Below are 230,686 nucleotides of genomic sequence, written 5' to 3'. Positions count from 1 at the left end.
AGCCGGAGCGGTGACGGTCAGCGTGCACCCCCTGATCGCACGCCTCGCCCGCGTCTGGGACACCGGAGAACCGGGCGTGAGCAGCGAGAAGGACTCGCAGGCGGCCCGGCGGGCGGCTGCCCGCGGCCTCGCGAAGGCGATTCCCGACGACCCGGACGACCCGGCCGGCTGGCCCCTTTGGCGTGCTCTCCTCCCGCACGTCGAGGCATACGCCGACCATTCCCCGCCCGTGGACGACGACGTCGTCTCCGGAACCCTGCTGGCCGATACGGCACGTTTCCTCATGGCACAGGGCCAGCTGGAACAAGCCCTGGCCTTTTTGCAGAGGGCAGCGGAGTCCTTGCAGAGAATCTTGGACGAGGACGATTCCCGAGCGCACCACGCCGCGATTCTGCTCGGCAGGGCGTATCTGGCGTCGGGCGACACAGCGCGGGCGCTCGCGTGGTTCAGGAACGTAAGGGCCTCGATGGACCGCGCGGGGAGGCCCGAGGACGATCCGGAGAGGATCGCGCTGCGCGCGGACCTCGCCGGTGCCTTCCTGGCGACGGGCGCGACGAGGCGGGCGATCAGGGAGCTGGAGGTGACCCATGCCCTCGCGCTCAGGACTCTGGGCGAGGACCACCCGGTGACGGTTCCGGTGCTGGAGCGGCTCGCCGGCGCCTATCTGGCGGACGAGGACTGGGACCGTGCGGTGGCCGCCTACCAGGAGGTGCTGACCACGTACCGGCGGCAGCGGGGCGACCTGGCGCCCGCCACACTCGCCGTGCGCGGCGAACTGGCTCTCGCGTACGACAAGGTGGGAGACACGACGCTTGCGGTGGCGGAGCTCGAGCAGGTCGTGGCCGGATACCGGGAAGTCCTGGGTGAGGCACATCCCCGCACGCTCACGACGCTGGCCGCCCTGGCCGGGGTGTACGAACGCGAAGGCGTTCTCGACCAGGCCATGGAGATGTACGGGGAGGCGTTGTCATACAGCGCCGACACGTTCGGCGAGGAGCATCCGAAGACCCTGGGCCTCCAGGATCGGTTGGCCCGCGCCTGCGTCCTGACCGGGAATCTCGGGCGGGCGATTTCCCTGTACGAGGACGCTCTGACGACCAAGGGCGAGACCTTGGGCCACGAGCACCCCGAGACGTTGCGGGCGGCCGCGGCGCTGGCAGAGGCCTACCGGCGCAGTGGGATGAGAGCGAAGGCGACCGCGCTGTATGAGCGGACGCTGGGCAAACGGATCAGTGTCCTCGGGGAGTCGCACGTCGAGACCCGCAGGGCATACAGCGATCTGGCCGAAGCGCTGCTGGAAGCCGGAGAAGCAGGGCGCGCGATCGACCTGCTGGAGGCGACGTTGGGCGAACGCGTCTCCAGTCTGGGCGACGTGCACCCGGGAACCCTTCGCACACGCCATCAACTCGCGGAGGCCTATCAGCAGGCCGGAGAGCCGGAAGCGGCAAGTGTGCTGCATCAAGCGTCACTGGCCGACCTGAAGACGTCACTGGGCGAGGACCACCTGCGGACGTACGAGGCGAGGTCACATCTCGCGCATTCCCTTGCCATGGAAGGCGACATGGAGGGCGCCATCCGGCAACTGAGCCGCGCCGCCGACGGTTTCGCCCGCGAGCTCGGGGAGGGCGCCTCGGAGACCGTCGCCGCTCGCGAGACCCTGGCCGGGTGGCAGGAGCCACGCTCCTGACCCTGGGCCAGGGTCACGTACGAGGGTGAGCCTCAGGCCGCGTCGAACGTGGCCGGGTCCGGGCCCAGGCGGCGGTCCTCGTTCAGTGCGCTGATCGCCGCCATGTCCTCCGGGTCCAGTTCGAAGCCGAAGACGTCGATGTTCTCCTTGATCCGGGACGGGGTCACGGACTTGGGGATCACGACGTTGCCCAGCTGGATGTGCCAGCGCAGGACGACCTGGGCCGGGGTGCGGCCGTGCTTCTGGGCGATGGCGATGATCGCCGGGACCTCCAGGAGGCCCTTGCCCTGGCCGAGGGGGGACCAGGCCTCCGTGGCGATGCCTTGTTCCGCGTGGAACTCGCGGAGGGCGTGCTGCTGGAGGTGCGGGTGGAGCTCGATCTGGTTCACCGCCGGGACGACCGACGTCTCGGCGAGAAGCTTCTCCAGGTGCTCGGGCAGGAAGTTCGAGACACCGATGGACTTCGCGCGGCCGTCGGCCTGGATCTTCTCGAAGGCCTTGTACGTGTCCACGGCGAGGCCCTTGGAGGGCAGCGGCCAGTGGATCAGGTACAGGTCCACGTAATCGAGGCCGAGCTTCTCCAGGGACGTGTCGAAGGCCCGCAGCGTGGAGTCGTATCCCTGGTCGGTGTTCCAGAGCTTCGTCGTGACGAAGAGCTCCTCGCGGGCGATGCCCGAAGCGGCGATGGCCTTGCCGGTGCCCTCTTCGTTGCCGTAGATGGCCGCGGTGTCGATGCTGCGGTACCCGGCCTCCAGCGCCGTCGCGACGGCCGCCTGGGCCTCGTCGTCCGGGACCTGCCAGACGCCGAAACCGAGCTGCGGCATCTCGACGCCGTTGTTCAGGATGATCGGGGGGACCTTGCTCACGAGCTCTCGATCCTTAAGTCGTCGGGTGGTACTCCCATGGTCAACGATCACGTGCGGTGCCGCATTCCTTGACCACTCCCATGTGCACGACTCTATTGCACATCTTTGAACGCGGAATACTTATGTGAACGACCGGTAAATGCTCGGATGCGCGGTGGCCAACCGGATGCCCTGTGGCTAGGCCGCCGTCGTACCCAGGTACGCGTCCCGTACCCGGGGGTCCGCGCGTACCTCTGCCGCCGTGCCCTCGGCCAGGACATGGCCCAGGTCGAGGACGATCACGCGGGCGCAGAGCTCCATCACGAACGCGACGTTGTGCTCCACCAGGAGCACGGCGCAGCCCTCCTCGTCCGCGAGGTGCCGGATGACCGCCGACAGCTGGGCTCGTTCGTCGGCCGTCATGCCGGAGGCCGGCTCGTCCAGGAGCAGCACCCTGGGCGGGTCCGCCACCGCGCGTGCCAGTTCCACCATGCGGGCCCGGCCGACGGGCAGCGCGCCCGCGTAGTCGTCGGACAAGTCCGCAAGTCCGCACTCCTGTAGGACAGTTGAGGCGCGTACGCGTCGTTCGGTCTCGTGTCTGCGGCGGGTGGGTGCCGCCAGCAGATCCGCGGCGAACCCGCCACCGCCCCCGCGCCACTCCTGCGCGACGAGCAGATTGTCACCGACCGTGAGCTGCCCGAAGAGCTGCTGGCGCTGGAAGGTGCGGCGCATGCCGTGGCGGGCGCGCCAGACGGGGGAGCGGCGGGTGACGTCAGCGCCGTCGAGCAGGACGCGGCCCTGATCGGGGCGGCGGATGCCGGAGACGACGTCGAACAGGGTTGTCTTGCCGGCTCCGTTGGGGCCGATGAGGCCGCATACCTCGCCGGGGCGCAGGCCCAGGCCCACGTCGGTCAGGGCGTGTATGCCGCCGAAGCGGACGCCGATGCCGGCGGCTTCGAGCACGCGCTCGCTCATGGCCTGCCCACTCCTTCGGTACGGTTCCGTGCGGCTATGCCCAGATAGGCCTCGGTCAGCTGGTCCGCCCGGACCTCTGAGCGCGGGCCGCACCAGGAGACCCGGCCCTGCGCGAGGTAGGCGACGGTGTCCGCGACGCCGAGGATCTCGGCGGCCTTCTCCTCGACCAGGAGCAACCCCGTCCCGGAGTCCCGGAGTTCGGCGAGCAGCCGGAAGACTTCCTCGACGACGCGGGGGGCGAGGCCGAGGGACGGTTCGTCCGCGATCAGCACCTTGGGCGGGCGCTGGAGGAGGGGCGCGAGGGCGAGCATCTGCTGCTCTCCTCCGGAAAGGGAACCCGCGGTGACCTTTCGCCGTGCGGCGAGGCCGGGGAAGCGTTCGTAGACGGCGTCGCGGGCGTGCGGATCCTTCAGGTGCAGGGTGAGGTTCTCCTCGATGGTGAGGGCGGGGAAGATGCCGCGGCCCTCGGGGGCGAGGACGACTCCCGCGCGGGAGCGGTGGACGGGGCCGGTGCGGGTGGCGTCCGCCCCGGCGACGTGGATCTCGCCCCTGGTGGAGGCGATCAGCCCTGCCGCGACCTGGCATGTCGTGGACTTGCCTGCGCCGTTGGGGCCGAGGAGGGCGACGATTTCCCCCGGGTGGACGGTGAGGGTCACTCCGTGGAGCACGGGGGCGCCGTCGTATCCGGCGTGGATGTCGTGGAGGGCGAGGGAGGACGGGTTCTCTTCCCCGAGCCCGCCCCTTGCCGAAACCGGCTCCGCCGCCACGGGTGACCGCCGATCACCGGCTCCGCCGCGCTCGTCCTCAAACGCCGGACGGGCTGGAGTCTTCGCCACCCGCCGCCGATGCACCCGCACGGACACCGCCGCGCAATACCCGTCCGGATCATTGGCCAACGCCAACCCCGCCAACCCGAACAGGATCACCGGCAGCTGTACCGACTCCGTCACGTAGTCGGCGATCAGGTGCGGCATGATGGCGAAGACAAGACCCGCCACCACCGCGAACTGCGGCCTCCGCACCCCCGCGGCGACCACCACCGCCAGCCACACCAGGCCCGTCATCGCGGTGAAGTCCGTGGCCGTGATGCGGGTGTTGTACGACGCGTACATCACGCCCCCGAAACCCGCGAGCCCGGCCGACAGCGTGAACAGGAGCAGCTTCGTCCGGACCACCGAGACCCCGGAGGCCATCGCCGCCGCCGGAGCGGACCGCACCGCCAGCATCGCCCGCCCCGTCGCCGACCCCCGCAGCGCGCTGAGCGCGGCCACGGCCACCGCGACGAGTACGACCATCGCCACGCCCATCGCCCGGTCGTCGCTCAGGTCGACGGGGCCGAAGACGGCGCGCGGGATCTCCCAGCCGGTGTCGCCGTTCCTCAACCACCCCATCTGGAAGAGGACTTGATCGGCGAGGAAGGCCAGCGCGAGAGTGGCGAGCGCCAGTGACCGGCCGCCGAGGCGCAGCGCGGGCAGCGCGACGAGGGCACCGAGCACCGCCGCTCCGCACGTCCCGACGAGCGCCGCGGCGATGAACGGCCACCCGTGGCTCATCAGCAGGCCCGCCACGAGGGCCGCGCCCGTCACGAACGTCGCCTGCGCCAGGGACACCATCGCGCCGAGGCCCGTCACCACGGTGAAGGAGACGAAGACCAGGGAGATGGCCAGGCCCTGCGCGAGGATGCCGCTCCAGAAGGGGGTGGTGACCGTGTAGAAGGAGAGCGCCAGCAGCACGCCCCCGACCGCCCACGGCCCCCAGCGCCGCATCCACGACTTCCCCGCCAGGTAGTCGATCGGCGGCGCGTCCACCGCCGCCGTGCCCGCCGTCCGCTGCCGCCGTGCCATGAGGAGCAGCCCGGCGAAGAGGATCAGGAAGGGGACCGCCGTACGGAAACCGGTGATCTTCTCCGCGAAGTCCGCGTACCCGGCGACCAGGTTCTGCAGGACTCCCAGGCCGAGCCCGCCCGCGAACGCCAGCGGGATCGACATGAAGCGCCCGAGCACCGCTGCCGTCGCCGACACGAACAGTAAGAGGGTGAAGTCGTGCGAGGAGAGGCCGAGCAGCGGCGTCGCGAGGACGCCCGCCAGACCCGCGAGGCCCGACGACAGCATCCAGGCCACCGAGGAGAGCCGGTCCGCGCTCATGCCCCGCAGCTCCACCAGCGAGCGGTTGTCCACCGCGGCCCGCAGCCGGAGCCCCAGCGGTGTGTGCCGCATCAGGACCCACAGGCCGATCGCGACCACGGCCGTCGCGACCCAGGTGATCAGCTGGTCGGAGTCGATGCCGACGCCGTCCATGAGCTGCCAGTTCTTGGCGGGGCTCGGCCCCACGCCCGGCAGCCCGAACTGGTTCTCGGCCGGCTTGACGGACGCCCCCGCGTCCTCGAGGAGTTCCACCGCCCACAGGCCGAGCGCGGGCAGCGCGACGAGCAGGCCGATCGTCGCCACGATCTGCGCGGTCTCGCCCACCCTCGCCAGTTTCCGGAACATCAGCCGGTCGAGCCCCCAGCCGAGCGCGGGCGCCACGACGCAGACGAGGAGCAGGGCCGTCGGTACGGCGGGCCAGCCGAAGCCGGAGTGGAGTTCGTAGAAGGCGAGCGCGCAGAGGTAGGCGGTCGCGCCGTGCGCGAAGTTGAAGAGGCCGGAGGCGGAGTAGGACAGGACGAGGCCCGTCGCGAGCAGCGCGTACAGGGCGCCGGAGACGAGACCGCTCAGCACGAATCCCAGCAGATCAGACATGGGTGACGCGCCCCCTCTGATTGAAGATCGCTACGTGCGGGTCCGCTACTTGAAGGGAATGGGCTCGTAGCACTTGAACGGCGCCGACACCGAGTACTCCCCGCCCTTCAGCTGCACGAGCGCGCCGCAGCCGAACGACTCCTTCTGCCCCTTGGGCAGACTGCGGTCGCCGACCATCGTGTCCTGGTCGGAGAAGCCGTTCGCCGCCTGCTGGAAGGAGTCGGCGGTCAGGTCCTTGCCCGCCTTCTCGGCGATGGCGAGGAAGAGGTCGGCCGACATGTAGCCGGTCATCATGTGCATGTTGAGCGGGACGTCCTTGCCCGCCGTCTTCCTGATGTCCGCCTTGAACTGCTTCATCGCCGCCGTGTTCTGCTCGAACGGCTGGAAGGCGAGCAGGATGTGCACGCCGTCGAGTGCCTTCTTCGTGGCGCTCTTGGCGAGGAGGCCGGGGTCGTAGTCGGTCGGGTCGGTGAGCACGCCCTTGAAGCCGGAGCGCTTGACGGCCGTGAACAGGCCGATGTTGTACGGGGTCTGCATGACGGAGACGACCACGTCGGGCGCCTTGCCGCCGTCCGAGCGCAGGATCTCCTTGGTGTACGCCGACCAGTCGCTCGGCACGGAGGTCGCGGGCACGGTCGACTTGGCGTACGTCACCTTGTAACCGGCCGCCGCGAAGCTCTGCTTGTAGGTGCGGATGGCGAAGGTGCCCGCGTCGTTGTCGTTGGCGAGGATGGCCACGGACTTGCCCTTCGAGCCGTCCGTCACCTTCTTCAGGCCCTCGGGCCAGCTCTGGGTGATGGTGCCGCCCGGCATCGGGACCATGCAGCCGCCGTAGCCGTACATGTAACTGGGTCCGCAGAAGGGCGGGATGGTGCCCCAGCCGAAGGTCGGCACCTTCTGCTTCTGGAGGAAGTCGGCGCCGGAGAAGGTCACCGAGCTCATCGGTGACACTGCGAACACCTTGTCCTGCTGGACCAGTTTGCGCGCCGCCGCGAGATTCTTGCCCGGGTCCTGCCCGTCGTCCTCGGCGCCCAGGTAGTCGATCTTCCGTCCGTGTACGCCGCCTTCGGCGTTCACGCGGTCGAAGCGGGCCTTGGCGCCGAGGTCGGTGTCCTTCTTGCTGTAACCGCTCGCGGTCGTCATGGAGACGATGCCGCCGACCTTGATGGAGTCGGCGCTCACGCCGCGTACGGAGCCGCCTGCCTTGTCGCCGCCGCTCGAATCGCTGCTGTTCGAGGCGGAGTTGCAGGCGGTGGCGAGCAGCAGTGCGGCCACGGTGGCGGTGATGGTGCGGATCGATCGCGACACGAGTCGAGCCCCCTCCGTCGAAGTGGGGCTGATTCTGTGCGGGACCTGATGAACCGTCAATAACCACCGCATCAATAAATGACGAACCATCAGATGTGGGTGATCACGCCCGGTAGAGCGCCTCGACCTCCGCCGAGTAGGCGTTCTCGATGGCCTTGCGCTTCAACTTCAGCGAGGGGGTCAGCAACCCGTGTTCCTCGGTGAACTGGTGGGCCAGTATCCGGAACGTACGGATCGACTCGGCCTGCGAGACAAGGGTGTTGGCGGCCACCACGGCGCGTCGCACCTCGGTCTCCAGGTCCGGGTCGCGCACCAGGTCCGTCGGGGACATCGGCGGCTTGCGGCGCATGTTCAGCCAGTGCTCCACGGCCTCGCCGTCCAGCGTGACGAGCGCCGCGATGTACGGGCGGTCGTTGCCCACCACGATGCACTGCGCGACCAGCGGATGGTCGCGCACCCGCTCCTCCAGCTGCCCCGGCGAGACGCTCTTGCCGCCGGACGTCACCAGGATCTCCTTCTTGCGCCCGGTGATCGTGAGGTAGCCGTCCTCGTCAAGGGCGCCCAGGTCGCCGGTGGCCAGCCAGCCGTCGTGCAGGGTCGCGTCGGTGGCCTTGGGGTCGTTGAGATAGCCCTGGAAGACGTTGTCGCCGTTCAGCCAGACCTCGCCGTCCTCCGCGATGTAGACGGTGGTGCCGGGGATGGCCTGGCCGACCGTGCCGTAGCGAGTGCGCTCGGGCGGGTTGGCGGTGGCGGCGGCGGTCGACTCCGTCAGGCCGTAGCCCTCGTAGATCTCGACGCCCGCGCCCGCGAAGAACAGGCCGAGGCGCCGGTCCATCCCGGAGCCGCCCGACATCGCGTGCCGGACGCGGCCGCCCATCGCGTCGCGCACCTTGGCGTAGACGAGCTTCTCGAAGAGCGAGTGCTGCATGCGCAGAGCCGCCGAGGGGCCTGGACCGGTGCCGAAGGCCCTGGCCTCCATCGCGTCCGCGTACCGCACGGCGCACTCCACGGCCTTGTCGAAGGGGCCCGTCTTGCCGTCCTTCTCGGCCTTGCGCCGCGCCGCGTTGAAGACCTTCTCGAAGATGTACGGCACGGCCAGGATGAACGACGGGCGGAACGCCGCGAGGTCCGGGATGAGCGCCGCCGCGTTCAGGCTCGGCTGATGGCCCAGCTTGACCCCGCCGCGGACCGCGGCGACCTGCACCATGCGCCCGAAGACGTGCGCGAGCGGCAGGAAGAGCAACGTGGTCGCCTCGTCGCCGCGCCGGGAGTGGAAGACCGGCTCCCAGCGCTGGATGACCGTCTCCGCCTCGAACATGAAGTTCGCGTGGGAGATCAGACAGCCCTTGGGGCGGCCCGTGGTGCCCGAGGTGTAGATGATCGTGGCGATCGAGTCGGGGGTGACGGCGCGGCGGTGGCGGTTGACCACCTCGTCGTCGACGTCCTGGCCCGCCCGGTACAGCTCCTCCACGGCGTCGGCGTCCAGCTGCCACAGCCTGCGCAGCTGCGGCAGCCGGTCGATCACCGAGCCGATCGTCATCGCGTGGTCCTCGTGCTCGACCATGGCGGCCGACACCTGCGCGTCGTGCAGCATCCAGAAGACCTGCTCGGCGGAGGACGTGGGGTAGACCGGCACCACCTGGGCGCCGACAGTCCAGAGCGCGTAGTCGAAGAGCGTCCACTCGTAGCGGGTGCGGCACATGATGGCGACCCGGTCGCCGAAGCGCACGCCCTGGGCGAGCAGCCCCTTCGCCAGCGCCATCACCTGGTCGCGGAACTCCGCCGATGTGACATCACGCCACTCGCCGTCGGTCTTGCGGCCGAAGGCGACGTGCAGCGGATCCCCGAGGGCATGGTCGAACACGACGTCGGCAAGGCCGCCCACCAGCGGCGCCGACGCCATCGGAGGGTTCGTGAACTCGCGCAATGATGCTCCTTGTGGCGCTCCGCACAGCGCCGTGACGGTACCCCACAGCGCAGCCCGGCGGGAGAGGGTCGACCGACCCGTCGGTACGTCACATTCACGCTGGTCACACGGGTAAATCCGGCCACAAGGGGAGAGGCGGGACAGAATACTTACGGTTCAGTAAGTTTCGGTGGCGTAATCTCCACGGAATCTGTACGCAGCGGTTACGGCTGTGGCTGCGCCGCGGGGACTCGTTCGGCGGCTGCCGGAATGTTCGCTTCCGGTGCCGGGCGCGCGGACCGCACCATGACGAGAACCGCCGCTCCCGCCGCCAGACCCACCACGCCCGCGACGACCGCGGCCGAGTTCAGGCCGGAGGCGAACGCCGACCGCACGGCGTGCTCGGAGAACGTGCCGCCCACCGCCGACGCCCCGCCCCCCGCGACGGTGTGCGCCGCGTCGTGGCCGAGCGAGTCCTGCATCCGCGAGGTCAGCACGGTGCCGAAGACGGCCACGCCGACCGCGTAACCGAGCTGGCGGAACGTGTTGACCGCGCCGCCCGCCATCCCCGCGTTCGCCGGCGGCACCGCCGCCAGGGCCGCGCCTCCCAGGGCGGGCGAGACCAGGCCGGTGCCGACGCCCGCGAGCGTCAGCCCGGGGATGAGCGCGCCCCAGGACGACCCGGCGTCGAGTACCGCCAGGGCGAGTCCGCCGCCCCCGATCAGAAGCAGGCCCACGCCGATGGTCAGGCGCGCGGGCACCCCGTGCAGCAGCCGCCCGCCGATCGCGGCCACGACGAACGAGGTCGCGGCGAGCGGCAGCATGACGAGGCTGCCGGTCACCGGGCTCATGCCGAGCACGGTCTGCAGCCAGATCGAGAGGTAGGGCATCAGGCCGAACGCGGCCGCGTTGTAGCCGATCGCGCCGACCAGGACGCCCGTGAACGCGGGCATGCGCAGCAGCCGCAGGTCGATGAGCGGGTGCGCCACCCGGCGTTCGACGGCCACGAACGCCACGAGCGCGAGCAGCGAGACCGCGAGGGTCGCCACGGTGGGCCCGGACGTCCAGCCCTCCGCACCGGCCCGCACCACCCCGTACGTCAGCGCGCCAGCGAACAGCGCGAACGTCACCGTGCCCGCCCAGTCGACCCGGCGGCCCGCCTGGCCCTTGGACTCCGGAACCACGCGCAGCGTCAGCCACATCGAGGCGACGCTCACCGGCAGGTTCACGAAGAAGATCCACCGCCAGCCGGGCCCCTCGGTGAGCAGCCCGCCGACGATCGGCCCGAGCGCCGCCGCGGCCCCGCTGACCGCGCCCCAGACGCCGAGCGCCACCGACCGGTCCCGCCCCTGGTAGGCGGCCCCGAGCAGCGGCAGCGTCGTCGCGAACATCGCGGCCGCCCCCAGGCCCTGCAGAGCGCGGGCGGCCACCAGGACCTCCGCGTTCGTGGCGAGCCCGCAGCCCAGCGAGGCGAGCGCGAAGAGCGCGGTGCCCGCCACGTTGAGCCGCCGCCTGCCGAGCACGTCCGCCGCGGCGCCGACCCCGAGCAGCAGCGCGGCGAGCGCGAGGGCGTAACCGTCGATCACCCATTGCAGATCACTCAGCGAGGCGTCGAGCGCTCTCGCCATGTCGGGCAGTGCCACGACCACGATGGTCACGTCCAGCAGCAGCATGAACGTCCCCAGGCATACCGCTGTGAGCGGCCCCCATGTACGCATTCTCAAGTCTCCTCGTGCGACGTGCACGACGTGTACGACACGTGTGCGTTGCTCGTACGATGAAGTCCGGCCGGACGATCCCGGTCATCAGCCGTGCGAGACCGAGGGAATCCGACACCGATGGGCAGTGCAGCGACGGAATCCGCCACATCGGACGCGCCGGACCCGTTCGACGTCAAGCTCCTGCAGGCCCTGGAGCTCGACGGGCGCGCGCCGTTCAGCAAGATCGCCGCCGTCCTCGGGGTCTCCGACCAGACCGTCGCCCGCCGCTACCGCAGGCTCGTCGCCGGCGGCGGACTGCGGGTCGTCGCCGTACGCGATCACGAGCGGCTCGGCCAGGGCCAGTGGATGCTGCGGCTGCGCTGCGCCCCCGACGGCGCCGAGCCCATCGCCGCCGCGCTGGCCCGCCGCCCCGACACCTCCTGGATCGGCCTGACGTCCGGCGGCACCGAGGTCGTCTGCTGCACCCGGCCCCGCACCCGCACCGACCAGGACGAACTGCTGCTCGGCAAACTCCCGCGCACCCCGCACATCGTCGACATCCGCGCGCAGCAGATGCTGCACCGCTTCTTCGGCGGCCCGGACGGCTGGCTCATCAAGCACGGACCGCTCAGCGCGGAGCAGGTCGCCCAGTTGCGTCCCGCGACCCCCGTGCCGGCCGTCCGCGCGGAGGGACCCCTGCGGATCGAGCCGGAGGACGAACCGCTGGTCGCGGTACTCGAGCGGGACGGCCGCGCGACCTACCCCGAGCTCCAGCAGGCCACCGGCCGTTCGGAGTCGGCGGTCAAACGCCGCCTCGCCGGGCTCCTCGCGTCCGGCGTGATCTACATCGACATCGAGTACGCCGATGCCCTCATCGGTGTCAACGTCGGGGCGATGCTCTGGATCACCACCGCGCCCTGGGCCATGGACTCGGTCGGCAAGGCCCTCGCCTCCCACGCCGAGATCGCCCACGCCACCGCCGTGGCCGGGCCCTCCAATCTCATGGCGACGGCCGTGACCCGGGACATCCCGGCGCTCTACGCCTACCTGAGCGGGAAACTGGGGCAGCTCGACGGCGTCCAGCACGTCGAGACGGCGCCGTTCATGCGCCGAGTCAAGCAGCTCACGTACCGGCCTTACCTCCGCTGAGCATCACTGACCTCGTTGACGCCGCCGGTGCAGCCGGTCGCCGCCCGCGAGGATCGAGGCCGCGAGCGCGTCCGCCGCGCCCTGCGCCGAGGCCCGCCGCTCCCCGTGCAGGAGCACGAAGTCGACCGCGCCCAGCTCCGGAAGCCCGGCCCGCTCCGGGACCCGGACCAGGCCGGGCGGGATCAGGCCGTGCGAGTGCGCCATCACGCCGAGCCCCGCGCGGGCCGCGGCGACCAGGCCGTTCAGGCTGCCGCTCGTACAGGCGATCCGCCAGGCACGGCCGCGCCGCTCCAGGGCCTCCAGGGCGAGGGCGCGGCTGATGCCCGGCGGCGGGTACACGATGAGCGGCACCGGCTTGTCGGGGTCGAGCCGCAGCCGCTCGGCGCCGATCCACACCAGCTCGTCGTGCCAGACCAGTTCGCCCCGCGGGTCCTCCGGGCGCCGCTTGGCCAGGACCAGGTCGAGCTTGCCCGCGTCGAGGCTCTCGTGCAGCGTGCCGGAGAGTTCGACCGTCAGCTCCAGGTCGACCTCCGGGTGATCGTGCCGGAACGACTCCAGGATGTCGGTGAGCCGGGTCAGGACGAAGTCCTCCGACGCGCCGAACCGCAGCCGCCCGCCGAGCCGCGTACCGGTGAAGAAGGCCGTCGCCTGCTCGTGCACCTCCAGGATCCGCCGCGCGAAGCCGAGCATGGCCTCGCCGTCCTCGGTCAGCTCCACCGAGTGCGTGTCGCGCGCGAAGAGCTGGCGTCCGGTGGCGTCCTCCAGGCGGCGCACGTGCTGGCTCACCGTGGACTGGCGAAGCCCCAGGCGCCGGGCGGCCTGCGTGAAGCTCAACGTCTGGGCCACCGCGAGGAACGTGCGGAGCTGGGCGGGGTCATACATGGTCACGAGGTTATCGCGGAACGTGATGACAGTCAGAGCGGTATCCGGGATTCCCGATCGCGGTGATCAGGAGGATCATCGAGAGGGCACGACATGAACCGAACCGTTGGAGCGAAGTGAAACGCCCGAGCTGGCCCACCTGGATGCCGATCGACCCCTACATCCTGGCGTTGCTCGGCACAGTGGGGATCGCCGCGCTGCTGCCCGCGCGCGGCGTGGGCGCCGAGGTCGCGGGCGGCGCGTCGACCGCGGCCGTGGCATTCCTGTTCTTCCTCTACGGGGCGCGGCTCTCCACCCGCGAAGCCCTTGACGGGCTGAAGCACTGGCGGCTCCACACCACCGTCCTGGCCTGTACGTTCCTGGTCTTCCCGCTGCTCGGGCTCGCGGCCAGGGGCCTCGTTCCGTGGGTCCTGACACCCGCCCTCTACAGCGGATTCCTCTTCCTGACGCTCGTGCCGTCCACGATCCAGTCGTCGATCGCCTTCACCTCCATGGCACGCGGCAACGTCCCCGCGGCGATCTGCGCGGGCTCCTTCTCCTCGCTGGCCGGCATCGTCCTCACGCCGCTGCTCGCGGCCGCCCTGCTCGGCAACAGCGGGGGCGGGTTCTCCGCGGACTCCGTCCTCAAGATCGTGCTGCAGCTCCTCGTGCCGTTCCTCGCCGGTCAGTTCCTGCGCCGGTGGATCGGCGCGTTCATCGCACGGAACAAGAAGGTCCTCGGCCTCGTCGACCGCGGCTCGATCCTGCTAGTCGTCTACACCGCGTTCAGCGAGGGCATGGTGCAGGGCATCTGGCACCAGGTGACGCCGCTGCGGCTGGGCGCGCTGCTCGGCGTGGAGGCGGTGCTCCTCGCCGCGATGCTCGCCCTCACCTGGTACGGGGCCAAGAAGATGGGCTTCGGCCGCGGGGACCGCATCGCCATCCAGTTCGCCGGGTCGAAGAAGTCCCTCGCGGCCGGACTGCCCATGGCGAGCGTCCTGTTCGGGGCCGAGGCCTCGCTCGCCGTGCTCCCGCTGATGCTCTTCCACCAGATGCAGCTGATGGTCTGCGCGGTGATCGCCAAGCGGCGCTCGCGCGACCCCGAGGACTTCTTCACCGAGCCGTCGCCAGTCGAACGGACACGAACCGCGGTCGGTACAGGGACACGTTCCGGCTGACGTTCGCCTGCGCGCTCGCGGGCGCCGCGTCCAGCCAGTTGACGTCGTAACTGAGCAGCAGCCGGCCGTCGTCGCTGAGCGCGGGATGGGCCTGCGGGTTGTACGCCGCCGTGTCCTGCCGGTCCGCGCCGTCCTTCGGCAGGGGCGGCGCGAAGCCCTTGGCGGGGCCGTGCCAGGGGCCGGTGGGCGAGCACGCCCAGTAGGAGGTCACGGTGGTCAGGCCCTCGGCCCCCGCGGCCATCGTGAACAGGACGTACGTCCCCTTCACGCGCACCACGGTGAACGCGCTGCCCACACCCTTGCGCTCGCCGTCACCGAGCACGGCCCGCGGTTTCCCGGACTCCGTCCAGTCCTTGCCGTTCCAGTACCGCCACGCGCCGGGCTCCGCCAGCCTGCCCTTGGGGACGCGTGCCACGTAGGCGTGCGAGGCGGGGCGCGAGACCGCCTTGCCGTCGTTGCCGCCGAAGACGTATGTCCAGTCGCCGTCGTCCACCGTCGTCGTGCCGTACAGGACACGCTTGTCGAGGTCCGGCACGGAACTCTGGTCGGAGACCTTGACGATGCCCTCGACGCGCAGGTCGGGCAGGGAGAGCGTGGCGACCTCGGTGGCGTGCGGCACGCCGTAGATCCACGGGCCCGTGCCGGTGGAGCGGGTCCAGAGCAGGACGCGCACGACCTTCTCGGACGAGCCGGGGGAGCGGGGTTCCACCTTCGCGGCGACCGGCCAGCGCCACTGCTGGGGTGCCGGGTCGGCGAAGAGCGGGGCGGGCAGGGTGCGTTCCAGGGAGCCCGAACGCGACATCACCACCCCCGAGTTGCGGACCATGGGTGTGTTCGCGTCACGCCAGGTGTGCGGCTGGCCCGCGGGGTTCGGGGGCGCGTGCACCTGGCCGAGGAAGGTGTCGGAGAACAGCCAGAGCAGCCGCCCGTCGGGCAGGCGCACCGAATGCGTGCCGTCCCCGCCGGTCCAGTCGTCCGCCCGCGCGGCGTCGTCGCCGTAGCGGGCGAACGCGTCGGTGACCTTGTCGTCGGCGGTCCAGGACGCGACGGTGCGGGCCTGACATGCGTCGCCGCCCTCCCGGTCGTCTTCCGGGAGGGCGGTGAGCAGCACGGCCGCGCAGGCCAGGGCGAGCAGCAGGACGAGCCACGTCCTGCGCGCGCCCCGGCCTCGGCGTGGACCTTGGTCGGCGGACACCTGCCGGACGTTAGTTGCTCCCGCGGATGTGGTCCATGGGGAGCCATGCGACGGTGTCCCTCGTCACAGGCGCCCTGGCCGCGCCCTCCCCGCCGAGCGAGACCAGCTCGGTGTCGCTCAACGCACGTTCGTACACGCGCACTTCGTCGATGGAGCCGTTGAAATGCGCGCGGCTGTCGACCCGCTGGCCGACGTGGAACCCGTACCCGGAAGTGCGGGTGACCGTGCCCGGGACGTCCGCGGTGCCGATCTGCGTGCCGTCGACGGAGAGGGTGAGCTGCCCGCCGCCTCGCCGCAGGGCGATGTGATGCCACTGGCCGTCGTTGTAGGCACCCGTGGTGCGCACGGACGCGGACTTCGGCGGAGTGGAGCCCTGACGTGTGGTGATCAGGCCCGTGACGCGGTTGCTCGCGGGCTCGCCGCGCAGCCACACCTGCGGCTGGTTGGTGCCGATGCCGCCCATCCAGAGCAGCGGCTGTTCACCGCTGGTCGCGGAGTAGCGGAACCACAGGGAAGCCGTGAAGTCCTTGGCCCCGAGCGGCAGTTGACGGCGGAAGGGCAGGCGTGCGGCGTCGTCCCGGCCGTCGAAGGAGATGGCCTTGCCGAACCGCCCGTCGGTGGTGGACGCCCCGCCGAGCACGGCAGCGGGCTTCGCGCGCGGCGCGCGGTCGGAGGTCGTCGGGTCCGGGCCGCGGCGTGGCTGCAGCCAGTCCTCGGTGAAGCGCGCGAAGCGGATCTCGTCGCGGGCGTCGACCGCGCCGCCCTCATACATCAGGCCCACGTGCTCGACGTCGGCGCGCACCATGTCCGAGTAGCCGGACCAGTCCGTGGTGACGGTCGTGCCGCGGTCCACGCTGTCCCAGGTGCGGCCGCCGTCGTAGGACGAGCGGATCTGCATCGTGCGACGGCGGTCGGGGTCGCCGGGGCAGGCGAGCAGCATCCGCTTGCCGAACTGGAGCGTGGAGCCCTGCACTTGGGGCGTGTACAGATCGGGAATGGCCTTGAAGGGCGCGACGAAGGAGTCACCCCCGTCGCGGCTGACCGTGTGGGTGCGATGTCCGAGGTCGGTGCCGTCCTGCTCGCGCCCGCTGACGTAGAGCGCCCCGTCCGGGCGCTCCGTGATGGTCATCTCCGACGGCTTCTGCCGGAACGTGCCGTCCTGCGCTATCGGGTACGAGTCCTTGGCGCCGATCTTCCAGTTGTCGCCGCCGTCGTCGCTGACGATCAGGGCCGCGTGGTTCGCGGTCACCCGGCTGCCGTCCCAGGTCTCGGTGTTGGCGGTGAAGACGAGCCGCCCCGCGTGCCGGCCGCGGGTCAGCTGCAGGCCGTGCACGGGTCCGGTCGCGTACCAGGAGTTCCAGTCCTTCGGCAGGATCTGGTCGCTCAGGTCACGCGGCGCCGACCAGCTGCGGCCGTCGTCGTCGCTGTACTGCATGTGCGGGGTGCGGTCACACGGTATGGCGCAGTTCTGCCCGTCCGTGCGGCCCGTGTTGTACGTCTCCGCGAGGACGATGCGGCCGGTCCTGCGGTCGACGATCGGGGCGGGGTTCCCGTGCGTGTCCCCGGCGCCTTCGTTGACGACCTGGAGCGGACTCCAGGTGCGGCCGCCGTCGTCCGACCGCTTGACGACGATGTCTATGTCACCCGCGTCGCCGCAGTCGTTCACCCGGCCCTCGGCGAAAGCGAGGAGCGTGCCCTTGACCGTCTTCACCACGGCGGGAATGCGGTAGCAGGCGTACCCGGGATCCTGCGAGGCCTTGAAAAGCACCTGCTGCTCGAACCCGGCCGCCCGGTCGTCCGGCGCCGCCTGCGCCGCGGGTCCGGGAAGCACCGCCCCCACGGCGACGACGGTCAGCGCGGCCGTGGCGGTGCGCAGGGATCTGAGGCGTACACGGAGAGCTGATGGCATGGCGCGGCCCACCCTTCGAGGTGACTGGACATCCTGACATCCCACGTCCAACGTTCGCGCCTCAGACGCTACTTGGACGGCTCGACACCCCACAAGAAGCGTGCGTGGCACGAATGGACGCGGCCTGGTCAGGGGCCAGAACCCGGACAGGGCGTTTGAGGGAGCGGGACCGGGACCCCGCCGGCGCAGGGGGCGCTCCCCGCCGGCCGGGGTCCCGCCGCCGTGCAGCGGGGAGCGGCCGGTCAGCCCTGGGAGGCCGCGGCCCGCACGGTGATCCGGTGCTCGCCCGCGTACACGTTCATGGAGGAGCCGCGCAGGAAGCCGACCAGGGTCAGGCCCGTCTCGGCGGCCAGGTCGACGGCGAGGGATGACGGCGCTGAGACGGCGGCGAGCACCGGGATGCCCGCCATCACCGCCTTCTGCGCCAGTTCGAACGAGGCGCGCCCCGACACCAGGAGGACCGCGCGCGACAGCGGCAGGCGGTCGTCCTGAAGGGCACGCCCGACGAGCTTGTCGACCGCGTTGTGCCGGCCCACGTCCTCCCGTATGTCGACGAGCTCGCCCTCCTCCGAGAAGAGCGCCGCCGCGTGCAGGCCGCCGGTCCGGTCGAAGACCCGCTGCGCCGCGCGCAGCCGGTCGGGGAGGGACGCGAGCAGGTCGGTGCCGAGCCGGACGGGGGGAGTGTCGTCGATCGGGAACCGGGCCGTCGTGCGGACCGCGTCCAGGCTCGCCTTGCCGCACAGGCCGCAGGACGAGGTGGTGTAGACGTTGCGTTCGAGATTGATGTCGGGCAGGACGAGCCCCGGAGCGGTCTTCACGTCGACCACGTTGTACGTGTTGGAACCGTCCGCGGTCGCCCCGGCGCAGTAGACGATCGACTGGAGGTCGTCCGCCGAGCCGAGCACCCCTTCGCTCACCAGGAAGCCCGCCGCGAGCGCGAAATCGTCGCCCGGCGTGCGCATGGTGATGGCGAGGGGCTTTTCGTTGAGTCTGATCTCCAGCGGTTCCTCCGCGACCAGGGTGTCCGGCCGCTCGGTGACGGCCCCGTCCCTGATGCGGATGACGCGGCGGCGCTCCGTGACTCGTCCCATGTCGATCAGTCCCGGTTCTGTACGTGCTGGTAGCCGAAGCGGCCCTTGATGCAGAGGTTGCCGTGGGTCACCGGATTGTCGTGCGGTGAGGTGACCTTCACGATGTCATTGTCCTGCACGTGCAGGGTCAGATTGCAGCCGACTCCGCAGTACGCGCACACCGTCGTCGTCTCGGTCTGCCGCTCCTCGTCCCAGGTCCCGGCGGCCCGCATGTCGAACTCGGACTTGAAGCTGAGCGCGCCGGTCGGGCAAACCTCGATGCAGTTCCCGCAGTACACGCACGCGGAGTCGGTCAGCGGCCCGTCGTGCTCGACGGCGATCCGGGCGTCGAACCCGCGGCCGACCACAGAGATCGCGAACGTGTTCTGCCATTGATCACCGCAGGCGTCGACGCACTTGTAGCAGAGGATGCACTTGTCGTAGTCGCGGACGTACAGGTCGTTGTCGACCCTGGGCTCCTCGTCGAGCCGGGCGGCGTCGGGCCCGAAACGGTCGGGTTTGGCGTCGTACTCCTTCAGCCACCCCGCGACCTTCGGCGTGGTCGACATGTCGACGGACGAGGCGAGCAGTTCGAGCACGACCTTCCGGCTGTGGCGGGTGCGCTCGGTGTCGGTCAGGACGGTCATGCCCGGCTCGGCCCGGCGCGAGCAGGCCGGGGCGAGCGTACGGGCGCCCTCGACCTCCACGACACACACCCGGCAGGCGTTCTTCGGGGTGAGGGTGTCGCCCTCGCAGAGGGTCGGGACGTCCTTGCCCGCGGCCCGGCAGGCGTCCAGGATGGTGGACCCCTCGGGCACTCTGGCGTCCTGCCCGTCCAGGGTGAACTCGACGAGGCGGCGCGGGATTCCCAGCGGTACGGCACTCACTTGTACGCCCCCAGGCGGTCGATGGCGGATTCCACGGCGTTCCACGCGGTCTGGCCAAGGCCGCAGATCGAGGCGTCCCGCATGGTCCGCCCCACCTCGCGCAGCAGGCCGATGTCGGCGGCGGCATCGGCGCCCGTCCGCCCGACGATGCGGTGCAGGGCCTCTTCCTGGCGGACGGTGCCGACCCGGCAGGGCACGCACTGCCCGCAGGACTCGTCCCGGAAGAACTCGGCGATGCGCAGCAGGACGCGGGGGAGCGGCACGGTGTCGTCCAGGGCGAGGACGACGCCGGAGCCGAGGGTGGTGCCCGCCTCCCTCGTCCCCTCGAAGGTGAGCGGGATGTCGAGCTCGTCGGGCCGTACGAAGCCGCCGGCCGCGCCGCCCAGGAGGACCGCGCGGAGATTGTCCGGCTTGCCCGCGAGGGTGAGGAGCTCGCCGAGGGTGGCGCCGAAGGGCAGCTCGTAGATGCCGGGGCGTGCGACGCTGCCGGACACGCAGAACAGCTTGGGTCCGGTGGACTTCTCGGTGCCGATGGCGGCGTAGGCCTGCGCGCCCATGGTGAGGATGGGGAGCACATTGACGAGGGTCTCGACGTTGTTCTCGGCGGTGGGTTTGCCGAAGAGCCCCTTCTCGACGGGGAAGGGCGGCTTGGAGCGAGGCTCCCCCCGATACCCCTCTATGGAGTTGAAAAGGGCGGTCTCCTCCCCGCAGATATAGGCGCCGGCGCCCCGCCGTATCTCGATGTCGAAGGCGTACCCCTGCCCGAGCACGTCGTCCCCGAGGAAGCCCCGGGCGCGGGCCTGCGCGATGGCGTGCTCCAGCCTTTGCAGCGCGCGGGGGTACTCGCCCCGGAGGTAGAGGTAACCGAGGTGGGCCCCCGTCGCGTACCCCGCGATGGTCATCGCCTCGATGAGGGAGTACGGGTCGCCCTCCATGATCACCCGGTCCTTGAAGGTGCCGGGCTCCGATTCGTCCGCGTTGCAGACGAGGTAGTGGGGGTGGTCCGGCTGTGCGGCCGTGGCCTGCCACTTCCTCCCCGTGGGGAAGGCGGCGCCGCCTCGGCCGAGGAGGCCGGAGTCCGTGACCTCGCGGATGACTTCGGCGGGACCGATGGCGAAGGCGGTGCGGAGGGCTGTGTAGCCGCCGTGGGCGCGGTAGTCGTCGAGGGAGGTGGGGTCTACGGTGCCGATCCTGCCCAGGAGCAGCAGGCCCTCCTGCCCCGCTTGGGGGACGGCCATGGCTGCGGGTGGTTCGGCGGGGGCGGACTCGGGGGTGAGGGCGGCTTGGGTGAGGGCGTCGGGGGTGGCGGGGGCGACGGTTGCGGTGACGTAGGTCTTGTCCCCGACCCCGCCCCTTCCCGAAAACCCGCTCTGGCGCGGGGGCCTTGGTTGCTGTCGATCACCGGCTCCGCCGAGTTCGTCCTCAAACGCCGGACGGGCTGACATAGCCCGTCCGGCGTTTGAGGACGAGCCGTCAAGGCGATCGGTGGTGACCTCAGGCCCTCGCGCCGGTGAGTTTTCGGGAAGGGGCGGGGTCGGGGAAAGAAGCGCCGCAGGCGCACCGGCCCGCACCACCAGCGCAGCCGGAGCCCTCTCGCACAGCCCCAGGCAAGGACTCTCCTCGACCTCCACCCCGGACGTGGGGCCAAGCCTCGCCTTCACCTCCCCGCACAGCGCAGCGCCCCCACACGCAAGATCCGTACACACCCGCACCACCGTCGCCGCCCGCGGCCGTACCGAGAACATGGAGTAGAACGTGGCCACCCCATACCCCTCCGCCGGCGGTACCGTCAGCCGCCGGCAGAGATAGTCGAGGCCCCCCTCACTCACCCACCCCACGCGATCGTTCAGCGCGTGCAACCCCGGCAACAGCTCATCCCGCCGCTCCCGCGCCGCACGGCCGCCCCGGGCCCACCGCAGATCCGCGTCGCTGCGGTCATCGGCACCCTCCCAGGCGGACTCCGGCGGCCCGAGCACCGCGTCGACGGCCGCCCGCTCCTCGTCCGTCGGCTTGCTGTCACCGAAGTGCAGATCCATATGTCACCTCACGTCGCCGACATGGTCAGCTTGTCGATTCGTATGGCCGACGCCTTGAACTCCGCCGTCCCCGCGATCGGGCAATTGGCCTCGATCGTGAGCTGGTTGGTGTCGACCTCGTCGGGAAAGTGCATGGTCATGAAGGCCAGACCGGGGCGGAGCCCGGGGTCCACCCACACGGGCGCCGTCACCGCGCCGCGCCGGGACGAGACGCGGACCTGCTCGCCGACCACGACCCCGTAACGCTCCGCGTCCTCCGGGCACAGCTCGACGTACTCGCCGCGCCGCAGCGGCGAGGCGAAACTCCCGCTCTGCACACCGGTGTTGTAGGAGTCGAGGCGTCGCCCCGTCGTCAGGCGGATCGGGTAGGAGTCGTCGGTGAGGTCGACCGGCGGGTCGTGCGCGACGAGCCCGAAGGGCGCGAGCACACCCCGTCGCGCCGGGTCCGCCTCCCACAACCGGCCGTGCAGGTACGTCGGTTCGACCCGTTCCTCCGAAGGGCAGGGCCACTGGATGCCCTGCAAGGACTCAAGGCGGTCGTACGTCATGCCCCAGTGGTCCGGCGACACCGACCGCAGCTCGTCCCAGACCGCCTGCGCGTCCGCGTACTTCCAGTCGTGGCCGAGCCGTTCGGCGAGGTCGCAGAGGATGTCGATGTCCTCGCGCGCCTCGCCGGGCGGTCGCACGGCCTTGCGCACCCGCTGGACCCGCCGCTCGCTGTTGGTCGTGGTGCCGTCGGTCTCCGCCCAGGCGGCGGTCGCGGGAAGGACGACGTCGGCCAGCTCGGCGGTCTTGGTGAGGAAGATGTCCTGGACCACGAAGAAGTCCAGGGCCCGCATCCGCCGCACCGCCTGCTCGCTGTCCGCCTCCGACTGCGCGGGGTTCTCGCCGATGCAGTAGACGGCCTTGAGCGCGCCCTCCTCCATCGCCTCGAACATCTCCGTCAGATTCAGCCCGTAGCGCGGCTCGATGACCGTGTCCCACGCCGTCTCGAACTTCATCCGCGAGTCAGGGTCGAGGATGTCCTGGAAGCCCGGGAGACGGTTGGGGATCGCGCCCATGTCGCCGCCGCCCTGCACGTTGTTCTGCCCGCGCAGGGGCTGTAGGCCCGAGCCGTAGCGGCCCACGTGGCCGGTCAGGAGCGAGAGGTTGATCAGGGCGCGGACGTTGTCCGTGCCGTTGTGGTGCTCGGTGATGCCGAGGGTCCAGCACAGTTGCGCCCGTTCGGCCCGCGCGTAGGCGTGCGCCAACTCCTTGATGGCGGCGGCCGGTACGCCCGTCACCTTCTCGGCGAGCGACAGGGTCCATGGCTCGACCAGGGCCGCGTACTCCTCGAACCCGGACGTCGCCCGCTCGATGAACGCCCGGTTGGCCAGGCCCGCGTGGATGATCTCGCGGCCGATCGCGTGCGCCATCGGGATGTCCGTGCCGACGTTCAGGCCGAGCCAGCTCTCCGCCCACTCGGCGGTCTTGGTGCGGCGCGGGTCGACGGCGTACATGCGGGCGCCGTTCCTGATGCCCCGCAGGACGTGCTGGAAGAAGATCGGGTGCGCGAAGCGGGCGTTGGAGCCCCACATCACGATCAGGTCGGTGTGTTCGACCTCCTCGTAGGAAGACGTGCCGCCGCCCGACCCGAAGGCCGCGGAGAGGCCCGCGACGCTCGGGGCGTGGCAGGTGCGGTTGCAGGAGTCGACGTTGTTGGTGCCCATCACCACGCGGGCGAACTTCTGTGCCACGTAGTTCATTTCGTTGGTCGCACGGGCGCAGGAGAACATCCCGAACGCGCCGCGCGCGGCCCGTAGTCCCTCCGCGGTGCGGGCCAGCGCCTCGTCCCAGGTGGCCCGCCGGAACGGCTCGTCGCGCGATTCGCGTACGAGGGGGTGGGTGAGCCGGGTGTACGTGGTGGGCACCCGGTCCCGTTTCCTGCTCATGGCGCGCTCCATGTGTTCTCGCTCATGCCGCGCTCCTCATGCGGTCGGCCAGCAGATCCGAGATGGCGTGGACGGTTCGGAGCGTCGGCACCGGGACCCCGGTGATCTCCGCGAGCTCCACGACGGCCGCGAGCAGCACGTCGAGTTCAAGGGGTTTGCCGCGCTCCAGGTCCTGGAGCGTGGAGGTGCGGTGATCGCCGACGCGCTCGGCGCCCGCCAGGCGCCGTTCCACGGAGATGTCCGGGCGGCAGCCGAGTGCCGCGGCGACGGCGAGCGTCTCGTTCATCATGATCTCGATGACGCGGCGCGTGCCGCCGTGCAGACACATCTCGCGCATGGTGGCGCGGGAGAGCGCGCTGATCGGGTTGAAGGAGATGTTGCCGAGCAGCTTGATCCAGATGTCGCCGCGCAGTTCGGGCTCGACGGGACACTTGAGGCCGCCCGCCTGCATGGCCTCGCTGAAGGCGAGACAGCGCTCGGAGCGCGAGCGGTCGGGCTCCCCGACGGAGAACCGCGTGCCCTCCAAGTGCCGTACGACTCCGGGCCCTTCGAGCTCGGTCGCCGCGTACACCACACACCCGATGGCCCGTTCGGGCGCGATCACCGCACTGACCGCGCCGTCGGGGTCCACGCTGCTGACGCGGTGGCCGTCGTGCGGGCCGCCGTGCCGGTGGAAGTACCACCAGGGGATGCCGTTCTGGGCGGCTATGACCGCCGTCCTGTCGTGCAGGAGCGGCTCGATCAGCGGCCCGCACGCCGCGTACGAGTTGGCCTTCAGGCCCAGGAAGACGTAGTCGACGGGGCCGATGTCGGCCGGGTCGTCGGTGGCGTGGGCCCGTGCGGTGAAGTCGCCGCGCGGGCTGTGGACACGTACTCCGTGCTGCCTCATGGCCGCCAAATGGGGTCCACGGGCGACGAGATGGACGTCGGCACCGGCGCGGTGCAGCGCGGCTCCGACGTAGGCGCCGATCGCACCGGCGCCGAGGACTGCGACTTTCACGGTGGCGCGCTCCGTTCGGTTGAGGGATCCGAAGAAGGCTCAGGATCGACATCGCATGCTCGTGAAGGACCGCAGCGCATGCCATAACTGTCGATGGAATATTGTCTACAGTATGGAAGTTGGCCCAGCAAGGGGTCGCGCGGCACATTGCATACCGTCGACGGAATCGCGCTTGCCTCTTCCCAACTCCCCACCCGGGTTCCTACTGTTCGGGATCATGAGGCCCCCCGTCGCACCCCCGGGATGGAGCCGCTGGCTCGTACCGCCCGCCGCACTGTCCGTACACCTCTCCATCGGCCAGGCCTATGCCTGGAGCGTCTTCAAACCCCCACTCGAATCAGCCCTCGACCTCAGCGGCACCCAGAGCGCGCTGCCCTTCCAGCTCGGCATCGTGATGCTCGGCCTCTCGGCGGCCTTCGGCGGCACGCTCGTCGAGCGCAACGGCCCGCGCTGGGCGATGACGGTCGCCCTCGTCTGCTTCTCCTCCGGCTTCCTGATCGCGGCCCTCGGCGCGGCGATCAGCCAGTACTGGCTGATCGTCTTCGGCTACGGCTTCGTCGGCGGCATCGGCCTCGGCATCGGCTACATCTCGCCCGTGTCGACCCTGATCAAGTGGTTCCCGGACCGTCCCGGCATGGCGACCGGCATCGCGATCATGGGCTTCGGCGGCGGCGCGCTCATCGCGTCCCCGTGGTCCGCGCAGATGCTGGACTCCTTCGGCTCCGACAACGACGGCATCGCGCTCGCCTTCCTCGTGCACGGCCTCACGTACGCCGTCTTCATGGCGCTCGGCGTGTTCCTGGTGCGGGTGCCGCGCACGGAGGGGGCGCGGGCGCCCGGCGCTCCCGGGGTGCTCGACGGGCCGCAGGTGTCCGCGCGGGCAGCCGTACGGACCCCCCAGTTCTGGTGCCTGTGGATCGTGCTCTGCATGAACGTGACCGCGGGCATCGGCATCCTGGAGAAGGCGGCGCCGATGATCACCGACTTCTTCGCCGACACCTCGACGCCGGTGTCGGCCGCCGCGGCGGCGGGCTTCGTCGCCCTGCTCTCCGCGGCGAACATGGCCGGACGCATCGGCTGGTCCTCGACGTCCGACCTGATCGGCCGCAAGAACGTCTACCGCGTCTACCTGGGCGTCGGCGCACTGATGTATCTCCTGATCGTCCTCTTCGGGGACGAGTCGAAGCCGCTCTTCGTCGTCTGCGCCCTGGTGATCCTCTCCTTCTACGGAGGCGGCTTCGCGACGGTCCCCGCGTATCTGAAGGACCTGTTCGGGACCTATCAGGTCGGTGCGATCCACGGCCGTCTCCTCACGGCCTGGTCGACGGCGGGCGTGCTCGGCCCGCTGATCGTCAACTGGGTCGCCGACCGTCAGGAAGAGGCGGGCAAGAGCGGGGCGGGGCTCTACGGCCTCTCCCTCACGATCATGATCGGCCTCCTTGTCATCGGCTTCGTGGCGAACGAGTTCGTCCGCCCTGTCCACGCCCGCCACCACATCCCCGCCCCGAGGGAGGCAGCCCATGACGGCACCGACCGGCACGCCGCCAAGTGATCCGCCCCGCCGACGGGCGCTGATCGTCGCCGCCTGGGTCTGGGTGGGGGTTCCGCTCGCATATGGGGTGTATGAGCTCGTACACAAGGCCACGCAGCTCTTCACCGGGTGACGCGATGATGAGAAGTCGCCAAACCCATCGCCCGATTCCTGTCGCTTTACGCGTCCTGTTACCGGTGAGTCGCTGAGCAGACTGGACGGTCCCGCATCTCCGGCAACAAGGGGGACCCGTTCATGCACGGCTCACGCATCGCCGCCGTCGGCCACTATCAGCCCGCCAAGATCCTCACCAACGAGGATCTGGCGGGCATGGTCGACACCAGCGACGAGTGGATCCGCTCCCGCGTGGGCATCCGCACCCGGCACATCGCGGGACCCGACGAGCCGGTCGACGAGCTCGCCGCGCACGCCGGGGCCAAGGCCGTCGCCGCGGCGGGCCTCGCGCCCGACGCCATCGACCTGGTCCTGGTCGCCACCTCCACCGCGATCGACCGCTCGCCGAACATGGCGGCGCGGGTGGCGGCCCGGCTCGGCATCCCCTCGCCGGCCGCCATGGACATCAACGTGGTCTGTGCGGGCTTCACGCACGCGCTCGCCACCGCCGACCACGCCGTGCGGGCCGGGGGCGCCACCCGTGCCCTGGTGATCGGCGCGGACAAGATGTCCGAGGTGGCCGACTGGACGGACCGCACCTCGTGCGTCCTGGTCGGGGACGGCGCGGGCGCGGCCGTCGTCGAGGCCTGCGGCCCCGGCGAGGAGCCCGGCATCGGACCCGTGCTCTGGGGCTCGGTGCCCGAGATGGGCAACGCCGTGCGGATCGAGGGCACGCCCCCGCGGTTCGCGCAGGAGGGCCAGAGCGTCTACCGCTGGGCGACGACGCAGCTGCCGCCGCTCGCCCGCAAGGCCTGCGAGCGGGCCGGGCTCACGCCGGCCGACCTGGCGGCGGTCGTCCTGCACCAGGCCAACCTGCGCATCATCGAGCCGCTCGCCGAGCGGATCGGCGCGGTCAACGCGGTCGTCGCCCGCGACGTCGTGAACTCCGGCAACACCTCGGCGGGCAGCATCCCGCTCGCCCTGTCCAAGCTGGTGGAGCGCGGCGAGATCAACCACGGCGATCCGGTGCTGCTGTTCGGCTTCGGCGGGAACCTGTCGTACGCGGGCCAGGTCATCCGCTGCCCGTAGCGGGACCGTCCCATGTGACCGGAGCGACTCCCCCTGGTGCTGGCCATTGTGCTCAGTAGACTGTAGACAAAAGGCAATCGTCGAGGAGGGGACCGCGATGTTGTCCACAGGACTGCCGCAGGGGGCGGTGCCCAAGCTGGAACGCCCTGGTCCGCTCCGGGAGCGGGTCTACGAGGCGCTGCTCGAACTGATCACGACCCGCGCGCTCCAGCCGGGCCAGCACCTCGTGGAGAGCGAACTGGCCGGGCACCTCGGGGTGTCGCGGCAGCCCGTGCGCGAGGCGCTGCAACGGCTCAACACCGAGGGCTGGGTCGATCTGCGGCCCGCGCAGGGCGCGTTCGTGCACGAGCCCACCGAGGAGGAGGCGGACCAGCTGCTCACGGTCCGCACGCTCCTGGAGGCGGAGGCGGCCCGGCTCGCCGCCGCGAACACCGGCACCGCGGGGATCACCGCCCTGGAGGCGCTGTGCGACAAGGGCGAGAAGGCCGTCGCCGACGGTGAGGTGGACCTGGTGGTGGCCACGAACGCGGCCTTCCACGCCAAGGTCATGGAGCTCGCCGGCAATGTCGTCCTCGCCGAACTCGCCGGGCAGGTGGACCGCCGGGTGCGCTGGTACTACACGCCGGTGGCCCGTCAGCGCGGCAAGCAGTCCTGGATCGAGCACCGCCGCTTGATCGCGGCCATCGCCGAACGCGACGAGGGCAGGGCCACGGAGATCATGCGCGCCCACACGGAGCACACCCGAGAGACGTACCACCGCCGCGACCGCGACGCCTGACGCATCGACCCGCCTGCCCGTGACGCGCAGGCGGGTCACACCCCGGAGTCATGCGGGGGACAGGTCTGTCCGCCCCTTTGTCCTGTGACTGGAGAAAGTCATGGGTAATTCGTGCGCAACTTCTTCCCACTCCCGGCAGGCGCTGCTACGTTCCCCTCGAAAGCCCGGCGAGAAGAACGAGAGCCGGGCGTGACGACATGAGTTGCCCGATGAGGCGGGGAGGGGCGCGTGAGACGTATGACGGCTCGACCCGCCAATGCGCACCAGGCGCGACTGCTGCGGCTGCTGCGTGACGGAGGGCCCAACTCCCGTGCCCAGCTGGGCGATCAGGTCGACCTCTCGCGGTCGAAGCTGGCCGTCGAGGTGGACCGGCTCCTGGAGACCGGACTCGTGGTCGCCGACGGACTCGCCGCCTCGCGCGGCGGCCGCCGCTCCCACAACATCCGCCTGGCCCCCGCCCTCCGCTTCCTCGGCGTGGACATCGGCGCGACCTCGGTCGACGTAGCGGTGACCAACGCCGAGCTGGAGGTCCTCGGCCACATCAACCAGCCGATGGACGTGCGCGAAGGCCCCGTCGCCGTCTTCGAGCAAGTCCTCGCCATGGCGGCCAAGTTGAAGGCCTCCGGGCTCGCGGAAGGGTTCGACGGCGCCGGGATCGGCGTCCCGGGTCCCGTCCGCTTTCCCGAGGGCGTCCCGGTCGCCCCGCCGATCATGCCGGGGTGGGACGGCTTTCCCGTACGGGAGGCCATCAGCCAGGACCTGGGCTGCCCCGTCATGGTCGACAACGACGTGAACCTGATGGCCATGGGGGAACAGCACGCGGGCGTCGCACGCTCCGTGGGCGACTTCCTCTGCGTCAAGATCGGCACCGGCATCGGCTGCGGGATCGTCGTCGGCAGCGAGGTCTACCGAGGGGTGACCGGCAGCGCGGGCGACATCGGCCACATCCAGGTCGAACCGGACGGGCGGCCCTGTGCCTGCGGGAACAAGGGCTGCCTGGAGGCGTACTTCAGCGGTGCGGCACTCGCCCGCGACGCGGAGGACGCCGCAGGTCAAGGGCTCTCCCAGGAGCTCGCGACCCGCCTGGAAGCCGCCGGGAAGCTCAGCGCGATCGACGTCTCCGCGGCGGCCGCCGCCGGTGACGCCACCGCACTCGACCTCATCCGGGCGGGCGGCAACCGCACCGGGCAGGTCATCGCGGGCCTCGTCAGCTTCTTCAACCCGGGCCTCGTGGTGATCGGCGGCGGTGTGACCGGCCTCGGCCACACGCTGCTCGCCGCCATCCGCACCCAGGTCTACCGCCAGTCGCTGCCCCTGGCGACCGGCAACCTCCCCATCGTCCTGGGGGAGTTGGGGCCGACCGCCGGAGTCATCGGCGGCGCCCGGCTCATCAGCGACCACCTGTTCTCACCGGCCTGACGGCCGGTCCGTAGGCACCCGCTCGAACCAGCCCACCCCATACCTGTACGTCGACAACACCCCACCCAGCACAGCGCCCTGCTCTGCCCTGCCCGAAATCGTCGGCCTCACCCGCCCAAGGGAACCGTCATGGCACCAGAACCACCGCTGCTCACCATGTCCGGCATCACCAAGTCGTTCCCCGGCGTCCGTGCCCTCGACGGCGTCGACCTCCAGGTCTTGGCCGGTGAGGTGCACTGCCTCCTCGGCCAGAACGGCGCCGGGAAATCCACGCTCATCAAGGTCCTCGCCGGGGCCCACCAGCCCGACGACGGCGAGATCACCTGGCGCGGCGAGCGCACCACGCTCAAGTCGCCGATCGCCGCCATGCGCCTCGGCATCGCCACCATCTACCAGGAGCTCGACCTGGTGGAGGGCCTGTCGGTCGCCGAGAACGTCCACCTCGGCCATGAGCCGACGGCGGCGGGATTCGTGGTGCGCGGCAAGGACGCGAGGGCCTCAACTGAGGCCCTTCTCAAGCGACTTGGGCACGCAGAGATTGATCCGGGAACGCTCGTCGGTGAGCTCTCCGCCGCCCAGCAGCAGATCGTCTCCATGGCCCGCGCGCTCTCCCACGAAGTGCGCCTGATCGTCATGGACGAGCCGTCCGCCGCCCTCGACCCGGACGAGGTCGACAACCTCTTCCGCATCGTCGGCGATCTCACCGCGGACGGCGTCGCCGTCGTCTACATCTCCCACCGCCTCGAAGAGATCCGCCGCATCGGCGACCGCGTCACCGTCCTCAAGGACGGCCGCGCGGTGGCGGGCGGACTCCCCGCGAAGGAGACCCCGACCCGCGAGGTCGTCGCCATGATGACGGGCCGCAACGTCGAGTACGTCTTCCCCGACCGGCCCGTCGAACCACCTGTCGCCGAACCGGTGTTGACGGTCAGGGACCTCGCCCGCGACGGCGAGTTCGAGTCCCTCGACCTCGACCTGCGCCCCGGCGAGATCGTCGGCCTGGCCGGCCTCGTCGGCTCCGGGCGCTCCGAGATCCTGGAGACGATCTACGGCGCGCGCAAGCCGTCCGCCGGCCAAGTCAGCGTGGGCGGGAAGGTGCTGAAGCCCGGCAGTGTGCGCGCCGCCGTCCGCGCCGGCCTCGGGCTCGCCCCCGAGGAGCGCAAGGCGCAGGCCCTGCTGATGCTGGAGTCCGTCACCAACAACGTGTCCGTCTCCTCCATGTCCCGTTTCTCGCGCGGCGGTTGGCTCGACCGAGGCGCCGAGAGGAAGGCCGCGCAGACCGCGACCCGCGAGCTCTCGCTGCGCCCCGACAATCCCACCGCGCCCGTGCGCACGCTCTCCGGCGGCAACCAGCAGAAGGCCGTCCTGGCCCGCTGGCTGCTCCGCGGCTGCCGCGTCCTGCTGCTCGACGAGCCGACCCGCGGCGTGGACATCGGTGCCCGCGCCGAGCTGTACTCCGTGATCCGCAGGCTCGCCGACGACGGCCTCGCCGTCCTGCTCGTCTCCAGCGAAGTGCCCGAAGTCCTGGGCCTCGCCGACCGTGTCCTGGTCCTTCGCGAGGGCCGCGTCGTCCATACGGCGCCCGCCCGTGACCTCGACGAACACCGCGTACTCGACCTCGTACTCGAAGGGAGCCCGGCGTCATGACGCAGCCCGCATCGCCGCCACGGCCCGCCGCATCGAAGAGTCAACCGGCGGACGGCGCAAGCCCGTTGCGGACAATCGCCGCACGTGCCGACGTGCGGACGCTGTCCCTGCTCGGTGTGCTCGCCGTCCTGGTCCTGATCGGCGGCATCACCCAGCCCGACTCGTTCCTGGACACCGACAACGTCCAGCTGATCCTCACCCAGGCATCCGTCATCGGTGTCGTCACGGTCGGCATGACGTTCGTGATCATCTCCGGCGGCATCGACCTGTCGGTCGGCGCGATCGTCGCCCTCGCCTCCGTGTGGGCGACGACGGTCGCCACCCAGGAGTACGGCTTCGCGGGCATCCTGTTCACCGCGGTGATCGTCGGCATGGCCTGCGGCCTCGTCAACGGCGTGCTCATCGCGTACGGCAGGATGGTGCCGTTCATCGCGACGCTCGCGATGCTGGCCTCGGGACGGGGCCTCGCGCTCGAGATCACCGACGGCAAGACCCAGATGGTCACCGTCGACAGCGTGCTGAAGCTGGGCGAACGCGACTCCTACGTCCTCGGCATCCCGCCGCTCGTCCTTGTCTTCGCGGCCGTCACCGTCGTCGGCTGGCTGCTCCTGAACCGCACCACCTTCGGGCGCCGCTCGGTCGCCGTCGGCGGCAACGCGGAAGCGGCACGGCTCGCAGGCATCGACGTACGCAGGCAGCGTCTCTACCTCTACCTGCTCTCCGGCCTCTGCTGCGGCATCGCGGCCTTCCTCCTCATCATCCTCTCCGGGTCCGGCCAGAACACCAACGGCAACCTCTACGAGCTCGACGCCATCGCCGCCGCGATCATCGGCGGCACCCTGCTCAGCGGCGGCCGGGGCACCATCATCGGCTCCGTGCTCGGCGTACTGATCTTCATCACGATCCAGAACATCTTCGCGCTCAACAACCTGGAGACCGCAGTCCAGCAGATCGCCAAGGGCGCGATCATCGTCGCCGCGGTGCTCGTCCAGCGACGTTCGGCCTCAACCACCTGACCCGAAGGGTTCACCGCCATGCCAGAGTCATCCCCATTCGCGAGCCGCAGAGGACTGCTCTTCGGAGCCGCCGCCCTGTCCACCGGTGCCCTGATAACGGGCTGCACCAGCAATGAACCCAAGGACGAGGGCTCCGACGACAAGGACCAGCCGGTCGCCGACGCCAAGCCCGGCAAGGAGGTCACCATCGGCTTCGCGGGTCCGCAGGCCGACCACGGCTGGCTCAACGCGATCAATGACAACGCCAAGGAGCGGGCGAAGAAGTACTCGGACGTGACGCTCGAGGCCACCGAGGGCTCGAACGACACGGCCGCCCAGATCGGCCAGGTCGAGACGCTGATCAACAAGAAGGTCGACGTCCTGGTGATCCTGCCGGCCGACGGCAAGGCGCTCACCCAGGTCGGCCTGAAGGCCATGAAGGCGGGCATCCCCGTCATCAACCTCGACCGGGTCTTCGCCTCGCCGCAGGCCTACCGCTGCTGGATCGGCGGCGACAACTACGGCATGGGCCTGAACGCCGGGCACTACATCGGCGAGAAGCTCAAGGGCAAGAAGAACGCCAAGGTCGTCGAGCTCGCGGGTCTCGACAACCTGGAACTGACGAAGCAGCGTTCCAAGGGCTTCGACGACGCCCTGAAGAACTACTCGAACATCGAGAAGGTCGCCCGGCAGGCCGCCGAGTTCACCGTCGAGTCGGGACAGCAGAAGATGTCCCAGCTCCTGCAGGCCCAGAAGAACTTCGACGCCCTGTGGAACCACGACGACGACCAGGGCGTGGGCGCCCTGCGCGCCATCAAGCAGGCGGGCCGCGACGACTTCCTGATGGTCGGCGGCGCCGGCGCGCTCTCCGCGATGCAGGCCATCGAGTCCGACGACAGCGTCCTCAAGGCCACCGTGCTCTACCCGCCGACGATGGCCGCCTCCGCGATCGACCTCGCCCGCGCGCTCGGCCAGGGCAAGGGCATCAGCGGGATGGCCGAGTTCGAGATCCCGGCGTTCATCACGCTCTACTCCGCCGTGGTCGACAAGGAGAACGTCGGCAAGTACATGTCCACCGGCTTCAAGTGATCCGCGCGTCCGCACCCCCCACCGAGCATTTACGAGGAGGAGTACCGCATGCGTGAGACGGAACACGAGGCCGGGACCGGGAAGCGGTCCCTGGGAGTGGGCATGGTCGGCTACGCCTTCATGGGTGCCGCCCACTCCCAGGGCTGGCGCACGGTCGGACGCGTCTTCGACCTGCCGGTGCAACCGGTCCTGTCGGCGGTCTGCGGACGCGACGCCACCGCCGTGCGCGCCGCGGCGGACCGCCTCGGTTGGGCGGCGGCGGAGACCGACTGGCGCGCCCTCGTGGCCCGTGACGACGTCGATCTCATCGACATCTGCACCCCCGGCGACAGCCACGCGGAGATCGCGATAGCGGCGCTCGACGCGGGCAAGCACGTGCTGTGCGAGAAGCCCCTGGCGAACACCGTCGAGGAGGCCGAGGCGATGGTCGAGGCCGCCGAGCGGGCCCGTGCGCGGGGGCAGGTGGCGATGGTCGGCTTCAACTACCGCCGGGTCCCCGCCCTCGCGCTCGCCCGGCAGATGGTCGCCGAAGGGCGGCTCGGCACGCTGCGGCACGTCCGGCTCACGTACCTCCAGGACTGGCTGGTCGATCCCGGCTTCCCGCTCACCTGGCGGCTGCGCAAGGACCGTGCGGGGTCGGGCGCGCTCGGCGACCTGGGCGCGCACATCGTGGACCTCGCGCAGTTCCTGGTGGGGGAGCCGGTGGCGGGCGTCTCGGCGCTGACGGAGACGTTCGTACGGGAGCGTCCGCTGCTCGACGGGGCGTCCAGCGGGCTCACCGCGGAGGGAGGCAGCGCGCTCGGTCAGGTCACCGTGGACGACGCGGCGGTCTTCACCGGACGCTTCCCGTCGGGCGCCCTCGCCTCCTTCGAGGCGACCCGTTTCGCGGCGGGCCGCAAGAACGCCCTGAAGCTCGAACTCAACGGCTCGGAGGGGTCGTTGGCCTTCGACCTGGAGCGCCTGAACGAGCTCTCCTTCCACGACCACACGGAGCCCGCCACGTCATCGGGCTTCCGCCGCATCCTGGTGACCGAGCCAGGACACCCGTACCTGGAGGCCTGGTGGCCGCCGGGGCACGGGCTCGGCTACGAGCACACGTTCGTGCACCAGGCCCGTGACCTGCTGCATGCCGTCGCCACCGGCGAGCAGCCCGAACCGTCCTTCGCCGCGGGCCTCTCGGTGCAGCGGGTGCTCGCCGCGGTGGAGGAGAGCGCGGCGAAGAACTCGGTGTACACCTCCGTAGCGTCCACCCCCGTCACGGTCTGAGGAGGCCTGTTCATGCCCCGCGACTTCACGCTCTTCACCGGCCAGTGGGCCGACCTGCCGCTGGAGGAGGTCTGCCGCCTCGCCCGCGACTTCGGCTACGACGGCCTCGAACTCGCCTGCTGGGGCGACCACTTCGAGGTCGACAAGGCGCTGAGCGACAGTTCCTACCTGGACTCGCGCCGTCAGCTCCTCGACAAGTACGGCCTCAAGTGCTGGGCCATCTCCAACCACCTGGTCGGGCAGGCCGTCTGTGACGCGATCATCGACGAGCGGCATCAGGCGATCCTGCCCGCCCGCATCTGGGGCGACGGGGACGGCGAGGGCGTACGGCAGCGGGCCGCCCGCGAGATGGAGGACACGGCCCGCGCGGCGGCCGCCTTCGGCGTCGACACGGTCGTCGGCTTCACGGGCTCGGCGATCTGGCACCTGGTGGCGATGTTCCCGCCCGCGCCGGAGTCGATGATCGAGCGCGGTTACGACGACTTCGCGGAGCGCTGGAACCCCATCCTCGACGTCTTCGACGTACAGGGCGTGCGCTTCGCCCATGAGGTGCACCCCTCGGAGATCGCGTACGACTACTGGACGACGCAGCGCGCCCTGGAGGCGGTCGACCACCGTCCGGCCTTCGGCCTGAACTTCGACCCCTCGCACTTCGTGTGGCAGGACCTGGACCCGGTGGGCTTCCTGTACGACTTCCGGGACCGCATCTACCACGTCGACTGCAAGGAGGCCCGGCGCCGTCTGGACGGCCGCAACGGGCGTCTGGGCTCGCACCTCCCGTGGGGCGATCCGCGCCGCGGCTGGGACTTCGTGTCGGCCGGCCACGGGGACGTCCCCTGGGAGGACGTGTTCCGGATGCTGCGCTCGATCGCGTACGAGGGCCCGGTCTCGGTCGAGTGGGAGGACGCGGGGATGGACCGCCTCCAGGGGGCGCCCGAGGCGCTGAAGAGCCTGAAGGCCTTCGACTTCGAGCCGCCCACGGCGTCCTTCGACGCGGCGTTCGGCGGGAACTGAGCCGCCACGAGCGGCAGTGGCGCGCAGCCACTTTGTCCTGGGCAAGGAAAAAGCTGAACTTCATTGCTGTGCAAGGGCTTTCCGTCCAAGACAAACGTGGCTACCGTCCCTGATGTGTACAGGACATAGAAACCTTCCGGGGTGACGGCGCACCCCGGCGCCCAGCGCCCTCTTCGAGCACACCCGCGTACGACCGTCCCCCTTCCGGAGGAACTCCGTGCACAGGAAACGCCTCAGACTCCGTAAGACCCGCAGCCTTCGCAAGACCCTCGCCCTCTTCACCGGCACCCTGCTGGCCGGTGCCACCCTCAGCCTCACCGCCCCCACCGCGAACGCCGCCGACCCGGAGGCCGTGCGCGCCGCCCAGGCCCAGGCGGACAAGGCGGCCGCCGGCAAGGCGGCCGCGGCCGAGGACTTCCAGCAAGTCACCCTCGCCAAGGGCGAGCCCGAGACCGGCGAGCCCATGACCCTCGCCGTCCTGCCCGACCGCTCCGTCCTGCACACCTCCCGCGACGGAACGCTGCGCCTCACGGACGCCGCGGGCAACACCAAGATCGCGGGCAAGATACCGGTCTACACGCACGACGAAGAGGGCCTCCAGGGCGTCGGCCTCGACCCGAAGTTCAGCGAGAACCGCGCGATCTACCTCTACTACGCGCCCCCGCTCGACACCCCGGCCGGCGACGCCCCGGAGACCGGCACGGCCGAGGACTTCAAGAAGTTCGACGGCGTCAACCGCCTCTCCCGCTTCGTCCTGAAGACCGACGGCACCCTCGACAACGCCAGCGAGAAGAAGGTCCTCGACGTCCCCGCGACCCGCGGCATCTGCTGCCACGTCGGCGGCGACATCGACTTCGACAAGGACGGCAACCTCTACCTGTCGACGGGCGACGACTCCAACCCCTTCGCCTCGGACGGCTTCACGCCGCTCGACGAGCGCCCGGACCGCAACCCCGCCTTCGACGCCCGCCGCAGCGCCGGCAACAGCAACGACCTGCGCGGCAAGATCCTGCGCATCAAGGTCGCCGACGACGGCTCGTACACCGTCCCGGACGGCAATCTCTTCGCGCCGGGCACGGACAAGACCCGCCCCGAGATCTACGCGATGGGCTTCCGCAACCCCTTCCGCATGAGCGTCGACAAGCCCACCGGCACGGTCTACGTCGGTGACTACGGCCCCGACGCGGGAGCGGCCGACCCCAAGCGCGGCCCCGCAGGACAGGTCGAGTTCGCCCGCGTGACCAAGCCGGGCAACTTCGGCTGGCCGTACTGCACCGGCAAGAACGACGCCTACATCGACTACGACTTCGCCACGCAGACCTCCGGCGCCGCCTTCGACTGCGCCGCACCCAAGAACGACTCCGTGCACAACACCGGCCTGACCGACCTGCCGGCCGCGCAGGAAGCCTGGATCCCGTACGACGGCGGCTCCGTCCCCGAGTTCGGCTCCGGCTCCGAGTCCCCGATGGCGGGCCCCGTCTACCGCTATGACGCGGCGAACACCTCCCCGGTGAAGTTCCCGGAGGCCTACGACGGCGACTTCTTCGCCGGCGAGTTCGGACGGCGCTGGATCAAGCGCATCGAGCACGGCGCGGACGGCACGGTCCAGTCCATCAACCCGTTCCCGTGGACCGGCACCCAGATCATGGACATGGAGTTCGGCCCCGACGGCGCGCTGTACGTCCTGGACTACGGCACCGCCTGGTTCGGCGGCGACGAGAACTCCGGCCTCTTCCGCATCGAGAACGCCACCGACGGCCACTCACCGGTCGTCGAGGCGAGCGCCTCCGTGACCAGCGGCCAGGCCCCGCTCAAGACCAAGTTCACCGCGAAGGCCACGGACGCCGACGGCGGCACCCTGACCTACGCGTGGGACTTCGGTGACGGCGGCAAGTCGACCCAGCAGAACCCCTCGTACACGTACAAGAAGAACGGCGTCTACACCGCGACCGTGACCGTCAAGGACTCCACCGGGCGCACCGGCTCGGCCAGCGCGCACGTCACCGTCGGCAACACCGCGCCCAAGGTGACCCTGGAACTCCCGGGCGACGGGCAGCTGTTCACCTTCGGAGACAAGATCCCCTTCAAGGTCAAGGTGACCGACAAGGAGGACGGCCCGATCGACTGCACGAAGGTCAAGGTCACGCACATCCTCGGCCACGACAGCCACGGTCACCCGGTGACCTCGGCCAACGGCTGTGAGGGCACGCTCCAGACGTCCGCGGACGGCGAGCACGACCCGAACGCCAACATCTTCGGGGTCTTCGACGCCGAGTACACCGACAAGGGCGCCAACGGCCAGCCCGCGCTGACCACCCACGACCAGAACGTCGTCCAGCCCAAGCACCGCCAGGGCGAGCACTACAACGACTCCAAGGGCGTCTCCGTGGTGAACCACACCCCGGCGCACGGCGGCAAGACGGTCGGCGAGATCAACAACGGCGACTGGATCTCCTTCAAGCCCTACATCCTCGGCAACGCCACCAAGCTGACCGCGCGCGTCGCGTCGGCCGGCGAGGGCGGCACGCTCGAGGTCCGCAGCGGATCGGCCACCGGCAGGCTCCTGGGCAAGGCCAAGGTCGCACCGACCGGTGGATGGGAGACGTACGCGGATGTGAGCACCGCCATCAGCAAGGCACCCAAGAAGACGACGACGCTCTTCCTGGTCTTCAAGGGCAAGGGCTCCGGAGCTCTGTACGAGGTCGACGACTTCACCTTCACCACGCGCTGAGGAAGGGGTCACCCCACCATGCGGGCATCCGCACGCATCACCATCGCCACCGCTACGGCCGCCTTGCTCATCGGCTGTGTGTCGGGCCCGGCGGCCTCCAAGCCGGAGGGCAGGCAGGAGGGCAAGCAGGAGGGCAGGCAGGAGGGTGAGAAGGTCCTGGTCTTCTCCAAGACCGCGGGCTTCCGCCATGACTCGATCCCCGAGGGCATCGCGGCCATCAAGGAGCTGGGAGCGGAGAACGGCTTCACGGTCGACGCCACCGAGGACGCCAAGGCCTTCACGGCCAAGAACCTCGCGAAGTACGACGCCGTGATCTGGCTCTCCACGACCGGCGACGTCCTCGACGGCAAGCAGCAGAGCGCCTTCGAGGGCTACATCAAAAGGGGCGGCGGGTACGTGGGCGTGCACGCCGCCGCCGACACCGAGTACGACTGGCCCTTCTACGGCGGACTCGCGGGCGCGTACTTCCAGTCGCACCCCGCGATCCAGTCCGCGAAGGTGCAGGTCGAGGACCATGGGCACCCGTCCACGGCGCATCTGCCGGGGATCTGGGAGCGGACCGACGAGTGGTACAACTACCGCTCCAACCCCCGCGACCACGCCCATGTCCTGGCCTCGCTCGACGAGTCGTCCTACTCGGGCGGTTCGATGTCCGGCGATCATCCGATCGCCTGGTGCCAGGACTACAAGGGGGGTCGCTCCTTCTACACGGGCAGCGGCCACACCAAGGAGTCGTTCGCCGATCCCGCGTACCGCACCCATCTGCTCGGCGGAATCCGCTGGGCGGCGGGTGCGGCGCAGGCCGACTGCCGCCCGGAGAAGGGCTACACGCCGATCTTCGACGGCACGGCCAAGTCCCTGGAGGCCTGGAAGCAGGCGGGCCCCGGTTCGTTCGAAGTGAACGAGAGGGACGGGACCCTGACCACCGTCGGTGGCATGGGCATGCTCTGGTACGACGGGGAGGAGGAGCTCGGCTCCTACTCCCTCAAGCTGGACTGGCGCATGGACGGCGACGACAACTCGGGGATCTTCGTGGGCTTCCCGCCCTCCGACGACCCCTGGTCGGCCGTGAACAACGGCTATGAGATCCAGATCGACGCCACCGACGTCCCGGAGAAGACCACGGGCTCCGTCTACGGCTTCAAGTCCGCCGACCTGAAGAAGCGCGACAAGGCGCTGAATCCGGCGGGGGAGTGGAACACGTACGAACTCCGGGTCGAGGGCGAACGCCTTCGGATCTATCTCAACGGAGTGAAGATCAACGACTTCACCAACACGGATCCGGCGAGGAGCCTCAAGGACGGTCACCTCGGCATCCAGAACCACGGTGCCGACGACCAGGTCTCCTTCCGCGACATCCGGGTGAAGGACCTGCCGGCCCGCACCGCGTCCGGCGTGGGCCGCTAGACGGCGGCGGGCGGAGGACGCCGGACCTCCGCCCGCCGTCTTATCCCCGTCCGCCGTCTCTTTCCCTGTTTCTTCCCTGCGCGTTCGCCGCGTGTACGACAGGAGGCAGCCATGTCCAACTCTTCCTCTAGCGGTTCTTCTGGTTCACCCGGCTCCTCGGGTGGCGGGCTTACCGGGGTGTGGCTGATCGGGGCGCGAGGTTCGGTCGCCACGACGGCTGTCGCGGGGTGTGCTGCCGTGACAGCCGGACTCCACCCGCCGACCGGCATGATCACGGAGACCTCGCCGTTCGCGGACTGCGGTCTGCCAACGTTGTCGTCGCTCGTCTTCGGCGGCCACGACGTGATGGAGTGCCCGCTGCCCAAGCGGGCGGAGCAGCTGGCCGCCGGGGGTGTGCTCCCGCACGGCGTCCCCTCGGCGGTGGGCGCCGAACTGGCCGCGGCGGACGCGGAGATCCGCATGGGCGGGCCGCGCCGCGGGGACTCCGACACCAGGACGGACGAGGAACTGATCGAGTCCTTCGCCGCCGACCTCCGCGACTTCGTACGCCGTCGGGGGCTCGCCCGTGCGGTGGTGGTGAACGTGGCGTCGACGGAACCGGTGCCGGCGGAGGGCGAGGGGCGGCTGCCCGCCAGCTCCCTCTACGCGGCTGCGGCACTGCGGGCGGGCTGCCCGTACGTGAACTTCACCCCGTCGGCGGGCCTGCACCATCCGGCGCTCGCTTCCCCGGCGCTCTCGTCCGGGCTGCCCTACACGGGCCGGGACGGCAAGACGGGCCAGACCCTCCTCCGCTCGGTCCTCGGCCCGATGTTCGCCCAGCGTGCGCTGGCCGTCCGCGCCTGGTCCGGCACGAACCTGCTGGGCGGCGGTGACGGCGCCGCCCTCGCGGACCCGGCCGCGGCCGCGGCGAAGAACGCGGGCAAGGAACGCGTCCTCGCCGACACGCTGGGCTCCGCCCCGGAGGGCGAGGTCCACATCGACGACGTCCCGTCGCTCGGCGACTGGAAGACCGCCTGGGACCACATCGCGTTCGACGGGTTCCTCGGCGCGCGGATGGTCCTGCAGACGACCTGGCAGGGCTGCGACTCGGCCTTGGCGGCACCTCTGATCCTGGACCTGGCCCGTCTGACGGCCCGCGCCCACGAGGCAGGCCTGTCCGGCCCGCTGGGCGAACTGGGCTTCTACTTCAAGGACCCGGACGACGGCTCATCGTCGGCGCTGGCCGAGCAGTACGAGGCGCTGGTGGGCTTCGCGTCGCGGCTGCGGGCGCGGGGGGTGAGTGCGTGAAGGGGGCTGGCGCTGAGAGGGCCGGCGCCGAGGGGGCTGGCGCCGAGGGGGCTGGTTCTGTGGGCGCTGGTGGTGGTTTTGGCGGTGGTACGGGCGGCGGTGCTTCTTTGGGATCAGGCCGCGACTGGGCCGAACTGCTGCGCGTCTCAGCCCTGTTCACCGTCCCGGGCGACGCCTTGGCCGGTGCGGCGGCGACAGGGCTGAACCCCAACCGCCGCACGCTCCTGGCCATCGCGGCCTCCCTCTCCCTCTACGAAGCGGGCATGGCCCTCAACGACTGGGCCGACCGTGAGGAGGACGCGGTCGAACGACCGCACCGCCCGCTGCCGTCCGGCCGCATCGCCCCACCGGTCGCCCTGGGCGCGGCGGCGGCCTTGACTGCGGGGGGCCTCGCTCTTGCCGCTGCCGCGGGACGCCCCGCCCTGACGGTGGCGGGCGCGTTGGCGGCCACGGTGTGGTCCTACGACCTGGGCCTCAAACACACCCCGGCAGGCCCGGCCGCCATGGCAGCGGCCCGCTCCCTCGACTTGCTCCTCGGCGCGGCGGCTACCTCGGCGGGGGCGGCGAATGCTGGGCCGCGCGGCCGTGGCCCCCGCCCCGGCCTACGTGCTGCCGCCCCCTCCGCCCTCGTCCTCGGCGCCCACACCCTCGCGGTGACCGCGGTCTCGCGCCGCGAGGCACAGGGCGGCTCCACGGCGGCACCCCTGGCCGCCCTCGCCGCAACAGCCGCACTGACGCGCCTACTGACCACGGGCAGCGCCGCAAGCAACAACGCCACCCCCGCCAACACCGCCACAAACGCCGCCCCTGCCAACGCGGACGCCGGCATGAACGTCGGCCCTGCCAACGGTGAGACCGGCACGAACGTCGGCCCTGCCACCGCGGACGCCGGCATGAACGTCGCCCCTGCCACCGCCGTCACCGGCATGAACGTCGGCTCTGCCAACACCGTCGCCGGCACGAGCGCTGACGCAGGTACCTCCCAACTCCCGGCAGACCGCGGCGGAACAGCCACCCGCGGCCTGCCGGGCTTCACCCCGAGCGAGCCGTCACGGGGGCGCCCGAAGAGGCAGGCGTTGGGGCAGGTAGTGGGCCGAGCCTGGCGTGCTGGCGGCGTGACCGGTGGCGTGACCGGCGGCGCGTGGCGGGCTGGGTCAGGTGGTGCCGTGCGGGCACTGGGGGAGCCGTCACGGGGCCGCCCGAAGGGGCAGGCGTTGGGGCAGGTAGTGGGCCGAGCCTGGCGCACCGGCGACGCGACCGGCCCGCTCCCAGGGCGGCCCGGCAGCGCCTGGCGGATCGGCGCCCGCGCCGGCGTCCAGCTCGCGCTCGCCGCCACGTACGCGGCCACCGCCGCCCGCCCCCTCTTCCACGCGGCGCTCAACCCGTCACCCCAACTCACCCAGCGGGCCGTGGGCGGCGGCATCCGAGCCATGATCCCCCTTCAGGCCGCACTCTCCGCCCGCACGGGCGCCCTGGGCCCCGCCCTGCTGACCGCCGCCCTGGCCCCGGCGGCCCGCAAGTTCGGCCGGAAGGTGAGCGTCACATGAAAGAGACAACGGACCGAACAGACGCCCCACAGGCTGCTACACACCCCTTGCGCTTCGGGTACGGCCCCAGCCCGGCCCTGCTGACCGCCGTACTGGCCCTGGGGCCCCGGAAGTTCGCCCCGCAGGCCGCTGCGCACCCCTTGCGCTTCGGGTACGGCCCCAGCCCGGCGCCGCTGACCGCTGCACTGGCCCCGGTGGCCCGGAAGGTGAGCGCCACGTGACAGAGACGACGGACCGGACGGTCCCCCCGCAGGCTTCCCCGCACCCCTTCCGCTTCGGATACGGCACCAACGGCCTGACCGACCTGAGGCTCGACGATGCCCTTGGTCTCCTCGCCGACCTCGGGTACGCGGGCGTCGGGCTCACCCTCGACCACATGCATCTCGACCCCCTCGCCCCCGACCTCGCCACCCGCACCCGCCACGTGGCCCGCAGCCTGGAACGCCTCGGTCTGACGGCGACTATCGAGACCGGCGCCCGCTACGTGCTCGACCCGCGCCGCAAGCACGGCCCCTCGCTCCTGGACCCCGACCCGGACGCCCGCGCCGCCCGCGTCCGCCTGTTGATCCGGGCCGTGCAGGTCGCCGCCGACCTCGGCGCCCACGCCGTGCACTGCTTCAGCGGCATCACCCCCGACGGCACCCGCGAGGACATCGCCTGGCAGCGGCTCGCCGAAGCCCTCGGTCCGGTTCTCGACGCCGCGTCCCGCGCCAACGTGCCCCTGGCCATCGAACCCGAACCCGGCCACCTCCTCTCCACCCTCGCCGACTTCCACCGGCTCCGCCACGAACTCGGCGACCCCGAGAACCTGGGCCTCACCCTCGACATCGGCCACTGCCAGTGCCTCGAACCGCAGTCACCCGCCGACTGCGTACGCGCCGCCGCCCCCTGGCTGCGCCACGTCCAGATCGAGGACATGCGCCGCGGCGTCCACGAACACCTCCCGTTCGGTGACGGCGAGATCGACTTCCCGCCCGTCCTCGAAGCCCTGGCCTCCACCGGCTACCAAGGCCTCACCGTCATCGAACTTCCCCGCCACTCCCACGCGGGCCCACAACTCGCCTCCCACTCCATCGAGTTCCTGCGCAAAGCGGCCGCCGAAGCGGTCCGCACAGCGCCGATCCCCACCCCGGCCGGAGGAGGAGCCCCGTGACCGAAGCCCCCGTCATCGACGACCTCCGCACCCGCCTCGAAGCCACCCTCGGCGGAGCCGCCCGCGCCTGGCTGGACCAGGCCACCGCGGAGGCCGCCGCCCACCGCGACCGGCCGGCCCAGAACACCACCCCCGTATGGGAGTTGCGCTTCGCCGAGGCCGGACGACGCTGCGGCCAGGACCACGCCGACGCCGCCCGCGTACTGCTCCTGCACGCGGCCGGAGCGGGCCCGGCCACCCTCACCCGTGTCTACGGACAAGGCGCCGCGGCCGAGCGCCGTGCCGTCCTGCTCGCCCTGCCCCACCTGGTCCGGGGCCCGGAGGCGCTGCCGCTGGTCGAGGATGCCCTGCGCACCAACGACACGCGGCTGGTCGCCGCTGCCGTCGGCCCGTACGCCGCCCGGCACCTCCCCTCGCACGAGTGGCGTCACGCGGTCCTGAAGTGCCTGTTCACCGGTGTCCCCGTGGAAGCCGTCGCCGAACTGGACCGCAGGGCCACCGCCGACGCCGAGCTCGCCCGCATGCTCGGCGACTACGCCGGTGAACGCACCGCCGCCGGCCGCGCCGTCCCCGGCGATCTGCACCGCGTCCTGGCCCTGACCGCTCCTACGGCCCCCTCGGCCGCAGTGGCGCCCCCGGCCCCCACGACCCCTTCCACCGGCGAGGAGCAGGAGTCCTGATGCGCATTTTCGACCCCCACATCCACATGACGTCCCGTACCACCGACGACTACCAGGCCATGTACGCGGCCGGAGTCCGTGCCGTCGTCGAGCCCGCGTTCTGGCTGGGTCAGCCCCGTACCTCACCCGCCTCCTTCTTCGACTACTTCGACTCGCTCCTCGGCTGGGAGCCCTTCCGCGCGGCCCAGTACGGCATCGCCCACCACTGCACCATCGCCCTCAACCCCAAAGAGGCGAACGACCCCCGCTGCACCCCCGTCCTCGACGAACTGCCCCGCTATCTCGTCAAGGACAACGTCGTGGCCGTCGGCGAGATCGGCTACGACTCCATGACCCCCGCCGAGGACGCCGCGCTCACCGCCCAGCTCCAGCTCGCCGCCGAGCACGAGCTGCCCGCGATGGTCCACACCCCGCACCGCGACAAGCTCGCCGGCCTGCGCCGCGCCATCGACGTCGTCCGGGAGTCCGCGCTGCCGCTGGACCGTGTTCTGATCGACCATCTCAACGAGACCACGGTCAAGGAGGCCAAGGACAGCGGCTGCTGGCTCGGCTTCTCCGTCTATCCCGACACCAAGATGGACGAGGACCGGATGGTGGCCATCCTGCGTGATCACGGGCCCGAGCGGGTCCTGGTCAACTCCGCCGCCGACTGGGGCAAGAGCGACCCGCTCAAGACCCGCAAGGTCGCCGACGCCATGCTCGCCTCCGGATTTAGCGAGGACGACGTCGACCTGGTGCTCTGGCGCAACCCGGTCGCCTTCTACGGACTCAGCGGCCGCCTCGCGCTCGACGTCACGGACACCGAAGGCACCCACGAGGGCAACTCCATCCTTCGCGGCGGGGAGTGAGGCATGCGCTTCCGGCACCCCGACGGCAGCGTCGTCCACCTCGCGTACTGCACGAACGTCCACCCCGCCGAGACCCTCGCCGGCGTCCTCGCCCAACTCCGCGACCACTGCGAACCCGTACGCAAACGGCTCGGCAGGGACCGCCTGGGCATCGGCCTGTGGCTCGCCAAGGACGCCGCGCACGCCCTGGTCACCGACCCGGCCGCGCTGCGCGGCCTGCGCTGCGAGCTCGACCGGCGCGGCCTCGAGGTCGTCACCCTCAACGGCTTCCCGTATGAAGGGTTCGGTGCGGAAGAGGTCAAGTACCGCGTCTACAAGCCGGACTGGACCGACCCCGAGCGGCTGTCCCACACCACCGACCTGGCCCGCCTCCTTGCCGCCCTCCTCCCGGACGACGTCACCGAGGGCACCATCTCCACCCTCCCTCTCGCCTGGCGCACCCCGTTCGACGCCACGCACGCCGAGGCCGCCCGCACCGCCCTCACCGCGCTCGCCCAACGCCTTGACGCGCTCGCCGAGCTGACCGGCAAGTCGATCCGCATCGGTCTCGAACCGGAGCCGGGCTGCACGGTGGAGACCACGCGCGACGCGATCGCCCCTCTCACCGCGATCGGCCACGACCGCATCGGTGTCTGCGTCGACACCTGTCACCTCGCCACCTCCTTCGAGGACCCGCAGACCGCGCTCGACGCGCTCGCCGTCGCGGGCATCCCCGTCATCAAGTCCCAGCTCTCCGCCGCCCTGCACGCCGAACACCCCCATCTCCCCGAAGTCCGCGAGGCCCTCGCCGCCTTCGACGAACCCCGCTTCCTGCACCAGACCCGCACCCGCACCGCGGCCGGACTGCGCGGCACCGACGACCTCGGTGAATCCCTGGCCGGCGACGCACTGCCCGAGACGGCGCCCTGGCGTGCCCACTTCCACGTCCCCCTGCACGCGCCTCCCGCGCCTCCCCTCACCTCCACGCTCCCTGTACTCAAGGACACCCTCGCCCTCCTGGTCGGCGGGCCCGACCCCCGCACCCGGCACCTCGAGGTCGAGACCTACACCTGGCAGGCGCTGCCGCCCGAGCTGCGCCCCCGCTCCCGCCCCCAGCTCGCCGACGGAATCGCCGCCGAACTCACCCTCGCCCGCGATCTCCTGACGGACCTCGGCCTGAAGGAACTCCCATGAGCCCTACACCCCTCCTCGTCCTGGACGTCGTCGGCCTCACCCCCCGTCTCCTCGACCACATGCCGCACCTCAAGTCCCTTGGCCAGTCCGGCTCCCGGGCCCCGCTCGGCACGGTCCTGCCCGCTGTCACCTGCGCCGCCCAGTCCACCTTCCTCACTGGCACCACCCCCGCCGAACACGGCATCGTCGGCAACGGCTGGTACTTTCGCGAGCTCGGCGACGTACTCCTGTGGCGCCAGCACAACGGCCTCGTCGCCGGCGACAAGCTGTGGGACGCCGCCCGTCGCGCGCATCCCGGCTACACCGTCGCCAATATCTGCTGGTGGTACGCCATGGGCGCCGACACCGACATCACCATCACCCCCCGTCCCGTCTACTACGCCGACGGCCGCAAGGAACCCGACTGCTACACCCGGCCCCCGGCCCTGCACGACGAACTCACCGAGAAATTCGGTACGTTCCCCCTCTTCCACTTCTGGGGCCCCGGCGCCGACATCGTCTCCAGCCGATGGATCGTGAACGCCACCCGCCACATCCTCGGCACCCGCCGCCCCGACCTGGCCCTCTGCTACCTCCCGCACCTCGACTACGACCTGCAGCGCTTCGGCCCCGACGACCCCCGCTCCCACCAGGCTGCCGCCGAACTCGACGCGACCATCGCCCCCCTCCTCGACGAGGCGAAGGCCGAGGGCCGCACCGTCGTCGCTCTTTCCGAGTACGGCATCACCCGCGTGGACCGCCCCGTCGACATCAACCGCGCCCTGCGCCGTGCCGGTCTGCTCGAAGTGCACACGCAGGACGGCATGGAGTACCTGGATCCCATGACGTCGCGTGCCTTCGCCGTCGCGGATCACCAGATCGCCCACATCTACGTGCGCAGGCCCGAGGACCTGGAGGTCACGCGCCAGGCACTCGCCGACCTGCCCGGCATCGAGCAACTCCTCGACGACGAGGGCAAGAAGGCCCACCACCTGGACCACCCGCGCTCCGGCGAGCTCGTCGCCGTCGCGGAGCCGGACGCCTGGTTCACGTACTACTACTGGCTCGACGACGACCGCGCGCCCGACTTCGCGCAGCTCGTCGAGATCCATCGCAAACCCGGCTACGACCCTGTTGAGCTCTTCATGGACCCCGAGGACCCCTACGTCCGCGTCAAGGCCGCGACCGCGCTGGCCCGCAAGAAACTCGGCATGCGCTATCGCATGGCGGTCGTGCCCCTGGACGCGTCACCTATTCGAGGCAGCCACGGCCGCCTCCCCCTGAGCGACGACGACGGTCCGCTCATCATCAGCTCCACCCCCCATGCGTTTCCCGACCGGATCGCGGCCACCGCCGTGAAATCCCTTCTCCTCGACCTGGCCGGCTTGGGCTGAGGAGCAGTTACAGAGAGTGAAGCACGCGTCACTGACAACGCGCCAGTGGCGTTTGCCCGCACGTCGAAAGATCAGGGAAAACCCCGAGAGTCCCCGAGTCCCCGAGTCCCCGAGTCCCAGAGCCCAGGAGAGGCACCCGTGACCGAAATCCACGAGACTTCCGCCGCCGACGAGGCCCTCAGACAGCGCCTTGGCGTCAACCGCCGCCGTTTCCTCAGCACGTGCACCGCCGTCGGCGCGGGCGCGATAGCCGCGCCCGTGTTCGGCGCTGCACCGGCCTTCGCCCAGCCGCAGACCCATGGCGGCCATGGCCACGGTCACGGCCGTGACCTGGTGCCCGCGAGGAAGCGCGGGATCATCCTGTACACGGTGCGTGACGCGACCGGCCGCGACCCGCTTGCCAGCACCCTTCCCTCCGGCTTCCGCGAGGTGTTCAAGGAGCTGGCCCGCTACGGATACAAGCAGGTCGAGTTCGCGGGCTACGGCCAGCACGCCAACGCGCCGGGCGGAGCCAGCCTCGAGTCCGTCGCCGGTGCCAAGCTGCTGCGCTCGTGGCTCGACGAGTACGGCCTGCGCGCTCAGGGCAACCACGGCTTCATACCGGGGTCATGGCCGCTCACGCAGCCCGACCTCGACACGTTCAAGAAGCACCTGGAGATCGCCAACATCCTCGGCATGGACCACATGGGCACCGGCGGTGACCCCACCAACAGCTCTTACAAGGCCGATTGGGACGTTGCCGCCGACAAGTGGAACGCCATGGGCTCCATCGCCCGTAAGGCCGGCATCAAGCTCTACACCCACAACCACGACGCGGCGTACGGCTTCCTGCTCGACGGCGGTCCGCTCGACGCACAGGGCCGCCCGACCCGCAGTTCCGGCATCCGCAAACTGGAGTACTTCCTCAAGGCCACCGACCCGAGGTCGGTCTGGCTGGAGATGGATGTCTACTGGGCGCACGTCGCGCAGTACAAGTTCCACACGTACACCGCGCACGACGGCTCGCAGCGCAAGAAGGTCTTCGACCCGGCCGCGCTCGTCAGCCGCAACAACAAGCGCTACCCGCTGTTCCACGCCAAGGACGGCACGCGCAACGACACCAGTGGTCAGGGCTACGACATGGTGGCCTTCGGCGAGGGTGTCATCGACTACCGCACCTTCTTCAGCCGTGTGGGCGAGAAGAATTACCACAACCCCATGGTCGAGCAGGACAACGCGCCCAGTGCCACCGACGCCGGCCAGTCCCTGAAGCTCGCGAAGATCGGCTACGACAACTTGGCGGCACTCCGCAAGAAGCGCTGAGCCCACGCACAAACAGCTCTCGCCGCGCGAAAGACGCGCGGCGAGAGCTGTTTGACGTCACCCGGATCACGGTCAGCGACCGTGCCGTCAGGCCATCTCCTCGCCGAGGGGTTGTGGATTGGGTTTGATTCCTTTGTCCTTGGGCCTCCCGGGTTGGGAGAGGAAGAGCGCGATGAATCCCGCGAACAGGGAGATGGAGCCGGCCAGTGTGAAGGCCCCGGCGTGGCCCCAGTTGCTCACCACGACGGCACCCATACCGGAGCCGAGAAGCCCCGAGACCAGTTTGGAGCTGTAGACCAGACCGTAGTTGGAGGCGTTGTTGTTCTCGCCGAAGTAGTCCGCCGTCATCGCCGCGAACATCGGGAAGATGGCGCCGCCTCCGAAGCCGGAGATGCTGGAGAAGACGAGGAACAGCGGGAGGTTCTCGATGTTCGCCGACCACAGGATGCCGTACTGGGAAAGGCCCAGGACGATGCAGACGAAGATCAGGCAGCGTTTACGTCCGTAGAGGTCGGAGAGCCAGCCGATGACACCTCGGCCCGTGCCGTTGACGATGGCCTTCAGAGACATGGCCGTGGCGACGATTCCGCCGGCGAATCCGGCTTCCTTTCCGATGTCCACCTGGAACGCGATGCCGAAGATGTTCACGCCCGACGTGCACAGCAGACAGAACCACATCAGCGCGACACGTCCGGTCTGCCACGCCTCCTTGGGCGTGTACTGCCGCACGGCGGGCGGGTTCATCGCCAGCGCGCGCCTGGCCCGCGGGTCCGTCGGCGGCCGCAGCGGGTCCACGTCGGCCGGCCACCAGTTCTTCGGCGGGTCCTGGAAGAAATAGCCCGCCACGGCGACCATCGCCGCGAGGAAAAGGCCGACGGACACGAGCACCCAGCGGAAGTTCGTCAGGTCCATATAGCCGGTGAAGATGAACACGAACGGCACCGAGCCGTAGGCGAATCCGCCGTTGACGAATCCGGTCTTCCCTCCCTTCCGTTCGGGATACCACTTGCCGACCATGTTCACGCAGGTCGCGTACACCATTCCGGCGCCCATACCGCTGAACATGCCGAAGCCGATGTAGGCGACGACGACATGTGGCGCGAAAGCCAGTGACAGATAGCCCAGGAGCGTGCCGACAGCGCCGCACATCATCGCCCAGCGCGCCGGAAGTTTTCCGCTCTCACGCAGCTTGCCAGCGGGGAAGGCCACCGCGGCCTGGAAGAAGACCCACACGCCCAGCATCCAGAAGATATGGGTGTCGCCCCAGGAATGCGCGGTGTGCAGGGTGTCCTCGGCAGAGGCGAATGCGTACTCGGCCGAGCTGATGCCCATCATGCCGATCCACGGCAGGATGACCATCCACTTGCGCTTACGGCCCATGATGTCGATGTCGGTCTCGCCGACCCGGTACATCCGGCCGTTGGAGTCCGTCACCTCCCTGAATGGGACGGCTGTGGGTATGTCAGTTGTCGTCATGTTGGTTCAGCACCCCTTGCGTCGAAAAGATCCTGGCCAGCGCCCCCTGTCCAATACCTTTCGTGTGCGCACGGGTCCCGGGTCCTGCCGACGCGCACCGCCGGCAGGACCCAACACCGGTCACCTCATCGACCGCCCCCCAACAGGCCGGCCGCTCGGGCCCACCGGTACTTCGCGCCGAGCGCGGCGACCGGCTTCTCCGTGGTGTAGGGATACGCCACGACCCCGCGCTCGAAGAGGTACTGGCAGGCCTCCTCCACCTCGACGTCGCCCGCCAGGGATGCCACGACGGGCTTCTCGATGCCGCGCTCACGGAACTCCGCGATCACGCGGGCCGTCAGTTCGGCGAAGACCATGGGAGGGGTCACGATGGTGTGCCAGTAGCCCAGGACGAGCGCGTGAATGCGCGGGTCCTCCAGGCCGAGTCTGATCGTCGCCTCGTACGTCGACGGCGGCTCGCCCCCGGTGATGTCGACGGGGTTTCCCGCCGCCCCGAAGGGCGGGATGAAGGCCCGGAAGGACGCGTCCAGGTCGTCGGGGATCTCCATCAGCCGCAGCCCGTTGTCGGTCACCGCGTCGGAGAGCAGCACCCCGGAACCGCCCGCACCCGTGATGATCACGATGTTGTCGCCCTGCGGGGTGGGAAGCACGGGCAACGCGCGCGCGTACTCCAGCATTTCGTTGAGGCCCGGCGCCCTGATGACGCCCGCCTGCCTGAGGATGTCGTCGTACACGGCGTCATCGCCCGCCAGGGCCCCCGTGTGCGATCCGGCGGCCTTCGCCCCGGCGGCCGTACGTCCGGCCTTCAGGACCACGACAGGCTTCTTCGGGACGGTCGCCTTCGCGGCCTCCACGAAGGCGCGGCCGTCCTTGAGGTCCTCCAGGTGCATGGCGATGCACTGGGTGTGGGGGTCCTCGCCGAACCATGTGAGGAGGTCGTCCTCGTCGAGGTCGGACTTGTTGCCGAGCCCGACGATCGCCGAGACGCCCGTCTTCGTGGTGCGCGCGAAGCCGAGGATGGCCATCCCGATGCCGCCGGACTGGCTCGTCAGGGCGACCCCGCCCTTGACGTCGTACGGCGTGCAGAACGTGGCGCACAGGTCCTGCCACGTCGAGTAGTAGCCGTAGATGTTCGGGCCGAGCAGCCGCACCCCGTGCCGTTCGCCGATCTCCACGATCTCGTCCTGGAGGGCCTGTTCGCCGGTCTCGGCGAACCCGGAGGGGATCAGGACCGCGTTGGGGATGCCCTTGCGACCCACCTCCTCCAAGGCCGACGCCACGAACTTTGCGGGGATCGCGAAGACCGCCACATCCACCTCACCGGGAACGTCCGTGACACTCTTGTACGCCTTGCGGCCCAAGATGTCATCGGCCTTGGGGTTCACCGGATGGATCTCGCCGGAGAAGCCGCCGTCGATGAGGTTGCGCATCACCGAGTTGCCGATCTTGCCCTGTTCGTTGGAGGCGCCGATCACGGCGACGGAGCGGGGCTCCATCAGTCGCCGCATCGACGTGAGCATCTCCTCACGCGTGTACGTACGGCGCTGTTTCGTGGCCCCTTCGGAGAGGATGACGCGGATGTCCGCGGCGATCGCGCCCTCCGGGGTGGCGATCACCGGGTTGAGGTCCACCTCGGCGATCTCCGGGAAGTCGGTGACCAGTTGGGACACCCGGCGTATCTGCTCGGCGACGGCCCACCGGTCCACCGCCGGCGCTCCCCGCACGCCGCGCAGGACTTCCGCGGCGCGGATGGAGTCGAGCATCGAGGCGGCCTCGTCCGCGTCGACCGGCGCGAGCCGGAACGTGACGTCCTTGAGGACCTCGACGAGTACGCCGCCGAGCCCGAAGGCGACGACCTTCCCGAACGTCGGGTCGGTCACCGCCCCGACGATCACCTCCTGGCCGGAGGGGAGCAGTTCCTGTACCTGCACCCCCTCGATACGTGCCTCCGGCGCGTACGCGCGCGCGTTGTTCACGATCTCGCAGAAGGCGGCCCGTACGTCGGCGGCGCCCTCCACGCCGACGATGACGCCGCCCGCGTCGGTCTTGTGCAGGATGTCGGGGGAGACGATCTTCATGACGACGGGCCCCTCGAAGCGGGCCGCGTGCGCCACCGCCTCGTCCACGTCGGTCGCCAGTTCCTCGCCCGGCACGGCTATCCCGTAGGCGTCCGCGAGGATCTTGCCCTCGGGTGCCGTCAGGGAGGTCCGTCCCTCGGCCCGCACGGTGTCCAGGAGCGCCCGCACGGTCAGTGCGCGGTCTTCGGCCATCAATCAGATCACTCCGTTCGACTTGAGCAGGCGCAGTTCCTCGTCGCCGAGGCCGAGCTCGCCGACGAAGACCTCCGCGTTGTGCTCGCCCAGGAGCGGCGAACTGACCACGTTCACGGGGGAGTCCGACAGCTTCAGCGGGGAGCCGACCGTGGTGAAGGAGCCGCGCTGGGGATGCGCGACCTCGACGACCATTTCGTTCGCGGCCAGCGAGGCGTCCTCGATGATCTCCTTGGTGGAGAGGATCGGGCCGCACGGAATGTTGTGGGCGTTCAGCCGCTCAAGGACCTCCCACTTGGGGAGCGTGGAGGACCACTCCTCGATCAGCTGGAACATCTTGCCGAGCTTGGGAAGCCGCGACTCCGGAGTAGCCCACTCGGGATCCTCCGCGAGCTCGGGGCGTCCGATGAGCTCGGTGAGCGGCTGCCAGCCGACGGGCTGCACGATGACGTACACGTAGTCGTTGGGGCCGCCGGGCGCGCACTTGACCGCCCAGCCGGGCTGCCCGCCGCCGCTCGCGTTCCCGGAGCGCGGCACCTCGTCCCCGAAGTCCTCGTTCGGGTACTCGGCGAGCGGCCCGTGCGCCAGGCGTTGCTGGTCGCGCAGCTTGACCCGGCACAGGTTGAGCACGGCGTGCTGCATGGCCACGTTCACGCGCTGTCCGCGACCGGTGTTCTCCCTCTGGAAGAGGGCGGCGAGAATGCCGGCGACGGCGTGGATGCCGGTTCCGGAGTCTCCGATCTGGGCGCCGGTGGCGAGCGGCGGACCGTCCTCGAAGCCCGTGGTCGACATGGAGCCGCCCATGGCCTGGGCAACCACTTCGTAGGCCTTGAAGTTGGTGTAGGGGCCCTCTCCGAAGCCCTTGATCGAGGCGTAGACGATCCGCGGGTTGATCTCCTGGATGCGTTCCCAGGTGAAGCCCATCCGGTCCACGGCGCCGGGACCGAAGTTCTCGACCATCACGTCGGAGCGCCGGATCAGCTCGGTGAGGAGTTCCTTGCCGCGCTCGGTCTTGGTGTTGAGGGTGATGCTCCGCTTGTTGCAGTTGAGCATCGTGAAGTAGAGCGAGTCGACGTCCGGGAGGTCGCGCAGCTGCTTGCGCGTGATGTCTCCGGAGGGCGCCTCCAGCTTCACCACGTCCGCACCGAGCCAGGCGAGCAGCTGGGTGGCGGAGGGCCCGGACTGGACGTGTGTCATGTCGAGGACGCGTACGCCCTCAAGAGCCTTGGTCGTCATCGCACGGGCTCCTCACTTGTACATGGTCTGGTTCATGGTTCCGGGGGCGTACGCGTCCGGATCGACCCATACGTTGATCAGCGAGGGCTTGCCCGACTCGCGGGCCCGCTGCAGTGCGGGGCCGATGTCGGCGGGGTCGCGGACCTCTTCGCCGTAGCCGCCGAGCATCTGGGCGAACTTGTCGTAGTGGACGTCTCCGAGGGTGTTGCCGATCCGCTCGCGCTCCTCGCCGTACTTGGCCTTCTGGCCGTAGCGGATCTGGTTCATCGAGGAGTTGTTGCCGACGATCCCGACGAAGGGCAGGTTGTAGCGGACGAGCGTCTCGAAGTCCCACCCGGTCAGCGAGAAGGCGCCGTCTCCGAAGAGGGCCACCACCTCCTTGTCGGGCCGCGCCTGCTTGGCGGCGAGCACGAAGGGGATGCCGACGCCGAGCGTGCCGAGCGGCCCGGGGTCCATCCAGTGGCCGGGCGACTTGGGCTGCACGACCTGCCCGGAGAAGGTGACGATGTCGCCGCCGTCGCCGATGTAGATGGAGTCTTCGGTAAGGAAGTCGTTGATTTCGCTGACGAGACGGTAGGGGTGGATCGGTGAGGCGTCGGACTTGAGGTTCGGGAGCCGCTTCTCGATGGCCGTCTGCTCGGCGGCGCGCAGCTCGTCGAGCCACTCCTTGCGCTTGGACGCGCCTCCGTTGAGACGCCCGGAGGCGGCCTCGGCGACCGACTTCAGGATGAGTCCGGCGTCGCCGACGATGCCCAGGTCGATGTCCCTGTTCTTGCCGACGGTGCGGTAGTCGAGGTCGATCTGCACGACCGTGGCGTCGGGGGAGAGCCGCTTCCCGTAGCCCATGCGGAAGTCGAAGGGCGTCCCCACGATGACGATGAGGTCGGCGTTGGAGAAGGCGTACCGCCGCGAGAGCTGGAAGTGGTGCGGGTCTCCGGGCGGCAGGGTCCCGCGGCCCGCGCCGTTCATGTAGGCGGGCACATTCAGGGTCCGCACGAGTTCGATGGCGGAGGCGGTTCCCCGTGTCGTCCACACCTGGCTGCCGAGCAGGATCGCGGGCTTCTCGGCGTGCACGAGCAGGTCGGCGAGCTTCTCGACGGCCTCGGGGTCACCGGTGGAGCGGGTCGACGCGCGGTACTGCCCGGCCTGCGGCACCCGGGCCTTGTCCACCGGCACCTTGGCGTCGAGCACATCGCGCGGTATCTCCAGGAAGGACGGGCCGGGAGCGCCGTGGAAGCACTCGCGGAAGGCCATCGAGACCATGTCGGCGGCGCGCGCCGTGTCCGGCACCGTGGCGGCGAACTTGGTGATGGGCGTCATCATGTCGACGTGCGGAAGGTCCTGGAGTGAGCCCATCTTGTGCTGGGTGTGCGCTCCCTGGCCGCCGATCAGCAGCATGGGGGACTCCGCGCGGAAGGCGTTCGCGACGCCCGTGACGGCGTCGGTCGTTCCCGGTCCTGCCGTCACCACGGCGCATCCGGGCTTTCCGGTGAGGCGGGCGTAGCCGTCGGCCGCGTGGGCGGCGACCTGCTCGTGGCGTACGTCGACGACATCGATCCCCTCGTCGACGCAGCCGTCGTAGATGTCGATGATGTGGCCGCCGCACAAGGTGTAGATGACCTCCACACCCTCTGCTTTGAGTGCCTTGGCGACCAGATGCCCACCGGAGATGTGGGTTTGGTTCGTGTCGCTGCTGCCGTCGGGCATGGCGAAGTCCTGTCCCTTCGTAGGGGAGTTGGAGCGCTCGGATGCTGCTCACACGCTGCTCGGAGGTGCCGTCGCGGTAGATTGCATACAGTCGACGAATACTGTATGAAGCTTGTTATCCCGCATCCGGTCAGTGGTGTCCAGGGGGCGTGCGGCACTTTTCGGAGGCGGGGGGTTCGCTCCCCGGAACGACAAGGCGTCAGGAGCCGGAATGGACCTGTTCGAGCACCAGGCAAGGGAACTCTTCGAGGAACACGGCATCTCGGTGCCGCGAGCGGAGGTCGCCGACACGGCGAAGGAGGCCCGCGCGAGCGCCGAACGCCTGGGCGGCCACGTCGTCGTCAAGGCCCAGGTGAAGACCGGCGGACGCGGCAAGGCGGGCGGCGTGAAGGTGGTCGCGGACGCGGCCGCCGCCGAGATCAGCGCACGCCAGATCCTCGGCATGGACATCAAGGGCCACACCGTGCACAAGGTGATGGTGGCCCAACCCGTCGAGATCGACAGCGAGTTCTACGTCTCGTACGTACTGGACCGCGCGGCGGGGCGCTTCCTCGCGATCGCGTCCGCCGAGGGCGGCATGGAGATCGAGGAGGTGGCGGCGAGCCGGCCGGAGGCCGTCGCGCGCGTGGAGATCGATCCGGCGGAGGGAGTGGACGCCGCGAAGGCCGCCGAGATAGCCGCCGCGGCCGGGCTACCCGAGGCCACCGCCGACGTCCTGGTCAAGCTGTGGCAGGTGCTGATCCGCGAGGACGCCCTCCTCGTAGAGGTGAACCCCCTCGTCCGAACCGCCCAGGGAGAGATCCTCGCTCTCGACGGCAAGGTCACCCTGGACGACAACGCCCGTTTCCGCCAGGCCCGCTGGGGCGCGGACGACTCCGGGCACGACGAACCACTGGAGTCGGCGGCCGCCTCCAAGGGCCTCAACTACGTCAGACTCGACGGCGAGGTCGGCATCATCGGCAACGGCGCGGGCCTCGTCATGTCCACCCTCGACGTGGTCGCGGGCTGCGGAGCACGCCCCGCGAACTTCCTCGACATCGGAGGCGGCGCCTCCGCCCAGATCATGGCCGACGGGCTCTCCGTCATCCTCTCCGACCCCGCGGTCAAGTCCGTCTTCGTCAACGTCTTCGGCGGCATCACCGCGTGCGACGCCGTAGCAGACGGCATCGTTCAGGCCCTGGAATCCGTCCAGTTGACCAAGCCGCTGGTGGTGCGGCTCGACGGCAATAACGCCGTACGCGGCCGCGCCATACTCGACGCCCGCTCCCATCCCCTGGTCCAGCAGGCCACCACGATGGACGGCGCCGCACGCCGAGCCGCTGAACTCGCCGGTCACACCAACGCAGCCTAAGGAGCAGGGACATGGCGATCTACCTCACCAAGGAGAGCAAGGTCCTCGTCCAGGGCATGACCGGTGCCGAGGGCATGAAGCACACCCGACGCATGCTCGCGGCCGGGACGGACGTCGTCGGGGGAGTCAACCCCCGCAAAGCCGGCCGCACCATCGACTTCGACGACCGTGCCGTTCCCGTCTTCGGCTCCGTCCGCGAAGGCGTCGAGGCCACAGGCGCCGACGTCACCGTGGTCTTCGTGCCGCCCGCCTTCTCCAAGGCGGCGGTCATCGAGGCCGCCGACGCCGGCATCGGCCTCGCCGTGGTCATCACGGAGGGCATCCCCGTACACGACTCCGTCGCCTTCCACGCGTACGCCAAGGAACGCGGCACCCGTGTCATCGGCCCCAACTGCCCGGGGCTCATCACCCCCGGCCAGGCCAACGCGGGCATCATCCCCGCCGACATCACCAAGTCCGGACGCATCGGCCTGGTGTCGAAGTCCGGCACGCTCACCTACCAACTCATGTACGAGCTGCGCGACATCGGTTTCTCCACCTGTGTCGGCATCGGCGGTGACCCCGTCGTCGGCACCACGCACATCGACTGCCTCGCCGCCTTCGAGGACGACCCCGACACCGAACTGATCGTCCTCATCGGTGAGATCGGCGGCGACGCGGAGGAACGCGCGGCCGCCTACATCCAACAAGCCGTCACCAAGCCCGTCGTCGCCTACATCGCCGGCTTCACCGCACCCGAGGGCAAGACCATGGGCCACGCGGGAGCCATCGTCTCGGGCTCCTCCGGCACCGCACGCGCGAAGCAGGAGGCGCTGGAAGCCGCGGGAGTACGGGTCGGCGCCACACCGACGGAAACGGCTCGCCTCGTTCTCAACCAACTCGGGGCGTGATGTCACTCATAGGTGACAGACGCTGACTGCACTACCGTCCCCCAGCACATACGCGCGGAGCCGCGAGCTGAGCGGCGCCGCGCGAGCCATGTACCTCCCGCCCCGACTTGTGCACCGTGAGCGGAGAACCCCGAATGGCACCCACCCTCACCAACTCCCGCATCCTCAAAGCCGGAACGGCCTGGACCGACGCCTGGCGACGCTGCGTCGCCGTCGCGCCCGAGGCCTTCCGCGACGACCGCGTACTCAACCTCTGGAACGGCACCTGGCAGGCGGACGGCCGGTCCCTGCCCGCCACTTCGCCCGTCGACGGCAGCCCGATCGCGGGGCCACCGCGCCTCGACGCCGCCACCGCCCAGCAGGCCGTACGTGCCTCACTCGACCAGCACCGGGCCTGGCGCCACGTCCCGCTGGACGAACGGCGCGCCCGCGTCGCCGCCACCCTCGACGCCCTCACCAAACACCGCGAACTGCTCGCGCTTCTCCTCGTCTGGGAGATCGGCAAGCCCTGGCGGCTCGCCCAGGCCGACGTCGACCGGGCCATCGACGGCGTGCGCTGGTACGTCGACGGCATCGAGCCGATGGTCGAGGGCCGGACCCCGCTGGACGGTCCGGTATCCAACATCGCGAGCTGGAACTACCCGATGAGCGTGCTCGTTCACGCAGTGTTGGTACAGGCACTCGCAGGCAACGCGGTCATCGCCAAGACCCCGACCGATGGCGGCGTCGCCTGTCTGACCCTCGCGTGCGCCCTGGCCGCCCGTGAGGGGATTCCCGTCACCCTCGTGAGCGGCAGCGGGGGCGAACTGTCCGAAGCGCTGGTCCGCGCTCCCGAGATCGGCTGCGTCTCCTTCGTCGGCGGACGCGACACGGGCGCCGCCGTCGCCACCGCCGTCGCCGACCTCGGCAAGCGGCACATCCTCGAACAGGAAGGACTGAACACCTGGGGCATCTGGAACTACAGCGACTGGGACGCGCTCGGCGCCGTCATCCCCAAGCTCTTCGACTACGGCAAGCAACGCTGCACGGCGTACCCGCGCTTCGTCGTCCAGCGAGCCCTCTTCGACGAGTTCCTCGCCGCCTACCTGCCGGCTGTGCGCACCGTCCGCGTCGGCCACCCTCTGGCGGTCGAGCACGCCGACGACCCGTTCCCACACCTCGACTTCGGGCCGTTGATCAACGCGGCCAAGGCCAAGGAGCTGGGCGACCAGGTGGCGGAGGCCATCGACCGTGGCGCGGTGCCGCTGTACCGCGGCGCGTCAGCGGCGGATGCCTTCCTGCCGGGCCAGGACACCGCCGCGTACGTCCACCCCGTCACGCTCCTCAATCCGCCCCCGTCGTCACCGCTGCACCACGCGGAGCCTTTCGGCCCGGTCGACACCATCGTCCTGGTCGACACGGAGGCGGAGCTGCTCGCCGCCATGAACGCGTCGAACGGAGCGCTGGTCGCCACGCTGTCGACCGACGACACCGCGACGTATGAACGCCTCGCACCGCAGATCCGGGCGTTCAAGACGGGCCGCGGCAAGCCACGCTCGCGTGGTGACCGGGATGAGCTGTTCGGTGGTTTCGGCGCGTCCTGGCGCGGCGCGTTCGTCGGTGGGGAGCTGCTGGTGCGCGCGGTCACCCACGGCCCGGCGCTGGAGCGGCCGCCGGGCAACTTCCCGAGTTACCACCTGATGGCGTGAGCCCGGGTCCGATGGCGTGAACCCGGAGGGAGGGGATCGGTTGTCCAACCAATGCCTAGCCGATGCCCTGCCGGTCCGGCAGCAGTGCGAACGCGCGGTCCGCGGCCTCCGGGACCGCGCGTTCCACCGCCTGCGTGAGCAGTTCGCGGTGACGCAGGAGCGGTTCCCTCCGCTCCTGCGGCGCGAGCCGCAGGAGGTCGTCGAGTCCGGCCATCATGCGCCGGGTGACCTGCGGGTTGCCGACCGCGATCACCCGGATCTCGGCGAACCCGAGGTCCACCAGTGCGGTCCAGTCCGGCACGGACTGGACCATGCGCACGGTCCCGCGCCGGTCACGGTGGCGCAGGGCGCCCAGCGGATGCCCGGCCACCGACGCCAGAAACTGGACGATGCGGTCAAGGGCCTGCACGGCGGTGGTCGGGTCGTTCACCGCGGGGGAGAGGGCCCGCAGCGCGATGTCGGAGAGCTGACGAAGCCCGAACCCGAGGTCCTGGTGGAAGGTGCGCTCCACGCTTACGGACACGGTGTACTTCAGCGCGCGCGGGGGTGGCGCCGCACCGCCGTGCACGGTGAACACCGGCGTTCCCGGGACCACGAAGTCCCCGATGCGTGGCAGCAGTCGCAGCACCACACCGTTGCGTCGGGCCGCACGCACGACGCGGGCGATGTTCACGTCCCGCAGCACCCCGGCCCGCCCGTCGTGAGTGATCCGGGCGGTGGCAGGGCCGAGGCGTTCGTCGTCCACCGCGTCTTCGGTCGGGTGCTTGACGGCCACCCGGAACGACTCCCGGGCGATCCGGTCGATGACGAAGCTGATCCGCATCATGCGGAGGGTGCCGTTCACGTACGCGACGAAGAGCAGCAGGCTCAGGAACACCAGCGCCATCGCCAGAAGCGACTCGACCAGCGGCACGCTCGTCAGGAGCCGTGGATCGCTCTCGCTGTCGAAGGACGTCAGCGTCATCAGCGAGAACAGGAACGTCGCCATGAAGACGGTGAGCGTGACCTTGGTGATCCGCGACCTGACGTACAGCCGCACCACCCGCGGGCTGAATTGCCCGCTCGCCATCTGCACGGCCACCAGCGAGATGCTGAAGACGACACCGATGAACGTCATCATGGCCGAGCCGATGGTGTTGATCACCGCCTTGGCGTCGTCGGCGATCGCCATCAGGTCTCGGACGGTGTCGTAGTCACCCTCTTCTTGCAGCAACGAGACGATGCGTCCGTCCACCTCCGCCGCGACCGCCCACAGAACCAGCGCCCCCACAAGCCCGGCGGTGGGCGCGAACCACATGGTGTCCCGCAGATGCTCGCGCAACGGCGACAGCAGCCGGGGCCGTCGCACCTTCACACCACCAAGCACTTCCGTAACCAACCCGTCACTCATGGTGGGACTGTAGGCGCCACGGATCAGGTCGCCGGGCATCCACCCGCCGACGTACGGATATGCAGGTGAAAGGCACTCCGAAAGCTTGGTATTGTTGTCCATGTCGCCGCGGGGAACACCCCGCGAACGGCAGACACCTAGTCCGGGTGGCGGAATGGCAGACGCGCTAGCTTGAGGTGCTAGTGCCCTTTATCGGGCGTGGGGGTTCAAGTCCCCCCTCGGACACCAGCCAGAACCCCACAGTCTCATCGAGACTGTGGGGTTTTGTCATGCCTGCCCTTCCCTGGAGAGGGAGGGCAGGCACGGCATGGGGGATCAGGCCGTGGCGCCCGAAGCCGCCCGCGGGTCTGTCTTCGCCTCGGGAGAGTCGGAACCCGCATCCACCGGGCGCACCGGGATCAACGACGCCACCGCCGCTGCCGCCAGGGCCACCCCGCAGCCCATCAGCATCGCGGTCTTGAAGCCGTTCTCCGACGGGAGGAAGTGGCCGCCGAAGTCCGTCGTCATCTGGGCGAGGACCACGCCGATCACGGCCGCCGCCGCGGAGCTGCCGATCGAGCGCATCAGGGTGTTGAAGCTGTTGGCCGAGGCGGTCTCCTCCTGCGGGACCGCGCCCATGATGAGCGCGGGCATCGCCCCGTACGCGAGGCCGACGCCCGCGTTGCAGACGATCGTCACGGCCAGCAGACCCCAGGTGGAGCCGAGCAGCAGCATGGAGGAGGCGTAGCCGACGGAGATGATCAGGCTGCCGACGGCCAGGGTGACCTTGGGGCCGCGGGCGTCCGACAGCTTCGCGCCGAGCGGTGCGAGCGCCATCATCATCAGGCCCGCCGGTGCCATCCACAGGCCCATGGCCATCATCGACTGACCCAGGCCGTAGCCGGTGGCCTCCGGCAGTTGGAGGAGCTGGGGGACGACCAGCGACTGGGCGTACATCGCGAAACCGACGAGCACCGAGGCCGCGTTGGTCATCAGGATCTGCGGCCGTGCGGTGACACGCAGGTCGACCAGCGGCTCGTCGCTGCGCAGCTCCCATCGGCCCCAGGCCAGCAGGATGACGACCGCGGCGGCGAACAGGCCGAGCGTGGTGCCGCTCGTCCAGCCCCAGTCCGAGCCCTTGGACACGGCGAGCAGCAGACAGACGAGGCCGCTGCCGAGCCCGATCGCGCCCAGCACGTCGAAGCGGGCGGAGCCGGAGCCCTCCCGGCCGGCGGGCACGAACAGCCAGGCCAGGACGGCGACCAGGAGACTCAGGGCAGCGGCGACCCAGAACAGCACGCGCCAGCTGGCGTTCTCGGCGACGGCCGCCGAGAAGGGCAGCCCGAGCGCGCCGCCCACGCCCATGGAGGCGCTCATCAGGGCGATGGAGGAGCCGAGCTTCTCGGGCGGCAGTACGTCACGCAGGAGGCTGACGCCCAGCGGCACCACGCCCATGCCGAGGCCCTGGAGGCCGCGGCCGACGATCATCGGCACCACGGACGAGGCGAGCGCGCACACCACTGAACCGACCACGAGCGGTATCACGGAGATGAGCAGCATGCGCCGCTTGCCGTACATGTCGCCGAGCCGTCCGGCCACCGGCGTCGCCACCGCCGCAGAGAGCAGGGTCGCGGTGACCACCCACGAGGCGTTCGACGGGGTGGTGTCGAGCATGCTGGGGAGGTCCCCGATCAGGGGTACCACCAGCGTCTGCATGACCGCGGCCACGATGCCCGCGAGGGCGAGTACCCCGACGACGCGCCCTGGGCGTACATCGGGGCGGACATCGGGCTTCGAGCTGACCACTGGATTCTCCTTCGGCTTTCCGGGGGCGATGACCTGACGACATCGCGATGCCCCACGGAACCAGGATGTGTACTATACATACGAAGTGCATGATGCATATGCCGAGTAGAATGCCCTCATGGAAAAGCCCGGTCGCCGCAACGACAAGCCCGCCGGCCGCACGGACAAGCCCGTGCGGCGGGTCGAATTCGAGACGATGCTGCTCGGACGGCACTCACACCTGTTCAACCCCCGCACACGCTCCTCCGGCGGACGCCTCGACCGCAGCGCGTACATCCTGCTCAGCCGCATCCAGATGGACGGACCCATGTCCATCGGCCAGCTCACGGACGCCTTCGGCCTCGACGCCTCCACCCTGAACCGGCAGACGGCCGCGATGATGCGCGGCGGTCTCGTCGAACGCATCCCGGACCCCGACGGTGGCATGGCCCGCAAGTTCCGCATCTCCGCCGAGGGGGCGCGGCAACTCGACGCAGACCGCGCCGAGTACACCCTCAGCCTGGAGAAGGTCATGGACGAGTGGTCGGCGGAGGACGTGGACACGTTCGCGGGTTTCCTGCAGCGCTTCAACAGCGACATCGAGCGCCTGGAGGGTCACCCGTGGCCGCGTCCGTGAACCACATCGGAACGCGGGGGAGCCAGGTGCCAGGCCCCCTAGGGGTAAGTAACTCCCACGTATGACGAGACAGGGCTGAGTACTGCCAGATCAGTACGCCGGAATGACTGCAGGTGCACGACGACCGGACCCCCCGCGCCCGGAGAACCTGTGGAGGTACCCGAGACAAGATCTGGAGACCTCTGCCCGTGGCTACTCTTCTCTATCGCCTTGGCCGTCTGGCGTTCCGGCGGCGCTGGTACGTCGTCCTGCTGTGGGCGGCGGTCCTCGGCGCCGTCGGCTTCGGCGCGGCCACGGCGCCCGCCGCCTCGGGCGAGGGCGATTCGATGTCGGGCATCGAGTCCCAGAGGGCGTTCGACCTGATGGAGCAGCGCTTCCCCGGGGCCGCCGCCGACGGGGCGAGCGCGCGCATCGTCTTCGTCGCCCCCGACGGGCAGAAGGTCACCGCCGCCGAGAACCGTCAGGCCGTCGAAAGATTCGTGGGCGAGGCGGCCGACGGGCCGCAAGTAGCGCAGGCGGCCGACCCGTTCAAGACGCGGGCGGTGAGCGAGGACGGTTCGACGGCGTATGCGACGGTCACGTACAAAGTGGAGGCCGATGATCTCACCGACCGGAGCAAGACGGCTCTCGAGCACGCCATGGAGGGAGCCAGGGACGCGGGCCTGACCGTCGAGGCGGGCGGGAACGCGCTCACCACCCAGCCCGAGGCGGGCGGGGCCGCCGAAGGGATCGGCGTCGCCATCGCCGCCGTCGTCCTGCTGATCACCTTCGGATCGCTGGCCGCGGCCGGGCTTCCGCTGCTCACCGCGATCATCGGCGTCGGCGTCAGCATGGCCTCGATCCTGGCCCTGGGCAGCGCGTTCGGCCTCTCGGCGACGACCGGCACCCTCGCCACGATGCTCGGCCTCGCCTGCGGCATCGACTACGCCCTGTTCGTGGTCTCCCGCTATCGGGAGGAGCGGGCCAAGGGGCACGCGCCCCAGGAGGCGGCGGGCCTGGCGGCGGGTACGGCCGGTTCCGCGGTCGTCTTCGCGGGGCTCACCGTGGTCATCGCGCTGGCCGGGCTCTCGGTGGTCGGCATCCCGATGCTGACCAAGATGGGTCTGGCCGCCGCGGGGGCGGTCGTCGTCTCCGTCGTCATCGCGCTCACCCTCGTGCCGGCCCTGCTCGGCCTCTGGCCGAACGCCGTGCTCTCCCGCTCCACCCGCAGGCGCGGCAACCTCAACGGCAGGGGTGAGCGCCACGGCGGCACGAGCAACGCGGGCGAGAGCAACGGCGGCAGCCGCTGGGCAAGGTTCGTCCTGCGCCGTCCCGTCCCCGTGCTGCTCGCCTCCGTCGCGGGGCTCGGCGCGCTGGCCCTGCCGGTGCTCGATCTCCGGCTCGGCATGCCGGGGGCCGAGGCCAAGCCCACCTCGACCACGGAGCGCCGCGCCTATGACGCCCTCGCCGACGGCTTCGGTCCCGGGTTCAACGGACCGCTGACCATAGTCGTCGACGCCAAGGGTGCGGCCGACCCGAAGGCGGCGGTGACGACGGTCGAGAAGCGCGTCGGCGCCACGGAGGGGGTCGTGTCCGTGTCGCCCGCGCGGTTCAACCCCGACGGTGACACCGCGATGTTCACCGCCGTGCCGGCCGCCGCTCCCACCGACCAGAAGACCATGGACCTCGTCCACGGCATCCGCGGCGACCGCCCCTCGATCGAGGCCGCCACCCCCGGGGCCACCTTCGAGGTCACCGGGTCCACCGCGATGAACATCGACATGGCGCAGAAGGTTCAGGACGCCCTGATCCCGTACCTCGCCGTCGTGGTGGGCCTGGCAGTGCTGCTCCTCATGGTGGTCTTCCGCTCCGTCCTCGTGCCGGTCAAGGCGGCTCTCGGCTTCCTCCTGTCGGTCGGGGCCGCCCTCGGATCGGTCGTCGCGGTCTTCCAGTGGGGCTGGGGCGCCGGGCTCCTCGGCGTCGAGCAGACCGGCCCGATCATGAGCCTGATGCCGATCTTCCTGGTGGGCATCGTGTTCGGGCTCGCCATGGACTACGAGGTGTTTCTCGTCGCACGCATGCGCGAGGCGTACGTGCACGGGGACCGGCCGGGTCAGGCCGTCGTCAGCGGGTTCCGGTACAGCGCACGTGTCGTGGTGGCGGCCGCGCTGATCATGATGGCGGTGTTCTCCGGGTTCATCAGCGCCGGCGAATCCATGATCAAGACGATCGGGTTCGGACTTGCCGTGGCCGTTCTGTTCGACGCGTTCGTCGTCCGTATGGCGCTCGTCCCCGCTGTCCTCGCCCTGCTCGGCAAGGCGGCGTGGTGGCTGCCGCGCCCGCTGGACCGGCTGCTGCCCCGCGTCGATGTGGAGGGCGAGGCGCTCAGCCGCAGGCCCGCCGTCATACCGGCCCCCGCCCGGACGGCCGATCGCGAGTCGGTGCGGACCTGACAAGACCGCGTGACAGAAGCGCGGGAGAAACCGCGTGACGGACCGACGTGACGCGGGGGCGCCTGTGCGGGACACGGGGCGGCCCTGCGCCCGTCGGGGCGCCGCGTGGCCGACGATGGCTCAAGACCCCTGATCGGAGAACTCGATGCTCACCAGCTGGCAGCGCCACGCGGAGGCCCACCCCCGCGTCGCCGACGCGGCCGTGGCGCTGCTGCTGTTCGGCGTCTCCTTCTCCGGCAGCATGCTCAGCACCACCAATCCCTCCGACCGGCCCGCGTGGTGGGCAGGGGTGCTGGCCTCGGCCGTCGGGTGCACGGCCCTGCTGTGGCAGCGCAGCCGCCCCCGCACCGTCGTCGCCGTGACCACGGTCTGCGCCATGGGCACGAGCGCGATGGGCTTCCTGCTCACGCCCCTGCTCCTGGGCCCGGTCATGGTGGCGCTCTACTGGCTGGCCGTCGGCAGCGGCCGCAGGGTCACCCGGGGGTACACGCTGGCCGTGGCCGTCCTGGTGGGTGGCACGGCCCTGTTCGCGGACACCGTCAACCACTCGCTGCTGCTCAAGACGCTCAACCCCATCGCGTGGATTCTCCTGTCGGCGATGTTCGGCAACGGCGTCCAGCTGCGCCGTGCCTACGTGGAGTCCCTGCAGGCCCGTGCCGCGCACGCCGAACGCATGCGCATCGCCCGGGAGTTGCACGACGTCGTCGCGCATCACATGACCCTGGCCAACGCCCAGGCCGGTACGGCCGCGCACCTCGCGGCCACCCACCCCGACCAGGCCAGGCAAATCCTCACCGACCTCACGGGCACCACCGCGACGGCGCTGCGGGAGCTCAAGGCCACCGTGGGGCTGCTGCGCCAGGCGAGCGACACCGACACCCCCCTGGAGCCGGCCCCCGGGCTCACCCGGCTCGCCGACCTCACCGCGTCGTTCGCCTCCACCGGACTCAAGGTCATCGTCACCACGGAGGGCGAGCCGCAGCCGCTCTCGGCGGCGGTCGATCTGACAGCATTCCGGATCGTGCAGGAAGCGCTCACCAACGTCAGCAAACACGCCCGCACGGAGACGGCGTACGTCCACCTGACCCACGCCGCCGACGGCCTGACCCTCAAGGTCACCGACGACGGACACCAAGCGGCGTCCGCCACGCCCGCCGGAGGACACGGCTTCGGGCTCATAGGCATGCGGGAACGCGCCCACTCCGTCGGCGGTCACCTGTACGCCGGTCATCGCCCCGAAGGCGGTTTCGAAGTCACCGCCCACCTGCCGCCGCACCCCGAGAACACGGAAGAGAACCGCACCACATGACCCTCCGCGTCCTGCTTGCCGACGACCAGGCCCTCCTCCGGGCGACCTTCCGCATCCTGATCGACTCCTGCGACGACATGGAGGTGGTCGCCGAGGCCACCGACGGCGAGGAAGCCCTCGAACTCACCCACACCCACCGCCCCGACCTCGCCCTCATGGACATCCGCATGCCGGGCACGGACGGCCTCGCCGCGACCGCCCGGATCTGCTCCGACCCGGAGCTCGCCGCCACCCGCGTCCTCATCCTCACGACCTTCGAGACCGACGAGTACGTCGCCCAGGCCCTGCGTGCCGGAGCGAGCGGATTCCTCGGCAAGGACGTGGGCGTCGACGAACTCCTCGGCGCGATCCGCACCGTGGTCGCGGGCGATTCGCTGCTCTCCCCGTCGGCCACGCGCGCCCTCATCACCCGCTTCCTCGCCACCCCCGACCCCGGCGGTCACCTGGTGCCGCCCGAGAGCCTCGCCGCGCTCACCGCCCGCGAGCGGGAAGTGATGGCTCTGGTCGCCGAGGGGAAGTCCAACGCCGAGATCGCCGACGCGCTCTTCGTCAGCCCGCTGACCGTACGCACGCACGTCCAGCGCGCGATGACCAAGCTCGATGCCCGTGACCGTGCCCAACTGGTCGTCATCGCCTACCAGTCGGGCCTCGTCCGCCCCGCCCCGCCCCTGTGCTGAGTGGTCAGGGCCTCCTGAGCCGGCCCCTCACTTCTTGAGGCCCTCCATCGCCGCGCGCGTGTCGGACTTGAGCATCTCCTCGACCTCCGAAGCGGTCGGCGGCTCGGACTTGTCGTCCGCGCCGCCGTAGTAACTCCAGCGCGTCTCGATGGTGAACCAGCCCTCTCGCACGGCGAGCGTCATGCCGTTGAGGTCGTCACCGCTCGTGCCGCTGGTGCTGCTCGTGCCGCTCCTGTCGGTCACCAGGTACGCCTCGTCGCCGATGCCGCTGACGGCCTTGGTCTTGTAGGTGTACGTCTTCTGCGACTGGTCCTCGTAGGCCTTCTGCTCGGAGGCGAACTCGCCCTTCGGGTCGGTGGCCTTGTGCCAGCGGGCGGTCGAGTAGACGTAGATGCTCGAGTACGAGTCGGCGTCGGCCTTCGGGTCCTTGAGCTTGCGGCTGCAGTAGCTCTGGTCGAACCCCTTCTGCCGTGTGCCGTAGTTGGTGGTCGAGGTGGAGTCCGAGTCGATCTCGTACTTCTCCTTGAAGGCGTCGAGGGGGGAGACGTCGCAGAGGTCCTTCGCGTACTGGTATCCGGCGAGGTCCGCCTTGGCGTCGTCGCTGTCGCCGCCGGTGGAGCCGAGGTTGCCGGTGGCGAAGAGGGCTCCCGCCCACAGGGCTGACGCGACCACGACACCGCCGATGCCCCACACCCAGCCGGGCGTGGGCTTGCGCGGGCCCGCCGGGGGCGCGGGAGGTGCGGGCGGCTGGCCATAAGGGCCCGGCTGCTGGCCGTACGGACCCGGCGGCTGGCCGTAGGGCTGGGGCGAACCGTGGGGCGGCACCGCGCCCGGGGGCTGCTGGTACGGATTCGGCGGGGTCTGCTGGTAGGGATTGGGTTGGGCGGGCTGATTGGGTTGGTTGGGCTGGGGATTCGGTATCGACATAGGCGGCAATGTACCGCTGGCCTCCGGGCCGGTGGACGTGGCCCGGCCCAGGTCGTCCCGGGGAGGACCGGCTGAAGTAAGGTCACCCTTAGTCTTGGTCCTGGCAATGCACACGCAGTGAACCCCCGGAGGCTCCCTCATGCCGCTCACCGCTCCTCCCACCGGGGCGACCCGTCGGCCGCCCCGCATCCCGCGGCCGCGGCCGGTCGAGCGTGCGGTCAGCGCGTGGGTGGGGCAGGCCGTGGAGCGGGGCGGTGACTTCTGGGGCGCCGTGCGGGCGGCGGGCGGGGCGCCGGTCGTCGAGCCCGATTCGCGGGGTGACGACGAGTACCGGGTGGTCACCTTCCTGTGGCGCGGTACGGACGTGACCCGCGCCGTTCTCGTCATGCCGAACAAGATCGTCGACCCGCGCGACATGGCACCCAACCTGATGGAAAAGGTGCCCGGCACGGACATCTGGCACTGGTCGATCCGGATGCGGACGGACTGGCGGGCGACGTACAGCCTGTGCGTGGACGAGGGGGACGGGCCCGCGGCCGACGACCCCGGATACTGGCCCTGGCTGCGGCAGCAGCAGCGAACCGACCCGCTCAACTCCCTTACGCTCACCCGGCGTTGGGGTGGTGAGCCGGTCTCGTGCGTCGAGCTGCCGCAGGCGCCGGCAGGTGACGACTGGCGGCGTCGTGACGGCGTCGCGCGCGGCACCGTCAGCACGTACACCGTCCGTAGCGAAGTCCTCGGCAACGAACGCCGGGTGCATCTGTACGAGCCGCCTGGTGGCGGGCGCGATCTGCCCGTCCTCGTGCTCATGGACGGCGAGATGTGGCAGCCGGGCCTGGATGTCGCGGCCCTCCTGGACAACCTCATCGCCGACGGCCGTATCCCGCCCCTGGCCGCGCTGCTGCCCGAATCCCTGAGCGCCGACCAGCGCTGGGACGAGCTCGCCTGCAACGAACGGTTCATCGGATTCCTCCAGTCCGAACTGCTGCCCTGGGCGGGCGAGCGCGTCTCCCTGACCGCCGATCCGGCGCGGACCGTGGTCGCGGGGCAGAGCCTCGGCGGCCTCACCGCCGCGTACGCCGGAGTGATCGCGCCGGGGCGGTTCGGCCGCGTTCTGGCTCAGTCGGGGTCCTTCTGGTGGCCGGACGGCCCCGACCTCGAACGCTCCGAGTGGCTGACCGGCCGCATCGCCGAGAGCGAGAAGCTGCCCGTCCGCTTCTGGCTCTCCGCCGGCGAGCAGGAGTGGGTCGCGCTCCCCGCGATGCGCAGGCTGCGCGCCACCTTGCGGGAGAAGGGCTACGAGGACGCCGTGTACCGCGAGTTCAACGGCGGGCACGACTACCTGTGCTGGCGCACGGAACTCGCGGACGGGCTGATCGGGCTGCTGGGCTCGGAGTCCGGTGGGGAGCCCTCGGCGGAGACCGCTGCCGCGTAACTCTCGGGGCTGGGCGGGCGTCCAGTGTGGTCCTGTCCCGGGGCGGTGGGGCCTGTTTCCTTTGGGCAGGCCTCCTTGCGCGTACTGCCTGCTGGGGGACTCAGGGCGTCTGGGAGTCCGCGATGGCGACTGCTGCCGCGTAGCCCTCGGGGGCTGCCACGTCTTGTAGCGTCCAGCCTTGGACGGCGAGGGGTGTGGGGCCTGTGCCCGCCAGGAGTGAGGTCATTCCGCCGCCGGCGAGGCCCTCGCCTGTTCCCTTGAGGCAGGCCTCCTTGCGTGTCCAGCAGCGGGCGAAGGCCAAGGGGCGGTCCGTCGGGGGGAGTTCGGCCAGCTCTGTTTGTTCCTGGGGGTGCAGGGATGTCACCACGTCTGCCATCGTGCTCGCGGGCGGGAGTCTCTCCACGTCGGCGCCGACCGGGCGGTCCGCGAAGGCGAGCAGGGCCAGGCCCTCCGTGTGGGAGAGGGAGAAGTGCGGGCCCACTCCGCCGGCCACCGCGGGGCGGCCGTGCGGACCACCGCAGAGCGGGCACGGCAGCCGTACCAGCTCCACCGCCGCCGGGTCGACGGAGAGGTACACGCCGAGCCGCACGCGCAGCGCCGTGTGCGCCGCCGCGTAGAGCTCCCGGTCCGCGGGGCGACGCAACGCCGCCGCCCGGCGCCGCTCCTCCGCGTCGAGGAGCGACACGTCGAGCGGGGCCGGGCGGACCAGTTGGATCTCCGTCACGCGGGTGGATCCTGGAGGCGGGCGACGCAACGGCCGTACGTCTCGGGGCCGTACACCGTGGTCCACCCCTCGGGCGCGGCCCGGAAGACCGGCCACAGGGAGTACTCGCCGAGCGCGTTCTCCAGGATCAAGTGGGTCGGCTCGGTGTCGGTGGCGGTGCCGCCGGGGGAGAGCGGGTCGAAGGGGCCGGGTGTCGTCGTCATGCGTGGTCCAGCTCCTTGAGGCGTGCGGCGAGGGCTGCGCAGACCTCGTCGAGGCGGCGCGGCTGGGTCAGTTCGGGGTGCAGGCAGTCCACGTCGTGGTTGTGGATCGAACCGGTGACGTACGGCGCCCAGGCCTCCCTCGTCAGCCAGTCCTCGGCGCGCGGCGCGGCCGCCGTGAAGAACAGGGCGTCGCCGTCGAAGGGACGGTGGTCGTGCTCGCGCATCAGGCGGGCGTTGTTGACCACGATGTCCAGGACCGCCGACAGGGTCCGGTCGGGCAGTCCTGCCAATGCGCTGCCCTCGCGCTGCAGCGTCGCCAGGACGTCCTCGCGGGTCATCTCGTCCGTACGGTCGTAGCCGGCCATCCGCAGCAGCGCCGCCAGTGCGTCCGCCTCCTCCGGGACCACGGCGTCGCGCCACTGGTCGGAGGGGTAGGCGTCGAGCAGTGCGAGCAACTCGACCTCCTCGCCCGCCTCTTGGAGGAGTACGGCGACCGTGTGGGCCAGAACGCCGCCGACCGACCAGCCGAGCAGCCGGTAGGGACCGTGCGGCCGAACCGTGCGCAGCGCCTCGACGTACTCGGCCGCCATCTCCTCCATCGTGGAGGGCAGGTCGCCCTCGCCGTGCAGACCTTGCAGACCATGCAAGCCCCGCGCCTGAAGGCCGTACACCGGCTGTCCGGGGTCGAGCCTTGAGAGCAGGCCCGAGTAGCACCAGCTCATGCCGCCCGCCGGGTGGAAGGCGAACAGCGGGGCGCGGTCACCGCCCGCGCGCAGCGGGAGCAGCACGTCCAGGGAGTGGTCGGCCTCGCCGCGGTCCGCGTCCAGGAGGGCGGCCAGCGCCGCCGGGGTCTGCGCCTGGAAGAGCGTGCCGATGGTGAGCTCGGCGCCCAGCGTGTCGCGCACCCTGGCGACCAGGCGGGCCGCGAGGAGCGAGGTCCCGCCCAGGTCGAAGAAGGCGTCGTCCACGCCCAGTTGAGGCACACCGAGGATCTCGGCGAAGAGCCGCGTGAGCGTCTCCTCGCGGTGACCGCTCGGAACCCGGCCGCCATCGCCCGACCCCTCGAAGGCGGGGGCGGGCAGGGCGCGCCGGTCCAGCTTGCCGTTCGGGCTGAGCGGGAAGTCGTCCAGGACCAGGATCGCGCCCGGCACCATGTAGTCGGGCAGCGTGCGGGCGAGCCGGGCGCGCAGCTCCTCGGGGTCTGGGGCGGGGGCGGGGGCAGGGCCGGGGACGGCTCCGGTCTCGGAAGGCGTCACGTACCCGACGAGCCGCTGGTCGCCCGGCCGGTCCTCGCGCACCAGGACGCTTGCCGCGCCCACGGACGAATCGGCCGCCAACTCGGCCTCGATCTCGCCCAGTTCGATGCGCAGACCGCGCAGCTTCACCTGATGGTCGGTGCGGCCCAGGTACTCGATCTCGCCGTGCTCGGTCCAGCGCGCCAGGTCACCCGTGCGGTACATTCGGGTGCCGGGCGGGCCGTAGGGGTCGGCGACGAAACGCGACGCGGTCAGTTCGGGCCGCCCCAGGTACTCGGCCGCCAGCTGGGTCCCGGCCAGGTACAACTCGCCCTGGATGCCGGGCGGGCACGGCTGGAGCGCCGCGTCCAGGACGTACAGCCGGGTGTTCCAGACGGGCTTGCCGATCGGCACCGGGCCCGTCGCGTCGGTGGCGCACGGGTGGTACGTCACGTCGACGGCGGCCTCGGTCGGCCCGTACAGATTGTGCAGCGGCACACCGTCGAGCACGCGCCCGAACTCCCGCACCGTCTCGCGCGGCAGCGCCTCACCGCTGCAGAAGACGTGCCGCAGGCCCGCGCAGTCCGCGGCGGCGGGCTCGGACAGGAACACCTGGAGCATCGACGGCACGAAGTGGCAGACGGTGACGGCCTGTTCGCGGATGACACGCGCGAGGTACGCCGGGTCCTTGTGGCCGCCGGGCTCGGCGACGACGAGCGTCGCGCCCACCCGCAGGGCCCAGAAGAACTCCCACACGGACACGTCGAAACCGGACGGCGTCTTCTGCAACACCCGGTCACCGGAGCCGAGTTCGTAGGTGGCCTGCATCCAGCGAAGCCGGTTGTCGATCGCCGAGTGCGGCACGACGACGCCCTTGGGGCGGCCGGTCGAACCGGACGTGTAGATCACGTAGGCGGGGTGGTGCGGGGTGAGCGCGCGCGGCGGGTCGTACGTGCCGTAGGGCGACGTGTCCAGGCTGTCCAGGGCGACGAGCGGGACGCCCGACGTGGGCACCCGGTCGGCGCGGTCGGCGATCACGCAGGCAGGGCCGGCGTCGTCCAGCATGTACGCGAGGCGGTCCGCCGGATAGTCCGGGTCCAGCGGAAGGTAGGCGCCGCCCGCCTTCAGCACGGCCAGGAGCGTGATCACCAGGTCCAGGGAACGGGGCACGGCGACCGCCGCGAGCGCGCCCGGACGCACACCGGCCTCGATGAGGTGGTGCGCGAGGCGGTTGGCGCGGGCGTTCAGCTCCGCGTAGGTGAGCTCCTGGTCGCCGAAGACCAGGGCGGTGGCGTCCGGCGTGCGGACCGCCTGGGCCTCGATCGGGCCGATCAGCGTGGTGGGCGGCACCGGGTGCGCGGTGGCGTTGAACTCCTCGGTCACCAGGGAGAGTTCAACGCGGCGGGCGATCGTGTGCTCGGCCAGCGGGGTGTGCGGACCCGCCTCCGCGAGGCGCTCCAGGAGTTCCATGAACCGCGCCTGGTGGACGCCGAGTTCGTCCGGCTCGTACAGGGCGGGGTTGCCGTCGTAGTCGATGCGCAGGCCGCTGCCGTCGGCCCGGTCGTAGACGTTGACCGTGAGGTCGTCGACCGGGCCCGCCGACAGGTTGTGGGCGTCGGTGCGGGCGCCCGCGAAGGTCAGTCCGTAGTCGAACGGCATGACATTGATCAGCGGTCCGACCAGGGACCGGCCCTCGCCGAGGAGGCCCAGGTCGCGGCGGATGTCCTCGTAGCGGTAACGCTGGTGGCGGCGGGCGGCGCGGATGCCGAGCACCACCTGGCGGGTCAGTTCCGCGAAGGTGGCCTGCGGGGTCACGGTGAGCCGCAGCGGCAGCACGTTCATCACCATGCCGGGCACGCGAAGGGCCACCGAGCCCATGCGGCCCATCATCGGCAGGCCGAGCACCACCTCGGCGGAGCCGGTGGCCCGCGAGACGTACAGGGCCTGCGCGGCGACGAGCACCTCGGGCCAGGTCGCCCGCATCGAGGACGCCGACTCGCGCAGCCGCGAGGTCGCCTCGGGGGAGAGGCGGGCGCTGCGGCGGTGGAAGGTGCGCGAGGGCAGCGCGGTGCGCCCGGCCAGGTTGGGGGCGGCGGGGCGATCGGCGAAGGCGCCGTCCCAGTGGCGGCGATCCGTCTCGAAGGTCTCCGAGGCGCGGTAGGCGGTGTCCTCGGCGACCAGGTCCTCGAGCCGCCCGAAGGGGCTCTCGCCGGGCTCCTCGCCCGCGGCGAGCGCGGTGTAGATCTCGGCGGTGCGGCGGGCGAGCAGCGAGTACCCGAAGCCGTCCATCACGATGTGGTGCACCCGCTGGTACCAGAGCCAGCGCTCGTCGCCGACGCGGAACAGCGCGTGCGCGAACAGCGGCCCGGCCGCCAGGTCGAACGGCGTGGCCAGGTCCTCGCGCATCCATGCCTGCGCCTCGGCGTCCGGGTCGGACGCGGCGCGCAGGTCGCGCACCTTCAGCGGAAGCGTCGGGTCGACCACCTCCAACTGGCTCGGCCCGTCGGCCCCTTCGATGATCCTCACGCGCAGCGCGTCGGCCTCGGACACGACCTGACGCAGCGTCTGCGCGAACAGCGACGGGTCGATGAGGCCGTGGATCTCCAGGCACTCGGCCGTGTTCTGGGCCGGGCTGCCGGGGTCGAGTGCCTGCGCGAACCACATGCCCGACTGGGCAGCGGTGAGCCTCATGCCGAGGCTCCCAGGAGCGGCGCCCAGGCCTCGATGGCGGGCTGCTCGGCCAGGTCCACGAAGGTGGCCGTGATGTCGTGCTCGCGGCGCCAGCGCTCGATGAGCGACATGATGCGCACCGAGTCCAGGCCGTAGTCGACGAGGTTCTCGTCGACGGGGATGTCGGCCGGGTCCTCGCCCAGGACGTCGGCGACGTCGGCCCGTATGAGTTCCACGCTGAGCGCCATGTCAGATCCCCTTCAGAACCGCGTCGGTGGTGGTGACGACCGCGCATCGTCCGGCCGCGTAGCGCAGGGCCATGTCGTGGTCCTCGCGGGAGAAGTCGGCCACGGCGTCCGCGACGACGAATGCCTGCACGTCACGCATCCAGGCGTCGCAGGCCGTCATCAGGACGCCGATGTGCGCGTACACGCCGACGATGACGATCTGGTCCCGGCCCGCCTCGCGCATGCGCTCCTCGAGGTCGGTGCGGACGTACGCGCTGTACTTCCACTTCGTGAGCACGGTGTCGCCGGGCTCCGGCGCTACCGGGCCCGCGATGGCCTTCGCGTGCTCGTCGTCGGGCAGCCCGGGACCCCAGAAGTCCTGCTGCAGTCCGCGCTCGGCCGGCGACTGACCGCCGGGCTGCGCGGAGTACAGGACGGGAATGCCGGCCGCGCGCGCCGACTTAGCCAACTCGCCGACGTTCGCAAGAAGTTCGGTGGTCGGCGAAGTGTCCGGGGTGTACGCGGTCAGGAAGTGGTTCTGCAGGTCATGGACGAGCAGCACCGCCCGCTGCGGGTCGATGGTCCAGGCGACCCGGTTGTCGGGCAGTTCGTCGGACGAGGGCATCGGGTACGGCGTGACGGCGGGGAGCGCCATGGTGGGGCCTTTCGGGAAACTCAGGAAAGCTGGTGGATCGGGGCCGCCCCGGGCAGAGGTCAGCTGCCCGGGGCCGATGGCGGAGGTCAGCTGCCAGGAGCCGCGGCGGTCGTCCGCTGGTCCTTCTTGCTGATCTTGCCGATGCCGGTCTGCGGGAAGGCGGTCACGAACTTGACCCGGTCGGGCACCTTGTATGCGGCGAGACCGCGCTCCCGTACGAATTTCTTGATGACGACGGGCTTCATCGGTTCGGCGTCCGCACGCAGGATGACGTACGCGAGGGTCCGCTCGCCCAGGTACTCGTCGGGGACGGCGACGACCGACACGTCATGGACGTGCGGGTGGGCGAGGATGATGTTCTCGACCTCCTCCGGCGCGATCTTCTCGCCGCCGCGGTTGATCTGGTCCTTCGCCCGGCCCTCCACCACCAGATGCCCGGTGGGGGTGCGGCTCACGATGTCGCCGGTGCGGTAGAAGCCGTCGGCGGTGAACGAACGGGCGTTGTGGTCGGGCGCCCGCCAGTAGCCGCGGATGGTGTACGGGCCACGGGTCAGCAGATGGCCCGCCTCGCCCTCCGGCACGTCCTGGTCGAGGTCGTCGACGATGCGGATCTCGTCGTCCGGGGAGATCGGACGGCCCTGCGTGGTGACGACGGTCTCCGCCGGGTCGTCCAGACGCGTGTAGTTGACCAGGCCCTCGGCCATGCCGAAGACCTGCTGGAGGGTGCAGCCGAGCGCGGGGGCGACCCGGCGCGCGGCCGACTCGCTGAACTTCGCGCCGCCCACCAGGAGCACTTCGAGGCTGGAGATGTCGTACGGCGTGGTGCGCCCCGCGTCCGTCCACACCAGGGCGAGCGGCGGCACGAGACCGGTGATCGTCACCCGTTCCCGCTCGATGAGCGGGAACGCGGTGTCCGGGTCGGGCTGCGGGCACATCACGACACGGCCGCCCGCGTACAGCAGACCGAGTGAACCGGGCGAGGAGAGGGGGAAGTTGTGGGCCGCGGGCAGCGCCACGAGGTAGACGGAGTCCGCCGTCACCCCGCAGAGCTCGTTCGAGCCCCACAGCGAGTACATGTAGTCGTCATGGGTGCGGGGGATCAGCTTGGGCACGCCGGTGCTGCCGCCCGACAGCTGGAGGAACGCGAGGTCGGACGGTTCGGGTCCGTCGAGCTCGACCGGCTCGAACGGCACGTCGGCGAGCGCGGTGTGCTCGCCCGGGTCGCCGACCACGAACACGTCGCGCAGGGTGGGTACTTCGGCACGTACCTTGGACGCCAGGTCACGGTGGTCGAAGCCGCCGACCTTGTCGGGGATGACGTAGGCGACGGCCTCGGTGAACTCGCAGAAGTAGTGGATCTCCGTCTCGCGGTGTGCGGGCAGCGCGAAGACCGGCAGTGCGCCGATCCGGAAGAGCGCGAAGATCACCTCGAAGAACTCGGCGACGTTCGGCAGCTGGACGACGACCCGGTCACCCTTGGTGATGCCGCGCGCGGCAAAGCCTGCGGCCAACTGGTCCGCGCGCACGTCGAGTTCGCCGTACGTCCAGTTGCGGTCCCCGTCGGTGATCGCGACCCGGGCGGGGTGCGCGTCGGCGCGCTCGCGGAGCATGCCGCCGAACGTCTCGCCGCGCCAGTACCCGGCGGCGCGGTACCGCTCGGCGAAGACCTCGGGGATGCGCGGCGCGTCTCTGCGGCTGTCTGCCGTCGTCATCGGTCGACCCCCACCGCGTCCAGGAACGTACGGAACTTGGCGCCCGTCTCGGCGCGTTCGGCCTCCGGCGACGAGTCGGCCACGACGCCCGCGCCCGCGAAGAGCCGCAGCCGTCCGCTGCCGTCCGCCGTCTCCTCGGACTCCGCGCAGCGGATCGTGACGACCCACTCGCCGTCGCCGCGCGCGTCGCTCCAGCCCACCATGCCGGTGTAGTGACCGCGGCCGAAGGGCTCCAGCTCGCCGATCACGTCACGGGCGTGCCCGGTCGGGGTGCCGCACACGGCCGGGGTCGGGTGCAGGGCGGTGGCCAACTCCAGGGCGGAGGTCGCCGGTTCGGCGAGTTCGCCGGTGACGGTCGTCGACAGGTGCCACATGGTGGCGGTGCGGACCAGCGTGGGCCGCTCCGGCACGTCCAGGTCGGTGCAGAACGGGGCGAGGGCCTTGTGCACGGCGTCCACGACGACGGCGTGCTCGTGCAGGTCCTTCGCCGATTCGAGCAGCGCGGCGGCCCGGCGCACGTCCTCGGCCAGGTCCGCCGAGCGGGGCGTCGAACCGGCCAGCGGGTTGGCGGTCAGGCGGTTGCCGTGCCGGGAGACGAGCAGCTCCGGGCTCGCGCCGAGCAGGGTGCGGCCCGCGCCCGTGGGCACGGCGAAGGAGTAACCGCGCGGGTCGCGGCGTGCCAGGCGCTGCAGCATCGCGGGCAGGTCGAGCGGTCCGTCCGTGGACAGCTCCAGGGTGCGGGCGAGGACGACCTTGTCGAACTCGCCGCTCTTCATGCGGGCCACGGCGGCCTCGACCGACGCGGCGTACTCCTCGCCGGAGGGAACCTCGCGCACCTGCCAGCCGCCTGCCGTGGCAGGCGGCGGCGTGGGCAGCGCCACGAGCGGGTCCGTGCGCAGCGCGGGCGCCCAGCGTGCCGCTTCGGGCACCGTGAGCACGGCGGGCTCGGCGGGGTCGAACGGAATGGAGCCCACCACGATCGGCGCCTGGTTGCCGGCGCGCCGCTGCGCGTCCAGGGTGGCGGCGACCCGCTCCGTCAACGGCCGCTCGTCGTGGGGGACTTCGGCGGCGGTGCCGTGGGCGAGGAGGGTGCGGGTGGGCGACGCGAAGAACCGGGTGTCGCCGGGTCGGTAGGCGTCGAGCAGTGCGGTCGCCGCGCCGACGGCCCCGGGGGTGGTGGGGGCGGCGACTGCGACCACGTCGTTGGGGGGTGTCACGGATGACTCCTCGTCAAGTAGGGGAGGGCGGCGCGGCTTTCAGGCGCGCAGGGTGGCGCCGCCGTCCACGTACAGGTCGTGCAGGGTGATGTGCCTGGCCCGGTCGGAGACCAGGAAGGCGACCGCTTCGGCGATGTCGGTGGGGTCGGCGATCCGGCCGAGCGGAATGCCGACCCGGTACGAGGCGGGGTCGCCGTCGATGACCCGGGCCTCGGCCTGCTCGTGGTCGCCGGTCCACAGCTGCCGCTGCATGTCGGTGTGGGTGGAACCCGGCGACACGACGTTGCAGCGCACGCCGTCGCGGGCGACCTCGAGACCGAGGCATTTGGTGAACATCGTGGCGGCGGCCTTGGACGCGGCGTACGCGGCCATCTGGGTGCGGGGCACCCCGGCGGCGTTCGAGCCGACCGTCACGATGGCGCCCTTGCCCCGGGCGGTCATGCGGCGGGCCGCGGCGCGCGAGGTGTGGAAGACGCCGTTCGTGTTGACGGCGAAGGTCTCCGCCCAGTCGGTGTCGGTGAGTTCGACGACCGGGGCGGGCCGCAGGATGCCCGCCACGTTCACGAGGATGTCCAACGGCCCCACGGTGCGCTCGACTTCGTCGAACGCGGCGTCCACGGCGGCCGCGTCGGTGACGTCGAGGACCATGCCGGTGACGCTGCCGCCGCCCGCGGGCCGCCCCGCGGCGTCCTGTTCCTTGACGTCGGGCGACCGGTCGGCGGCGACGACCCGCGCGCCGCGCTCGGCGAGCGCGCGGGCCACTGCCTGTCCGATGCCCCGGCCCGCACCGGTGACCAGAGCCACCCGGCCCGCGAGCTCGGGGTCGGTTATGCCGGAAGTCACTTGCCCATCGCCTTCTCGACGTCCTGGAGGACGGAGACGGCGGCCTGCGCGCCACCGAGGCTGGTCCACTTCGAGCCGTCGATCTCGGTCGTGTGGTCCTTCTTGACCGCGTCGAGCTGCTTGTACGCGGCCTTGCCCTTCAGCTCCTTGAAGAGGTCGGCGTCAGGACCGGCCGACGCGAGGGTGCCGATGAACAGCCAGTCGCCGTCGATCTGCTTGAGGTCCTCGTCGCTGAGCGGCGTCGAGTGGCCCTCGCCCTTCTTGTTCTGGATGCCGGGCCGCTTGAAGCCGAGGTCCTTCAGGACGTCGGAGATGAACACGCCCTGCTGCATGACGGCGGTGCCCTTGGCGGAGTAGCGCGCCACGGAGACGCTGGCGCCCTTGTTGTCGCCCAGGTTCTTCTGCACGGCGGCGGCCTTGGTGTCGTAGTCCTTGAGGAACGCGCTCGCCTCGTTGGACTTGCCGAGCACCTCGCCGGTGATCTCCAGGGACTTCTTCCAGTCCTTGGTCCTGTCGATCGTGACGACCGTCGGGGCTATCGCCTTCAGCTGCTTGAGGACCTGCTGGTCGGCGAGCTGGCCCGCGAGGATGACGTCCGGCTTGGCCTGCAGCACCTTCTCGATGTCGGGTCCGGTGACCGCGCCCACCACCGGGATGCCCTTGGCCTGGTCGGCCAGATACTCGGGGGCGCCCTTCTGGCCTCTGCCCGCGGACAGGCCGACGGGCTTGACCTTGAGGGCGAGGGCGGAGTCCAGGTCCATCTCGCTCAGCGCGATGACCTTCTTGGGATTGGCCGGAACCTTTACCTCCGCACCGGAGGCGTCGGTGACGGTGACGTCCTTCGCCGCGTTTTTGGCGTTGCTGCTGGAGTCGGAGTCGTCGGACGAGTCCGAACCGCAGGCGGAAAGGGTGAGCGCGGAGGCCAGAGTGAGGGCCGCAACCGCGGTCAGCCGGGTACGCGGGGAGTGGTTCGAGGACATGTCCGTGATCTCCATGCTTCAGTTGCCCGGCGGTCAGTCCGGACATAAGGGTTATTCCTGGCCGTGTCGGGGCATGACGAATTACCCCTGAAAGAACAGGGAGTTCGCCGCCACCCCGACTCGGGGCTCCAGGTCAAGGTTAGGTTAGGCTAACTTCATGTTGGTTGCGCAAGGGGGCCGGGTCCCAACGTCCGGATCCAGACCTCCGATACCGGGCTTGGCGAAGATGTATCGCCCCACGCTGTGGGCGGCTGCCGCCCTCGTTGTCCTGCTCTTCCTTCACGGCCTGCTCTCGCTCCTGATCGGGTCCGGGTCGACGCCGATGGGCCGCGCCTGGGACTTCCTCACGGGGGACCCCTCCGCGCGGGCCGACGCCCAGATACGGCTCGCCGTCATGGACGTACGCCTTCCGCGTACGCTCGCCGGCGTCCTGGTCGGCGTCGCCCTCGGCGCGGCCGGCTGCCTCCTGCAGGCCGTCACGCGCAACCCGCTCGCCGAGACCGGTCTCCTCGGGGTCAACTCGGGTGCGGCGCTCGGCGTGGTGATCGGTCTCACCTACTTCGAAGTGACCTCCGCCTACGGCGTGTTGGTGTGGGCCCTGGTCGGCGGCATGGCCGCCAGCGCGGTGGTCCTGCTGCTCGCCGCCTCGGGCCGGGCCGCGGGCTCGCCGCTGCGGCTCGTCCTCGCCGGATCGGCGCTCGGCGCGACCTTCCACGGCATGACGTCGTACGTACTCCTGGGAGAACAGGCCACCTTCGACACCTACCGCTACTGGACCATCGGGTCACTCGCCGGCATCAAGACGTCCGAGACCTACCCCCTGATCCCGCTGATCGCGGTCGGCCTGCTCATCGCCTTCTCCTGCGTGCGCCCGCTCTCCGCCCTCGCACTCGGCGACGACAGCGCGCGCTCCCTCGGCCACCACCCGGGGCGCATCCGCCTGATCGTCGCGGCGGCGGTGACGCTCCTCGCGGGTTCGGCCGTCGCCCTCGCGGGCCCCATCGCCTTCCTCGGCCTCCTCGCCCCGTACGCCGCCCGCGCCGTCACCGGCCCCCGGATGGCGGGTCAGTTGGTGCTCTCCGCGCTGGTCGCGGCGAACGTGATGATCGCCGCGGACCTCCTCGCCAGGGTCGTGATCCGCCCCTGGGAGACCCCGGTCAGCGTGCTGCTCGCCTTCATCGGCGGCCCGTTGCTGATCTGGATCGCCCGGTCGCAGCGGATGTCGACGGCGGGGGTGACCGCGTGAGCGCGCAAGAGACGCCGGAGGCAGGGACCGCGGCTTCGGCCGACGCGAAGCTCAGGGACATCACCCCGCCCGACTCCACCGCCGTACGCGTCGGGACCCTCTCCTGGCTCTTCCCCTACCGCAGCGCCCTCGCCGCCGTCGGCCTCACGCTGGTGATCGGGGTCGTCGTCTCGTTCGCCACCTTCGCGAGCTCCACCGGGATGAGCTTCTCCGACAGCCTCTCCGGACTGCTCGGAACCGGCGACTCCGCCACCGTCATGCTGGTGCAGGACTTCCGGCTCCCGCGCATCGCCGTGGGGCTCATGGTCGGCGCGGCCCTCGGCATCGCCGGGTGCCTGACGCAGACGCTCGCCGGGAACCGCCTCGCCACGCCCGACATCATCGGCGTGAACGAAGGCGCCACCGCGGCCGTCGTCGCCTCCGTCGTCGGATCGTCCACCGGCATGATCGGTGACTGGTGGCTCGGCCCGCTCGGGGCCGCCGCCGCGGCCATGGTCGTCGTCGCCTGCGCGGGCGGCGCGGGCAGCGGGGGGTACCGCATCCTGGTCGTCGGCATCGGCGTCTCCACCGTCATCGGCGCCGTCACCGACCTCGTCATGTCCCGCGAGAACGACAACACCGCGGGCGGCGTCTTCCTGTGGACGGTGGGCTCACTCAGCGGCCGTGACTGGAGCGTCGGTACGCCACTGTCGCTCATCCTGCTCATCCTCGTCCCGCTGTCCCTGATCGCCGGCAGCCGCCTCCAACTCCTCCGCTTCGACGACGACATGGCGGCCACCCTCGGCGTGAACGTCCGCCGCGTCCGCGCCGTGACCCTCGCGCTGGCCGTCGCGCTGTCCGGCGTGGCCGTCGGCATCGGCGGGCCGATCGCGTTCGTCGCGCTCGCCGCGCCCGTCGTGGCCGGACGGCTCAGCGGCCCGACCCGCGTACCGATCATCGGCTCGGCCCTGGTCGGCGCGGCGCTCGTGGGCGCGGCCGACGCGCTCGGTCGGGTCGTCGCCCCCGTGGAGATCCCCGTCGGCGTCATCACCAGCGTCCTTGGCGGACCCTTCCTCCTGTGGGTCCTCTTCGGCAAGAACTCCGAGCAGACCGGAAAGGCCTGACCCCGTGCAACTGACCGTCGAGGCGCTCACCTCCGGCTACCCCGGCCACACGGCCGCCGTGGACGGCGTCGACCTGACCATCCCCAGCGGACAGGTCGCCGCCATCGTCGGCCCCAACGGCTGCGGCAAGTCGACGCTGCTTCGCTCCATCTCCCGGCTGCACAAGCCGAGTTCGGGCACGGTCCGCGCCGGGGACGAGGACGTGTGGCGGCTGACCCAGCGCCGCGCGGCCCACCGCATCGCGCTCCTCGCGCAGTCCCCGCAGGCCCCCGAGGCGGTCACCGTCGCCGGACTCGTCCGCTACGGCCGCCACCCCCACCAGGGCCTGTTCCGCCAGTGGTCGCGCGAGGACGAGACCGCCGTGCGCGAAGCCCTCGAAGCCACCGGTACGACGGACCTCGCCACGCGCCGCCTCGACCACCTCTCCGGCGGTCAGCGGCAGCGCTGCTGGCTCGCGATGGTCCTGGCCCAGCAGACACCGATCGTGCTCCTCGACGAGCCGACCAGCGCCCTTGACCTCGGGCATGCCGTCGAAGTCCTCTCTCTGGTACGGGAGGTGGCCGCCGCGGGCCGCACCGTCGTCATGGTCCTGCACGACCTCGCCAGCGCCGCCCGCTACGCCGACACCGTCATCGCCATGAACGCGGGCAAGGTCGTCGCGAGCGGCCCGGCCCGTGAGGTGGTGACCGCCGAGCTGGTCAAGGAGCTGTACGGGATCGACGCGGACATCCTCAGGGCGCCGGGGGACGGCTCCCCGGTGGTCGTGCCGACGATGACCGCGAAGGCGACCACGAAGGCGACTACGAAGACACCGACCGGCTGACCGCGAAGTCCGCCGCCGTCCACGCGAGCCCCACCGCCCCGTCGATCATGGCCTGCTCGGCGACCGGCGTGGCGGCCGCGGCGGCGAACTCCGGCTGGTGCGGGCCGCAGCCGCCCCCGCTGATGTCGAGCACGGGGTGGATGGACGGGACGACGTGCGAGACGTTGCCCATGTCCGTGGACGCGAAGGGCCCGCGCCGCTGCGGTTCGGGTCGCCCGAGGGCGCGCGCGTTGGTCTCCCACAGGGCGACGAGAGCGGCATCGGACCGGAAGTCGAGATAGTCGGGCGCGGGCTGTTCGAGCTCCACCGCGCACCCGGCGGCCAGCGCCCCTGCCCGGAAACAGTCGGCCACGCGCTCCCGCAGCTCACGCAGCTCCTCGACGGACGGCGTCCGCAGCGCGTAGGCGCCGCTCGCCCGCTCGGGGATCGCGTTGAGCGCGGTCCCGGCCTCGGTGGTGATGCCGTGCACCTTCCAGTCACCGGGCAGCTGCTGGCGGAGCAGACCGAGGGCCACCTGCGCCACGGTCAGCGCGTCGGCCGCGTTCCGCCCGTCCTGCGGGTTGGCCGCGGCGTGCGCGGACTTGCCGGTGTACGTCACCGAGAGCGCCCCCATCGCGTACGAGTGGAAGTCGGCCACCTCGAACGGGCACGGGTGCACCATCATTGCCGCGTCGACCCCGTGGAAGGCCCCGGCGTCGAGCAGCAGCGCCTTGCCCGCCCCGCTCTCCTCCGCAGGAGTCCCCAACACGCGCACGGTGAGACCGAGTTGATCGACCACCGGAGCGAGCCCCAGAGCGGCCCCCACGCCCGCCGCCGCGATCAGATTGTGCCCGCAGGCATGCCCCATGCCGGGCAGCGCGTCGTACTCACAGGCCAGCGCGACGGTCACGGGACCCGTCCCCAGGGTGGCCTCGAAGGCGGTGTCGAGCCCGTACGCCGGAGCGGTCACGGCAAAGCCGTGCCCACGCAACACGTCCACGCACCACCCGGCGGCCCGCCGCTCCTCGAACGCGATCTCCGGATGACCATGAATCCGCCGACTGAGCCCGACGAGCTCACCCCGCACGTCACCGATCCGAGCCCGGATCTCCTCCTTGAGCCCGTCGAGCCCGTCACCCGCCACGCGTCCTCCTCGCCACTTCCACCGACCGCCGACATTTTGCCCGGCCAGCTTACGGTCGGCGGCGCTCCCGCTCAGACCGGCAGCAACCGCCCGATCAGCGCGCTGAGCTGCCGCGCGTTGCGGCACTCGTACATGTCCACGAGCCCGGCGTAGGTGCCGGCGGCCGAGTCGCCGGTCTGCCACTGGGCGCGGCCTTCCGGGTTGAGCCAGTACACCTGGCGGGCGCGGGACGCGAGGGTGCGCAGGGCGGGGACGTTCGGGTCGCTCATGTTCGTGCGGGCGTCGCCGAGCACGAAGACCGTGGAGCGCGAGGTGACCGCCTCGGAGCAGCGCTCGGTGAACTCTCCGAGGGCGGAGCCGTAGTCGCTGCTGCCGTGGTGGCCGGTGACCGCCGCGCCCGAGATGATGCGCGCGCTCAGGCCCTCGGGGTCGGCCGTGCCGCGGGCGATGAGGTCCGTGACCTCGTCGACGCGGTTGACGAAGGCGAAGACGCGCACCTTGCTGAACTGGTCGTGCAGCGCCTGCACAAGGAGCATCGTGAAGCCGGCGAAGCCCGCCACCGATCCCGACACGTCGCACAGGAGCACCAGTTCGGGGCGCGCGGGGCGGCGCCTTCGCAGGACCGGACGCATCGGGATGCCGCCCGTGGACAGCGAGCCGCGCAGCGTCCTGCGCAGGTCGATCCGGCCGCGGGCCGCACGGCGGCGGCGGGCGGCGAGGCGCGTCGCGAGCTTGCGGGCCAGCGGCTGGACCGTCCTGCGGAGTTCGTCGAGCTGCGCGCGGCCCGCGACGAGGAAGTCCACCCGGTCGGCGGTCGGGGCGATGGCCCGCCGGGCGATCACGTCCGCACCGCGCCGCTCGGCGACCCGGCGGCGCGCTTCGCTGCCCACGAGCGCGCGGAAGCCCTCGATACGGCGGCGGATCTCGTCGGCGGCGATCCGGTCGGCGAACTCGGCGTCGACGGCGGCCCCTTGGCGGATACCGGCCAGGACGCGGGCCAGCAAGGTCTCGGGGCGGAGGCGGGACAGCGTCTGGTGCGATGACCAGCCGTCCGAGCCGCCGGTGCCTCCCGACCCGGGCCGCGTCCCGTAACCGCCCATGCCCTCCACGGCCTCGGCCGCCAACCGGGCCAGCAGCGCTTGGTCGTTGGCGGCCAGGGCGGCAGCCAGACGGTCACGCAGATCGTTCCTGTCGAAGGTCTGGTCCGTGCCGGGGCCGTCCGGGATGCCCGGTGCTCCGACCCCGCGCGGGAAGTACAGGTCGAAGACCGGATCGAAGACCGGCCGCTGGCCCTCGCTGTGCAGCAGCGCGGCGGCGAGGCCCTCCCGCACCCGCTCCCGGTCGGTGAGGCCGAGCGCCTCGATGGCCAGGCCGGCGTCCACCGTCTCACCCGTACCGATCCGGATGCCGTGCGAACGCAGCGCCTGCACGAGCGCGGTGAGCCGCTCCGGAACCCCGGTCGCCGACCCGGTCACAGCGTGTCCAGGTCCAGTTTGGCCGCCGCCTTCAGCACGTCGTCCTGGTGCTTGAGCACGACGCCGAGACTGTCGCGTACGACGTCCTCGTCGAGGGAGTCGGCGCCGAGGGCGATGAGCGTACGGGCCCAGTCGATGGTCTCGGCGACCGAGGGCACCTTGCGCAGGTCCATCGCGCGCAGCGCGCCCACCACGCGTACGACGGACCGCGCGAGGGCCTCGTCGAGTCCGGGCACCTTCAGACGCACGATGCGGCGCTCCAACTCCTCCTCGGGGAAGCCGATGTGCAGGAAGAGGCAGCGGCGGCGCAGCGCCTCGGAGAGCTCGCGGCTCGCGTTGGAGGTGAGGACGGTGAAGGGGCGCCGGGTGGCGGTGATGGTGCCGAGCTCGGGGACCGTGACCTGGAAGTCGCTGAGGACCTCCAGGAGCAGCCCCTCCACCTCGACGTCCGCCTTGTCGGTCTCGTCGATCAGGAGCACCTTCGGCTCGTCGCCGCGGATGGCGGTGAGCAGCGGGCGCGGGAGCAGGAACTCCTCGCTGAAGATGTCCGTGCGCGTCTCGTCCCAGGACTCGTCGCGGCCCGCGGTGATGCGCAGGAGCTGTTTGGCGTGGTTCCACTCGTAGAGCGCGCGGGACTCGTCCACGCCCTCGTAGCACTGGAGCCGGACCAGACGCGCGTCCGCGACCTCGGCGACGGCCTTGGCCAGCTCGGTCTTGCCGACGCCCGCGGGTCCCTCCACGAGCAGCGGTTTGCCCAGGCGGTCGGCAAGGAAGACGGTGGTGGCGACGGCCGTGGAGGCCAGATAGCCCGTCTCGGCGAGGCGCGTGGCGACATCGTCGACGGATGTGAAGAGCAACGGGGCCTCCGGCTTGTGCGGGTGAGCGGGCTGAGCGCGTATGATCGGGTCGGTCGTGCTGGTAAGCGGTCGCTTACTCCACCTGATCAGACCGCCGGGCCGCTCCACAACGGTGCCGCCGCGTTTGCGTCGAACGTCACGTGCGGTGTGACGCCACGGCACCGGCACCCGCCGCGGGCTGCTGAGTCCACTTCCGAGACCCACCGGGCTCCGTGCCACCTTCTCGTATCCTTGCGGCATGAGGCGTACCTCCTTTGCCGACTGGCCCTGCTCCATCGCCCGCACCATGGACCTGCTGGGCGACTGGTGGACGCCGCTCGTGCTGCGCGAGGCGTTCTACGGGATCAAGCGGTTCGACTCCTTCCAGCAGGAGCTCGGCATCGCGCGCAACACCCTGACCGATCGGCTGCGCCGCCTGGTCGACGAGGGCCTGATGGAGAAGCGCGCGTACCAGAGCGAGCCGGTGCGCTACGACTACGTGCTGACCGAGAAGGGCCGCGACTTCTTCGGCGTGCTCGCCGTGATGAACAGCTGGGGCAACCGCTGGCTGAGCGGTGACGAGGGTGCGCCGGTCGTCTTCGAACACGACCGCTGCGGGCACGAGACCGAGCCCGAGGTGGTCTGCGGGCACTGCAAGGAGCCGATGTCGGCCGCGGACACGCACGCGCGTCTCGGCCCCGGCTACCCGGCGCGGCTCGCCGAACGGCCGGACATCCGGGCCCGCTTCAACCGCTGAACCCTCTTCGCGCCGGTCAGGGTCCTCACTCTTGACGAGTGAGTCTATCTACGCAACTCTCGTGGTCAGCGAGGCAAGGATGGCAACAAAGAGCTGACGACGGAGAGGCGACCCACGATGGAGTGGACAGGCGCGCGCTACGCGGACGGGCCGGCGGTCGAGGTACGCACACGGATCGCCGCGTCGCCGGAACACGTGTGGGAGCTCGTCTCCGACATCGGTCTGATGCCCACGCTGAGCACGGAGCTGCGGTCGGTCGAGTGGCTGGACACAACGACTCGGCCCGCGCTCGGCGCACGGTTCGTCGGCCGCAGCGAGCACCCGTCGTTCGGTACGTGGGAGACCACGTCGTACGTCGTGGAGTGCGAGGCCCCGCGCGTGTTCGCCTGGGCGGTCGAGGACCCCGAACGGCCCAGCGCCGTATGGCGGTTCAGCCTCACGGCGGCGGACGACGGCGGCACCGAGCTGACCCAGTGGATGCGGATGGGGCCGGGCCGCTCGGGTCTGTCGTACGCGATCGAGCGCATGCCGGAGAAGGAGCAGAAGATCGTGTACGTACGGATGAGGGAGTTCGAGCAGAACATGACGGCCACCCTCGAAGCGATCAGGAGACTGGCCGAGGGCGCCGGCTCGGCGAAGGCCAACGCGAAGGCGGACGCCTGATGCGTACGTCGACGACCATCGAGGCGTCCGGGGCGAACTGGCGGGAGACCGTCGACTTCGTCACCGAGGCCGAGAAGCTGGGGATGGACATCTGCTGGGTCGCGGAGGCCTGGGGCTCCGAAGCGCCGTCCCCGCTGGGCTACTTGGCCGCGCGCACGGAACGCATGCTGCTCGGTTCCGGCATCATCCAGCTCGCGACCCGGACCCCGGCGGCCATCGCCCGCGCGGCGATCACCCTCTCGAACATCTCCGAGGGGCGGTTCATCCTCGGGCTCGGTCCGTCGGGGCCGCAGGTGATCGAGGGCCTGCACGGGGTGCCGTTCGCCCGGCCGCTGACCCGGATGCGGGAGACCGTGGAGATCGTCCGCCTGGCGGCCTCGGGGGAGAAGATCTCGTACGCGGGGCGGGAGTTCACCCTCCCGCTGCCCGGCGGTGAGGCCAGGCCCATGCGTCTGTCCCTGCGCGCCGAGCACGAACTGCCCGTCTACCTGGCCACGCTCTCGCCCAAGATGCTGCACCTGACCGGCGAGATCGCCGACGGCTGGCTGGGCACCAGCTTCGTCCCCGAGGGGGCGAAGGAGGCCTACTTCGACCACCTCGACGCGGGCCTGGCCGCCTCCGGCCGCACCCGCGGGGACCTGAACGTCTGCCAGGGCGCCGAAGTGGCCTTCGCCGACGACGAGGACGCCCTGCGCACGATGGTCGCGGGCCGCAAGAAGGAGCTCGCCTTCAGCCTGGGCGGCATGGGTTCCGCCACCACCAACTACTACAACAACGCCTACAGCAGGCAGGGCTGGGCCGACGTCGCCGCCGAGGTGCGCGAGCGCTGGCAGTCCGGCGACCGCGACGGCGCGGCCGCCCTGATCACCGACGACATGGTCCTCGCCACCACCCTCATCGGCACCGAGGACATGGTCCGCGAACGGCTGAGGGTGTGGCGCGACGCGGGCGTGGACACGGTCCGCTTCTATCCGGCGGGCGAGAGCCTGGAGGCGCGGCTCACGACGCTGGGACGGGCGTTGGATCTCGTACGGGAGCTGGACCGGGAGGCCTCTCGGTGACGTGACTTCAGCCGCATGCGGCGGCCTGACCTGCACGTCCCATGATCGTCAACTGGCAGGCGCGGAGGGCCTGTTGGCTCCGCCTGTCCCTTGATCTAACCTGGGAGCCGCCTGAGGGGGGTAGCCGCATGAGTGGAAGCGTCGAGCACACCCGGGACAGCAAACGCACGGCTCCGGCCGGCAAAGGGGAGCGGGTCGCCGACTGGGCGGACGGCCGTCTGGGCATCCACACCCTGGCCAAGAGCCAGATGCGGAAGATCTTTCCCGATCACTGGTCCTTCATGTTCGGGGAGATCTGCCTCTACAGCTTCCTGATCCTGATTCTCACCGGGGTCTGGCTGACGCTCTTCTTCGAGCCGAGCGGCTCCGAGGTGATCTACGACGGCGTCTACACCCCGCTCAAGGGCATCCAGATGACCAAGGCCTTCGAGTCGACGGTCGACATCAGCATGGAGGTGCGCGGCGGTCTGCTGATCCGGCAGATCCACCACTGGGCCGCGCTCGTGTTCGTGGCCGCCATGCTCGTGCACATGATGCGGGTGTTCTTCACCGGCGCGTTCCGCAAGCCGCGCGAGGTCAACTGGCTGTTCGGCTGGACGCTGCTGTTCCTCGGGATCATCACCGGCCTCACCGGCTACTCGCTTCCGGACGACCTGCTCTCGGGCACCGGCATCCGCTTCGCGCAGGGTGCGATCCTGTCCATCCCCGTGGTGGGGACGTACATCTCCTTCTTCCTCTTCGGCGGGGAGTTCCCGGGTGATGCCATCATTCCGCGGCTCTTCAGCGTGCATGTGCTGCTGTTGCCGGGGATCATGCTGGGGTTGGTCGTCGCCCACCTGATTCTGGTCTTCTACCACAAGCACACCCAGTTCGCCGGGCCGGGAAAGACCGAGAAGAACGTGGTCGGGGCGCCCTTCATGCCCATCTACGTCGCGAAGGCGGGCGGCTTCTTCTTCCTCGTATTCGGTGTCCTCGCGCTGATGGGTGCGATCGCCACCATCAACCCCGTGTGGGTGATCGGGCCCTACCGCCCGGACCTTGTCTCCACGGGCGCTCAACCCGACTGGTATCTGGGCTTCTCCGAGGGCCTGATCCGGGTGATGCCAACCTGGGAGATCAACGCCTGGGGACACACGGCAGAACTGGGCGTCTTCATTCCGTTCATGCTCTTCCCGCTGATCCTGGCGGCGATCGCCGTCTATCCGTTCATCGAGGCCTGGGTCACCGGCGACAAACGCGAGCACCACATCGCCGACCGGCCGCGCAATGCCCCGGTGCGCACCGGGCTCGGCGTGGCGTGGCTCTCGTTGTTCGGCGTACTGATGGTCGGCGGCGGCAACGACATCTGGGCCACGCAGTTCCATCTGTCCATCAACGCGATCACGTGGGCGGTACGGGTCGGCGTCTTCGTCGTGCCGGTGCTCGCCTTCTTCGTGACCCATCGATGGTGCATGGGTCTGCAGCTCCGCGACCGCGAGAAGGCGCTGCACGGCCGCGAGAGCGGCACGATCAAGCGCCTGCCGCACGGTGAGTACGTGGAGGTCCACGTCCCGCTCACACAGGGCGAGTTGTACACCCTGACGGCCCACGAGCAGCCCAAGCCGTACGAGATAGGCCAGGTGGTCGACGCGCACGGCGTGACCCGCAAGGTCACCCGGGGCGAACGTCTGCGGGCACGCCTGGGACGGGCCATGTACGGCCCCACGGCTCAGGTGCCCAAGGCGACACCCGAGGAGTACCTGGAGATCCAGCAGGGCGGCGGGGACGGACACCATTGATCGCGCCACGCGGCGTCAGCTCTGCGGATAGCCTCGCGAGGTGACACAAGTACCCGAGAAGAAACCGAAGTTGTACGCCATCAGTGATCTGCATGTCGCGTACGACGACAACCGGAAGTTCCTCGAGTCCCTGCGCCCGGAGAACGACGAGGACTGGCTGATCGTCGCGGGGGACACCGCCGAGCGCATGGCCGACGTCGAATGGGCGCTGCGCACGCTCACCGACCGTTTCGCCAAGGTGGTGTGGACACCGGGCAACCACGAACTGTGGACGCCGCGCGACGACCCGAACCAACTGCGCGGCGAGGCCCGTTACCGCCATCTCGTGGACCTGTGCCGCTCCTTGGGTGTCGCGACCCCCGAGGACCCCTACCCGGTGTGGCGCGGCGACGGCGGGCCCGTCACCGTGGCCCCGCTGTTCCTGCTCTACGACTACACGTTCCGCCCCGAGGGCACTCACGCGAAGCGGGACGCGCTGGAGGCGGCGCACGCGGCAGGCGTCGTCTGCACCGACGAGGTGCTCCTGCACCCCGACCCGTACCTGGGCCGCGACGACTGGTGCCGCGCCCGCGTGGCGTTCACCGAGGAGATGCTCGCCCGGCGGACGCCCGGCCTGCCCACGGTCCTGATCAACCACTGGCCGCTGGTGCGCGACCCCACCCGGATCCTGACCTACCCCGAGTTCGCCCTGTGGTGCGGCACCGAGCTGACCGCCGACTGGCACGTGAAGTACGACGCGGCAGCGGTCGTCTACGGCCACCTGCACATCCCCCGCACCACCTGGCACGACGGCGTCCGCTTCCAGGAGGTCTCGGTCGGCTACCCCCGCGAATGGCACCGCGACCACCACCCGGCCCCCCGCCTACGCCAGATCCTGCCGGAACCACGGGACGACTGACGGTCAGGTGGGCCTGGGCGCCCCTTCCATCTGCCGGTCCGCGGCGAGGCCGAACTCGCGGAGCCAGTCCGGGCGTACCGCCGCCATGCCGAATCCCGACGGGCTTCGCAGGGGGCCGTGCGAGAGGTTTTCCTCGCGGTAGCGGCGGCAGTCGCGGTGCCAGGTGTAGATGCCGGCCATCCAGTTCTCGAGGTCGCGCACGTAGTTGTCGAGGATGGTTCGTGTTGAGTGGGGGAGGCTGAAGTCGTCGTAAAGGAACGGGAGTTCGTGGGTCACGATGTGCTGGAACTGGCTCAGTCGTGACTTCATCAGGTCGTCGATGATGCCGAGCGCCGTCGGGTAGTCGCAGCCGAAGAAGTTCTGGACGACGAGGACGCCGTTGTGGATCTCGCCCTCGTACTCGATCTCCTTCTGGTACGAGAAGACGTCGTTCATCATGGTCGCGTAGTCGACCGCGGCGTTCTCCAGGTTCTGCATCGGGCCGCTCCGGTAGATCTCCGGCGGGACCTGCGGGCCGTGGCCCAGGCGGCACAGGCTCAGGGTGAGCGGGGCGCCGAAGGTGAGGCGGCGCATCTCGATGTAGTCGACGGGGTCGGGGATACGGTTCTGCGCCTGATTGTCCAGCTCCCAGAGCCAGCTGGCCGTCATGACCTCGACGGCGGTGCGCAGCGTGCGGCGCGCCTCGTCGTCCATTGGACCGGCGGTGCGCACCCACAGGTCCGCGAGGCCGCGCTCCATCGCGCTCGTCGGCGCCGGCATGTCGGCGAAGTCCTGCGGCATGAAGAGCGAGAGCCGGTCGTTGCAGAGTTTCGCGCCCGCCAGGTCGCGGGGCCTGCCGAAGACCACGGGAAAGTAGTCGTCCCCGTACGTCCCCCAGGTCAGCCACTGCGAGCCCAGGTCGAGGGCTGCGAGGTCGGCGTCCGGGTGGATGCCCGCCGCGCAGAGCGGGAAGTCGTAGCCGTACAGCTTGTGCGCGTCCCAGATGTCCGAGCTCGGCACGCCGGGCTGGGGCCGGAGCATGCCCATCCGGCTCGCCCACTGCACGGCTCGCGGGCGTGCTGCCTCCAGGTGGGGTGAGAGGCGGGTCTTGAACGGCAGATTGAAGTCCGGCAGCCGGGACGGGCCCACCCGCCGGAAGGGGACGTGCGTGTAGCCGCGCAGCCGCTCCGCGCCCGTGGCGGCGATCAGCGCCTTGATCCCGGCGGCGGCCGTGCCGGGTCCGGTGGGCCCGCCCAGCGGCGAGGATGTGGCGCCGCCCTTGTTCATGTAGCGGCTGGACACCATGTGCCACTCCTGCCCGCCGGACTGCCAGTCCTGGAGTCCCTTGGTGTACGCGAGGACGTCGGCGCACTCCTTCGGGGGCAGCCCCGTCTGAGCGAAGAGCGGCGCTAGTTCGGTCAGCGCCGTGTTCTCGAACTGCTGCATCCGCGAGGTCAGCAGGTCGTTCACGGCATCGGCCGCCTCTTGCGTGGAGCAGTCCAGGAACTTTTCGAGAACAAGTACGCCGTTGGAGAGTTCACCCTCGTCCTCGATCTCACGCTGGTACGAGAAGAGGTCGTTGCGCAGGTGGACGGCGTCGGAGAACGTCTCCTTCAGGACGCGCAGCGGCCTGGACCCGGCGACGGCCGGAGGGACCTCGGCCCCCGTCGCGTACTCGATCAGCCCCGCCGACCAGGGCGCGCCGCCCACCTTGCGGCGCATCTCGATGTACTCGACGGGGTTGGCGATCCGGCCCTCGTTGATGTTCGCGAGCTCCCACAGGGATTCGTTGAGCAGATTCTGGGTGCTCTCGGCGAACCGCGCCCGCCAGTCACGCGACATGAACGGCACGGTCCGCGCCCAGAGATCCGCGAGACCCGCCTCGACCGGATTGGTCGGCTCCGGCACGGGCGTGGACAGATCCATCGGCATGAACGCGGGCAGCCGGTCCAGATAAGCTCTGCCGCCCTCGCGGTCATGGGTCCGCTTGAACAGTTCGAGAAAGTGGTCGTCGAAGAAGAACACCCACACATACCAGTCGGTGACCAGGGACAACGCGGGGCCGTCGCAGTCGGGGTGGGTGTACGCACACAGCAGCGCGTAGTCATGGGCGTCCAGGTCACGCTGCTCCCAGACGCCAGACCCCTCCAGCATCCCCATGTCACGTGCCCACTTCCCGGAGTGCTCCCTCGCCTCTTCCACATGGGGGTTGAGGCGGGCGGGATGCACCATGTAGAAGCTGGGCAGTTCGAAGGGCTGCGACGGCATACGGCGTTCTCCTCGCGACGGCGGTGACGGCGGTGACGGTGGTGATGGCGGTGACGCCGTTGTGGGTGGCTTACGGCGGCTTACGGGCAGCGGAGCACTACCCGAGCGGGGGTGACCGATGCGGTGACCGCCGGAGCGTCACACCATTGCGTGACCGACGCGGTTCAAACTTCGGCGCGGCGACTCGGCGCGGCGAACAGGCGCACGGCGACTCGGCGCGCGGCGACCGGTGGCGGCGACCGGCGGCGGCGACCGGCGAGGGCTCGGCCGGCGGTGAGGATGAAGCAGCGACACCGCCCCGTCAAGGCCCGTGACGTCACCGGAATTTGACCTCCGACGCCCCCTTGTATACGGCATCTTTCGCGATCTAGCCTGCTGGCGCTCAAGCGCTTCAGCTCGGCGGCCGCCGACCGTCGGCAACCCTTCCCACCCTGCTGACAACGTTGCCAACCGGACGTGCACGCACGACTAGGAGAACTGCCCATGATCCAGCCGTGGTTCACGGACTCCAAGCTCGGGATCTTTCTGCACTGGGGCATCTACAGCGTGGACGGCGTGGCCGAGTCCTGGTCCTTCTTCGACGGCCGCGTCCCGTACGACCGGTACATGGCACAGCTCGACGGCTTCACCGCGTCCGCCTACGACCCCGAGGCATGGGCCGACCTCTTCGTCCGCGCGGGGGCCCGCTACGCCGTGCTCACCGCCAAGCACCACGACGGTGTCGCCCTCTGGGACACGGCGGCGAACGACCTCTCCGTCGTCAAGCGCACCCCCGCGGGCCGCGACCTCATCACCCCGTACGTCGCCGCCCTGCGCGCCAGAGGCATCAAGGTCGGCCTCTACTACTCGCACCTGGACTGGTCCCACCCCGACTACGCCACCGTGCGACCCGACGGCCAGGACCTTGCCGAACGCGGCAACCGCTACTCCATGCCCGCCGTCGGAGAGGAGTCCGAGGAGAGGTGGGCGGACTTCCTCGCCTTCCACCGCGTACAGGTGCGGGAACTCCTCGAACGGTTCGAACCGGACCTCCTGTGGTTCGACGGCGAGTGGGAGCGCAGCCCCGATCAGTGGCGGATGGCGGAACTGGCCGAGGAGATCCGGGCGCTCTCCCCGCACACCGTCGTCAACGGCCGCCTCACCGGGCACGGCGACTACGCCACCCCCGAACAGGGCGTACCAATCGAACCCCCGCGCCAACCCTGGGAGTTGTGCCTCACGGTGAACGACTCCTGGGGGTACCAGCCGCAGGACACGAACCACAAGTCACCGCGTCAACTGGTCCGCATCTTCGTCGAGGCCGTCGGAGGCGGCGGCAATCTGCTCCTCGACGTCGGCCCGAAGGAGGACGGCACGCTGCTCCCCGAACAGACCGAGCGCCTCGAAGCGCTGGGGGAGTGGACGGGGCGGCACGCCGAAGCGGTCTACGGGACGGTACGCGGCCTTCCGCACGGCCACTTCTACGGCCCTTCGACGCTCTCCGCCGACCGCCGCACCCTGTACCTGTTCCTCTTCGACCGGCCCAACGAGTACGTGGTGCTGCGAGGCGTGCGCAACGGCGTGACGTCCGCCCGCGTGCTCGGCACGGACACCACCGTCCGGCACGAACGCGTCGGCGGCCTCGGCGACGTACCCGGCTGGGAGTACGTCCACCTCACCGACGACCACCTCGACCCGCTGTGCACGGTCATCGCACTCGAACTCGACGGCGAACTCGACGGCGATCTCGACCTGTACCGCGCGCACACGCGCGACTGAGCGTTCCGCTGCGCCCCCGTAGATCCCACCCCATCCCGAAGTTCGGAGGCCCTATGCCCCGCACCACTCGCGCCCTCAGAACCCGGACAGCGCTTCTCGCGCTCGCCGTCCTGGCGGTCCCCCTGGCCCCGTCGGCAGCCGCCGCGCCGCCGTCGGCCCAGGAGGACACCGTGACCCGCAAGCTCCCCGTCGTCTCGCCGACCCCGCAGCACATGGCCCGTGCGGGCGGCGACGTACCGCTCGCCCGGCGCGCCGAACTCGTCGTCGGCGACGACACGGATGAGGTGGCCCGCAAGCGCGTCACCGACACGCTGCGCGCCCACGGGGTGCGTGACATCGACGTACGCGCGAAGGCGTCGGGCCGTGCCCCGCTGACCGTCCTGCTCGGCCCCGCGACCCGGCCGGACATCGCGAAGGCGCTCGGCGGGACGAAGGTGCCGGAGCAGGCCGAGGGCTACGCGCTGCGGGCGCGGCACCGCACCGTCGCGCTCGGCGGCAAGGACGCCACCGGGCAGTTCTACGCGGCGCAGACCCTCGGCCAGCTCATCACCAAGGGCCGAATAGCGGGGGCCGAGGTCTCCGACTTCCCCTCCATGCCGCTGCGCGGCAGCATCGAGGGCTTCTACGGGCCGCCCTGGACGGAGGCCGAACGCCTCGACCAGATGGACTTCCTCGGCGACACCAAGGCCAACACGTATGTGTACGCGCCCAAGGACGACCCCTACCACCGGGAGAAGTGGCGCGAGCCCTACCCCGCGGACAAGCTCACCGAACTCGGCAAGCTGATCGACCGCGCCACGGCCAACCACGTCCGCTTCACGTTCGCGGTCTCGCCGGGTGGCTCCATCTGCTACTCGGACCCGGCGGACGTCAAGGCGCTGACGGCCAAGCTGCAGGCCATGTACGACCTCGGGGTGCGGTCCTTCTCGGTGCCGCTCGACGACATCAGCTACACCAAGTGGAACTGCGACGCCGACAAGGCCGCGTTCGGTGAGCCGGGCCGCGGCCCTGCGGCCAAGGCCCAGGTGGGGCTCCTCAACACCATCCAGCGGGATTTCATCGCGAAGCACGAGGACGCCAACCCGCTGCAGATGGTGCCCACGGAGTACGGGGACCTCACGGACACCGCGTACAAGCAGACGATGCGGGCCGAGCTCGACGGCGCGGTGGAAGTGATGTGGACGGGCACGGACGTGGTCCCGCCCGAGATCACCAACTCCCAGGCGGAGAAGGCCGCCGAGCTCTTCGGGAGGAAGGTGTTCGTCTGGGACAACTATCCGGTGAACGACTTCGCGCGCACGAAGGGGCGGCTGCTGCTCGCGCCCTACGACAAGCGCGAGCCCGGCCTGTCCGGCCACCTCAGCGGCATCGTGTCCAACCCCATGAACCAGGAGGGGGCGAGCAAGCTCGCCGTCTTCACCATGAACGACTTCTCGTGGAACGACCACGGGTACGAGCGGGCGCGCTCGGGGCGGCAGGCGGCGCTGTACCTCGCCGGGGGCGATGAGCGGGTCGCCGACGCGGTGCAGACGTTCGTGGACCTCAACCACGCGGCGCCCACCTTCGGCGAGACGAACTGGCAGCCGCAGTCCCCGGTCCTCGGGCCGAAGCTGGACGCGTTCTGGAAGCGGTACGAGAGTGACCCCGCAGGGGCGGTACGGGCGCTGCGGCCCACCGCCCGGGAGATCGCGAAGGTCCCCGCGGTGCTGCGCTCCGGGGTGCCGGACGAGCTGTTCCTCCATGACGCGAAGCAGTGGCTGGACGCGACGGAGCTGTGGGGGTCCGCGCTGGGGCACGGCCTTGCGGCGCTGTCGTCCGCTCAGGAGGGGGACGAGGCGGGGGCCGCGCGGGAGCGGGCCTCGATGGAGTCACTCGTGAAGCGGGCCCGTGCGATCACGGTGGATCCGGCCGAGCATCATCAGCTGGGGCCGGTGAAGATCGCCGATCCTTACCTGGATGAGTTCGTCGCTGGGGTGCAGGAGCGGACCTGAGGTCCTGCGGCACTGAGGTCCCGCGGCTCCGTGGCTGATTTTTTCCCACCCACCCACCCGTTTACCCCGCAGTACAGGGGGAGCGGGTGGGTGGTCCTGCTTCCGGCTGCTTGCTCGTGTTGCGGGTTTGTGATGACTGAGACGTCAGTCAGAATCGCAATTGGCGAGTCAACCTGCGCAAACCCTGCTCCTGGCATTGCGATCACCGCAACGCCCAGGTAGCGTAACCGCCCATGCAGCAAGACCCCGAGGTCGCGGACAGAGTCCGCAAGGTCATCGCCGACGCCGGAGCGACCCAGCGCGAATTCGCCCGCCGCATCGTGATGGACCCCTCCAAGCTCTCCCGTTCGCTCGGCGGCACCCGCCGCTTCACCGCCGCCGAGCTGGCCCGCATCGCCGACACCGGCGGCGTGGACGCGGGCTGGCTCCTGGGCACCCAGCCACCGAGCGCCCAGAACACCGCGCCCCCGCCCCCGGCCCGCCGAGAACGCACCGCCGCGGCCCCGGACGGCGGGCGCCCCCTCCAGATCGTCCGCGAGACCGTACGGCTCGTCGCCGAGCGCGGATTCCACGCCGTACGTGTGGCGGACATCGCCGAAGCCTGCGCCACCAGCACCGCCGCCATCCACTACCACTTCCCCGGCCGCGACGACCTCCTGGAGGCCGCCGTCCGCTGGTGCATGGACGAGGACACCGCCCGCCGGGCGGCCCGCGTCGCCGACGCGGCCGACGCCGCCGACGAGTTGCGCCAGCTGATCGAGCTCCAGACGCCCCGCACCCCGCAACAGCGCTGGCAGTGGAGCGTCTGGCTCGACCTGTGGGCGGAGGCGGCCCGGTCGACCGCCGTGGGGCGGCTGCACGCCGACTACTACCGGCAGTGGCGTTCGACGGTCGCCGACGTCATCCGGCGTGGCGTCGACGAGGGCGTGTTCCGCCTCGTCGACCCGCAGTCCGCCGCACTCCGGCTCACCGCGCTGATCGACGGCCTCGCCACCCAGGTGCTCGCCTCGACCCCGGGAGACGACGGCACGACCCCCGACGACATGCACGAGGCGCTGCTCGTGTACGTGGACGCGACACTCGCCGCGCCGAGACCCGCGTAAGCACCGCCAGAGCTACGGCAGTACCCCCGCAACACCAACACCTGCAACAACACCCCACCCTTGAGGGAGAGTTCGCCATGCCCGTGAACCAAGACGTCATCATCACCGCCGCTCTCACCGGCGCGGGCGACACCGTGCGCAAGAGCCCCCACGTCCCCGTCACCCCCGAGCAGATAGCCACCTCCGCCGTGGAGGCCGCCGAGGCCGGCGCCGCCGTCGTGCACATCCACGTACGCGACCCCGAGAGCGGCGCCCCCTCGCGTGACCCCCGCCTCTACCGCGAGGTCGTCGAGCGCATCAAGGAGACCGGCACCGACGTCGTCATCAACCTCACCGCGGGCATGGGCGGCGACCTGGTCATCGACCCGGTCGAGCCGCTGAAGGAGCTCGGCGAGCTGCCGGGCACCGATCTCGTCGGCGGCCTCGACCGCCTCCCGCACGTCGAGGACCTGCTCCCCGACATCTGCACCCTCGACTGCGGCTCGCTCAACTTCGGCGACAACCTCTACATCTCCACCCCCGACATGCTCCGTCAGGGCGCCAAGCGCATCCAGGAGCTGGGTGTACGGCCCGAGTTGGAGATCTTCGACACCGGACAGCTCTGGTTCGCCAAGCAGCTGCTCGCGGAAGGGCTGCTCGACAACCCGACCGTCTTCCAGCTCTGCATGGGCATCCCGTGGGGCGCCCCGGCCGACCCGGGCGTGCTCCAGTCGATGGTCAACATGCTTCCCGAGGGTGCCCAGTGGGCGAGCTTCGCGCTCGGCCGCATGCAGATGCCGTGGGTCGCCCAGTCGATCCTGCTCGGCGGTCAGGTCCGTGTGGGCCTCGAGGACAACCTCTACCTCGGCAAGGGCAACAAGGTCAGCAACGCCCAACTCGTCGAGCGGGCCGTGCAGATCACCGAGAACCTGGGCTCGCGCGTGGCCACGCCGGACGAGGCGCGCCAGAAGCTCGGCCTCAAGCCCCGCGCCTGACCTTCCCCCCCCCACACACACCCAAGGACTTCCCCCCTCATGACTGACTCCGTCACGACTGACACCGTCACGACGCCCCCCGCCCCCTGTGCACCCGAAGACGTACGCCGCATCGCCTGCGTCGGTGCGGGAGTGATCGGCGGCGGCTGGGTCGCCCACTACCTGGCCCGCGGCTATGAGGTCACCGCCTGGGACCCCGCCCCCGACGCCGAGCAGAAGCTGCGCCGCCTGGTCGACGCGGCCTGGCCCGCGCTGACGCAACTGGGCCTCGCCGAGGGCGCGTCCCCGGACCGCCTCCGCGTGACTCCCACCCTCGAAGAGGCGGTCGCCGACGCCCAGTTCGTGCAGGAGAGCGCACCGGAGAAGCTGGAGCTGAAGCGCGATCTGCTCGCCCAGCTGGACGCGGCGGCGCCCGCCGGAGTGGTCATCGCCTCCTCGACCTCCGGCTACCCGATGACCGACATGCAGACCACGGCCGCGGACCCGGGCCGCCTCGTGGTCGGACACCCCTTCAACCCGCCCTACCTCATCCCACTCGTGGAGGTGGTCGGCGGCAACAAGACAGCGCCCCACGCGGTCACTTGGACCTCCCGCTTCTACGAGGCCGCGGGCAAGTCCGTGATCACCATGGCGAGCGAGGTGCCCGGCTTCATAGCCAACCGCCTCCAGGAAGCGCTGTGGCGCGAGGCCCTGCACATGGTCGCCAACGGCGAGGCCACGGTGAAGGAGATCGACGACTCGATCACCGAAGGCCCCGGCCTGCGCTGGGCGTTCATGGGTCCCATGCTCACCTTCGCGCTCGCGGGCGGCGAGGGCGGCATGGCCCACATGCTCGACCACTTCGGCCCGTCCCTGAAGTCGCCGTGGACGCGCCTGGAAGCACCCGAGCTCGACAAGAAGCTGTACGACGCCGTGGTGGTCGGCTGCGACGACGCGGCGGACGGCAGGACCATCGCCGACCTGGTCGCCGAGCGCGACCAGGGAGTCATCGACGTACTGCGGGCGACGGGACGTCTGCCGCAGCAGCGCGCGAAGGAGGACACCAAGTGAGCGAGTCCACGCCCGCAGAGCCGCTGCCTCTCCTCCACCGGACCGTACGGCCCGAGTGGATCGACTACAACGGTCACATGAGCGAGGCGTTCTACGTCCTCGTCTTCGGCTACGCCACCGACGCCATGATGATCGAGACCGGCCTGCACGAGGGCTACCGCGAGTCCACGGGCTGCTCCCTCTACACGGTCGAGGCGCACATCCGCTACCTCGACGACGTGGCGGAGGGCGCCCACCTGGCCGTCCGCACCCGCATCCTGGGCGCGGACGCCAAGAAGACCCGCTTCACCCACGAGCTGTACGTGGTCGAAGAACCGGAAGCGCCCATCACCCCGGACGCAACCCCGGTGGCGACCACAGAACTCCTGGCCCTCCACGTAGACCAGAACGCAGGCAGGTCGACCCCTTTCCCGGAGCCGATCCAAACCCACCTGACCTCCCTCACGGAACCGGCCCCGGACTGGGCGGGCCGCTCGATCGCCGAGGTGCCCCGCAAGCCCTGACGGGCCGCTGCCTCAGGTCAGTCAGGTGTCGCAGCCGACGCCGTCACCGTCACGGTCGAGGTGAGGCCCGTAGCCCGGCTCACCGCGATGCACGGGCGCGGCACCTGCGGCACGGGCCTCGGTGCAGTTCCCGTAGGCGACACTGCCGCCCCCGCCGGAGCCGCTGCCACCCGATCCCGGGTCGGCCGCCTCCGGCTGGGCGGTGACGGTGGCCTTCACCGTCTTCGTGGCCTTGACGGTCTTGGTGACCGTGGGGGCGGGCTCCGGCTTCGCCGTCTTGGTGGCCGTCGCCGTGGCTGTGGCCGTGACGGTCGAAGTCGGGCCGGCTTCCTTCGCGGCAGCCTTCGTCGAGGTGCTGCCGTCGTCACCGAGGCCGGCCCCTAGGCCGATGATGAAGGTGAGGGCGAGGGCGGGGAGCACGAAGCGTTTGCGCGCCCATTTGGGCGTGGGTCTCGGCGCCGGCGGTGGTGCGGGATATGGGTTGGCCATGAGTGCCCCCTTGCTGCGGTAAAGAGGCATGACGCTAGTCCTGCGGTGCCAGTTGTGAAGGTAATTTGTGCAACTGGTGATGGAGCTGTAACCCGCTCTGCCCCGGTCAACGCTCTAGTTCCTTGTGAGCCGATTCCGGGAGCCTGAGGTATACCGCCGATGACGCCAGGCAGAGCGCGGCCACGTACCAGGGGAAGAGGCCTGGGTTGCCGAGTTCCTTGAACAATGTGCCCATGTACGGGGCCGTGCCGCCGAACAGGGCGACGGTGAGGGAGTACGGGAAGCCGATTCCCGCCGCGCGGACGTGGGCGGGGAACACCTCCGCGTTCACGGCCGCCGAGATGGACGTGAAGCCGGTGAGCAGCACCATGCCCGCGCACTGAACCAGGAGAAGTGAGCCGAACGAGCCCGTGAGGGAGCGGAGGAGCGGCACGCTCAGTACGGCGAAGCCGATGCCGAAGAAGAGCAGGAGCGGCCTGCGGCCGAAGCGGTCGGAGAGCAGGCCGCCGACCGGCTGGAGCAGGGCGAAGAACGCCAGGGAGAGCGTGCCGGACAGCAGCGCCTGGCTCTTGCTGATGTCGGTGTTCAGCTCGGCGTAGGTCGGCAGGTACGACGTCCACGTGTAGTACGCGATCGTGCCCCCGGCCGTGATGCCGCAGATCAGCAGCGACTGGCGCGGATACTTCCGCAGCGCGTCGAACAGGCCGGGGCGTTCGGACTCGTCCTGGGGCGCCTGATGGGTCTCCTGCGCGCCCTGCCTGATCCAGAAGCCGACCAGGCTGAGCACCGCGCCGATCATGAACGGCAGCCGCCAGCCCCAGCCGTCCATCTGCCCCTCGGAGAGCGTGGCGACGAGCAGAGCCGCGACACCCGAAGCGGCGAGCTGGCCCACGCTCGTCGACACGTACTGGAAGCTGGAGAAGAGCCCGCGCCGGCCGGGCCCCGCGGACTCCACGAGGAACGTCGTCGACGCAGCGAACTCCCCGCCCACGGACAGGCCTTGGAGCAACCGGGCCAGGACCAGGACGACCGGAGCCAGCACCCCCACGGACGCGTACGTCGGCGTCAGTCCGACCAGCAGGCTGCTGCCGCCCATCAGCAGAATCGTGACCGTCAGCGCCGCCCGCCTGCCGCGCCGGTCGGCGACCGCACCCATGAGCAGACCACCGACCGGCCGCATGAAGAAGCCGACGGCGAAGACGGCGAACGTGGAGAGCAGCGGTACGAGGGAGTTGCCCGAGCCCTTGGGAAAGACCTGGTCGGCGATGTACGTGGCCAGGAACGTGTACGCGTACCAGTCGTACCACTCCACGGCGTTGCCCACCGACGCGGCGAGCAGCTGCCGTATGGGGCGGCGGGGCTGAGCGGGGCGCGTTTCGGACACGGGTTCGTGCCGGTGTTGCTGTGTCATGATCGCGACCATCCCCCGCCCGGCCCCTCCGCACACGTCCGGTATGTCGAGGGTGTGTGCAGGTCAGCCAGTTGTGGTGAGCCGGCTTGGTGAGCCGGCGGCTTGGTGAGCCGGTCTCGGTCAGCCGGTCGTCGGCTTGTACGAGTAGACCGACGTCGTCACCAGGCACGGCACCGGCGGCACGACCTGGGCGCGCAGTGTGCGACGCGCGGAGTCGTAGTCGATGCCCTCCGTCTCGAACGTGCCCCGGCACAGGCTCCGTTGCGGGACGGCGAACAAGCTCGTGACCGTGCCCGTCACTTGCTTCCCGTCGAGCGCGCGCTCCAGGTCCACCTGAAGGACGGGCCGGTCCTCGGGCCACAGCTCCTTCGACGCGTCGTTGGACGCACACACGAGGCGGGTGTCGGAGACGAAGTCGCAGCCCTGGATGTCACGCACCGGCTTGTCGAGCGAGATCTGACCGGCCTGGGGGAGCGCACCGCCGGTCGGCGGGGTCGAGGAGTTGAGGAGCGGGGCGGGAAAGACCTGGAGACGGCTCTGATCACCCCACTCGCCCGACACCAGCCACTGGTTGCCCGGCGCGACGGCCGCGAAGGAGTTGTTCAGCTTCTCGCCCGCGTCGAGCTGGTGCTCGTAGAGGTAGCGCTTCCCGCCCGGCGTCGTGACCGCGAACATCTTCGACTTCGCGTCGTCGCCACCCTGATAGGCATCGACGGTGTGGCCGTCGGCTATGTCCGGGTCGCCGACGTGACTCCAGCCCTTGGCCCGCAGGTCGAGCGGGATCGAGGCGAGGCCGCGGTAGAGGAGACTGCCGTCGGCGCGGCTGGCCAGGCCCTGGCTGCCGGTGAGGGAGTTGACGGACGAGACGCCGGTCTCCTGCCAGCCGCCGGGGGATCTGGGAGCCGTGTCCGCCGCCGCCGCGGAGCCGGTCGACACGGCCAGCGCGAGGGCGCCGAGCAGGGCTGCGGATGCTTTCGCGGATGCCTTCGCGGACGTCTTGAAGGGTGTCATCGGTGCGCTACCTCCGTGGGGGGGTCGATCGCTGCCGGGCAATCGTACGTAACGTGACCTCTGTCGACGGGTGAGTTCTGACAGGTCGACAGATGTGCGTGTGCCGGCGGCAGCCAGGTCTTCCGGCAGAAGGCGGTTGAGACGTGAAGGTGGTTGAGACGTGAAGCTGGTCATTCTCGGTGGCGGCGGATTCCGCGTCCCGCTCGTGTACGGCGCGCTGCTCGGCGACCACGCCGAGGGTCGGGTCACGGAGGTCGTCCTGCACGACCTGGACGCGGGACGCCTCGGCGCGGTCGCCCGTGTGCTGGCCGAGCAGGCCGCCGGGGTACCGGACGCCCCCGCCGTGACGGCCACCACCGACCTCGACGAAGCCCTGCGGGGAGCGGACTTCGTCTTCTCGGCGATCCGGGTGGGGGGCCTCGAAGGACGCGCGGCCGATGAGCGGGTGGCACTCGCCGAGGGTGTCCTGGGCCAGGAGACGGTCGGCGCCGGCGGCATCGCGTACGGCCTGCGGACCGTGCCCGTCGCCGAGGACATCGCGCGCCGCGTACGGCAGCTCGCCCCCGATGCCTGGGTCATCAACTTCACCAACCCGGCGGGCCTCGTCACCGAGGCGATGTCCCGGCACATCGGCGACCGCGTCATCGGCATCTGCGACTCGCCGGTGGGCCTGGGGCGCCGCGTGGCACGCATGCTGGGCGGCAATCCCGACGAGGCGTTCATCGACTACGTCGGACTCAACCACCTGGGCTGGCTGCGCGGACTGCGGATCGCGGGCCGCGACGAGCTGCCGCGACTGCTCGGTGACGCGAGCATGCTGGGCTCGTTCGAGGAAGGGCGGCTGTTCGGCGCGGAGTGGCTCCAGTCGCTGGGCGCCATCCCGAACGAGTACCTGCACTACTACTACTTCAACCGCGAGGCGGTCCGCGCCTACCAGGAGGCGGAGCAGACGAGGGGTGCCTTCCTGCGCGACCAGCAGGCGCGCTTCTACGAGCAGCTCGGCCGTGACGACGAAGTGTCGTCGGCGCTTAAGGCCTGGGACGCCACGCGTGCGGAGCGGGAGGCCACGTACATGGCCGAGAACCGGGAGGCCGCGGGCGTCGGCGAGCGCGCGGCCGAGGACCTCGAATCCGGTGGCTACGAGAAGGTCGCCCTCGCCCTGATGCGGGCGATCGCACGGGACGAACGGACGACGCTGATCCTCAACGTCCGCAACCGCACGACCCTTTCGGCGCTGGACGCCGACGCGGTGATCGAGGTCCCGTGCTCCGTCGACGCCAACGGCGCGCACCCCATGTCAGTGGACCCGCTGCCGGGGCATGCGACGGGGCTCGTGTGCGCGGTGAAGGCCGTGGAGCGGGAGATCCTCGCGGCAGCGGAAAGCGGCTCACGCACCACGGCGGTAAAGGCGTTCGCACTGCACCCGCTGGTGGACTCCGTGACGGTGGCGCGCCGGTTGGTGGAGGGCTACAAGGCGGTGCATCCGGGGCTTGCGTACCTGGGGTGAGGGGGAGCCGGAGTGACGTGCGGCGGGTGAGGTTGGACGCGAGACGGGCGAGGGTCATACCAAGCAGAACTCATTGCCCTCCGGGTCGGCCATTTCCATGTGGTCGGGTTTTCCCTGCGACTCGTGCTGCCGGATGACGGTCGCTCCGGCAGCGGTCAGCCTCTCGACCGCGGCGACGACCCGGGGCCAGCGGACGTCCCAGGGGGTCTCGCGACCGCCGCCCACCCGCACGTCCAGGTGCAGCCGGTTCTTGACCAGCTTCGGCTCCGGGACCTTGAGGAAGGAGAGAGTGGGCCCATGGCCGTCGGGGTCCGACAGATACGCACCGTCGTCCCATTCCTCCTCGGGGACGTCGTAGTGCGCCAACCAGGCTTCCCAGCTGTCGAAGCCGGCCGGGGTCGGCTTCTCCGCGTAACCGAGCGCCAGCGCCCAGAACTTGGCCAGCTCGCGCGGATGCGCGCAGTCGATGGTGACGGTCCATTGGATGGCCATGAGCGCTCTCCCTCTCCTGCGTGCCTACGTAAGTTGTGATGAATCGAGCGTCCCACGAGGGTCTGACAACAGGCCTGAGATGATCACTGGATGAGCCCCGTCATCTCCATCGGATCCGCCGCCGCCCGCCCCTGCACGCTGGTCGTGTGCCGAGGATGCTGCTGCGGCAACGCGCGGAAACATCCCGGAACGGACCACGACTGGCAGCTGGCGCGCATGCGGGCCGCCGCGGCGGAATCGGCGGGGCGGTTCGCGGTGCGTACGAGCGAGTGCCTCGGACCCTGCGGGCAGGCGAACATCGTCGTCGTCCAGCCCTCGCGCGAAGGGCGCAGGCGCGGCGGCCGGGCCGTCTGGATCGGCTTCGCCATGGACGACGACTCGATCGACGAGATAATCGCGTGGGCGGAGGCGGGCGGACCGGGGGTCGCGGCACCGTCGGCGGCACTGACTCTGCAGGTGGTGGACCCTAGGCAGACGTGAGCGGCGGGGGCAGGAGGGGGGTCAGGCCGCGGTGGCCGTCGTCCCCTCCAGAACCTTGTCGATGAAGCCGTGCAGATTCGCCACGGTGCGGGCGTTCTGGTCCTCCAGGCTGAGGGTCTCCTCGAAGCGGCGGGCGAGGGCCGTGGTCTTCTTCCCGCGTACGTAGAGGGAGCAGGCGAGGTCGGCGCAGATGTAGATGCCGACCGAGTTGCCCTGGCGGCCCGCGGGGCCGGAGAGGGGTGCCACGAGCAGCGTGATGCCGGAACCGGACTGCGGGGTCACGCAGACGGAGCAGATGCTGCTCTTGAGGAGGCTCCTGCGCGCGCCGGTCGATGCGCGCAGCGCGATGCCCACGTACTCGCCGTCCCGCTCGGTCACGATGTAACCCCGGTCCGGGGCCTTCGGGTCCCGCCACCCGAGGAAGTCCAGGTCGGACCAGGGCGTCTCCTGGAAGCCCGCGGGGAGCGTGAGTCTGCGGGCTTCGCCCTTGGAGCAGTTGACGAAGGCCGCGCGGATCTCTTTCTCGCCGATAGGTTCCATGATGCGAAACGTACCAACGAGAGCGCCTCCCCGTCGCTTCCTTTTCGCCCACCCCATTTCTCCCACCTGGCCCCTCCGACCAGGCGTTCCCGGACCCCCGCAGTCAGCATGGAGACGTGAGGCGACACGGCGGTTCGCCCGCACGGCGCTCGCCTCGCTGAACGCCGAAGCCACAGCGACAGCGCCACCACGGTCGACGAACACCGGCGAGGAGCCCGCCCCCACCCGGCTCAAGGCCGCAGGGCCAGCCCTCTCACATCCCGACCCGTCGAAAGCGCGAGGCCCCGCCTCTTCACGGCTTCCAACTGGCGCATGGCCGCAGGGCCGGCGTTCGCACGCCCACCCGGCTCAAGGCGTCGGGGCCCGTCTCGCCATGCCCCCGCCCTGCGCGGAGCCAGCCCATTCACGCCCCCACCAGCTCACGCCCCACCCCACGCGAGCCCGCAAGACCAGCTCTCTCACATCCGACCCGTCGAGAAAGCGCGAGGTCGGCCCGCCTCTTCACGACCCCACCTGGTGCATGGCCGCATGGCCGCAGAACCAGCGTTCGCACGCCCACCCGGCTCAAGGCGTCGGGGCCCGTCTCGCCATGCGTCCCGCCCTGCGCGGAGCCAGCCCATTTACGCCCCATCAGCCCACGCCCCACCGGCCTGCTTGCGCCCCACCCCGCTCAAGGCCGCAAGGCCAGCCCCTTCACGCCCCCACCTCGATCACCACCTTGCCCCGCGCATGCCCGTCCTCCACCGCCCGGAGTGCCTCGTCGGCTCGCTCCAGTGGGTACCTCGCCGTCACCTGGGGGCGCAGCACCCCATCAGCCGCGAGCCTCGCCACCGCGTCCAGGACCTCGCTGGTCCGCGCCCGTGCGACCGCCACCCCGCCCAGCTTCCCGACCGTCTCCTTGGCCGCAGCCGTGATCAGCCGGCCCTCGCGTTCGGCGGGCGGCAGCAGGGAGGCCACCGCCACGAGATCGTCGCCGCCCACCAGGTCGAAGATCGCGTCGACCTTTCCGCCGGGCGCAGCCGCCCGCAAGCGGTCCGCGAGGTCGGGACCCGGCGGCACGTGGACCGCGCCCAGGGACTCGACGAAGTCCTTCTTGCCCGCGCTCGCCGTGCCCACGACCTGGATGCCGAGGTGCCTCGCCAACTGCGCCGCGGCCACGCCCACTCCGCCGCCGACTCCGGTGATCAGCAAGGTGGCCCCGGCGGGGAGATCCAGCTGGTGCAGCCCGTCGTACGCCGTCGCCACCGCGACCGGCAGCGCGGCGGCCTCCGCGAACGTCAGGTCCTCCGGCTTGTGCGCGGTGAGGGAGGCGGGCAGGAGGGTGTACTCGGCGTAGCCGCCGGTGTCCGGGTTGCCGAACACCGCATCGCCGACCGCGAAGCCCTCGACTCCCGGACCGACCGCTTCGACCACGCCCGCGACTTCGCTCCCCAGCACCTCGGGGAACTCGGCGGGCGGCGCCCCCGGCCTCCGCTTGCCCGCGCGCAGCTTCCAGTCGACCGGGTTGACCCCCGCCGCCCGTACGGCGACCAGGAGTTGTCCCGGACCGGGCTCCGGTCGGACCTGATCGATGAAGGCCTCCACTTCAGGGCCGCCGAACCGCGTGAATACGTACGCCTTGGACATGTGCTCCCTCGCTCCGAGCCGTGAACCCCGAGCCCCGTCCACAGCCTCCGGGGACGGAACACCTAGAACGACCGCTACGGGGGCCCCGCTATTCCCCGTACGGCCGATGTCAGCCCCCATCTCCAGGAAACTGAACGACCTCCAAAGTTTTGCCGACGCGAGCATTGACCTTAAGCGTTCAACCAATCAAGACTCAGGCCCCAACACACCGCACTGGCGCGGATGACGCATTCAGCTCTTGGCGTCGCCGACCCAGTTCGGCCTGCCCAGAGCCGCGTTCGGAGGCCATTTCGCCATGCCTGCCAGCACACGTCGTGAACTCATGAAGCAACTGGGCGGCACCGCAGCCGCCTTCGCCTTCGTGGCCGCCGCCGGCCCGCTCGCCGCCGCGACGCCCGCCACCGCCGCCGGAACGCACGCTCCCGCCTCCCCGGGCGCGGCCGCCGCCACGCGCCGCGTCCGGGGGCTCATCGCCCGTCTCACCCTCGACGAGAAGATCAGCCTCGTCCACGGAGCCACCGACCCGCGCAGACTGGGCCAGGCCGGATACCTGCCGGGCGTCGCACGCCTCGGCATACCGGAGCTGCGCCTGAGCGACGGCCCCGCGGGCGTGAACGTCACGAAGTCCGCGACCGGCCTCCCGCCGGTCGCCACGCTCGGCTCCTCCTTCAACCTCGAACTCGCCCGCGAATACGGTGCGGTCATGGGCCGCGAGGGCCGCACCCTCGACATGGACGTCCTGCTCGCCCCGCAGATCGAGCTCTCCCGTACGCCCTTCTTCAGCCGCAACAAGGACCAGTCCGGCGAGGACCCCTACCTCAACGGCCTGATCGGCGCCGCCCAGGTCGAGGGCGTCCAGGCGCAGGGCATGCTCGCCCAGGCCAAGCACTTCCTCGCCAACAACCAGCGCCTGCACGAGTTCGACCGCGAGAAGCCGGAGAACTCCTACGACTTCGTCGTCGACGACCGCACCCTGCACGAGCTGTATCTGCCCGCCTTCGAGGCCGTCGTCCGCGCCGGAGTCGCCTCGGTGATGTCGGCGTACAACCACCTCAACGGCGAGTGGAACTCCGAGCAGAGCACCACCCTCACCGACATCCTCCGCGGCGAACTCGGCTTCAAGGGCTTCGTCACCTCCGACTGGGGCGCCACCCACTCCACGGCCGCGCTCGAAGCCGGTCAGGACATGCAGATGTGGGACGGCTCGTTCTACGGGGGGCCCCTCAAGAAGGCCATCCAGGACGGCTCCATCCCCGTCGCCGCCCTGGACACCGCCGTCTCCCGCATCCTCGGCCGGTACGACGCCTTCGGCATGCTCGACGGCAGCCGCGTCCCCGCCCGCAAGAAAATCGACGTCAGGGCCGGTGCCCGCGTCGCCCGCGAAGTCGCCACCCAGGGCGCGGTGTTGCTGGCCAACGACGGCGGACTCCCGCTGTCCCGCTCCGCGTTGCGGGACCTCGCCCTCATCGGCCCGACCGCGGGCCAAGTCGCCACATCGGTCTCGGGCGAGCGCGCGTACGGCTTCGAGGACCGCCTGGTCAGCCCGCTCGACGCGCTGCGCCGCAGCACCAAGCGGAAGATCGCGTACGAGGTCGGCGTCGACCTCACGGGCACGGCCGTCCCCGCGTCCGCCTTCCCGAAGGGCCTGACGCGCAAGGGCAGCGGCACGAACAGGACCGACAAGAAGGTCGACTTCGTCGGCGACGAGGCGCTCCCGGTCGGTACGACGGCCGAGTGGACCGGCACCTTCGTGCCGCCCACCACCGGCGAGTACGCGCTCAAGATCCAGGGCTGGGGCGCGGCCGTCTCGCTCAGCCTCGACGGCAAGGAGCTGACGACGGCGGCCGGTGCCCGCGACAGCTTCGCCCGCAAGTGGTCCTCGATCGTCCCGACCACGGACGGCCTCGACAACGGCCAGGCCGACCCGGTCGAACTCACCGGCGGCACGTCCTACCAGGTCGTCGTCAAGGCCACCGGCTGGGCCGAGACCATCGCCGAACGCGGCCCGGTCCAGGTGCGGTTCGCCTGGGTGACACCGCAGCAGCGCACCGCCTCGATCGCCGCCGCGGCGCGGCTGGCCCGGCGCGTCCACACCCCGGTCGTCTTCGCCTTCAACGGCTCGGGCGGATCGGTGGGCGGCAGCGGCGACTTCACCACCCTGACGCTCCCGGCCCACCAGGACGAGCTGATCACGGCCGTCGCCAGGGCCAACCCGCGTACGGTCGTCGTCCTCACCACCGGCTGCCCGGCGACGATGCCCTGGCGCCGCGAGGTCGGCACGATCCTGCACACCGGTTACGTCGGCCAGGAGGGCGGCTGGTCCACCGCCGACCTGCTCACCGGCCGCGCGAACCCGGGCGGCAAGGCCACGGTGACCTGGCCGAAGAAGGACACGGACCACCCCACCCTGGACCCGGCCCACCCCGAGCGCTACTACGGCGTCGACGGAGTGGTCACGTACAGCGAGGGCATCTTCACCGGCTACCGAGGCTTCGACAAGGCGGACATCGAGCCCCTGTTCCCCTTCGGACACGGCCTGTCCTACACGGAGTTCGGCTACCGCGAGCTGTCCGTGCGCAGGGCCGGCGAGGGGTACGAGGTGTCGTTCACGGTGACGAACCGGGGGCGGCGCGCGGGCGCGGAGGTCCCGCAGGTGTACGTGGGCGCCCCGCGCGGCGCCGCCGTCGAGATGGCCGTCAGGACGCTGGCCGCCTTCGACCGCGTCGAGCTGCGGGCGGGGGAGTCGCGCCGGGTCAGGGTGCGGATCGCCGAGCGCCAACTGTCGTACTGGGACACGGGCCGCGGCCACTGGGTGCGCCCCGAGGGGCGGCGCGCGGTGTACGTCGGGTCGTCGTCCCGCGACATACGGCTGACGGGGGTGGCCCGCTAGGGGGCGGCGGGGTCGGTCGGCTCGCCAAGTCCCTTGCCGTCCAAGGCAAGGGCTTGGATGAGCCGGTCCAAGTGCGCCCGGTACAGCTCAACGAAATCCAGGCGCCCCTCGGCGATGGCCCACTGCACCTGGAGCCCGTCGGACACGGCGAGGATCTCCCGCGCGATGCTCCCCGGGTCGATGCCGGACTTCAACTGGCCTGCCTCGACGGCACGTTGCAGCGCCGAGGCGAGATACTGCGCGACGCGTTCGTACCGCTCGGCGAAGTAGGCGTGCGCGGGGTGCGAAGGGTCGCCCGCCTCCGCCGACAGCCTGGTGTAGAGCTCGATGAGGCCCGGCTGGGTGAGGTTGTACGCGGCCAGCGCGAGCACCTCCCGGAACAGCGCGCGCACGTCGTCACCACCAAAGCCGGGGTCGGAGTCGAGGCCGGAGTCAGGGCCGAGCCGTCCGAACGTACGGACCGTGCGCTCCTCGCGTGCCTCGAGCACCGCCATCAGGAGGCGCTGCTTCGACCCGAAGTGGTGGGTGATGACGGTCGCGGACGTACCCGCTTCCTCGGCGATCTTCGCAAGCGACGAGTTCAGATATCCCGCCTTGGCGAAGAGCGCGAGAGCCGCGTCGATGATGGCCGCCCTGCGGGAATCGGCGGCGGCGTACTGCCCTGACGGGCGGTGGCGGGGGGTGTGCTGCTCCATGGGGGCAGATTACGGTCTCCCTACTTCAGCCCGCGGTACAGCGCTCCCACCAGATGCACGCTCCGCAGATCCTCCCCTGAGGTCCCGCCGCCCATCCGGTTCATCACGTACGCGTACGAGACCCGGTTCTCGGGATCGGCGAACGCGTAGGAACCGCCCGCACCCCCGTGCCCCATGGCCCGCGGATTGGGGCCCGCCTGCCCGTACCGGTTCAGCATGTAGCCGAGTCCCCAGTCCCACTTCTCGCCCCACGCCGTGCCCGCCGCGAGCACCAGGTCCGGCTCGTCGGGCTCGCCCTGCCGCGTCCGGAGCCGCTCGAGCGCCGCGGAACTCAGCAGCTCGCCGCCGCCCAGCGCCGCGTACACCGTGGCGAGCCCCCGCGCGGACGCGTGACCGTTGGCCGCGGGGATCTCGGCGCAGCGGTAGGCCGCACTGTTCACGTTGCCGACGGGCAGGTACTGCAGGGCGAGCGTGACGACGGCCATCGGGTGGGCGTCGATCGACGCCACCGGTGGCGCGGGCGGAGGCGCGGAGCCGAGCGCGCTGCGCGGGCCGTCCGAGGCGAGCGGCCTCGCCATGTTCGCGCACCGGCCGTGCTCGCTCTCCGGAGTGCCCACGTACACATCCGCGCCAAGCGGCCCCGTGACCTCGCTCCGCAGGAACGTGCCGAGCGAGACCCCGGTGACACGCCGGACCACCTCGCCGACCAGATAGCCGAAGCTCAGCGCGTGGTACCCCTGCGCCGAACCCGGCTTCCACCACGGCGGTGTCGCGGCCAGCGCCCCGCAGACCTTCTCCCAGTCGTAGAGGTCGTCCGGTGTCATGGGCTCGCGCGGCGCGATCACCCCGGAGCGGTGGCTCAGGAGCCAGCGCACCGGGATGTCGGCCTTGCCCTCCTGGGCGAACTCCGGCCAGTAGCGGGCGACGGGCGCGTCCAGGTCGAGCTCGCCCCGGTCGGCAAGCAGATGCGCGCACAGCGCGGTCATCCCCTTGGTCGTGGAGTACACGTTCACCAGCGAATCGCGCTCCCACGCGCGCGTGCCCGTCTTGTCCGCGTCCCCGCCCCACAGATCGACGACGAACTCACCGTCGACCGTCGCCGCGACGGAAGCCCCGAGATCGCCGCGCTCGGCGAAGTTGCGCTCGAACTCCTCGCGTACGCCCTCGAATCCCGTGGCTACGGTTCCATGGATGCGTGCGGTCATGACTCTCCTCGATCGCTGGAAGCGCCGGCCCGGCAGGAGACAAGCGGGGGACAAGCGGGGGACAAGGCAGGAGACAAAAAAATAAGGCAAGGAGGTGTTCCCACTCCTTGCCACTCTTAATTTATAGCGCAGTGGGGGGCTTGCGGCAAGGCCCCGGTCATCCCGCACAATCGCAGGCCTAAGCCCACGACCTGCGAAAACGGGAGACTCACCAAGTGCCTGCGTTGCTGTCTGCGTTCGACCTTCCCGCCCGCCTCGCCCCCAAGGCCGACCCGGCGCTGATCGCCCACGACGAGCAGCACTTCGCCGCCATCGAGCAGAGCCTGAAGCAGACCGTCGCCGAAGTGTCCGACCGCCTCGACGCCCAGCGCAGGGCGCCCGGCGGCATCGGCCGTGAGGCGATGGACCGGGACCTGGAGATCCACCGCCTGTCCGGGCGCCTGCGCACGCTGAGCCGCTTCGGCCTCGACCTGTGCCTCGGGCACATCGTGACCGCGGACGACCCCGAGCCCGTCTACATCGGCAGGCTCGGCCTCACCGACAGCGAGGGGCGCCGGCTGCTCCTGGACTGGCGCGCCCCCGCGGCCGAGCCGTTCTTCGCGGCGACCCACGCCGACCCGATGGGGCTGGCGAGCCGCCGCAGATACCGCTGGACCGACGGACGGATCAGCGACTACTGGGACGAGGTGTTCACCGCCGACGCGCTCGACGGGCACGCGGCGCTCGACGACCAGTCCGCCTTCATCGCCAGCCTCGGCAGCAATCGCTCGTCGCGGATGCGCGACGTGCTCGCCACCATCCAGTCCGACCAGGACGCCATCATCCGGGCGGGTTCGCGCGGCGCTCTCGTCGTCGACGGCGGCCCGGGAACGGGCAAGACCGTCGTCGCCCTGCACCGCTCCGCCTATCTTCTCTACTCCGACCCGCGCCTCGGGCACAGCCGGGGAGGCGTGCTCTTCGTGGGCCCGCACCGCCCCTACCTGAACTACGTGGCGGACGTCCTGCCCAGCCTCGGCGAGGAGGGCGTGCAGACCTGCATCCTGGAGGATCTGGTCACCGAGGGGGCCACGGCACAGGCCGAGAGCGACCCGGAGGTGGCCCGCCTGAAGTCGTCCGCGGACATGGTGAAGGCGATCGAGAAGGCCGTCAGGTTCTACGAGGAGCCGCCCACCAGGGGGATGACCGTCTCGACCGACTGGGCCGACGTCCGGCTGACCGCCGACGACTGGGCGGAGGCGTTCGACGCGGCGGGACGCGGCACCCCGCACAACGAGGCGCGTGAGCAGATCTGGGAGGAGCTCGTCGCGATCCTCCTCGACAAGGTCGACGGCGACGTCCCCGGCGAGCTCTTCGAGCGGTCGCTGCGGCACGACGAGGAGCTGGTCACCACCCTGCACCAGGCGTGGCCCCTGCTCGAAGCCGCCGACGTCGTCGCAGACCTGTGGTCGAACTCCGCCTACCTGCGGATGTGTGCGCCCTGGCTCGACCGGGACGAGGTGCGCACGCTGCTGCGCAAGGCGGCGCCCCAGGCCTGGACGGTCCCCGACCTGCCGCTCCTGGACGCGGCACGCCAGCGGCTCGGCGACCCGGAGGCGGCCCGGCAGAAGCGCCGGCACGAGGCGATCCTCGCCGCCCAGCGCGAGCAGATGGCGCAGGTCGTCGACAACCTGATCGACGCCGCGTCCGCCTCCGGCGCCGACGGCGACGACGGCGAGGGCCTGGTGACGATGTTGCGTGGCCAGGACGCCCAGGTCAGCCTGGTCGACGAGTCCGAGTTGCCGCCCGCCGACCCGGACCGCCTCGCGGGACCGTTCGCGCACGTCGTCGTGGACGAGGCCCAGGAGCTGACGGACGCGGAGTGGCAGATGCTGCTGCTGCGCTGCCCGTCCCGCAGCTTCACCATCGTCGGCGACCGCGCGCAGGCCAGGCACGGCTTCACCGAGTCGTGGCAGGAGCGCCTTGAGCGGATCGGCCTCGACCGGGTCGAGGTGGCCTCCCTGAGCGTCAACTACCGGACGCCGGAAGAGGTCATGACGGAGGCCGAGCCGGTCATCCGGGCCGCGCTCCCGGACGCCAATGTGCCCACCTCCATCCGCAGCAGCGGCATCCCCGTGGTGCACGGTCCGGTGACGGAGCTGGACAAGGTCCTCGACGGCTGGCTCGCCGCGCACGCCGACGGGGTCGCCTGTGTCATCGGAGATCCCGCCTTCCAGGAGACGTCCCGTGTCCGGTCGTTGACCCCGGAGCTCGCCAAGGGACTCGAGTTCGACCTGGTCGTCCTCGTCGACCCGGACAACTTCGGCGAGGGCGTCGAAGGCGCGGTCGACCGCTATGTCGCGATGACCCGGGCGACCCAGCAGCTCGTCGTCCTCACGAGCTGACCGGGGCGTTGTCGGGCGTGTCGGTGCTTATGTGTCAAGCAAGGAACTTTGGGCCCATAGCGTCAGGCCTTGTGTCCTTCCCACCAAGGGTTGGACTTCTCTTCACATCCAGGTCACGGCCCCTTCCCTGATCCTTGCTCCCCTTGACACACTGCACCCGCTCACGCCCCCCACACCCCACATGACGAGGTCGAATCCACACATGCCAGAACTCAATCGGCGCCGTTTCATGCAACTCGCCGGAGGCACCGCGGCCTTCGCGTCGCTCTCGCAGAGCATCGCCCGCGCCGCCTCCCTGCCCGCACAGCGCCGCTCCGGCTCCATAGAGGACGTCGAGCACGTCATCGTCCTGATGCAGGAGAACCGTTCGTTCGACCACTACTTCGGCACGATGAAGGGCGTACGCGGCTTCGGCGACCCGCGCCCCGTGACCCTGCCCAGCGGCAAACCCGTCTGGAACCAGTCGGGCGGCGGAAAGGAAGTGCTGCCCTTCCACCCGGACGCCGAAGACCTCGGCATGCAGTTCATAGCGGGCCTCGACCACGACTGGGCCGGTGGCCACAGCGCCTTCGGCAACGGCAAGTACGACAACTGGATCGCCGCCAAGTCCGAGCGGACGATGGCGTACCTGACGCGCGACGACATCCCGTTCCACTACGCCCTCGCCGACGCGTTCACCGTCTGCGACGACTACCACTGTTCGTTCATGGGGGCCACCGACCCCAACCGCTACTACATGCTGACGGGTCACGTCGGCAACGACGGCAAGGGCGGCGGCCCGGTACTCGGCAACCAGGAGGCGGGCTACGACTGGACGACGTACGCCGAGCGCCTGGAGCAGGCCGGGGTCTCCTGGAAGGTCTACCAGGACATCGGCGACGGCCTGGACCAGGCCGGACACTGGGGCTGGATAGACGACGCCTACCGCGGGAACTACGGCGACAACTCGCTGCTCTACTTCAACAAGTACCGCAACGCCAAGCCCGGCGACCCCCTCTACGACAAGGCGCGCACCGGCACGAACGTGAAGGCGGGCGACGGCTACTTCGACCTCCTCAAGGCCGACGTGAAGGCCGACAAGCTCCCGCAGGTCTCCTACATCGCCGCCCCCGAGGCCTTCTGCGAGCACCCCAACTGGCCGGTGAACTTCGGCGCCTGGTACATCTCCCAGGTCCTTGACGCGCTCACCTCCAACCCCGCCGTGTGGGCGAAGACGGCGCTGTTCATCACGTACGACGAGAACGACGGCTACTTCGACCACGTCGTGCCGCCGTACGTCCCCAAGGACGCCAACCAGGGCAAGTCCACCGTCGACACCGCGCTCGACCATTTCCCGGGCAACGCGCAGTACGCCGCCGGGCACTACGGCCTCGGCCAGCGCGTCCCGATGGTCGTCGTCTCGCCGTGGAGCACCGGCGGCTTCGTGAACTCCGAGGTCTTCGACCACACGTCGATCATCCGGTTCATGGAGAAGCGTTTCGGCGTCCGCGAGCCGAACATCTCGCCGTGGCGGCGCGCCGTCTGCGGCGACCTCACCTCCGCCTTCGACTTCGCGGGCAAGGACACCGACCCCGCGACGCTGCCGGACACCGACGCCTACGAGCCGCCGGACAAGGAGCGCCACCCCGACTACGTGCCCAAGGCCCCCGCGAAGGCGAACCTGCCCAAGCAGGAGACCGGCTCGCGGCCCGCGCGCCCGCTGCCGTACGCACCGCTGGTGGACGGGGCCGGGGCGCCCGCCGACGGCAAGTTCACGCTGACGTTCGGTGGCGGAGACGCGGCGGGGGTCTGCTTCCACGTCCGCTCCGGCAACCGTACGGACGGGCCCTGGACGTACACCACGGAGGCCGGCAAGAAGATCTCCGACACCTGGAACACGGCGTACTCGAAGGGTGCGTACGACCTGTCGGTGTTCGGGCCCAACGGCTTCCTGCGCGTCTTCAAGGGTCCCGGCAAGGCGGCGGGCCCCGAGGTCACCGCCCGCCACGACAAGGCCACCGGCAACCTCAAGCTGACCCTGAAGAACGCGGGCAGCGCGGACGTGAACCTCAGCGTCTCCAACTCCTACGGCGGCGCCGCCCAGACGTTCAAGGTGAAGGCGGGCAGCACCGTCGAGCACACCGTCGACCTGCGGGCGAGCAAGCGCTGGTACGACGTGACGGTGAAGTCCGACGCGGACGCCGGCTTCCTGCGCCGCTTCTCCGGGCACGTGGAGACCGGCCAGGCAGGCGTCAGCGACCCGGCGATCATCTCCGCCTGACCCACCCGGCGGCCCCAGGAGCGCAGGCACCTGGGGCCGCCGTGCCGCGAAAACAAGAGGCCCGCGCATCCCGCCCGCGCTTAGCATGCGGAGGCATGACCTTCCCCCATCGCACCAGCGCGGACGGCGCCCCCGGCACACCCTCTCTCGACGGGCTCGAGGAGAAATGGTCGAGGCGATGGGACGAGTCGGGCGTATACGCCTTTGACCGCACCAGGACGCGGGAGGAGGTCTTCTCCGTCGACACCCCGCCCCCCACGGTCAGCGGATCCCTGCACGTCGGACACGTCTTCTCGTACACGCACACCGACACCGTCGCCCGCTATCAGCGCATGCGCGGCAAGGAAGTCTTCTACCCGATGGGCTGGGACGACAACGGCCTGCCGACCGAACGCCGCGTCCAGATCCACTTCGGCGTCCGGTGCGATCCCTCACTGCCCTACGATCCTTCGTTCCGGCCGCCGGAGACACCGGCGAAGAACCAACTTCCCATCTCGCGGCGCAACTTCATCGAGTTGTGCGAGCGCCTCACCATCGAGGACGAGAAAGCCTTCGAGGAGCTGTGGCGGCTGCTCGGCCTGTCCGTCGACTGGTCGCGCACGTACCGCACGATCGGCACCGAGGCGCGTGCCACCGCGCAGCTCGCGTTCCTCAACAACCTGGCGCGCGGCGAGGCGTACATCGCCGAGGCGCCCACCCTGTGGGACATCACCTACCGCACGGCTGTCGCGCAGGCCGAACTGGAGGACAGGGAGCGGCCCGGTGCCTACCACCGGATCACCTTCCACGGCCCCGACGACCGGCCGGTCGTCATCGACACCACCCGTCCCGAACTCCTCCCGGCCTGCGTCGCGCTCGTCGTCCACCCCGACGACGAGCGCCACGAGGACCTGATCGGCACCACCGTCCGCACCCCGCTCTTCGGCGTCGAGGTGCCCGTCGTCGCCCACCGCGCCGCGGTCCCGGACAAGGGCACGGGCATCGCGATGATCTGCACCTTTGGCGACACGGCTGACGTCACCTGGTGGCGTGAACTGCGGCTCGTCACACGGCCGGTGATCGGCTGGGACGGCCGCTTCCTCGCGCAGCCGCCGAGCGGGATCGAGTCGGCGGACGCCGTCGCCGCGTACGCGAAGCTGGCGGGCGCCACCGCGCACACCGCACGCGAGCGGATCGTGGAGCTGCTGCGGGCGAGCGGCGAACTGGAGGGTGAACCACGGCCCGTCACCCACGCCGTGAAGTTCTACGAGAAGGGCGACCGGCCCCTGGAGATCGTCACCACCCGGCAGTGGTACCTGCGCAACGGCGGCCGCGACGAAGTCCTGCGGGGCGAACTCATGGCGCGCGGCGGCGAGTTGACCTGGCATCCGCCGCACATGCGGGTGCGGTACGAGAACTGGGTCGGTGGCCTGAACGGCGACTGGCTGGTCAGTCGGCAGCGCTTCTTCGGCGTCCCGATCCCCGTCTGGTACCCCCTGGACGGCAACGCCGAGCCCGACCACGCCCACCCCATCGTCCCGGACGTCTCCGCCCTGCCCGTCGATCCGAGCGCGGAGGCGCCGCCCGGGTACGAGGACGCGCAACGGGGCGAGCCGCACGGCTTCACCGGCGACCCGGACGTCATGGACACCTGGGCCACCTCCTCGCTCACCCCGCAGATCGCCGGCGGCTGGCGCTCGGACCCGGACCTGTTCGCGCGCGTCTTCCCGATGGACGTCCGGCCGCAGGCCCACGAGATCATCCGTACCTGGCTGTTCTCGACGGTGGTGCGTGCGCACGCCGAGCAAGGAGAGCTGCCGTGGCGGCATGCCGCGATCTCCGGCTGGATCCTCGACCCCCACCGCAAGAAGATGTCGAAGACGAAGTCGAACGCGGTCACGCCCGGGGACCTGCTCGTGCGGCACGGTTCGGACGCGGTCCGTTACTGGGCGGCGAGCGGGCGGCCCGGCACGGACACGGCGTTCGACGTCGGCCAGATGAAGGTCGGCCGCCGCCTTGCGACCAAGCTCCTGAACGTCGGCAAGTTCGTGCTGAGCCTCGGCGAGGCGGCCGGAGGGGCGGAGCCGGCTCCGGTCACCGAACCGCTCGACCGGGCGGTGCTCGCCGACCTCGCCGCCACCGTGGAGGAGGCGACCGCGGCCTTCGACGACTTCGACTACGCGCGGGCGCTGGAGCGTACGGAACGATTCTTCTGGCGCTTCTGCGACGACTACGTGGAGCTGGTGAAGGCGCGGGCGTACGGCGACCAGGGCGAGGACGCGGGGACGCAGTCGGCGCGCGCGACGCTGCGGACCGTTCTCGACGCGCTGGTCCGCCTGTTCGCGCCGGTTCTGCCCTTCGTCACGGAGGAGGTGTGGTCCTGGTACGCCCAGGGCTCCGTCCACCGCGCCGCGTGGCCCACTCCCGAGGCCCCGGAAGGAGCGGACGCCTCGGTCCTGGCGACGGCCTCGGAGGTCATCGCGGCGATCCGCAGGGCGAAGTCGGAGGCCCGGCTCTCCATGCGGGCCGAGGTCGCGGAAGTGGTGGTCTTCGGGCCGCGCGCGAGCCTGCACCGCTTCGACCTCGCACAGGCGGACGTGCGGGTCGCGGGACGGGTCGGGGCCGTGGAGATGCGCGAGGGGGAGAAGCAGCTGAGGGTCGAGGTGCGCGTCGGGAATCAACCCCGGTGAGTCAGGTGTCACAGGGGGCGCGAGGGGCTGGCGAAGCGCCCCCGTTCGCGGGGTAGTGTGCCCGGGTGACGACGCAATCGAACACTCCTGCAGGTTGGTATCCGGACCCCCAGGGCGCGCCCCAGCTGCTGCGTTGGTGGGACGGTTCCCAGTGGACCCAGCACACCAACCCGGGCCAGCAGGCCGGTGGTCAGCAGGCGCAGGCCCAGCAGGCCCAGCCTCAGCAGGTCCCGCAGCAGGCCCACGTGGCTCAGCAGCAGGCAGCCCAGCAGCCGGCGCAGGCCGCGTACGGCCAGCAGGCGGTCCAGCAGCAGGCCCACTACAGCCACCCCCAGCAGGGGGCCCCGCAGGCCGACCCGGCCAAGGTGCAGCGGCAGGTCCAGCAGCAGGCGGGCGTCACCCCCACGTCGCAGGGCGGCGGCTCGCTCTTCACCGAGCCGGTCCTGGTCGTGAACCAGAAGGCCAAGCTCATCGAGCTGACGAACGAGTACAGCGTGATGGACCAGGCGGGCAACACGCTCGGCTCGGTCGTGCAGGTCGGTCAGAGCACGCTGAAGAAGGTCGCGCGCTTCGTCTCCAGCGTCGACCAGTTCATGACGCACAAGCTCGAGATCCGTGACGCGTACGGGCAGCCGGTGCTCAACCTGACCCGCCCCCGCAAGTTCATGAAGTCGCGGGTCATCGTCGAGCGCCCCGACGGCCAGCCGATCGGTGAGATCGTCCAGCAGAACATGATCGGGAAGATCAACTTCGCGATCATGGTGAACGGTCAGCAGGCCGGCGCGATCAAGGCCGAGAACTGGCGCGCCTGGAACTTCTCGATCGTCGACCACGCGGACAACGAGGTCGCCCGGATCACGAAGACCTGGGAAGGCCTCGCCAAGACGATGTTCACGACCGCGGACAACTACGTCCTGCAGATCCACTACCAGCTGCCCGAACCGCTCCTGAGCCTCGTCGTGGCGACGGCGCTGACGGTGGACACGGCCCTGAAGCAGGACTCGCGCGGCTTCGGGTGAGGTTGTTCCTCACGGAAACGGTGCTGGGGCGCGTCCTGGATCCAGGACGCGCCCCAGCCTCAGTGGCGTGACAGGTGCAGCGCGGCGGGTTCGGTCTGTCCGGGGATGGACGGCAGGAAGTCCTGTGGGGACAACTCCGAAGGTGCCTCCGAGGACGCCTCGTCCCGTGGTGAGCGGGTCAGGACCAGCACTCCGTACGCCGCGATCGCCGCGCCCCCGGCCGCCAGGAACAGCCCGGCCACGCCTCCCTGCAGCCGCTCGCCGAGCAGGGTGAGGCCGATGGCGGCGGCGGCCACCGGGTTGGCCAGGGTGACGACGGCCAGTGGTGCGCCGAGGCCCCCGCGATACGCGGTCTGGGACAGCAGGAGACCGCCCGCGGCGAACGCGGCGACGAGCAGCGCCACGACGATCACCTGCGGGGCGAGCAGCGGACCCGAGCGGTCCGTCGCGGCGACCGTCACGGTCTGGGTGAGCGCGGACGCGACACCCGAGGCGAACCCGGAAGCGGTCGCGTGACGCAGCCCCGGCCGCGTGCCGGGACGGGAGAGCACGCCGATCACGGCCATCGTGACGCCCGCGACGGCCAGCGCCTCCGTCAGGGTCAGCGTGTCGTCGGGCGCGGGCCCGGAAGCGGTGAGGAGCAGCGCGCCGAGGCCGATGAGCGTGAGCCCGGTGCCACGCCACTCCGGCGGGGTGACGCGCCGCCCGGCCAGGCGGGCGCCCAGCGGCACGGCGGCGACCAAGGTGAGCGCGCCGAGCGGCTGCACCAGGGTGAGCGGACCGTACTTCAGGGCCGCCACGTGAAGCAGCGCCGCGGACGCGTTGAGCCCGACCGACGACCACCAGGGACCGCTGCCGAGCAGCCGCAGGAAGCCGTTGCCGGAGTCCGTGACGCGGGTGGCGAGGCGTTCCTGGGCCACGGCGGCACAGGCGTACGCGGCGGCCGAGACGAGCGAGAGCGCTACGGCGAGGAGGGTGGCGTTCATCGGCGGACCCCGGGAGCGGCCAGCTCACGCGTCGGCGCGTACTGCCGCACGACACGCGAGCGCGCGGGATCCGGCAGCTTGATCACGGCGAGCGCGATGCCGAGCAGCGCGGTCACCGCAAGGGCGTCGAGCCAGTAGTGGTTGGCGGTCCCGACGACCACGAGCAGGGTGATCAGCGGGTGCAGCAGCCACAGCCAGCGCCACCGCGAGGAGGTCGCGACGATCAGTCCGACGGCGAGCATGAGCGCCCACCCGAAGTGCAGGGAGGGCATCGCGGCGAACTGGTTCGCCATCGAGTCGGTCTGCGGGGTGGCGCCGTACACGTTGGGCCCGTACACCTGCCCGGTGTCCACGAGCCCGGTGGCCGCCAGCATCCGCGGCGGCGCCAGCGGGAAGGTCAGGTGCAGCACGAGGGCAGCCGCGGTCAGTGCGGCGAGCACCCGGCGGCTCCACACGTAGTGCCGGGGCCTGCGCAGGTAGAGCCAGACCAGGAAGAGCGCGGTGGCCGGGAAGTGCACGGTCGCGTAGTAGGTGTTCGCGATGTGCACCAGGGTGTCGCTGCCGAGCAGCGCGTGCTGCACGGCGCCCTCGCCCGGCAGACGCAGGGTGCGTTCGGCGTTCCACACGTGGTGGGCGTTGCGGAAGGCCTCACCGGTGTGACCGTTGGCCAGCTGCCTGCCGAACTTGTAGACGAGGAAGAGTCCTACGACGAGGAGGAGCTCGCGGACGAGGGGCGGTCGGGCAGATGTGTCCGGCTCCCGGACGGCTATGTCCGGTTTCCCTTCGGCAGGCTCGGTTCGGGATTCCATCCCCCGGCCCCTTTACGTGACGACTGGGTGGTGCGGGTAGTGAGTGGTCAGGCGCCTCGCGGAGTCGTTGCGGACCTTGCAGTCGTGGAGCGCCACACTCATCGATACGCCAGTGTACCGATACGTAAGTGTACCGATACGCGGCCGTACCGGTACACTGGCGTATCGATAGGGTCGGTCGAAGCCGCCGCACCGAGGAGAAGAGTCATGACGTCGCCGGACCGGGCAGCAGAAGCAGGCACGACGGACCCCGCGGGCTCTTCGCGCCGCTCCAAGATCACGCCCGAGCGTGAGCAGGAGTTCTACGAGGCCGTCCTCGACCAGCTCCGCGAGTGCGGGTACGACGCCGTGACCATGGAGGGCGTGGCCGCGACCACCCGGTGCAGCAAGTCCACGCTCTACCGCCAGTGGAAGACGAAGCCCCAGTTCGTGGCCGCCGCGCTGCGCGCCAACCGCTGCGTGCGGTTCGCGGGCATCGACACCGGCACGCTCGCCGGTGACCTGCGCGAGGCGGCGCGGGCCGCGGGGGAGTGGTCGACGCGGGACAGCATGCTGGTCCAGGCGCTGAGCCACGCGGTGCTCCAGGACGAGGATCTGCGCAGCGCGCTGCGCGAAGCGCTGGTCGAGCCGGAGACGAAGGCGCTGGACGAGGTGATCGCGCGCGGGGTGGCCCGGGGTGAGATCGCCGCGGACCATCCGGCCACCAGATTCATCACGGCTCAGCTCATGGGCGTGGTCCGGGCCCGGCCCGTCCTGGAGGGCAAGCAAGCGGACGAGGAGTACCTGTCCGACTTCGTGGAGGCGTGCGTGCTGCCCGCTCTGGGGCTGACCGGAGCCACCTGATCGTGGACCGGGGCCCCGTGGATGACGGGCCCCGATCTGCCTGGCGCGCCGCACCGTGGGGACGGGGGTGGCGTGGCCGCTCTTGGCCGGGCGGGCGGAATCCTCGTGGTTCCGCCCGCCCGGCTCTGACGTTCCCGGGGCCCGTCGGACTTCCTGGGCCGGTCAGACTTCCTGGCCGTCGCCGCCCCCGCCGCCCGGCGCGGCCTTGATCCCCTTGGTGATCTCGTCCATCACGGACAGCTTCGGGGACTTGTCGTTCACGTCGATGCCGAAGCGGACGATGACGATCTTCGACTTCAGGGTGGGAGAGGGGAAGGCCAGCGACTGGACGTACCCGTCGTCGCTCTTCTCGGTGACGGCCTTCCAGCGCACGAGGTAGCCCTTCTGACCGGCCACGGTGACCGCCTTGGACTCCAGCTCCTTGTGCGAGGTGATCTTGCCGTAGGTCTTGCCGCCGTACGACTCCTTGGCGTTGACGGAGATGTCGGCCTTGGCGGCCGCCTCCGCCGTCTTGGCGTCGATCTTGAACCTTTCGGCGGGCCCCGAGTAAGCGCCGCCACGGGTGCAGGTCTTGTCGGTGTCCCGAGGGCAGGGATAGGGCCCGGTCGTCACCGAGGCACCGCCGCCGGCGGACTGCCCGGTCCAGTCGTCGGGCACGGGAAGACTGATGCCGCTGAAGATGTCGGTGGCGTACCCCTCTTCGCTGGGCGGCGCGCCGGACGGTCCGCCCGGCGGCTCCGACGACTCCGGAGCCTTCGGCTCCTGGGGCGCGCCGGGCTTCGACGGCGCGGAGGAGGGCGTCTTGGCGGCGCTGTCGCTGTCCCCGTTGTCGTCGTCGGCGGTCAGGAAGTACACGCCACCGCCGATGCCCGCGAGGACGGCCACGGCCACGCCTATGGCTATGCCTGTGCGCAGGCCGCGGCGGGGGGCGGGCTGTCCCGGATAGGCGGGGTAGTTGGGGTATGCGGTCGGGGCGCCGGGCGGATAGGCCGGAGGGGACGCGGGCGGCGCGCCACCAAATCCGGCGGCGGCTCCCACCGCACGCACCTGGTCGGTCCATGTGTTCCCGTCCCACCAGCGTTCGGTACGGGGGCCGTCAGTCGTCTGGCCGGGGTCGGGGTACCAGCCGGGAGGGGTTACCTGGGTCATGGGCGTCAGGGTATGAGCATTCGGTGAAAGTGGGATGAGAGGGGGCCTCTACGGAGGCCACCGACCGGCCGCCGTACTCCTCGCGGAGAGCGGTGAGTTCACCGCCCCCGCCCGTCCACCACCAACCGCACCGGACCGCCGCCCTCAGGAGCGGGCACCCGCACACCGGCCCGGCCCGGCGTGATCGACCCCAGCACGCTCGCGTGCCGCGCACCCGTGCTCTCCGGCACCGTCCCCGGCAGCCCGTGCGCCGTCAGGAAGCCGAGGACCGCGAAGGCGTACGCCTCCTTCGCCGCGGACGGCAGACCGAGCTCGTCGGACGTGCGCACCGGGATCTTGCCCCCCAACTCGGCCCGCAGGAACGCCATCAGCGTCGGGTTGCGGGTGCCGCCGCCGGAGGCGATGACCTCGGAGGCGTCCACCGACCTGACGGCGTCGGCGACCGTGCGGGCGGTCAGGAGGGTGAGCGTGGCGATGACGTCCTGCGGGGCGAGCGCCTCGTGCCCGGCGAGCGCCGCCCGCAGATAGGGCAGGTGGAAGAGCTCCTTGCCGGTGGTCTTGGGGGCGGGGCGCGCGTAGTACGGCTCGCGGAGCAGGACCGCGAGCAGCCCCTCGTCGACGGTGCCGCGCGCGGCCATCTCGCCGTCCATGTCGTACGTGAGCCGCTCCCGGGTCAGCTCGCGCACGGCGGCGTCGACGAGCGCGTTCGCGGGGCCCGTGTCGAAGGCGGTGCCGTCCGCGGCGGTGATGTTGGCGATGCCGCCGAGGTTCAGGGCGGCGGGGGCGCCGGGCCTGCCGCGCAGCCACATCCGGTCGACGATGCTGACCAGCGGGGCACCCTGGCCGCCCGCGGCGATGTCGCGGGGGCGGAAGTCGGCGACCACCGGGAGACCCGTCGCCTCGGCGATCCAGGCGGGCTGTCCGATCTGCAGCGTGCCGTGCACCTGGCCGCCCGCCACCCAGTGATAGACCGTCTGGCCGTGCGACGCGATCAACTCGGCGCGCCCGTCGCACAGTTCACGGTCCGCCTCGGCCGCCGCGGTGGCGAAGGCCTGACCGATGCGGGTGTCGAGGCGGCACACGTCCGCCAACGTGGTGGCGGCGGGCGGCAGCGCGGCGGCGAGCGACGTCCGCAGCTCCTCGTCGTACCCGCGGGTGATCAGACCCAGCGGGGAGAGCAGCAGGCGGTCGCCGTCGATCGTCAGGTCGGCCGCCGCCGCGTCGATGGCGTCGTACGAAGTCCCCGACATGAGCCCGATTACGCGCACGTGCTGCCCCTTTCACCGTCCTCACCAGTGCGTTTTGATCATTGCAGCGAAGAAGGGGCGAGCGCACTCGCACGTACGATCCAGTTCAGGCCATCGACGCAGAGGGGGGGCGACTTGTCCATGTCCACCACGGGATCGCCCGGTCCGCGCCAGGGGGTGCGCCGCACGAACCTCACCCGAACCGACGGCACGTGGAACGGCCTGCTCCTGGAAGTGCGCGAGCGGCCCCGGCCCGGTCTGTGCCCTTGGACCGCCGGGAACCGTCTGCTCCTGACGCAAGGGGAGAGCGCGGATCCGCTGCTGCTGGCCGTGGTGGACCCGCACCGCGACGGCGTCGACTTCTACCGCACCGGTCGCCACCACCCCCTGGTCCCACCCCTGCGCGCACACATGGCCCGCGCCTTCGAGGGCTCCCCGGAGCGCTGGGCCCACCAGTTCGCGGCCTTGCTCGCGACGTCACCCGACAGCCCCCTGCACGACGGGCGCTGGGTGCTGTCACCGGACCCGCTGCTGCGCCTGCGCCCGAACCACCCGCAGGGCGAGTCACCCGGGGAGTACTGGCGCTCGCTCCTCATCGAAGGTGATCCCGACGGGTACATCGAGTGGTTCGTCCACAACGGCTCGTGGGAGATCCTTCCGCTGCGGGCGATGCCCGACGCCGACGACCCGAGGGTCAAGGCGTACCGCAAGCAGGCGCGGGACGGCATCCTGCCGCCCGTCCTGCTCTGGTGGGTGAGCGGCCTCGACAGCCACCTCATTCTGGACGGGCACGCCCGACTGGCGGCGGCGATCGCCGAATCCGTGGAACCGACGCTTCTGGAACTGCAACGGACCGTCCCTCAGGACGAGGTGGACTCCGGCACGGAGCGTGCCGTGGCGACGTACGAGACGGAGCTGGAGCGGTTCACCGCGCTGCGCGCAGCGCAGGGCCCAAGCGTCCCCGACGGCGCCGAGTTCGCGGGGCCCGCCCTGGTCCGCCGCCTCGACGAACTGCGTACGGCCCACCGCCCCACGTGGGCCTGGCCGCTCCCGGGCGGTGTGCGGGAGTGGCGCAGGATCGCCCGGGAGCATGTGGGCGAGGGGAGCTGGGAGTACGGGTGACAGGGGGTTGGGGCGCGCGGGGCTTCGCTTCAGCGCAGGGAGAGGACGCAGAAGTCGTTGCCTTCCGGGTCGGCGAGGCACGTCCACGGCGCGTCGCCCTGGCCGACGTCGGTGTCGGTGGCGCCCAGGGCCCGCAGTCGTGCCACCTCCGCCGCCTTGTCGTCACCCTTGTACGGCGCCACGTCGAGGTGGGCGCGGCTCGCCACGGCCTTCTCGCCGGACGTGCGGATGAACTCCAGATACGGGCCGACTCCCTTGGACGAACGCATCCGGGCAAGATCGTCGCCCACCTCGTGCAGGGTCCAGTCCATCGCCTCGTCCCAGAAGCGGGCCATGGCCCGCGGGTCGGCACAGTCGACCACGATCGCGGCGACCGGCCCGGTGTCCCGGTAGAGCTCCCGAGGCTCAAGCACACAGAACACGTTGCCCTCCGGGTCGGCCATGACCGTCCACGGGACGTCGCCCTGGCCCACGTCGGCGTGCTTCGCACCGAGATCCTTCAGGCGCGCGACCAGTTCCGCCTTGTGGGCCTCGGAGGTGGTGGCGAGGTCCATGTGCACGCGGTACTTCACCGTCTCGGGGTCCGGGACGACGACGACATCCACGCAGATGGCGGCGGGGTCCGGCCAGGCGACGCCCTCGGGTTCGACGTTCGTGACGCCGGGGCCCTCGCTGGAGATGCCCCAGCCGAGCGCCTTCGCCCAGAACCGTCCCAGCGCCCATTCGTCCCGGGCCTTGTAATTCACGTTCACGAGTCGCAGCGGCATGTTTTCGATCATAGGTACAGGTGGGCGACGCGTGGCCAGAACTCACTCCCCGGGCCGGCCGGCCCCTCGGACCCCGGACATCACCAGCCGCCGGCACTCGCCGGGGCTGCCCCACGCGCCGCGCAGCGCCCGCGCCTTCGTCAGCCACAGCGACAGGTCGTACTCCGCGGTGTAGCCGATGGCGCCGTGGAGTTGGAGTGCCGCCCGCGCGGCGCCGTACGCGGCTTCGCTCGCCGCCACCTTGGCCGCGGCCATGTCCGCCGTCCGCAGGGTCAACGCCGCCCCGAACACGAGAGGTCGGGCGAACTCAAGGCTCATCAGGACGTCCGCCAGGCGGTGCTTGACCGCCTGGAAGCCGCCGATCGGCGTGCCGAACTGGGTGCGCTGCTTGACGTAGGCCACCGTCCTGTCGAGCAGCGCGAGTCCGACACCCAGGGCCTGCGCCGCCGTCGCGAGCGAGGCCCAGTCGGCCGCGTACCGGGAAGCCTCCGTCACCGACGGGCCCGAGGCGAGCAGTTCGCCGGGCCGGAGCCGGGCGAGGCGTCGCGCAGGGTCCAGCGACCGCTCCACGCGCGCGTGCCCGGAGGCCAGGCGCAACTCGCCGTCCCCGGAAGCCAGCCGCAGCGTCGCCGAGTCCGCGTCCAGTGCGAACGGCCCCCCTTCGGGGAGCGCGAGCGTCGTGATGGCCTCCCCGGAGGCCACGGACGCGAGGAGCCGCTTGGCGGGGGCCGCGTCGCCCAGTCCGGCGAGGCGGGTGAGCAGCGCGCCCGCCGCCACCGTCTCGACCACCGGTCCCGGCACCGCATGCCGCCCCAACTCGATGAAGGAGACGGCCATTTCCACCGGGAGTGGCCCTACGCCTTCGTACTCCTCGGGGACGGGCAGGGCGAACACGCCCGCGTCCGCGAGGCGGCTCCACACGGCATGCCCCGGCGCGTGGTCCCCGGCGGCCCATGCCCGCGCGGCCCCCGGGGTGTCCGCCGCGGTCAGCATCGCGTCGAGAGTGCGGGCGAACTCGCGCTGCTCGTCGTCGAGGAGGAACCTCATCAGCGGCGTCCCTTCGGCAGTCCGAGCAGCCGCTCGGCGATGATGTCGCGCTGGATCTCGTTGGTGCCCGCGTAGATCGGCCCGGCGAGCGAGAAGACATACCCCTCGGCCCATTCGCCTCCGTCCGCCAACTCGCCCTCGGGGCCCAGGAGATCGAGTGCGGTCTCATGCAGCGCGATGTCGTACTCGGACCAGAAGACCTTGTTCAGGCTCGACTCCGCGCCGATCGTCTCGCCCGCGGCGAAACGCGACGCGTTGGCCCAGGTGAACAGCTGGTAGGCGCGAGCCCCGATCACGGCGTCGGCGACCCGGTCGCGCAGTGCGGTGTCCGCGGGGTCGCCGTGCGTGCGCCACTGCCCCACCAGGCGGTCCGCCGCGGCGACGAAGCGGCCGGGGGAGCGCAGGGTCAGGCCGCGTTCGTTGCCCGTCGTCGACATGGCGATCCGCCAGCCCTGGCCCGGCTCGCCGATCACGTCCTCGTCCGGCACGAAGACGTCGTCGAGGAAGAGCTCGGCGAACGCGGGCTTGCCGTCGAGGCGTCCGATGGGGCGGACGGTGACGCCGTCCGCGTCGAGCGGGAACATCAGGTAGGTCAGGCCGCGGTGCGGCTTGGCGGAGCCTTCCGCGGAGCCTTCCGCGGAGCCTTCCGCGGAGCCTTCCGCGGAGCCTTCCGCGGAGGCGACTGCGGGGCCGCTGCGGAACAGGCCGAAGGCGCGGTCGGCGAACGCGGCCCGCGACGACCAGGTCTTCTGCCCGCTGATCAGCCAACCCCCGTCCGTGCGGCGGGCGGTGGAGCGCAGCGACGCCAGGTCCGAGCCCGATTCCGGCTCGGACCAGGCCTGAGCCCAGATCACCTCGCCGCTCGCCATCGGGGGCAGCACCCGGGCGCGCTGCTCCTCGGTGCCGAAGTCGAAGAGGGTCGGCGCGAGGAGGTTGATGCCGTTCTGCGAGACCCGGCCGGGGGCGCCCGCGGCGAAGTACTCCTCCTCGAACACCAGCCACTTGACGATGTCGACGCCCTGCCCGCCGTACTCCTCGGGCCAGGAGACCACCGACCAGCGATCGGCCGCGAGCTCGCCCTCCCAGGCGCGGTGGGCGGCGAAACCCTCGCGGGTCTCCAGCGACGGCAGCGGCTCGGCCGGCACGTGCGCGGCGAGCCAGTCACGTGCCCGCTGCCTGAACTCCATTTCCCCGGCGGCGAAATCGAGGTCCATCATTGGCCACCTACCTTCCCTAACAAGTGTTTGGTAGATTACCCTGGGATCGAGCCAGTCGTCGAGAGCTGAGGGGGCCGAGCGTGGACGCACCCGCGTATGTGCCGGGGCACGGTCTGCTCGCGGGCCGCACCGCCGTCATCACCGCCGCGGCCGGAGCGGGCATCGGCGGCGCCACCGCCCGCCGCTTCCTGGAGGAGGGTGCGCGCGTCGTCATGGGCGACGCGCACCCGCGCCGCACGAAGGAGTCGGTGGAGGCGCTGGCCGAGGAGTTCGGCGTGGGACGGGTCGAGGGGACACCCTGCGACGTCACGGACGAAGCCCAGGTGCAGGGGTTGTACGACCTGGCCGAGCAGTGCCACGGCGGTCTGGACATCGTCGTGAACAACGCGGGACTCGGCGGCACGGCCGAGCTCACCGAGATGACCGACGAGCAGTGGGACAGAGTCATCGACGTCACGCTGAACGGCACGTTCCGCTCCACCAGGGCCGCCCTGCGCCGCATGCGTGCCGCCGACCGCGGCGGCGTGATCGTGAACAACGCCTCGGTGCTCGGCTGGCGCGCCCAGGCCGGCCAGGCGCACTACGCCGCGGCGAAGGCGGGCGTCATGGCCCTCACCCGCTGCGCCGCCGTCGAGGCCGCGCCGCACGGCATACGGATCAACGCGGTCTCGCCCAGCCTCGCCATGCACCCGCACCTGGCGAAGGTCACCTCGCCGGAGCTGCTCGAAGAGCTGACCGCGCGCGAGGCGTTCGGGCGCCATGCCGAGCCGTGGGAGATAGCCAACGTCATCGTCTTCCTGGCCAGTGAGTACTCCTCGTACATGACAGGAGAGACGGTCTCGGTCAGCAACCAGCACGCCTAGGCGGAGAATGACCGTGTGTCGAAACAGAAGCAGAACAGCACCACGAAGAAGAAGGCCCCCGTGAGCTCGCCCGAGCGCCGCGGTGAACTCCTCGCCATCGCGGCCGACGTATTCGCCGAGCAGGGGTACAACGCGACCACGGTCCGCAAGATCGCGGACTCAGCCGGCATGCTCGCCGGCAGCCTCTACTACCACTTCGACTCCAAGGAGTCGATGCTGGAGGAGATCCTCTCCACCTTCCTCACCGAGCTGTGGGACGGGTACGACACCGTGCTCCAGTCACGGCTCGGCCCCCGCGAGACCCTGGAAGCGCTCGTCACCGAGTCCTTCCGGGAGATCGACCGGCACCGCTCGGCCGTCGCGATCTACCAGAAGGAGGCCAGGCACCTGGTCGCGCAGGCACGCTTCCAGTACCTGACCGACTCCCAGCAGCGCTTCGAGAAGACATGGCTGACGACGCTGGAGCGCGGCGTCGCGGAGGGTGTCTTCCGCGACGACCTGGACATCCGGCTCGCCTACCGCTTCGTGCGCGACACCGTCTGGGTCGCCGCGTCCTGGTACCGCCCCGGCGGCGGCCACAGCCCCGAGGAGATCGCCCGCCAGTACCTCTCGATGGTCCTGGACGGCATCGCCGTACGCACCACGTAGAGCGCGCGTCGTCACCCGGCGACCGCACCGACCGAGGAGCACGAGGAGTACGCAGTCATGGCCGAGGCCTACATCGTCGAAGCGGTCCGTACCCCCGTCGGCAGGCGCAAGGGCGGCCTCTCGGCCGTCCACCCCGCCGACCTGGGCGCCCATGTCCTGAAGGCACTCGTCGAGCGCACCGGTGTCGACCCCGCAGCCGTCGAGGACGTCGTCTTCGGCTGCCTGGACACGGTCGGCCCGCAGGCCGGGGACATCGCCCGCACCTCCTGGCTCGCGGCGGGGCTGCCCGAAGAGGTGCCCGGCGTGACGATCGACCGGCAGTGCGGGTCCTCGCAGCAGGCCGTGCACTTCGCGGCGCAAGGCGTCCTGTCCGGCACGCAGGACCTCGTCGTCGCGGGCGGCACGCAGAACATGTCGATGATCCCCATCGCCTTCGCCTCCCGGCAGGCCGCCGAACCGCTCGGCCTCACCGAAGGTCCGTACGCGGGCAGCGAGGGCTGGCGCGCCCGCTACGGGGACCGGCCCGTCAACCAGTTCCACGGCGCCCAGCTGATCGCCGAGAAGTGGGGCATCACCCGCCGCGACATGGAGGAGTTCGCCCTCCGCTCGCACCGGCGCGCCGTCCGCGCGATCGACGAGGGCCGCTTCGACCGCGAACTCACCGCCTATGGGGACGTGACCATCGACGAAGGCCCGCGCCGCGACACGACACTGGAGAAGATGGCGGGCCTCAAGCCCGTCCTGGACGACGGCACCATCACCGCCGCCTGCTCCTCACAGGTGTCGGACGGCGCCGCCGCCATGCTCGTCGCCAGTGAAAGGGCCGTACGGGAACACGGGTTGACGCCCCGCGCCCGCGTCCACCACCTCTCCGTGCGCGGCGAGGACCCGATCCGGATGCTGTCCGCGCCGATCCCCGCCACCGCGTACGCCCTCAAGAAGACCGGCATGAGCATCGGCGACATCGACCTCGTCGAGATCAACGAAGCCTTCGCGCCGGTCGTCCTCGCCTGGCTGAAGGAGACCGGCGCAGACCCGGAGAAGGTCAATGTCAACGGAGGTGCGATAGCCCTCGGCCACCCCCTCGGCGCGACGGGCGTCAAACTGATGACGACGCTCTTGCACGAACTGGAGCGCACCGGCGGCCGGTTCGGGCTGCAGACCATGTGCGAGGGCGGCGGCCAGGCGAACGTGACCATCATCGAGTGCCTCTGACGGCGTCCAGCTTCGGGCTCGACCTTCACCCCTTGCGGGAGTTGCTGCCCGGACCCCCCACCGTGAGGCCTTCTACCCGGCTAGTCTCGATGTCTGTACGTCGATTGAGCGACCTCGGGAGGTAGCGCGATGACGCAGGGACGGCCCGGAGGCGCCGCCTGGGCCCCGCTGTGGGAGCGCGACGCGGAACTCGCCGCTGCCACGAGGGCCGTGGAAGAGCTGTGCTCCGACGCGACGACGGCGGGCGGGCTGCTCGTCTTCCAGGGCGAGGCGGGCATCGGCAAGACGGCGCTGCTCGCCGAGGTGCGCCGTATCGCGGAGGGGCGGGCCGTGGTGTGGTCCGCGCGGGGCGGCGAGACCGTCACCTCCGTCCCCTTCAACGTCGTACGCCAGTTGCTGCAGCCGGCTCTCGTCGGTCTCTCCCCGGACTTGGCACGGGAGTATCTCGGCGACTGGTACGAGATCGCGGGCCCCGCACTGGGCATAGCCGAGCCGACCGGCGTCCAGGCCGACCCGCAAGGCGTGTGCGACGGCCTGGTCGAGGCGGTCGCGCGCCTCTCGGGACTGCACTGGCCGCTGGTCCTGCTCATCGACGACGCGCACTGGGCCGACCAGGAGACCCTGCATTGGCTGGCCGCGTTCGCCCAGCGCCTCGGCGAACTGCCCGTCCTCGTGGTGGTCGCCCACCGGCCCGACGACGCCACCGGCGACAGCGCGCGCCACCTCGCCGCGGTCGGCGCGGCGGCCCGCCCGCTGCCCCCGCTGCGCGCGCTCACCCCGGACGCGGCGGCCGGCCTCACCCGCGCCACCCTCGGTGAGCACGCGGACGCCCCGTTCTGCCGCGAGGTCTGGGCCGTCACGGGCGGCAATCCGTACGAATCCGTGGAGCTCCTCGCCAAGGTGCAGGACAGCGAACTGGAGCCGGTGGAGGGCTCCGCCGCCGAACTGCGCGCCCTGAACCGCTCGGCGCGCGGCCGTGGGCTCGTCGCCCGTCTCGAAGGACTCGGCACGGACGTCACGCGGTTCGCGTGGGCCGCCGCGATCCTGGGCACCGCCATCCCGCTGGATCTCGCCGCCTCGCTCGCCGGGATGACCCGCGAGACGGCCGAGCGGTGCGCGGAGCGGCTGCGCACCGCGCGCATCCTGCTCGGCGCCGACGAGGGCCTGGAATTCGTCCATCCGCTGATCGCGAGCACCGTCTACCGCTCGATCCCGGCCGCCACCCGCACCGCGTTCCACGGCCAGGCCGCCTGGGCCGTCACACTGTCGGGCCGCGGCGCCGCCGCCGCGTCCCGGCACCTCCTCGAGGTGCATCCGGACGACGATCCCGAGCTGGTCAAGCAGTTGCGTGAAGCGGCGGCCGAGCACTTGGCGGTCGGCGCGCCGGACGCCGCCCGCCGCTGCCTCGAACGGGCTCTGCGGGAACCTCCGCTGCCCGAGACCCACGCGCGCGTGCTCTATGAACTGGGCTGCGCCACCCTCCTCACCTCGCCCGCCAAGACCATCGGTCACCTGCGCGAGGCCCTGCACACCCCGGGGCTCGACCGGAAGCTGCGGGTGGACGCGGTCTGCCGCCTCTCCCAAGCCCTCGTGCACAACGATCAGTTGGAGGAGGCCCTGCGCGTCGTGGACGCCGAGGCCGAGCGTCTCGACCCCGGACCCGACCGGATGCGTCTGGAGGGGGTCCACTACATGTGGGAGGGCATCCACGCGCGAGAGGACGACGCCACGGGCCGATCGCGCCGTCTCGCCGCGCTCGCCCGGCCGCTGCCGGGGCGCGACAACTCCGAGCGCGCCCTGCTGATCCTGCGCGCCTTCGACGCGATGACCCGCGGGGAGAACGCGGAGGAGGTCGTCGAGCTGTGCGACCGTGCCCTCGTCAACGGCCGCCTCGCGCCCGGGCTCGGCTGGACGGACACGGAGTGGGGCTTCGAGCTCCTGACGATGCTGGGCGGCGCCTACATCTTCACCGACCGCCTCGACCGCGCCGAGAGCGTCTTCGCCGAGGGGGTCCGTTCCTATGAGGCCGCGGGCTGGAGCGGCGGTCATCTGGCGGTCGCCAAGGCCTGGTTGGGCCTGGTGTACCGCAGGCGCGGGCGTCTCGCCGAGGCGGAGGCGTCGCTGCGGGAGAGCCTTCGGCTCACGGACCGGGTCGGCAGCGGGCTGCCGATGCACTGGGACGCCGCGTGCAAGCTCATCGACGTGCTGCTCTCGCGCGGCAAGATCGACGAGGCCCGTGAGGCCGCCGATCGCTACGGCATCGCGCCGCCCTACCCCTCCACGATCTTCCTGCCGGACATCCACTACGTGCGCGGCCGGCTGCTGATCGCTTCCGGGCAGCGGCCGGAGGGTGTCAACGAACTGGAAGTGGCGGCGAAGACGGCGAACGAACGCGGCTGCTACAACACCGTCGTCAACCCCTGGGCGTACGAACTGGCCCGGGCCGTCGCCGTCGAGGACCCGCGGCGGGCGGCCGACCTGGTGGCCGAAGCCCGGGTGCAGGCGGAGCACTTCGGGACGGAGACGGCGATCGGTGAGGCGCTGCGGTGTGCGGCGTCCCTGGAGAGCGGCCAGCGGGCGGTCGAACTGCACGCCCGAGCCGTCGCCTGCCTGGAGGCATCCCCGTGCGCCTACGAACACGCGGTCGCCCGCGTCGAGTACGGCATCGCGGCAGGCTCAGCAAACGAACTGGCCCGCGGCCTGGCCCTGGCCGAATCATGCGGAGCCTCCGGCTTGGTGGCCCGAGCCCGTGCTTCGCTGGAGGTGGCGAGGGTCTGAGAGGGGGTGCCCGGGGGCCGGTTCCGGGACAACCACTCCCGCTGATCCAGTGCCCGAGGGTTCCCGGGCACGGGGCGGATGCGGCCTCCCGAGCCGCTCCGGTGCGACGGGCAGTGTCAGCGTCTCGGCGAGCAGCCGCTGTCTGTGAGCCCGCCGGGTCTCAGGAGTTGGGCGCGGGGGGCGGCCCTACGCGGCGCCTTGGTGTAGCGGGGTAGCCCCTTCGCTCTCTGGGGCAGCCGCCGTCCGTCAGCCCGCCCAGACCCAAGGCCTGGGCGTAGATTCGGCCTTCGGTACGCGCTCCGTATACCGCCTGGCACCCATGCCTCGGTGAGCAAGCCGCGTCTTACAGCCCGCCCCAGGGCCCCAGGGCTCGGGAGTCGGCCCGGCCTTCTCGCTACTCCGCCCCGAGACTCAGGCGCTGGCCGCGGCGGAGGAATCGGGCACAGCCCGCCGCAGGCCGCTGCCGACCAGCCCCCCCCCAGGCCGGCGCTCAGCTCAGTCGCGTCACCACCGCCGCCGCCTCCCTCATCACCTCCGTGATCAGTTCCTCACATGACGGGAGGTCTTCGATTACGCCCGCTACCTGGCCGGAGGCCATGATTCCGGTCTCCGGGGAGCCGTCCACCATCGCTGACTTCAGCATCATCGGCGTGTTCGCGGCGAGCAGGGTCTGGCTCCAGGTCAGTTGCTTGCCGTGGCGCATCGTGAGGCCGTCGCGGACCATCTCCCGCCAACCCATGCCGGACACCCTCCGGAACGCTGCCGCGTGCCGCACGGCCCGGGCGAGGGAGGACGCCCGGCCCGACTTCTCCAGGGCCGCGACGAAGTCCGTCCGCAGCATGCGGTGGGGGAGGCCGTCCACGCGCGTGGTCACCGTGACGTCCTTGACCGACGCGGCCAGATAGCGGGCCTTGACCGCGTCCGGCACCGTCGAGTCCGACGTCAGCAGGAAGCGCGTGCCCATCGCGATGCCCGCCGCGCCGTAGGCGAGCGCGGCGACGAGTCCCCGGCCGTCGAAGAAGCCGCCCGCCGCGATCACCGGTATGTCCACCGCGTCCACGACCTGCGGCAACAGCACGGTCGTGGCGACCTCACCCGTGTGCCCGCCGCCCTCACCGCCCTGCACGATCACCGCGTCCGCGCCCCACGCCGCGACCTTCTCGGCATGCCGTCGCGCGCCGATGGACGGGATGACGACCACCCCGGCGTCCTTCAGCTCCGTGATCAGCTCCTTCGAGGGGGCGAGCGCGAAGGACGCGACCCGCACCCCCTCGTCGACGATGATCCGCACCCGCTCCGGCGCATCGCCCGCGTCGGCGCGGAGATTCACCCCGAAGGGCTGGTCCGTACGGGACTTGACCTCGCGGACGGCGGATCGCAACTGCTCGACCGTCATCGTCGCGGAGGCCAGGATGCCGAGGGCGCCCGCGTCAGCCGTCGCGGAGACCAGGCGCGGGCCCGCCACCCACCCCATGCCGGTCTGCACGATCGGATGCCGGACGCCGACCAGCTTGGTCAGCGCCGTCTCCATGCCCGGCGGGCGCGGCGTCACGAGCGGACCTCGCGCTCACGCAGACCGCGCGGGTCCACCACCTCCCGGATCAGCCGGAGCTCCTGCGCGGTGGGCTCGCGGGTGGCGGGGACCTCGTCCGCCGTCGCCAGTGCGAAGCCGGTCGATTCCCGCACCTGCTCCACCGTCACGCCCGGATGCAGGGACACCAGCCGCATCGCGTGGTCCGCCGCCCCGAAGTCGAAGACACCGAGATCCGACACCACCCGGCGCAGGTCGTGGAAGCGGGTCGCGGACGGCCCGGCTGCCGCCGCGCTGTCGTATCCCACACCGCTGATCATGTCGACCTTCTCGACGAAGACGCGCGTCGAGTGGCGTGGGATCCAGTAACTCACCGGATTGTTGAGGGTGTTGACCGGCGCACCGCGCACGCCGAGCAGCTGGCGCCTGGGCCGTTCCCAGTCGCCGATGCAGGAGATGTTCTGGTTTCCGAAGCGGTCGATCTGGCTCGCGCCCATCATCACGTGACGCCGGCCGCCCATGACCATCGTCAGATGCTTCCTGTACGGCAGCCAGCCCTCCGTCACCGCCGACGGCGCCCCCACGGCGGGCACATCCCCGATCAGCAGCGCCTCCCCGTCCGTGAGCAGCAGGTCCGGCGAGAACGTCAGCTTGGCCAGCCGGGCCGCGATCGAGGGGATCGTCCCCATCGGCGACGCGAGGATCTCGCCGGCGTCCCGCCAGGCCTCGGCGCAGGCGATCACGCAGTACTCGGCGCGGGTGACGGCGGTCGCCCCAGCCGCACCGGCCGTGGCCGTCGGGTCGGTCCGCGTCATCGCTGCTCCTTGTGCCACGTCTGGACGGCCGTCTGATAGTCCTGCTCAGTGCCCGCGAGGAAGCGGTCCTCGAATTCCTTCCAGGCGTCCGGGTCGCCCGCGGCCGTGGCGTACGCCTTCTGGAATGGCTCGTCACGGCCGTAGTCCGGCACGCACGACGTGAAGTGCGCGCCCTTGGGCGTCTCGGTCACGCCCGTCACCGCGTGCCGCGAGACCAGCATCGTCTGCGGCGCCGACTGCCCTGCGAGCTCGCTCGACTCGACGATCCGCTCGCACGACACGTACGCCGTGTCGGCCGCCTCGCAGAACAAGTCGTCGAAGTACGGGTCGGGGCCCAAGTACTGGGCGTTGCCCAGGCGGTCCGCGCGGTTCAGGTGCACCAGGGCCGCGTCCATCCGCAGGGCGGGCACGGCGACCAGCTCCTCCCGGTCCTCGTACGGCGAAGTCACCGTACGCAGATGGGGGTTGACCCGCAGGACGTCCGAGCCGAGGCCCGCGCGGATCGGCAGGAACGGCAGCCGCTGGACGCCCGCGGTCAGGCCCTGCATGAACATCGCCTCGTCCAGCTCGACCAGTTCGAAGGCGCCACGCTCGCGTGCCGCACGGAAATGCGGCTCCAGGGGAATCGAGTCGAGGGTCGTGAACGCCGTGACCAGCTTGCAGATCTTCCCCGCCGCGGCCAGCAGACCGATGTCCGGGCCGCCGTACGAGACGACCGTGAGGTCCGTGATCCCGGACCGGAGCAGGGCCCGCACCAGGGCCATGGGTTTGCGGCGTGACCCCCAGCCGCCGATGCCGAGCGTCATGCCGCTGCGCAGCCGTCCCACGATCGCGTCGGGTGTCATGGTCTTGTCCGTCATGCCCTGCCCTCCTCCTTCTCTCCGGGCCCCGTCCCGAAGTCCTCGCGGATGCGGTCGGCGAGGCCGCTCAGGTTCGCCTCGAAGGTGAAGCCCTGCTCGAAGCGGTAGCTCCGGTGTACGTCCACGGGGTCGATGCCGTTGATCGCGGCCTTCGCGAACCGCAGCAGCGTCCCGTCCTTCCGCGCGATCTCGCGCGCCAACTCCAGTGCCGCTTCCCGTACTTCCTCGCGTGGGACGACCCGCCACACCGAGCCGTGCGCGTGCAGCTCCGCCGCCGTGGCCGTGCGCGAGGTGTAGTACAGAGCCCGCATCAGGTGCTGCGGCACCAGGCGGGCGAGATGCGTGGCCGCGCCGAGCGCACCCCGGTCGAGCTCGGGCAGGCCGAACGTGGCGTCCTCGCCCGCCACGATCGCGTCCGCGTTGCCCACCAGGCCGATGCCGCCGCCCAGACAGAAGCCGTGCACCGCCGCCACGACCGGCACCTCGCACTCGTACACCGCCGAGAACGCCTCGTAGCACCCTCGGTTGGCGCCTATCAGGGCGCTGTGGCCGCTGTCGCGCTGCATCTCCTTGATGTCCACGCCCGCGTTGAAACCGCGGCCCTCTGCGGCGAGGACGACGCAGCGTGTCCCGGAGTCGTGGCCCGCCGCGCGCACCGCGGCCGCCAGGTCGAACCACCCCTGCACGGGCAGGGCGTTGACGGGCGGGAAGTCGACGGTGACGACAACCACGCCCTTGTCCGGGGTGGAGGTGGAGACAGACATCAGAGGATCCGCTACCTTTCAACCAGGCACCTTCAACCAAACATTTGTTAGTTAGGAAGGTAGCAGCGATGACTGACACCCGACAGGTGGTCGTCGTCACCGGCGGCACCCGAGGCGTCGGCGCCGGTATCGCCCGCAGCTTCCTCGCCGCCGGCGCGCAGGTCGTCGTCTGTGCCCGCAGGCCGCCGGACCGGCCGGTCGAGGTGGCGGGAGCAGCGGCCGAGTTCCGGCCGCTCGACCTGCGCGACGCGGCGGCGGCACAGACGTTCTTCGCTGGTGTGGCCGCCGATCACGGCCGGTTGGACGCCCTGGTGAACAACGCGGGCGGCACGCCGTTCGGGTTCCTCGCCGAAGCGGCCCCGGCCCGCCAGGCGAAGATCGTCGAACTCAATCTGCTGGCCCCGCTGTACGCGTCCTTGGCGGCGTACGAGGTGATGCGGGGTCAGGAGGACGGCGGGGGCAGCATCACCATGATCGGCAGCGTCAGCGGGTCTCGGCCCTCTCCCGGCTCCGGTGCGTATGGGGCGGCCAAGGCGGGCCTGGAGAACCTCGCGCGCACGATGGCCGTGGAGTGGGCCCCGAAGGTGCGGGTCAACACCGTCGTGCTCGGCCTGGCCCGCACCGAGAGCGCCCATCTGCACTACGGGGACGAGGCCGGAGTCGCGGCGGTCGCCCGCACCGTCCCGCTCGGCCGCCTCGCCGATCCGTCGGACGTCGGGGACGCGTGCGTGTTCCTCGCCTCCGACGGCGCCCGCTACATCAGCGGCGCCGCGCTGCACCTGCACGGGGGCGGTGAACGCCCCGCGTTCCTGGACGCGGCGTCCGTCAACCACTGAACGTGGCCGAGCAGTTCCGACCGAACGTATCCGAGCAGTTCCGTATGACGAGGAGTTCGCATGACGTCAGCCGACAAGCCGGCCACGGGAATCTGCGCGGGCCGTGTCGTGATCGTCACGGGTGCGGGCCGTGGCCTCGGCCGTGCGCACGCGCGCGCGTTCGCCGCGGAAGGCGCCAGGGTCGTGGTGAACGACCTGGGGGTGGGAGCAGATGGCTCCGGGGCGTCCGGCGGGCCCGCGCATGAGGTCGTCGAGGAGATCCGCGCGGCGGGGGGCGAGGCCGTCGCGCACGGCGGTGACATCGCCACGTCCGAGGGCGCCGCGTCCCTGGTGCGGACCGCGCTCGACACGTACGGAAGCCTCGACACCCTCGTCAACAACGCCGGGTTCCTACGGGACCGGATGCTGGTCAACCTTGAGGAGGATGAGTGGGACGCGGTGATGCGTGTCCATCTGAAGGGTCATTTCCTGCCTACGAAGCACGCGGCGGCGTACTGGCGCGGGGAGGCGAAGGCAGGGCGGGCGCGGCACGCGTGCGTGATCAACACCAGCTCAGGGGCGGGACTGCTGGGGAGCGTCGGGCAAGGGAACTACAGCGCGGCCAAGGCCGGAATCCTCGGGCTCACCCTGGTCGCCTCCGCGGAATTCGCCTCCTACGGAGTGCGGGTCAACGCCATCGCACCCGCCGCGCGCACGCGCATGACGGAGAGCACCTTCGCGGAGACCATGGCCGCACCCGAAGGCGGCGGCTTCGACGCGATGGCCCCGGAGAACGTGTCACCCCTCGTGGTGTGGCTCGGCTCCGAGTCGTCCGCGGGGGTCACGGGCCGCGTCTTCGAGGCGGAAGCGGGCCGCATCACCGTCATGGAGGGCTGGCACCCGGGTCCGACGGCCGACAAGGGGGCACGCTGGACCCCGACGGAGGCAGGCGACACGACCCGCAAGCTGCTCGCGGGCGCGGAGACGCCTCAACCGGTGTACGGGGCGCGGTAGGAGCGGCGGTTCTCAGGCCCCCGACCCCACCCGTACCGCCTCCGTGCCTTCCCTGCTGTGGTGCTGTGCCCAGTTTTCCAGTGAGGTGTGGCAGGCGTGGTCCAGGTGGCGTAGTCCTGTGAGGTCGAGTTCGACCGGGCGGGTCGGGGGGAGGGACTCCAGGGCGTCGAGGAGCTTGGGCAGGCGCAGGAACGTGGCGTTGCCCGACAGGTGGACGTGGATCGGGCCCACGCCCTTGTCCACGACCTCCACGTGCACGTGTGACGTCTCCCAGGCGGACTTGACCACGGCGAGCACGAGACCGATGAGGACCCCCTCGAACATGCTCACCGAGACGATCGCCGTGGCCGTCACGACCAGGACCACCGCCTCACCGCGGTGCTCGCGCCACAGGTGTGCCAACTGCCGCACCGGGATCAGCTTGCAGCCCGCATGCACGAGGACGCCCGCCAGCGCCGCGACCGGGATGAGGCCGAGGGCAGCGGGCAGCAGCGCCGCGAAGAGGAGCAGCCAGACGCCGTGCAGCACGCGGGACGCCTTCGTCCGCGCGCCCGCCCGCACGTTGGCGGAGCTGCGGACGATGACGGCGGTCATCGGCAGCGCGCCGAGCAGCCCGCTCACGGTGTTGCCTGCGCCCTGCGCCATCAGCTCCTTGTCGTACGAGGTGCGCGGGCCGTCGTGCATGCGGTCCACGGCAGCCGCGCTGAACAGGCTCTCCGCCGACGCGATCAGGGCGAACGCCAGGACGGTGCCGACGGCAGCGACACTCATCAGCTCCCCGAAGGCCGCGGCGTCCGGCATCCGTACCGCCTCGACGAGCCCCCGTACCTCGACCGTGGCCACCGGCAGGGAGCACAGGAGCGAGGCTGCCGTGGCGAGCGCCACTGCGGCCAGCGGGGCGGGGACCACGCGGACCTTCGGGGGAAGCCGGTGCCAGCACACGAGGACGACGATGGTGCCCACACCGAGCGCGAGGGCGGCGAGAGCGCGCTCCGAGCCGATCGCCCCGGTGAGCATGCCCGGCAGCCCGGCGATCTTGCCGAGGCCGCTCGCGGGCGCCTCGCTGTCCGTCATGGCGTACAACTGCCCGGCGATCAGGATGAGTCCGATCCCGGCGAGCATGCCCTCGACGACGGCCACGGAGATGGCGCGGAAGAAGCGGCCGAGACGCAGGAAGCCCATGGCCAGTTGGAGGAGCCCGGCGGCGAGCACAAGGGCGCCGAGCGCGGCGACACCGTACTGCTGCACGGCTTCGTACACGAGCACGGTGAGTCCCGCGGCGGGACCGCTGACCTGGAGGCTGCTGCCGGGCAGCAGGCCGGTGACGAGACCTCCGACGATGCCGGTGATCAGGCCGAGTTCGGCGGGCACCCCGGAGGCGAGGGCCACGCCCGTGCACAGCGGCAGGGCGACGAGGAAGACGACCACGGAGGCCGCGAAGTCGTGTCGTACGCCGTCGGGTGCCGTGAACACCGAGCGGGCGCGGTCGAGCAGGGAGGCAGGGGAAGGCTGCATGTCGGTTGACTCCTGAGCGCCGTGGGGGCGCATCGGTGCGACGTGGACCGGTTCGGGTCCGGCCGGCGGCGCGTCAGGCGGGGGAGCCTGGCGGCATGGCCGTGCCGGAGGACCCGATCAGCAGCGGAAGACCTGGAGGAGGGCCGGCAGTTCGCGGCCCGCGGGTTTCGTCCCGGGGTGGGTGACGGCAATGGCGCGGCACGCGCGCATGCCGTCGTCCGCGGTCGTGCGCGGATGGGCGTGCAGCTGCGGAGCCGTGTCGGGGGTGAGGTCACGGCAGTGCGCACGCCCGCGCGCCGGGAAACGCTCGGATTTCTCGGGGTGCGTGTCCTCGCCGCACTGGGCGTACGGCGCCGTGGCCGGTGGCGTACGCGATTCCGCGGCGGACGCGTGTGCGTTGACTCCGTGCGCGAAGAACTGGACGATCACCAGGACGACGGCGACCAGCGCCACGGACAGCATCCGCCTGCGCACCCCGGCTCCCGTCACAGTGGCAAAGTCCTCACGTGGCCGCGTAACTCCCATGGTCACCAAGTAACTTAACCGTCGAAACAGTCACCGGAGTGATCGCACGGTGACGTGGCGCGACAGCCACCCTTCGATCAGATGTGCGTGACACGGCTGCGCGGGCGGGGGTAGGGGCAAGGCGAGGCCGGGCGGGGCATGGGGGCCCCGCCCGGCGCGGGCTGGTGTCAGTGCACGTGCGGCCCGCCGGTCAACCGCGGCTTCCCGCGCGGCACGAGGACGAACGTGGCGGCGGCGCTGACCGCCGCGGCCACGGCGCACACCACGAACGCGTCCGCGAAGCCACCTTGCGTCCCGCCGTCGATCCCCGCCGCGGCGACCGTCGACATCACGGCCACGCCGATGGATCCGCCCACCTCGTGGCAGGTGTTGACCACACCGGACGCGACGCCCGCCTCCTCGTGGGCGATGAACCCCAGCGCCGTGGTGGTGGCGGCGACGAACACCGAACCGAGCCCCAGAGCGGCGACGGACATGCCCGGGGCGACACGCGCCCACGCGCTGCCGTCGGTCCCCGCGCCTGCGAGCAGAGCGGTGCCGAGCCCCGCCAGCGCGAGCCCCGCGGCCGCCGTGGGCCGCGCTCCCCACTGGCCCACGAACCGCCCGCCGAGATGCGCGCCGACCCCCGTGGCGACGGCCACCGGCAGGAACAGCACCCCGGTCCGCAGGGCGCTGTGGCCGCGTACCTCCTGGAGGAACACCGACCCCAGGAAGAACAGCGAGATCAGCAGCGCCGTCGCGACCAGCATCAGATACGAGCCGGCGACGACCGGTCGCCGCCGCAGGACGGCCGGATCGATCAGCGGTGAACGCTGCGCACGCTCGACGGCGGCGAACGCTCCGTAGGCCACGATCGAGGCGGCCACCGGCACCAGCGTCCGGGCGTCCGACCAGCCCGTGCCGCCCGCCGCCACGAGGCCGTAGATGAGCGAGCCCGTGCCGGCGGTGACCAGCAGCGCGCCGGGAATGTCGAGTCGGGCGGGCCGGGGCGCGCGGGCGGGGACGACGGCGGGCAGGGCGAGGAGCAGGGCCGCGCCGATGGGGACGTTGACGTAGAAGATCCACTCCCAGCCGGGGCCGTCGGTCAGGACGCCGCCGAGCAGGACGCCGATCGCCGCGCCCGCACCGCCGATCGCCGACCACACGCCGAGCGCGCGATGACGGTCGCGTCCCCCGAAGGTCGTGGTGACGATGGCCAGGGCGGCGGGGGAGAGCAGCGCGGCGCCGACGCCCTGCGCGGTCCGGCCCGCGAGGAGGGTCGCCGGGCCCGACGCCAGGCCGGTCAGCAAGGAGGCGGCGGTGAACAGGGCGAGGCCGCAGAGGAGGGTACGGCGCGCCCCGAGGACGTCCGCGAGCCGCCCACCGAGCAGCATCAGGCCGCCGAAACAGAGCGTGTACGTCGTGACGACCCAGGTCAGCGCGGTGCGGCCGAGGTCGAGGTCGGCGGCCATGCTCGGCAGTGCGACGTTCACGACCGTCACGTCGAGCACCAGCATGAACTGGGCGACACACAACAGCGCGAGCGCTGCCCACGGGCGTGAGCCGGTGGGAGGTGGCGCGGCCGTGTGGGGCGCGGCGGCCGGGGTCGGGTGGGAATGCGTCATGGCAGGTCCTTGGGCATAGAGGGGCCGATTAGAGGGGCCGATAGAGGGGCCGGGGGAAGGGCTGGGGTCAGAGAGAAGCGGGCGCGCAGTCCTGCCGCATATGAACTGTACTGGCTAGTTCACATGAACTCAACTGTTCAGTTCAGTTCGCTGGTAAAGTGCGGCGTATGCGTACTGAGGGAAGCGGCGAGGCAAGGAGCGGGGGCCCCACGGGCCCGCGCGCCGAGCGCAAGCGCGAGGCGATCGTCCGAGCGGCCCGCACGCTGTTCCTGCGGGAGGGCTTCGGCGTCGGCATGGACGCCATCGCGGCCGAGGCGGGCGTCTCCAAGGTGACCGTCTACAACCACTTCGGGAACAAGGAGGCGCTGTTCGTCGCGGTGATCGCGGGCGCGCTCGACGAACCCCTCGACGCCTCGTCGTCCGTCGCCGCGCTCGACGGCCTCACCGAGGCGGACGACCTGCGCGAGGCGTTCCTGAACGTGGCCCGCTCCTGGGTCGACGTCGTCCGCAACGACCAGGAGATGAACGCGCTGCGCCACCTCGTGGCCCGGGAGATCCACCGCTTCCCCTCCCTCGGCGAGGCCTGGGGAGCGCGCGGCCCGGAAGGTCATCACCCCGCCATCGCGGGCGCGTTGCGCGAACTCGCCGAGCGGGGGCGGCTCTCCGTCCCCGACCTGGAGACGGCGGTCCTCCAGCTCTACTCCCTGCTGGTCTTCCCGCACCTGGTCTTCGGCTCGTACGGAACGGACATCAGCGAGGACCTGACGGAGCGTCTGATCGTTGCAGGAATCGACATGTTCCTCGGGTTCTACGCCACCGCTTAGCGTCGCGTGGCGAGTTGGTGTCACGTGGCGAGTTGGCGTCACGTGGCGAAGCGCCCGAATTGCGCCACCCGAAATCATCGCGAAACCACCCCGCCCCGCCGCCCGCCTACACTCCGGCCCATGGCGCGGATCCTGCCCTTCCAGCCCAGGCGGCTCCCCACCGGCGACGAGAGCGGGCCCGCCCTGCGGTTCCGCACCGTGCACGGCTACCGGCGCGCGTACCGCGTCGCGGGCGACGGACCGGCGATCCTGCTGATCCACGGCATCGGCGACTCGTCCGCGACATGGGCCCCGCTGATCCCCCGACTGGCCCGTACCCACACCGTCATCGCCCCCGATCTGCTCGGCCACGGCGCGTCCGAGAAGCCCCGGGCCGACTACTCGGTGGCCGCGTACGCCAACGGGGTCCGCGACCTGCTCGGCGTGCTCGGTGTCGAGCGGGTCACCCTCGTCGGGCACTCGTTCGGCGGCGGGGTCGCGATGCAGTTCGCCTACCAGTTCCCCGAGCGCGTCGACCGGCTCGTCCTGGTGAGCACCGGAGGCGTCGGCCCGCAGGTCACCCCCGTGTTGCGGGGCGTCTCACTGCCCGGCGCCGCACTGCTGCTCTCCCTGCTCGGGCTGCCCGGCGCCGGTCTGCCGGTGCGGGCCACCGTCGCGCTGCTGCGGCTGCTCGACACCGGGCTCGGGCAGGACGCGCCGGAGCTGGTGGGTCTGGTCGACGCGCTGCCCGACGTGTGGGCGCGGGCCGCGTTCATCCGCACGCTGCGGTCGGTCGTCGACTGGCGGGGTCAAGTGGTCACGATGCTGGACCGCTGCTACCTCGCCCAGGGCATGCCCACCCTCATCGTCTGGGGCGACCGGGACGGCGTCCTTCCGGTCGACCACGCGTACACCGCGCACGAGGCGATGCCCGGCAGCCGCCTCGAAATCTTCCCGGGGGCCGGGCACTTCCCCTTTCACGCCGATCCGGTGCGCTTCCTCGCGCTCGTCGAGGAGTTCATCGGGGCGACGGAACCGGCCAGTTGGAGCATCGACCAGTGGTGGCGGCTGCTGCGGGCGGGGCGGCCGGGCGACGAGGCGTACGTCGACGCGATCGAACGGCGGTATCGCGAGGCGAGCGAGCGAAGCGCCACCTAGGGGGACTGACTCGCTCGCCGCCAGACCGTCATGTCCGCGGTCATGAAGCTGAACCCGTCGTTCGGGAGCGCGGTCGACTTCACCTGGACCACAAGGAGGGCGATGTCCCCGGAGGGGTTCTTCACGCAGATCTCGCTGCCGGCCGCCACCGCGGCCAGCGGGAGGTCGTGGCTGTCGGCGCCCGTGAGGGCGAGGCGGCACGATGCGAGTGTGGCGCCCGGCTTGCTGTAGAGGAGGGAGATCACGCTCTTGTCGCTCTGCAGCGAACAACGGTCCTGCCCGCAGACGAAGCGCAGGTCGCCCTTGCGGTCCTTGCGGCGGGTGGGCTCCCTGAGGCTCACGGAGTTCTTCTCGTCGAACCATTCCTGCGGATACGCGGCGGGGCGTGGCGCAGTGGGCGCGGTCGCGGAGGACTTCGAGGAGGGGCGCTTACCGTCCGACGAGCCGTCGTTCTCGTCACCGGCCTCGGCGTTCTCGCCGGTCACCGATCTCTTGCCGTCCCCGGAACCCGAGCCCGATCCGGATGTGGAGCCCGACGCGGACCCCGACGACCGGCCGGTCGCCTCCGAACCCGTCGCATCCGAACCGGACTTCGAGTACGTGTCACGGACGCGCAGGCCCATCGCGTCCGTGACCGCCCACGTCAGCCCGAGCACCAGCAGCGCGCAGCCCGTCACCACGGCCGCGATGAGCGCGTTGCGTCTTCGGCCGGCCCGCCGCTCGTCGAGACCCGTCGGCCGGGTCGTCGGCGGCGGCTGAGGCGGGGCGAACAGCGGCAGCGTGTGCACCCGGGTGGGGTGGGGTACCGGCGCGGGGACCGTGACCTCGGGCCCCATGACGTCCCGCCAGACGGCCAGGCCCGCTCCCCCGTCGGTGTCCCGGCCAAGACGCTGACGGCACCACTCGACGATCTCCGCCGGGGTGGCCCGGTCCGCCGGGTCGGCGGCCAGGCACTTGGCGAAGAGCGGACGCAACTGCGCGGGCAGCCGGGAGAGGTCGGGCTCCGAGTGCACGATCCGGTACAGCACGCTCACCGAGGGGCCGTCCCCGTACAGAGGCTCGCCCAGTGCCGCGAACGCCGCGGTCTGGCCCAGCGCGAAGACGTCAGTCGCCGCCGTGACCTCACCCACGGACGCCTGCTCGGGAGCCATGAACGGGGGCGTGCCCGCGGCGGTACCCGTGGCCGTGTATGCCGTGGTGGCGCTGGAGGTCAGCGAGATGCCGAAGTCGATCACGCGGGGTCCGTCTGCGGCAAGGAGCACGTTCGACGGCTTCAGGTCACGGTGCACGATGCCGGCGCCGTGGATGGCCTGCAGCGCCTCGGCGATCCCCGCCATCAGCCACAGCAGCGCGGGTACCGGCAGCGGACCGCTGCGGGCGACGGCCTCCGTCAGGGAGGGGCCGGGTACGTACACGGTGGCGAGCCAGGGCGGTGTGCCGTCCGCGTCGGCGTCGATCAGCTCGGCCGTGTAGGCGCCCCGGACCCGCTGGGCCGCCTTGATCTCCCGGCCGAAGCGCCGCCGGAAGGCCGGGTCGTCGGCCAGCTCGGGACGTACCACCTTGATCGCGACGGGGCGGCCGCCCTGCGTGTGCGACAGATAGACCCGGCCCATGCCACCGGCGCCGAGCCTGGCCGCGAGCCGGTAACCGGCCACCATCGGCGGATCCTCCGCCTGCAGCGGCTGAAACACCTCAGTCGCGTCGTTCATCGCCTCTTGCCCCCGGTTCCCCTGAGCCCCTGAGCCCCTGCTCCTCTGATCCCCCTGATCAGCAGCAGCCTAAAGGGTCGGCCCGAGACCGTTGACTCCTCTACTACTTCGCTACTCCTCGGAGAGGACCCGCTGTGCTACTGCGAACGCCGCGTTGGCCGCGGGCACACCGCAGTAGACCGCCGTCTGGAGCAGCACCGCGCCGATCTCCTCGGGAGTGAGGCCGATGCGGCGGGCCGCCCGGATGTGCATGGCCAGCTCGTCGTGGTGTCCGTGCGCGACCAGGGCCGTCATGGTGATCATGCTGCGTTCGCGGCGGGGGAGGGTGGGGTCGGTCCAGATCTCGCCCCAGGCATAGCGGGAGATGAAGTCCTGGAAGCGGGCCGTGAAGGGGGTGGTGTTGCCCTGCGCGCGGTCCACGTGCGCGTCGCCGAGCACGGCCCGCCGGACCGCCATGCCGCTCGCGGCCGCCCCCGTCAGGTGCGTGCGCAGCGCCGCGACCACGGCCTCCGGGCGCTCCGCGGGCGCCAGATGGGAGGCGCCCGCCAGCTCCGTGAGGGAGGCGCCCGGCACGGCGTCGGCGATCTCGCGTGCGTGGGCGGGCGGCGTCGCGGGGTCCTCGCGGCCGGCGACGACGAGCGTGGGCGCGGTGATCGACTCCAGTGCGTCCCTGATGTCGTACGCCGCCAGCGCGTCGCAGCAGGCGGCGTACGCGTCGGGGTCGGTGGTCCGGTGGTCGTCCACCAGGCGGGGGACGGTGAAGCCGGGGGTGAACCAGCGCTCCGGGGCGCTCTGTGCCAGCGAGGCGAGTCCTTCGCGGCGAACGAGCGCCGCGCGTTCCTCCCAGCGGGCGCTGCCGCCGAAGTGTGCCGACGAGCAGATCACGGCGAGGCTCTCGACGCGCTCCGGGTGGTGTGCGGCCAGGTGCAGGCCGACAGCGCCGCCGAGGGAGACGCCCGCGTACGCGAAGCGGTCGATGCCGAGGGAGTCGGCGAGCGTGAGGACGAGCGCCGCCAGTTCGGCGACGGTCGCTCCCGGGCCGATCAGGTCGGCGGGGGATTTGCCGTGGCCGGGCAGGTCCCAGCGAATGACCCGGTGGGTGGTGGAGAGTTCGGGCGCCACGGCGTCCCACAGGGCGGTGGAGGTGCCGACGGACGAGCCGAGGACGAGGGGTGGTGCGGTCGGGGCGCCCTCGGTGGTGTGGTGCGGCAGCTTGCCGGTCATCGTCGCTCCAGGGCTCGGTCGGTGAGGGCTCCGGCGGAGCCGGTGTAACGGGCGGGGTCGGTGAGTTCGGTGAGGTCCACGGCGGCAAGGCCGGGCTCGTCGGCGAGTACCTCCGCGAGGGTCTTGCCCTCGTCGCGGGTACGACGGGCCGCCGAGGTGAGCAGCTCCTTCGCGCGGGCCCGGCCCAGGAGAGGGGTCAGCTCCGCGGTGAGCCGTTCGGAGACGATCAACCCGTGGGTGAGACCGAGGTGTTCGCGCATCGCCTCCGGGTGGACCCGGAGGTTCTCGGCGAGCTCCGCCGCGTGGTGGCTCGCGCCGCCCACCGTGCGCAGGAGGTCGCGCAGGGTCTCCCACTCCGCGTGCCAGGCCCCCGCCGGGCGTTCGTCCTCGGCGGCCATCGACGCGTGCAGCGTCGCGGCCAGGGCGGGGGCGCGGCGGGCGGCGGCCGCGACGAGGGTGGAACGCACGGGGTTCGCCTTGTGCGGCATGGCGGATGAACCCCCGCCCGCACCTTCGGAGACCTCGGCGAGCTCCGTGCGGCTGAGCGTGAGGACATCCACGGCCGCCTTGCCCAACGCCCCGGCGACAAAGGCGAGCACTCCGGCGAGATCGGCCACCGGGGTACGGAGGGTGTGCCAGGGCAGAACGGGTTCGGCCAGCCGAAGCTCCCGGGCGTAGCCGGCGACGAGCTTGTCGGCGAGGCTGCTTTCCGCCGGGGGAGAGTCGTCGGGGGACACATTGGCCGGGGCCGTGTGGGGCGGACATGCGTCGGTCGAGGAGGCGCCGACCGGGGTGGCCAGGTGCGTGTCGGCCGAGGGCGAGTTGGGCGGGGAAGTCTCGGCTGGGACGGCCGACGAGTGGTCCGGGGACGCGCCCCCCGAAGACGCCCCCGCGGAAACTCCGGCCGAACCCGCCCCCGAAGGCGTCTCCGAAGACGCCCCCGCCGAAGCCACAGCCGAGCCCGCCCGCGCCGCGCCCCCGCTCTCCGCGTACGCCCCGAAAGCCGCCAACGTCCCCGCCGCCCCGCCCAGTTGTGCCGGGAGCGTGTCGCGCAGCGAACGTACTCTGTCTCGTGCGTCCAGGGTCAGTGAGCGCCAGCCCGCGGCCTTGAGGCCGAACGTCGTGGGGACCGCGTGTTGGGTCAAGGTGCGGCCCGGAAGCACTGTGTCCCGGTGTTCCGCCGCGAGGCGGGCCAGTGCCGCCTCCGTGCGGGTCAGGTCCGCCAGGATCAGGTCGAGCGTGCGCCGCGCGACCAGCATCATCGCGGTGTCCATGATGTCCTGGCTCGTCGCCCCCCGGTGGACGTACGGCGCGGCTTCCGCCGGCACCGCCGCCGTCAGGTCCGCGACCAGCGGGATCACCGGATTGCCGCCGGACCGCGCGCGGAGCGCGATGTCGCGTACGTCGAAACGGTCGGCGCGAGCCGCCGCGCCGACGGCCGCAGCCGCGTCCGCCGGGGCCAGGCCCGCCTCGGCCTGCGCCCGCGTCAGCGCTGCCTCCGCGTCCAGCATCGCCTGCAGAAAGGCGGAGTCGTCCGTCGCGGCCTCGGCCGGGGAGCCCGCTCGCCCGGGGGCGAGCAGGCCGACGTCGGTACCTTCATCACTCACTGGAACTCCAGGAACACCGTTTCGCCCTCGCCCTGAAGGCGGATGTCGAAACGGTACGTGTGGCTCGCCTCGGCGCGGGCGATCAGCGTCGTGCGCCGCGCCGGATCGAGGGAGCCGAGAAGCGGGTCGCCCGGCTCGTCGACCAGGTAGGCGCGCGTGTAGAGGTGGTGGAGCAGGCCGCGCGCGAAGACCGCGATCGCGATGTACGAGGTGCCGCCCGGCGGGAGCGTACGGATCGTCCAGTGCCCGTCCGCGTCGGTCGGGACGCGGCCGAACCCGGTGAACGCGACGCCGTCACGGCCGATGACCTCGCCGGTGACCGGGTCGTGCCGCAGCGATCCCGGCGCGCCCGTGCGGGAGCCGTCGGGCGCGGGCTGCCAGGTCTCGATGAGGGCGTCCGGGACGGGGTTCCCCGCACCGTCGTACACGTGCCCGTGCAGGGTGATCGTGTCCGGGTGACCGGTCGGCGCGACCTCGCCGCCCCGCGGGAAGGGCAGCGCGTAGCCGTAGAAGGGGCCGACCGTCTGGGAGGGAGTCGGAGCGTACGACATCAGTGGTTCTCGCCTTCCTCGAAGAGCGTCGCGGACGGGCCGTCGAGCACGATGTCCCAGCGGTAGCCCAGCGACCACTCGGGGGCGGAGAGATCGTGGTCGTAGGCGGAGACCAAGCGTTGTCGCGCAGACTCGTCGGTGACCGAGCGCAGGACCGGGTCGTAGGGGAACAGCGGGTCGCCCGGGAAGTACATCTGCGTCACCAGGCGCTGAGTGAACGCGGTGCCGAAGAGCGAGAAGTGGATGTGCGCGGGGCGCCACGCGTTGACGTGGTTGCGCCACGGGTACGCGCCCGGCTTGATCGTCGTGAAGGAGTACGTTCCTTCGTCGTCGGTCAGGCAGCGGCCGAAGCCCGTGAAGTTCGGGTCGAGCGGAGCCGGGTGCTGGTCCAGCTGGTGGGCGTAGCGGCCGGACGCGTTGGCCTGCCACAGCTCGACCAACTGGCCGCGTACGGGACGCCCTTCGCGGTCCAGGACACGGCCGGACACGGTGATCCGCTCGCCGAGCGGCTCGCCATGGTGTTGGCGCGTGAGGTCGCGGTCGAGCGCGGTGATGTCGGTGACGCCGAACGCGGGGCCGCTCAGCTCCACCGCCTCCGGGTCACGCAGCGGGACCAGCGGCTGCTTGGGGTGGCGGAAGTGGCTGCTGCGGTACGGGGGATAGTCACGCGGCGGGTGGTCGCAGGGCGCGGCAACGGACTGCGCCTTATCGACCTCGGTGTCTATCTCCCGCTGGCTCAGCCCGTCGGGCAGGGGTTCGGTGAGGGTCATGTCTCTCGGCTCCGTGAGAACGGCGTGCTGTGGAGTAGGGGAATCGCGGAATGGGGCCGCGGTCAGCGTTCGAGGACCAGGGCCATGCCCTGGCCGACGCCGATGCAGAGGGTGGCGACGCCGGTGCCCGAGCCGCGCCGGGCGAGTTGGTGGGCGACGGTCCCCGCGAGTCGCGCGCCGGAAGCGCCGAGCGGATGGCCGAGCGCGATCGCGCCGCCGAGCGGGTTCAGGACGGCGGGGTCGAGGTCGGGCCATTCGGCCGCGCACCCCAACACCTGTGCCGCGAAAGCCTCGTTCAGCTCCAGCGTGCTCAGATCGCCGAAGGACCTGCCCGCCTTGCCGAGGGCGCGGTTGACGGCCTCGACCGGCGCGAGACCGAAGTAGTGCGGGTCGGTCGCGGACACGGCGGACGCCGACACACGGGCCAGCGGCTCGCGGCCCGTCGCCCGCAGGCCCTCCTCGTCGACCAGGAGCAGTGCTGCCGCGCCGTCGTTGAGGGGTGAGGCATTGCCGGGTGTGACGGTTCCGTCCGGGGTGCGGAAGGACGGTTTCAGCTTGGCCATGGCCTCCAGAGAGGCGTCGGCGCGTACGCACTCGTCACGTTCGAAGAGGACGGGCTCCCCTTTGCGGCGCGGGATGGAGACGGGGGCGATCTCGACGTCGAACAGGGCCTTCTGCTGTGCTGCGGAGGCCTTCTGATGGCTGCTCAGGGCATACGCGTCCTGCTGCTCGCGCGTGATCCCGTGCTTGTCCGCGATGAGTTCGGCGCTCTCGCCGAGCGGGATCGTCCACTGCGGCTCCATCTTCGGGTTGACCATGCGCCAGCCCAGCGTGGTGGAGTACAGCTCGGTGTGCCCGGCGGGAAAGGGGCCGTCGCTCTTCGGCAGGACGTAGGGGGCGCGGGTCATCGACTCGACCCCGCCGGCCAGGGCGATGGAGACGTCGCCGAGCGCGATGGCCCGCGCTGCCTGGATGACGGCTTCGAGCCCGGAGGCGCAGAGCCGGTTGACGGTCACGCCCGGCACCGTCACGGGGAGACCGGCGAGCAGGGCGGCCATGCGGCCGACGTTGCGGTTCTCCTCGCCCGCGCCGTTCGCGTTGCCGAAGTAGACGTCGCCGATGCGGGCCGGGTCCAAGTCCGGCGTACGGGCGAGGAGTTCGCGGATCGCGTGCGCGCCGAGATCGTCCGGGCGGACTCCGGCCAGCGCGCCGTTGTACTTGCCGACGGGGGTGCGTACGGCGTCGACGATGTAGACGTCGCGCAGGCTCATGACGGGGTTCCTCCGGAGTTGTCAGCACAGAGGGCTTCGGGGAAGCGGACCTTGGCCGCGGTCTTGGCGGCGATCTCCTCGGGAGTGACGCCGGGCGCCGACTCGACCAGTTCCAGACCGGTTTCGGTGACGTCCAGGACGCCGAGATCGGTGATGATCCGGTTCACGCAGCCCTTGCCGGTCAGCGGCAGCACGCACTCCTGAAGGATCTTGGGGGAGCCGTCCTTGGCGGTGTGCGTCATCGCCACGATCACCGTGCGGGCGCCGTGCACCAGGTCCATCGCGCCGCCGATCCCCGTGATCATCTTGCCGGGGATCGCCCAGTTGGCCAGGTCTCCGCGCGCGGAGACCTGCATGGCGCCGAGCACGGCGACATCGATGTGACCGCCGCGGATCATCCCGAAGGAGAGGGCCGAGTCGAAGTAGGAGGCCCCGGGGCGGACGGTGACCGTCTCCTTGCCCGCGTTGATCAGGTCCGGGTCCACCTCGGCGTCGGTGGGGTAGCGGCCCACGCCGAGGATGCCGTTCTCCGACTCCAGGACGACCTCGACGCCCTCGGGGAGGTAGTTGGGGATCAGCGTGGGCAGGCCGATGCCCAGGTTCACGTACTGCCCGTCGCGCAGCTCGCGTGCGGCGCGTGCGGCCATCTGTTCTCGCGTCCATGCCATCAGCCGCTCACCGTTCCTCGGGCCTGCGGCGCGGAGACCGTACGCCGCTCGATCTGCTTGTCGGCGGCCTGCTCGGGGGTGAGCTCGACGACCCGCTGGACGTAGATCCCCGGCAGGTGCACGGCGTCGGGGTCGATCTCGCCCGGCTCCACCAGCTCCTCCACCTCGGCGACGGTGATCCGTCCGGCCATCGCGGCCAGGGGGTTGAAGTTGCGGGTGGACTTGTTGAACACGAGGTTCCCGTGCCGGTCGCCCTTGGCGGCCCGCACCAGGGCGAAGTCGGTCCGGATGCCGCGCTCCAGGACGTACTCACGCCCGTCGAACTCCCGCACCTCCTTGGCCGGCGAGGCGAGCGCCACCCCGCCCGAGCCGTCGTAGCGCCACGGGAGTCCGCCGTCGGCGACCTGTGTGCCCACCCCGGCCGGCGTGTAGAACGCCGGAATGCCGCAGCCTCCCGCGCGCAGCCGCTCGGCGAGCGTGCCCTGCGGGATCATCTCCACCTCCAGCTCGCCGCCCAGATACTGGCGGGCGAACTCTTTGTTCGCGCCGATGTACGACCCGGTCACCCGCGCGATCCGGCCCGCAGAGAGCAGGACGGCAAGGCCCGACTCCATCGCCCCGCAGTTGTTGGACACCACCCGCAGGCCCGATACACCGGCCTCGTACAGCGCCGCGATCAGCACGCCGGGCACACCGCTCAGCCCGAACCCGCCGACCGCCAGGGACGCACCGTCCCCCACATCGGCCACCGCGTCGGCGGCCGAGGCCACCACCTTGTCCATCTGTCGAGCCCCATCTCTTCCAGGCCTTCGATGCCCCGCCCATTAATCAGGGCACTGACTATTTCCACGAGGTCCGGCTTACGCTGCCACTCGTTCCGTGGGCCGTCAAGAGCGAGTAGTGTTCAGTGCACCTACATAAGTGCACCTACATAAATCGCAGGCCGAACAGGCACAAGACAGTGGAGGAACTCATGGCCGCGGTGGACCTGACCACCCACCCCGGGCACCTGGCCCGGCGTCTGCAGCAGGCGCACTACCTGCTGTGGAACACGATGGTCTCCGAGGAGATCACCTCGCCGCAGTTCGCCGTCCTGAACGCGCTCGTCGCCGAGCCCGGCCTCGACCAGCGCACCGTCGGCGAGCGGGTCGGCCTCGACCGCTCGACCATCGCGGAGGTCATCAGCCGCCTGATCCGCCGCGAACTGCTCGACAAGGTCCGCGATCCGCAGGACGGCCGCCGGTATTTGCTGCACCTCACCGACGAGGGCAAGCGCACACACCGCAAGCTGACGGTGCGGACGGCCCGCATGAACCAGGTCTTCCTCGGACCGCTCTCCGCGGCCGAGCAGACGGTGTTCTTCGACCTCATCCAGCGGGTCTCGGACGCGGCGGAGGGCCTGCGCAACCCCACTGAGCCGGTCGCGGCCCACCAGGGCTGAATCACGCCTTCGCGTACACCACCCACACCTGCCCCTTCGCGAACGGCAGCGGTTCGCCGTCGGCCGCCGTCGTGAATTCCGTGCCGTCCTGCGGGAGCGGCCGCTCCCAGCGCGCCTCGTAGGCACGGCCGTCCCGCAGGACCCGCGCCTTGCCGGACCCGACGGTCTCGGTGAACGGCGTGTTGTTGCCCCCGCGGTCGTGGAACCGCGACTCGCGCACCTTCACGTACTGCACGACGACCGTCGACGCGCCGAGCGTCTTGCCGTCGGCCGTACGGGCCCGCGTGCCGTCCATGGAGACCAGCCAGCGCTTCTGTTCGGCGGCCCAGGTGAAGGTGAACCGCGCCGCCGGGAAGCGGACGGTGCGCTCACGCTCCGGTGTGCCGCCCTTGGGGCGCGGGCCGAAGCTGAAGCCCGTGCTCTCCAGGCCTCCGTCGCCCGGATCGGCGTCCAGGGCTTTCGGGCGTACGAAGAGGTTGTGCGGGGCCGGCTTGTCGCCGCTCCGGAAGTAGGCGTCGCCCGGCGCCTTGCCGGGCGACAGCTGCCGCAGGGGAGCCGACGAGATCAGCGGCAGGAGCTTCGACTGCGCCCCGGAGAACACGAGCGCCGGGTCGTCGAACTGCCGCAGCAGCTCCAGGTCCGTCTCCCGCGCGCTGCGCACCGGTCCGACGACCGGCGGCAGCCGGCCCGCGTACACCGCCATCAGGCGGCTCAGACCGGCCTCGACCTGCTCCGCGTACACGACGTCCGCCTTGTCCAGGCCCGTCTGCGGCCGGGCCGGACCCACGTTGTCGATCTTCACGGCGAGCACGCGCCCGCCGCCGGCGTCCTTCCCGTCGCCCTCGCCGGTCCGGCTCAGGGTGCAGCCGGGTGCCAGGGCCAGGGCGGCGACGGCCGCCACCGCCGCCACCTGCGTGCGTCGTGTCCGTGTCCGCGTTCCCATACGGGTGTCCTACCCCGTACGCCCCTGCTTTCCCGCTCTCAGCCCAGATCGAGGGCGTTGCGCAGACCGAGCCGGTAGCGGGTGCGGTCGTGGCGCTTGAGCAGCTCGATCGCGGGAGCGCGGTACAGGGGGGTCACCGTGCAGCGCTCGGCATCCGAACCGACCCTCTCCAGGACGGCGTTCACCGCCTGGCGTGCCGAGGTGTTGGCGCCCTCCATCGTCGCGAGGTCGATCGGCACGGCCACGTAGTCGCCCGCCAGGCAGAGGTTGGGGATCTTCGTCGCCGCCGACGGGCGGTTGTGCAGGGTGCCGACCGGGTGGATGAGCAGCTCGTCCTCGTTGGTCGGGTTCGGCGTCCCGATGCCGTCGACACCGGGGTCGAGGAACCACGAGTGCAGCTTGCTGTCGCTGAGGACCACTTTGCCGGTGTCGTTGAGGGCGGCCTTGAGCTGTGCCCACACCTCCTTGGCGACCTCGTCGCGTGTGCACTGCTTGGCGGTCTTGCCGTAGAGGACCCCTGGCTTGTCCCACTCGGAGATGTCCACGGAGAGGCACTCGACCGCCACCCCGTCCCCGTAGTCCGCCGCGAAGTCACGGTCCGGCCAGTGGCCCGCCTGGGCGATGCCCGTGAGCGACCAGGGCGTGTCGATGCAGTTGAAGTGACCCCTGACAGTGGGCGGACGCTCCGTCAGATAGAACTGGATGCCCGTCATCCAGTCCGTCTCCAGTTTGTCGCAGCGAGCCAACTGCGGGTCGGCCGCCTTCAGTTCCGTGCTCCACGTCTTGCGCGCGTGCTCCACCGGCATGGCCTGGATGTAATGGTCGGCGGTGATGTCGCGGCGTACGCCGTCGGGGTCCTCGACGACGGCCTTGGTGACGCGGCCGCCCGCGAAGCCCAACTGGCGCACGCTCCAGCCGATCCGGAACTCCACGCCGAGCGACTTCAGATGGGCCACCCAGGGATCGATCCACGCCTCGTTCGTCGGCGCGTTCAGGAGACGGTCCGGCGGGCCGTCCGCGCCCTGGCCGAGCGCGTTGAGGACGAAGGCCTCGCCGAGTGTGCCGACGGTGCGGGTGCTGGCCTCCTCGGCCTTGGTGGCGACGATGTTGCGGGTGACGCCGATCGCGAGGATGCGCTGGTAGTCCTTCGACATCCGCGCGGCGCGCGTGAACTCCCACCAGGGCGTCGACTCCCACGTGCTGTCACGGCGTTCGTCGCAGCTCGTGAGGAAGACCAGGGCACGGTTCACGAAGTACGCGACCTCGTGCGCGGGCAGGTTGAAGGCGGTGTCGAGGAGCGCGGTGAGCGCGCGTGCGATGTCGTCCAGGGTGAGCCTCTCCGGCTCGCTGCCCGGCCACGGGATCGGCATGCGGATGTCCTCGCGTCCGGTGCGCGCGAACGACATCTCGCGCGGCGCCGCGAGGTTGTCCCAGACGCCGTTCGCGTTCCCGGGGAAGGGGATGCGGCGCATCGTGTCCGGGAGGTTGTGGTAGATCCCCGGGATGAAACGGAACCCGTGTTCGCCCGGCAGCGGCTTCCGGTTGCCCTTCGCGCTGTCCGGTACGTCCATGCTGCGGGCCTTGCCGCCGAGTGCCCTGCGCTCATAGACCGTGACGGCGAAGCCGCGCTCGGACAGCTCGTGCGCGGCGGTCAGTCCTGCGACGCCGCCGCCGAGGACGGCCACGGAGATCTTCGCCGGATCCGCCCGCGGGGCACGGTCCGCGGCCGCCGCCGGAAGCGCACCCGCGCCGAGCGCCGCCACTCCGCCCGCCGCGGCCGCCCCCGCGACGAACGTCCGCCTCGTGCTGCCCGCGACTCCCGAATACCCCATGCGTCGGCCCCCTTACCGTAAGTAACTCCCGTGTCAGGCGCAGGAGCATACGGTCGGCGCTCATGGGGTGGAAGCGGCGCGGGGCCGAGGGCGCGCACATTGGCGCGATCGCGTTCCGGCCGCTTACCCCGCAAGGCTTCGGCGAGGGCGGCGCGGGGCGGTATGACGTGCGTATGACCGGAGTACGAAGGCTGCGTTTCCGGAAAGCCGGGGCAGGCGCGATGACTTGACCCTCTCTTGATGGCGTGGCTAGTTTCGACGCCATGCGAATATCCCGGCGGTTCAAGCAGCGGCGCGCTGTTGATCTGATGCGCGTGGCCACCGCTCTGTGTAGCTGACCTCCGAAACGCTTCGTGATGAGCCGCGGGGAAATTCCCCGGCGGTCTTCCCTTGCCGTGTAGGTCCGCACTCCGGGAAAGAATTCATGCCCACACACATACGGGCGGCGCTCGGCGCTGCCCTTCTCGTCCCCTTGCTCCTGGCCGGTTGCGCAGACAACGCCACGTCCACCACGACCGTGGACGCCAAGCAGGTCTCCGCCAAGATTCCCGCGAAGCTGGATCCGGACACCACCCTCACCATCGGGGCGCCGGACACCCAGGTCGCCCTGAAACTCTCCGGACAGCTCGACAAGCTGCCCTTCAAGGTGAAATGGGCCAACATCAGCGGCGGCCCCCAGTGCTCCGAGGCATTCCGGGCGCATTCCCTCGACGTGTGCTCGGCGGCGGAAATTCCATCCATCCACGCCCATTGGACGGGACTCGACACGAAATTGGTCGCCGCGAAATACCGGAAGGAACCGCTCAAGCACCCCGTGTACGAACTCGGCATCGCACCCGGCGCCGACATCGAAACGCTGAAGGACCTGCGCGGCAAGAAGATCGCCTACAGCCCCGGTCAGGCGCAGGGCGCCCTCGTCCTGCGCATCCTCGCCAAGGCCGGGCTCGCCAAGGACGACGTGGAGCTCGTCGAGCTGCCGAGCACCGGCGACGTCTACCCCTCCGCCCTCGGCAACGGCCAGGTCGACGCGGCACCGCTCGGCGGGGTCAACATCAAGCGCTACCCGGCGAAGTACGGCAAGGACGGCGCGAAGACGATCCAGCACGGCCTGCGGGACGACCCCGGACATCTGTGGGTGCCGACCGAGTCGGTGCAGGACCCCCAGAAGGCCGCGGCCATAAGGGAGTTCGTGAAGGCCTGGGCGCGCGCCGCCGAGTGGGCCGACAAGCACCCCGACGAGTGGATCGCCGGCTACTACGTCAAGGATCAGGGCCTGACCCGCGCGGACGGCGAGTACCTGGTCAAGGGGATCGGCCATCCCGACATCCCGGCCGACTGGACCACGGCCATCGCACGCCAGCAGAAGACCGTCGACCTGCTCGCCAAGGAGACCGGCAAGGAGACCTTCGACGCGGAGGTCCTCTTCGACCGGCGGTACGAATCGGTCGCCGCGGACGCCGTCAAGTCCGGTGCGGGGGAGGAATCATGAGTGCAGAGGCGCCTGTTCTGACCAAGGCCGTCACCCACCCCGAGCCCGTGGTCCGCGTCCGCCGCAAGCCGCGGCGCCGCAGGCTCGGCCCCGGCAGGCCCGTCCCGTACGGCTGGGCGATCGGCCCCCTGCTGCTGCTCGCGCTCTGGTCGGTGGGGTCGGCCGCCGGGTTCATCGACGCCCGCAACCTCTCCGCGCCCTGGACCGTGGTGAGCACCGCCGGTGATCTGATCGCCGAGGGGCGGCTCCAGTCGAACCTCGCCACTTCCGCCCAACGCGCTGCCCTGGGACTGCTGTTCGGCACCGCCGCCGGGCTCGCCCTGGCGATCACCGCCGGGCTCAGCAGGATCGGCGAGGGCATCATCGACGGCCCCGTACAGATCAAGCGGGCCATCCCCTCGCTCGCGCTGATCCCGCTGCTCATCCTCTGGTTCGGCATCGGCGAGTCGATGAAGGTCATCACCATCGCGCTCGGCGTGTTCGTGCCCGTCTACATCCACACCCACAACGGCCTGCGGACGATCGACGGCCGTTACGCCGAACTCGCCGAGACCGTGGGCCTGTCACGGACCGGGTTCGTCCGGCACGTCGTCCTGCCGGGAGCGCTGCCGGGTTTCCTGCTCGGCATGCGGTTCGCGGTGACCGCGGCCTGGCTCTCGCTCGTCGTGGTCGAGCAGGTCAACGCGACGAGCGGCATCGGCTACATGATGGAGCTCGCCCGCACCTACGGACAGACCGACATCATCATCGTCGGCCTCGTCGTGTACGGCCTCCTCGGTCTCGTCTCGGACGCACTCGTACGGCTCGTGGAGAGGAAGGCGCTGTCATGGCGACGCACACTGGCGGGCTGACGGTCCGGATCGAGAACCTCGTCCGGTCGTTCGGCGACCGGAAGATCCTGGACGGACTCGAACTCCGCATCGAGGCGGGGGAGTTCGTGGCACTCCTGGGCCGCAGCGGCTCCGGGAAATCCACGCTGCTCCGGGCGCTCGCGGGACTCGACCACGAGGTCGAGGGAAGCGGCGACCTCGCGGCTCCCGGTGATGTCTCGGTGGTCTTCCAGGACGCACGGCTGCTGCCGTGGAAACGGGTCCTGGACAACGTCGCCCTCGGCCTGACGGGCGCCGGGGCACGGGACCAGGCCCGAGCGGCCCTCGCCGAGGTGGGTCTGGCGGGCCGGGAGGATGCCTGGCCCGCGGACCTGTCCGGCGGCGAACAACAGCGGGTCTCGCTGGCCCGCTCGTTGGTCCGCGAACCCCAACTCCTGCTCGCGGACGAGCCGTTCGGCGCCCTGGACGCGCTCACACGCATCCGGATGCACGCCTTGCTGCGACGGCTCTGCGAGGCACACCGCCCCGCCGTGCTCCTGGTCACCCATGACGTCGACGAGGCGATCGCACTCGCCGACCGGGTGGTCGTCCTGGACGCGGGGCGCATCGCGGCCGACGTACGCGTGGAGCTTCCCGCGCCGCGCGGACAGGGCAACCCGCAGTACGCGGCGCTGCGGGGGCGGCTGCTGCGACAGCTGGGGGTTGACCCTGCCGAGGGCGACCCCGAGCGTGCCCCGAAGGAGAAGGCGGCCGCCGCATGAGCCCCCGTGAGCTGCACCTCAACCTCTTCGTCTACCCCGGCGGGCACCACGAGGCCGCCTGGCGGCACCACGCGTCCGACCCCGCGCGCATCCTGGACATCGACTTCTACCAGGACCTCGCACGGCGCGCGGAGGCCGCCACCTTCGACGGGATCTTCTTCGCCGACGGCCCGGCGCTCGCCGACAACGTCCGCTACGCGAGCCGCTTCCGCCTGGAGCCCTTCACCTGGCTGTCCGCGATCGCCGCCGTCACCTCGCGGATCGGCCTCATCGCGACCGCGTCCACCACCTACAGCGAGCCCTACAACCTGGCCCGCCTCTTCGCCTCGCTCGACCACCTCAGCCGGGGGCGCGCCGGCTGGAACATCGTCACCACCGGAGCCCCGCAGGCCGCCCTGAACTTCGGGCTCGACGCGCATCCCGTGCACGCCGAACGGTACGACAGGGCACGGGAGTTCCTCGACGTCGTCACCAAGCTCTGGGACAGCTGGGAGGACGACGCGCTCGTCGCCGATCAGAAGACCGGGCTCTTCGCGGACACCGACCGCATCCACGCCATCGACCACGAGGGGCCGCGCCTGAAGGTCCGCGGCCCCCTCAACACGCCGCGCACCCCGCAGGGCCGCCCCGTCTACGTACAGGCGGGATCGTCGGAGGACGGCCGCGCCTTCGCCGCACGGTACGCGGAGGCGGTGTTCACCGCGCACCAGACCCTCCGCAACGGCCAGGACTTCTACGCCGACCTCAAGAAGCGGGCCGCCGGGCTCGGGCGCGACCCCGGCAAGGTGCTCGTCCTGCCCGGCATCAGCCCCTTCATCGGCTCCACGGAGACCGAGGCACGTGCCCTGCACGACGAGTACAACGAACTCACCCAGCCCGAGTACTCGTTGCAGCTCCTGCACCGGATGCTGGGGCTGCGCCTGACCGCCGAGCAACTGGACGGTCCCGTGCCGCGCGAGCTCATCGAGACCGGCGGCGAACGCGGCAACGGCAGCCGCTTCCAGGTCATCCTCGACATCATCGACCGCGAACAGCCCACCGTACGAGGCCTGTTGCACCGTCTGGCCGGGGCCCGCGGGCACCGCGTCATCGCGGGCACACCGGAGCAGGTGGCCGACCAGATCCAGGAGTGGTTCGAGCAGGGTGCGGCCGACGGCTTCAACGTCATGCCGCCGGGGCTGCCCGGCGGCTTCGACCTCTTCGCGGACGAGGTCGTGCCGATCCTGCGGGCCCGCGGCCTGTTCCGCACCGCCTACACGGGCACGACCCTGCGCGACCACTACGGCCTCGCACGCCCGGACAGCCAGTACGCCGCGTGACCCGCTAGCGCAGCACATCCGCCAGGTCGTACCGGACCGGCTCCTCCAGCTGGGCGAACGTACAGCTGTCAGGGGTACGGTCCGGTCGCCAGGTGCGAAAGCGCGCGGTGTGCCGGAAGCGCTGCCCGTTCTCCATGTGGTCGTACGCCACCTCGCAGACGCGCTCGGGGCGCAGCGGCACCCACGAGAGGTCCTTCTTGCCCGTCCAGCGGCTCGGCGCGCCCGGCATCCGGGACGTCTCGTGCGCGGACTCGTCCCCCCAGGCGGCCCAGGGGTGGTCCGCGGCCGACTCAAGACGCAGCGGTTCGAGCTCGTCGATCAGCTCCGCGCGCCGCCGCATGGAGAACGCGGCGCAGACGCCGACGTGCTGGAGGGTGCCCGAGTCGTCGTGCAGGCCGAGGAGGATCGAGCCGACGATGGGGCCGCTCTTGTGGAAGCGGTAGCCGGCGACCACGCAGTCCGCCGTGCGCTCATGCTTGATCTTGAACATGAGGCGTTCGTTCTGCCGGTAGCGCAGGTCGAGCGGCTTGGCGATGACTCCGTCGAGGCCCGCGCCCTCGTACTGCTCGAACCACTCCTGGGCCAGCTCCGGGTCCATGGTCGCGGGCGCGACGTGCACGGGGGCGCTCACGCCCTCCAGGGCCTCGGTGAGGCGGGTGCGGCGGTCGGTGAGGGGCGTGTCGAGGAGGCTCTCGTCGTCCGCCGCCAGGAGGTCGAAGGCCACGAAGGACGCCGGGGTCCGCTCGGCGAGCGTGCGCACCCGGGACGCGGCCGGGTGGATGCGTTCGGTGAGCGCGTCGAAGTCGAGGTGGCCGTCCCGGGCGATCACGATCTCGCCGTCCAGGACACAGCGGTCGGGCAGCCGGTCGAGCAGGGCCTCGGCCAGCTCGGGGAAGTAGCGGGTCAGCGGCTTGCCCGTACGGCTGCCGATCTCCAGGTCGGCGCCGTCCCGGAAGACGATCGCGCGGAAGCCGTCCCACTTGGCCTCGTACTGCATGCCTGGCGGGATCCTCGCCACGGGTTTGGCGAGCATGGGCTTGACGGGGGGCATCACCGGCAGATCCATGCTCCGATTCTGGGCCCATACGCCGCTTTGTGCCCGGTATGCGACTTATCTCCGTTGCGCCTAGCGTGGCGGCATGGGTGGTAAAGCGGTGGAGCTCGACGCGGGCGGGCGTACGGTGCGGCTCTCCAGTCCGGACAAGGTCGTCTTTCCGGAGCGGGGCTTCACCAAGCTGGACGTCGCCCGCTACTTCATCGCGGTCGGCGACGGGATCGTACGCGCCCTGCGGGACCGCCCCACGACGCTCCAGCGCTTCCCGGACGGGGTCGCCGGCGAGTTCTTCTACCAGAAACGCATCCCGAAGAACCACCCCGACTGGATCCCCACGGCCGTCATCGCCTTCCCCAGCGGCCGCACCGCCGAGGAGATGTGCCCCACGGAAGTGGGCGCGGTCGTCTGGGCCGCCCAGTTCAACACGCTGACCTTCCACCCCTGGCCGGTGCGGCGCGGCGACACCGACCACCCCGACGAGCTCCGCATCGACCTGGACCCGCAGCCCGGCACGGACTACGCCGACGCGGTCCGCGCCGCGCACGAGCTCCGCGCGGTCCTGGACGAGTACGGCCTCCGGGGCTGGCCCAAGACCTCCGGCGGGCGCGGCCTGCACGTCTTCGTGCCGATCGAACCGCGGTGGGACTTCACCGGGGTGCGCCGTGCCGTGATCGCCTGTGGCCGGGAGCTGGAGCGCCGCATGCCGGACCAGGTCACCACCGCGTGGTGGAAGGAGGAGCGCGGGGAGAAGATCTTCGTCGACTACAACCAGGCCGCCCGCGACCGCACCATCGCCTCCGCCTACTCGGTGCGCCCCCGGCCGAACGCCCCCGTGTCGGCGCCGCTGCGCTGGGACGAGATCGACGACGCGGTGCCCGAGGACTTCGACATCGGCACGATGCCCGAGCGGTTCGCCGAGGTCGGCGACGTGCACGCGGACATGGAGCAACACGCCTTCACCCTGGACGCGCTCCTCGAACTCGCGGCCAAGGACGAGCGGGAGCACGGCCGCGGCGACCTGCCCTATCCGCCGGAGTACCCGAAGATGCCGGGCGAGCCCAAGCGTGTCCAGCCGAGCCGGGCGAAGCACGAGGAGTAGCGGCCTAGGGCTTCAGCGCGGCCACCAGGCTCCGGCAGTCGCGCAGCAAGGCCTCGTCGCTCGCGACGTCGTAGCGCATGTTGCCCTCCGCCCCGTAGTTGTCGTGTCGCCGTGTCGACGCGAGTTCGCGGTGGAGCAGGGGGAGTGCCGGGGCTGCCGCCGGGCCCATCTCCTTGAGGCATGCGGCTGTCGCGGGGCGGGAGCGGGGAGTCGTTGTCCACTGGTCGATGAGCACCGGCAGGACCTCCGACGCGTCCGCCCGTATGTGCCAGAGGGCGATCGCGGTCTCCGCCCGGAGGTACTCGCTCTCCGCCATCAGCTCCCGCAGGCGGGGGACGAGCGGTGCCGCCGCGGGGCCGAGCCTGCCGGCGATGCGCACCGCCCCGGTCCGGGCGAACGACCCGTCCGACGCGAGGGCGTCGCGCAGCACGGGCAGGACGTCCTCTGCCGCGCCGGTCACCGACCAGAGGGCGTCCGCGGCATCCAGGCGGTGCGGATCGCTCTTGGACGCGTCGGACGCCACCTGTCGAAGCCGTGGCGCCGCCTGCGCCGCCGCGCTGCCGTACCGGCCGACGGCTGCGAACGCCGCGCCGCGGTGGTCCCCGTGCAGGGTGGCCATGAGCAGAGGCAGCGACGCGGTGGGCGTGAGGACCCCGAGGGCGCTGATCAGCCTGGACCGGGACTCCCCGCGCCGGACGCGGCCCGGTTCGGCCAGGCGCTGGTGCAGGACGGGTGCGAGGCGGGCCCCGGCCGCCGGACCGATCGCCTCGACCCAGCGGTCCAGGTACTCCGGCACGTACCCGTCGCTCTCGAGGACCGCCGCCAGATACGGCACCGCCCGCGCGTCCCCCTGGAGAGCCAGCGCCTTGAGGGCGCGCCCGAACAGTGACTCGTCCCAGTCGGCGGGCTCCCAGTCGTCCTCCCACTCGACCAGGCACACCTCCAGGACGTCCGCCACCCTATGGGCGACCGGGTGCACCCACGCCAGTTCGTTCAGCGCGTTACGCGACAACGTCTCGTCGTGCTCGATCAGTTGGCGGGCGAGCAGCACCACCGCCAGGTCGTTCGGCGCGCGCCAGCCCGTCAGGAGGAGTCCGCACTCCTTGACCGCGGCCAGGCGCTGTCCCCGGTCCGAGGTCTGCAACTGCGCGTGGAGCAGCCCGAACCGCTCCTCCGTCCGGTCGTCCAGGGCGATGTGCAGATCCCTGAGCAGATCGTCGGCCAGGTGCGCGTCGATGCTCGCCCGGTGGGCGGCCTCCAGGTCGCGCAGGTAGGACAGCATCGTGTCCGTCCGCGGCCTCTCCGGAGTGTTCTCCTCGTCCTCCGCCGCCGCGGGCCCTTCCTCGTGCGCGATCCGCATCACCTTGACGGCGATGTCCACGGTGTCCTCGGGAAGCAGATCCGGTGCGCACCTCGCCAGTTGGGCCAGCACGGTCAGCCGCAGCTCCGGATCCCCGGCGCCCGCGGCGAGAACCTCCGAGAGAAGCCGGCCAGCCTCGGTCCGCAGCTCCGCGTGGCGCACACCGAGCACGCCGACCGCCATCGCCAGGGAACGTACGGCCTCGCCGTCCCGCTCCAGCGGAAGGCGGTCGCGCAGGGCCGTGAAAACGCGTGCGGGGTCGGGGTGCAGGTGGGCCAGGGCGCCCGGGGCAGCCGCGCGCAACTCCGGGTCGGCGTCGGTGAGATGGTCCAGGAAGTCGTCGGCCCGGCCCCGGATCAGCGCCGCGGCGTCGACGAAGTTCGCCACCCACGCCGCGTCCTCCTCCTCGTCCTCGAAGAGCCCGCCGATCTCGTTCGGGTCCGGCTCCGTCTCGCCCGCGATGCCGCGCAGCAGACCGACGATCGCGCCCCGGTCACGGACCGAGGCGTCGGCAAGGAGGTCGAAGAGGAAGGGGACGCAGGCCACCGTCGAGTCGTACACATCGCCCTGGTGGTGCACCGCCCCGTACATCCCGTCCAGCGCCGTGTCACGCTCGGCCGGGTCGGCGGAGGCGAGCCCGCGCAGCAGATCCGGCACGTCTGACGCGTCGCCGTACGCGTGGTTCATCGACGCCCAGTCGACGTCCTCGATCCCCGTGAGTGTTCCTGCGGTCATGGTGGTTCCCCCGTGCCTCGATCCCGTTGATCAGAAGCATGCCGCACGCCACTGACAACGGCCCCCGCCCCCCTGGTCGGGGTGCGGGGGCCGAAGCCGTTGCCGGAGGTCGGCTCCTACAGCTCCTTGATCCTGATGTCCCGGTACGAGATCACGTCCGTGACCCCGTGCACCTGGAGCCCGACATAGCCGGACGAGTAACGCCGTCCGTCCGTGCCCGGGTCGTCGCCACGCGGCGGCGTGAAGACCTGGCCGCCCGTGTTGTCGAACTCGTTGATCAGGACGCCGTTGCGGTAGATCGAGTAGTGCTGGTCCACCACCTTGATCTCGTAGTCGTTCCACGTGCCCTTCGGGGTGACGCCGGCGCCGCCGAGACCCACCCGGTCGAAGCCGTAGATCGACCCCGTCTTGTACATGTCGCCGTCAGGCCGGTCGAGCATCTGCACCTCGTGCCCGTACTTGATGGCGACCCACTCCGGACGTGACTCCTCCGGGTGGTCGTGGACCTGCGGGAAGCGCACGAAGGCGCCGCCGTTGGCGTTGCCGTTGCCCGGCGCGTCGTCCCGCCACTGCAGCTTCAGCGAGAAGTCGCCGTACTTCCGCTCGGGGAACCACAGCATGCCCATGCCTTCGACGGTGGTGCTGCTGGTGATCGAACCGTCGGCGTTCAGGCCGAACTTGCCGCCACCGACCTGTTCCCACTTGTTCAGGGACTCCTGGGTGCCGTCGAAGATTTTGCGGTAGCCCTCGGTCTGGCCCGGCTTGCCGATGCCGGACTGCTTGGCGGCTTTGTTGATCTTGTTGTACTCGCGCTGGTCGATCTCACCGGCCTTCAGGAGCTTGTCCGTGACGCTCTTGACGTGCTTCAGGAAGAGCGCGTGGGACGTCCACTCCTTCTCGTCCTCGATCATCTCGTTGATCCGGCACCGGTTATTGGTGACGCGGTTCGGGATGCCCGTGTCGACCGTGCCGACGATGACCGTCAGACGCTCGTCGAACTCGGCGCAGTTGGGGGCCGGGACCCCGCCGCCCTCCGCGACGGTGAAGGACACGTCCTTGGCCACCGAGGTGTTGCCCGCCTTGTCGCTCGCGCGGTAGGCCACCGTGTGCCGGCCCACGCGGTCGACGACCACCGGGTCGCCGTACGCGAGATACGGGCCGCCGTCCAGGGAGTACTCGACCTTGTCGACCCCGGAGTCGGCGTCGGTCGCGCTGACCGAGACCTTCGCCTTGCCGACGTACGCGCCGTCCGAGTTCTTGGTGCCCTCGACCTTCGCGGTCGTCTCCGGCGGCGTCTTGTCCTCGACCGGCGGCGTGACCACGGTGAACTCGACGGACTTCTCGGCCGCCTGGTTGCCCGCCTTGTCCGACGCGCGGTAGCGGATCTTGTGCGCGCCCGCCGCGTGGACCATGACCGGCGCGGTGTAGGCCGTCCACTCGCCGCCGTCACCGACCGCGTACTCGATCTTGTTGACGCCGGAGCCGGTGTCGGACGCCGTCACGGTGACGGTCGCCATCCCGACGTACTCGCCCTTGTCGTTCTTCTCGCCGGTCACCGTCGCCGAGGTCTCCGGCGGCGTCTTGTCGTCGGTCGACGGCGGGACCACCGTGAAGTCGACGGACTTCTCCGCCGCCACGTTGCCCGCCTTGTCGCTCGCGCGATATCGGATCTTGTGGGTGCCGACCTGGTCGACGACCACGGGTGCCGTGTACGGCTGCCAGGGGCCGTCCGCCCCGACCGCGAACTCGGTCTTGTCGACGCCCGAACCCTCGTCGGTCGCCGTCACCGCGACGGTGGCGGAACCGACGTACGCGCCATCGGAGTTGGTCTGCCCTTCGACCTTGGCAGCGGTCTCGGGGGCGGTGGTGTCCTCGCCGCCGCCCTCGGTCACCACGAGGATGCCCTGCATGGAGCCGTGGCCGGGGATGGTGCAGTGGTAGCGGTACCGGCCGGGCGTCAGGGTGACCTCGGCCGTGTGCTTGCCGCCCTGGTCGTCGTTCGGGTTGGCCAGGATGTTCAGCGGTACGTCGTTGTTGTACTCGGGGTCCGAGACGTCGAACGTCAGCGTGTGCGGCATGCCGGTGTCGTTGCCGGTCGCCTTGCTGTTCTCGAAGACGATCGTCGTCGCGCCCGCGACCGCCGTGGTGGGCGCGGAGGCGTACTTGTCGATCGCGTTGTCCGCGGTCCAGGTCAGGGTCTGGGCCGCCGCCCTGCCCGGGTTGTCGGGCTGGCTCGCCGCCGTGGAGGTCAGGCCGAGCACCATCAGGAGCGACGCGAGAAGCGCCGTCCAGAGTCTTCGCTGTCGTACCGTCGGCATCATCCGGCCTTCCTTGCGAGGTCCTTGGCGGCCGGTGTGGCCGCGCCGCCCGAGTAAGTGACGCGCCATAGAGCCGACTTGGCGTCCGAGGTGAAGAACCCGCGGCCGTAGTCGAGGACATAGAGCGAACCGTCCGGGGCGAACTTCCAGTCCATGAGGTTCTTGATGCCGTCGTTGCCGATCGGGATGATCTTCTTCAGGGACTCGGCGTGCGTGGGCAGACCGCCCTTGCCGACCGTCTTCGGGTCGGTCAGGACCGCGTGCCGCGGCTGGTCGGCGTCGTAGAAGTCGCCGACGAACCATTTGCCGTCCCAGTACGAAGGCCACTTGTCCGCGCTGGTGTTGGCCGCGTCGAAGCGGTAGACCGGGCCGTTCATCGTGGCCTGGCCGCCGCCCTTGAGCCACGGCAGGAGGATCTTCTGCTCCTCCTGCTTGTAGCTCGGGACGCCCTTCGCGTCGCGCGGGTAGTCGACGCCGCCGCCCTGCGGCGAGTACCAGATGTTGTTCGGCTCGGCCGGCGGGATGTTGACCAGACCGTCGTTGTTGGGCGACTCGTTCTTGAGGTTCTTGCAGTCGTACCAGCCGAGCGGCTTCGTCGGGTCCGGCAGATTACGGTCGCGGTAGGGCTGGTTGTTGCCCATGCAGTACGGCCAGCCGCGGTTGGAGGCGTGGGTGATGGCGGCGAACGTGTCGTACTTCGCCGGGCCCCACGTCGTCGACGGCGCGCCCGCGTCCGGGCCGACCCAGCCCGCGTACAGCGTGTCCGTCTTCTTGTCGACGGAGATGCGCGCCGGGTTGCGGACACCCATCACATAGATCTCGCCGCGCGTCTTGCCGCCGCCCTCGTCCGGCTCCTTGCCGGTGAAGAGATTGCCCTCCGGGAGCGTGTACGTCCCGTCGGCCTCCGGGTGGATGCGCAGGATCTTGCCGTTGAGGTTGTTGGTGTTGCCCGCCGTGCGGCGCGCGTCGGCGAAGGAGACACCCTTGAAGTTGGGCTCCGGGTTGTTGCCGGAGTATCCGTTGCTGAAGCCCGACGAGTTGTTGTCGCCGGTCGCGATGTAGAGGTTGTTCTTGGAGTCCCACGCCATGCCGCCACCCGCGTGGCAGCAACTGTGGATCTGCACGGGCCACTTGAGCAGGACCTTCTCGCTGGCGAGGTCCAGCTTGTTCGTGGTCTGGTCGAGCGTGAAGCGCGAGACGTAACGCTCGGCCATGTGCGTCTCACGGTTGATCTTCGAGTGGGGTGTGTAGTGCAGGTACACCCAGCCGTTCTGCTCGAACTTCGGGTCGAGCTCGATGCCGAGCAGGCCCTCCTCGACCTTGATCAGCTCATCGCCGCCGCCCTTGTTGCCGAAGATCGTGAGCGCTCCGGCGAGCGTCGTCTTCTTGGTCTTGGGGTCGTAGACGTGGATCTCGCCCTTGCCCTTGCCGATGTTCGGGTTGTTCCAGTCGGTGATGACCGGCTGGGAGGAGTCGGCGCCGCCGCGGCCGATGTAGAAGACACGGCCGTCGGGCGCGGTGACCAGGCCGTGCGGCTCACCGATCTGGTCGTTCTGGCCCGGCTGGTTGGGCTGGGTCAGGCGCGACGCCTTGTAGTTGGCGGTGATGGTCGACTTGCAGTCGGCGCGCGCGATGCGGCTCGTCCAGAGCAGGGCGCCGCGCAGGTGCTGACGGAAGTCCGTCTCGTCGTACGAGGCCGCCGTGCCGCCCATACCGGTGTAGAAGGAGCGTCCGCCGTCGTAGTCACGGCACCAGGAGACCGGGTGGTCGGCGCCGTTCTTGCTCTCGCCGGGCTGGTAAGTGGACTCCCGTACGCGGGCCACGGTGTGGACCTCGCCGGTCGGGTTCTTGGTCCAGTTCAGCCACTGGTCGGGGCGCTTCCACTCCAGGGGCAGGTCCTTGGTGGCCGGATTCTCCCGGTCGCCGACCTCGACGGTGGCGCGCTGCACGTTCGTCGGGCTGGAGTCCGCCGGGCGGGCACCGATCAGGCCGGTGAACCAGGTCGAGTACGGCTCGGCGCGGGCCGCGTCATGGATGCCGACGAAACCGCCGCCCGCCTCCATGAAGGCCTCGAGGCCGGCTTCCTGCTCGGCGTCGAGGACGTCGCCGCCACCGGTCAGGAAGGCCACGGCGTTGAACTTGCCGAGCTTGGCCTCGTTCGTGAAGACCGAGGGATCGGCGGTCGCCACGATCTTGAACCGCTCGGCGGCCGGACCGCTCTGGCCGATCTTCTCGATGGCCTCGATGCCGGCGTTCACGACGGGCGACTCGTCGCCGTCCGCCGCCGAGCCGTGGAAGACGAGGACGCGCACGTTCGCCTGGCCGGGCGGTGACGGCAGGGACATCGTTGTCAACGGTGGCTCGGGATAGGGCCGCGCGGTGGCGGCCTGTGTGGAGAGCGCGCCGGTGACCATGACCCCGGAGATCAGGGCAGCGGCCCAGGCGCGGCGTGCGCGGCTCCGGTTGTGGTCGTTGCGGTTCGTTCTGCGTCTGGCTCTGCTCAACCCTCGTACAGCCAAGGGCTCTTGATGCGGTGTGAGCCGCATGAGTACACCCACCCCTCGTCGGTCACAGCAACAGGCGCGGACGAAGCTAGACCTCTTTTTGCCATGCGCCAATAGGTACGGACGGAATACCGCGAACTTTGTCCTGCGTGTGGATAAACGCAGATCTCCCCGATACCGTGTGGCCGTCCCGGGGGCCGCCTGCGCCCCGTCAGTCTCCGTACCGCAGTGGGGAGTTCGGCATGGACCGACGCAGCTTCAACCGACGGATGCTCGTGGGCGGAGCGGTCGCGACGGCCGGGGTGACATCGTTGTCGCTGGCCACCGCGCCCGAGGCGAGCACGGCCGAAGGGCCCAAGACGGCCCCCGCGGGCGGCGAGGTGCGCCGCATCAAGATGTACGCCGAGAAGCTGCCGGACGGGCAGATGGGCTACGGCCTGGAGAAGGGCAAGGCGTCGATCCCCGGCCCGCTCATCGAGCTGAACGAGGGCGACACCCTGCACATCGAGTTCGAGAACACGATGGACGTGGACGCCAGCCTGCACGTGCACGGCATGGACTACGAGATCTCCAGCGACGGCACCAGACACACCAAGAGCCACGTCGAGCCGGGCGGCAAGCGGACCTACACCTGGCGCACCCACGCGCCGGGCCGCCGCAAGGACGGCACCTGGCGCCCCGGCACGGCGGGCTACTGGCACTACCACGACCACGTCGTCGGCACCGATCACGGGACGGGCGGCGTGCGCAAGGGGCTCTACGGCGCGCTGGTCGTGCGGCGCAAGGGCGACCTGCTGCCGGACAAGACGTTCACGATCGTCTTCAACGACATGACGATCAACAACAAGGCGGGCCACGACAGCCCCAACTTCGAGGCCACCGTGGGCGATCGGATCGAGTTCATCTCGATCACGCACGGCGAGTACTACCACACGTTCCACGTCCACGGTCACCGCTGGGCGGACAACCGCACGGGCCTTCTGACCGGCCCCGACGACCCGAGCCAGGTCCTCGACGACAAGATCACCGGGCCCGGTGACTCCTTCGGCTTCCAGGTCATCGCGGGGGAGGGGGTGGGCGCGGGCGCGTGGATGTACCACTGCCATGTGCAGAGCCACTCCGACATGGGCATGGCCGGGTACTTCCTGGTGAAGAAGGCGGACGGCACCATCCCGGACTACGAGCCGCATCATCCTTCGGCCGCGAAGAAGTCCGGTGCGTCCGGGCACGATCACGGATAGGGCGTCGGGGCGCGGCGTCACACGGTGAGGGCGCCGATGTCGAGGACGGTCCACGCCCTGAACGGCTCCACCTGTACGTAGATCCGCGGGCCGCGGCTGACGGTCCTGCGCTGCCCGAGCGGGTCTCCGTCGGGGCCGACGAGCCGTCCGGAGGCGTACGGCCGGACCTCCTCGTGCCACAGCTCGGCGTGCACGAGCCGGTCGTGCTCGTCGCCGTACCCGCCGAAGAAGGTCACCTGACCCTTGCCCACGGCCAGCGCGTGGGCGCCCGCCACGTCGTTCGCGCGCTGCCGGACCGCGCGGCCCGTGCGGGCCCCCAGGCCCGTGCGGACCTCCAAGAGGGAGAAGTCGGTGTAGGCGCAGACCCAGACCGCTTCGTCCGTCACATTGAGGGCGTAACAGTCGTAGATCTCGCTCGTGCCCTTCGACGCCTCGTACACCCACAGGGGCTCGCCCTGCGCACTCCAGCAGCGCAGGCCCGGGTGGCTGAGCTCGTCGTCCCCGAAGACGCCTTCGTCGAAGTAGCCGACCCACAGCCGCCCGGCCCGATCGGTCAGGAGCGACTCGATGCCGTCGCCGACGCGGAAAGCCCAGGACTCCCGCCCGAGCGCGTCGAAGATCTGCACGTGCTGCTCGGATCTGCGGCTGCGCGCGTCCGCCACGACGAAGCCGCCGTCGGGCAGCGCGTCGACCTGCGGGAAGCGAGCCCGCACCGCGCTGAGCTCCGACGCGTGGTCCCTGCCGTCGGTGTCGACGGTGACGACCACCGCGTCGTACGGCTTCATCGCGCCACGTCCGGGACCCGGTTGGCGCGCGGTGAGCAGCCAGTGGGCCTGCCCGAAGGCGTCGACGGTGCTGTGCGCGATGTGGCGGTCGTGAAAGCGGCGGGGCAGCCGCGCGTACGGGGTGAGCGGCGTGTCCGGCGTGTCCGGCGTCTTCGGCGCGTGGGGCCGGGAGAGGGGCCGAGCGCTCTGCGCGGTCGGCCGGGTGCGGTGCTCGGCGTCGCCCTTTCTGTTCGTCATGTGGAGATCGTGTAGGACAGGCCGATCCTCGCGCCATCCCTTTACCCAGAGGTGCACGTTGGGTGTACTCCTTGTACGCGTCATCCACGCGCAGCACCCGTACGTCCCCTGTGCGCATCCCTCCGTGAACTGCCATTCAAGGGAGCCGAGTTGAGCAAGGACAGCGTGTACGACTACGTCATCGTCGGTGCCGGTTCCGCGGGATGCGTCCTCGCCGCGCGGCTCTCCGAAGACCCCGCGGTGCGGGTGGCGCTCGTCGAGTCGGGGCCACGCGACCGCAAGCCCGAGATCCGCGTCCCGGCGGCTTTCCCGAAGCTGTTCAAGACGCCCTACGACTGGGACTACTGCACCGTGAAGCAGTCCGCGCTCGACGGCCGTGAACTGTACTGGCCGCGCGGCCACACGCTGGGCGGCTCGTCCTCGATGAACGCCATGATGTGGGTGCGCGGCCACCGCGACGACTACAACGCCTGGGGTGAGGCCGCGGGGCCCGAGTGGTCCTACGACGCGTTGGAGCCGTACTTCCGGCGCGCGGAGCGGTGGGCGGGCGGGGCGGGCGGCTCCGGCGCGGGCAGCGTGTACGGCAGTGACGGGCCGCTCTGGATCTCGCCGCCACGCGCCCTCAACCCGACCACCGGCGCGTTCCTCGATGCCTGCCGCGACGCCGGCCTGCGCGAGCTGACGGAGCTGAACGAGCCGGACCACAGCGGCTTCGCGCCCACCCCGGTCAACCAGCGCCGCGGGCGCCGGTGGAGCGCCGCCGACGGGTACCTGAAACCGGCCAGGCGGCGCCGCAACCTGGACGTCCTGACCGAAGCGCGGGTCCGCAGGCTGGAGTTCGACGGGACGCGCGTGGCCGGGGTCATCGCCGACGGCGTCCCCGGCAAGCTGATCGCCCGCCGCGAGGTGCTGCTCAGCGCGGGCGCCATCGGCTCCCCGCAGCTTCTCCAGGCCTCCGGTGTCGGCGACCCCGACGACCTCGCGAGGGCGGGCATCGAACCGCGCATCGAGTCCCGCGGCGTGGGCCGCAACCTCCAGGACCATCTCGCCTACGCGGTCACCATGCGCTGCCCGGAGCCCGTCACGCTGACCGGCGCGGACTCCCTCGCCAATGTCGGCCGGTTCCTGCTCGGCGGGCGTGGCCCGCTCACGTCGAACGTCGGCGAGGCCGTCGCCTTCATCAAGACGCGGCCGGAACTGGCCGCCCCCGACATCGAGTTGGTCTACGCCCCCGTCCCCTTCGTGCAGCACGGCCTGACCCCGCCCACCGAACACGGCATCACGATCGGCGTGGTGCTGCTCCAGCCGGAGAGCGAGGGGCGGATCACGCCGAGGGGACCGGGCGTCGGCTCCGCGCCGCTCATCGACCCCGGATATCTGTCGGCCGAGGCCGACATCCGCACGCTCGTCGCCGGGGTGCGCCGCGCCGAGGAGCTTCTCGCGGGGCCCGCGCTCGGTCCGTACACGTCGGGGCCGCTGGCGCCGCATCCGGGCACGGTCGACGACGCGACGCTCGCCCGGACGATCCGCGGGGCCTCCGAGACCCTCTACCACCCGGTCGGCACCTGCCGGATGGGCCTCGACAAGGCCTCCGTCACCGATCCGACGCTCCGGGTGCGGGGGACGTCGGCGCTGCGGGTCGTGGATGCCTCCGTCATGCCGCGGATCACGCGCGGCCACACGCACGCGCCCACGGTGGCGCTCGCGGAGAAGGCGGCCGAGCTGATCAGGGCGGACGCGCGGGCGTGAGGAGGGCGGGTGACAAGGGCGGGTGACAAAGGCGGGGTCAGGGGGATGTCCCCCGCCCCCGCCGTCCGGTCGTATCCTGACCGGCGCACCAGCCAGCCGCCCCCGAGGAGCCCCACGTGACCGAGCCGTCGAGCGTCGCCCCGCGCCCCACCCTGGAGGCCGTGGCCGCCCGAGCCGGGGTCTCGCGGGCCACGGTGTCCCGTGTCGTCAACGGCGACACGGGCGTACGGGAGGTGCTGGCCGAGAAGGTCAGGCTGGCCGTCGACGAGCTCGGCTACGTCCCGAACCGTGCCGCCCGCAGTCTGGTGACCCGGCGGCATGACGCGGTCGCCGTGGTGATCGCGGAGCCGGAGACCCGGGTCTTCGCCGACCCCTTCTTCGCACTTCAACTACGGGGCATCAGTAAGGAATTGACGTCACGCGACGTCCAGCTGGTGCTGCTGCTCACGGAGGGGCGGGACGATCACATGCGGGTCGGCCGCTACCTGGCCGGTGGCCATGTGGACGGCGCCCTCGTCTTCTCCCTGCACCTGGACGATCCGCTGCCCGGCATCATCCAGGGCGCGGGGGTGCCGACGGTCTTCGGCGGCCGGCCCGGGTGGCCGGACGGGACGGTGACGACTCCGTACGTCGACTGCGACAACCGCGGCGGGGCGAGGGAGGCGGTCCGCCACCTTCTCTCGCTGGGGCGCACGCGGATCGCGCACATCAGCGGAGCGCTCGACCAGACGTCGGCCGTGGATCGCCTCGACGGCTTCCGTGACGTGCTTCCGGAGGCGGGGGAGAGGTTCGTCGCGCACGGCGACTTCACCCCGGCGGGCGGTGAGCGGGCGATGCGTGAGCTCCTTGACCGCGTCCCCGACGTCGACGCGGTCTTCGCCGCCAACGACCTGACGGCGTCGGGGGCGCTTCGGGTGCTCCGCGAGCGGGGGAAGCGGGTGCCGGAGGACGTCGCGGTGGTCGGCTTCGACGACATGCTGGCGGTCGCCGAACAGGTGGACCCACCGCTGACGACGGTGCGCCAGGACATCGAGGAGATGGGCCGCCTCATGGCCCGAATGCTGCTGTCCCGTGACGACCTCCCCCCAGAAAGCGTGGTCCTCCCGACAAAACTGGTCCGACGAGCGTCGGCGTAACAAGAGATCCCCCTGCTCCCGCTGGTTTCCCGGCCCCGCGCCGCCCGGCCACGGACCGCGCCCGGCCCGCACGCACCACCGGAACCCCGCCTGCCGGACACTCCACAGCACGACCCGGCAGCCCTGCCCGCCGCCGTGCCGCCATGCAACCCTCCCCCCACGGCGTCCGCTGCTGGCCCGGTGCTTGCAGCCGCTGTGCTGCGTCGCCGTTCGTCGGCCGCCCGCCTCCCGGCGCCGTCGCCCTGACGTCCGGGCCCCACGGTCTTGCCGCCGTGCAACCTGCCGGACCGCCCCGGCCTCGGTCGTCACCGCCGCTGTGCCGCCCGGCCGGCGGCCGCTTCCGGCGCCGTCGTCCTGAGGCCCGGGGCCGCCCTCCATGGACTTGTCGCCGTGCAGCCCCGGCGTCCCGCCCCGGCCCTGGTGGTAACCGCCGCTGTGTTGTGTCGCCGTCCGGCCGGTGGGCGCCTCCGCCGCCCGTGGCCCGGGTCCCCACGGACCTGCCGCCCTGCAGCCCGGCGCCCGTTGTCCGCCGAGTCCTCACCGTGGCCGTGCCGTTTCGCCGTCCCCCTCCGGCGCCGCCACTCGGCGGCCCGAGACCGCCCTCCGTCCCACGAACGAGTGCCCTCGTTCCGCCGCACGGGCCACCCGTGTTTTTGTCGCACCGATGCCGGGTGAGGCTCGGTGCAGCACTTCCACTCTTCCGGAGGTAACACCATGCGCAAGTGCGCGATCCTGGCAGCAGCGGCCTTCGCCGCGGTCACCGTCATCGGCGGTGCCGGTACGGCCGCCGCCACTGCCGGCCCCGGCCCCGGTGCCTACGCCGAGGGCACGGCTCAGAACTCGCCGGGCGTCCTGAGCGGCAACGTCGTCCAGGTTCCCGTCGAGATCCCGGTCAACGTGTGCGGCAACTCGCTGAACGTCGTCGGTCTTCTGAACCCGGCAGCCGGCAATAAGTGCAAGTAGGTCTCCGGAACGGCGGGCGATCCCTGCCGGACGGCATGCCGCCCCGTCGCGACCAGTGCGCGACGGGGCGGTGCACGTGTGGGGGGTGGGCCTGCTCGGGAGCCGGTGTCAGGAGCCGACGCTCACCGTGAACCGGCGCGGGTTGCCGTCGTGCGCCGCCCCGGACACATCGGGCTCGCCGTCAGGCCGGACGTCGTCGTACGGGAACGCGTAACCGATGGGCGAGTTCGCGTGCACCACACGGGCCCAGTGGTTGGTCACGTCACCCTTGTAGTAGTCCCCCGCGCCGGCCCCGTTCGGCTGCTCCGCGTGCGACAGCATGATGCTGCGGTTGAAGCCCGCCGCGAGCCGCGCGAGCAGGCCCTTCTTGTCGTCGGAGTCCCCGGGGTTGTTGGTGAAGGGCCCGTGGTTGCAGGTGAAGATGTCCTTGGACGTCGGCTTCGAGAACGTGTGCCCGCCGTTGAACGTCAGCGTGTCGCCGCTCACTCGACCCGTGAACACGCCCCGCCCGCCCTGGAGGTCGATCTTCAGGTCGGTGCCGCGGTACTTCTCCCACGCCTCGTCGATGTAGCTGTTCCACACGTCCCGGAACGGCATCTCGTTCGGGCGGTCGAAGTACGGGGCCATGAGATTCTGCGGCGAGATGACCCGGAGCACCTTGTCGCCGTCGCCGCGGATCACCAGATCGCCCCAGGGCTGCCCGTCCTTCTCGCCCTGGGCCACGAGATCGGCGGCTATCTTGTCGACGGCGCCGTCCGGCAACGGGGCCACCGTGTGCGTGCCGTCGCCCTCCAGGGTCAGCCCGATGGGCAGGGCCGTGACGAGGTCGACGTAGCTGATGTTGGCGTACAACTGCGAGCTGTTGAAGGTGAATTCGCAGAACGACCAGGTGCGCCCGTAGTTGGCGTCCTCCTTGGTCGCGAAGGCGGGCTCGACCAGCGAAGGGCCGGGGTTCAGGAAGAAGTCCAGCTTGTCGTCCCGCACGAAGTAGACCCGAGCGCCGTACATCTGAGGCAACGTCAGCACCTTCGGCGCCGAACCTGCCGCGCCCAGCGGAATCGCGCAGTCGACCGGCAGCGGAGTCTCGGGGGCCGACGGTGAGTCGGGACGGTAGACGCCCCCGTCCGGCTTCAGCAGGACCCAGCGGTCGGTGCCCTGCTCGTGTCCGGTGACGTAGGCGCGCACCTCGCCGGGCAACGACTTGTTCTGCAGGGCGAGTTCACAGGTCGCGGGCGCGGCCTTGGCGCCGGGGCTGAGGGCGCTTCCCCAGACGGGATAGGTGAGGGCTCCGGCGGCACCGGCGGCAGTGGACAGGAACACTCGACGCGAAATCACGGAAGGTCTCCCGGGATGTGTGGGGGGATGTCATGCGGCCGTGTGGGGGGTGGTGGCCGTGTGGTGCGACCACTGTTGCGTCGGCCAATTCCGTCGTCAAGAGTTGTGACTGAGAGCGCTCTCAGAATCTTGTTTCTTTCACAAGGTGGCAGCACGCGCGCACTGTCAGTGGTGGGTGTCAGACTCAGAAGGACGGCAGAGAGATGCGACAAAGGAGTCGATCATGCTCAATACCCGTTATGTCGCGGGCGCTCCCACGTGGGTGGACCTCGGCACCCCGGATCTTGAAGGCGTCCACGCCTTCTACCGCGCACTGTTCGGATGGGAGTTCCGCTCCGGCGGCGCCGAATTCGGTGGATATGGCATGTATCAGGCGGACGGGAAGACCGTGGCAGGCGCCATGACCGTCCCCGCCGACCAGGCGCCCCCGTCCTGGACGATCTACTTCAAGACGACGGACGCCGACGCGACGGTGAAGGCGGTCGAGCAGGCCGGCGGCAGCATGGTGTACGAGGTGATGGACGTGGGCGACCTGGGTCGCATGGCCGTCCTGAACGACGCCCAGGGCGTCGCCTTCGCGGTGTGGCAGCCGGGCACGAACAAGGGCCTCGACCTGGTCGACGCCCCGAACAGCATGTGCTGGACCGAGCTCTACACCCCGGACATCACCGCGGCCCAGGAGTTCTATGCCTCCGTGTTCGGCTGGGGCGCCACCACCCAGGCCTTCGAGGGCGGTTCGTACACGATGGTGCACCCCGCGGGCGGCACCGCGGACGACATGTTCGCGGGCCTGTGGCCGCTGTCCGACGCCCCGGACGAAGCCGAGGCCGGGCCGTACTGGACTCCGTACTTCCAGGTGACCGACATCGACGCGGTGCTCGCCGAGGTGGAGCCAGCCGGGGGCGCGGTGCGGGTGGCCCGCACGGACCTCGCGGGCGTCGGCAGCTTCGCCAAGCTCGCCGATCCCTCGGGGGCGCGCTTCGCGCTGATGCAGCCGGAGGCGCCGGGCGCGGGTTGACAGTGGCGGTCACGGGGCGGAGGCAGAGGTGACTTCAGGCTGAAGGCGCCCGAAACAGCGCACGTCAGGCGCCCGAAACAGTGCACGTCGCAGCGTTGATCGTTCGTTGATTTCCTGTTTCGCGCGGCCTGCCAGCATCGGCGGCATGCAGATCGACATGACAGCCGAGCCGGAACTCGCCTGGCAGGAGCAGGCCCTGTGCGCCCAGACCGGATCCGAGTTCTTCTTCCCTGAACCGGGCAGCTCGGTGCGCGAGGCCAAGTACATCTGCCAGCTCTGCGAGATGCGCCCCGCGTGTCTCGAGTACGCCCTGGCCCATGACGAGCGGTTCGGCGTCTGGGGCGGCCTCTCGGAGAAGGAGAGGCTCAGTCTCAGACGCACCTGATCCCCTCACGTGCGCGTCCCTCAGGCGTACGTGACCGTGAACCTCCTCGTGCCCGCCGGGATGTGTACGTCGTCCCCCGTCACCGTCAGGTCGCGGCCGTCCGCCGTGACCGCCCGCACCGGGCCGAACCGGCACGGATAGACGTACCGCACCCGCTTCGGCGCCCGCGTGATGTCCACGGTCACCTTCCGTGCGCCCGCGTCGTGGGTGAGCCGGTAGCCGAAGGGCGCGCCGAACAGGTTCGGGGCGTCGTCGACGGCCACCGTGGCGCCGTCCGGCACCCAGTGCGGGCGTATGCCCGGAGCGATGTAGAGGTGCGGGTCGCGGTCCTCGTCGGCCTCGAAGAAGAGGATGTCGCGGAGCAGGAGCAGATACTCCGCCGCCGCCCAGCCGTGCGGGATGTCCCCCATGTACCAGTGGCGGCCCGGAACTTCGCGGTAGTCGGAGGCGATGGGGAAGGCGTGCTGCTCGTTCCACGCGCCGAGCGCCACCGCACGCTCGTCGGTCCGCGGCAGCGACGCGCCGATGATCCAGCCGAGCAGTGCGTCCATCCGCTCGGTGTCACCGGCCAGCAGATAAGCATGCGCCAACTGCGTCGTGAGATAGGGACCGTAGGTGTTCCAGGCCGCTTCGTGGCGGTATCCGCCGGTCACGAAGTGCGCGTACATCGTGTCGAGCGTCCAGCGGGCCGCCCGGTCGATGTCCTCGCCCAGCTTGCTGCCCATGTGCAGCCGCAGCGGGTGGAAGAACGCCGCCGCTCCGATCATCGTCGAGTCGAGCCGTCCGACGTCGGCGGGCCCGGTCGGGATGTACGTCTCCCAGGCGCCCTGCCTGCGCTGCTCCTCAAGCACCCAGCGGATCGAGGCGGCCGTGGCCCGCTTCAAGTCGTCGAAGGCGCCCCAGAGTTCGGAGACGTCGGGCGACCCGAGCCGCTCCGCGAGTCGCGCGGCCTCGTAGAGCCCTGCCAGGCCCCACAGGTCGTCCCAGTAGTGCGGCTTGTGGCGCTCGCCGAGATGTTCGGCGCTCCAGCCGCTGTGCAGCAGGCCGTTCTGGTCGCGGTTGTCCCGCAGCCACCGGGCGCCGTCGATGACGTACGGCGTGTAGAGCTTGGCGCCGAACGCGGTGGCCCGGCCGTGTGTCCGGTCGAAGCGGCCGATCGCCCACAGTGCCTGGCCGTTGCTGTCCCACTCCCGGTCGTCCTTCTCGTGCGGGCCGCCGTAGAAGCCGTACTCCGCGCACGGCCCGATGCGGCCCGAACCGCGGTTGAACTTGAGCGGATAGTGCGTGCCCAACTGGCGCTCGGCCAGCGACGCGTCGCCGACCAGCGAGCACGCGGTGGCCTCGACGGACGAGTCACGGATCCAGAAGGAGTCGTACACCGTCGGCCCCGGATGGATCTCGCCGTGGTCGGAGAGGATCAGGAGCTGCGAGCGGCACTGGCGGAACTGGTCGGCCAAGTGGGCGACGGGCTGCGGCAGTTGTGGCTGGAGTCCGCGCGCGATCAGCTTGTCCGTCCAGAAGACCCGGTTGGCCTCCTCCAGCTCCGCGGCGGGAGTGGCCTTGATCTCCGCCAGATCGGCGGACCCGCTGTAGAGGTCGACGGGAAGCCGCACGTCGAGTTCGAACAGCTCGTCGTCGGCGATCCGGTAGGGCCAGGCGAACGCGGCGCTGCACATCCCGGCGATCTGGTCCTGCGCCTGCACGGCGCCGTTCAGCTTGCCGCCCGTGACGAGGTCGTGGAACGGATTGCGGGTCAGATAGGAGCCAGGGTCGTACGTGAAGTCCGGGTTGCCGTACACGCCGAACTGCTCGGGGGCCGTGTCGAACACCGGGCCCCAGCCCGAGTTCGTCTCCACCCGCCCCTCGTCGGGCAGATGGCGCAGGTACGTCAGACGCCGGTCAGTGATCTGCCGGCCGTTGCGGTCGTGCCGCTGGAAGCCGCTCGGACCCGCGGGCATGACGGCCGCGCACAGCCAGCCCTCGCGCGGCTGCCCGGTCGCGCTGCCCACGGTCAGCCGGGTCACGACGAGGTCCCGCTGCCGGGGGCCGATCGCCGTCCCGAAGGTGCGCTGCACGAACTCGGTCCCGTCGGCGGTGCGGAACGTCGTCAGGACCACCGGCAGATGGGGCGCCTCCATGCGCTGGCCGACGGCACCGGCGTCCGTCAGCTGCGGAAGGCGGACGGCGCCGGTCGACGGTGAGTAGAGGAAGAAGGACAGGCAGTACTTGTCGTAGACCGGTTCGATCTCGCCCGCCTGCCCGATCAGGGACTCCTGCCGGTGGTCCTTGACGCCCACCATGTGCCAGTAGCGGTACAGGGCGTTGGAGGCGAAGGCGGCCTCCTTGGATTCGTAGGTTCCCGAGTCGAAGTCGTCGCTCCAGCGCCGGAAGGCTGCCTGGGCCCACCACGGAACGGGGTAGGGCATCTGAGCCCGTCCCGCCCAGCCGCGCCACATGACCTCGTAGAACATCCATTCATGGGTCTGTGCCATGGGTTCCACCCCCGTGCCCACCGTTGCACCGGGGCGGGCGGTCGTAAATCGGTTCGGCACGGGGGTCTTGTGCGGTTACGATCCGGGAGCGCGGGCGGACCGAAGACTCCTGGTCCGCGGGTGTGTGGGGTCCTGTAGAGCAGAGGCAGACTCACCGCTTTGCCAAGGCGGATACGCCGGTTCGAATCCGGTCGGGACCACGAGTGGACGGGACGGGCGGGGCGGTACGGCATGAGTGAGAGCGGCGCGACCGGCGGGGTGATCGGCGAGGCGGTCAGTGGGACGGTCAGTGAGGCCGACCTCGCGGTCTTCCACGACGTGGTCGGCAGGCTCCGCGCGCTGCCCGTCGACGACCCCGCGCGGCTGCGCGCCGAGCAGGTCGCCGCGTCCTTCGCCCGCGACGGACGGCTGCGCAGGCGCAAGGCGCGCGGAGCCGAACTCTCCGCCGCCGACGCCGCCGTCATGGCCGCCACCGCCACCGGGGCCGACGACCGCAGGGAGGACGCGCCGCTGGTCGCCGACGAGGCCGCGGGGCCCGTGAGCGTCGCGGGAGTCTTCCGGCGGCCCCGGCCCTGCTACGTCTGCAAGGCGTCGTATCGACAGGTCGACTCCTTCTACCACCGGCTCTGCCCGGACTGCGCCGCCGACAACCGAGCCCGGCGCGGGCTCGCCACCGATCTGAGCGGGCGCCGGGCGCTGCTCACCGGGGCCCGCGTGAAGATCGGCTTCCAGCTGGCCCTGATGATGCTGCGCGACGGCGTGGAACTCCTGGTCACCAGCCGCTTCCCGCACGACACGCAGCGCCGCTTCCGTGCCGTGCCCGGCAGCGAGAAGTGGCTCGACCGGCTCACGGTGCTCGCCGTCGACCTGCGTGACCCGCGCCAAGTCCTCGGCCTGTGCGAGGACTTGCGCCGGGCGGGCGAACCGCTGGACATCCTGGTCAACAACGCGGCGCAGACGGTGCGCAGGCCGCCCGAGTCGTACGCGGCGCTCACGGCGGGGGAGTCGGCGCGGCTGCCCGCCGGGGCTCGCGGCGCGCCCGGATTCCGCCCGATGGCGGCGTCGGCGCTGGAGGGCTCCGCCGCGACGCGGGGCGCGCTCGCTCTCGTCTTGAACGAGGCCGACGAGGCGGGCCTGTTGCGTGATCCCTCGCCGGAGAACTCCTGGTCGGCCCGGCTCGGTGACCTCGACCCCGCCGAGGTCCTGGAGACCCAGCTGGTCAACGCGCTGGCCCCGGCCCTGCTCTGCGATCGGTTGCTGCCGCTGCTGCTCGCCTCGCCGCGCCCCCACAGGTACATCGTCAACGTCACCGCGGTCGAGGGCCGCTTCGCGGTGCGCAACAAGATGGCCGGGCATCCGCACACGAACATGGCCAAGGCCGCCCTGAACATGCTCACGCGTACGAGCGCCGCCGAACTCGCCGAACAAGGCGTGCACATGTGCGCCGTCGACACCGGGTGGATCACCGACGAGAACCCCGCGCCGAAGAAGGACCGCATCGCCGACGCGGGCTTCCGCACTCCCCTGGACGTGGTGGACGGCGCGGCCCGGGTCTACGACCCGATCGTGCGCGGCGAGGCGGGCGCGCCGGTCTCGGGAGTCTTCCTCAAGGACTACCGGGAGGCGCAGTGGTGAACGAGCTTGGGGCGCCGCGGTTCGCGGGTGTGCCGCGCGTCGAAGCGCGCCCCCTCGCCGAACTGGCCCCCCTCATCGCCTGGTTGCGCGACGGGAGGACGCCGAACGAGCGGCTCGACTTCGCGGCCGGGACGGTGCTTCCGGACGGGCGGCTCGACTTGTGCAAGCAGGCGATCGGAGCGCAGGGCGCCGCGCTGGTCGCCGAGGTGCTGCGAGCCGAGCACGCCGAACAGGAGCCACGCGTACGGCACTTGCTGCTCGGCACGGACGGCCTGGGTGACGAGGGAGCGGCCCTCGCGGCGGCGGCCGCGACCGGCGAGGCGGGCCCCACCGGAGTCGAGACGCTCTACCTGGGCTGCAACGGCATCACCGCCGGCGGCGCCTGCCGCATCGCGGACCAGCTGCGTGCCTCGCCGCAGGTCGTGACCGGTCTCTGGCTCAAACGCAATCCGCTGGGTGCGGGTGCGGGAGCCGCCGCGACCGAACTGATCGATTCCGTACGTACGTTGCGCACTCTCGACCTCGTCCAGACCGGCCTGGACGCGGCCGGAACAGCGGCCCTCACCGACGCCCTGCTTGCGGCGGCCGGTGCCGGACGAGGCGTCGAGCGGGTCTTCCTGGGCGGCAACCCGCTCGGACCGTCGGGCGCGGCCCCGCTGGCCGAGCTGATCGCCCGGGGCGGAGTGCGTGAACTGTATGTATCGGCAGCGGGGTTGGGCGACGAGGGAGCGCTGTTGATCGCGGAGGCGCTGGAACGCGCGGAGCCGGGCGTGCTCGACCGCCTGGCCCTCGCCAGCAACGGCATCGGGCCGCGAGCCGCCGCCCGGCTCGTCGCGGCCTCCGTGAGCGCAGGGGTACGACTGCTCGACCTCGGCCGGGTGCGTGCCGCGAGGACGCTCGGAGCGCCGGACAACCACGTCGACGACACGGCGGCCGCAGCCATCGCGGAGAGCCTCGCCGCGGTCGAACACCGTCTGTCGCATCTGGTGCTCGCCCACACCGGCCTGCGCAGTCGCGAGGCCCACCGCCTCCTCGACACCGCCGCCCACGCGCGCACACCCACCCGCTTCGTCCTCGGCCAGGGCATCGCGGCGAGCATCAAACGCCGCCTCGCCGCCCGCAGTGCCCACATCCCGGCACCGGCGACCCCACGGGACGTGGCGGCGGTACGCAGCGTTCACCGTTGAGCTCGCGAGGCGGAACCTTCCTCACAAACCCGAATCCCGGGCCCTCGGACCGCCCTGGGGATACGATTCACCGCAAGGCGGGGCGTAGCGCAGGGGCTGTCGCGCCGGTCTCCAAAACCGGAACACGCTGGTTCGATTCCAGCCGCCCCGCCCCCTTGGCAATTGGTTGCCCCCGAGCCGGTCCCACCGGGCACAATCCGTGCATGGCTCCGCACGAGAAGACCGCCGCCCACTATCTGCTCTCCGACCTCGACCCGCTGCCCCATCCGCGGCGGGTGCGGGAGATCGCCGAGAGTGCCCGGGACCTCGCGGGGCGCGGGGCGCTGCGGTCCGTCATCGAGGAGCTCGAGCGCGGCGGCCCGTACGAGCGCGGGGTGGCCGTCCTGCTGGCCAGTGCCGGTGGGGACGCCGAGTGGATTGCGGCGCGGATCGCCGACCCCGACCCCTTCGTGCGCGGGCACGCGCTGCGGGTCGCGCGGAGCCACGGAGTGCCGGACGCCGCCTTCGAGGCCGCGCTCGACGACGCTCCCGAGGTGGTGCGGCGGCAGCTGCTGCGGGCGATCGTCGCCGGACGCCGCACCGCGCTCGCCGATCGCCTCATCGACCCGCTGCGCAGGCGGTGGGGCGACGCCGAGGCGGCCAGGCTGCTCCCCGGCTGCTCGGGTCCCGTGGTCGAGCGGCTGCTGCCCGGCCTCTTCCACGCCGTACGGGGCTGGCGCCCGCTGGCGCGACGCCACGCGGGAGCCCTGCTCGACGTCGCCGGACGTGAACTCGACGCGCTGCCCGTCGCGCTGCGGGACGCGTGGTGGCAGCGGTACGCGGCGGGGGTCGCGGCCGTCACGGAGGCGGAACCGACCCGGGTGCTCGACCTCCTCGAACGGTTCGCGCCCAGCGTGTTTCCGCCGCGTCTGCGCTCGCATCTCGGTGTGCTGGCCGATGCCGCGCCGACTCGTGTCCTGGCGATCCTCTCCGGGCCCTGGGGGTGGGCGCTGCGCCACAGCGGCCGGCTCACGGCTCCTGTGCTGCGCAAACTCGCCCGCGTCGGTCTGCCCGAACTGCGCGCCTACGCCCGCACCGTCGCCGACGACTCCGCCGAACTCGCCCGGCTGATGCTCGCCCACCCGCCCGCCGAACGGGTCGCCGTCCACGCGCTCGCCGTCGAGGGACGCGGCGCGGGACACGTCACCGTCGACGGGGTCATCCTCGGCGCGCTGCCCCGCAGCGCCGTCGCCGACGAGGCGCGACGGACGGCCGAACGGGTCAGGGAGAGCGGCGGCCACTGGAGTGCCGTCCTGCTCGCCGAGTCCTTCCTGCCCTGCGCCGAGGTGCGCGACCGGCTCGTCGCGGCGACCCGGCGGCCCGCGGCCGACGACCGCGCGCAGGCCTGGCCGCTGCTCGTCCGCAATGCCGCCCGCTCCGGCGAACAGGCCCAGGTCACCGCCGTACTCGAAGAGATGACCCGGCTCGCCAACGAGCAGGACCCCGTGCGGTCCGCCGCCCTGACCGCGCTCGCCCGGACCCGCCCCGCCCTCTTCGGGGCCGACGCGGAACCGTTCCTCGACCGGATCTCCGCCGACGCCGTCGCGGCGCGCGACTCCTCGCACCTCACCCGCGGCAGCCTCAGCCGCCTGGCCGTCGCCGTCCTGCGGGAGCACGCGGCGGGCGGGCAGCGGGAGTTGGTGAACTGGGCGCTGCGCACGCTCGTCCGCATATCCGGCAACACCGGCGGCGCCGACCTCGGGCGCCTGGACCACACGCTGCGCCGCGGCCAGGAGCACGACGTGTTCGAGGCGCTGCGTCCCTGGATCGAGGCGGGCGCGGAGAAGGCCGACTACAGCCTGGTCTTCGCGCTGGCCCGCGCGGTCGGCCGGCGTGCCGCGGGAATGCGGGAGTTGCAGGAACTCCTCTGGCAGGCCATCCGGTTCGGCAGCAACGCGACGGTGTCGCGAGCGGTCGACCTGTGGTTGCAGCCACCCGCGACCCGTGATGAACGCGTCGCCCGCGTCCTGGCGCACGAACAGTCGACCGCAGTGCTCACGCCGGTCCACACCGTGCTGTGCTCCCGCCGCACGGACCTGCTCGACCCCCTCCTCTCCGCGACGCCGCCCTACGGACGCTTCCTGACCAAGGGCGCGGCCTGGACCCTGCCGGCCGACGCCCGCCAGATAAGCCGGTGGCTGCCACGCCAACAGGACGCGCTGTCGCGGCAGTTGGAGCAGCTCGCCGGTGACGCGGGGCTTCCGAAGTGGGACCGGGCCGAGGCGATCGCACGCGGTGCGTGCATTCCCGGCGCGGGGCAGGAACTCGTACGCCGCTGGACCGGATCGTCCGACACCGTGCTCGCCGAGGCGGCCATCGGCGCCCTCGCCCATACCTCGCGGCCCGGGGACGCACTGCCCGACCTGCTCGCGCACGCGGGTGGCGAGCGGGCGCGGGTCGCGGTGTACGCGGCGACGCGGGCGTCACGGCATGTACCGCCCTCCCGGCTCGCGCCGCTGCTGCGCGACGTCCTGTGCGGGCCCGGCAAGAAGGTCACGAGCCGCAAGGAGGCCGCGCGTCTGGCCGCCGTACGGCTGCCCGCGCCCCAGGCGGCGGCGCTGCTCGGCGACGCCTATGAGACGCCGGACGCCCACCGCGACGTACGCGCGGCGTGTGTCGCCTTCGCGGGCGGGCTGCTCGGCGAGGAGCGGGTGTGGGCGCTGCTGAGGGACGCGGCCGGGGGCGATGCGGTGCTGCGCACGGCGGTGCTCCGGGTCAGGCCCCTCGACCTGGCGCGGGAGCATCGGGAGCGGTACGCCCGCCTGGTGCGCGAGGCGGTCGGGGCCGAGGACGACGAGGCGGCGGGCCAGGCGCTCGCCGCCCTGGCACGGTGGGCCCCGTGGTCGCCGGACGCGGCATCGGTCCTCGCGCACGCGGCCGCGGACCTCGACCGGCGGACCACCTGGCAGGTGGCCGCGCGGGGCCTCGTGACGGCGGCGGCCACCGCGCCCGGAGGCGGCGAGGCGCTGTGCGGCGCCCTCGCCTCGCTGGCGGGTTCCGAAGTGCCCGATGCGCCGGGCCGGGATCTGCCCGCGCGGCGGCGGATCGAATATGTGGCCCGGACACTGGCCGACGAGGGCGAGGTGTACCGGACCGCTGCCCTGCGGGCGGCCGAGCTTCTGGCCGGGTACGGGGGTTTCGTGCCGCAGGCCGCCGAGGTGCTGGCCGGCGCCGCGGCGCTGGACGACGAGCCCGCGGACGTGGCGGCCGCGCTGTCGCGCCTGGCCCGGCTGCACGAGGAGCGGCCCGCGCTGGCCGTGCGAACGGCGTCGACGCTGGGCGCGCGCCTGTCCGACGTGGAGGGGGAGACGGCATCGCTGCTGTCCGTGGCCCGCCGCCTTGCCGAGGACGGCAGCCTCGCGTCCGGACTCTTCGCCGTGGCGGCGGTGGAGTCCCTCGGGGAGCGGACCGGCTGGCCCGCGGCCTGGCGGGATGTGCTGGGGGCCCTGCGGGGCCACGGCGTCCCGGACGTCCGGGACGCCGCGCTGACGGTGTGCACGACGGGGGAGTGACGGTGCAGCCGGCACCCCGCAGGGGTGGGGTGCCCTACTTGCCGCGAGCCGCCATCCGAGCCTTGCGGGTGGCGAGCTTCTCGTCGAACTTGGCGGCCTCGGTGTCCAGGCCGTTCATGTACAGGCCGAGCTCTTCCTGCGCCTTGAGACCCTCGGGGCCGAGCCCGTCGATGTCCATGACCTTCAGGTAGCGAAGGACGGGCTGGATCACGTCGTCGTGGTGGATGCGCATGTTGTAGATCTCGCCGATCGCCATCTGCGCGGCGGCTCGCTCGAAGCCGGGCATGCCGTGACCGGGCATCCGGAAGTTGACGACGACGTCGCGCACGGACTGCATGGTCAGGTCCGGGGCGAGCTCGAAGGCCGCGCCCAGGAGGTTGCGGTAGAAGACCATGTGCAGGTTCTCGTCGGTGGCGATGCGCGCCAGCATGCGGTCGCAGACCGGGTCGCCCGACTGGTGGCCGGTGTTGCGGTGCGAGACGCGGGTCGCGAGCTCCTGGAAGGCCACGTACGCGACGGAGTGCAGCATCGAGTGCCGGTTGTCGGACTCGAAGCCCTCGGCCATGTGGGCCATGCGGAACTGCTCGAGCTTGTCCGGGTCGACGGCGCGCGAGGCCAGGAGGTAGTCGCGCATCACGATGCCGTGGCGGCCCTCCTCGGCGGTCCAGCGGTGCACCCAGGTGCCCCAGGCGCCGTCGCGGCCGAAGAGGGAGGCGATCTCGTGGTGGTAGCTGGGGAGGTTGTCCTCGGTCAGCAGGTTGACGACGAGGGCGACCTTGCCGATGTCGGTCACCTTGGACTGCTCGGGCTCCCAGGCTTCGCCGTCCTCGAAGTAGCCGGGGAAGTTCCGTGCGTCCGAGAAGGGGACGTACTCGTGCGGCATCCAGTCCTTCGCCACCTTCAGGTGGCGGTTGAGCTCCTTCTCGACCACTTCTTCCAGAGCGAACAGCAACCGGGCGTCGGTCCAGTCGTCCGTGCTGCCGAGGTGGGGAGAGGTGATCGTCACGGGGGCTCCAGGGGGGACGGGAGTTCTTACGGTTTACGTGCGTAGGGGTTACGCGGTAGCACGAGCGGTGGTACCTACCTACGGTCTCGTAGGTTACGTTGCCGTAGGTTAAGCCCTCCGTAAAGTGGCCGAGACAGAGGGGCCCAGAAGCCTCTCTCGTCCCATCCGCCCCAGGACTGGTCAGGCGTACAGCTCCCGCAGCCGGACTGAGAGGCATGTCACACAGCCCTCAAGCTTCTCGAACTCGCTGATATCCACCACGACGGGTTCGAAGCCGAGGTCCGCGAGCAGTTCCGCGCTCTTGGGCGCACTCGCCGCAAGGAGCAGTTTCGCGCCACCGAGAAGCACCACGTGAGCCCCGGATTCCTCGGGCACGGGCAGGAAGCGCGGGAAGAGCGCGGGGGAGTCCACGAGGGGCGGGTGGCCGATGACCGTGCCGTCCGGCAGCGCCGTCACCGCCGATTTCAGATGCAGGACCTTGCTGACGGGTACGGCCACGACCCGCGCCCCCAGCGGCTCGAAGACCGCCCGAAGCTGCCGTACGCCGGCCGCGTTCGTGCGCCCGCCCCGGCCCACGTAGATCGTGTCGTCGACCTTGAGGATGTCGCCGCCGTCCAGCGTGCCCGGCTCCCACACCCAGTTCACGGAGGCGCCGAGCCGGGCCACGGCCTCCTCCACGGCGGCCGTCTCCGGCCGCCGGGACTCGGCGCCGGGGCGGGCGATCAGTGCCACGTTGCGGAAGACGACGACCGTGTCCTCGACGAAGACCGCGTCCGGGCAGTCGTCGGCCGGTTCCACCTCGACCGTCTCCCAGCCGTGCGCCCGCAGCGCGTCGGCGTACGCCTCCCACTGTTCGAGGGCGAGGTCCGCGTCGACGGGGGTCCGCTCGACGTGGGTGACCAGGCCTTCGGCGAGACGCGGTCCTGGCCGGCGGATCAGCGCTTTCCTGCTGGGCACGGGGTGTTCTCCGTAGGGGTGGAGCGGCGGGGGTGCCCCCACCCGGCGGGAGCCGGGCCGGGGGCTTGCCGCACATCATGCAGCGTGCGAGGGGTCCAGGCCCAGGTCTCGACGCAGATGATCGGCGGTGAACGAGCCGGGCGCCTCGACGAGCTGCCCCGGCGTTCCCTCGAAGACGATCCGGCCGCCGTGCTTGCCGCCGTCGGGGCCGAGGTCGATCACCCAGTCCGCGTGCTTGACGACCTCCAGGTTGTGCTCGACGACGACCACGGTGTTCCCCGCGTCCACGAGCCGGTCCAGGAGGGCGAGCAGGCCGTCCACGTCCGCCATGTGCAGGCCGGTCGTCGGCTCGTCCAGGACGTACGTCGTGCCGGTGCGGTGCAGCTGCGTGGCGAGCTTGATGCGCTGGCGCTCACCGCCCGACAGGGTGCTCAGCGGCTGCCCGAGCGTCAGGTAGGTGAGCCCGACGTCGTGCAGGGCCCGCAGCCTGCGCCGCACGGCCGTGTCGTCGACGGCGGCGAGGAAGTCGAGGGCGCGCTCGGCCGTCATGTCCAGGACGTCGGCGATGGAGCTGCCGTCGACGGTCAGCCGCAGCACGTCCTCCTTGAAGCGGCGCCCCTCGCACGCCTCGCAGGTCGTCGTCACCGGATCCATGAAGGCAAGGTCGCTGTAGATGACCCCACGGCCCTGGCAACTCCCGCACGCACCCGCCGAGTTGAAGCTGAAAAGACCCGCATCCCGGCCGGTCTCGCGCGCGAACAGCTTGCGCAGCGAGTCCATGATCCCGAGGTACGTCGCCGGGGTCGAGCGGCCCGAGATGCCGATGCCCGACTGGTCGACGACCACGGCGTCCGGGTGCTCGGCGACGAACGCCCGCGACACCAGCGTGCTCTTGCCCGATCCCGCGACGCCCGTCACCGCCGTGAGCACCCCCGTCGGCACGCACACGCTGACGTCCTTGAGGTTGTGCAGATCGGCGCCCTTGACCCACCGCCCGCCGATGGCCTCGCGCGGGCTCTCCTTGACGCCCGTCGAGCGCCGCAGGTGCCGGCCCGTGAGCGTGTCCGCGTGGCGCAGTTCGGCGGGTGTCCCCTCGAAGACGACCAGACCGCCGCCCGTGCCCGCCGCGGGCCCCATGTCGACGACGTGGTCGGCGACGGCGATCACGTCCGGGTCGTGCTCGACGACCAGGACGGTGTTCCCCTTGTCGCGCAGGCGCAGCAGCAGATCGTTGAGCCGCCCCACGTCACGCGGGTGCAGGCCGACGCTCGGCTCGTCGAAGATGTACGTCATGCCGGTCAGGCTGGAGCCGAGGTGCCGCACCGTCTTCAGGCGCTGCCCCTCGCCGCCGGAGAGCGTGGACGTCTCGCGGCCGAGGCTGAGGTAGCCGAGGCCGATCGCCTCGATCCGTTCCAGCGCCGCCACGGCCGCCGACGCGACGGGCCCCGCCACCGGGTCGTCGATGCGTGCGAGCGCGGGGATGAGGTCGGTGACCTCCATGCGCGAGCAGTCGGCGATGCTCATGCCGTCGATACGGGTGGCGAGCGCCGCCGCGTTGAGCCGCGCCCCCTCGCAGACGTCGCACTCGCCCTCGACGAGGAAGCGCTGCACGAGGTCGCGGGTCTTCTGCGAGAGCGTCGACAAATCGCGATTGAGGTAGAGCCGCTCGAAGCGGTCCGCGAGCCCTTCGTAGTCGATGTCCCGCGCGCCACCGGTGTTGTCGACGTTGACCTTGCCGCCCTGCTCGCCGCCGCGCATCAGGAACTCCCGCTCCCGCGCGCTGAACCGTCCCACCGGCTTGTGCGTGTCCAGGTCGGGGGTGTTGGTGTACGTCTGGCCCTGCCAGGTCCCGGCGGCGAACGGCGGGAAGAGGATCGCGCCGTCCGCCAGGGACTTGGCCGGGTCCAGGATGCGGTCGTAGTCGGGCCGTACGGTCTTGCCCAGGCCGTGACACCGGGGGCACATGCCCGACGGGTCGTTGAACGAGTACGCGGTGGCCGGACCGGCACTCGGTGTGCCGTGCCGCGAGAACAGCACGCGCATCACCGAGTAGATGTCCGTCATCGTGCCCACGGTGGAGCGCGAGTGGCCGCCGATCGGCCGCTGGTCGACGACGATCGCGGGCGAGAGCTCCTCGATGGTCTCCGCGTGCGGCCGCTCGTACTTCGGCAGCCGGTTGCGGACGAACCACGTGAACGTCTCGTTCAGCTGGCGCTGCGACTCGACCGCGATCGTGTCGAACACGACCGACGACTTCCCCGACCCCGATACGCCGGTGAACACCGTGAGCCGGTCCTTCGGGATGCGCAGGTTCACCTCCTTGAGGTTGTTCTCACGGGCTCCTGTGATGGTGATGAACTGGTGCATACACGCGAAGCTAGCCGGGATACCCGACAGCTTCTGTCGTGATTTCCTTCATTTCTCCGTCGAGCAGCAGCCAGCGCCTGATGCCGATCGACTCCAGGAACGGCACGTCGTGACTGGCCACGATCAGCGCCCCCTCGTACGACTCCAGGGCCGTGGCCAGCTGTTTCACGCTCGCCATGTCGAGGTTGTTCGTCGGCTCGTCCAGCATCAGGAGCTGCGGCGCCGGTTCCGCGAGCAGCAGTGCGGCCAGCGCCGCACGGAACCGCTCGCCGCCCGACAGGGTCGCGGCCTGCTGATCGGCCCGCGCCCCCTTGAACAGGAAGCGGGCCAGGCGGGCCCTGATCCTGTTGTTGGTGGCCCCGGGTGCGTAGCGTGCCACGTTCTCGGCGACGGTCAGCTCCTCGTCGAGGACGTCGAGGCGCTGGGGCAGGAAACGCAGCGGGACATGCGCGAGCGCCTCTCCCTCCACGGCTGCCAGCTCTCCGGCGATGGTCCGCAGGAGCGTGGTCTTGCCCGCGCCGTTGCGGCCGACCAGCGCGATCCGCTCGGGGCCGCGCAGCTCGAACTCGCCCTGCACGCGCGCCCCGTAACGCAGGGTCAGCTCGCGCAGCGTGAGCACCGTGCGGCCCGGCGGGACCGCGGTGAACGGCAGGTCGACGCGGATCTCGTCGTCGTCGCGCACCGCGTCGACGGCCTCGTCCAGACGCTCCTTGGCCTCGGTGAGCTTCTCCTCGTGCATGATGCGGTGCTTGCCCGCGGACACCTGTGCCTGGCGCTTGCGCTCGCCCATGACGACCTTGGGCTCGCGCTTGGTGTCCCACATCTTCTGGCCGTACCGCTTGCGGCGGGCCAACTTGACGTGCGCGTCGGCCAGTTCGCGCTTCTGCTTCTTCAGGTCGGACTCGGCGACGCGCACCATGCGCTCCGCCGCCTCCTGCTCGGCGGCCAGCGCTTCCTCGTACGCCGAGAAGTTACCTCCGTACCACTTGAGTTCTCCGTCCCGCAGATCGGCGATCTGGTCGACCAGATCGAGGAGTTCACGGTCGTGGCTGACCACGACAAGGACCCCGGACCATGCCTCGACGGCCGCGTAGAGGCGCCGACGGGCGTACAGGTCAAGGTTGTTGGTGGGTTCGTCGAGCAGGAGCACGTCGGGCCGGCGAAGGAGCAGTGCGGCAAGGCGCAGCAGCACGGACTCGCCGCCGGACACCTCGCCGGTGGTGCGGGCCAGGCCGATGTGGCCGAGGCCGAGCTGATCGAGGGCCGCGACGGCCCGCTCCTCCACGTCCCAGTCGTCACCGACCGCGGTGAAGTGCTCCTCGGCCACGTCACCCGACTCGATGGCGTGCAGGGCCGCGCGCGTCGACGCGATGCCGAGCACCTCCTCGACGCGCAAGGTGGTGTCCAGGGTGACGTTCTGCGGCAGGTACCCGATGTCACCGGCGACGCGGACGGTGCCGTCGGTCGGCGTCAGATCACCGGCGACGAGCTTCAACAAGGTTGACTTTCCTGACCCGTTGACGCCGATGAGGCCGGTCCTGCCGGGGCCGAAGGCCGCCTGGAAGTCGTCGAATACGTGGGTGCCGTCCGGCCAGGTGAAGTCGAGCGACGTGCACGTGATGGAGGTGGGGTGGGTAGACATGGGGTCCTCGCGGTTGCGTGAGATGAAGCGCGGTCAGGGGCAACGCGTTTCGGGACACCGCGAGGTGCGACAGAAGGACGGGAGCAGCGTCGTCAGGAGGCGGCAAGGAGGGCAGAAAAAAGGGCCCTGCGCCCAGGGACGGCTCGTACGCCGAGGTCGCACGCTACGCACACGGCCGAGCCGTGTGACGCGGTGACACCAGACCTCAGACGAGCAACGTCCTACTCCTATCGGCGACAACAGAACCGCTATACACCGTAGGGTGCCGCCCGGCGGCTGTCAACGACTTATCGTGAGCGCGGACAAGGAGCGCGGACAGGAGCGCGTTCGAGGAGGCCCTCATGCCCTATGGCTCGCTCTCACTTCCGACCCGGATCTTCCTGCTGGCCTGGGACACCGGCCGGAACAGGATCGCCGGCGCCCCCGACCTGGCCTACGCGGTACGGGCCTGCGCGCTGGCGGAGCTCGCCCAGCGGGGACTCGTCTCGGACGCGGACGGCATCGTCACGCCGGTGTTCGGCGCCCGCACCGGGGACCAGGCGCTCGACGTCGTCCTCGAACTCATCGAGGAGTCCCGGCCCCGCAAATGGCGCGGCTGGATCACTCACAAGTCCGGCTACACGATGAACAGGGTGCGCGACGAGCTGGTGGCGGAGGGCTATCTGCGGACGGAGCGCACCCGGGTCCTGGGGATCTTCCCCTCCCGGCGTTACGAGCTGGAGCGCGCCGGATACGTGGAGGTCCTGCACGCCGAGGCGCTCGCGGTCCTGCGCGGCCCGGTGCCGGTGTCCGAGGTCCCGGCGGGCGACGCGGCCCTGGTGGTCTGCGCGGCGACGGGCAAGCTGCGCGGCATCATCCCGGGCAAGGAACGCAGGCAGTACAAGGACCGGCTCGACGCACTCACCGATCGCGGCGGGGCCCCGGCCCCGGAGCTCCCGGAGCTGATGCGGGGGCTGCGCAAGGCCCTGGCGTCGGCGGTGTCGGCCGCGGAGGCGGCCAGGTCGGGCGGCAGCGGGGGTGGCTGAGGGGCCGCCCGCGGCGGGGTGCTAGCAGGCGTCCCGCATCAGGTCGGCGAGGTCCCGGTCCAGGTCGACGTACAGATGCTCGTCGCCCAGGGGCACCAGGGAGAGCGAGCGCTGCAGGAAGCCGCGCAGCTCGCCGGTGCGGATGTGGACGATCGCCGTGCCCTCGGGGGCGTGGAACTCGACGACCGTGCGGTCGAAGCCGTAGGGCCGCACGCGGACGTCGCCGTCGCCCACCGCCTGCTCCAGGCCCTGGGCGATCAGCTCACGGGCGAAGGTCCAGTAGACCTCGATGCCCTCCAGGGTCGCCGGGGCGGGGAAGCTCATCCGGACGGCGAACGGATCGCTCCGGTCGTAGTGCAGTGTCGCGGGAATGGTCGACATCCGCGGTGCGGCGGCGACGAGGCGGGCCTCTACGGCTTGTTCGATGCTGGTGGACAACGCCTGCTCCCTCAACTACAGCTGGACGACTCGGGTCGGCACTTTGATAGACGTCGGAATGACGGAATCCGTGCACGCGAACACGGAGTGACCTCGGTCACCGCGTGCTCTTCACTCTCTTCACGAAATCCCCGGAAGGAATCCTGCGTTCCGGTGGTAACTTCGCCCGCCATGAAGTCTCTGGGGAAGACGAGATGGGCGCGGTCCACGGGCCGTGCGGTGTCGGTGGGACTGTGCGGGGCGGCGCTCGCCGCGACGGCGCTGGCCGCGCCAGGACCAGCCCAGGCAGCCGCCGGGAGCCAGTCGCAGCGCGGCGGCGGCTGGGATCTCAAGGACAGCGGCTCCGACGCGCGCTTCCGTGGTCTGGCCGCCGTCAGCAGGCACACCGCCTGGGTGGCCGGCGCCAAGGGCACCGTGCTGCGCACGTCGGACGGCGGCGAGAACTGGCACAACGTCTCTCCGCCAGGGGCCGAGGGGCTGGAGTTCCGGGACGTCGAGGCCTTCGACGGCCGCCGCGCGGTGGTCCTGGCCATCGGCGAGGGCGAGGCGTCCCGCGTCTTTCGCACGGCGGACGGTGGAGCGACCTGGACGGAATCCTTCCGCAACACCGACCCCAAGGCCTTCTACGACTGCATGACGTTCTTCGACCAGCGGCACGGCCTGGCGATGAGCGATCCGGTGGACGGCAAGTACCGCATCCTGTCCACCGCCGACGGCGGCCGCTCCTGGAAGGTCCTGCCCAGCGACGGCATGCCCGCCGCCCAGGAGGGCGAGGCGGGCTTCGCGGCGAGCGGCCAGTGCCTGGTGAGCTCCGGTTCCCGCGACGTGTGGCTCGCCACCGGGGGAGCGGCACGCGCGCGTGTCCTGCACTCCGCCGACCGGGGCCGCACCTGGACGGCCACGGACGCGCCGATCCCGGCGGGCGACCCGGCCCGCGGTGTCTTCGGCCTCGCCTTCCGCGACCGTACGCACGGCATCGCGGTCGGCGGCGACTACAACGCGGGCAAGCCCTCGCCCAAGGCCGCGGCCACCACCCGCGACGGCGGCCGCACCTGGACCACGGCCGCCGAGCCCCCGCCCGCCTACCGCTCCGGGGTGGCCTGGCTGCCCGGAAGCCGCAGGGGCGCGCTCGCGGTCGGGCCGACCGGCACGGACGTCACGTCGGACGGCGGGCGCAGCTGGCGGACGGTCGACCCCGGGTCGTACGACACCGTCAACTGCACGCGTGACCGGGCCTGCTGGGCGTCCGGCGAAAAGGGCCGGATCGCGCGCTGGGAGCGGCAGCGGAATCCTTCGGAACGACAGGGCTAGGGCCCTAGGGCAACTGCTGCCGGTAGGGGGCGAGTGCCGGGGCCGTCTTCGTGGCGATGAACTCGGTGATCCGGTACTCGCAGACCTCCGCGAGCACGAAGGGGTCGCCCGCCGCGATCTCCTCGATGGCGGCGCGGTCGTCGGCCACGGCCAGGATCACGCCGCCGTCGCGCGGGTTCTTGCGCCCGGAGGCGATGAAGACGCCCTGCTCGTACAGCTGGTCGAGCCAGGCGACGTGCGCCTCAAGCTCCTTGTCGACGGCGGACACGGGCGCGGTGTAGGTCAACTCGAGAACGAACATGATCGCGAGGCTACCGCCGCGCGCCGCCATCCGTGGCCGTGGCCCGGGGCGGTCGCGGCCCCCCGCCCGGCCGACTCTTATGCTGACGGCTCAACCTGCCGCTCCATGGGGCCACTTTGTGCCGCGCGGCTGCCCCAGTTCTGCCGGGAGACACCTTGCTGTACAGAAAGACCACTTCGCGCGTTGTCGCGACGGTGGCCGTGCTCGCCCTCGCGCTGACCGCCTGCGGCGGTGACGACGGCAAGAAGGACGCATCGGAGAGGAAGCGGGTCCCGCGCGCCGCCGGTGAGAGCGCCACCGGCGAGGCGAAGGAGGGCAACGTCTTCGTGACCTACGACCTCACCGCGCAGAAGGTCGAACTGGGCACGGAGGCCGAGACCGCGAAGATGGTCTCGGAGCCCAAGCTGGCCAAGGGCCTGATCCCGGCCGTCGCGTACGTGAAGTACACGCACCGGTCCGGCCCGACCCTCACGCAGCGCCCGCGCGCCAGCCATCCCACCACGATCTGGGCGGACGGCAAGCGCGGCACCCTGATCGTCGGCGCCGCCGACCACGCGCCGGGCTGTGAGGCCCCCTCGACCATCAAGGGCTGGAAGCGGGGCGAGACCCACGTCCTGTGCGAGACCTATCTGGTCCCCAAGGGCGCGAAGGACCTGGAGGTCCACTGGTCCGAGCAGGGCGGCCAGACGTTCATCTGGAAGTTCCCGGCGACCAACTGAGCCCGGGCTCCGCCTAGGCTTGCCCGCACCATGACGACGCATACGACTGCTGCCTCCCACGCGCCCGCGGACTGGCCCACCGACGAGCCGGCCGCCCGCGCGGTCCAGGACCGGCTCCGTTCCCGGGTCGTGCTCGACGAGGCCGGCCCCGAGCCGGGCACCGGACACGTCACGGGCGTCGACGTCGCCTACGACGACGAGCGCGACATCGTCGCGGCAGCGGTCGTCGTCCTGGACGCGGCGACACTCGACGTCGTCGAGGAGGCGACCGCGGTGGGCCGCGTGGCCTTCCCGTACGTGCCGGGACTCCTCGCCTTCCGTGAGATTCCCACCGTGCTGGCCGCCCTGGGGGAACTGCGGGCCGCGCCCGGCCTCGTCGTCTGCGACGGCTACGGCATCGCCCACCCCCGCAGGTTCGGCCTCGCGAGCCACCTCGGCGTGCTCACCGGGCTGCCCACGATCGGCGTGGCCAAGAACCCCTTCACGTTCACGTACGAGGCTCCGGACGCGCCGCGGGCGAGCGCGACCCCGCTCCTCGACGGGGCCGAGGAGATCGGCCGCGCCCTGCGCACCCGCGAGGACGTCAAGCCGGTCTTCGTCTCCGTCGGCCACCGCGTGAGCCTGGACAACGCCTGCGCCCACACGCTGCGCCTGACGCCGCGCTACCGCCTCCCGGAGTCCACGCGCCGCGCGGACGCCCTCTGCCGCGCGGCCCTGCGCGAGGCGACCGCTACCGCGTCGCCGCCACCCGGAAGCTGAGCCCGGCCGCCGTCAGCCGCGCCGTCAGCGCGTCGCCCATCGCCACGGCGGTCGTCAGCTGCCCGGCCACGTCCGGCAGGTCGTCGTCGACGGCCAGGCACAGGGCCGCCTCGCCCAGCATCTTCGCCGTCTCGTCGTACCCCGGATCGCCGCCCGAGACCTCCGTGTAGACCCGCTTGCCGCCGCCCTCGCCGACGAACCGCACGGAGAACCAGCTGTCCGCGCGCCGCTGCTCGCTGGGCCCGTCGCCCGGCTTCAGGCGTGACGACAACCACCGTCGCGCGGGCGGCAGTTGAGCCGCGGCCACCAGACCGCTGACCGCCACCGCGCCGCCCACCGCGAAGGGCAGGGTCTTCACGGCCGCGTAATGGCGGTAGCGGAAGTCGGGCCCGTAGCGGTCGAGCGCCCGCGCCGAACGCTGCACCACCTGCGGGTCGATCGTCGGCAGGGGCAGGGCCCAGGCGCCGACCTCGCCCGCGTACCGGGGCGCGCTCGGCGGCGCGTACGCCTTGCGGCCCACCACACGCGGCTCGTGCCGCCGCCGGTCACGTGCGGCGGCCAGCATCTGCGGGCCCCGCGCGAACTGGGCGAGCGCGGAGGCGAACGTACCCCCGGAGAAGGTCGCGTTGCTGCGCACGAACCCGTCGACACGCAGCGGCACGTCCTCGGGGAGCTGACGCACCGTGAAGTACGCGCCCAGGTCGTGCGGGACCGAGTCGAAGCCGCAGGAGTGCACGAGGCGTGCGCCCGTCTCCCGGGCGCGGGCGTCGTGCCGCACGTACATCAGGTCGACGAACTCCGGCTCACCGGTGAGGTCCACGTAGTCCGTGCCCGCCTCGGCGCACGCGGCGACGAGTTCCTGGCCGTACTCCAGGTAGGGCCCGACGGTCGTGGCCACCACGCGCGCGTGCCCCGCCATCTCCCGCAGGGAGGCCGGGTCCGCCACGTCGGCGCGGACGAGGGGGAGCTTCGCGCAGGCCGGGTGGGCTTCGGCGAGCTTGTCCCGCAGCCGCTCCAGTTTCCCGGTGTCGCGCCCCGCGATCGCCCAGCGCACGCCTTCCGGGGCGTGCGCCGCCAGGTACTCCGCGGTGAGCACGCCGACGAAACCGGTCGCCCCGAAGAGCACGATGTCGTACGTGCGGTCCGCCGCACGCTCCTTGCCGTTGCCGTTCTGACTGGTCATGGCACCTCTCTGCCGTGCGCCCCACGCCGATGTCGGTGGCCGAGGCTAGCGTGCGAGGGGAGTCGCGGCGCAAGGCCCGCCCCCCGATTTGTCTAAGCGCTTGCTTGCTAGGGTCTTGTGCGGAGTGGAACACGTTCTTAGCATCACTGGTGTTACATCAGTTGTGTCATAACGCTGGGGGCTCCATGGCAGTTCCGGACAAGGGCGTTCTCGGACCGCTCGCAGGGGTGCGTGTGGTCGAGCTCGCGGGCATCGGTCCCGGCCCGTTCGCGGCCATGCTCCTCGCCGACCTCGGTGCCGACGTCGTACGCGTCGACCGGCCGGGCGGCGGCGGTCTCGCGATCAATCCCGAGTACGACGTCACCAACCGCAACAAACGCTCCGTGATCGTCGACCTGAAGGCCGCCGACGGCGCGGACCGCGTCCTTGACCTGGTCGATCGCGCCGACGTCCTCATCGAGGGCTACCGCCCCGGCGTCGCCGAGCGCCTCGGCGTCGGTCCTGACACCTGCCACGCCCGCAACCCGAAGCTCGTCTACGGCCGGATGACCGGCTGGGGCCAGGAGGGACCGCTCGCCCAGCGCGCCGGGCACGACATCGCGTACATCGCGATCACCGGCACCCTCGGCATGATCGGCAACCCCGGCGAGCCGCCCACCGTCCCCGCGAACCTCGTCGGCGACTACGCGGGCGGCTCGCTCTACCTCGTCGTCGGCATCCTCGCGGCCCTGCACCACGCGCGTGCGACCGGCGCGGGGCAGGTCGTGGACGCCGCTATCGTCGACGGCACCGCGCACCTCACGTCGATGATCCACGGCATGCTCGCGGCCGGCGGCTGGCAGGACCGGCGCGGCGCCAACCTCCTGGACGGCGGCTGTCCCTTCTACGGCAACTACGAGACTGCCGACGGCGGTTACATGGCCGTCGGCGCCCTCGAGCAGCAGTTCTACGACGAGTTCATCGCGCTCCTCGGCCTGACGGACGAGGCACCCGCCCGCAAGGACCTCGCCCGCTGGGGCGAGCTGCGCGAGGCGGTCGCCGCCCGCTTCAGGACACGTACGCGCGAGGAGTGGACGGCCGTCTTCGAGGGCTCCGACGCGTGCGTGGCGCCCGTGCTCTCGCTGCGCGAGGCCCCCGCACACCCCCACCTCGCCGCCCGCGGCACCTTCGTGGACCACGGCGGCATCACCCAGCCCGCCCCCGCACCCCGCTTCTCCACGACACCCACAGAAGTACGGAGCGGCCCCGCCCGACCGGGCGCGGACACCGAGGCCGTGGCCCGCGACTGGGACGTACCGGCGCTCGTCCAGCATTCCGGCACCACCACGAAGGAAGACAGCTGATGGAGATCTCCGCACCTCTGGCCTACGCGGGCGACCCGCGGCAGGCCGCCGACGAACTGGCGGCCCTGGAGTCCGCCGGTCTGGACGCCGTCTGGGTGGCGGAAGCGTACGGCTTCGACTCGCCCACCATCATGGGCTACCTGGCCGCGCGCACCGAGCGCATGAAAATCGGCGCCGCGATCCTCAACGTCTACTCGCGCACCCCCGCGCTCATCGCCCAGACGGCGGCCGGACTCGACGCGATCTCCGGCGGCCGGGCGATCATCGGGCTCGGCGCCTCGGGCCCGCAGGTCGTCGAGGGCTGGCACGGCAAGCCGTACGACAAGCCCCTCGCCCGCACCCGCGAGGCGATCGAGCTGACCCGCCGCATCCTGCGCCGCGAGGTCATCGACCACCACGGCGTCACGGACATGCCGCTGCCCAAGGAGAAGGGCGGCAAGCTGGGCAAGCCGCTCAAGATCCTCACCAGGCCGGTGCGCCCGGAAGTGCCGTTGTACGTCGCGTCCCTCGGCCCCGCCAACGTCCGCATGACCGCCGAGATCGCCGACGGCTGGCTGCCCACCCTGTTCATCCCGGAGAAGGCCCACCAGGTGTGGGGCGCCCCGCTCGCCGAGGGCAAGGAGAAGCGCGATCCGGCGCTCGGCCCCTTGCAGACGGTCGCGGGCGGACTGCTCGCCATCGGTGACGACGCGGCCGCCGTACGGGATCTGGCCCGACCCCAGATCGCCCTCTACGTAGGCGGCATGGGCGCACCGGGGAAGAACTTCTACAACGACCTCGCGGTCGCGTACGGCTACGAGAAGGAAGCGAAGCTCATCCAGGAGCTGTATCTCTCGGGCAAGAAGAAGGAAGCCGAGGCCGCCGTCCCGGACGAGTTCTGCGAGCTCATGTCGCTGTGCGGGCCCGAGAGCTACGTCCGCGAGCGTGTCGAGGCCTTCCGTGAGGCGGGCGTCACCATGCTCAACGTCATTCCCGTCGGCCCCGAGCCGGCCAAGTCGATCGAGACCGTCAAGGGCTGGCTCTAGGGCTGTAGGAGGCCGTACGTGAAGCGACAGATCTTCTCCGCCGAGCACGAGGCGTTCCGCGAGACCGTCCGCACGTTCCTGGCCAAGGAGGTGCTGCCCCACTACGAGGAGTGGGAGAAGGACGGGATCGTCAGCCGTGACGCCTGGCTCGCCGCGGGCAAGCAGGGGCTGCTCGGGCTCGCCGTGCCCGAGGAGTACGGGGGCGGCGGGAACACCGACTTCCGCTACAGCGCCGTCCTCGCCGAGGAGTTCACCCGCGCCGGCGCGGCAGGGCTCGCGCTCGGCCTGCACAACGACATCATCGGCCCCTATCTGACCTCCCTGTCCACCGAGGACCAGAAGCGGCGCTGGCTGCCCGGCTTCTGCTCCGGCGAGATCATCACGGCCATCGCGATGACCGAGCCGGGCGCGGGCTCCGACCTCCAGGGCATCCGCACCACCGCCACCGACCAGGGCGACCACTGGCTGCTCAACGGCTCCAAGACGTTCATCTCGAACGGCATCCTCGCCGACCTGGTGATCGTCGTCGCCAAGACCTCCGCGGAGGGCGGCGCGAAGGGCCTGTCCCTCCTTGTCGTCGAGCGCGGCATGGACGGCTTCGAGCGGGGCCGCAACCTCGACAAGATCGGTCAGAAGTCCCAGGACACCGCCGAGCTGTTCTTCAACGACGTACGCGTCCCCAAGGAGAACCTCCTCGGCGAGCTCGACGGCGCCTTCATCCACCTGATGACGAACCTCGCGCAGGAGCGCATGGGCATCGCCGTCGCGGGGATCGCCGCCGCCGAGCACCTCCTGGACATCACCATGACGTACGTCAAGGAGCGCGAGGCCTTCGGGCGCCCGCTCTCCAAGCTCCAGCACATCCGCTTCGAGATCGCCGAGATGGCCACCGAGTGCGCGGTCACCCGGACGTTCCTCGACCGCTGCATCGTCGATCACTCGAACGGCGAGCTCGACGCCGTGCACGCGTCGATGGCCAAGTGGTGGGCGACCGAGCTCCAGAAGCGCGTCGCCGACCGCTGCCTGCAACTGCACGGCGGCTACGGCTACATGACCGAGTACCGCGTCGCCAAGGCCTTCACCGACGGCCGCATCCAGACGATCTACGGAGGCACGACCGAGATCATGAAGGAGATCATCGGCCGCTCCCTGCTCGCCTGAGCCTTCCCCACCCTCACCTGCACAGTTCTTTGCGAAAGGCTGCTGTCTTGACCACCGAAGCGTACGTATACGACGCGATCCGCACCCCGCGCGGACGCGGCAAGGCCAATGGCGCCCTGCACGGCACCAAGCCGATCGACCTCGTCGTCGGCCTGATCCACGAGATCCGGGCGCGGTTCCCCGACCTGGACCCGGCGGCCGTCGACGACATCGTGCTCGGTGTCGTGGGCCCGGTCGGCGACCAGGGCTCCGACATCGCGCGTGTCGCGGCCATCGCCGCCGGTCTTCCGGACACGGTGGCGGGCGTGCAGGAGAACCGCTTCTGCGCCTCGGGTCTCGAAGCGGTCAACATGGCCGCGATGAAGGTGCGTTCGGGCTGGGAGGACCTCGTCCTGGCGGGCGGCGTCGAGTCGATGTCGCGCGTCCCGATGGGCTCGGACGGCGGCGCCTGGTTCGCCGACCCGATGACCAACTACGAGACCGGCTTCGTGCCGCAGGGCATCGGCGCCGACCTGATCGCCACGGTGGAGGGCTACTCCCGGCGTGACGTCGACGAATACGCGGCCCTCTCCCAGGAGCGTGCCGCGGCGGCCTGGAAGGACAACCGCTTCGAGAAGTCCGTCGTGCCGGTCAAGGACCGCAGTGGGCTGACCGTCCTGGACCACGACGAGTTCATGCGCCCCGGCACCACCGCCGACTCGCTCGCCAAGCTGAAGCCGTCCTTCAAGGACATCGGCGACCTCGGCGGTTTCGACGCCGTCGCGCTGCAGAAGTACCACTGGATCGAGAAGATCGACCACGTCCATCACGCGGGCAACTCCTCCGGCATCGTGGACGGCGCGGCGCTGGTGGCCATCGGCACGAAGGAGGTCGGCGAGCGGTACGGTCTCGCGCCGCGTGCCCGGATCGTCTCCGCGGCCGTGTCCGGCTCCGAGCCGACCATCATGCTCACCGGTCCCGCGCCGGCCGCGCGCAAGGCGCTCGCCAAGGCGGGTCTGACCATCGACGACATCGACCTCGTCGAGATCAACGAGGCGTTCGCGGCGGTCGTGCTGCGCTTCGTCAAGGACATGGGCCTGTCCCTGGACAAGGTCAACGTCAACGGCGGCGCGATTGCGTTGGGGCATCCCTTGGGCGCGACGGGGGCGATGATCCTGGGCACGCTGGTGGACGAGCTCGAGCGGCGTGACCTGCGGTACGGCTTGGCCACCCTCTGCGTGGGCGGCGGCATGGGTATCGCCACGATCGTGGAGCGGGTCTCCGGCTAAGCGCCGTGGGGCTGCGCCTCCTCGCCGACTGACCGTCGGTGGGGGCTGGTCGCGCAGTTCCCCGCGCCCCTGAGATGCGCACTGCGTGCGCTATCTCAGGGCCCGCGCACCGGGGAAGGCAGCGGCGAAGCCGCACGCCTTCAGGGGCGCGGGGAACTGCGCGATCAGCCCCCACCGGCCTTACGCCGGCAACGAGACAGCACCGCCCTCCCCAGTAGCCGCTCATCACAGACTTCACGGAGACGAAGACCATGACCGCACGCACCACCATCCGCTGGGAGCAGGACGACACCGGTGTCGTCACTCTCGTCCTGGACGACCCCAACCAGTCCGCGAACACCATGAACCAGGGGTTCAAGGACTCCATCGCGGCCATCGCCGAACGCGCGGAGGCCGAGAAGGACTCCATCCGCGGCATCATCTACACCTCCGCCAAGAAGACCTTCTTCGCGGGCGGTGACCTCAAGGACATGATGCAGGCGGGCCCCGAGAACGCGCAGGACGCGTTCGAGGCGGGCGTCGCCATCAAGCGGTCCCTGCGCCGCATCGAGACCCTGGGCAAGCCGGTCGTCGCCGCCATCAACGGCGCGGCCCTCGGCGGCGGTTACGAGATCGCCCTGGCCAGCCACCACCGCGTCGCGCTCGACGCGCCCGGCTCCAAGATCGGCCTGCCCGAGGTCACCCTCGGCCTGCTCCCGGCGGGCGGCGGCGTGACCCGCACCGTACGCCTCATGGGCATCGCGGACGCGCTGCTCAAGGTGCTGCTCCAGGGCACCCAGTACAACCCGAAGCGCGCCCTGGAGAGCGGCCTCGTCCACGAAGTGGCCGCCACTCGCGAAGAGATGATCGAGAAGGCCCGTGCCTTCATCGACGCCAACCCCGAGTCGCAGCAGCCCTGGGACAAGCCCGGCTACCGCATCCCCGGCGGCACCCCGGCCAACCCGAAGTTCGCGGCGAACCTGCCCGCGTTCCCGGCCAACCTCAAGAAGCAGATCAACGGCGCCCCCTACCCGGCCCCGCGCAACATCCTCGCGGCCGCCGTCGAGGGCTCGCAGGTCGACTTCGAGACCGCGCTGACCATCGAGGCCCGGTACTTCACCGAGCTGGTCACCGGACAGACCGCGAAGAACATGATCCAGGCGTTCTTCTTCGACCTCCAGGCCGTCAACTCCGGTGCCAACCGCCCCAAGGGCATCGAGCCGCGCCAGGTCCGCAAGGCCGCCGTCCTCGGCGCCGGGATGATGGGCGCGGGCATCGCCTACTCGTGCGCCCGCGCCGGCATCGAGGTCGTCCTGAAGGACGTCTCCGCCGAAGCGGCCGCCAAGGGCAAGGCCTACTCCGAGAAGCTGTGCGCCAAGGCGGTGCAGCGGGGTCGCACGACCCAGGAGAAGGCCGACGCGCTTCTCGCCCGCATCACGCCGACCGCCGACCCGCAGGACCTCGCGGGCTGCGACGCCGTGATCGAGGCCGTCTTCGAGGACACCTCGCTCAAGCACAAGGTGTTCCAGGAGATCCAGGACGTCATCGAGCCGGACGCGCTGCTGTGCTCCAACACCTCGACGCTGCCGATCACCCAGCTCGCCGAGGGCGTCACGCGGCCCGTCGACTTCATCGGCCTGCACTTCTTCTCGCCCGTCGACAAGATGCCGCTCGTCGAGATCATCAAGGGTGAGCGCACCGGGGACGAGGCGCTCGCCCGCGCCTTCGACCTCGTACGCCAGATCAGCAAGACGCCGATCGTCGTCAACGACTCCCGTGGCTTCTTCACCTCGCGCGTGATCGGGCACTTCATCAACGAAGGCGTCGCGATGGTCGGCGAGGGCATCGAGCCCGCGTCCATCGAGCAGGCGGCGGCCCAGGCCGGCTACCCGGCGAAGGTCCTCTCCCTGATGGACGAGCTGACCCTCACCCTGCCGCGCAAGATCCGCAACGAGACCAAGCGGGCCGTCGAGGAGGCCGGCGGCAGCTGGGCGGGGCACCCCTCGGACTCCGTCATCGACCGCATGGTCGACGAGTTCGAGCGTCCCGGCAGGAGCGGGGGAGCGGGCTTCTACGACTACGTGGACGGCAAGCGCGCCGGGCTCTGGCCGGGACTGCGCGAGCACTTCACGAAGCCGGGCACGGAGATCCCCTTCCAGGACATGCAGGAGCGGATGCTCTTCTCCGAAGCGCTCGACACCGTACGCCTGGTGGAGGAGGGCGTCCTGACGTCCGTCGCCGACGCCAACATCGGCTCCATCTTCGGCATCGGCTTCCCCGGCTGGACCGGTGGCGTGCTCCAGTACATCAACGGCTACGAGGGCGGCCTGCCCGGCTTCGTGGCACGCGCGCGTGAGCTGGCCGACCGCTACGGCGAGCGGTTCACGCCGCCCGCGCTGCTTGTCGAGAAGGCCGACAAGGGCGAGAAGTTCAGCGACGGCTGACGCTCCTCACCTGCGGTTCCGTTGCCTCCGGGGCGGAACCGCAGGTCGTCGCCCCCGCGTCGTATCCTCCCGTAGAGCATGATCACGACAAACGGAGGACGTACCGCTGTGCGGTGGACAACTGGGGGAACGACGCGAGCGGTCGGCGTCGGAGTGCTGGTCCTGACGCTGGCCCTGACGGGCTGCGGAGGCAAGAAGAAGAGCAAGAAACACACGTCGGGTTCGGGGTCGTCGCACGGCCGCACCATCGGCGGCGCGAGCGGCGGATCCGCCGCCAAGGGTGCCGGTTCGCCGAGCGCCGCCAGGGACGTCCAGGCGATCCTGCCGCCCGCCGAGACGATGCCCGCCACCCTGCGCACCGTCTCCACCGAGTTGCACAGCCGCGCCAAGGCGCCCTCCGTGTGCAAGGAGCCGACCGGCAAGTGCAAGGGCGCCGTCGCCAACGGCCGGGTCGGCTACCGCAGCGACGACAAGGCCCAGGACGCGAGTTACGAACTGATCGCGTACCGAAGGGAGAGCGCCGCCGGGCTCGCCTTCGCGGTCTGGGACAACCACGTGCGCACCCACAAGGACGAGCTGAAGGTCGTTAAAGCGCCGCGGCAGGGTGCCGGCAGCGTCACCTTCGGGTTCACGGGCCCCACGCAGCAGAACACCCGGGAGATCGTCATCCTCCAGGGCAAGTACGTCGCCACCCTGAAGATCCGGGACAACTCCGGGTCCGCGGAGGCCATGAAGGACCTGAACGTTCTGGCCGAGGTCTTTGCCACGCGGCTGCGGCAGGCCTCGCAGGGCGAGACGCCGACGGCCACCGCGGCCGACACCAGGGTCTAGCAGAGGGCGGGGAGTGGCTCAGCCTTCGGCGAGCCACTCCCGCAGCTCCTCCTTGAGGGAGCGCTGGAACGCCGTCACCAGGGCCTGCACCACCATCGGCTGCATGTGGGCCGACAGGGAGCGCATCGCGGCCACGTGCTCGGGGTCCGACTCCCGGTCGCGGTAGGGGCTCCACACCTCGTCGCGGAAGAGCCGGGAGAGCTCGACGGCGGCCGAGCGGGTGTGCTCCATCAGGACCGTGCGCGCCGCCAGGATCGTCTCGTGCGCGATGGGCACGTCGAGCAGTTGGACCCCCAGGCGCAGCAGCCCCGGGTCGACGCGGTACGCCCCGGGGGCCTCAGCGGGAGCGACGACGCCCATCGCCGAGAGCCGGTCCAGGTCCCCGTCCGTCAGCGCGCGGCCCGCCCTGCGTTCCAGCTCCGCGCGGTCGGTGTCCTCGGCCGAGTCGGGGGCCCAGGAAGCCACCACCGCGCGGTGAATGGCGAGGTCGTGGGCGCTCAGGTCGGGCGGCAGCTGTTCCAGGTACCGCTCGATCGCGGCCAGGGTCATGCCCTGGTGCTGCAGCTCCTCGATGAGCCCGAGCCGGGACAGATGCTCCTGGCCGTAGTGCCCGACCCGGCGGGGGCCGATCACGGGTGGCGGGAGCAGGCCCTTGGTGCTGTAGAAGCGGATGGTGCGGACGGTGACGCCCGCGCGCGCGGCCAGCTCGTCGACCGTGAGCGTCGGCTCGTCCGTGTCCGAAGCCGTCGTCATCGTCATGGCAGCGCATCGCCTCCTCAGTCGTGCACCTGTGGCCGGGCACCGAGTTGTGCACCGATCAGGTGCAACAGTATTGCTGTCTCACCACTGTTGTGAAAGCGTCCCGCCCAGTCACTTGCTTCGTCGATGACGCCAGGAGGCGGTCATGACCACGATCCTGCGACTCCCCGGGGAACCCGCCGACATCACGCTCCCCGCCCTGCTGCTCCGCAACGCCGAGGACCATGGCGACCACCCCGCACTCTCCTGGCGCGCCACCCCCGAAGCGGAGTGGACGACACTCACCTGGCGTGAGGCACGCCGCAAGGTCGCGGTCCTCGCCGCCGGGTACACGGCACTCGGCGTACGGCGCGGCGAGCACGTCCTGATGATGATGGGCAACCGCCCCGAGCACTGGCTGAGCGATCTCGCGCTCGTGCACATCGGCGCGGTCCCCATCACCGTGTACGGCACCTCGGCCCCCGAGCAGATCGCGCACATCGCCCGGCACAGCCGGGCCCGCTTCGCGATCATCGAGGGCGCCCGCGAGCTGGAACGCTGGGAGCCGCTCCTGACCGATCCCGACGCGCCCATCGAGCGCCTGGTGGTCGTGGAGGCGGCCGACGCGGGCCCGCACCGGACGTACGGCTCGCTGCACGCCACCGGAAGCCGGCTGTTCGACCCGGACGCCTTCGAGAAGGCCTGGTGCGAGTCCCGGGCCGACGATCCGCTGACCGTCGTCTACACCTCGGGCACCACGGGCGACCCCAAGGGTGTCCGCATCACGCACCGCAACGTCGTCCTCAACGGTGTCGCCCTGGACGCCGTCGTCGAGCTCCCCGACTTCGTGGAGCACATCAGCTACCTCCCCTTCGCCCACGTCGCGGAGCGCATGCTGGGCATCTACCTGCCCGTGTTCCGCGCCTCGCACGTGTACCTGTGCGCGGACCCGACCGCCGTCGCCGCGACCGCCCGCGAGCTGCGTCCGGCGCAGTTCTTCGGTGTGCCGCGCGTGTGGGAGAAGCTGGCGGCGTCCGTGAAGGCCGTGCTCGCCGGGCTGCCGCAGGAGCAGCGGGAGTCGATCGAGGCGGCGAACGAGACGGCACGCGCGCGCGTGGACCGCGTAGAGCGCGGCGAGGAACCGCCGGCCGACCTGGAGAGGGCGTATCTCGAGGCCAAGGAGAAGGTCATCGGCCCACTGCTCTCGCTGGCCGGTTTCGACCGCCTGGTGTGGACCGCGAGTGCGGCGGCGTCGATGCCCCTGGACGTCGTGCGCTTCTGGGCGGGCTTCGACATCGTGATCATGGACGCGTGGGGGCTCACGGAGACAACCGGGGTCGTCACCATCAACACGCCGGACGCATTCCGGCTCGGCTCCGTGGGCAGGCCCCTGGACGGCCTGGAGATCCGCACCACCGACGACGGCGAGATCCTGGTGCGCGGCGCGACGGTCTTCGACGGCTATCTCCTGCCCGACGGGGGCGTGGAGTCGGCCTGCGACGCGGACGGCTGGTTCGCCACCGGCGACGTCGGGCGCATCGACGAGGACGGCTTCCTCTGGCTCACCGACCGCAAGAAGGAGCTGATCGTCACGTCGACGGGCAAGAACGTCTCGCCCGCGCTCGTCGAGAACACCCTCAAGGAGCACCCCCTCATAGGCCAGGCCCTCGTGCACGGAGACGGCCACTCCTACCTGGTCGCCCTGCTCGTCCTGGACGCCGAGATGGCCCCCGTATGGGCCGCGGGACACGGGATCACGGGCGACCTGATGGCCAGCGAGGCCGTACAGGAAGAGGTCGCGCGGGCCGTCGAGGCGGCCAACGCGCGCCTCAACCGCACCGAGCAGATCAAGCGCTACCGGCTCCTGGGGGAGGAGTGGGGCCCGGAGACCGGCGAGCTGACGCCGTCCCTGAAACTGCGCCGCAGGGTCATCCGGGAGAAGTACGCGGAGGCCATCGACGGGCTGTACGCCCCGTGACGCACGGTCTGTACACCTTGTGATCATGGTGTGTACACCCCCTGCCCACCATGTGAGAAGTGCCGCTATGTGACGTGCGCCACCGCATGTCGGGTGATCTCTGGGGGAAGGTGTCGCGTCGGTCCACGCACCCGTCAGGGTGTCGTGGACCGGAGCACATCCGGACACCGGAGTTTTCCGGGCACCAGAGAGTAGACCCCCCACGTGAGCAAGGAAGCCGTAGACACGGCCGCTGCGGACGCATCCCGCACAGATGCGTCGCAGGCCCCCGCGGACGCGGGCGACGCCGGTTACAGCAAGGACCTCAAGGCCCGTCACGTCAACATGATCGCCATCGGTGGCGCGATCGGAACTGGACTCTTTCTCGGTGCGGGCGGCCGCCTGCACTCCGCGGGCCCCGCGCTCGCCGTCGCGTACCTCGTGTGCGGCATCTTCGCCTTCTTCGTCGTACGCGCCCTCGGCGAGATGGTCATCTACCGGCCGTCGTCCGGTTCGTTCGTCAGCTACGCGCGTGAGTTCCTCGGCGAGAAGGGCGCCTACGTCGCCGGCTGGATGTACTTCCTCAACTGGTCGACCACCGGCATCGCCGACATCACCGCGATCGCGCTCTACACGCACTACTGGAGCTTCTTCACCGACATCCCCCAGTGGGTGCTCGCGCTGATCGCCCTCGCCGTCGTCCTCGTGATCAACATGATCTCGGTGAAGTACTTCGGCGAGATGGAGTTCTGGTTCGCGATCGTCAAGGTCGCGGCCCTGGTCGCCTTCATGCTGATCGGCATCTTCCTGCTGGTCACCCAGCAGAACGTGGGCGGGCAGACGCCGGGCCTGAGCGTCATCACCGACAACGGCGGCTTCCTGCCGCACGGCATCATGCCGGTCGTGATCGTCATGCAGGGTGTCGTCTTCGCGTACGCGTCCCTCGAGCTGGTCGGCGTCGCGGCGGGCGAGACCGCCGAGCCGCAGAAGGTCGTCCCGCGCGCGGTGAACTCCATCATGTGGCGCGTGGGTCTCTTCTACGTCGGCTCGGTCGTCCTGCTTGCCCTGCTCCTGCCGGGGTCGGTGTACTCGGCCGACCAGAGCCCGTTCGTGACGGTCCTGTCCAAGATCGGCGTCCCCGCGGCCGGTGACGTGATGAACCTCGTCGTCCTCACGGCGGCGCTGTCGTCGCTGAACTCGGGCCTGTACTCCACGGGCCGCATCCTGCGCTCGATGGCGATGGCGGGTTCGGCGCCGAAGTTCACCGCCAGGATGAACAAGAGCCAGGTCCCCTACGGCGGCATCCTGCTCACCTCCGCGGTGTGCGTGCTCGGCGTCGGCCTGAACTTCCTCATGCCGAGCCAGGCCTTCGAGATCGTCCTGAACGTGGCGTCCCTCGGCATCATCAGCACCTGGGTGATCATCATGATCTGCCACCTGGCGTTCGTCCGCCGGGCCAAGGAGGGGCTGCTCACCCGACCGAGCTTCCGGCTCCCCTGGAGCCCGGTCACGGAGATCGTCACGATCGTCTTCCTGCTCTCCGTGCTCGGCCTGATGTGGAAGGACCCCGAGATCGGCCGCAAGACGCTCTACCTCATCCCGATCATCGCGGCGGCGCTGGCCGTCGGCTGGTACGGAATCCGCCGCAGGGTGGACCGCGAGGCCGCGGGCCTCACGAAGTAGCGCACAAGAAGCAGGTCGACGGCGACTGTCAGTGGCAGCGCCTACGGTGGCGTCATGTCGGAGATCACTTACATCCGAGGTGACGCCACCGCGCCGTCGGGCAAGGGCGTCAAGCTGATCGCCCATGTCTGCAACGACCTCGGGGGCTGGGGCAAGGGCTTCGTCGTCGCCGTGTCGCGCCGCTGGCCCGAGCCGGAGGCCGCGTACCGCCGGTGGCACCGGGAGCGCGCGAAGAACGACTTCGGCCTGGGGGCCGTCCAGTTCGTCCAGGTCGGCCCCTACACGTGGGTGGCCAACATGATCGGCCAGCACGGCATGCGCACCGGCAGCAAGGGCGTCCCCGTGCGGTACGAGGCGATTGACACCGCCCTGGCCACCCTCGCCGACAAGGCGGCCGAACTCGGCGCCTCCGTGCACATGCCGCGCATCGGCTGCGGGCTCGCGGGCGGCAAGTGGTCCCGCGTCGAACCGCTGATAGCGAGGCGTCTGGTGGAGCGGGGCATCGCGGTGACGGTGTACGACTTCGGGGACTGAGCCGGCGTCCGGGTGGCCCGGAAGTGGCGGGAGTCACTCAACTGGCGTGCAGACATGCGTTGTTGGGCACGCGTGTGCGGGTAGGTCAGCGGCATGCAGCTCATTCCCATGCCGCTAGGGCCGATCAACCCGGATGTCGAGAATCTCGCTGTCGGAGTCGTGCTGTTCGGCTCCCTCTACTTCTTCGTCAGGCGCATGATCCTCCGCGTCAACGGCGTACTCCAGGAGCGCGCCACGATCCTCGAGGGTGTCACCGGCGGACCGGCGGCGGATCTGCGCCGCGAGGCAGAGCGGATACGCGCCGAGCGGGCGGACCTGCTGGCCCAGGCCCGTCAGGAGGCCGCGCAGACGCGGCAGCGGGCCCGGGAGGAAGGCGCCGCCCTGATCGCCGCCGCCCGGCAGGACGCCGTGCGCGAACGCGACGAGATGTTCACCGAGGGCCAGGCCGCGATCGCGACGGAACGTGCGTCGACGGAGGTGGCCCTGCGCGCGCAGGTCCCCGACCTCGCGACGGTCCTCGCGAGCAGGATCGTGGGAGAGCCACTGCCGACGGCGACGGCTTCGGGCCGCTAGGGCCGGGAGACAGGCCGAGTTCCGTCTGGCCACCGGGCCGGACCCACGGCACGCTCGCACCATGGAACTCATGGTGCCGGTCAAGGACGGCGAAGTGTGGGCGCAGGACTTCGGCGGCGAGGGAGTGCCGCTGGTCCTGCTGCACCCGGGAGTCGCCGACTCCCGGGTCTGGGACGGGATCGTGCCGCGCCTGGCGGAGGGACGCCGGGTCATCCGCTACGACGCGCGGGGGTACGGCAGGTCTCCCGCACCCACCGCGCCGTTCTCGCTCGTCGAGGACCTGAGCGCGGTCCTCGACCACTTCGACGTCGCACAGGCGTTCCTCGCCGGGTCCAGCATGGGCGGCACCACCGCCATCGGGCTCGCGCTCGGCGACCCCGCCAGGGTGGCGGGGCTCGCGCTGCTCGTCCCCGGGGTCACCGGCAACCCGGACTTTGTCATGGCGGAGTTCACCGCCGAGGTGGGCAGGCTCGCGGAGGCGGGCGACATGGACGGCATCGTGACCTTGGTGAGGCGCACATCGGCCGCCGCGGGGGCCGGGGACGACCCCGCGGCGGCGCTCATCAAAGCGGTGATCCCGACCTGGTTCGCCGTCCACCCCCACCAGGTGCCCGACCCGCCGGCCTTCGGGCGCCTCGGTGAGCTGAACGTGCCGTGCGTGATCGCCCTGGGGGAGCGCGACGATCCCGAGGTGGTCCGCTGCAACGAGCAGATGGCGGCACGCATCCCCGGCTGCCGACTCGTGCGACTGCGGGACAGTGATCATTTCCCGACCCTGCGCGAGCCCGACGCGGTCACCGACATCATCCTTGAGGCGTACGCGGCATCCCACTGAGCGGACCGGCGGAGGCGGGGGACCGGCTCACAGCCCGTAGCTCTTCCCGATGATGTCCCGCTGGATCTCGCTGGTGCCGCCGTACACCGTCGACACCACCGCGGCCCGCAGATGCCGCTCCATGTCGTACTCGGTCGCGTAGCCGTAACCGCCCATCATCTGCATGCCTTCCAGCGCCGCGCGCTTGGCCGTCTCGGTGGCCTTCAGCTTGGCCATCGAGGCCTCACGAGGGAAGAGGCGCTCCGGCTCGGCGTCACACATCGCCGCCACGTCGAGGACGAGGAGCCGTACGCACTCGATCTCCGTCGCCAGATCCGCGATCCGGTGCCGCAGCGCCTGGAAGGAGCCGACCGGCCGTCCGAACTGCTCGCGCCCCCGCACATACGTGAGCGTGTCGTCGAGGATGCGCTCGGCGAGCCCCAGCATGTTCGCCGCCAGGAAGAGACGCTCCGCGTTGAGCCCCGCCATCAGCTGCGGCCACGCCCTGCCCTCGGCGCCCACGACCGCGTCCGCGGGCAGCCGGACATCCGTGAGATAGACGTCGTTGACCTCGCGGCCGCCCATCGTGGAGATGCCCCGGATCTCGATTCCGGGGGTGTCCGCGGGCACGTGGAACATCGTCAGTCCCTCGTGCCTGGGCCCGCTCGCGTCCGTGCGCGCGACCAGGAGGATGTACGAGGCCAGGTGCGCGTTGGAGATCCACGTCTTGTGCCCGTTGATCAGCCACCCGCCGGCGCCCGCGTCATCGGACCGTTCGGCCCGGCACCGCAGCGCCGCCACGTCCGACCCGGCGTCCGGCTCCGACATCGCGATCGAGAGGACCTGCCCGGCGACGGCACCGCCCACCGCCGCCTTTTTCTGTGCCGCCGAGCCGAACCTGTCGTACGCCTTCGCCGTGATGACGGAGGTGACGAAGCCGCCCGCGGGAACCAGGCCGCGTGCCGTCTCGCGCAGGAAGAGGCAGGCGTCCGTCATGCCGCCGCCCGACCCGCCGTACTCCTCGGGCAGGCACACGCCCAGCCAGCCCAGTTCGGCAAGCTTCGCGTAGAGGGCGGGGGAGTGCGGGCCGCCGGACTCCGCGGTCAGGGCGTCGCGCTGCTCCCGGGTGCCGCACTCGCGCTGCGCGAAGTCGCGGAGCACGGCGATGAAGTCGAGCTGCTCCGAGCTGAGCCGCTGCGTCATGGAACCCTCCTGGTCTGGGCATGGTGACAAAGTGATTGAGTTGGTGTCCTTGTAGCCATGGGGAGTCGGCGCCGTGGCTGTGGTTGAGTGCGTGGGGACGACGGGGAGGGCTCATGGATTCGATGATGGAGCGCGCGCTGGACGCGGCGCCGCCGCCCGACGCCCTGACCGAGCAGATACTCGACGCGGCGCGCGAGCAGTTCATGACGTTCGGCCTGCGCCGCTCGACCGTCGACGACGTCGCCAAGCGTGCCAGGGTCTCGCGCGTCACCGTGTACCGCCGCATCGGCAACAAGGAAGCGCTCGTCTCCGCCTGCCTGCTGCGCGAGTACCGCCGGTTCGTGGGGGAGGTGGACGAGGCCGTCGCCCCGCTCCCGACGATGGAGGACCGCATCGTCGAGGGCTTCGTCGTGGTCCTGCGGCACATCCGCGCACACCCGCTCATCGGCGGCCTGATGCGCCTCGAACCCGAGACGATGCTGCCGTTCCTGACGCTGGAGAGCGGCCCCGCCTTCCTGGCCATGCGGGGATACCTCACCGACCGGCTGCGCCGGGCGCAGCGCGCCGAGGGGAAGGAGGAAGGTGATCCGACGCCGGTGGCCGAGCTGATGGTGCGGATCACGGTCTCCTTCCTGCTCAATCCGGTGAGCTGCTTCGCACTCGAAGAGGACGACCACGTACGGGACTTCGCGCGCCGCTATCTGGTACCGCTGCTCGGCAAGTAGGCCCTGCGGCTCAGAGCCGGGCGTGCAGCCTGCGCCCCAGTTCCACCGCGCGCGCCGTCTTCTCCCGCGCCGTCGTGAACGACGTCAGATCCGCGTACGGCGCGAACCGCTTCACCGTCACCGAGCGCGGCACCGCGAACGCCCGCAGCCCCTCGGCGCCGTGGATCCGCCCGTACCCGGACTCGCCGGTACCGCCGAACGGCAGCGCGGGCACGGCAGCGAACCCGAGCACCGAACCCACCGACACGGCACCGGAGTTCAGCCGTGCGGCCACCGCGAGCCCGGTCCTGCGCGACCCGGTGAAGACCGCCGCGCCCAGCGCGTACGCCGACGCGTTGGCCCGCCGCACCGCCTCGTCCAGATCGCTTACGCGGTTCACCGCGACCACCGGGCCGAAGGTCTCCTCCGTCATCGCGGGCGAGTCCTCGGGCACGTCCACCAGGACGACCGGATGCACATAGGGGCCGCGCACGGCCTCGGGGCCGCCGAGCGGAGCCCGTGCCCCCGCGGCCAGCGCCTCCTTCATGTGGCGTTCCACGACGCCGAGTTGGGAGGGCAGCGTCATCGGCCCGTAGGTGTCCCCGGCGCTGAGCGAACGCGCCCGCTCGACGATCAGCGCGCAGAGCCTCTCGTGCACGGACTCGACCGCGTACACCCGCTCCACGCCGGCGCAGGTCTGCCCCGCGTTGGCCATGGCGCCCCACACCACCGCGTCCGCGGCGGCCGGCAGGTCGGCGTCCGCGCCCACGATCACCGCGTCCTTGCCCCCGCACTCGGCGAGGAGCGGCGTCAGCGACCGCGCGCACACCTGGGCCACCTTGCGTGCGGTCCCCGGTGATCCGGTGAACGCGACCTTGTCGACACCGGCCTCGGCCAGGGCCTGCCCGGTCGACCCGGGGCCGGTCACCGTCTGGAACAGCCCCGCGCAGTCCGGCACGGCGTCGTCGAAGGTCGCCGCGAGCAACACCCCGGTTCCTGCCGTCAGTTCGGACGGCTTGTAGACGACGGCGTTGCCCGCCGCGAGTGCGTAACCGATCGAGCCCATGGGGGTGTAGACGGGATAGTTCCACGGGCCGATCACCCCGACGACGCCCAGCGGCCGGTAGCCGAGCAGCGCCCGTTGATGGACCGAGAGCAGCCCCGACGGGACCCGGCGCACCCGCAGCACGCCGTGGGCGTGCCGGGCCGCCCAGTCCAGGTGGACCAGGGACAGCAGCACCTCGGCGCGCGCGTCGTGCTCCGGCTTGCCCGTCTCGGCGGCGACGGTCCCCGCGAGCTCGTCCATCCGCACGGCGAGCGAGCGCTTCCACTTGAGCAGCCGCGCACGGCGGCCCGACCAGCCGAGGCCCGCCCAGACGGCGGCGGCGCCCCGGCCGCGCGTGACCGCGTGCGCGATGTCGTCGGCGCCGTGCACCGGGTGCTCGCCGACCGGTTCGCCGGTGGCGGGGGAACGTACGAAGAAGGTGGTCATGATGCGGCGCTCCAGGGGTGTGACCGGGGTAAGGGCCGTGCGGACCGACGGCGTCTCCGTACGGTGTAGCGGACCTCGGCGGCCTCCACGAGTACCTGCCCGGCCGTCACTGGCCTCAACTTGCCCCCGAGCCAAGCCATTTGATGACCTCTCCCGCCTGGTGTGTCAAAGTTACAAGAACTATCGACTTGTTTCATCGATCGCGTCAACACCAGTCGCATACTGGAAACACATACACACCGGGCACCGACCTGCGGGCCCGCCGACCCGAACCCTGGGAGCCGTGTGATGCCGGACCGCCGCCGGACCCCCGAGCCGCCCCCGCCCGGCGGGATTCTGTGGGACATCGCGGGCGACGTCCGCGCCCTGCTCGCCCTGCCCGCCGCGCTCACGATGCAGGTCGCGCACCCCGCGGTGGGTGCGGGCGTCGACGCGTACTCCGTCTTCCGGACCGACCCCTGGGGGCGCGGCGAGCGGTCGCTGCGGTCGCTGCAGACCTGGGTGTACGGCGGCGAGAGCGCGGCCGAGGAGGGGCGAAGGCTCCGTGACCTGCATAAACGCATCCGGGGCACGGACGCGCACGGCCGTGACTACCACGCGCTGACGCCCGCCTACTACGCGTGGGTGCACGCCACGGGGTTCCCCGTCTACCACCACGCGCAGAAGTACCTGGGACGGCCGTTCACCGAGGCGCAGGCGCGGCAGCTGTACGCGGAGTGGCTCCAGGTGGGCCGGATTCTCGGCATCCACGACCGGGACATGCCGCAGACGATCGAGGAATTCTGGCCGTACTACGCGAAGATCCTCGCCGATGAGCTGGAGCAGACCGAGGTGGTCCGCGACCTCGTCGCCACCGACCGGCCCGTGCCGCCACCCGACCGCGGCCCCTACCTGCTGCGGGTGGCGCTGCGAGCCCTGTGGCCGCTGCTGCTTCCGCCGCTGGCCCGCTTCCGCCGCTTCCTCACGATCGGCCTGATGCCGCCGGACGCGAGGACGGCCATAGGGCTGCCGTGGACTGCCGCCCAGGAACGCCGCCTGCGCCGCTTCGGCCGGGTCGTGCGGATGGTGGTGCCCCGCCTGCCGGAACGCCTGCGCTACTTGCCGCTGGCACGCAGGGCTCGGGCGGCGCACCGCTGATCCCCCGGCTCCGCCGAGCCGGCCCTCAGGAGGGTGGCTGACCTTCCCGAACCACCGGCTGCGCCGAGCTCGTCCTCAAACGCCGGACGGGCTGGTCCCCCACCCACCCGCCCTACCCAGCAGTTCGCTGCCGGGTGATCGGGTGGGTGGGTGGGAAGCATCCGCCGCGAAGCGGCGGTTCAGGATCAGTGACCGCTACCGTGCCCGGACCCGTGCACACCATTCGTCGCAGCGATCGACTTCCACGACTTCGGCGCAGCCGGAACCGCCGAGGACCGAGCGATCCCCGCACCCCGCGCAGCAGGCGCATCCGGACGCGACGGCTGGAACAGCCACGCGTCGAACAGCGAGGCCAGCGGCTTGCCGGACACCTTCTCCGCGTACTTCACGAAGTCACCCACCTTCGCGTTCCCGTACGCATGCTCCTTCGGCCACCCCTTCAGAATCGCCGAGAAGGACTTTTCGCCGATCTCGTTGCGCAGTGCCTGCAGGGCCAGCGCACCACGGTCGTACACGGCGATGTCGAACTGGTTCTCCGGTCCCGGGTCACCCGGCTTGACCTTCCAGAACGGGTCGTCGGCGGGGTGCTGGGCGTACACGTAGTCGGCCAGTTCCTGCGCCGTCCCCTCGCCCTCCTTCTCCGACCACAGCCACTGGCTGTACCGCGCGAAGCCCTCGTTGATCCAGATGTCCTTCCAGCCGTCGACGGACACGCTGTCGCCGTACCACTGGTGGGCCAGCTCATGGACCACGACGGACACGTTGGAGCCGTTCGCGAACTGCCTCGGGCTGTAGAACGGCCGCGTCTGCGTCTCCAGGGCGAAGCCGCTCGTCACGTTCGGGACGTACCCGCCGAGGGCGTTGAAGGGGTACTTCCCGAAGACCGTCTCCAGCCACTCCGCGACCTCGACCGACCGTTCGATGCTCGCCCGCGCGGCCCCCGCGTTGTCGCCGAGGTCCTTGCTGTAGGCGTTCAGGACGGGCAGGCCGTCCGCGGTCTTGTCCGTCGTGATGTCGAACTTGCCGACGGCGAGCGTCGTCAGATAGCTGGCCTGCGGCTTGTTCGAGCGCCAGTTGAAGCGCGTCCAGCCGAGCCTCGAACTCTGCGACTGCAGCACGCCGTTGGAGATGGCCTGCGAGCCGTCGGGCACGGAGACCGAGACGTCGTAGGTCGCCTTGTCGAGCGGGTGGTCGTTGGACGGGTACCACCAGGCGGCCGACTCCGGCTCCTGTGCGGCCACACCGCCGTCCGGCGTACGGGCCCACGCGGTGAAGCCGTTGATCTTCACCTCGGAGGGCTTGCCCGCGTAACGGACGACCACCGTGATCGGTGTGCCCTTGGGCAGGCCGGCCACCGGAGTGATCTCCAGTTCCTGCTCGCCGGACTTCTTGAAGGCGGCCTTCTTGCCGTTGACACGCACCTCGCTGACCTTCAGGCCGAGGTCGAGGTTGAAGCGGGAAAGGTCCTGCGTCGTGGTGGCGTTGATGGTCGCCGTGCCTTCGAGCAGGTCGGTCTTCGGCTGGTACTTCAGCCGCAGGTCGTAGTGCGAGACGTCGTATCCGCCGTTGCCGCTCGCCGGGTAGTAGGGATCGCCGATACCCGGCGCCCCAGGGGTGAAGTCGGCCGCCGATGCCGGGATCGCCAGCAGCAGAGAGGCCGCGAGCGCGCCCGGGGCGATGAGTCTGCGGTGCACAAGAGCTCCAAGTCGTACGCGTCGTAGGGGGTGGTAGCAGGGGGAAATCCCTCGCTGGGTCGACCTTATTGAGCCCCTTGGCCACGCGTCATGTCCATGGTCGCTGCTGTCACACGATCGCCATTCGGCCGACATGTGCCAAAACGCCCCACGAACCTGTCATGCGCGTGTACCGCCCTCTGTCGCGCAGGAGTTGACCGGTGTACCTTCCGCGCCATGCCGATACGTGCGCGACGCACGCGCTTGATCTGGAGATCCCTGCCGGTGGCGGCCATCGCCGCCCTGCTGTCCACGCTCCTGACCCCGGGAGCCGCCCAAGGGGCGCCGAGCGCCCCACGTGAGAGCAAGCCCGTCTACTCGTACGAGAGTGCGATCCGCGAATCCGTCTGGGTCGACACGAAGATCGACGGCGACAGCGACGGGAAGGCCGACCGGGTCGCCGTCGACATCGTCCGGCCCCGCGAACCGGCGCAGCACGGCCGGAAAATCCCCGTGATCATGGACGCCAGCCCGTACTACTCCTGCTGCGGGCGCGGCAACGAGAGCCAGAAGAAGACGTACGACGCGGACGGCAATCCCGTCCAGTTCCCGCTCTACTACGACAACTACTTCGTTCCCCGCGGCTATGGGTTCGTCGCCGTCGACCTCGCGGGAACGAACCGCTCCGACGGTTGTGTGGACGTGGGCGGCCGCTCCGACGTCCAGTCCGCCAAGGCGGTCGTCGACTGGCTGAACGGCCGGGCCCGCGGCTACACCACCCGCACCGGAGGCAAGAGCGCCAAGGCGTCCTGGTCGAATGGCGCCACCGGCATGATCGGCAAGAGTTACGACGGCACGGTCGCCAACGGCGTGGCCGCCACCGGAGTGCGAGGTCTCAAGACCATCGTGCCGATCGGTGCGATCTCCTCCTGGTACGACTACTACTTCGCCAAGGGCGCCCCGCTCTACGACAGCGGCCCCGAGTGGCTCTCGGACTACGTGGAGAGCCCGGAGGCGCGCGCCCGCTGCGGTGCCGTACAGAAGCGACTTGTCGACGAAGCGCCCCGTACCGGTGACTGGACCCGGCTGTGGAGCGAACGCGACTACACCCCGGACGCCGACAAGGTGCGGGCCAGCGTCTTCGCCGTACACGGCATGCAGGACCTGAACGTCCGGATGAAGCACTTCGGTCAGTGGTGGGACGCGCTCGCCGACGAGGGCGTCGACCGCAAGGTGTGGCTCAGCCAGACCGGCCACGTCGACCCCTTCGACTTCCGCCGCGGTGACTGGGTGCGCACCCTGCACCGCTGGTTCGACCACGAGCTCCTCGGCTACGACAACGGCATCGACCACGAGCCGATGGCCGACATCGAACGCGCCCCCGGCCAGTGGACCACCGACCGGGTCTGGCCCCCGCGCGCCACCGAGACCGTCAAGCTCCGCCCCGGCAAGGGGACTTCGCCCGGCGTCGGCACCCTCGGGACGCGTCCCGGCTCCGGCAGCGAGACCTTCACCGACGACCCGAAGCTGAGCGAGACCGACTGGGCCGCGCAGATCGACACGTCCACCCCGTCGAAGGCCGGGTTCATCAGCCGCCCGCTCGGCAGCGACCTGCGCCTCTCCGGCTCCTCCGAGGTCACCGTCACCGCGACCCCGACGACCCGCACCGCCCACCTCTCCGCGGTCCTCGTCGACCTCGGCCCCGCCACCATCCGCGACTACGCGAGCGCAGGCGAGGGCATCACCACGCTTCCCGAACGCACCTGCTGGGGCCCGAGCACCGCCGGGGACAGCTCCTGCTTCAAGGAGACCAAGGCCAAGACCGCCGACGTCGACCACACGATCTTCAGCCGCGGCTGGGCCGACCTCGGCAACTGGGCCGACGACCACAAGGGCCGCCCCCTCACCCCGGGCAAGAAGCACACCATCACCCTCGACCTGGCCGCGAGCGACCACGTCGTGCCCAAGGGCCACCGCCTCGCGCTGATCATCGCGGGCACGGACAAGGACCTCATCGACCCTCCGGCCGACCGGCCGACCCTCGCCATCGACCTGGCCCGCACGTCGGCGAAGGTCCCGCTGGTGGGCGGCGCCGACGCGTTCCGCGCCACCGGTCCCGCCCTCGACCGCGACTCCCGTCTCGACGGCGTGGCCCCGCCGCGTCCGTTCCGCCCCGTACCTGGAGGCAGCACTTCATGAGCCCCCGCACCGGCCGTATGCCCCGCGTCCGCACCCTGGTGCTCGCCTGCGCCACCGCCGCGCTCGCCGCACCCCTCCTGACGGCGCCCGCGCAGGCGGCACCGACCCCGCCCCGCACCGGATTCGAGGAGTCCGACGGCGCGCGCTGGACCAGTCAGCCCGAGGAACAGAAGCTGCTCGCCACCGTCGACAAGGCGACCGACCGGGTCTCGGTCTCCCGCATCGGCACCACCAAGCAGGACCGGCCCGTCCAGCTGGTCCGCATCGGTGAACGCCCCACGAAGAGCACGGTGTTGCTGATCTGCAGCCAGCACGGCGACGAGCCCTCGGGCCGCGACGCCTGTCTGTCGACGATCCGCGATCTCGCGTACGCGAAGGACAAGAAGACCCGGAAGTTCCTCTCGCGCACCACACTCCTCGTCATCCCCACCGCCAACCCGGACGGCCGCGCCGCCAACACCCGCGGCAACTCCGACGGCGTCGACATCAACCGCGACCACATCTCCCTGCAGACCGCGGAGGCCCGCGCCATGGCCGCCGTCATCCGCGACAAAAAGCCCGACTCCATCTACGACCTGCACGAGTACGGCGCCACCCCGAAGTACTACGACAAAGACCTCTTCGACCTGTGGCCGCGCAACCTCAACACCGACGAAGCGGTGCACAAGGAGGCGCAGACCCTGTCCAAGGCGTACGTCAGGCCCGCCGCCGGCAAGGCGGGACATACGACGGGGACGTATGGGATCTGGACCGATCCGGTGACCGGGGAGCCCATCAAACAGACGGCGGGCGACGGTCAGGAACGCATCCTGCGCAACGTCTCCGGCATCAAGCACGCGGCCGGTCTGCTCATCGAGAGCCGTGTCGATCCGCTCACCGAAGCCGAGAAGAAGGACGAGGCGCTGAACAACCGGCGCCGCGTCACCTCGCAACTCGCGGCGCTCAAAGGCCTGTTCACGTACGCCGACGAGCGGCGCGGACAGCTGGAGGCGGCCACCGGGGCGGCCCGCCTCGAAGGCTTCCGCGACCGCGGGCCCGTCTATGTCGGCGGCGCCGACAACGACCCCGCCGAGCCGGCCGAGGTGATCCAGGACCCGCCGTGCGGCTACCGGCTCGACGCGGAGCAGTTCGGCGACATCAAGGACGAACTCGCCCTGCACGGAGTAAAGGTCAAGAAGGACGGCAAGGGAGCCTACGTGCCGATGCGGCAGTCGGCGCGATCTCTCGTACCGTTGCTTCTCGACGAGCGCGCTGCCTATCACCTCGTCACAGGTTCGCCCGACACCGATTGTTGAGTGGTTGTTAGGTGCGTCACATGTGGTACTGGGTAGCGGACCACAGAGTTTGTACGAATGCGAAACCGTGAGAGGTGTACTTGTGACGCAAGACCAACAGAAAGCGGACGGCGGGGGAGGGGACGGACATCTGATGCACGCCGCTCACGGCGGCGCCCATCCCCAGACCGACCGCATCGTGTTCGGCGTGACCGCCGTGCTCACCCTGGCCTTCGTGGTCTGGGGTGCCGTGGCGACGGACTCGCTGGAGAGCGCCTCCACGAAGATGCTCAACGGCCTCATCCACAACGGTGGCTGGGCCTTCATGCTGGCGGCGAGCGGGTTCGTGGTCTTCGCGCTCTGGCTCGCCTGCAGCCGGTACGGAAAGATCACGCTCGGTGAGGAGGGTGAGGAGCCGGAGTTCCGCACCATCTCCTGGGTCGCGATGATGTTCAGCGCCGGTATGGGCATCGGCCTGATGTTCTACGGCGTGAGCGAGCCGCTCGCCCACTTCACCACGCCCCCGCCGGGCACCGATCCCGCGGACTCGGCGGCGAAGATGGAAACGGCGATGTCCACCACCCTCTTCCACTGGACGCTCCATCCGTGGGCGATCTACGCGGTCGTGGGTCTGGCCATCGCGTACAGCACCTTCCGGCGCAAGCGCAGGCAGACCATCAGCGCCGTCTTCACGCCGCTCATCGGCGAGAAGCGCGCGAACGGCGCCTGGGGCAGGGTCATCGACATCATCGCGATCTTCGCGACGCTGTTCGGCTCCGCCGCGTCGCTGGGCCTCGGCGCCCTGCAGATCGGCAGCGGCTTCGAGGTGCTCGACTGGATGGAGAACGCGGGCACGGGCCTGCTCGTCGCCATCATCGCCGTCCTCACGGTGGCCTTCGTGGCGTCCGCCATCTCCGGTGTGGAGAAGGGCGTGCAGTGGCTGTCCAACATCAACATGGTGCTTGCGCTGCTGCTCGTCGTGTTCGTCTTCATCGCGGGCCCGACCGTCATCGTCCTCGACCTGCTGCCGACCTCGATCGGCTCCTACCTCGGCGACCTGCCCCAGCTCATCGGGCGCACCGAGGCATCGAGCGGCAAGGGCGTCTCGGACTGGCTGGGCAGCTGGACGGTCTTCTACTGGGCCTGGTGGATCTCCTGGACGCCCTTCGTGGGCATGTTCATCGCCAGGATCAGCCGCGGGCGCACGATCCGGCAGTTCGTCGGTGGCGTCATCCTGGTGCCGAGCACCGTCAGCCTCATCTGGTTCGCCGTCTTCGGCGGCTCGGCCATGAAGGTCAAGGAGAGCGGCGGTCTCGGCGGCGAGTCGACCCCCGAGGGCCAGCTCTTCGGCCTGCTGCACGAGTACCCGATCGCCACGGTGACGAGCCTGCTGGTGATGATCCTCGTCGGCATCTTCTTCGTGTCGGGTGCCGACGCGGCGTCCATCGTGATGGGCACGCTCTCGCAGAAGGGCGCGCTGGAACCCGGCAAGCTCGTGGTGGTCTTCTGGGGTGTCGTGACCGGAGCCGTGGCGGCGATCATGCTGCTCATCGGCGACGGGTCCGGCAACGCGCTCACGGGTCTGCAGAATCTGACGATCCTGGTCGCCGCGCCCTTCACCCTGGTGATGATCGGGATGTGCGTGGCGCTGATGCGGGACCTGCGCCACGACCCGCTGATCGTCCGCGGCGAGCACGGCACGGAGGCCGTCGAGAAGGCCGTGATCGCGGGCCACGAGCAGTACGACGGTGACTTCGAGCTCCGCATCGGCCCGAGCGACAACGGGGACGAGGAGGACACCGGAGCCACCAAGGTCTGAGTCCACTTCCGCAGGCAGGAGGCGGCGCACCTCGTCCGCGAGGTGCGCCGCCTCCTGCGTGTGTCGTCCAGCCGGAGACCGCCGCGTACGCCATCGACCATGCGTGCGCCCGTGCTGGCCGAAAGCGTCCCCAACCGCGGCTTCCTGAGGGCGTTTTGGGCAGGACATAGTGGAATGCCTCATGCCGTGCTCACATCAGCCCCCGGGTGGGGATACTCACAGCATGTCTGCCGAGTACGCGACCTTCGGTCTGGCACCGGCCATGCGCGCCGGTGGAGTCCTCGCCAACGGTGACTTCCAAGTCCACCGCGATTTCGTCGACTTCATCGTGAACGGGCGCCCGCTGCTGTTCCAGCTCTCCGACCTCGACGCCGTCTCCCCGCTCGCCTCCGACGTACCACCCGCGATCTTCACCCACCATGTGCGCGGACTCCTCCTGGAGACCCGAGCACCCCTGCTCGACGACCGGCACGTCATCTACGGCTGCCCCGAGTGCGAGGGTCTGGACTGCGGAGCGGTCACCGCGGTCATCGAGCGGGCACCGGACGGCACCGACACCTACGTATGGCGGGACTTCGCCTGGCAGACGTCCGACCGCGCCGATCTGGAGCTCAACGGCTACCACGGCATAGGGCCCTTCCGGTTCCAGGGAGCCCAATACCGTGAGGCGCTGCGGCAGTTGCTCACCGAGGACGAGCCGTCGCCGCGCCGCAGGGTGCTCCTCATCGGCGCCCGCGTCGCCGTCCTCGCCAAGCTCGCGGCGGCGCTGCGCACGATCGGTGTCGGCGCCGAGATCGCGGCGGACGCGGCGGGTGTGCCGCCGGACGAACTGCGGACGTACGGGGCGGTGGCCTTCGGCCGTTCCGTTCCGGCGGCGACGCGCGACGGGGTGCGCGCAGCGTTCGAGGGGGCGGGGCTCCGGGTCTCGTACGTCGACGGCCTCGCCCCGATCATCCCGCTCCTGGTCGCGCAGATAGAGCACGCCCTGGACCGCGGCCCGTTGGAGCTGCGGCGCCTGACGCGGCTGGCGGCGGCCGACGGCTCGGCGGACGTGGAGATCACCTCGACGTGCCGGGTCCAGCTCGTCGCCTACCGCCTGGACCGGCTCTCCCGCACCCAGGTCCATGAGGTCTTCGACGGTGTCCTGGAGCCGGGCGAGCACCGCGTCCAGCTGGATGCCAAGGCGACGAAGGGAGAATCGTTCGTGGTGGCCCGGACGACGGACAGCGTCCTGACGGCGCCGATAGTGAGATGACCCGAGGGTCTTCGACTGTGTGGCGTGGCTCACACTCCCGA

General features: G+C 70.8%; 183 protein-coding genes and 3 tRNA genes (1 of these 186 cut by a window edge). 102 read left to right on the top strand and 84 right to left on the bottom strand.

What is annotated here, in order from left to right:
• A protein-coding gene (fxsT, locus tag AB0I66_RS12660) for an FxSxx-COOH system tetratricopeptide repeat protein (RefSeq protein ID WP_363207752.1) crosses the window boundary here: on the top strand, positions 1-1,687 show its 3' portion. 2,669 nt of this gene lie to the left of the window's left edge; the window shows 1,687 of its 4,356 coding nt (coding positions 2,670-4,356); its start codon lies beyond the left edge, outside the window; its stop codon occupies positions 1,685-1,687.
• A gap of 32 nt (positions 1,688-1,719) precedes the next feature.
• Here fxsT and AB0I66_RS12655 read toward each other — a convergent pair whose 3' ends face one another.
• The 6 genes from AB0I66_RS12655 to AB0I66_RS12630 form a co-directional block, all read right to left on the bottom strand.
• Entirely contained in the window at positions 1,720-2,511 is a 792-nt protein-coding gene (locus AB0I66_RS12655) for an aldo/keto reductase (protein ID WP_363207894.1), read from the bottom strand.
• 219 nt (positions 2,512-2,730) lie between these two features.
• A complete protein-coding gene (locus tag AB0I66_RS12650) occupies positions 2,731-3,507 on the bottom strand; it encodes an ABC transporter ATP-binding protein (RefSeq protein ID WP_363207751.1) in 777 nt (258 codons plus the stop codon).
• Positions 3,504-6,245 carry an ATP-binding cassette domain-containing protein gene (locus tag AB0I66_RS12645; RefSeq protein ID WP_363207750.1) on the bottom strand — a complete coding sequence of 914 codons (2,742 nt, stop codon included), beginning with the start codon at positions 6,243-6,245 and terminating at the stop codon, positions 3,504-3,506. The genes AB0I66_RS12650 and AB0I66_RS12645 overlap by 4 nt, the downstream gene beginning before the upstream one ends.
• A gap of 45 nt (positions 6,246-6,290) precedes the next feature.
• A complete protein-coding gene (locus tag AB0I66_RS12640; protein ID WP_363207749.1) occupies positions 6,291-7,553 on the bottom strand; it encodes an ABC transporter substrate-binding protein in 1,263 nt (420 codons plus the stop codon).
• A gap of 103 nt (positions 7,554-7,656) precedes the next feature.
• On the bottom strand, positions 7,657-9,480 hold the full coding sequence (locus AB0I66_RS12635; RefSeq protein ID WP_363207748.1) for an AMP-binding protein: 1,824 nt from the start codon (positions 9,478-9,480) through the stop codon (positions 7,657-7,659).
• Positions 9,481-9,683: 203 nt separating this feature from the next.
• Positions 9,684-11,177, bottom strand: a complete 1,494-nt coding sequence (locus AB0I66_RS12630; protein WP_363207747.1) for an MFS transporter — start codon at positions 11,175-11,177, stop codon at positions 9,684-9,686.
• 120 nt (positions 11,178-11,297) lie between these two features.
• On the opposite strand from AB0I66_RS12630, the gene AB0I66_RS12625 reads away from it, so the two are divergent.
• On the top strand, positions 11,298-12,308 hold the full coding sequence (locus tag AB0I66_RS12625; RefSeq protein WP_363207746.1) for an Lrp/AsnC family transcriptional regulator: 1,011 nt from the start codon (positions 11,298-11,300) through the stop codon (positions 12,306-12,308).
• A gap of 3 nt (positions 12,309-12,311) precedes the next feature.
• On the opposite strand, the gene AB0I66_RS12620 is transcribed toward AB0I66_RS12625, so the two are convergent.
• Positions 12,312-13,190, bottom strand: a complete 879-nt coding sequence (locus tag AB0I66_RS12620) for a LysR substrate-binding domain-containing protein (protein ID WP_363207745.1) — start codon at positions 13,188-13,190, stop codon at positions 12,312-12,314.
• Positions 13,191-13,306: 116 nt separating this feature from the next.
• Between AB0I66_RS12620 and AB0I66_RS12615 the strand changes: the two genes are divergently transcribed.
• Complete coding sequence (locus AB0I66_RS12615) at positions 13,307-14,347, top strand: bile acid:sodium symporter family protein (RefSeq protein WP_363207744.1); 1,041 nt, start codon at positions 13,307-13,309, stop codon at positions 14,345-14,347.
• Here the strand turns inward: AB0I66_RS12615 and AB0I66_RS12610 are convergent.
• The 7 genes from AB0I66_RS12610 to AB0I66_RS12580 form a co-directional block, all read right to left on the bottom strand.
• On the bottom strand, positions 14,283-15,542 hold the full coding sequence (locus AB0I66_RS12610; RefSeq protein WP_363207743.1) for a DUF4185 domain-containing protein: 1,260 nt from the start codon (positions 15,540-15,542) through the stop codon (positions 14,283-14,285). The two genes, AB0I66_RS12615 and AB0I66_RS12610, sit on opposite strands and share 65 nt — an antisense overlap.
• A gap of 10 nt (positions 15,543-15,552) precedes the next feature.
• A complete protein-coding gene (locus tag AB0I66_RS12605) occupies positions 15,553-17,451 on the bottom strand; it encodes a sialidase family protein (RefSeq protein WP_363207742.1) in 1,899 nt (632 codons plus the stop codon).
• Positions 17,452-17,693: 242 nt separating this feature from the next.
• Positions 17,694-18,542 carry a formate dehydrogenase accessory sulfurtransferase FdhD gene (fdhD, locus tag AB0I66_RS12600; RefSeq protein WP_363207740.1) on the bottom strand — a complete coding sequence of 283 codons (849 nt, stop codon included), beginning with the start codon at positions 18,540-18,542 and terminating at the stop codon, positions 17,694-17,696.
• Positions 18,543-18,547: 5 nt separating this feature from the next.
• On the bottom strand, positions 18,548-19,408 hold the full coding sequence (locus AB0I66_RS12595; RefSeq protein ID WP_363207739.1) for a 2Fe-2S iron-sulfur cluster-binding protein: 861 nt from the start codon (positions 19,406-19,408) through the stop codon (positions 18,548-18,550).
• Entirely contained in the window at positions 19,405-21,444 is a 2,040-nt protein-coding gene (locus tag AB0I66_RS12590; protein WP_363207738.1) for an NADH-ubiquinone oxidoreductase-F iron-sulfur binding region domain-containing protein, read from the bottom strand. The genes AB0I66_RS12595 and AB0I66_RS12590 overlap by 4 nt, the downstream gene beginning before the upstream one ends.
• Before the next feature lie 8 nt (positions 21,445-21,452).
• Complete coding sequence (locus AB0I66_RS12585) at positions 21,453-23,375, bottom strand: molybdopterin-dependent oxidoreductase (RefSeq protein ID WP_363207737.1); 1,923 nt, start codon at positions 23,373-23,375, stop codon at positions 21,453-21,455.
• Positions 23,376-23,397: 22 nt separating this feature from the next.
• The gene (locus AB0I66_RS12580) at positions 23,398-24,375 is read right to left on the bottom strand and encodes a 2-dehydropantoate 2-reductase (RefSeq protein ID WP_363207736.1); all 978 of its coding nucleotides are present in this window, start codon (positions 24,373-24,375) and stop codon (positions 23,398-23,400) included.
• A 217-nt stretch (positions 24,376-24,592) separates the two neighbouring features.
• Here AB0I66_RS12580 and AB0I66_RS12575 point away from each other — a divergent pair, with 217 nt between their 5' ends.
• The 21 genes from AB0I66_RS12575 (at position 24,593) to AB0I66_RS12475 (ending at position 48,818) form a co-directional block, all read left to right on the top strand.
• Positions 24,593-25,927, top strand: a complete 1,335-nt coding sequence (locus AB0I66_RS12575) for an OFA family MFS transporter (protein WP_363207735.1) — start codon at positions 24,593-24,595, stop codon at positions 25,925-25,927.
• Complete coding sequence (locus tag AB0I66_RS12570; protein ID WP_363207734.1) at positions 25,896-26,039, top strand: hypothetical protein; 144 nt, start codon at positions 25,896-25,898, stop codon at positions 26,037-26,039. The genes AB0I66_RS12575 and AB0I66_RS12570 overlap by 32 nt, the downstream gene beginning before the upstream one ends.
• Positions 26,040-26,161: 122 nt before the next feature.
• A complete protein-coding gene (locus tag AB0I66_RS12565; protein WP_363207733.1) occupies positions 26,162-27,109 on the top strand; it encodes a beta-ketoacyl-ACP synthase III in 948 nt (315 codons plus the stop codon).
• Between the two features lie 97 nt (positions 27,110-27,206).
• Positions 27,207-27,887, top strand: coding sequence for a GntR family transcriptional regulator (locus tag AB0I66_RS12560; RefSeq protein WP_363207732.1), 681 nt, complete (start codon positions 27,207-27,209; stop codon positions 27,885-27,887).
• Positions 27,888-28,124: 237 nt separating this feature from the next.
• A complete protein-coding gene (locus AB0I66_RS12555; protein WP_363207731.1) occupies positions 28,125-29,306 on the top strand; it encodes an ROK family transcriptional regulator in 1,182 nt (393 codons plus the stop codon).
• A 129-nt stretch (positions 29,307-29,435) separates the two neighbouring features.
• Positions 29,436-30,953 carry a sugar ABC transporter ATP-binding protein gene (locus AB0I66_RS12550; RefSeq protein ID WP_363207730.1) on the top strand — a complete coding sequence of 506 codons (1,518 nt, stop codon included), beginning with the start codon at positions 29,436-29,438 and terminating at the stop codon, positions 30,951-30,953.
• On the top strand, positions 30,950-31,969 hold the full coding sequence (locus AB0I66_RS12545; protein ID WP_363207729.1) for an ABC transporter permease: 1,020 nt from the start codon (positions 30,950-30,952) through the stop codon (positions 31,967-31,969). The genes AB0I66_RS12550 and AB0I66_RS12545 overlap by 4 nt, the downstream gene beginning before the upstream one ends.
• A gap of 18 nt (positions 31,970-31,987) precedes the next feature.
• Positions 31,988-33,037 (top strand): substrate-binding domain-containing protein, encoded by a 1,050-nt coding sequence (locus tag AB0I66_RS12540; protein ID WP_363207728.1) that lies wholly within the window; start codon positions 31,988-31,990, stop codon positions 33,035-33,037.
• Positions 33,038-33,085: 48 nt separating this feature from the next.
• Entirely contained in the window at positions 33,086-34,303 is a 1,218-nt protein-coding gene (locus tag AB0I66_RS12535; protein ID WP_363207727.1) for a Gfo/Idh/MocA family oxidoreductase, read from the top strand.
• Between the two features lie 12 nt (positions 34,304-34,315).
• Entirely contained in the window at positions 34,316-35,317 is a 1,002-nt protein-coding gene (locus AB0I66_RS12530; RefSeq protein ID WP_363207726.1) for a sugar phosphate isomerase/epimerase family protein, read from the top strand.
• A 217-nt stretch (positions 35,318-35,534) separates the two neighbouring features.
• Positions 35,535-38,048 (top strand): PQQ-dependent sugar dehydrogenase, encoded by a 2,514-nt coding sequence (locus AB0I66_RS12525; RefSeq protein ID WP_363207725.1) that lies wholly within the window; start codon positions 35,535-35,537, stop codon positions 38,046-38,048.
• A gap of 18 nt (positions 38,049-38,066) precedes the next feature.
• Positions 38,067-39,455, top strand: a complete 1,389-nt coding sequence (locus AB0I66_RS12520; RefSeq protein ID WP_363207724.1) for a ThuA domain-containing protein — start codon at positions 38,067-38,069, stop codon at positions 39,453-39,455.
• Positions 39,456-39,566: 111 nt separating this feature from the next.
• Positions 39,567-40,742: an inositol-3-phosphate synthase gene (locus tag AB0I66_RS12515; RefSeq protein ID WP_363207723.1), complete on the top strand. Its 1,176-nt coding sequence runs from the start codon at positions 39,567-39,569 to the stop codon at positions 40,740-40,742.
• Entirely contained in the window at positions 40,739-42,289 is a 1,551-nt protein-coding gene (locus AB0I66_RS12510; RefSeq protein ID WP_363207722.1) for an SCO3242 family prenyltransferase, read from the top strand. Before AB0I66_RS12515 ends, AB0I66_RS12510 begins: the two co-directional genes overlap by 4 nt.
• Positions 42,286-42,510 carry a hypothetical protein gene (locus tag AB0I66_RS12505; RefSeq protein ID WP_363207721.1) on the top strand — a complete coding sequence of 75 codons (225 nt, stop codon included), beginning with the start codon at positions 42,286-42,288 and terminating at the stop codon, positions 42,508-42,510. The genes AB0I66_RS12510 and AB0I66_RS12505 overlap by 4 nt, the downstream gene beginning before the upstream one ends.
• Positions 42,507-43,442, top strand: a complete 936-nt coding sequence (locus tag AB0I66_RS12500) for a sugar phosphate isomerase/epimerase family protein (RefSeq protein ID WP_363207720.1) — start codon at positions 42,507-42,509, stop codon at positions 43,440-43,442. The genes AB0I66_RS12505 and AB0I66_RS12500 overlap by 4 nt, the downstream gene beginning before the upstream one ends.
• A complete protein-coding gene (locus tag AB0I66_RS12495; protein WP_363207719.1) occupies positions 43,439-44,122 on the top strand; it encodes an EboA domain-containing protein in 684 nt (227 codons plus the stop codon). Before AB0I66_RS12500 ends, AB0I66_RS12495 begins: the two co-directional genes overlap by 4 nt.
• Positions 44,122-44,970 carry a TatD family hydrolase gene (locus tag AB0I66_RS12490; RefSeq protein WP_363207718.1) on the top strand — a complete coding sequence of 283 codons (849 nt, stop codon included), beginning with the start codon at positions 44,122-44,124 and terminating at the stop codon, positions 44,968-44,970. The genes AB0I66_RS12495 and AB0I66_RS12490 overlap by 1 nt, the downstream gene beginning before the upstream one ends.
• 3 nt (positions 44,971-44,973) lie before the next feature.
• A complete protein-coding gene (gene eboE, locus AB0I66_RS12485; protein WP_363207717.1) occupies positions 44,974-46,143 on the top strand; it encodes a metabolite traffic protein EboE in 1,170 nt (389 codons plus the stop codon).
• Positions 46,140-47,516 (top strand): nucleotide pyrophosphatase/phosphodiesterase family protein, encoded by a 1,377-nt coding sequence (locus AB0I66_RS12480; RefSeq protein ID WP_363207716.1) that lies wholly within the window; start codon positions 46,140-46,142, stop codon positions 47,514-47,516. The genes eboE and AB0I66_RS12480 overlap by 4 nt, the downstream gene beginning before the upstream one ends.
• Positions 47,517-47,654: 138 nt before the next feature.
• Entirely contained in the window at positions 47,655-48,818 is a 1,164-nt protein-coding gene (locus tag AB0I66_RS12475) for a sugar phosphate isomerase/epimerase family protein (protein ID WP_363207715.1), read from the top strand.
• A gap of 87 nt (positions 48,819-48,905) precedes the next feature.
• Here the strand turns inward: AB0I66_RS12475 and AB0I66_RS12470 are convergent, their stop codons facing one another.
• The 4 genes from AB0I66_RS12470 to AB0I66_RS12455 form a co-directional block, all read right to left on the bottom strand.
• Positions 48,906-50,294 carry an OFA family MFS transporter gene (locus AB0I66_RS12470; protein WP_363207714.1) on the bottom strand — a complete coding sequence of 463 codons (1,389 nt, stop codon included), beginning with the start codon at positions 50,292-50,294 and terminating at the stop codon, positions 48,906-48,908.
• Positions 50,295-50,419: 125 nt separating this feature from the next.
• Positions 50,420-52,564, bottom strand: a complete 2,145-nt coding sequence (locus tag AB0I66_RS12465; RefSeq protein WP_363207713.1) for an acetate--CoA ligase family protein — start codon at positions 52,562-52,564, stop codon at positions 50,420-50,422.
• Between the two features lie 3 nt (positions 52,565-52,567).
• On the bottom strand, positions 52,568-53,800 hold the full coding sequence (frc, locus tag AB0I66_RS12460; RefSeq protein ID WP_361830115.1) for a formyl-CoA transferase: 1,233 nt from the start codon (positions 53,798-53,800) through the stop codon (positions 52,568-52,570).
• A gap of 12 nt (positions 53,801-53,812) precedes the next feature.
• A complete protein-coding gene (locus tag AB0I66_RS12455) occupies positions 53,813-55,507 on the bottom strand; it encodes a thiamine pyrophosphate-binding protein (RefSeq protein WP_363207712.1) in 1,695 nt (564 codons plus the stop codon).
• A gap of 211 nt (positions 55,508-55,718) precedes the next feature.
• On the opposite strand from AB0I66_RS12455, the gene sucC reads away from it, so the two are divergent.
• From sucC to AB0I66_RS12440, 3 genes are all read left to right on the top strand, one after another.
• Positions 55,719-56,858, top strand: coding sequence for an ADP-forming succinate--CoA ligase subunit beta (gene sucC, locus AB0I66_RS12450; protein WP_363207711.1), 1,140 nt, complete (start codon positions 55,719-55,721; stop codon positions 56,856-56,858).
• 11 nt (positions 56,859-56,869) lie between these two features.
• Positions 56,870-57,748: a succinate--CoA ligase subunit alpha gene (gene sucD, locus AB0I66_RS12445; protein WP_363207710.1), complete on the top strand. Its 879-nt coding sequence runs from the start codon at positions 56,870-56,872 to the stop codon at positions 57,746-57,748.
• 134 nt (positions 57,749-57,882) lie between these two features.
• The gene (locus AB0I66_RS12440) at positions 57,883-59,436 is read left to right on the top strand and encodes an aldehyde dehydrogenase family protein (protein WP_363207709.1); all 1,554 of its coding nucleotides are present in this window, start codon (positions 57,883-57,885) and stop codon (positions 59,434-59,436) included.
• Between the two features lie 55 nt (positions 59,437-59,491).
• Here AB0I66_RS12440 and AB0I66_RS12435 read toward each other — a convergent pair whose 3' ends face one another.
• On the bottom strand, positions 59,492-60,826 hold the full coding sequence (locus AB0I66_RS12435) for a DUF2254 domain-containing protein (protein WP_363207708.1): 1,335 nt from the start codon (positions 60,824-60,826) through the stop codon (positions 59,492-59,494).
• Between the two features lie 140 nt (positions 60,827-60,966).
• Here AB0I66_RS12435 and AB0I66_RS12430 point away from each other — a divergent pair.
• Positions 60,967-61,054, top strand: a tRNA-Leu gene (locus tag AB0I66_RS12430).
• 87 nt (positions 61,055-61,141) lie between these two features.
• Here the strand turns inward: AB0I66_RS12430 and AB0I66_RS12425 are convergent.
• A complete protein-coding gene (locus AB0I66_RS12425) occupies positions 61,142-62,611 on the bottom strand; it encodes an MFS transporter (RefSeq protein WP_363207707.1) in 1,470 nt (489 codons plus the stop codon).
• A gap of 118 nt (positions 62,612-62,729) precedes the next feature.
• On the opposite strand from AB0I66_RS12425, the gene AB0I66_RS12420 reads away from it, so the two are divergent.
• From AB0I66_RS12420 to AB0I66_RS12405, 4 genes are all read left to right on the top strand, one after another.
• Positions 62,730-63,227 (top strand): MarR family transcriptional regulator, encoded by a 498-nt coding sequence (locus tag AB0I66_RS12420; protein ID WP_363207706.1) that lies wholly within the window; start codon positions 62,730-62,732, stop codon positions 63,225-63,227.
• A gap of 188 nt (positions 63,228-63,415) precedes the next feature.
• Positions 63,416-65,659, top strand: coding sequence for an MMPL family transporter (locus tag AB0I66_RS12415; protein ID WP_363207705.1), 2,244 nt, complete (start codon positions 63,416-63,418; stop codon positions 65,657-65,659).
• A gap of 145 nt (positions 65,660-65,804) precedes the next feature.
• Complete coding sequence (locus AB0I66_RS12410) at positions 65,805-66,968, top strand: sensor histidine kinase (protein WP_363207704.1); 1,164 nt, start codon at positions 65,805-65,807, stop codon at positions 66,966-66,968.
• Entirely contained in the window at positions 66,965-67,645 is a 681-nt protein-coding gene (locus AB0I66_RS12405; RefSeq protein ID WP_363207703.1) for a response regulator transcription factor, read from the top strand. Before AB0I66_RS12410 ends, AB0I66_RS12405 begins: the two co-directional genes overlap by 4 nt.
• 27 nt (positions 67,646-67,672) lie before the next feature.
• On the opposite strand, the gene AB0I66_RS12400 is transcribed toward AB0I66_RS12405, so the two are convergent.
• A complete protein-coding gene (locus tag AB0I66_RS12400; protein WP_363207702.1) occupies positions 67,673-68,572 on the bottom strand; it encodes a hypothetical protein in 900 nt (299 codons plus the stop codon).
• A gap of 139 nt (positions 68,573-68,711) precedes the next feature.
• Between AB0I66_RS12400 and fes the strand changes: the two genes are divergently transcribed.
• Positions 68,712-70,007, top strand: a complete 1,296-nt coding sequence (gene fes / locus AB0I66_RS12395; protein ID WP_363207701.1) for an enterochelin esterase — start codon at positions 68,712-68,714, stop codon at positions 70,005-70,007.
• Between the two features lie 100 nt (positions 70,008-70,107).
• Here the strand turns inward: fes and AB0I66_RS12390 are convergent, their stop codons facing one another.
• The 9 genes from AB0I66_RS12390 to AB0I66_RS12350 form a co-directional block, all read right to left on the bottom strand.
• Positions 70,108-70,731: a 4'-phosphopantetheinyl transferase superfamily protein gene (locus tag AB0I66_RS12390; RefSeq protein ID WP_363207700.1), complete on the bottom strand. Its 624-nt coding sequence runs from the start codon at positions 70,729-70,731 to the stop codon at positions 70,108-70,110.
• Positions 70,728-70,934 (bottom strand): MbtH family NRPS accessory protein, encoded by a 207-nt coding sequence (locus AB0I66_RS12385; protein WP_363207699.1) that lies wholly within the window; start codon positions 70,932-70,934, stop codon positions 70,728-70,730. Before AB0I66_RS12385 ends, AB0I66_RS12390 begins: the two co-directional genes overlap by 4 nt.
• Positions 70,931-74,860, bottom strand: a complete 3,930-nt coding sequence (locus tag AB0I66_RS12380) for an amino acid adenylation domain-containing protein (protein WP_363207698.1) — start codon at positions 74,858-74,860, stop codon at positions 70,931-70,933. Before AB0I66_RS12380 ends, AB0I66_RS12385 begins: the two co-directional genes overlap by 4 nt.
• A complete protein-coding gene (locus AB0I66_RS12375; RefSeq protein ID WP_160508472.1) occupies positions 74,857-75,087 on the bottom strand; it encodes a phosphopantetheine-binding protein in 231 nt (76 codons plus the stop codon). The genes AB0I66_RS12380 and AB0I66_RS12375 overlap by 4 nt, the downstream gene beginning before the upstream one ends.
• Before the next feature lies 1 nt (position 75,088).
• A complete protein-coding gene (locus AB0I66_RS12370) occupies positions 75,089-75,721 on the bottom strand; it encodes an isochorismatase family protein (protein ID WP_363207697.1) in 633 nt (210 codons plus the stop codon).
• An 86-nt stretch (positions 75,722-75,807) separates the two neighbouring features.
• Positions 75,808-77,433: a (2,3-dihydroxybenzoyl)adenylate synthase gene (locus AB0I66_RS12365; protein ID WP_363207695.1), complete on the bottom strand. Its 1,626-nt coding sequence runs from the start codon at positions 77,431-77,433 to the stop codon at positions 75,808-75,810.
• Entirely contained in the window at positions 77,430-78,650 is a 1,221-nt protein-coding gene (dhbC, locus tag AB0I66_RS12360; protein WP_363207694.1) for an isochorismate synthase DhbC, read from the bottom strand. Before dhbC ends, AB0I66_RS12365 begins: the two co-directional genes overlap by 4 nt.
• A gap of 39 nt (positions 78,651-78,689) precedes the next feature.
• Positions 78,690-79,493 carry a 2,3-dihydro-2,3-dihydroxybenzoate dehydrogenase gene (locus AB0I66_RS12355; RefSeq protein ID WP_363207693.1) on the bottom strand — a complete coding sequence of 268 codons (804 nt, stop codon included), beginning with the start codon at positions 79,491-79,493 and terminating at the stop codon, positions 78,690-78,692.
• On the bottom strand, positions 79,490-80,473 hold the full coding sequence (locus AB0I66_RS12350) for an iron-siderophore ABC transporter substrate-binding protein (RefSeq protein ID WP_363207692.1): 984 nt from the start codon (positions 80,471-80,473) through the stop codon (positions 79,490-79,492). The genes AB0I66_RS12355 and AB0I66_RS12350 overlap by 4 nt, the downstream gene beginning before the upstream one ends.
• A 226-nt stretch (positions 80,474-80,699) precedes the next feature.
• On the opposite strand from AB0I66_RS12350, the gene AB0I66_RS12345 reads away from it, so the two are divergent.
• Genes AB0I66_RS12345 through AB0I66_RS12335 form a run of 3 tightly spaced genes read left to right on the top strand, consistent with a single transcriptional unit; the run spans position 80,700 to position 83,645 of the window.
• Positions 80,700-81,719: an iron ABC transporter permease gene (locus AB0I66_RS12345; RefSeq protein WP_363207893.1), complete on the top strand. Its 1,020-nt coding sequence runs from the start codon at positions 80,700-80,702 to the stop codon at positions 81,717-81,719.
• A gap of 59 nt (positions 81,720-81,778) precedes the next feature.
• The gene (locus tag AB0I66_RS12340) at positions 81,779-82,822 is read left to right on the top strand and encodes an iron ABC transporter permease (protein ID WP_363207892.1); all 1,044 of its coding nucleotides are present in this window, start codon (positions 81,779-81,781) and stop codon (positions 82,820-82,822) included.
• 4 nt (positions 82,823-82,826) lie between these two features.
• The gene (locus tag AB0I66_RS12335; protein WP_363207691.1) at positions 82,827-83,645 is read left to right on the top strand and encodes an ABC transporter ATP-binding protein; all 819 of its coding nucleotides are present in this window, start codon (positions 82,827-82,829) and stop codon (positions 83,643-83,645) included.
• Here AB0I66_RS12335 and AB0I66_RS12330 read toward each other — a convergent pair.
• The 3 genes from AB0I66_RS12330 to AB0I66_RS12320 all read right to left on the bottom strand — a co-directional run bounded on the left by AB0I66_RS12330 (position 83,623) and on the right by AB0I66_RS12320 (position 87,100).
• Positions 83,623-84,732 (bottom strand): M20 family metallopeptidase, encoded by a 1,110-nt coding sequence (locus tag AB0I66_RS12330; protein WP_363207891.1) that lies wholly within the window; start codon positions 84,730-84,732, stop codon positions 83,623-83,625. The genes AB0I66_RS12335 and AB0I66_RS12330 overlap by 23 nt on opposite strands.
• Positions 84,733-84,839: 107 nt before the next feature.
• Positions 84,840-86,243 carry a VWA domain-containing protein gene (locus tag AB0I66_RS12325; RefSeq protein WP_363207690.1) on the bottom strand — a complete coding sequence of 468 codons (1,404 nt, stop codon included), beginning with the start codon at positions 86,241-86,243 and terminating at the stop codon, positions 84,840-84,842.
• On the bottom strand, positions 86,240-87,100 hold the full coding sequence (locus AB0I66_RS12320) for a MoxR family ATPase (protein ID WP_363207689.1): 861 nt from the start codon (positions 87,098-87,100) through the stop codon (positions 86,240-86,242). The genes AB0I66_RS12325 and AB0I66_RS12320 overlap by 4 nt, the downstream gene beginning before the upstream one ends.
• Before the next feature lie 238 nt (positions 87,101-87,338).
• On the opposite strand from AB0I66_RS12320, the gene AB0I66_RS12315 reads away from it, so the two are divergent.
• The 5 genes from AB0I66_RS12315 (at position 87,339) to AB0I66_RS12295 (ending at position 92,236) form a co-directional block, all read left to right on the top strand.
• A complete protein-coding gene (locus AB0I66_RS12315; RefSeq protein WP_363207688.1) occupies positions 87,339-87,836 on the top strand; it encodes a helix-turn-helix domain-containing protein in 498 nt (165 codons plus the stop codon).
• Between the two features lie 117 nt (positions 87,837-87,953).
• The gene (locus tag AB0I66_RS12310) at positions 87,954-88,499 is read left to right on the top strand and encodes an SRPBCC family protein (RefSeq protein WP_363207687.1); all 546 of its coding nucleotides are present in this window, start codon (positions 87,954-87,956) and stop codon (positions 88,497-88,499) included.
• Complete coding sequence (locus tag AB0I66_RS12305) at positions 88,499-89,560, top strand: LLM class flavin-dependent oxidoreductase (protein ID WP_363207686.1); 1,062 nt, start codon at positions 88,499-88,501, stop codon at positions 89,558-89,560. The genes AB0I66_RS12310 and AB0I66_RS12305 overlap by 1 nt, the downstream gene beginning before the upstream one ends.
• A 128-nt stretch (positions 89,561-89,688) precedes the next feature.
• Complete coding sequence (locus AB0I66_RS12300) at positions 89,689-91,338, top strand: cytochrome bc complex cytochrome b subunit (RefSeq protein WP_363207685.1); 1,650 nt, start codon at positions 89,689-89,691, stop codon at positions 91,336-91,338.
• A 40-nt stretch (positions 91,339-91,378) separates the two neighbouring features.
• Positions 91,379-92,236, top strand: coding sequence for a metallophosphoesterase (locus tag AB0I66_RS12295; protein ID WP_363207684.1), 858 nt, complete (start codon positions 91,379-91,381; stop codon positions 92,234-92,236).
• 3 nt (positions 92,237-92,239) lie between these two features.
• Here the strand turns inward: AB0I66_RS12295 and AB0I66_RS12290 are convergent, their stop codons facing one another.
• Positions 92,240-94,483, bottom strand: a complete 2,244-nt coding sequence (locus AB0I66_RS12290) for a terpene synthase family protein (RefSeq protein WP_363207683.1) — start codon at positions 94,481-94,483, stop codon at positions 92,240-92,242.
• A gap of 483 nt (positions 94,484-94,966) precedes the next feature.
• On the opposite strand from AB0I66_RS12290, the gene AB0I66_RS12285 reads away from it, so the two are divergent.
• From AB0I66_RS12285 to AB0I66_RS12260, 6 genes are all read left to right on the top strand, one after another.
• Entirely contained in the window at positions 94,967-96,241 is a 1,275-nt protein-coding gene (locus AB0I66_RS12285) for an alpha-L-fucosidase (protein WP_363207682.1), read from the top strand.
• Between the two features lie 53 nt (positions 96,242-96,294).
• Positions 96,295-98,232, top strand: a complete 1,938-nt coding sequence (locus AB0I66_RS12280; protein ID WP_363207681.1) for a beta-N-acetylglucosaminidase domain-containing protein — start codon at positions 96,295-96,297, stop codon at positions 98,230-98,232.
• Positions 98,233-98,465: 233 nt separating this feature from the next.
• A complete protein-coding gene (locus AB0I66_RS12275; protein WP_363207680.1) occupies positions 98,466-99,335 on the top strand; it encodes a TetR/AcrR family transcriptional regulator in 870 nt (289 codons plus the stop codon).
• 77 nt (positions 99,336-99,412) lie between these two features.
• Positions 99,413-100,309 carry a 3-keto-5-aminohexanoate cleavage protein gene (locus tag AB0I66_RS12270; RefSeq protein WP_363207679.1) on the top strand — a complete coding sequence of 299 codons (897 nt, stop codon included), beginning with the start codon at positions 99,413-99,415 and terminating at the stop codon, positions 100,307-100,309.
• Between the two features lie 39 nt (positions 100,310-100,348).
• Positions 100,349-101,359 carry a 3-hydroxyacyl-CoA dehydrogenase NAD-binding domain-containing protein gene (locus tag AB0I66_RS12265; RefSeq protein ID WP_363207678.1) on the top strand — a complete coding sequence of 337 codons (1,011 nt, stop codon included), beginning with the start codon at positions 100,349-100,351 and terminating at the stop codon, positions 101,357-101,359.
• On the top strand, positions 101,356-101,862 hold the full coding sequence (locus tag AB0I66_RS12260) for a thioesterase family protein (RefSeq protein WP_363207677.1): 507 nt from the start codon (positions 101,356-101,358) through the stop codon (positions 101,860-101,862). Before AB0I66_RS12265 ends, AB0I66_RS12260 begins: the two co-directional genes overlap by 4 nt.
• Before the next feature lie 21 nt (positions 101,863-101,883).
• Here AB0I66_RS12260 and AB0I66_RS12255 read toward each other — a convergent pair whose 3' ends face one another.
• The 3 genes from AB0I66_RS12255 to AB0I66_RS12245 all read right to left on the bottom strand — a co-directional run bounded on the left by AB0I66_RS12255 (position 101,884) and on the right by AB0I66_RS12245 (position 104,773).
• Positions 101,884-102,351, bottom strand: coding sequence for an excalibur calcium-binding domain-containing protein (locus AB0I66_RS12255; protein ID WP_363207676.1), 468 nt, complete (start codon positions 102,349-102,351; stop codon positions 101,884-101,886).
• A 106-nt stretch (positions 102,352-102,457) separates the two neighbouring features.
• The gene (locus tag AB0I66_RS12250) at positions 102,458-103,762 is read right to left on the bottom strand and encodes an MFS transporter (protein ID WP_363207675.1); all 1,305 of its coding nucleotides are present in this window, start codon (positions 103,760-103,762) and stop codon (positions 102,458-102,460) included.
• A 120-nt stretch (positions 103,763-103,882) separates the two neighbouring features.
• The gene (locus AB0I66_RS12245; protein ID WP_363207674.1) at positions 103,883-104,773 is read right to left on the bottom strand and encodes a hypothetical protein; all 891 of its coding nucleotides are present in this window, start codon (positions 104,771-104,773) and stop codon (positions 103,883-103,885) included.
• Positions 104,774-104,933: 160 nt separating this feature from the next.
• Between AB0I66_RS12245 and AB0I66_RS12240 the strand changes: the two genes are divergently transcribed.
• On the top strand, positions 104,934-106,280 hold the full coding sequence (locus AB0I66_RS12240; protein ID WP_363207673.1) for a 6-phospho-beta-glucosidase: 1,347 nt from the start codon (positions 104,934-104,936) through the stop codon (positions 106,278-106,280).
• Positions 106,281-106,334: 54 nt separating this feature from the next.
• Here the strand turns inward: AB0I66_RS12240 and AB0I66_RS12235 are convergent, their stop codons facing one another.
• A complete protein-coding gene (locus AB0I66_RS12235; protein WP_363207672.1) occupies positions 106,335-106,772 on the bottom strand; it encodes a VOC family protein in 438 nt (145 codons plus the stop codon).
• Between the two features lie 90 nt (positions 106,773-106,862).
• Here AB0I66_RS12235 and AB0I66_RS12230 point away from each other — a divergent pair, with 90 nt between their 5' ends.
• On the top strand, positions 106,863-107,252 hold the full coding sequence (locus tag AB0I66_RS12230) for a (2Fe-2S) ferredoxin domain-containing protein (RefSeq protein ID WP_363207671.1): 390 nt from the start codon (positions 106,863-106,865) through the stop codon (positions 107,250-107,252).
• 21 nt (positions 107,253-107,273) lie between these two features.
• On the opposite strand, the gene AB0I66_RS12225 is transcribed toward AB0I66_RS12230, so the two are convergent.
• Together AB0I66_RS12225 and AB0I66_RS12220 are read right to left on the bottom strand one after the other, a co-directional pair.
• The gene (locus tag AB0I66_RS12225; RefSeq protein WP_363207670.1) at positions 107,274-107,792 is read right to left on the bottom strand and encodes an FBP domain-containing protein; all 519 of its coding nucleotides are present in this window, start codon (positions 107,790-107,792) and stop codon (positions 107,274-107,276) included.
• 693 nt (positions 107,793-108,485) lie between these two features.
• Positions 108,486-109,418, bottom strand: a complete 933-nt coding sequence (locus AB0I66_RS12220; RefSeq protein WP_363207669.1) for an NADP-dependent oxidoreductase — start codon at positions 109,416-109,418, stop codon at positions 108,486-108,488.
• Positions 109,419-109,713: 295 nt separating this feature from the next.
• On the opposite strand from AB0I66_RS12220, the gene AB0I66_RS12215 reads away from it, so the two are divergent.
• Entirely contained in the window at positions 109,714-112,308 is a 2,595-nt protein-coding gene (locus tag AB0I66_RS12215) for a glycoside hydrolase family 3 N-terminal domain-containing protein (protein ID WP_363207668.1), read from the top strand.
• Here the strand turns inward: AB0I66_RS12215 and AB0I66_RS12210 are convergent.
• Positions 112,305-113,003, bottom strand: a complete 699-nt coding sequence (locus AB0I66_RS12210; RefSeq protein WP_363207667.1) for a TetR/AcrR family transcriptional regulator — start codon at positions 113,001-113,003, stop codon at positions 112,305-112,307. The two genes, AB0I66_RS12215 and AB0I66_RS12210, sit on opposite strands and share 4 nt — an antisense overlap.
• A 20-nt stretch (positions 113,004-113,023) precedes the next feature.
• Positions 113,024-114,208: a serine hydrolase domain-containing protein gene (locus AB0I66_RS12205; RefSeq protein ID WP_363207666.1), complete on the bottom strand. Its 1,185-nt coding sequence runs from the start codon at positions 114,206-114,208 to the stop codon at positions 113,024-113,026.
• Positions 114,209-114,423: 215 nt separating this feature from the next.
• On the opposite strand from AB0I66_RS12205, the gene helR reads away from it, so the two are divergent.
• From helR to AB0I66_RS12185, 4 genes are all read left to right on the top strand, one after another.
• Positions 114,424-116,589 (top strand): RNA polymerase recycling motor ATPase HelR, encoded by a 2,166-nt coding sequence (gene helR, locus AB0I66_RS12200; RefSeq protein ID WP_363207665.1) that lies wholly within the window; start codon positions 114,424-114,426, stop codon positions 116,587-116,589.
• 202 nt (positions 116,590-116,791) lie between these two features.
• Positions 116,792-118,849, top strand: coding sequence for a phosphocholine-specific phospholipase C (locus AB0I66_RS12195; RefSeq protein WP_363207664.1), 2,058 nt, complete (start codon positions 116,792-116,794; stop codon positions 118,847-118,849).
• A 95-nt stretch (positions 118,850-118,944) separates the two neighbouring features.
• Positions 118,945-121,518 carry a valine--tRNA ligase gene (valS, locus tag AB0I66_RS12190; protein WP_363207663.1) on the top strand — a complete coding sequence of 858 codons (2,574 nt, stop codon included), beginning with the start codon at positions 118,945-118,947 and terminating at the stop codon, positions 121,516-121,518.
• Positions 121,519-121,583: 65 nt separating this feature from the next.
• Complete coding sequence (locus AB0I66_RS12185) at positions 121,584-122,537, top strand: phospholipid scramblase-related protein (protein WP_363207662.1); 954 nt, start codon at positions 121,584-121,586, stop codon at positions 122,535-122,537.
• A 59-nt stretch (positions 122,538-122,596) separates the two neighbouring features.
• Here AB0I66_RS12185 and AB0I66_RS12180 read toward each other — a convergent pair whose 3' ends face one another.
• On the bottom strand, positions 122,597-123,523 hold the full coding sequence (locus AB0I66_RS12180; RefSeq protein ID WP_363207661.1) for a DMT family transporter: 927 nt from the start codon (positions 123,521-123,523) through the stop codon (positions 122,597-122,599).
• Entirely contained in the window at positions 123,520-124,332 is an 813-nt protein-coding gene (locus AB0I66_RS12175) for a phosphatase PAP2 family protein (RefSeq protein WP_363207660.1), read from the bottom strand. The genes AB0I66_RS12180 and AB0I66_RS12175 overlap by 4 nt, the downstream gene beginning before the upstream one ends.
• 207 nt (positions 124,333-124,539) lie before the next feature.
• Here AB0I66_RS12175 and AB0I66_RS12170 point away from each other — a divergent pair, with 207 nt between their 5' ends.
• A complete protein-coding gene (locus AB0I66_RS12170) occupies positions 124,540-125,175 on the top strand; it encodes a TetR/AcrR family transcriptional regulator C-terminal ligand-binding domain-containing protein (RefSeq protein ID WP_363207659.1) in 636 nt (211 codons plus the stop codon).
• 162 nt (positions 125,176-125,337) lie between these two features.
• On the opposite strand, the gene AB0I66_RS12165 is transcribed toward AB0I66_RS12170, so the two are convergent.
• Both AB0I66_RS12165 and AB0I66_RS12160 read right to left on the bottom strand, forming a co-directional pair.
• On the bottom strand, positions 125,338-126,324 hold the full coding sequence (locus AB0I66_RS12165; protein WP_363207658.1) for a DUF2510 domain-containing protein: 987 nt from the start codon (positions 126,322-126,324) through the stop codon (positions 125,338-125,340).
• 98 nt (positions 126,325-126,422) lie between these two features.
• Complete coding sequence (locus AB0I66_RS12160) at positions 126,423-127,592, bottom strand: anhydro-N-acetylmuramic acid kinase (protein ID WP_363207657.1); 1,170 nt, start codon at positions 127,590-127,592, stop codon at positions 126,423-126,425.
• Between the two features lie 120 nt (positions 127,593-127,712).
• On the opposite strand from AB0I66_RS12160, the gene AB0I66_RS12155 reads away from it, so the two are divergent.
• Positions 127,713-128,693 (top strand): hypothetical protein, encoded by a 981-nt coding sequence (locus AB0I66_RS12155; protein WP_363207656.1) that lies wholly within the window; start codon positions 127,713-127,715, stop codon positions 128,691-128,693.
• Positions 128,694-128,722: 29 nt separating this feature from the next.
• Here the strand turns inward: AB0I66_RS12155 and AB0I66_RS12150 are convergent, their stop codons facing one another.
• Genes AB0I66_RS12150 through AB0I66_RS12140 form a run of 3 tightly spaced genes read right to left on the bottom strand, consistent with a single transcriptional unit; the run spans position 128,723 to position 131,721 of the window.
• Positions 128,723-129,460 (bottom strand): VOC family protein, encoded by a 738-nt coding sequence (locus AB0I66_RS12150; protein WP_363207655.1) that lies wholly within the window; start codon positions 129,458-129,460, stop codon positions 128,723-128,725.
• Positions 129,461-129,502: 42 nt separating this feature from the next.
• Positions 129,503-130,507, bottom strand: a complete 1,005-nt coding sequence (locus AB0I66_RS12145) for an acyl-CoA dehydrogenase family protein (RefSeq protein ID WP_363207654.1) — start codon at positions 130,505-130,507, stop codon at positions 129,503-129,505.
• A complete protein-coding gene (locus tag AB0I66_RS12140) occupies positions 130,507-131,721 on the bottom strand; it encodes an acyl-CoA dehydrogenase family protein (protein ID WP_363207890.1) in 1,215 nt (404 codons plus the stop codon). The genes AB0I66_RS12145 and AB0I66_RS12140 overlap by 1 nt, the downstream gene beginning before the upstream one ends.
• 83 nt (positions 131,722-131,804) lie before the next feature.
• On the opposite strand from AB0I66_RS12140, the gene AB0I66_RS12135 reads away from it, so the two are divergent.
• From AB0I66_RS12135 to AB0I66_RS12120, 4 genes are all read left to right on the top strand, one after another.
• Positions 131,805-132,587, top strand: a complete 783-nt coding sequence (locus AB0I66_RS12135; protein ID WP_363207653.1) for an SDR family oxidoreductase — start codon at positions 131,805-131,807, stop codon at positions 132,585-132,587.
• Between the two features lie 15 nt (positions 132,588-132,602).
• Positions 132,603-133,235, top strand: a complete 633-nt coding sequence (locus tag AB0I66_RS12130) for a TetR/AcrR family transcriptional regulator (RefSeq protein WP_363207652.1) — start codon at positions 132,603-132,605, stop codon at positions 133,233-133,235.
• Positions 133,236-133,292: 57 nt separating this feature from the next.
• Complete coding sequence (locus AB0I66_RS12125; protein WP_363207651.1) at positions 133,293-134,450, top strand: acetyl-CoA C-acetyltransferase; 1,158 nt, start codon at positions 133,293-133,295, stop codon at positions 134,448-134,450.
• Between the two features lie 129 nt (positions 134,451-134,579).
• Positions 134,580-137,228, top strand: coding sequence for an AAA family ATPase (locus AB0I66_RS12120; protein ID WP_363207650.1), 2,649 nt, complete (start codon positions 134,580-134,582; stop codon positions 137,226-137,228).
• Positions 137,229-137,718: 490 nt separating this feature from the next.
• Here the strand turns inward: AB0I66_RS12120 and AB0I66_RS12115 are convergent, their stop codons facing one another.
• Genes AB0I66_RS12115 through AB0I66_RS12100 form a run of 4 tightly spaced genes read right to left on the bottom strand, consistent with a single transcriptional unit; the run spans position 137,719 to position 141,198 of the window.
• Positions 137,719-138,780 carry a nitronate monooxygenase gene (locus tag AB0I66_RS12115; RefSeq protein ID WP_363207649.1) on the bottom strand — a complete coding sequence of 354 codons (1,062 nt, stop codon included), beginning with the start codon at positions 138,778-138,780 and terminating at the stop codon, positions 137,719-137,721.
• Complete coding sequence (locus AB0I66_RS12110; RefSeq protein WP_363207648.1) at positions 138,777-139,574, bottom strand: CoA-transferase; 798 nt, start codon at positions 139,572-139,574, stop codon at positions 138,777-138,779. The genes AB0I66_RS12115 and AB0I66_RS12110 overlap by 4 nt, the downstream gene beginning before the upstream one ends.
• The gene (locus tag AB0I66_RS12105; RefSeq protein ID WP_363207647.1) at positions 139,571-140,434 is read right to left on the bottom strand and encodes a CoA-transferase; all 864 of its coding nucleotides are present in this window, start codon (positions 140,432-140,434) and stop codon (positions 139,571-139,573) included. Before AB0I66_RS12105 ends, AB0I66_RS12110 begins: the two co-directional genes overlap by 4 nt.
• The gene (locus tag AB0I66_RS12100) at positions 140,431-141,198 is read right to left on the bottom strand and encodes an enoyl-CoA hydratase family protein (protein WP_363207646.1); all 768 of its coding nucleotides are present in this window, start codon (positions 141,196-141,198) and stop codon (positions 140,431-140,433) included. The genes AB0I66_RS12105 and AB0I66_RS12100 overlap by 4 nt, the downstream gene beginning before the upstream one ends.
• Before the next feature lie 68 nt (positions 141,199-141,266).
• Between AB0I66_RS12100 and AB0I66_RS12095 the strand changes: the two genes are divergently transcribed.
• Both AB0I66_RS12095 and AB0I66_RS12090 read left to right on the top strand, forming a co-directional pair.
• A complete protein-coding gene (locus AB0I66_RS12095; RefSeq protein ID WP_363207645.1) occupies positions 141,267-142,034 on the top strand; it encodes an SDR family oxidoreductase in 768 nt (255 codons plus the stop codon).
• Positions 142,035-142,094: 60 nt separating this feature from the next.
• Positions 142,095-143,027 carry an SDR family oxidoreductase gene (locus AB0I66_RS12090; protein ID WP_363207644.1) on the top strand — a complete coding sequence of 311 codons (933 nt, stop codon included), beginning with the start codon at positions 142,095-142,097 and terminating at the stop codon, positions 143,025-143,027.
• Positions 143,028-143,039: 12 nt separating this feature from the next.
• On the opposite strand, the gene AB0I66_RS12085 is transcribed toward AB0I66_RS12090, so the two are convergent.
• From AB0I66_RS12085 to AB0I66_RS12075, 3 genes are all read right to left on the bottom strand, one after another.
• Positions 143,040-144,542, bottom strand: coding sequence for a SulP family inorganic anion transporter (locus AB0I66_RS12085; RefSeq protein WP_363207643.1), 1,503 nt, complete (start codon positions 144,540-144,542; stop codon positions 143,040-143,042).
• 117 nt (positions 144,543-144,659) lie between these two features.
• Positions 144,660-145,031 carry a hypothetical protein gene (locus tag AB0I66_RS12080; RefSeq protein ID WP_363207642.1) on the bottom strand — a complete coding sequence of 124 codons (372 nt, stop codon included), beginning with the start codon at positions 145,029-145,031 and terminating at the stop codon, positions 144,660-144,662.
• A 203-nt stretch (positions 145,032-145,234) separates the two neighbouring features.
• Positions 145,235-146,671 (bottom strand): DHA2 family efflux MFS transporter permease subunit, encoded by a 1,437-nt coding sequence (locus tag AB0I66_RS12075; RefSeq protein WP_363207641.1) that lies wholly within the window; start codon positions 146,669-146,671, stop codon positions 145,235-145,237.
• A 167-nt stretch (positions 146,672-146,838) separates the two neighbouring features.
• Between AB0I66_RS12075 and AB0I66_RS12070 the strand changes: the two genes are divergently transcribed.
• Together AB0I66_RS12070 and AB0I66_RS12065 are read left to right on the top strand one after the other, a co-directional pair.
• Positions 146,839-147,495: a TetR/AcrR family transcriptional regulator gene (locus tag AB0I66_RS12070; protein ID WP_363207640.1), complete on the top strand. Its 657-nt coding sequence runs from the start codon at positions 146,839-146,841 to the stop codon at positions 147,493-147,495.
• 120 nt (positions 147,496-147,615) lie between these two features.
• Positions 147,616-148,632, top strand: coding sequence for an alpha/beta fold hydrolase (locus AB0I66_RS12065; RefSeq protein ID WP_363207639.1), 1,017 nt, complete (start codon positions 147,616-147,618; stop codon positions 148,630-148,632).
• Here the strand turns inward: AB0I66_RS12065 and AB0I66_RS12060 are convergent.
• From AB0I66_RS12060 to AB0I66_RS12025, 8 genes are all read right to left on the bottom strand, one after another.
• Complete coding sequence (locus tag AB0I66_RS12060) at positions 148,629-150,341, bottom strand: serine/threonine-protein kinase (protein ID WP_363207638.1); 1,713 nt, start codon at positions 150,339-150,341, stop codon at positions 148,629-148,631. The two genes, AB0I66_RS12065 and AB0I66_RS12060, sit on opposite strands and share 4 nt — an antisense overlap.
• A gap of 111 nt (positions 150,342-150,452) precedes the next feature.
• Positions 150,453-151,565: a 3-oxoadipate enol-lactonase gene (pcaD, locus tag AB0I66_RS12055; protein ID WP_363207637.1), complete on the bottom strand. Its 1,113-nt coding sequence runs from the start codon at positions 151,563-151,565 to the stop codon at positions 150,453-150,455.
• Complete coding sequence (locus AB0I66_RS12050) at positions 151,562-153,172, bottom strand: lyase family protein (RefSeq protein ID WP_363207636.1); 1,611 nt, start codon at positions 153,170-153,172, stop codon at positions 151,562-151,564. Before AB0I66_RS12050 ends, pcaD begins: the two co-directional genes overlap by 4 nt.
• Positions 153,169-153,723, bottom strand: coding sequence for a protocatechuate 3,4-dioxygenase subunit alpha (pcaG, locus tag AB0I66_RS12045; protein ID WP_363207635.1), 555 nt, complete (start codon positions 153,721-153,723; stop codon positions 153,169-153,171). Before pcaG ends, AB0I66_RS12050 begins: the two co-directional genes overlap by 4 nt.
• Positions 153,723-154,493: a protocatechuate 3,4-dioxygenase subunit beta gene (gene pcaH, locus AB0I66_RS12040; RefSeq protein WP_363207634.1), complete on the bottom strand. Its 771-nt coding sequence runs from the start codon at positions 154,491-154,493 to the stop codon at positions 153,723-153,725. Before pcaH ends, pcaG begins: the two co-directional genes overlap by 1 nt.
• Before the next feature lie 62 nt (positions 154,494-154,555).
• On the bottom strand, positions 154,556-155,758 hold the full coding sequence (locus tag AB0I66_RS12035; protein ID WP_363207889.1) for a thiolase family protein: 1,203 nt from the start codon (positions 155,756-155,758) through the stop codon (positions 154,556-154,558).
• Between the two features lie 2 nt (positions 155,759-155,760).
• The gene (locus tag AB0I66_RS12030) at positions 155,761-156,432 is read right to left on the bottom strand and encodes a CoA transferase subunit B (protein ID WP_363207633.1); all 672 of its coding nucleotides are present in this window, start codon (positions 156,430-156,432) and stop codon (positions 155,761-155,763) included.
• On the bottom strand, positions 156,432-157,214 hold the full coding sequence (locus tag AB0I66_RS12025; protein WP_363207632.1) for a CoA transferase subunit A: 783 nt from the start codon (positions 157,212-157,214) through the stop codon (positions 156,432-156,434). The genes AB0I66_RS12030 and AB0I66_RS12025 overlap by 1 nt, the downstream gene beginning before the upstream one ends.
• 191 nt (positions 157,215-157,405) lie before the next feature.
• On the opposite strand from AB0I66_RS12025, the gene AB0I66_RS12020 reads away from it, so the two are divergent.
• Complete coding sequence (locus tag AB0I66_RS12020; protein WP_363207631.1) at positions 157,406-157,873, top strand: MarR family transcriptional regulator; 468 nt, start codon at positions 157,406-157,408, stop codon at positions 157,871-157,873.
• A 1-nt stretch (position 157,874) separates the two neighbouring features.
• Here AB0I66_RS12020 and AB0I66_RS12015 read toward each other — a convergent pair whose 3' ends face one another.
• Together AB0I66_RS12015 and AB0I66_RS12010 are read right to left on the bottom strand one after the other, a co-directional pair.
• Complete coding sequence (locus tag AB0I66_RS12015; RefSeq protein ID WP_363207630.1) at positions 157,875-158,816, bottom strand: DUF3048 domain-containing protein; 942 nt, start codon at positions 158,814-158,816, stop codon at positions 157,875-157,877.
• 38 nt (positions 158,817-158,854) lie between these two features.
• Complete coding sequence (locus AB0I66_RS12010; protein ID WP_363207629.1) at positions 158,855-160,648, bottom strand: FAD-dependent oxidoreductase; 1,794 nt, start codon at positions 160,646-160,648, stop codon at positions 158,855-158,857.
• A 424-nt stretch (positions 160,649-161,072) separates the two neighbouring features.
• Between AB0I66_RS12010 and AB0I66_RS12005 the strand changes: the two genes are divergently transcribed.
• From AB0I66_RS12005 to AB0I66_RS11990, 4 genes are read left to right on the top strand one after another with little or no spacing between them, the layout of a single operon-like run.
• Positions 161,073-162,137, top strand: a complete 1,065-nt coding sequence (locus tag AB0I66_RS12005) for an ABC transporter substrate-binding protein (protein ID WP_363207628.1) — start codon at positions 161,073-161,075, stop codon at positions 162,135-162,137.
• Entirely contained in the window at positions 162,134-162,988 is an 855-nt protein-coding gene (locus tag AB0I66_RS12000; RefSeq protein WP_363207627.1) for an ABC transporter permease, read from the top strand. The genes AB0I66_RS12005 and AB0I66_RS12000 overlap by 4 nt, the downstream gene beginning before the upstream one ends.
• Positions 162,964-163,728: an ABC transporter ATP-binding protein gene (locus AB0I66_RS11995; protein WP_363207626.1), complete on the top strand. Its 765-nt coding sequence runs from the start codon at positions 162,964-162,966 to the stop codon at positions 163,726-163,728. The genes AB0I66_RS12000 and AB0I66_RS11995 overlap by 25 nt, the downstream gene beginning before the upstream one ends.
• Complete coding sequence (locus AB0I66_RS11990; protein WP_363207625.1) at positions 163,725-165,047, top strand: LLM class flavin-dependent oxidoreductase; 1,323 nt, start codon at positions 163,725-163,727, stop codon at positions 165,045-165,047. The genes AB0I66_RS11995 and AB0I66_RS11990 overlap by 4 nt, the downstream gene beginning before the upstream one ends.
• Before the next feature lie 4 nt (positions 165,048-165,051).
• Here AB0I66_RS11990 and AB0I66_RS11985 read toward each other — a convergent pair whose 3' ends face one another.
• On the bottom strand, positions 165,052-166,113 hold the full coding sequence (locus AB0I66_RS11985; protein WP_363207624.1) for an ATP-dependent DNA ligase: 1,062 nt from the start codon (positions 166,111-166,113) through the stop codon (positions 165,052-165,054).
• Positions 166,114-166,186: 73 nt separating this feature from the next.
• Between AB0I66_RS11985 and ligD the strand changes: the two genes are divergently transcribed.
• Entirely contained in the window at positions 166,187-167,200 is a 1,014-nt protein-coding gene (gene ligD / locus AB0I66_RS11980; protein WP_363207623.1) for a non-homologous end-joining DNA ligase, read from the top strand.
• 4 nt (positions 167,201-167,204) lie between these two features.
• On the opposite strand, the gene AB0I66_RS11975 is transcribed toward ligD, so the two are convergent.
• The 3 genes from AB0I66_RS11975 to AB0I66_RS11965 all read right to left on the bottom strand — a co-directional run bounded on the left by AB0I66_RS11975 (position 167,205) and on the right by AB0I66_RS11965 (position 174,027).
• A complete protein-coding gene (locus AB0I66_RS11975; RefSeq protein ID WP_363207622.1) occupies positions 167,205-169,295 on the bottom strand; it encodes a HEAT repeat domain-containing protein in 2,091 nt (696 codons plus the stop codon).
• 116 nt (positions 169,296-169,411) lie between these two features.
• The gene (locus AB0I66_RS11970; protein ID WP_363207621.1) at positions 169,412-171,616 is read right to left on the bottom strand and encodes a family 16 glycoside hydrolase; all 2,205 of its coding nucleotides are present in this window, start codon (positions 171,614-171,616) and stop codon (positions 169,412-169,414) included.
• Positions 171,613-174,027: a ThuA domain-containing protein gene (locus tag AB0I66_RS11965; RefSeq protein WP_363207888.1), complete on the bottom strand. Its 2,415-nt coding sequence runs from the start codon at positions 174,025-174,027 to the stop codon at positions 171,613-171,615. The genes AB0I66_RS11970 and AB0I66_RS11965 overlap by 4 nt, the downstream gene beginning before the upstream one ends.
• A 332-nt stretch (positions 174,028-174,359) precedes the next feature.
• Here AB0I66_RS11965 and AB0I66_RS11960 point away from each other — a divergent pair, with 332 nt between their 5' ends.
• Positions 174,360-175,358 (top strand): multicopper oxidase domain-containing protein, encoded by a 999-nt coding sequence (locus AB0I66_RS11960; protein ID WP_363207620.1) that lies wholly within the window; start codon positions 174,360-174,362, stop codon positions 175,356-175,358.
• 17 nt (positions 175,359-175,375) lie between these two features.
• Here AB0I66_RS11960 and AB0I66_RS11955 read toward each other — a convergent pair whose 3' ends face one another.
• Positions 175,376-176,380, bottom strand: a complete 1,005-nt coding sequence (locus AB0I66_RS11955; protein ID WP_363207619.1) for a hypothetical protein — start codon at positions 176,378-176,380, stop codon at positions 175,376-175,378.
• Between the two features lie 150 nt (positions 176,381-176,530).
• On the opposite strand from AB0I66_RS11955, the gene AB0I66_RS11950 reads away from it, so the two are divergent.
• The 3 genes from AB0I66_RS11950 to AB0I66_RS11940 all read left to right on the top strand — a co-directional run bounded on the left by AB0I66_RS11950 (position 176,531) and on the right by AB0I66_RS11940 (position 180,228).
• Positions 176,531-178,129, top strand: coding sequence for a GMC family oxidoreductase N-terminal domain-containing protein (locus AB0I66_RS11950; protein WP_363207618.1), 1,599 nt, complete (start codon positions 176,531-176,533; stop codon positions 178,127-178,129).
• Positions 178,130-178,245: 116 nt separating this feature from the next.
• A complete protein-coding gene (locus AB0I66_RS11945; protein ID WP_363207617.1) occupies positions 178,246-179,265 on the top strand; it encodes a LacI family DNA-binding transcriptional regulator in 1,020 nt (339 codons plus the stop codon).
• 714 nt (positions 179,266-179,979) lie between these two features.
• Entirely contained in the window at positions 179,980-180,228 is a 249-nt protein-coding gene (locus AB0I66_RS11940; protein WP_363207616.1) for a chaplin, read from the top strand.
• Between the two features lie 108 nt (positions 180,229-180,336).
• Here AB0I66_RS11940 and AB0I66_RS11935 read toward each other — a convergent pair whose 3' ends face one another.
• Positions 180,337-181,563 carry a glycoside hydrolase family 64 protein gene (locus tag AB0I66_RS11935; protein ID WP_363207615.1) on the bottom strand — a complete coding sequence of 409 codons (1,227 nt, stop codon included), beginning with the start codon at positions 181,561-181,563 and terminating at the stop codon, positions 180,337-180,339.
• A 223-nt stretch (positions 181,564-181,786) separates the two neighbouring features.
• On the opposite strand from AB0I66_RS11935, the gene AB0I66_RS11930 reads away from it, so the two are divergent.
• Positions 181,787-182,581, top strand: a complete 795-nt coding sequence (locus AB0I66_RS11930; protein WP_363207614.1) for a VOC family protein — start codon at positions 181,787-181,789, stop codon at positions 182,579-182,581.
• Positions 182,582-182,726: 145 nt separating this feature from the next.
• Complete coding sequence (locus AB0I66_RS11925) at positions 182,727-182,966, top strand: WhiB family transcriptional regulator (RefSeq protein WP_160508634.1); 240 nt, start codon at positions 182,727-182,729, stop codon at positions 182,964-182,966.
• Positions 182,967-182,986: 20 nt separating this feature from the next.
• Here AB0I66_RS11925 and AB0I66_RS11920 read toward each other — a convergent pair whose 3' ends face one another.
• On the bottom strand, positions 182,987-185,458 hold the full coding sequence (locus AB0I66_RS11920) for a hypothetical protein (RefSeq protein ID WP_363207613.1): 2,472 nt from the start codon (positions 185,456-185,458) through the stop codon (positions 182,987-182,989).
• Between the two features lie 128 nt (positions 185,459-185,586).
• Here AB0I66_RS11920 and AB0I66_RS11915 point away from each other — a divergent pair.
• The 5 genes from AB0I66_RS11915 (at position 185,587) to AB0I66_RS11895 (ending at position 191,831) form a co-directional block, all read left to right on the top strand.
• Positions 185,587-185,658: transfer RNA gene (locus AB0I66_RS11915), tRNA-Gly, on the top strand.
• 31 nt (positions 185,659-185,689) lie between these two features.
• On the top strand, positions 185,690-187,093 hold the full coding sequence (locus AB0I66_RS11910; protein WP_363207612.1) for an SDR family oxidoreductase: 1,404 nt from the start codon (positions 185,690-185,692) through the stop codon (positions 187,091-187,093).
• Positions 187,090-188,280 (top strand): ribonuclease inhibitor, encoded by a 1,191-nt coding sequence (locus tag AB0I66_RS11905; RefSeq protein ID WP_363207611.1) that lies wholly within the window; start codon positions 187,090-187,092, stop codon positions 188,278-188,280. The genes AB0I66_RS11910 and AB0I66_RS11905 overlap by 4 nt, the downstream gene beginning before the upstream one ends.
• Before the next feature lie 78 nt (positions 188,281-188,358).
• A tRNA-Trp gene (locus AB0I66_RS11900) sits at positions 188,359-188,431 on the top strand.
• A gap of 52 nt (positions 188,432-188,483) precedes the next feature.
• Positions 188,484-191,831, top strand: a complete 3,348-nt coding sequence (locus AB0I66_RS11895; RefSeq protein ID WP_363207610.1) for a hypothetical protein — start codon at positions 188,484-188,486, stop codon at positions 191,829-191,831.
• A 34-nt stretch (positions 191,832-191,865) separates the two neighbouring features.
• Here the strand turns inward: AB0I66_RS11895 and AB0I66_RS11890 are convergent, their stop codons facing one another.
• The 4 genes from AB0I66_RS11890 to AB0I66_RS11875 form a co-directional block, all read right to left on the bottom strand.
• Positions 191,866-192,837, bottom strand: coding sequence for an acyl-ACP desaturase (locus tag AB0I66_RS11890; protein WP_363207609.1), 972 nt, complete (start codon positions 192,835-192,837; stop codon positions 191,866-191,868).
• A 180-nt stretch (positions 192,838-193,017) separates the two neighbouring features.
• Positions 193,018-193,794, bottom strand: a complete 777-nt coding sequence (gene ddaH / locus AB0I66_RS11885; RefSeq protein ID WP_363207608.1) for a dimethylargininase — start codon at positions 193,792-193,794, stop codon at positions 193,018-193,020.
• Positions 193,795-193,869: 75 nt separating this feature from the next.
• Entirely contained in the window at positions 193,870-196,161 is a 2,292-nt protein-coding gene (locus AB0I66_RS11880) for an excinuclease ABC subunit UvrA (RefSeq protein ID WP_363207607.1), read from the bottom strand.
• 10 nt (positions 196,162-196,171) lie between these two features.
• Positions 196,172-197,803: an ATP-binding cassette domain-containing protein gene (locus AB0I66_RS11875; RefSeq protein WP_363207606.1), complete on the bottom strand. Its 1,632-nt coding sequence runs from the start codon at positions 197,801-197,803 to the stop codon at positions 196,172-196,174.
• A gap of 341 nt (positions 197,804-198,144) precedes the next feature.
• Here AB0I66_RS11875 and AB0I66_RS11870 point away from each other — a divergent pair, with 341 nt between their 5' ends.
• Positions 198,145-198,828, top strand: coding sequence for a GPP34 family phosphoprotein (locus AB0I66_RS11870; protein WP_363207605.1), 684 nt, complete (start codon positions 198,145-198,147; stop codon positions 198,826-198,828).
• 21 nt (positions 198,829-198,849) lie between these two features.
• Here the strand turns inward: AB0I66_RS11870 and AB0I66_RS11865 are convergent, their stop codons facing one another.
• The gene (locus AB0I66_RS11865) at positions 198,850-199,266 is read right to left on the bottom strand and encodes an SsgA family sporulation/cell division regulator (RefSeq protein ID WP_363207604.1); all 417 of its coding nucleotides are present in this window, start codon (positions 199,264-199,266) and stop codon (positions 198,850-198,852) included.
• Positions 199,267-199,437: 171 nt separating this feature from the next.
• Here AB0I66_RS11865 and AB0I66_RS11860 point away from each other — a divergent pair, with 171 nt between their 5' ends.
• Entirely contained in the window at positions 199,438-200,577 is a 1,140-nt protein-coding gene (locus tag AB0I66_RS11860) for an oxidoreductase (protein WP_363207603.1), read from the top strand.
• A gap of 4 nt (positions 200,578-200,581) precedes the next feature.
• On the opposite strand, the gene AB0I66_RS11855 is transcribed toward AB0I66_RS11860, so the two are convergent.
• Positions 200,582-200,878 carry a YciI family protein gene (locus tag AB0I66_RS11855; RefSeq protein WP_363207602.1) on the bottom strand — a complete coding sequence of 99 codons (297 nt, stop codon included), beginning with the start codon at positions 200,876-200,878 and terminating at the stop codon, positions 200,582-200,584.
• 155 nt (positions 200,879-201,033) lie between these two features.
• Here AB0I66_RS11855 and AB0I66_RS11850 point away from each other — a divergent pair, with 155 nt between their 5' ends.
• Both AB0I66_RS11850 and AB0I66_RS11845 read left to right on the top strand, forming a co-directional pair.
• A complete protein-coding gene (locus AB0I66_RS11850) occupies positions 201,034-201,597 on the top strand; it encodes a hypothetical protein (RefSeq protein WP_363207601.1) in 564 nt (187 codons plus the stop codon).
• A 30-nt stretch (positions 201,598-201,627) separates the two neighbouring features.
• The gene (locus AB0I66_RS11845) at positions 201,628-202,356 is read left to right on the top strand and encodes an endonuclease V (RefSeq protein ID WP_363207600.1); all 729 of its coding nucleotides are present in this window, start codon (positions 201,628-201,630) and stop codon (positions 202,354-202,356) included.
• Here AB0I66_RS11845 and AB0I66_RS11840 read toward each other — a convergent pair.
• Positions 202,328-203,539 (bottom strand): saccharopine dehydrogenase NADP-binding domain-containing protein, encoded by a 1,212-nt coding sequence (locus AB0I66_RS11840; protein WP_363207599.1) that lies wholly within the window; start codon positions 203,537-203,539, stop codon positions 202,328-202,330. The genes AB0I66_RS11845 and AB0I66_RS11840 overlap by 29 nt on opposite strands.
• Positions 203,540-203,724: 185 nt before the next feature.
• Here AB0I66_RS11840 and AB0I66_RS11835 point away from each other — a divergent pair, with 185 nt between their 5' ends.
• The 6 genes from AB0I66_RS11835 (at position 203,725) to AB0I66_RS11810 (ending at position 211,590) form a co-directional block, all read left to right on the top strand.
• Complete coding sequence (locus tag AB0I66_RS11835) at positions 203,725-204,882, top strand: CaiB/BaiF CoA-transferase family protein (protein ID WP_363207598.1); 1,158 nt, start codon at positions 203,725-203,727, stop codon at positions 204,880-204,882.
• Positions 204,882-205,907, top strand: a complete 1,026-nt coding sequence (locus AB0I66_RS11830; protein ID WP_363207597.1) for an LLM class F420-dependent oxidoreductase — start codon at positions 204,882-204,884, stop codon at positions 205,905-205,907. The genes AB0I66_RS11835 and AB0I66_RS11830 overlap by 1 nt, the downstream gene beginning before the upstream one ends.
• An 18-nt stretch (positions 205,908-205,925) precedes the next feature.
• Positions 205,926-207,068 (top strand): acyl-CoA dehydrogenase family protein, encoded by a 1,143-nt coding sequence (locus AB0I66_RS11825; RefSeq protein WP_363207596.1) that lies wholly within the window; start codon positions 205,926-205,928, stop codon positions 207,066-207,068.
• Between the two features lie 47 nt (positions 207,069-207,115).
• Positions 207,116-208,336, top strand: a complete 1,221-nt coding sequence (locus AB0I66_RS11820; protein WP_363207595.1) for an acetyl-CoA C-acetyltransferase — start codon at positions 207,116-207,118, stop codon at positions 208,334-208,336.
• Positions 208,337-208,587: 251 nt separating this feature from the next.
• Positions 208,588-210,759, top strand: a complete 2,172-nt coding sequence (locus AB0I66_RS11815; RefSeq protein WP_363207594.1) for a 3-hydroxyacyl-CoA dehydrogenase NAD-binding domain-containing protein — start codon at positions 208,588-208,590, stop codon at positions 210,757-210,759.
• Positions 210,760-210,837: 78 nt separating this feature from the next.
• On the top strand, positions 210,838-211,590 hold the full coding sequence (locus AB0I66_RS11810; RefSeq protein ID WP_363207593.1) for a hypothetical protein: 753 nt from the start codon (positions 210,838-210,840) through the stop codon (positions 211,588-211,590).
• Between the two features lie 18 nt (positions 211,591-211,608).
• Here the strand turns inward: AB0I66_RS11810 and AB0I66_RS11805 are convergent, their stop codons facing one another.
• The gene (locus AB0I66_RS11805) at positions 211,609-212,343 is read right to left on the bottom strand and encodes a MerR family transcriptional regulator (protein WP_363207887.1); all 735 of its coding nucleotides are present in this window, start codon (positions 212,341-212,343) and stop codon (positions 211,609-211,611) included.
• A 151-nt stretch (positions 212,344-212,494) separates the two neighbouring features.
• Between AB0I66_RS11805 and AB0I66_RS11800 the strand changes: the two genes are divergently transcribed.
• The 5 genes from AB0I66_RS11800 (at position 212,495) to AB0I66_RS11780 (ending at position 217,910) form a co-directional block, all read left to right on the top strand.
• The gene (locus tag AB0I66_RS11800) at positions 212,495-214,306 is read left to right on the top strand and encodes an AMP-binding protein (protein ID WP_363207592.1); all 1,812 of its coding nucleotides are present in this window, start codon (positions 212,495-212,497) and stop codon (positions 214,304-214,306) included.
• Positions 214,307-214,510: 204 nt separating this feature from the next.
• On the top strand, positions 214,511-215,968 hold the full coding sequence (locus AB0I66_RS11795; protein WP_363207591.1) for an amino acid permease: 1,458 nt from the start codon (positions 214,511-214,513) through the stop codon (positions 215,966-215,968).
• 54 nt (positions 215,969-216,022) lie between these two features.
• Entirely contained in the window at positions 216,023-216,502 is a 480-nt protein-coding gene (locus AB0I66_RS11790; RefSeq protein WP_363207590.1) for a macro domain-containing protein, read from the top strand.
• Positions 216,503-216,595: 93 nt separating this feature from the next.
• Positions 216,596-217,075, top strand: coding sequence for a hypothetical protein (locus AB0I66_RS11785; protein WP_363207589.1), 480 nt, complete (start codon positions 216,596-216,598; stop codon positions 217,073-217,075).
• Between the two features lie 61 nt (positions 217,076-217,136).
• Positions 217,137-217,910, top strand: a complete 774-nt coding sequence (locus AB0I66_RS11780; protein ID WP_363207588.1) for an alpha/beta hydrolase — start codon at positions 217,137-217,139, stop codon at positions 217,908-217,910.
• 27 nt (positions 217,911-217,937) lie between these two features.
• Here the strand turns inward: AB0I66_RS11780 and AB0I66_RS11775 are convergent, their stop codons facing one another.
• Positions 217,938-219,092: an acyl-CoA dehydrogenase family protein gene (locus tag AB0I66_RS11775; protein ID WP_363207587.1), complete on the bottom strand. Its 1,155-nt coding sequence runs from the start codon at positions 219,090-219,092 to the stop codon at positions 217,938-217,940.
• A gap of 113 nt (positions 219,093-219,205) precedes the next feature.
• Here AB0I66_RS11775 and AB0I66_RS11770 point away from each other — a divergent pair, with 113 nt between their 5' ends.
• A complete protein-coding gene (locus AB0I66_RS11770) occupies positions 219,206-219,817 on the top strand; it encodes a TetR family transcriptional regulator (RefSeq protein WP_363207586.1) in 612 nt (203 codons plus the stop codon).
• A gap of 10 nt (positions 219,818-219,827) precedes the next feature.
• On the opposite strand, the gene AB0I66_RS11765 is transcribed toward AB0I66_RS11770, so the two are convergent.
• Positions 219,828-221,288 carry an aldehyde dehydrogenase family protein gene (locus tag AB0I66_RS11765; RefSeq protein WP_363207585.1) on the bottom strand — a complete coding sequence of 487 codons (1,461 nt, stop codon included), beginning with the start codon at positions 221,286-221,288 and terminating at the stop codon, positions 219,828-219,830.
• Positions 221,289-221,576: 288 nt separating this feature from the next.
• Between AB0I66_RS11765 and AB0I66_RS11760 the strand changes: the two genes are divergently transcribed.
• A complete protein-coding gene (locus AB0I66_RS11760; RefSeq protein ID WP_363207584.1) occupies positions 221,577-222,425 on the top strand; it encodes an oxygenase MpaB family protein in 849 nt (282 codons plus the stop codon).
• Positions 222,426-222,610: 185 nt separating this feature from the next.
• Here the strand turns inward: AB0I66_RS11760 and AB0I66_RS11755 are convergent, their stop codons facing one another.
• A complete protein-coding gene (locus AB0I66_RS11755; protein WP_363207583.1) occupies positions 222,611-224,119 on the bottom strand; it encodes a M1 family metallopeptidase in 1,509 nt (502 codons plus the stop codon).
• A gap of 216 nt (positions 224,120-224,335) precedes the next feature.
• Here AB0I66_RS11755 and AB0I66_RS11750 point away from each other — a divergent pair, with 216 nt between their 5' ends.
• The 4 genes from AB0I66_RS11750 to AB0I66_RS11735 all read left to right on the top strand — a co-directional run bounded on the left by AB0I66_RS11750 (position 224,336) and on the right by AB0I66_RS11735 (position 230,645).
• The gene (locus tag AB0I66_RS11750; protein WP_363207582.1) at positions 224,336-226,297 is read left to right on the top strand and encodes a Xaa-Pro dipeptidyl-peptidase; all 1,962 of its coding nucleotides are present in this window, start codon (positions 224,336-224,338) and stop codon (positions 226,295-226,297) included.
• A 17-nt stretch (positions 226,298-226,314) separates the two neighbouring features.
• The gene (locus AB0I66_RS11745; protein ID WP_363207886.1) at positions 226,315-227,592 is read left to right on the top strand and encodes a M14 family metallocarboxypeptidase; all 1,278 of its coding nucleotides are present in this window, start codon (positions 226,315-226,317) and stop codon (positions 227,590-227,592) included.
• A 133-nt stretch (positions 227,593-227,725) separates the two neighbouring features.
• On the top strand, positions 227,726-229,390 hold the full coding sequence (locus AB0I66_RS11740) for a BCCT family transporter (RefSeq protein ID WP_363207581.1): 1,665 nt from the start codon (positions 227,726-227,728) through the stop codon (positions 229,388-229,390).
• A 223-nt stretch (positions 229,391-229,613) separates the two neighbouring features.
• A complete protein-coding gene (locus AB0I66_RS11735) occupies positions 229,614-230,645 on the top strand; it encodes an oxidoreductase (protein ID WP_363207580.1) in 1,032 nt (343 codons plus the stop codon).
• Positions 230,646-230,686 lie beyond the last annotated feature (41 nt).

Origin of the sequence: Streptomyces sp. NPDC050439, assembly GCF_040655335.1 — a bacterium.
Lineage (GTDB): Bacteria > Actinomycetota > Actinomycetes > Streptomycetales > Streptomycetaceae > Streptomyces.
The sequence above is the reverse complement of the archived record's forward strand: the minus strand, read 5'-3'. Positions and strand labels throughout refer to the sequence as shown.

Bases quoted from the DNA above. Each gene is read 5' to 3' on its own strand.
- pcaG (WP_363207635.1), bottom strand. From the start codon at position 153,723: ATGTCGTACGCTCCGACTCCCTCCCAGACGGTCGGCCCCTTCTACGGC.
- AB0I66_RS12405 (WP_363207703.1), top strand. From the start codon at position 66,965: ATGACCCTCCGCGTCCTGCTTGCCGACGACCAGGCCCTCCTCCGGGCG.
- AB0I66_RS11940 (WP_363207616.1), top strand. From the start codon at position 179,980: ATGCGCAAGTGCGCGATCCTGGCAGCAGCGGCCTTCGCCGCGGTCACC.
- AB0I66_RS11770 (WP_363207586.1), top strand. From the start codon at position 219,206: ATGGATTCGATGATGGAGCGCGCGCTGGACGCGGCGCCGCCGCCCGAC.
- AB0I66_RS12150 (WP_363207655.1), bottom strand. From the start codon at position 129,460: ATGCCGCTGCGACTCGTGAACGTGAATTACAAGGCCCGGGACGAATGG.
- sucC (WP_363207711.1), top strand. From the start codon at position 55,719: ATGGACCTGTTCGAGCACCAGGCAAGGGAACTCTTCGAGGAACACGGC.
- AB0I66_RS12210 (WP_363207667.1), bottom strand. From the start codon at position 113,003: ATGGAGCAGCACACCCCCCGCCACCGCCCGTCAGGGCAGTACGCCGCC.
- AB0I66_RS12380 (WP_363207698.1), bottom strand. From the start codon at position 74,860: ATGAGGCTCACCGCTGCCCAGTCGGGCATGTGGTTCGCGCAGGCACTC.
- AB0I66_RS11815 (WP_363207594.1), top strand. From the start codon at position 208,588: ATGACCGCACGCACCACCATCCGCTGGGAGCAGGACGACACCGGTGTC.
- AB0I66_RS12515 (WP_363207723.1), top strand. From the start codon at position 39,567: ATGTCCAACTCTTCCTCTAGCGGTTCTTCTGGTTCACCCGGCTCCTCG.
- AB0I66_RS12060 (WP_363207638.1), bottom strand. From the start codon at position 150,341: ATGAACGACGCGACTGAGGTGTTTCAGCCGCTGCAGGCGGAGGATCCG.
- AB0I66_RS12550 (WP_363207730.1), top strand. From the start codon at position 29,436: ATGGCACCAGAACCACCGCTGCTCACCATGTCCGGCATCACCAAGTCG.
- AB0I66_RS12480 (WP_363207716.1), top strand. From the start codon at position 46,140: ATGAGCCCTACACCCCTCCTCGTCCTGGACGTCGTCGGCCTCACCCCC.
- AB0I66_RS12400 (WP_363207702.1), bottom strand. From the start codon at position 68,572: ATGTCGATACCGAATCCCCAGCCCAACCAACCCAATCAGCCCGCCCAA.
- AB0I66_RS11780 (WP_363207588.1), top strand. From the start codon at position 217,137: ATGGAACTCATGGTGCCGGTCAAGGACGGCGAAGTGTGGGCGCAGGAC.
- AB0I66_RS12030 (WP_363207633.1), bottom strand. From the start codon at position 156,432: ATGGCATGGACGCGAGAACAGATGGCCGCACGCGCCGCACGCGAGCTG.
- AB0I66_RS11745 (WP_363207886.1), top strand. From the start codon at position 226,315: ATGCCCCGCGTCCGCACCCTGGTGCTCGCCTGCGCCACCGCCGCGCTC.
- AB0I66_RS11965 (WP_363207888.1), bottom strand. From the start codon at position 174,027: ATGGTCACCGGCGCGCTCTCCACACAGGCCGCCACCGCGCGGCCCTAT.
- AB0I66_RS12085 (WP_363207643.1), bottom strand. From the start codon at position 144,542: ATGCAGCCTTCCCCTGCCTCCCTGCTCGACCGCGCCCGCTCGGTGTTC.
- AB0I66_RS12020 (WP_363207631.1), top strand. From the start codon at position 157,406: ATGGCCGCGGTGGACCTGACCACCCACCCCGGGCACCTGGCCCGGCGT.
- AB0I66_RS12265 (WP_363207678.1), top strand. From the start codon at position 100,349: ATGACTGACTCCGTCACGACTGACACCGTCACGACGCCCCCCGCCCCC.
- AB0I66_RS12305 (WP_363207686.1), top strand. From the start codon at position 88,499: ATGCGTACGTCGACGACCATCGAGGCGTCCGGGGCGAACTGGCGGGAG.
- AB0I66_RS12110 (WP_363207648.1), bottom strand. From the start codon at position 139,574: ATGACGCGGACCGACCCGACGGCCACGGCCGGTGCGGCTGGGGCGACC.
- AB0I66_RS12255 (WP_363207676.1), bottom strand. From the start codon at position 102,351: ATGGCCAACCCATATCCCGCACCACCGCCGGCGCCGAGACCCACGCCC.
- AB0I66_RS11875 (WP_363207606.1), bottom strand. From the start codon at position 197,803: ATGTCTACCCACCCCACCTCCATCACGTGCACGTCGCTCGACTTCACC.
- AB0I66_RS12345 (WP_363207893.1), top strand. From the start codon at position 80,700: ATGTATCGCCCCACGCTGTGGGCGGCTGCCGCCCTCGTTGTCCTGCTC.
- AB0I66_RS11955 (WP_363207619.1), bottom strand. From the start codon at position 176,380: ATGACGAACAGAAAGGGCGACGCCGAGCACCGCACCCGGCCGACCGCG.
- AB0I66_RS12245 (WP_363207674.1), bottom strand. From the start codon at position 104,773: ATGACACCCTTCAAGACGTCCGCGAAGGCATCCGCGAAAGCATCCGCA.
- AB0I66_RS11995 (WP_363207626.1), top strand. From the start codon at position 162,964: ATGGCGACGCACACTGGCGGGCTGACGGTCCGGATCGAGAACCTCGTC.
- pcaH (WP_363207634.1), bottom strand. From the start codon at position 154,493: ATGACCCTCACCGAACCCCTGCCCGACGGGCTGAGCCAGCGGGAGATA.
- AB0I66_RS12090 (WP_363207644.1), top strand. From the start codon at position 142,095: ATGACGTCAGCCGACAAGCCGGCCACGGGAATCTGCGCGGGCCGTGTC.
- AB0I66_RS12275 (WP_363207680.1), top strand. From the start codon at position 98,466: ATGCAGCAAGACCCCGAGGTCGCGGACAGAGTCCGCAAGGTCATCGCC.
- AB0I66_RS12540 (WP_363207728.1), top strand. From the start codon at position 31,988: ATGCCAGAGTCATCCCCATTCGCGAGCCGCAGAGGACTGCTCTTCGGA.
- fdhD (WP_363207740.1), bottom strand. From the start codon at position 18,542: ATGGGACGAGTCACGGAGCGCCGCCGCGTCATCCGCATCAGGGACGGG.
- AB0I66_RS11920 (WP_363207613.1), bottom strand. From the start codon at position 185,458: ATGGCACAGACCCATGAATGGATGTTCTACGAGGTCATGTGGCGCGGC.
- AB0I66_RS12650 (WP_363207751.1), bottom strand. From the start codon at position 3,507: ATGAGCGAGCGCGTGCTCGAAGCCGCCGGCATCGGCGTCCGCTTCGGC.
- AB0I66_RS12145 (WP_363207654.1), bottom strand. From the start codon at position 130,507: ATGAGGTTCCTCCTCGACGACGAGCAGCGCGAGTTCGCCCGCACTCTC.
- AB0I66_RS12575 (WP_363207735.1), top strand. From the start codon at position 24,593: ATGAGGCCCCCCGTCGCACCCCCGGGATGGAGCCGCTGGCTCGTACCG.
- AB0I66_RS12280 (WP_363207681.1), top strand. From the start codon at position 96,295: ATGCCCCGCACCACTCGCGCCCTCAGAACCCGGACAGCGCTTCTCGCG.
- AB0I66_RS12215 (WP_363207668.1), top strand. From the start codon at position 109,714: ATGCCTGCCAGCACACGTCGTGAACTCATGAAGCAACTGGGCGGCACC.
- AB0I66_RS12490 (WP_363207718.1), top strand. From the start codon at position 44,122: ATGCGCATTTTCGACCCCCACATCCACATGACGTCCCGTACCACCGAC.
- AB0I66_RS11800 (WP_363207592.1), top strand. From the start codon at position 212,495: ATGACCACGATCCTGCGACTCCCCGGGGAACCCGCCGACATCACGCTC.
- AB0I66_RS12545 (WP_363207729.1), top strand. From the start codon at position 30,950: ATGACGCAGCCCGCATCGCCGCCACGGCCCGCCGCATCGAAGAGTCAA.
- AB0I66_RS12175 (WP_363207660.1), bottom strand. From the start codon at position 124,332: ATGGAATCCCGAACCGAGCCTGCCGAAGGGAAACCGGACATAGCCGTC.
- AB0I66_RS12535 (WP_363207727.1), top strand. From the start codon at position 33,086: ATGCGTGAGACGGAACACGAGGCCGGGACCGGGAAGCGGTCCCTGGGA.
- AB0I66_RS12375 (WP_160508472.1), bottom strand. From the start codon at position 75,087: ATGGCGCTCAGCGTGGAACTCATACGGGCCGACGTCGCCGACGTCCTG.
- AB0I66_RS11735 (WP_363207580.1), top strand. From the start codon at position 229,614: ATGTCTGCCGAGTACGCGACCTTCGGTCTGGCACCGGCCATGCGCGCC.
- AB0I66_RS12140 (WP_363207890.1), bottom strand. From the start codon at position 131,721: ATGGACCTCGATTTCGCCGCCGGGGAAATGGAGTTCAGGCAGCGGGCA.
- AB0I66_RS12155 (WP_363207656.1), top strand. From the start codon at position 127,713: ATGTCCACCACGGGATCGCCCGGTCCGCGCCAGGGGGTGCGCCGCACG.
- AB0I66_RS12455 (WP_363207712.1), bottom strand. From the start codon at position 55,507: ATGCCCGACGGCAGCAGCGACACGAACCAAACCCACATCTCCGGTGGG.
- sucD (WP_363207710.1), top strand. From the start codon at position 56,870: ATGGCGATCTACCTCACCAAGGAGAGCAAGGTCCTCGTCCAGGGCATG.
- AB0I66_RS11845 (WP_363207600.1), top strand. From the start codon at position 201,628: ATGACGACGCATACGACTGCTGCCTCCCACGCGCCCGCGGACTGGCCC.
- AB0I66_RS11790 (WP_363207590.1), top strand. From the start codon at position 216,023: ATGTCGGAGATCACTTACATCCGAGGTGACGCCACCGCGCCGTCGGGC.
- AB0I66_RS12095 (WP_363207645.1), top strand. From the start codon at position 141,267: ATGACTGACACCCGACAGGTGGTCGTCGTCACCGGCGGCACCCGAGGC.
- AB0I66_RS12620 (WP_363207745.1), bottom strand. From the start codon at position 13,190: ATGTATGACCCCGCCCAGCTCCGCACGTTCCTCGCGGTGGCCCAGACG.
- AB0I66_RS12000 (WP_363207627.1), top strand. From the start codon at position 162,134: ATGAGTGCAGAGGCGCCTGTTCTGACCAAGGCCGTCACCCACCCCGAG.
- AB0I66_RS11830 (WP_363207597.1), top strand. From the start codon at position 204,882: ATGGAGATCTCCGCACCTCTGGCCTACGCGGGCGACCCGCGGCAGGCC.
- AB0I66_RS12195 (WP_363207664.1), top strand. From the start codon at position 116,792: ATGCCAGAACTCAATCGGCGCCGTTTCATGCAACTCGCCGGAGGCACC.
- AB0I66_RS11760 (WP_363207584.1), top strand. From the start codon at position 221,577: ATGCCGGACCGCCGCCGGACCCCCGAGCCGCCCCCGCCCGGCGGGATT.
- eboE (WP_363207717.1), top strand. From the start codon at position 44,974: ATGCGCTTCCGGCACCCCGACGGCAGCGTCGTCCACCTCGCGTACTGC.
- AB0I66_RS12585 (WP_363207737.1), bottom strand. From the start codon at position 23,375: ATGAGCAGGAAACGGGACCGGGTGCCCACCACGTACACCCGGCTCACC.
- AB0I66_RS11990 (WP_363207625.1), top strand. From the start codon at position 163,725: ATGAGCCCCCGTGAGCTGCACCTCAACCTCTTCGTCTACCCCGGCGGG.
- AB0I66_RS12270 (WP_363207679.1), top strand. From the start codon at position 99,413: ATGCCCGTGAACCAAGACGTCATCATCACCGCCGCTCTCACCGGCGCG.
- AB0I66_RS12075 (WP_363207641.1), bottom strand. From the start codon at position 146,671: ATGACGCATTCCCACCCGACCCCGGCCGCCGCGCCCCACACGGCCGCG.
- AB0I66_RS11930 (WP_363207614.1), top strand. From the start codon at position 181,787: ATGCTCAATACCCGTTATGTCGCGGGCGCTCCCACGTGGGTGGACCTC.
- AB0I66_RS12470 (WP_363207714.1), bottom strand. From the start codon at position 50,294: ATGACGACAACTGACATACCCACAGCCGTCCCATTCAGGGAGGTGACG.
- AB0I66_RS12310 (WP_363207687.1), top strand. From the start codon at position 87,954: ATGGAGTGGACAGGCGCGCGCTACGCGGACGGGCCGGCGGTCGAGGTA.
- AB0I66_RS12385 (WP_363207699.1), bottom strand. From the start codon at position 70,934: ATGACGACGACACCCGGCCCCTTCGACCCGCTCTCCCCCGGCGGCACC.
- AB0I66_RS12180 (WP_363207661.1), bottom strand. From the start codon at position 123,523: ATGAACGCCACCCTCCTCGCCGTAGCGCTCTCGCTCGTCTCGGCCGCC.
- AB0I66_RS12285 (WP_363207682.1), top strand. From the start codon at position 94,967: ATGATCCAGCCGTGGTTCACGGACTCCAAGCTCGGGATCTTTCTGCAC.
- AB0I66_RS11925 (WP_160508634.1), top strand. From the start codon at position 182,727: ATGCAGATCGACATGACAGCCGAGCCGGAACTCGCCTGGCAGGAGCAG.
- AB0I66_RS12315 (WP_363207688.1), top strand. From the start codon at position 87,339: ATGAGGCGTACCTCCTTTGCCGACTGGCCCTGCTCCATCGCCCGCACC.
- AB0I66_RS12520 (WP_363207724.1), top strand. From the start codon at position 38,067: ATGCGGGCATCCGCACGCATCACCATCGCCACCGCTACGGCCGCCTTG.
- AB0I66_RS11750 (WP_363207582.1), top strand. From the start codon at position 224,336: ATGCCGATACGTGCGCGACGCACGCGCTTGATCTGGAGATCCCTGCCG.
- AB0I66_RS12235 (WP_363207672.1), bottom strand. From the start codon at position 106,772: ATGGCCATCCAATGGACCGTCACCATCGACTGCGCGCATCCGCGCGAG.
- AB0I66_RS12225 (WP_363207670.1), bottom strand. From the start codon at position 107,792: ATGGAACCTATCGGCGAGAAAGAGATCCGCGCGGCCTTCGTCAACTGC.
- AB0I66_RS11785 (WP_363207589.1), top strand. From the start codon at position 216,596: ATGCAGCTCATTCCCATGCCGCTAGGGCCGATCAACCCGGATGTCGAG.
- AB0I66_RS11970 (WP_363207621.1), bottom strand. From the start codon at position 171,616: ATGATGCCGACGGTACGACAGCGAAGACTCTGGACGGCGCTTCTCGCG.
- frc (WP_361830115.1), bottom strand. From the start codon at position 53,800: ATGACGACCAAGGCTCTTGAGGGCGTACGCGTCCTCGACATGACACAC.
- AB0I66_RS12025 (WP_363207632.1), bottom strand. From the start codon at position 157,214: ATGGACAAGGTGGTGGCCTCGGCCGCCGACGCGGTGGCCGATGTGGGG.
- AB0I66_RS11960 (WP_363207620.1), top strand. From the start codon at position 174,360: ATGGACCGACGCAGCTTCAACCGACGGATGCTCGTGGGCGGAGCGGTC.
- AB0I66_RS12230 (WP_363207671.1), top strand. From the start codon at position 106,863: ATGAGCCCCGTCATCTCCATCGGATCCGCCGCCGCCCGCCCCTGCACG.
- AB0I66_RS12290 (WP_363207683.1), bottom strand. From the start codon at position 94,483: ATGCCGTCGCAGCCCTTCGAACTGCCCAGCTTCTACATGGTGCATCCC.
- AB0I66_RS12250 (WP_363207675.1), bottom strand. From the start codon at position 103,762: ATGACACAGCAACACCGGCACGAACCCGTGTCCGAAACGCGCCCCGCT.
- fes (WP_363207701.1), top strand. From the start codon at position 68,712: ATGCCGCTCACCGCTCCTCCCACCGGGGCGACCCGTCGGCCGCCCCGC.
- AB0I66_RS11975 (WP_363207622.1), bottom strand. From the start codon at position 169,295: ATGACCGCAGGAACACTCACGGGGATCGAGGACGTCGACTGGGCGTCG.
- AB0I66_RS11810 (WP_363207593.1), top strand. From the start codon at position 210,838: ATGATCACGACAAACGGAGGACGTACCGCTGTGCGGTGGACAACTGGG.
- AB0I66_RS12590 (WP_363207738.1), bottom strand. From the start codon at position 21,444: ATGGATCTGCACTTCGGTGACAGCAAGCCGACGGACGAGGAGCGGGCG.
- AB0I66_RS12165 (WP_363207658.1), bottom strand. From the start codon at position 126,324: ATGACCCAGGTAACCCCTCCCGGCTGGTACCCCGACCCCGGCCAGACG.
- AB0I66_RS12125 (WP_363207651.1), top strand. From the start codon at position 133,293: ATGGCCGAGGCCTACATCGTCGAAGCGGTCCGTACCCCCGTCGGCAGG.
- AB0I66_RS12100 (WP_363207646.1), bottom strand. From the start codon at position 141,198: ATGTCTGTCTCCACCTCCACCCCGGACAAGGGCGTGGTTGTCGTCACC.
- valS (WP_363207663.1), top strand. From the start codon at position 118,945: ATGACCTTCCCCCATCGCACCAGCGCGGACGGCGCCCCCGGCACACCC.
- AB0I66_RS12070 (WP_363207640.1), top strand. From the start codon at position 146,839: ATGCGTACTGAGGGAAGCGGCGAGGCAAGGAGCGGGGGCCCCACGGGC.
- AB0I66_RS12560 (WP_363207732.1), top strand. From the start codon at position 27,207: ATGTTGTCCACAGGACTGCCGCAGGGGGCGGTGCCCAAGCTGGAACGC.
- AB0I66_RS12630 (WP_363207747.1), bottom strand. From the start codon at position 11,177: ATGCGTACATGGGGGCCGCTCACAGCGGTATGCCTGGGGACGTTCATG.
- AB0I66_RS12065 (WP_363207639.1), top strand. From the start codon at position 147,616: ATGGCGCGGATCCTGCCCTTCCAGCCCAGGCGGCTCCCCACCGGCGAC.
- AB0I66_RS11870 (WP_363207605.1), top strand. From the start codon at position 198,145: ATGCCCTATGGCTCGCTCTCACTTCCGACCCGGATCTTCCTGCTGGCC.
- AB0I66_RS12170 (WP_363207659.1), top strand. From the start codon at position 124,540: ATGACGTCGCCGGACCGGGCAGCAGAAGCAGGCACGACGGACCCCGCG.
- AB0I66_RS11895 (WP_363207610.1), top strand. From the start codon at position 188,484: ATGGCTCCGCACGAGAAGACCGCCGCCCACTATCTGCTCTCCGACCTC.
- AB0I66_RS12605 (WP_363207742.1), bottom strand. From the start codon at position 17,451: ATGCCATCAGCTCTCCGTGTACGCCTCAGATCCCTGCGCACCGCCACG.
- AB0I66_RS11985 (WP_363207624.1), bottom strand. From the start codon at position 166,113: ATGGATCTGCCGGTGATGCCCCCCGTCAAGCCCATGCTCGCCAAACCC.
- ligD (WP_363207623.1), top strand. From the start codon at position 166,187: ATGGGTGGTAAAGCGGTGGAGCTCGACGCGGGCGGGCGTACGGTGCGG.
- AB0I66_RS11835 (WP_363207598.1), top strand. From the start codon at position 203,725: ATGGCAGTTCCGGACAAGGGCGTTCTCGGACCGCTCGCAGGGGTGCGT.
- AB0I66_RS12105 (WP_363207647.1), bottom strand. From the start codon at position 140,434: ATGACGGACAAGACCATGACACCCGACGCGATCGTGGGACGGCTGCGC.
- AB0I66_RS11880 (WP_363207607.1), bottom strand. From the start codon at position 196,161: ATGCACCAGTTCATCACCATCACAGGAGCCCGTGAGAACAACCTCAAG.
- AB0I66_RS12565 (WP_363207733.1), top strand. From the start codon at position 26,162: ATGCACGGCTCACGCATCGCCGCCGTCGGCCACTATCAGCCCGCCAAG.
- AB0I66_RS12505 (WP_363207721.1), top strand. From the start codon at position 42,286: ATGAAAGAGACAACGGACCGAACAGACGCCCCACAGGCTGCTACACAC.
- AB0I66_RS12205 (WP_363207666.1), bottom strand. From the start codon at position 114,208: ATGACCGCACGCATCCATGGAACCGTAGCCACGGGATTCGAGGGCGTA.
- AB0I66_RS11765 (WP_363207585.1), bottom strand. From the start codon at position 221,288: ATGACCACCTTCTTCGTACGTTCCCCCGCCACCGGCGAACCGGTCGGC.
- AB0I66_RS12410 (WP_363207704.1), top strand. From the start codon at position 65,805: ATGCTCACCAGCTGGCAGCGCCACGCGGAGGCCCACCCCCGCGTCGCC.
- AB0I66_RS12010 (WP_363207629.1), bottom strand. From the start codon at position 160,648: ATGGGGTATTCGGGAGTCGCGGGCAGCACGAGGCGGACGTTCGTCGCG.
- AB0I66_RS11805 (WP_363207887.1), bottom strand. From the start codon at position 212,343: ATGACGACGGCTTCGGACACGGACGAGCCGACGCTCACGGTCGACGAG.
- AB0I66_RS11860 (WP_363207603.1), top strand. From the start codon at position 199,438: ATGAAGTCTCTGGGGAAGACGAGATGGGCGCGGTCCACGGGCCGTGCG.
- AB0I66_RS12350 (WP_363207692.1), bottom strand. From the start codon at position 80,473: ATGTCCTCGAACCACTCCCCGCGTACCCGGCTGACCGCGGTTGCGGCC.
- AB0I66_RS12220 (WP_363207669.1), bottom strand. From the start codon at position 109,418: ATGTCCAAGGCGTACGTATTCACGCGGTTCGGCGGCCCTGAAGTGGAG.
- AB0I66_RS12370 (WP_363207697.1), bottom strand. From the start codon at position 75,721: ATGGCGCTCCCCGCCGTCACGCCGTACCCGATGCCCTCGTCCGACGAA.
- AB0I66_RS12625 (WP_363207746.1), top strand. From the start codon at position 11,298: ATGGGCAGTGCAGCGACGGAATCCGCCACATCGGACGCGCCGGACCCG.
- AB0I66_RS12570 (WP_363207734.1), top strand. From the start codon at position 25,896: ATGACGGCACCGACCGGCACGCCGCCAAGTGATCCGCCCCGCCGACGG.
- AB0I66_RS11855 (WP_363207602.1), bottom strand. From the start codon at position 200,878: ATGTTCGTTCTCGAGTTGACCTACACCGCGCCCGTGTCCGCCGTCGAC.
- AB0I66_RS12365 (WP_363207695.1), bottom strand. From the start codon at position 77,433: ATGACGACGGCAGACAGCCGCAGAGACGCGCCGCGCATCCCCGAGGTC.
- AB0I66_RS12005 (WP_363207628.1), top strand. From the start codon at position 161,073: ATGCCCACACACATACGGGCGGCGCTCGGCGCTGCCCTTCTCGTCCCC.
- AB0I66_RS11910 (WP_363207612.1), top strand. From the start codon at position 185,690: ATGAGTGAGAGCGGCGCGACCGGCGGGGTGATCGGCGAGGCGGTCAGT.
- AB0I66_RS12440 (WP_363207709.1), top strand. From the start codon at position 57,883: ATGGCACCCACCCTCACCAACTCCCGCATCCTCAAAGCCGGAACGGCC.
- AB0I66_RS12435 (WP_363207708.1), bottom strand. From the start codon at position 60,826: ATGAGTGACGGGTTGGTTACGGAAGTGCTTGGTGGTGTGAAGGTGCGA.
- AB0I66_RS12530 (WP_363207726.1), top strand. From the start codon at position 34,316: ATGCCCCGCGACTTCACGCTCTTCACCGGCCAGTGGGCCGACCTGCCG.
- AB0I66_RS11840 (WP_363207599.1), bottom strand. From the start codon at position 203,539: ATGACCAGTCAGAACGGCAACGGCAAGGAGCGTGCGGCGGACCGCACG.
- AB0I66_RS12015 (WP_363207630.1), bottom strand. From the start codon at position 158,816: ATGGGAACGCGGACACGGACACGACGCACGCAGGTGGCGGCGGTGGCG.
- AB0I66_RS12655 (WP_363207894.1), bottom strand. From the start codon at position 2,511: ATGCCGCAGCTCGGTTTCGGCGTCTGGCAGGTCCCGGACGACGAGGCC.
- AB0I66_RS11740 (WP_363207581.1), top strand. From the start codon at position 227,726: ATGCACGCCGCTCACGGCGGCGCCCATCCCCAGACCGACCGCATCGTG.
- AB0I66_RS12645 (WP_363207750.1), bottom strand. From the start codon at position 6,245: ATGTCTGATCTGCTGGGATTCGTGCTGAGCGGTCTCGTCTCCGGCGCC.
- AB0I66_RS11775 (WP_363207587.1), bottom strand. From the start codon at position 219,092: ATGACGCAGCGGCTCAGCTCGGAGCAGCTCGACTTCATCGCCGTGCTC.
- AB0I66_RS12465 (WP_363207713.1), bottom strand. From the start codon at position 52,564: ATGGCCGAAGACCGCGCACTGACCGTGCGGGCGCTCCTGGACACCGTG.
- AB0I66_RS12420 (WP_363207706.1), top strand. From the start codon at position 62,730: ATGGAAAAGCCCGGTCGCCGCAACGACAAGCCCGCCGGCCGCACGGAC.
- AB0I66_RS12555 (WP_363207731.1), top strand. From the start codon at position 28,125: ATGACGGCTCGACCCGCCAATGCGCACCAGGCGCGACTGCTGCGGCTG.
- AB0I66_RS12300 (WP_363207685.1), top strand. From the start codon at position 89,689: ATGAGTGGAAGCGTCGAGCACACCCGGGACAGCAAACGCACGGCTCCG.
- pcaD (WP_363207637.1), bottom strand. From the start codon at position 151,565: ATGACCGGCAAGCTGCCGCACCACACCACCGAGGGCGCCCCGACCGCA.
- AB0I66_RS12120 (WP_363207650.1), top strand. From the start codon at position 134,580: ATGACGCAGGGACGGCCCGGAGGCGCCGCCTGGGCCCCGCTGTGGGAG.